General features: G+C 64.6%; 228 protein-coding genes, 3 tRNA genes, 4 pseudogenes and 3 riboswitches (2 of these 238 cut by a window edge). Of the genes and pseudogenes, 120 read left to right on the forward strand and 115 right to left on the reverse strand.

What is annotated here, in order from left to right:
• Nucleotides 1-1,115: pseudogene (locus tag ACE10X_RS27095) on the forward strand (hypothetical protein); its annotated part reaches 238 nt to the left of the window's first position; the annotation flags it as partial.
• A 27-nt stretch (nt 1,116-1,142) separates the two neighbouring features.
• On the opposite strand, the gene ACE10X_RS27100 reads toward ACE10X_RS27095, so the two are convergent.
• Together ACE10X_RS27100 and ACE10X_RS27105 are read right to left on the reverse strand one after the other, a co-directional pair.
• Nucleotides 1,143-1,895: an alpha/beta fold hydrolase gene (locus tag ACE10X_RS27100; RefSeq protein ID WP_080583255.1), complete on the reverse strand. Its 753-nt coding sequence runs from the start codon at nt 1,893-1,895 to the stop codon at nt 1,143-1,145.
• 57 nt (nt 1,896-1,952) lie between these two features.
• Nucleotides 1,953-3,086 (reverse strand): hypothetical protein, encoded by a 1,134-nt coding sequence (locus tag ACE10X_RS27105; protein ID WP_375763070.1) that lies wholly within the window; start codon nt 3,084-3,086, stop codon nt 1,953-1,955.
• A 234-nt stretch (nt 3,087-3,320) separates the two neighbouring features.
• Between ACE10X_RS27105 and ACE10X_RS27110 the strand changes: the two genes are divergently transcribed.
• Complete coding sequence (locus ACE10X_RS27110) at nt 3,321-3,566, forward strand: zinc-finger domain-containing protein (RefSeq protein WP_018272338.1); 246 nt, start codon at nt 3,321-3,323, stop codon at nt 3,564-3,566.
• A gap of 7 nt (nt 3,567-3,573) precedes the next feature.
• Nucleotides 3,574-4,776, forward strand: coding sequence for an FAD-dependent monooxygenase (locus ACE10X_RS27115; protein WP_038383295.1), 1,203 nt, complete (start codon nt 3,574-3,576; stop codon nt 4,774-4,776).
• Nucleotides 4,777-4,815: 39 nt separating this feature from the next.
• Here ACE10X_RS27115 and ACE10X_RS27120 read toward each other — a convergent pair whose 3' ends face one another.
• A complete protein-coding gene (locus ACE10X_RS27120; RefSeq protein WP_038383296.1) occupies nt 4,816-5,250 on the reverse strand; it encodes a hypothetical protein in 435 nt (144 codons plus the stop codon).
• A 224-nt stretch (nt 5,251-5,474) separates the two neighbouring features.
• Here ACE10X_RS27120 and ACE10X_RS27125 point away from each other — a divergent pair.
• Nucleotides 5,475-5,561, forward strand: a tRNA-Leu gene (locus ACE10X_RS27125).
• A 239-nt stretch (nt 5,562-5,800) separates the two neighbouring features.
• Here ACE10X_RS27125 and ACE10X_RS27130 read toward each other — a convergent pair.
• A complete protein-coding gene (locus tag ACE10X_RS27130) occupies nt 5,801-6,640 on the reverse strand; it encodes an IS5 family transposase (RefSeq protein WP_168859419.1) in 840 nt (279 codons plus the stop codon).
• Nucleotides 6,641-6,793: 153 nt separating this feature from the next.
• On the opposite strand from ACE10X_RS27130, the gene ACE10X_RS27135 reads away from it, so the two are divergent.
• The 20 genes from ACE10X_RS27135 (at nt 6,794) to ACE10X_RS27230 (ending at nt 20,357) form a co-directional block, all read left to right on the forward strand.
• The gene (locus ACE10X_RS27135; RefSeq protein WP_375763071.1) at nt 6,794-8,056 is read left to right on the forward strand and encodes a phage portal protein; all 1,263 of its coding nucleotides are present in this window, start codon (nt 6,794-6,796) and stop codon (nt 8,054-8,056) included.
• Entirely contained in the window at nt 8,056-8,745 is a 690-nt protein-coding gene (locus ACE10X_RS27140; RefSeq protein ID WP_375763072.1) for a hypothetical protein, read from the forward strand. Before ACE10X_RS27135 ends, ACE10X_RS27140 begins: the two co-directional genes overlap by 1 nt.
• Nucleotides 8,745-9,059: a gene transfer agent family protein gene (locus ACE10X_RS27145; RefSeq protein WP_375763073.1), complete on the forward strand. Its 315-nt coding sequence runs from the start codon at nt 8,745-8,747 to the stop codon at nt 9,057-9,059. The genes ACE10X_RS27140 and ACE10X_RS27145 overlap by 1 nt, the downstream gene beginning before the upstream one ends.
• Complete coding sequence (locus ACE10X_RS27150) at nt 9,056-9,550, forward strand: HK97 family phage prohead protease (RefSeq protein ID WP_375763074.1); 495 nt, start codon at nt 9,056-9,058, stop codon at nt 9,548-9,550. The genes ACE10X_RS27145 and ACE10X_RS27150 overlap by 4 nt, the downstream gene beginning before the upstream one ends.
• A gap of 33 nt (nt 9,551-9,583) precedes the next feature.
• Nucleotides 9,584-10,525, forward strand: a complete 942-nt coding sequence (locus ACE10X_RS27155) for a phage major capsid protein (RefSeq protein ID WP_375763075.1) — start codon at nt 9,584-9,586, stop codon at nt 10,523-10,525.
• Nucleotides 10,480-10,737: a phage major capsid protein gene (locus ACE10X_RS27160; RefSeq protein WP_375764611.1), complete on the forward strand. Its 258-nt coding sequence runs from the start codon at nt 10,480-10,482 to the stop codon at nt 10,735-10,737. Before ACE10X_RS27155 ends, ACE10X_RS27160 begins: the two co-directional genes overlap by 46 nt.
• Before the next feature lie 5 nt (nt 10,738-10,742).
• A complete protein-coding gene (locus ACE10X_RS27165; RefSeq protein ID WP_375763076.1) occupies nt 10,743-11,342 on the forward strand; it encodes a phage tail assembly chaperone in 600 nt (199 codons plus the stop codon).
• 321 nt (nt 11,343-11,663) lie between these two features.
• Nucleotides 11,664-12,149 (forward strand): hypothetical protein, encoded by a 486-nt coding sequence (locus tag ACE10X_RS27170; protein WP_375763077.1) that lies wholly within the window; start codon nt 11,664-11,666, stop codon nt 12,147-12,149.
• A gap of 26 nt (nt 12,150-12,175) precedes the next feature.
• A complete protein-coding gene (locus ACE10X_RS27175; protein ID WP_375763078.1) occupies nt 12,176-12,457 on the forward strand; it encodes a head-tail connector protein in 282 nt (93 codons plus the stop codon).
• 1 nt (nt 12,458) lies between these two features.
• Nucleotides 12,459-12,878: a DUF3168 domain-containing protein gene (locus ACE10X_RS27180; protein WP_375763079.1), complete on the forward strand. Its 420-nt coding sequence runs from the start codon at nt 12,459-12,461 to the stop codon at nt 12,876-12,878.
• Complete coding sequence (locus tag ACE10X_RS27185; RefSeq protein ID WP_375763080.1) at nt 12,878-13,198, forward strand: phage head closure protein; 321 nt, start codon at nt 12,878-12,880, stop codon at nt 13,196-13,198. Before ACE10X_RS27180 ends, ACE10X_RS27185 begins: the two co-directional genes overlap by 1 nt.
• A 131-nt stretch (nt 13,199-13,329) precedes the next feature.
• The gene (locus tag ACE10X_RS27190; protein ID WP_375763081.1) at nt 13,330-13,677 is read left to right on the forward strand and encodes an HNH endonuclease; all 348 of its coding nucleotides are present in this window, start codon (nt 13,330-13,332) and stop codon (nt 13,675-13,677) included.
• The gene (locus ACE10X_RS27195) at nt 13,674-14,036 is read left to right on the forward strand and encodes a P27 family phage terminase small subunit (RefSeq protein WP_375763082.1); all 363 of its coding nucleotides are present in this window, start codon (nt 13,674-13,676) and stop codon (nt 14,034-14,036) included. The genes ACE10X_RS27190 and ACE10X_RS27195 overlap by 4 nt, the downstream gene beginning before the upstream one ends.
• Nucleotides 14,014-15,651 (forward strand): terminase large subunit, encoded by a 1,638-nt coding sequence (locus ACE10X_RS27200; protein ID WP_375763083.1) that lies wholly within the window; start codon nt 14,014-14,016, stop codon nt 15,649-15,651. Before ACE10X_RS27195 ends, ACE10X_RS27200 begins: the two co-directional genes overlap by 23 nt.
• Nucleotides 15,652-15,654: 3 nt before the next feature.
• The gene (locus ACE10X_RS27205) at nt 15,655-16,056 is read left to right on the forward strand and encodes a hypothetical protein (protein WP_375763084.1); all 402 of its coding nucleotides are present in this window, start codon (nt 15,655-15,657) and stop codon (nt 16,054-16,056) included.
• The gene (locus ACE10X_RS27210) at nt 16,053-16,397 is read left to right on the forward strand and encodes a gene transfer agent family protein (RefSeq protein ID WP_375763085.1); all 345 of its coding nucleotides are present in this window, start codon (nt 16,053-16,055) and stop codon (nt 16,395-16,397) included. The genes ACE10X_RS27205 and ACE10X_RS27210 overlap by 4 nt, the downstream gene beginning before the upstream one ends.
• Nucleotides 16,378-18,516: a hypothetical protein gene (locus ACE10X_RS27215; protein WP_375763086.1), complete on the forward strand. Its 2,139-nt coding sequence runs from the start codon at nt 16,378-16,380 to the stop codon at nt 18,514-18,516. Before ACE10X_RS27210 ends, ACE10X_RS27215 begins: the two co-directional genes overlap by 20 nt.
• Before the next feature lie 2 nt (nt 18,517-18,518).
• Entirely contained in the window at nt 18,519-18,863 is a 345-nt protein-coding gene (locus ACE10X_RS27220; protein ID WP_375763087.1) for a phage tail protein, read from the forward strand.
• A 104-nt stretch (nt 18,864-18,967) separates the two neighbouring features.
• Nucleotides 18,968-19,765, forward strand: a complete 798-nt coding sequence (locus ACE10X_RS27225) for a hypothetical protein (protein WP_375763088.1) — start codon at nt 18,968-18,970, stop codon at nt 19,763-19,765.
• 319 nt (nt 19,766-20,084) lie between these two features.
• Nucleotides 20,085-20,357 (forward strand): hypothetical protein, encoded by a 273-nt coding sequence (locus tag ACE10X_RS27230; RefSeq protein ID WP_375763089.1) that lies wholly within the window; start codon nt 20,085-20,087, stop codon nt 20,355-20,357.
• A 471-nt stretch (nt 20,358-20,828) separates the two neighbouring features.
• Here ACE10X_RS27230 and ACE10X_RS27235 read toward each other — a convergent pair whose 3' ends face one another.
• The 3 genes from ACE10X_RS27235 to ACE10X_RS27245 form a co-directional block, all read right to left on the reverse strand.
• Nucleotides 20,829-21,665, reverse strand: coding sequence for a hypothetical protein (locus tag ACE10X_RS27235; protein WP_375763090.1), 837 nt, complete (start codon nt 21,663-21,665; stop codon nt 20,829-20,831).
• Nucleotides 21,662-22,342, reverse strand: a complete 681-nt coding sequence (locus ACE10X_RS27240; RefSeq protein ID WP_375763091.1) for a hypothetical protein — start codon at nt 22,340-22,342, stop codon at nt 21,662-21,664. The genes ACE10X_RS27235 and ACE10X_RS27240 overlap by 4 nt, the downstream gene beginning before the upstream one ends.
• Nucleotides 22,343-22,453: 111 nt before the next feature.
• Nucleotides 22,454-24,181 (reverse strand): tyrosine-type recombinase/integrase, encoded by a 1,728-nt coding sequence (locus ACE10X_RS27245; protein WP_375763092.1) that lies wholly within the window; start codon nt 24,179-24,181, stop codon nt 22,454-22,456.
• Between the two features lie 304 nt (nt 24,182-24,485).
• Here ACE10X_RS27245 and ACE10X_RS27250 point away from each other — a divergent pair, with 304 nt between their 5' ends.
• On the forward strand, nt 24,486-24,806 hold the full coding sequence (locus ACE10X_RS27250; RefSeq protein ID WP_038383300.1) for a hypothetical protein: 321 nt from the start codon (nt 24,486-24,488) through the stop codon (nt 24,804-24,806).
• A gap of 277 nt (nt 24,807-25,083) precedes the next feature.
• Here the strand turns inward: ACE10X_RS27250 and ACE10X_RS27255 are convergent, their stop codons facing one another.
• The gene (locus tag ACE10X_RS27255) at nt 25,084-26,703 is read right to left on the reverse strand and encodes an ABC transporter substrate-binding protein (protein ID WP_038383301.1); all 1,620 of its coding nucleotides are present in this window, start codon (nt 26,701-26,703) and stop codon (nt 25,084-25,086) included.
• Between the two features lie 265 nt (nt 26,704-26,968).
• Between ACE10X_RS27255 and ACE10X_RS27260 the strand changes: the two genes are divergently transcribed.
• The 10 genes from ACE10X_RS27260 to ACE10X_RS27305 all read left to right on the forward strand — a co-directional run bounded on the left by ACE10X_RS27260 (nt 26,969) and on the right by ACE10X_RS27305 (nt 39,649).
• Nucleotides 26,969-28,099 carry a M20/M25/M40 family metallo-hydrolase gene (locus ACE10X_RS27260; protein ID WP_026192961.1) on the forward strand — a complete coding sequence of 377 codons (1,131 nt, stop codon included), beginning with the start codon at nt 26,969-26,971 and terminating at the stop codon, nt 28,097-28,099.
• A 91-nt stretch (nt 28,100-28,190) separates the two neighbouring features.
• Nucleotides 28,191-28,297, forward strand: a riboswitch (glycine riboswitch).
• 3 nt (nt 28,298-28,300) lie between these two features.
• Nucleotides 28,301-28,415, forward strand: a riboswitch (glycine riboswitch).
• A complete protein-coding gene (locus ACE10X_RS27265; RefSeq protein ID WP_338132053.1) occupies nt 28,383-29,840 on the forward strand; it encodes a D-amino acid dehydrogenase in 1,458 nt (485 codons plus the stop codon). Its footprint overlaps the riboswitch before it by 33 nt.
• Nucleotides 29,841-30,000: 160 nt before the next feature.
• Nucleotides 30,001-30,942, forward strand: coding sequence for an ABC transporter permease (locus ACE10X_RS27270; RefSeq protein ID WP_018272343.1), 942 nt, complete (start codon nt 30,001-30,003; stop codon nt 30,940-30,942).
• A gap of 3 nt (nt 30,943-30,945) precedes the next feature.
• The gene (locus ACE10X_RS27275; protein ID WP_038383303.1) at nt 30,946-31,833 is read left to right on the forward strand and encodes an ABC transporter permease; all 888 of its coding nucleotides are present in this window, start codon (nt 30,946-30,948) and stop codon (nt 31,831-31,833) included.
• Nucleotides 31,830-33,494 (forward strand): ABC transporter ATP-binding protein, encoded by a 1,665-nt coding sequence (locus ACE10X_RS27280; protein WP_038383304.1) that lies wholly within the window; start codon nt 31,830-31,832, stop codon nt 33,492-33,494. The genes ACE10X_RS27275 and ACE10X_RS27280 overlap by 4 nt, the downstream gene beginning before the upstream one ends.
• A gap of 328 nt (nt 33,495-33,822) precedes the next feature.
• Nucleotides 33,823-35,343, forward strand: a complete 1,521-nt coding sequence (locus ACE10X_RS27285) for a M81 family metallopeptidase (protein WP_375763093.1) — start codon at nt 33,823-33,825, stop codon at nt 35,341-35,343.
• Nucleotides 35,344-35,350: 7 nt separating this feature from the next.
• Complete coding sequence (locus ACE10X_RS27290) at nt 35,351-36,523, forward strand: M20 aminoacylase family protein (protein WP_038383306.1); 1,173 nt, start codon at nt 35,351-35,353, stop codon at nt 36,521-36,523.
• Nucleotides 36,516-37,934 carry an amidase gene (locus ACE10X_RS27295; RefSeq protein ID WP_375763094.1) on the forward strand — a complete coding sequence of 473 codons (1,419 nt, stop codon included), beginning with the start codon at nt 36,516-36,518 and terminating at the stop codon, nt 37,932-37,934. The genes ACE10X_RS27290 and ACE10X_RS27295 overlap by 8 nt, the downstream gene beginning before the upstream one ends.
• A gap of 141 nt (nt 37,935-38,075) precedes the next feature.
• Nucleotides 38,076-38,966, forward strand: a complete 891-nt coding sequence (locus ACE10X_RS27300; protein WP_375763095.1) for a crotonase/enoyl-CoA hydratase family protein — start codon at nt 38,076-38,078, stop codon at nt 38,964-38,966.
• Nucleotides 38,963-39,649 carry an esterase/lipase family protein gene (locus tag ACE10X_RS27305; protein ID WP_375763096.1) on the forward strand — a complete coding sequence of 229 codons (687 nt, stop codon included), beginning with the start codon at nt 38,963-38,965 and terminating at the stop codon, nt 39,647-39,649. The genes ACE10X_RS27300 and ACE10X_RS27305 overlap by 4 nt, the downstream gene beginning before the upstream one ends.
• 78 nt (nt 39,650-39,727) lie before the next feature.
• Here ACE10X_RS27305 and ACE10X_RS27310 read toward each other — a convergent pair whose 3' ends face one another.
• The 4 genes from ACE10X_RS27310 to ACE10X_RS27325 all read right to left on the reverse strand — a co-directional run bounded on the left by ACE10X_RS27310 (nt 39,728) and on the right by ACE10X_RS27325 (nt 43,221).
• Nucleotides 39,728-40,657 carry a ketopantoate reductase family protein gene (locus tag ACE10X_RS27310; protein ID WP_038383310.1) on the reverse strand — a complete coding sequence of 310 codons (930 nt, stop codon included), beginning with the start codon at nt 40,655-40,657 and terminating at the stop codon, nt 39,728-39,730.
• A 171-nt stretch (nt 40,658-40,828) separates the two neighbouring features.
• Nucleotides 40,829-41,806 carry an NADPH:quinone oxidoreductase family protein gene (locus ACE10X_RS27315; protein ID WP_375763097.1) on the reverse strand — a complete coding sequence of 326 codons (978 nt, stop codon included), beginning with the start codon at nt 41,804-41,806 and terminating at the stop codon, nt 40,829-40,831.
• Entirely contained in the window at nt 41,806-42,417 is a 612-nt protein-coding gene (locus ACE10X_RS27320; RefSeq protein ID WP_375763098.1) for a 2-hydroxychromene-2-carboxylate isomerase, read from the reverse strand. Before ACE10X_RS27320 ends, ACE10X_RS27315 begins: the two co-directional genes overlap by 1 nt.
• 99 nt (nt 42,418-42,516) lie before the next feature.
• A complete protein-coding gene (locus tag ACE10X_RS27325) occupies nt 42,517-43,221 on the reverse strand; it encodes a glutathione binding-like protein (RefSeq protein WP_375763099.1) in 705 nt (234 codons plus the stop codon).
• Nucleotides 43,222-43,320: 99 nt separating this feature from the next.
• Here ACE10X_RS27325 and ACE10X_RS27330 point away from each other — a divergent pair, with 99 nt between their 5' ends.
• Nucleotides 43,321-44,343, forward strand: a complete 1,023-nt coding sequence (locus tag ACE10X_RS27330) for a methionine synthase (RefSeq protein ID WP_038383315.1) — start codon at nt 43,321-43,323, stop codon at nt 44,341-44,343.
• Between the two features lie 12 nt (nt 44,344-44,355).
• Here the strand turns inward: ACE10X_RS27330 and ACE10X_RS27335 are convergent, their stop codons facing one another.
• The 3 genes from ACE10X_RS27335 to ACE10X_RS27345 form a co-directional block, all read right to left on the reverse strand.
• Nucleotides 44,356-44,979: a hypothetical protein gene (locus ACE10X_RS27335; protein ID WP_375763100.1), complete on the reverse strand. Its 624-nt coding sequence runs from the start codon at nt 44,977-44,979 to the stop codon at nt 44,356-44,358.
• Between the two features lie 154 nt (nt 44,980-45,133).
• Nucleotides 45,134-45,661 carry a xanthine phosphoribosyltransferase gene (gene gpt / locus ACE10X_RS27340; protein WP_028342908.1) on the reverse strand — a complete coding sequence of 176 codons (528 nt, stop codon included), beginning with the start codon at nt 45,659-45,661 and terminating at the stop codon, nt 45,134-45,136.
• A gap of 6 nt (nt 45,662-45,667) precedes the next feature.
• The gene (locus ACE10X_RS27345) at nt 45,668-46,420 is read right to left on the reverse strand and encodes a competence/damage-inducible protein A (protein ID WP_375763101.1); all 753 of its coding nucleotides are present in this window, start codon (nt 46,418-46,420) and stop codon (nt 45,668-45,670) included.
• 225 nt (nt 46,421-46,645) lie between these two features.
• Here ACE10X_RS27345 and ACE10X_RS27350 point away from each other — a divergent pair, with 225 nt between their 5' ends.
• The 4 genes from ACE10X_RS27350 to ACE10X_RS27365 all read left to right on the forward strand — a co-directional run bounded on the left by ACE10X_RS27350 (nt 46,646) and on the right by ACE10X_RS27365 (nt 50,794).
• Nucleotides 46,646-48,064, forward strand: a complete 1,419-nt coding sequence (locus tag ACE10X_RS27350) for a circularly permuted type 2 ATP-grasp protein (protein ID WP_028342906.1) — start codon at nt 46,646-46,648, stop codon at nt 48,062-48,064.
• Nucleotides 48,065-48,234: 170 nt separating this feature from the next.
• The gene (locus ACE10X_RS27355; protein WP_038383319.1) at nt 48,235-49,179 is read left to right on the forward strand and encodes an alpha-E domain-containing protein; all 945 of its coding nucleotides are present in this window, start codon (nt 48,235-48,237) and stop codon (nt 49,177-49,179) included.
• A gap of 159 nt (nt 49,180-49,338) precedes the next feature.
• A complete protein-coding gene (locus ACE10X_RS27360) occupies nt 49,339-50,181 on the forward strand; it encodes a transglutaminase family protein (RefSeq protein WP_038383320.1) in 843 nt (280 codons plus the stop codon).
• A 187-nt stretch (nt 50,182-50,368) separates the two neighbouring features.
• Nucleotides 50,369-50,794, forward strand: a complete 426-nt coding sequence (locus ACE10X_RS27365; protein WP_038383321.1) for a carboxymuconolactone decarboxylase family protein — start codon at nt 50,369-50,371, stop codon at nt 50,792-50,794.
• A 30-nt stretch (nt 50,795-50,824) separates the two neighbouring features.
• Here the strand turns inward: ACE10X_RS27365 and ACE10X_RS27370 are convergent, their stop codons facing one another.
• Genes ACE10X_RS27370 through pdhA form a run of 3 tightly spaced genes read right to left on the reverse strand, consistent with a single transcriptional unit; the run spans nt 50,825 to nt 54,013 of the window.
• Complete coding sequence (locus ACE10X_RS27370) at nt 50,825-51,922, reverse strand: dihydrolipoamide acetyltransferase family protein (protein WP_038383322.1); 1,098 nt, start codon at nt 51,920-51,922, stop codon at nt 50,825-50,827.
• 20 nt (nt 51,923-51,942) lie between these two features.
• Nucleotides 51,943-52,923, reverse strand: a complete 981-nt coding sequence (locus tag ACE10X_RS27375; RefSeq protein ID WP_375763102.1) for an alpha-ketoacid dehydrogenase subunit beta — start codon at nt 52,921-52,923, stop codon at nt 51,943-51,945.
• The gene (gene pdhA / locus ACE10X_RS27380; protein ID WP_375763103.1) at nt 52,916-54,013 is read right to left on the reverse strand and encodes a pyruvate dehydrogenase (acetyl-transferring) E1 component subunit alpha; all 1,098 of its coding nucleotides are present in this window, start codon (nt 54,011-54,013) and stop codon (nt 52,916-52,918) included. Before pdhA ends, ACE10X_RS27375 begins: the two co-directional genes overlap by 8 nt.
• Nucleotides 54,014-54,183: 170 nt before the next feature.
• Here pdhA and ACE10X_RS27385 point away from each other — a divergent pair, with 170 nt between their 5' ends.
• Together ACE10X_RS27385 and ACE10X_RS27390 are read left to right on the forward strand one after the other, a co-directional pair.
• Nucleotides 54,184-54,402, forward strand: coding sequence for a hypothetical protein (locus ACE10X_RS27385; protein ID WP_028342900.1), 219 nt, complete (start codon nt 54,184-54,186; stop codon nt 54,400-54,402).
• 354 nt (nt 54,403-54,756) lie between these two features.
• Entirely contained in the window at nt 54,757-55,050 is a 294-nt protein-coding gene (locus ACE10X_RS27390; RefSeq protein ID WP_026192964.1) for a GYD domain-containing protein, read from the forward strand.
• 179 nt (nt 55,051-55,229) lie between these two features.
• On the opposite strand, the gene ACE10X_RS27395 is transcribed toward ACE10X_RS27390, so the two are convergent.
• Nucleotides 55,230-56,825 (reverse strand): ABC transporter substrate-binding protein, encoded by a 1,596-nt coding sequence (locus tag ACE10X_RS27395; RefSeq protein ID WP_375763104.1) that lies wholly within the window; start codon nt 56,823-56,825, stop codon nt 55,230-55,232.
• Between the two features lie 293 nt (nt 56,826-57,118).
• On the opposite strand from ACE10X_RS27395, the gene ACE10X_RS27400 reads away from it, so the two are divergent.
• The gene (locus ACE10X_RS27400) at nt 57,119-57,880 is read left to right on the forward strand and encodes a peptidase (RefSeq protein ID WP_016846384.1); all 762 of its coding nucleotides are present in this window, start codon (nt 57,119-57,121) and stop codon (nt 57,878-57,880) included.
• A gap of 12 nt (nt 57,881-57,892) precedes the next feature.
• A complete protein-coding gene (locus ACE10X_RS27405; protein ID WP_137479991.1) occupies nt 57,893-58,654 on the forward strand; it encodes an SDR family oxidoreductase in 762 nt (253 codons plus the stop codon).
• A 370-nt stretch (nt 58,655-59,024) separates the two neighbouring features.
• Here ACE10X_RS27405 and ACE10X_RS27410 read toward each other — a convergent pair whose 3' ends face one another.
• Entirely contained in the window at nt 59,025-60,248 is a 1,224-nt protein-coding gene (locus tag ACE10X_RS27410; RefSeq protein ID WP_375763105.1) for an MFS transporter, read from the reverse strand.
• A gap of 115 nt (nt 60,249-60,363) precedes the next feature.
• On the opposite strand from ACE10X_RS27410, the gene ACE10X_RS27415 reads away from it, so the two are divergent.
• Nucleotides 60,364-61,620: a NupC/NupG family nucleoside CNT transporter gene (locus ACE10X_RS27415; RefSeq protein ID WP_375763106.1), complete on the forward strand. Its 1,257-nt coding sequence runs from the start codon at nt 60,364-60,366 to the stop codon at nt 61,618-61,620.
• A gap of 107 nt (nt 61,621-61,727) precedes the next feature.
• On the opposite strand, the gene ACE10X_RS27420 is transcribed toward ACE10X_RS27415, so the two are convergent.
• Nucleotides 61,728-61,958, reverse strand: coding sequence for an MGMT family protein (locus ACE10X_RS27420; protein WP_080583257.1), 231 nt, complete (start codon nt 61,956-61,958; stop codon nt 61,728-61,730).
• 407 nt (nt 61,959-62,365) lie between these two features.
• Between ACE10X_RS27420 and ACE10X_RS27425 the strand changes: the two genes are divergently transcribed.
• The 3 genes from ACE10X_RS27425 to ACE10X_RS27435 are packed head-to-tail and all read left to right on the forward strand — an operon-like array spanning nt 62,366 to nt 64,176.
• Nucleotides 62,366-62,581, forward strand: coding sequence for a hypothetical protein (locus ACE10X_RS27425; RefSeq protein WP_375763107.1), 216 nt, complete (start codon nt 62,366-62,368; stop codon nt 62,579-62,581).
• A 16-nt stretch (nt 62,582-62,597) separates the two neighbouring features.
• Entirely contained in the window at nt 62,598-63,653 is a 1,056-nt protein-coding gene (gene soxC, locus ACE10X_RS27430) for a sulfite dehydrogenase (RefSeq protein WP_375763108.1), read from the forward strand.
• Nucleotides 63,640-64,176, forward strand: a complete 537-nt coding sequence (locus tag ACE10X_RS27435) for a c-type cytochrome (protein ID WP_375763109.1) — start codon at nt 63,640-63,642, stop codon at nt 64,174-64,176. The genes soxC and ACE10X_RS27435 overlap by 14 nt, the downstream gene beginning before the upstream one ends.
• A gap of 364 nt (nt 64,177-64,540) precedes the next feature.
• Here the strand turns inward: ACE10X_RS27435 and ACE10X_RS27440 are convergent, their stop codons facing one another.
• Together ACE10X_RS27440 and ACE10X_RS27445 are read right to left on the reverse strand one after the other, a co-directional pair.
• Complete coding sequence (locus ACE10X_RS27440) at nt 64,541-65,107, reverse strand: cupin (protein ID WP_375763110.1); 567 nt, start codon at nt 65,105-65,107, stop codon at nt 64,541-64,543.
• Between the two features lie 99 nt (nt 65,108-65,206).
• Complete coding sequence (locus ACE10X_RS27445) at nt 65,207-65,497, reverse strand: usg protein (protein ID WP_026192965.1); 291 nt, start codon at nt 65,495-65,497, stop codon at nt 65,207-65,209.
• Nucleotides 65,498-65,891: 394 nt separating this feature from the next.
• On the opposite strand from ACE10X_RS27445, the gene ACE10X_RS27450 reads away from it, so the two are divergent.
• The 4 genes from ACE10X_RS27450 to ACE10X_RS27465 all read left to right on the forward strand — a co-directional run bounded on the left by ACE10X_RS27450 (nt 65,892) and on the right by ACE10X_RS27465 (nt 69,064).
• On the forward strand, nt 65,892-66,206 hold the full coding sequence (locus tag ACE10X_RS27450) for a co-chaperone GroES (RefSeq protein WP_038383333.1): 315 nt from the start codon (nt 65,892-65,894) through the stop codon (nt 66,204-66,206).
• Between the two features lie 57 nt (nt 66,207-66,263).
• Nucleotides 66,264-67,904, forward strand: coding sequence for a chaperonin GroEL (gene groL / locus ACE10X_RS27455; protein ID WP_223976311.1), 1,641 nt, complete (start codon nt 66,264-66,266; stop codon nt 67,902-67,904).
• Between the two features lie 706 nt (nt 67,905-68,610).
• A complete protein-coding gene (locus tag ACE10X_RS27460; protein WP_016840464.1) occupies nt 68,611-68,826 on the forward strand; it encodes a hypothetical protein in 216 nt (71 codons plus the stop codon).
• A gap of 40 nt (nt 68,827-68,866) precedes the next feature.
• Nucleotides 68,867-69,064: a hypothetical protein gene (locus ACE10X_RS27465; RefSeq protein WP_375763111.1), complete on the forward strand. Its 198-nt coding sequence runs from the start codon at nt 68,867-68,869 to the stop codon at nt 69,062-69,064.
• Nucleotides 69,065-69,082: 18 nt separating this feature from the next.
• On the opposite strand, the gene ACE10X_RS27470 is transcribed toward ACE10X_RS27465, so the two are convergent.
• The 6 genes from ACE10X_RS27470 to ACE10X_RS27495 all read right to left on the reverse strand — a co-directional run bounded on the left by ACE10X_RS27470 (nt 69,083) and on the right by ACE10X_RS27495 (nt 76,411).
• Nucleotides 69,083-69,877 (reverse strand): Crp/Fnr family transcriptional regulator, encoded by a 795-nt coding sequence (locus tag ACE10X_RS27470; RefSeq protein WP_375763112.1) that lies wholly within the window; start codon nt 69,875-69,877, stop codon nt 69,083-69,085.
• A 278-nt stretch (nt 69,878-70,155) separates the two neighbouring features.
• Nucleotides 70,156-73,512 carry an adenylate/guanylate cyclase domain-containing protein gene (locus ACE10X_RS27475; protein ID WP_375763113.1) on the reverse strand — a complete coding sequence of 1,119 codons (3,357 nt, stop codon included), beginning with the start codon at nt 73,510-73,512 and terminating at the stop codon, nt 70,156-70,158.
• 226 nt (nt 73,513-73,738) lie between these two features.
• On the reverse strand, nt 73,739-74,890 hold the full coding sequence (locus ACE10X_RS27480; RefSeq protein ID WP_375763114.1) for an SPFH domain-containing protein: 1,152 nt from the start codon (nt 74,888-74,890) through the stop codon (nt 73,739-73,741).
• Between the two features lie 336 nt (nt 74,891-75,226).
• Nucleotides 75,227-75,293 (reverse strand) — tRNA-Ile (locus tag ACE10X_RS27485).
• Between the two features lie 2 nt (nt 75,294-75,295).
• Nucleotides 75,296-75,367: transfer RNA gene (locus ACE10X_RS27490), tRNA-Phe, on the reverse strand.
• 204 nt (nt 75,368-75,571) lie between these two features.
• Nucleotides 75,572-76,411: a LysR family transcriptional regulator gene (locus tag ACE10X_RS27495; RefSeq protein ID WP_038388305.1), complete on the reverse strand. Its 840-nt coding sequence runs from the start codon at nt 76,409-76,411 to the stop codon at nt 75,572-75,574.
• 123 nt (nt 76,412-76,534) lie between these two features.
• On the opposite strand from ACE10X_RS27495, the gene ACE10X_RS27500 reads away from it, so the two are divergent.
• Nucleotides 76,535-77,128, forward strand: a complete 594-nt coding sequence (locus ACE10X_RS27500) for a cysteine hydrolase family protein (RefSeq protein WP_375763115.1) — start codon at nt 76,535-76,537, stop codon at nt 77,126-77,128.
• A gap of 20 nt (nt 77,129-77,148) precedes the next feature.
• On the opposite strand, the gene ACE10X_RS27505 is transcribed toward ACE10X_RS27500, so the two are convergent.
• The 7 genes from ACE10X_RS27505 to ACE10X_RS27535 form a co-directional block, all read right to left on the reverse strand.
• Complete coding sequence (locus ACE10X_RS27505; protein ID WP_375763116.1) at nt 77,149-78,645, reverse strand: AMP nucleosidase; 1,497 nt, start codon at nt 78,643-78,645, stop codon at nt 77,149-77,151.
• A gap of 129 nt (nt 78,646-78,774) precedes the next feature.
• Entirely contained in the window at nt 78,775-79,917 is a 1,143-nt protein-coding gene (locus ACE10X_RS27510; protein ID WP_375763117.1) for a tlde1 domain-containing protein, read from the reverse strand.
• Nucleotides 79,918-80,342: 425 nt separating this feature from the next.
• Entirely contained in the window at nt 80,343-81,038 is a 696-nt protein-coding gene (locus tag ACE10X_RS27515) for a DUF899 family protein (RefSeq protein ID WP_375763118.1), read from the reverse strand.
• Between the two features lie 78 nt (nt 81,039-81,116).
• Nucleotides 81,117-82,619, reverse strand: a complete 1,503-nt coding sequence (locus ACE10X_RS27520; RefSeq protein ID WP_375763119.1) for a glycosyltransferase family 39 protein — start codon at nt 82,617-82,619, stop codon at nt 81,117-81,119.
• A 7-nt stretch (nt 82,620-82,626) separates the two neighbouring features.
• A complete protein-coding gene (locus tag ACE10X_RS27525) occupies nt 82,627-83,760 on the reverse strand; it encodes a glycosyltransferase (RefSeq protein WP_375763120.1) in 1,134 nt (377 codons plus the stop codon).
• Nucleotides 83,761-84,036: 276 nt separating this feature from the next.
• Nucleotides 84,037-84,243, reverse strand: coding sequence for a hypothetical protein (locus tag ACE10X_RS27530; protein WP_038373066.1), 207 nt, complete (start codon nt 84,241-84,243; stop codon nt 84,037-84,039).
• 67 nt (nt 84,244-84,310) lie between these two features.
• Nucleotides 84,311-84,682, reverse strand: coding sequence for a hypothetical protein (locus ACE10X_RS27535; RefSeq protein WP_038388298.1), 372 nt, complete (start codon nt 84,680-84,682; stop codon nt 84,311-84,313).
• 139 nt (nt 84,683-84,821) lie between these two features.
• On the opposite strand from ACE10X_RS27535, the gene ACE10X_RS27540 reads away from it, so the two are divergent.
• The gene (locus ACE10X_RS27540) at nt 84,822-85,655 is read left to right on the forward strand and encodes a DUF72 domain-containing protein (RefSeq protein ID WP_375763121.1); all 834 of its coding nucleotides are present in this window, start codon (nt 84,822-84,824) and stop codon (nt 85,653-85,655) included.
• Between the two features lie 10 nt (nt 85,656-85,665).
• Nucleotides 85,666-86,127, forward strand: a complete 462-nt coding sequence (locus ACE10X_RS27545) for a DUF488 family protein (protein ID WP_375763122.1) — start codon at nt 85,666-85,668, stop codon at nt 86,125-86,127.
• Here ACE10X_RS27545 and ACE10X_RS27550 read toward each other — a convergent pair.
• The 6 genes from ACE10X_RS27550 to ACE10X_RS27575 all read right to left on the reverse strand — a co-directional run bounded on the left by ACE10X_RS27550 (nt 86,124) and on the right by ACE10X_RS27575 (nt 92,170).
• Complete coding sequence (locus tag ACE10X_RS27550; protein WP_375763123.1) at nt 86,124-87,041, reverse strand: PhzF family phenazine biosynthesis protein; 918 nt, start codon at nt 87,039-87,041, stop codon at nt 86,124-86,126. The two genes, ACE10X_RS27545 and ACE10X_RS27550, sit on opposite strands and share 4 nt — an antisense overlap.
• A 166-nt stretch (nt 87,042-87,207) precedes the next feature.
• Nucleotides 87,208-88,449 carry an adenylate/guanylate cyclase domain-containing protein gene (locus ACE10X_RS27555; RefSeq protein WP_375764612.1) on the reverse strand — a complete coding sequence of 414 codons (1,242 nt, stop codon included), beginning with the start codon at nt 88,447-88,449 and terminating at the stop codon, nt 87,208-87,210.
• 189 nt (nt 88,450-88,638) lie between these two features.
• Nucleotides 88,639-89,802 carry an ABC transporter permease gene (locus tag ACE10X_RS27560; protein WP_375763124.1) on the reverse strand — a complete coding sequence of 388 codons (1,164 nt, stop codon included), beginning with the start codon at nt 89,800-89,802 and terminating at the stop codon, nt 88,639-88,641.
• Between the two features lie 6 nt (nt 89,803-89,808).
• Nucleotides 89,809-90,768, reverse strand: a complete 960-nt coding sequence (locus ACE10X_RS27565) for an ABC transporter ATP-binding protein (RefSeq protein ID WP_375763125.1) — start codon at nt 90,766-90,768, stop codon at nt 89,809-89,811.
• Nucleotides 90,765-91,550: an HlyD family secretion protein gene (locus tag ACE10X_RS27570; RefSeq protein WP_038388292.1), complete on the reverse strand. Its 786-nt coding sequence runs from the start codon at nt 91,548-91,550 to the stop codon at nt 90,765-90,767. The genes ACE10X_RS27565 and ACE10X_RS27570 overlap by 4 nt, the downstream gene beginning before the upstream one ends.
• Entirely contained in the window at nt 91,547-92,170 is a 624-nt protein-coding gene (locus ACE10X_RS27575) for a TetR/AcrR family transcriptional regulator (protein WP_375764613.1), read from the reverse strand. Before ACE10X_RS27575 ends, ACE10X_RS27570 begins: the two co-directional genes overlap by 4 nt.
• On the opposite strand from ACE10X_RS27575, the gene ACE10X_RS27580 reads away from it, so the two are divergent.
• On the forward strand, nt 92,082-92,288 hold the full coding sequence (locus tag ACE10X_RS27580) for a hypothetical protein (RefSeq protein WP_375764677.1): 207 nt from the start codon (nt 92,082-92,084) through the stop codon (nt 92,286-92,288). The genes ACE10X_RS27575 and ACE10X_RS27580 overlap by 89 nt on opposite strands.
• A gap of 158 nt (nt 92,289-92,446) precedes the next feature.
• A complete protein-coding gene (locus ACE10X_RS27585) occupies nt 92,447-93,424 on the forward strand; it encodes a hypothetical protein (protein ID WP_375763126.1) in 978 nt (325 codons plus the stop codon).
• A gap of 29 nt (nt 93,425-93,453) precedes the next feature.
• On the opposite strand, the gene ACE10X_RS27590 is transcribed toward ACE10X_RS27585, so the two are convergent.
• Nucleotides 93,454-93,864: a DUF2000 family protein gene (locus tag ACE10X_RS27590; protein WP_304496026.1), complete on the reverse strand. Its 411-nt coding sequence runs from the start codon at nt 93,862-93,864 to the stop codon at nt 93,454-93,456.
• 311 nt (nt 93,865-94,175) lie between these two features.
• On the opposite strand from ACE10X_RS27590, the gene ACE10X_RS27595 reads away from it, so the two are divergent.
• A complete protein-coding gene (locus ACE10X_RS27595) occupies nt 94,176-95,393 on the forward strand; it encodes an FAD-binding oxidoreductase (protein WP_038388288.1) in 1,218 nt (405 codons plus the stop codon).
• Nucleotides 95,394-95,462: 69 nt separating this feature from the next.
• Here the strand turns inward: ACE10X_RS27595 and ACE10X_RS27600 are convergent, their stop codons facing one another.
• From ACE10X_RS27600 to ACE10X_RS27640, 9 genes are all read right to left on the reverse strand, one after another.
• Nucleotides 95,463-95,813, reverse strand: a complete 351-nt coding sequence (locus tag ACE10X_RS27600; protein WP_051003315.1) for a DUF4189 domain-containing protein — start codon at nt 95,811-95,813, stop codon at nt 95,463-95,465.
• 283 nt (nt 95,814-96,096) lie between these two features.
• The gene (locus tag ACE10X_RS27605; protein ID WP_304557778.1) at nt 96,097-97,701 is read right to left on the reverse strand and encodes a molybdopterin-binding/glycosyltransferase family 2 protein; all 1,605 of its coding nucleotides are present in this window, start codon (nt 97,699-97,701) and stop codon (nt 96,097-96,099) included.
• Nucleotides 97,698-98,411 carry an XdhC family protein gene (locus ACE10X_RS27610; protein ID WP_375763127.1) on the reverse strand — a complete coding sequence of 238 codons (714 nt, stop codon included), beginning with the start codon at nt 98,409-98,411 and terminating at the stop codon, nt 97,698-97,700. Before ACE10X_RS27610 ends, ACE10X_RS27605 begins: the two co-directional genes overlap by 4 nt.
• A 2-nt stretch (nt 98,412-98,413) precedes the next feature.
• On the reverse strand, nt 98,414-98,737 hold the full coding sequence (locus ACE10X_RS27615; RefSeq protein WP_018272401.1) for an XdhC family protein: 324 nt from the start codon (nt 98,735-98,737) through the stop codon (nt 98,414-98,416).
• Between the two features lie 28 nt (nt 98,738-98,765).
• Nucleotides 98,766-99,968 (reverse strand): VWA domain-containing protein, encoded by a 1,203-nt coding sequence (locus ACE10X_RS27620; RefSeq protein WP_028336802.1) that lies wholly within the window; start codon nt 99,966-99,968, stop codon nt 98,766-98,768.
• Nucleotides 99,969-100,088: 120 nt separating this feature from the next.
• Entirely contained in the window at nt 100,089-100,997 is a 909-nt protein-coding gene (locus ACE10X_RS27625) for a MoxR family ATPase (protein WP_016840416.1), read from the reverse strand.
• Between the two features lie 49 nt (nt 100,998-101,046).
• On the reverse strand, nt 101,047-101,853 hold the full coding sequence (locus tag ACE10X_RS27630) for a xanthine dehydrogenase family protein subunit M (RefSeq protein ID WP_038388280.1): 807 nt from the start codon (nt 101,851-101,853) through the stop codon (nt 101,047-101,049).
• An 83-nt stretch (nt 101,854-101,936) separates the two neighbouring features.
• Nucleotides 101,937-102,422, reverse strand: coding sequence for a (2Fe-2S)-binding protein (locus ACE10X_RS27635; RefSeq protein ID WP_038388279.1), 486 nt, complete (start codon nt 102,420-102,422; stop codon nt 101,937-101,939).
• Nucleotides 102,423-102,590: 168 nt separating this feature from the next.
• A complete protein-coding gene (locus ACE10X_RS27640; RefSeq protein WP_375763128.1) occupies nt 102,591-103,037 on the reverse strand; it encodes a carbon monoxide dehydrogenase subunit G in 447 nt (148 codons plus the stop codon).
• A 210-nt stretch (nt 103,038-103,247) separates the two neighbouring features.
• Between ACE10X_RS27640 and ACE10X_RS27645 the strand changes: the two genes are divergently transcribed.
• The 3 genes from ACE10X_RS27645 (at nt 103,248) to ACE10X_RS27655 (ending at nt 106,004) form a co-directional block, all read left to right on the forward strand.
• On the forward strand, nt 103,248-104,603 hold the full coding sequence (locus ACE10X_RS27645; RefSeq protein ID WP_375763129.1) for a 3-carboxy-cis,cis-muconate cycloisomerase: 1,356 nt from the start codon (nt 103,248-103,250) through the stop codon (nt 104,601-104,603).
• 83 nt (nt 104,604-104,686) lie between these two features.
• The gene (pcaD, locus tag ACE10X_RS27650; RefSeq protein ID WP_375764614.1) at nt 104,687-105,469 is read left to right on the forward strand and encodes a 3-oxoadipate enol-lactonase; all 783 of its coding nucleotides are present in this window, start codon (nt 104,687-104,689) and stop codon (nt 105,467-105,469) included.
• Between the two features lie 142 nt (nt 105,470-105,611).
• A complete protein-coding gene (locus tag ACE10X_RS27655; protein WP_038388277.1) occupies nt 105,612-106,004 on the forward strand; it encodes a carboxymuconolactone decarboxylase family protein in 393 nt (130 codons plus the stop codon).
• Here the strand turns inward: ACE10X_RS27655 and ACE10X_RS27660 are convergent.
• Nucleotides 105,984-106,511 carry a hypothetical protein gene (locus ACE10X_RS27660; protein ID WP_038388276.1) on the reverse strand — a complete coding sequence of 176 codons (528 nt, stop codon included), beginning with the start codon at nt 106,509-106,511 and terminating at the stop codon, nt 105,984-105,986. The two genes, ACE10X_RS27655 and ACE10X_RS27660, sit on opposite strands and share 21 nt — an antisense overlap.
• A gap of 190 nt (nt 106,512-106,701) precedes the next feature.
• Between ACE10X_RS27660 and ACE10X_RS27665 the strand changes: the two genes are divergently transcribed.
• Complete coding sequence (locus ACE10X_RS27665) at nt 106,702-107,460, forward strand: hypothetical protein (protein WP_038388275.1); 759 nt, start codon at nt 106,702-106,704, stop codon at nt 107,458-107,460.
• Nucleotides 107,461-107,541: 81 nt separating this feature from the next.
• On the opposite strand, the gene ACE10X_RS27670 is transcribed toward ACE10X_RS27665, so the two are convergent.
• Entirely contained in the window at nt 107,542-107,688 is a 147-nt protein-coding gene (locus ACE10X_RS27670; RefSeq protein WP_162832451.1) for a hypothetical protein, read from the reverse strand.
• A 369-nt stretch (nt 107,689-108,057) separates the two neighbouring features.
• On the opposite strand from ACE10X_RS27670, the gene ACE10X_RS27675 reads away from it, so the two are divergent.
• From ACE10X_RS27675 to ACE10X_RS27705, 7 genes are all read left to right on the forward strand, one after another.
• Complete coding sequence (locus ACE10X_RS27675; RefSeq protein ID WP_028336793.1) at nt 108,058-108,975, forward strand: branched-chain amino acid ABC transporter permease; 918 nt, start codon at nt 108,058-108,060, stop codon at nt 108,973-108,975.
• Between the two features lie 10 nt (nt 108,976-108,985).
• Entirely contained in the window at nt 108,986-110,311 is a 1,326-nt protein-coding gene (livM, locus tag ACE10X_RS27680) for a high-affinity branched-chain amino acid ABC transporter permease LivM (RefSeq protein WP_028339920.1), read from the forward strand.
• The gene (locus ACE10X_RS27685; RefSeq protein WP_038388272.1) at nt 110,308-111,141 is read left to right on the forward strand and encodes an ABC transporter ATP-binding protein; all 834 of its coding nucleotides are present in this window, start codon (nt 110,308-110,310) and stop codon (nt 111,139-111,141) included. The genes livM and ACE10X_RS27685 overlap by 4 nt, the downstream gene beginning before the upstream one ends.
• Nucleotides 111,141-111,662 (forward strand): endonuclease domain-containing protein, encoded by a 522-nt coding sequence (locus ACE10X_RS27690; protein ID WP_375763130.1) that lies wholly within the window; start codon nt 111,141-111,143, stop codon nt 111,660-111,662. The genes ACE10X_RS27685 and ACE10X_RS27690 overlap by 1 nt, the downstream gene beginning before the upstream one ends.
• Nucleotides 111,659-112,393 (forward strand): ABC transporter ATP-binding protein, encoded by a 735-nt coding sequence (locus tag ACE10X_RS27695; protein ID WP_038385896.1) that lies wholly within the window; start codon nt 111,659-111,661, stop codon nt 112,391-112,393. The genes ACE10X_RS27690 and ACE10X_RS27695 overlap by 4 nt, the downstream gene beginning before the upstream one ends.
• Nucleotides 112,394-112,560: 167 nt before the next feature.
• Nucleotides 112,561-113,679, forward strand: coding sequence for a branched-chain amino acid ABC transporter substrate-binding protein (locus ACE10X_RS27700; RefSeq protein ID WP_375763131.1), 1,119 nt, complete (start codon nt 112,561-112,563; stop codon nt 113,677-113,679).
• Between the two features lie 172 nt (nt 113,680-113,851).
• A complete protein-coding gene (locus ACE10X_RS27705; RefSeq protein WP_304557775.1) occupies nt 113,852-114,847 on the forward strand; it encodes a P1 family peptidase in 996 nt (331 codons plus the stop codon).
• A 136-nt stretch (nt 114,848-114,983) separates the two neighbouring features.
• On the opposite strand, the gene ACE10X_RS27710 is transcribed toward ACE10X_RS27705, so the two are convergent.
• Nucleotides 114,984-115,781, reverse strand: coding sequence for an EF-hand domain-containing protein (locus tag ACE10X_RS27710; protein WP_038385899.1), 798 nt, complete (start codon nt 115,779-115,781; stop codon nt 114,984-114,986).
• 252 nt (nt 115,782-116,033) lie between these two features.
• On the opposite strand from ACE10X_RS27710, the gene rpe reads away from it, so the two are divergent.
• The gene (gene rpe, locus ACE10X_RS27715; RefSeq protein WP_028339914.1) at nt 116,034-116,735 is read left to right on the forward strand and encodes a ribulose-phosphate 3-epimerase; all 702 of its coding nucleotides are present in this window, start codon (nt 116,034-116,036) and stop codon (nt 116,733-116,735) included.
• Nucleotides 116,736-116,748: 13 nt separating this feature from the next.
• Here the strand turns inward: rpe and ACE10X_RS27720 are convergent, their stop codons facing one another.
• From ACE10X_RS27720 to ACE10X_RS27750, 7 genes and pseudogenes are all read right to left on the reverse strand, one after another.
• Entirely contained in the window at nt 116,749-118,227 is a 1,479-nt protein-coding gene (locus ACE10X_RS27720; RefSeq protein WP_304557773.1) for a bifunctional serine/threonine-protein kinase/universal stress protein, read from the reverse strand.
• A 5-nt stretch (nt 118,228-118,232) separates the two neighbouring features.
• Entirely contained in the window at nt 118,233-118,973 is a 741-nt protein-coding gene (locus ACE10X_RS27725; protein ID WP_304557772.1) for a metallophosphoesterase, read from the reverse strand.
• Between the two features lie 108 nt (nt 118,974-119,081).
• On the reverse strand, nt 119,082-119,675 hold the full coding sequence (locus ACE10X_RS27730; RefSeq protein WP_028339911.1) for a TetR family transcriptional regulator: 594 nt from the start codon (nt 119,673-119,675) through the stop codon (nt 119,082-119,084).
• Entirely contained in the window at nt 119,672-119,806 is a 135-nt protein-coding gene (locus tag ACE10X_RS27735; RefSeq protein WP_016843141.1) for a hypothetical protein, read from the reverse strand. The genes ACE10X_RS27730 and ACE10X_RS27735 overlap by 4 nt, the downstream gene beginning before the upstream one ends.
• Nucleotides 119,807-120,432: 626 nt before the next feature.
• A complete protein-coding gene (locus tag ACE10X_RS27740) occupies nt 120,433-121,041 on the reverse strand; it encodes a hypothetical protein (RefSeq protein WP_375763132.1) in 609 nt (202 codons plus the stop codon).
• A complete protein-coding gene (locus tag ACE10X_RS27745) occupies nt 121,034-121,708 on the reverse strand; it encodes a hypothetical protein (RefSeq protein ID WP_375763133.1) in 675 nt (224 codons plus the stop codon). Before ACE10X_RS27745 ends, ACE10X_RS27740 begins: the two co-directional genes overlap by 8 nt.
• Nucleotides 121,705-122,486: pseudogene (locus ACE10X_RS27750) on the reverse strand (MotA/TolQ/ExbB proton channel family protein). Before ACE10X_RS27750 ends, ACE10X_RS27745 begins: the two are co-directional and overlap by 4 nt.
• A gap of 243 nt (nt 122,487-122,729) precedes the next feature.
• Here ACE10X_RS27750 and ACE10X_RS27755 point away from each other — a divergent pair.
• The 3 genes from ACE10X_RS27755 to ACE10X_RS27765 all read left to right on the forward strand — a co-directional run bounded on the left by ACE10X_RS27755 (nt 122,730) and on the right by ACE10X_RS27765 (nt 126,105).
• Nucleotides 122,730-124,100, forward strand: a complete 1,371-nt coding sequence (locus ACE10X_RS27755; protein WP_375763134.1) for a sensor histidine kinase — start codon at nt 122,730-122,732, stop codon at nt 124,098-124,100.
• Nucleotide 124,101: 1 nt separating this feature from the next.
• Entirely contained in the window at nt 124,102-124,755 is a 654-nt protein-coding gene (locus ACE10X_RS27760; protein ID WP_028339906.1) for a response regulator transcription factor, read from the forward strand.
• A gap of 177 nt (nt 124,756-124,932) precedes the next feature.
• The gene (locus tag ACE10X_RS27765) at nt 124,933-126,105 is read left to right on the forward strand and encodes a M20 aminoacylase family protein (RefSeq protein ID WP_137483388.1); all 1,173 of its coding nucleotides are present in this window, start codon (nt 124,933-124,935) and stop codon (nt 126,103-126,105) included.
• Nucleotides 126,106-126,160: 55 nt separating this feature from the next.
• Here the strand turns inward: ACE10X_RS27765 and ACE10X_RS27770 are convergent, their stop codons facing one another.
• Both ACE10X_RS27770 and ACE10X_RS27775 read right to left on the reverse strand, forming a co-directional pair.
• On the reverse strand, nt 126,161-127,141 hold the full coding sequence (locus ACE10X_RS27770) for an agmatine/peptidylarginine deiminase (RefSeq protein ID WP_375763135.1): 981 nt from the start codon (nt 127,139-127,141) through the stop codon (nt 126,161-126,163).
• Between the two features lie 173 nt (nt 127,142-127,314).
• Nucleotides 127,315-127,878 carry a cytochrome b gene (locus ACE10X_RS27775; RefSeq protein ID WP_375763136.1) on the reverse strand — a complete coding sequence of 188 codons (564 nt, stop codon included), beginning with the start codon at nt 127,876-127,878 and terminating at the stop codon, nt 127,315-127,317.
• A 184-nt stretch (nt 127,879-128,062) separates the two neighbouring features.
• Here ACE10X_RS27775 and murI point away from each other — a divergent pair, with 184 nt between their 5' ends.
• The 7 genes from murI to ACE10X_RS27810 all read left to right on the forward strand — a co-directional run bounded on the left by murI (nt 128,063) and on the right by ACE10X_RS27810 (nt 134,001).
• Nucleotides 128,063-128,860, forward strand: a complete 798-nt coding sequence (gene murI, locus ACE10X_RS27780; RefSeq protein WP_375763137.1) for a glutamate racemase — start codon at nt 128,063-128,065, stop codon at nt 128,858-128,860.
• A 60-nt stretch (nt 128,861-128,920) separates the two neighbouring features.
• Complete coding sequence (locus tag ACE10X_RS27785; protein WP_038385911.1) at nt 128,921-129,697, forward strand: HpcH/HpaI aldolase/citrate lyase family protein; 777 nt, start codon at nt 128,921-128,923, stop codon at nt 129,695-129,697.
• A 296-nt stretch (nt 129,698-129,993) separates the two neighbouring features.
• Nucleotides 129,994-130,383, forward strand: a complete 390-nt coding sequence (locus ACE10X_RS27790; protein ID WP_028339901.1) for a cupin domain-containing protein — start codon at nt 129,994-129,996, stop codon at nt 130,381-130,383.
• A gap of 117 nt (nt 130,384-130,500) precedes the next feature.
• Nucleotides 130,501-131,286: a hypothetical protein gene (locus ACE10X_RS27795; protein WP_038385913.1), complete on the forward strand. Its 786-nt coding sequence runs from the start codon at nt 130,501-130,503 to the stop codon at nt 131,284-131,286.
• A gap of 270 nt (nt 131,287-131,556) precedes the next feature.
• On the forward strand, nt 131,557-132,174 hold the full coding sequence (gene rpsD, locus ACE10X_RS27800; protein ID WP_016843156.1) for a 30S ribosomal protein S4: 618 nt from the start codon (nt 131,557-131,559) through the stop codon (nt 132,172-132,174).
• Between the two features lie 118 nt (nt 132,175-132,292).
• Nucleotides 132,293-132,520: a hypothetical protein gene (locus ACE10X_RS27805; protein ID WP_375763138.1), complete on the forward strand. Its 228-nt coding sequence runs from the start codon at nt 132,293-132,295 to the stop codon at nt 132,518-132,520.
• A gap of 413 nt (nt 132,521-132,933) precedes the next feature.
• Entirely contained in the window at nt 132,934-134,001 is a 1,068-nt protein-coding gene (locus ACE10X_RS27810; RefSeq protein WP_038385921.1) for a low specificity L-threonine aldolase, read from the forward strand.
• 44 nt (nt 134,002-134,045) lie between these two features.
• Here the strand turns inward: ACE10X_RS27810 and ACE10X_RS27815 are convergent, their stop codons facing one another.
• The 5 genes from ACE10X_RS27815 to grxD form a co-directional block, all read right to left on the reverse strand.
• Nucleotides 134,046-135,560, reverse strand: coding sequence for a serine hydrolase (locus tag ACE10X_RS27815; protein ID WP_157788027.1), 1,515 nt, complete (start codon nt 135,558-135,560; stop codon nt 134,046-134,048).
• Nucleotides 135,561-135,581: 21 nt separating this feature from the next.
• Nucleotides 135,582-136,844 carry a serine hydrolase domain-containing protein gene (locus ACE10X_RS27820; RefSeq protein ID WP_375764615.1) on the reverse strand — a complete coding sequence of 421 codons (1,263 nt, stop codon included), beginning with the start codon at nt 136,842-136,844 and terminating at the stop codon, nt 135,582-135,584.
• 103 nt (nt 136,845-136,947) lie between these two features.
• Nucleotides 136,948-138,231 (reverse strand): serine hydrolase domain-containing protein, encoded by a 1,284-nt coding sequence (locus ACE10X_RS27825; RefSeq protein WP_375763139.1) that lies wholly within the window; start codon nt 138,229-138,231, stop codon nt 136,948-136,950.
• A 49-nt stretch (nt 138,232-138,280) separates the two neighbouring features.
• Complete coding sequence (locus tag ACE10X_RS27830; protein WP_375764616.1) at nt 138,281-138,832, reverse strand: O-acetyl-ADP-ribose deacetylase; 552 nt, start codon at nt 138,830-138,832, stop codon at nt 138,281-138,283.
• Complete coding sequence (gene grxD, locus ACE10X_RS27835) at nt 138,829-139,161, reverse strand: Grx4 family monothiol glutaredoxin (protein ID WP_016843475.1); 333 nt, start codon at nt 139,159-139,161, stop codon at nt 138,829-138,831. Before grxD ends, ACE10X_RS27830 begins: the two co-directional genes overlap by 4 nt.
• A 293-nt stretch (nt 139,162-139,454) precedes the next feature.
• Here grxD and egtB point away from each other — a divergent pair, with 293 nt between their 5' ends.
• From egtB to ACE10X_RS27850, 3 genes are read left to right on the forward strand one after another with little or no spacing between them, the layout of a single operon-like run.
• Nucleotides 139,455-140,708, forward strand: coding sequence for an ergothioneine biosynthesis protein EgtB (egtB, locus tag ACE10X_RS27840; RefSeq protein WP_051003080.1), 1,254 nt, complete (start codon nt 139,455-139,457; stop codon nt 140,706-140,708).
• A gap of 55 nt (nt 140,709-140,763) precedes the next feature.
• The gene (gene egtD / locus ACE10X_RS27845) at nt 140,764-141,732 is read left to right on the forward strand and encodes an L-histidine N(alpha)-methyltransferase (RefSeq protein WP_038385917.1); all 969 of its coding nucleotides are present in this window, start codon (nt 140,764-140,766) and stop codon (nt 141,730-141,732) included.
• 27 nt (nt 141,733-141,759) lie between these two features.
• Nucleotides 141,760-142,155 (forward strand): DUF4345 domain-containing protein, encoded by a 396-nt coding sequence (locus tag ACE10X_RS27850; RefSeq protein ID WP_038385918.1) that lies wholly within the window; start codon nt 141,760-141,762, stop codon nt 142,153-142,155.
• A gap of 9 nt (nt 142,156-142,164) precedes the next feature.
• Here the strand turns inward: ACE10X_RS27850 and ACE10X_RS27855 are convergent, their stop codons facing one another.
• Together ACE10X_RS27855 and ACE10X_RS27860 are read right to left on the reverse strand one after the other, a co-directional pair.
• A complete protein-coding gene (locus ACE10X_RS27855; protein ID WP_375763140.1) occupies nt 142,165-143,346 on the reverse strand; it encodes a low temperature requirement protein A in 1,182 nt (393 codons plus the stop codon).
• 34 nt (nt 143,347-143,380) lie between these two features.
• Nucleotides 143,381-143,617, reverse strand: a complete 237-nt coding sequence (locus tag ACE10X_RS27860; RefSeq protein WP_016843470.1) for a BolA family protein — start codon at nt 143,615-143,617, stop codon at nt 143,381-143,383.
• A 186-nt stretch (nt 143,618-143,803) separates the two neighbouring features.
• Here ACE10X_RS27860 and ACE10X_RS27865 point away from each other — a divergent pair, with 186 nt between their 5' ends.
• The gene (locus ACE10X_RS27865) at nt 143,804-144,163 is read left to right on the forward strand and encodes a DUF427 domain-containing protein (RefSeq protein WP_016843469.1); all 360 of its coding nucleotides are present in this window, start codon (nt 143,804-143,806) and stop codon (nt 144,161-144,163) included.
• A gap of 130 nt (nt 144,164-144,293) precedes the next feature.
• Here the strand turns inward: ACE10X_RS27865 and ACE10X_RS27870 are convergent, their stop codons facing one another.
• The gene (locus ACE10X_RS27870; protein WP_375763141.1) at nt 144,294-144,467 is read right to left on the reverse strand and encodes a DUF1328 domain-containing protein; all 174 of its coding nucleotides are present in this window, start codon (nt 144,465-144,467) and stop codon (nt 144,294-144,296) included.
• A gap of 187 nt (nt 144,468-144,654) precedes the next feature.
• On the opposite strand from ACE10X_RS27870, the gene ACE10X_RS27875 reads away from it, so the two are divergent.
• On the forward strand, nt 144,655-145,839 hold the full coding sequence (locus ACE10X_RS27875; RefSeq protein ID WP_375763142.1) for an acyltransferase family protein: 1,185 nt from the start codon (nt 144,655-144,657) through the stop codon (nt 145,837-145,839).
• On the opposite strand, the gene ACE10X_RS27880 is transcribed toward ACE10X_RS27875, so the two are convergent.
• Nucleotides 145,840-148,914 (reverse strand): efflux RND transporter permease subunit, encoded by a 3,075-nt coding sequence (locus ACE10X_RS27880; RefSeq protein WP_375763143.1) that lies wholly within the window; start codon nt 148,912-148,914, stop codon nt 145,840-145,842.
• A gap of 28 nt (nt 148,915-148,942) precedes the next feature.
• Nucleotides 148,943-150,058: an efflux RND transporter periplasmic adaptor subunit gene (locus ACE10X_RS27885; protein ID WP_038385929.1), complete on the reverse strand. Its 1,116-nt coding sequence runs from the start codon at nt 150,056-150,058 to the stop codon at nt 148,943-148,945.
• Between the two features lie 164 nt (nt 150,059-150,222).
• Between ACE10X_RS27885 and soxR the strand changes: the two genes are divergently transcribed.
• On the forward strand, nt 150,223-150,699 hold the full coding sequence (soxR, locus tag ACE10X_RS27890; protein ID WP_375763144.1) for a redox-sensitive transcriptional activator SoxR: 477 nt from the start codon (nt 150,223-150,225) through the stop codon (nt 150,697-150,699).
• Between the two features lie 107 nt (nt 150,700-150,806).
• Nucleotides 150,807-151,067: a GlsB/YeaQ/YmgE family stress response membrane protein gene (locus ACE10X_RS27895; protein ID WP_038385930.1), complete on the forward strand. Its 261-nt coding sequence runs from the start codon at nt 150,807-150,809 to the stop codon at nt 151,065-151,067.
• Nucleotides 151,068-151,171: 104 nt separating this feature from the next.
• Here the strand turns inward: ACE10X_RS27895 and purL are convergent, their stop codons facing one another.
• Nucleotides 151,172-153,403: a phosphoribosylformylglycinamidine synthase subunit PurL gene (gene purL / locus ACE10X_RS27900; protein ID WP_375763145.1), complete on the reverse strand. Its 2,232-nt coding sequence runs from the start codon at nt 153,401-153,403 to the stop codon at nt 151,172-151,174.
• Between the two features lie 180 nt (nt 153,404-153,583).
• Here purL and ACE10X_RS27905 point away from each other — a divergent pair, with 180 nt between their 5' ends.
• Together ACE10X_RS27905 and ACE10X_RS27910 are read left to right on the forward strand one after the other, a co-directional pair.
• On the forward strand, nt 153,584-154,063 hold the full coding sequence (locus ACE10X_RS27905) for a PaaI family thioesterase (protein ID WP_028339884.1): 480 nt from the start codon (nt 153,584-153,586) through the stop codon (nt 154,061-154,063).
• 251 nt (nt 154,064-154,314) lie between these two features.
• Entirely contained in the window at nt 154,315-156,549 is a 2,235-nt protein-coding gene (locus ACE10X_RS27910; RefSeq protein ID WP_375763146.1) for an alkaline phosphatase family protein, read from the forward strand.
• Nucleotides 156,550-156,631: 82 nt separating this feature from the next.
• On the opposite strand, the gene pstS is transcribed toward ACE10X_RS27910, so the two are convergent.
• Nucleotides 156,632-157,576 (reverse strand): phosphate ABC transporter substrate-binding protein PstS, encoded by a 945-nt coding sequence (gene pstS / locus ACE10X_RS27915; RefSeq protein WP_375763147.1) that lies wholly within the window; start codon nt 157,574-157,576, stop codon nt 156,632-156,634.
• A gap of 339 nt (nt 157,577-157,915) precedes the next feature.
• Here pstS and ACE10X_RS27920 point away from each other — a divergent pair, with 339 nt between their 5' ends.
• Nucleotides 157,916-158,893, forward strand: a complete 978-nt coding sequence (locus ACE10X_RS27920; protein WP_304557765.1) for a DMT family transporter — start codon at nt 157,916-157,918, stop codon at nt 158,891-158,893.
• A gap of 64 nt (nt 158,894-158,957) precedes the next feature.
• Here ACE10X_RS27920 and ACE10X_RS27925 read toward each other — a convergent pair whose 3' ends face one another.
• The 5 genes from ACE10X_RS27925 to purC form a co-directional block, all read right to left on the reverse strand.
• Entirely contained in the window at nt 158,958-159,695 is a 738-nt protein-coding gene (locus ACE10X_RS27925; protein ID WP_375763148.1) for a tetratricopeptide repeat protein, read from the reverse strand.
• A 198-nt stretch (nt 159,696-159,893) separates the two neighbouring features.
• The gene (locus ACE10X_RS27930; RefSeq protein ID WP_375763149.1) at nt 159,894-160,856 is read right to left on the reverse strand and encodes a tripartite tricarboxylate transporter substrate-binding protein; all 963 of its coding nucleotides are present in this window, start codon (nt 160,854-160,856) and stop codon (nt 159,894-159,896) included.
• 5 nt (nt 160,857-160,861) lie between these two features.
• Nucleotides 160,862-161,563 (reverse strand): phosphoribosylformylglycinamidine synthase subunit PurQ, encoded by a 702-nt coding sequence (gene purQ / locus ACE10X_RS27935; RefSeq protein ID WP_375763150.1) that lies wholly within the window; start codon nt 161,561-161,563, stop codon nt 160,862-160,864.
• Nucleotides 161,564-161,575: 12 nt separating this feature from the next.
• Nucleotides 161,576-161,815, reverse strand: a complete 240-nt coding sequence (purS, locus tag ACE10X_RS27940) for a phosphoribosylformylglycinamidine synthase subunit PurS (RefSeq protein WP_026192985.1) — start codon at nt 161,813-161,815, stop codon at nt 161,576-161,578.
• Between the two features lie 15 nt (nt 161,816-161,830).
• Entirely contained in the window at nt 161,831-162,598 is a 768-nt protein-coding gene (gene purC / locus ACE10X_RS27945; RefSeq protein ID WP_016843454.1) for a phosphoribosylaminoimidazolesuccinocarboxamide synthase, read from the reverse strand.
• A gap of 349 nt (nt 162,599-162,947) precedes the next feature.
• Here purC and ACE10X_RS27950 point away from each other — a divergent pair, with 349 nt between their 5' ends.
• Nucleotides 162,948-163,271: a DUF1476 domain-containing protein gene (locus ACE10X_RS27950; RefSeq protein WP_375763151.1), complete on the forward strand. Its 324-nt coding sequence runs from the start codon at nt 162,948-162,950 to the stop codon at nt 163,269-163,271.
• 28 nt (nt 163,272-163,299) lie between these two features.
• On the opposite strand, the gene ACE10X_RS27955 is transcribed toward ACE10X_RS27950, so the two are convergent.
• Entirely contained in the window at nt 163,300-163,488 is a 189-nt protein-coding gene (locus tag ACE10X_RS27955; RefSeq protein WP_375763152.1) for a hypothetical protein, read from the reverse strand.
• A 106-nt stretch (nt 163,489-163,594) separates the two neighbouring features.
• Nucleotides 163,595-164,260, reverse strand: a pseudogene (locus tag ACE10X_RS27960) (LysR family transcriptional regulator); the annotation flags it as partial.
• Nucleotides 164,261-164,360: 100 nt separating this feature from the next.
• Between ACE10X_RS27960 and ACE10X_RS27965 the strand changes: the two are divergent.
• Nucleotides 164,361-165,173: an oxaloacetate decarboxylase gene (locus ACE10X_RS27965; protein WP_375763153.1), complete on the forward strand. Its 813-nt coding sequence runs from the start codon at nt 164,361-164,363 to the stop codon at nt 165,171-165,173.
• A gap of 196 nt (nt 165,174-165,369) precedes the next feature.
• The gene (gene purB / locus ACE10X_RS27970; RefSeq protein WP_375763154.1) at nt 165,370-166,800 is read left to right on the forward strand and encodes an adenylosuccinate lyase; all 1,431 of its coding nucleotides are present in this window, start codon (nt 165,370-165,372) and stop codon (nt 166,798-166,800) included.
• A 60-nt stretch (nt 166,801-166,860) separates the two neighbouring features.
• Here the strand turns inward: purB and cynS are convergent, their stop codons facing one another.
• The 7 genes from cynS to ACE10X_RS28005 all read right to left on the reverse strand — a co-directional run bounded on the left by cynS (nt 166,861) and on the right by ACE10X_RS28005 (nt 173,536).
• Nucleotides 166,861-167,349 carry a cyanase gene (gene cynS / locus ACE10X_RS27975; protein WP_375763155.1) on the reverse strand — a complete coding sequence of 163 codons (489 nt, stop codon included), beginning with the start codon at nt 167,347-167,349 and terminating at the stop codon, nt 166,861-166,863.
• A 19-nt stretch (nt 167,350-167,368) separates the two neighbouring features.
• Nucleotides 167,369-168,280, reverse strand: a complete 912-nt coding sequence (locus ACE10X_RS27980) for an ABC transporter ATP-binding protein (RefSeq protein ID WP_375763156.1) — start codon at nt 168,278-168,280, stop codon at nt 167,369-167,371.
• A 2-nt stretch (nt 168,281-168,282) separates the two neighbouring features.
• On the reverse strand, nt 168,283-169,122 hold the full coding sequence (ntrB, locus tag ACE10X_RS27985; RefSeq protein WP_253639469.1) for a nitrate ABC transporter permease: 840 nt from the start codon (nt 169,120-169,122) through the stop codon (nt 168,283-168,285).
• A 157-nt stretch (nt 169,123-169,279) separates the two neighbouring features.
• On the reverse strand, nt 169,280-170,671 hold the full coding sequence (locus tag ACE10X_RS27990) for a CmpA/NrtA family ABC transporter substrate-binding protein (protein WP_375763157.1): 1,392 nt from the start codon (nt 170,669-170,671) through the stop codon (nt 169,280-169,282).
• Nucleotides 170,672-170,777: 106 nt separating this feature from the next.
• Entirely contained in the window at nt 170,778-171,656 is an 879-nt protein-coding gene (locus ACE10X_RS27995; RefSeq protein WP_375763158.1) for a sulfurtransferase, read from the reverse strand.
• 125 nt (nt 171,657-171,781) lie between these two features.
• On the reverse strand, nt 171,782-172,957 hold the full coding sequence (locus ACE10X_RS28000; RefSeq protein ID WP_038385943.1) for an acyl-CoA dehydrogenase family protein: 1,176 nt from the start codon (nt 172,955-172,957) through the stop codon (nt 171,782-171,784).
• A gap of 36 nt (nt 172,958-172,993) precedes the next feature.
• Entirely contained in the window at nt 172,994-173,536 is a 543-nt protein-coding gene (locus ACE10X_RS28005) for an OsmC family protein (RefSeq protein WP_038385944.1), read from the reverse strand.
• 267 nt (nt 173,537-173,803) lie between these two features.
• Between ACE10X_RS28005 and ACE10X_RS28010 the strand changes: the two genes are divergently transcribed.
• Entirely contained in the window at nt 173,804-174,457 is a 654-nt protein-coding gene (locus tag ACE10X_RS28010) for a TetR/AcrR family transcriptional regulator (protein ID WP_375763159.1), read from the forward strand.
• Nucleotides 174,458-174,552: 95 nt separating this feature from the next.
• Here ACE10X_RS28010 and ACE10X_RS28015 read toward each other — a convergent pair whose 3' ends face one another.
• Together ACE10X_RS28015 and ACE10X_RS28020 are read right to left on the reverse strand one after the other, a co-directional pair.
• Entirely contained in the window at nt 174,553-175,281 is a 729-nt protein-coding gene (locus ACE10X_RS28015; protein ID WP_375763160.1) for an SDR family oxidoreductase, read from the reverse strand.
• Between the two features lie 101 nt (nt 175,282-175,382).
• Nucleotides 175,383-176,273, reverse strand: a complete 891-nt coding sequence (locus ACE10X_RS28020) for a LysR family transcriptional regulator (protein WP_375763161.1) — start codon at nt 176,271-176,273, stop codon at nt 175,383-175,385.
• Nucleotides 176,274-176,428: 155 nt separating this feature from the next.
• Here ACE10X_RS28020 and ACE10X_RS28025 point away from each other — a divergent pair, with 155 nt between their 5' ends.
• Together ACE10X_RS28025 and ACE10X_RS28030 are read left to right on the forward strand one after the other, a co-directional pair.
• A complete protein-coding gene (locus ACE10X_RS28025) occupies nt 176,429-176,878 on the forward strand; it encodes a PACE efflux transporter (protein ID WP_375764617.1) in 450 nt (149 codons plus the stop codon).
• A gap of 234 nt (nt 176,879-177,112) precedes the next feature.
• Nucleotides 177,113-178,339, forward strand: coding sequence for an ABC transporter substrate-binding protein (locus ACE10X_RS28030; protein ID WP_375763162.1), 1,227 nt, complete (start codon nt 177,113-177,115; stop codon nt 178,337-178,339).
• 160 nt (nt 178,340-178,499) lie between these two features.
• On the opposite strand, the gene ACE10X_RS28035 is transcribed toward ACE10X_RS28030, so the two are convergent.
• Entirely contained in the window at nt 178,500-179,210 is a 711-nt protein-coding gene (locus ACE10X_RS28035; RefSeq protein WP_375764618.1) for a Crp/Fnr family transcriptional regulator, read from the reverse strand.
• 626 nt (nt 179,211-179,836) lie between these two features.
• On the opposite strand from ACE10X_RS28035, the gene ACE10X_RS28040 reads away from it, so the two are divergent.
• The gene (locus ACE10X_RS28040) at nt 179,837-180,040 is read left to right on the forward strand and encodes a hypothetical protein (protein ID WP_375763163.1); all 204 of its coding nucleotides are present in this window, start codon (nt 179,837-179,839) and stop codon (nt 180,038-180,040) included.
• 60 nt (nt 180,041-180,100) lie between these two features.
• A complete protein-coding gene (locus ACE10X_RS28045) occupies nt 180,101-181,180 on the forward strand; it encodes an HWE histidine kinase domain-containing protein (protein WP_375763164.1) in 1,080 nt (359 codons plus the stop codon).
• A gap of 181 nt (nt 181,181-181,361) precedes the next feature.
• On the opposite strand, the gene ACE10X_RS28050 is transcribed toward ACE10X_RS28045, so the two are convergent.
• Nucleotides 181,362-181,553, reverse strand: coding sequence for a CsbD family protein (locus tag ACE10X_RS28050; protein WP_038385949.1), 192 nt, complete (start codon nt 181,551-181,553; stop codon nt 181,362-181,364).
• Nucleotides 181,554-181,920: 367 nt separating this feature from the next.
• The gene (locus tag ACE10X_RS28055) at nt 181,921-182,367 is read right to left on the reverse strand and encodes a DUF4440 domain-containing protein (RefSeq protein ID WP_028339863.1); all 447 of its coding nucleotides are present in this window, start codon (nt 182,365-182,367) and stop codon (nt 181,921-181,923) included.
• Between the two features lie 195 nt (nt 182,368-182,562).
• Here ACE10X_RS28055 and ACE10X_RS28060 point away from each other — a divergent pair, with 195 nt between their 5' ends.
• The 3 genes from ACE10X_RS28060 (at nt 182,563) to ACE10X_RS28070 (ending at nt 184,679) form a co-directional block, all read left to right on the forward strand.
• On the forward strand, nt 182,563-183,255 hold the full coding sequence (locus ACE10X_RS28060; RefSeq protein WP_375763165.1) for a glutathione S-transferase C-terminal domain-containing protein: 693 nt from the start codon (nt 182,563-182,565) through the stop codon (nt 183,253-183,255).
• A gap of 227 nt (nt 183,256-183,482) precedes the next feature.
• Nucleotides 183,483-183,668 carry a hypothetical protein gene (locus ACE10X_RS28065; protein ID WP_157788031.1) on the forward strand — a complete coding sequence of 62 codons (186 nt, stop codon included), beginning with the start codon at nt 183,483-183,485 and terminating at the stop codon, nt 183,666-183,668.
• 21 nt (nt 183,669-183,689) lie between these two features.
• Nucleotides 183,690-184,679, forward strand: coding sequence for a class I SAM-dependent methyltransferase (locus ACE10X_RS28070; protein ID WP_375763166.1), 990 nt, complete (start codon nt 183,690-183,692; stop codon nt 184,677-184,679).
• A gap of 388 nt (nt 184,680-185,067) precedes the next feature.
• Here the strand turns inward: ACE10X_RS28070 and ACE10X_RS28075 are convergent, their stop codons facing one another.
• A complete protein-coding gene (locus ACE10X_RS28075) occupies nt 185,068-186,267 on the reverse strand; it encodes a TrmJ/YjtD family RNA methyltransferase (protein WP_375763167.1) in 1,200 nt (399 codons plus the stop codon).
• A gap of 312 nt (nt 186,268-186,579) precedes the next feature.
• On the opposite strand from ACE10X_RS28075, the gene ACE10X_RS28080 reads away from it, so the two are divergent.
• From ACE10X_RS28080 to ACE10X_RS28095, 4 genes and pseudogenes are all read left to right on the forward strand, one after another.
• Nucleotides 186,580-188,307 (forward strand): alpha/beta hydrolase family protein, encoded by a 1,728-nt coding sequence (locus ACE10X_RS28080; RefSeq protein WP_375763168.1) that lies wholly within the window; start codon nt 186,580-186,582, stop codon nt 188,305-188,307.
• Between the two features lie 126 nt (nt 188,308-188,433).
• Nucleotides 188,434-189,648: an NADP-dependent isocitrate dehydrogenase gene (locus ACE10X_RS28085; protein ID WP_375763169.1), complete on the forward strand. Its 1,215-nt coding sequence runs from the start codon at nt 188,434-188,436 to the stop codon at nt 189,646-189,648.
• Nucleotides 189,649-189,684: 36 nt separating this feature from the next.
• A complete protein-coding gene (locus ACE10X_RS28090; RefSeq protein WP_375763170.1) occupies nt 189,685-190,185 on the forward strand; it encodes a DUF3455 domain-containing protein in 501 nt (166 codons plus the stop codon).
• A 189-nt stretch (nt 190,186-190,374) separates the two neighbouring features.
• Nucleotides 190,375-191,321: pseudogene (locus tag ACE10X_RS28095) on the forward strand (IS630 family transposase).
• Nucleotides 191,322-191,338: 17 nt separating this feature from the next.
• Here ACE10X_RS28095 and ACE10X_RS28100 read toward each other — a convergent pair.
• Complete coding sequence (locus ACE10X_RS28100; protein ID WP_375764619.1) at nt 191,339-192,589, reverse strand: cyclic nucleotide-gated ion channel; 1,251 nt, start codon at nt 192,587-192,589, stop codon at nt 191,339-191,341.
• An 11-nt stretch (nt 192,590-192,600) separates the two neighbouring features.
• Nucleotides 192,601-195,288 carry an alanine--tRNA ligase gene (gene alaS, locus ACE10X_RS28105; protein WP_375763171.1) on the reverse strand — a complete coding sequence of 896 codons (2,688 nt, stop codon included), beginning with the start codon at nt 195,286-195,288 and terminating at the stop codon, nt 192,601-192,603.
• A gap of 202 nt (nt 195,289-195,490) precedes the next feature.
• A riboswitch (glycine riboswitch) is annotated at nt 195,491-195,579 on the forward strand.
• A 141-nt stretch (nt 195,580-195,720) separates the two neighbouring features.
• Between alaS and gcvT the strand changes: the two genes are divergently transcribed.
• The 4 genes from gcvT (at nt 195,721) to ACE10X_RS28125 (ending at nt 200,901) form a co-directional block, all read left to right on the forward strand.
• Nucleotides 195,721-196,866 (forward strand): glycine cleavage system aminomethyltransferase GcvT, encoded by a 1,146-nt coding sequence (gcvT, locus tag ACE10X_RS28110; RefSeq protein ID WP_375763172.1) that lies wholly within the window; start codon nt 195,721-195,723, stop codon nt 196,864-196,866.
• 20 nt (nt 196,867-196,886) lie between these two features.
• Nucleotides 196,887-197,252, forward strand: coding sequence for a glycine cleavage system protein GcvH (gene gcvH, locus ACE10X_RS28115; RefSeq protein WP_038385968.1), 366 nt, complete (start codon nt 196,887-196,889; stop codon nt 197,250-197,252).
• Between the two features lie 156 nt (nt 197,253-197,408).
• On the forward strand, nt 197,409-200,282 hold the full coding sequence (gcvP, locus tag ACE10X_RS28120) for an aminomethyl-transferring glycine dehydrogenase (RefSeq protein WP_375763173.1): 2,874 nt from the start codon (nt 197,409-197,411) through the stop codon (nt 200,280-200,282).
• A gap of 181 nt (nt 200,283-200,463) precedes the next feature.
• Nucleotides 200,464-200,901: a thioesterase family protein gene (locus ACE10X_RS28125; protein WP_038385969.1), complete on the forward strand. Its 438-nt coding sequence runs from the start codon at nt 200,464-200,466 to the stop codon at nt 200,899-200,901.
• Between the two features lie 27 nt (nt 200,902-200,928).
• On the opposite strand, the gene ACE10X_RS28130 is transcribed toward ACE10X_RS28125, so the two are convergent.
• From ACE10X_RS28130 to recA, 3 genes are all read right to left on the reverse strand, one after another.
• The gene (locus ACE10X_RS28130; RefSeq protein ID WP_375763174.1) at nt 200,929-201,150 is read right to left on the reverse strand and encodes a hypothetical protein; all 222 of its coding nucleotides are present in this window, start codon (nt 201,148-201,150) and stop codon (nt 200,929-200,931) included.
• Nucleotides 201,147-202,151, reverse strand: a complete 1,005-nt coding sequence (locus ACE10X_RS28135; protein ID WP_375763175.1) for a hypothetical protein — start codon at nt 202,149-202,151, stop codon at nt 201,147-201,149. The genes ACE10X_RS28130 and ACE10X_RS28135 overlap by 4 nt, the downstream gene beginning before the upstream one ends.
• A gap of 181 nt (nt 202,152-202,332) precedes the next feature.
• On the reverse strand, nt 202,333-203,421 hold the full coding sequence (recA, locus tag ACE10X_RS28140; RefSeq protein WP_038385971.1) for a recombinase RecA: 1,089 nt from the start codon (nt 203,419-203,421) through the stop codon (nt 202,333-202,335).
• An 867-nt stretch (nt 203,422-204,288) separates the two neighbouring features.
• Between recA and ACE10X_RS28145 the strand changes: the two genes are divergently transcribed.
• Complete coding sequence (locus ACE10X_RS28145; RefSeq protein ID WP_016848526.1) at nt 204,289-204,492, forward strand: hypothetical protein; 204 nt, start codon at nt 204,289-204,291, stop codon at nt 204,490-204,492.
• 67 nt (nt 204,493-204,559) lie between these two features.
• On the opposite strand, the gene ACE10X_RS28150 is transcribed toward ACE10X_RS28145, so the two are convergent.
• From ACE10X_RS28150 to ACE10X_RS28160, 3 genes are all read right to left on the reverse strand, one after another.
• A complete protein-coding gene (locus ACE10X_RS28150) occupies nt 204,560-204,790 on the reverse strand; it encodes a hypothetical protein (protein WP_038385974.1) in 231 nt (76 codons plus the stop codon).
• 96 nt (nt 204,791-204,886) lie between these two features.
• A complete protein-coding gene (locus tag ACE10X_RS28155; RefSeq protein ID WP_028339850.1) occupies nt 204,887-205,189 on the reverse strand; it encodes a hypothetical protein in 303 nt (100 codons plus the stop codon).
• A 74-nt stretch (nt 205,190-205,263) separates the two neighbouring features.
• Nucleotides 205,264-205,395 (reverse strand): hypothetical protein, encoded by a 132-nt coding sequence (locus ACE10X_RS28160; RefSeq protein WP_038385975.1) that lies wholly within the window; start codon nt 205,393-205,395, stop codon nt 205,264-205,266.
• A 200-nt stretch (nt 205,396-205,595) separates the two neighbouring features.
• Between ACE10X_RS28160 and ACE10X_RS28165 the strand changes: the two genes are divergently transcribed.
• Nucleotides 205,596-207,071, forward strand: coding sequence for an amidase (locus ACE10X_RS28165; RefSeq protein ID WP_375763176.1), 1,476 nt, complete (start codon nt 205,596-205,598; stop codon nt 207,069-207,071).
• 41 nt (nt 207,072-207,112) lie between these two features.
• Nucleotides 207,113-207,574: a PaaI family thioesterase gene (locus tag ACE10X_RS28170; RefSeq protein ID WP_038385977.1), complete on the forward strand. Its 462-nt coding sequence runs from the start codon at nt 207,113-207,115 to the stop codon at nt 207,572-207,574.
• 399 nt (nt 207,575-207,973) lie between these two features.
• On the opposite strand, the gene ACE10X_RS28175 is transcribed toward ACE10X_RS28170, so the two are convergent.
• From ACE10X_RS28175 to ACE10X_RS28190, 4 genes are all read right to left on the reverse strand, one after another.
• Complete coding sequence (locus ACE10X_RS28175) at nt 207,974-208,225, reverse strand: HdeA/HdeB family chaperone (RefSeq protein WP_375763177.1); 252 nt, start codon at nt 208,223-208,225, stop codon at nt 207,974-207,976.
• 853 nt (nt 208,226-209,078) lie between these two features.
• Complete coding sequence (locus ACE10X_RS28180) at nt 209,079-211,103, reverse strand: pyrroloquinoline quinone-dependent dehydrogenase (RefSeq protein ID WP_375763178.1); 2,025 nt, start codon at nt 211,101-211,103, stop codon at nt 209,079-209,081.
• A gap of 72 nt (nt 211,104-211,175) precedes the next feature.
• Nucleotides 211,176-212,612, reverse strand: a complete 1,437-nt coding sequence (locus tag ACE10X_RS28185) for a caspase family protein (RefSeq protein WP_038386000.1) — start codon at nt 212,610-212,612, stop codon at nt 211,176-211,178.
• A gap of 125 nt (nt 212,613-212,737) precedes the next feature.
• Complete coding sequence (locus ACE10X_RS28190) at nt 212,738-212,965, reverse strand: hypothetical protein (RefSeq protein WP_016848541.1); 228 nt, start codon at nt 212,963-212,965, stop codon at nt 212,738-212,740.
• A gap of 160 nt (nt 212,966-213,125) precedes the next feature.
• Between ACE10X_RS28190 and ACE10X_RS28195 the strand changes: the two genes are divergently transcribed.
• Together ACE10X_RS28195 and ACE10X_RS28200 are read left to right on the forward strand one after the other, a co-directional pair.
• Nucleotides 213,126-213,578, forward strand: coding sequence for a hypothetical protein (locus ACE10X_RS28195; RefSeq protein WP_375763179.1), 453 nt, complete (start codon nt 213,126-213,128; stop codon nt 213,576-213,578).
• A 207-nt stretch (nt 213,579-213,785) separates the two neighbouring features.
• Complete coding sequence (locus tag ACE10X_RS28200; protein ID WP_375763180.1) at nt 213,786-214,970, forward strand: GNAT family N-acetyltransferase; 1,185 nt, start codon at nt 213,786-213,788, stop codon at nt 214,968-214,970.
• Nucleotides 214,971-215,247: 277 nt separating this feature from the next.
• Here ACE10X_RS28200 and ACE10X_RS28205 read toward each other — a convergent pair whose 3' ends face one another.
• The 3 genes from ACE10X_RS28205 to ACE10X_RS28215 form a co-directional block, all read right to left on the reverse strand.
• Entirely contained in the window at nt 215,248-215,886 is a 639-nt protein-coding gene (locus tag ACE10X_RS28205) for an NIPSNAP family protein (protein ID WP_035631194.1), read from the reverse strand.
• Nucleotides 215,887-215,971: 85 nt separating this feature from the next.
• A complete protein-coding gene (locus ACE10X_RS28210; RefSeq protein ID WP_375763181.1) occupies nt 215,972-216,637 on the reverse strand; it encodes a DsbA family oxidoreductase in 666 nt (221 codons plus the stop codon).
• Nucleotides 216,638-216,699: 62 nt separating this feature from the next.
• Entirely contained in the window at nt 216,700-217,524 is an 825-nt protein-coding gene (locus tag ACE10X_RS28215) for a helix-turn-helix domain-containing protein (protein WP_038385984.1), read from the reverse strand.
• Between the two features lie 94 nt (nt 217,525-217,618).
• Between ACE10X_RS28215 and ACE10X_RS28220 the strand changes: the two genes are divergently transcribed.
• Nucleotides 217,619-217,843 (forward strand): hypothetical protein, encoded by a 225-nt coding sequence (locus tag ACE10X_RS28220; RefSeq protein WP_051003089.1) that lies wholly within the window; start codon nt 217,619-217,621, stop codon nt 217,841-217,843.
• A gap of 31 nt (nt 217,844-217,874) precedes the next feature.
• Nucleotides 217,875-218,273 carry a hypothetical protein gene (locus ACE10X_RS28225; protein ID WP_375763182.1) on the forward strand — a complete coding sequence of 133 codons (399 nt, stop codon included), beginning with the start codon at nt 217,875-217,877 and terminating at the stop codon, nt 218,271-218,273.
• A gap of 55 nt (nt 218,274-218,328) precedes the next feature.
• Here the strand turns inward: ACE10X_RS28225 and ACE10X_RS28230 are convergent, their stop codons facing one another.
• Nucleotides 218,329-218,487 carry a hypothetical protein gene (locus tag ACE10X_RS28230; RefSeq protein ID WP_016844794.1) on the reverse strand — a complete coding sequence of 53 codons (159 nt, stop codon included), beginning with the start codon at nt 218,485-218,487 and terminating at the stop codon, nt 218,329-218,331.
• Nucleotides 218,484-218,945, reverse strand: a complete 462-nt coding sequence (locus ACE10X_RS28235; RefSeq protein WP_375763183.1) for a group III truncated hemoglobin — start codon at nt 218,943-218,945, stop codon at nt 218,484-218,486. Before ACE10X_RS28235 ends, ACE10X_RS28230 begins: the two co-directional genes overlap by 4 nt.
• Before the next feature lie 83 nt (nt 218,946-219,028).
• Between ACE10X_RS28235 and ACE10X_RS28240 the strand changes: the two genes are divergently transcribed.
• Nucleotides 219,029-219,463: an Rrf2 family transcriptional regulator gene (locus ACE10X_RS28240; RefSeq protein ID WP_038385989.1), complete on the forward strand. Its 435-nt coding sequence runs from the start codon at nt 219,029-219,031 to the stop codon at nt 219,461-219,463.
• On the forward strand, nt 219,460-219,750 hold the full coding sequence (locus ACE10X_RS28245; protein WP_038385990.1) for a DUF6522 family protein: 291 nt from the start codon (nt 219,460-219,462) through the stop codon (nt 219,748-219,750). Before ACE10X_RS28240 ends, ACE10X_RS28245 begins: the two co-directional genes overlap by 4 nt.
• 23 nt (nt 219,751-219,773) lie before the next feature.
• Here the strand turns inward: ACE10X_RS28245 and ACE10X_RS28250 are convergent, their stop codons facing one another.
• Complete coding sequence (locus tag ACE10X_RS28250) at nt 219,774-220,445, reverse strand: SET domain-containing protein (protein WP_038385991.1); 672 nt, start codon at nt 220,443-220,445, stop codon at nt 219,774-219,776.
• A 165-nt stretch (nt 220,446-220,610) separates the two neighbouring features.
• On the opposite strand from ACE10X_RS28250, the gene ACE10X_RS28255 reads away from it, so the two are divergent.
• Complete coding sequence (locus ACE10X_RS28255) at nt 220,611-221,213, forward strand: hypothetical protein (RefSeq protein WP_375763184.1); 603 nt, start codon at nt 220,611-220,613, stop codon at nt 221,211-221,213.
• A 17-nt stretch (nt 221,214-221,230) separates the two neighbouring features.
• Here ACE10X_RS28255 and ACE10X_RS28260 read toward each other — a convergent pair whose 3' ends face one another.
• On the reverse strand, nt 221,231-221,956 hold the full coding sequence (locus ACE10X_RS28260; RefSeq protein ID WP_304557761.1) for a TetR/AcrR family transcriptional regulator: 726 nt from the start codon (nt 221,954-221,956) through the stop codon (nt 221,231-221,233).
• A gap of 113 nt (nt 221,957-222,069) precedes the next feature.
• Here ACE10X_RS28260 and ACE10X_RS28265 point away from each other — a divergent pair, with 113 nt between their 5' ends.
• On the forward strand, nt 222,070-223,303 hold the 5' portion of the coding sequence (locus tag ACE10X_RS28265) for a carotenoid oxygenase family protein (protein WP_375763185.1). The gene runs 170 nt beyond the window's last position; the window shows 1,234 of its 1,404 coding nt (coding positions 1-1,234); its start codon is at nt 222,070-222,072; its stop codon lies beyond the right edge, outside the window.

Consider the following 223,303-nt stretch of genomic DNA (forward strand, 5'->3'; position numbering starts at 1 on the left):
GCGAGACATCGGATTTCTGGCTCAACCTCGGCATCCAGACCCTGGCGACGCTATGGATCCTGCAGCTGACGCTGCGCGTGCTCGGCCTCGCCCGGCCGGTCCGGCTGATCGCGATCAGCCTCGCACTGATCGCGACCACCGCCTTACCCTGGCTGGACAGCATGCTGCTGACCGACATCTTCGCCGGCCTTTCGGTGCTCGCGCTCTTCATCCTCATCCTGCACGGCGAACGGATCTCGACGCTGGAGAAGGCGGTGCTGTTCGGGTTCATCGCGTTTTCGGCCGCCACGCACAGCGCGACGCTGGCGGTGCTGCTCGGCCTGTGCTGCGTCGGCTGGGTGCTGCGTCCGTGGCTCGGGCGGCGCATCCCGGTCGCGGGCCTCGTACAAGGCAGCCTGACCACGGTCGCCGGCGCGGCGATGCTGCTGGCGGCGAACTTTGCGCTGTCCGGACAGCTGGCCTGGACGCCCGGCGGCTATGGCGTCGCCTTCGGCCGCATGCTGCAGGATGGCATCGTCGCGCAATATCTGCACGATCATTGCGCGACGGAGAAGCTGAAGCTCTGCCCCTATCGCGACGAGTTGCCGCCGACCGCCGACGACTTCCTGTGGGGCCACAGCATGTTCAACACGCTCGGCCGCTTCAAGGGACTGAATGACGAGATGGGCTACATCGTGCTGCGCTCGCTCGCCGAATATCCGGAATGGCAGGCCAAGGCGGCGCTGACGGCAACCGCGGACCAGCTCATGCATGTCGCGACCGGAGAAGGCACCAATGGCTGGATCCCGCATACCTACGGCATCATCGAGCGCTACATTCCCAAACAGGTCGCGCCGATGCGCGCGGCGCGGCAGCAACGCTGGCACCTCGACTTCACCGCGGTCAACCGCATCCACGTGCCGGTCGCGCTGGGCTCGATGCTCATGGTCGTGATCCTGTTCGGCCGCGGCCTGTGGCAGCGGCGGCTCGACGATCTGACGCTGCTGGCGGGCACGGTCACGCTCGCCTTACTCGGCAATGCCTTTGTCTGCGGCGTGATCTCGGGACCGCACGACCGCTACGGCGCGCGCATGGTGTGGATCGCGACCTTCGTGGTGCTGATCGCGGCCGCGCGCGCCGTCGCCAGGGATGAAGCCGACGATCTATTTTCGCCGCGACAGGAAGTCGATGACCCCGGTCTTGTAGACCTTGTCGCCGACCGCCCGCATGTGATCGCGGTTCGGAATGTCGAGCACCTCCGACCCCGGAATGATCCGGCCGAGCGCTGACGCCGAGCCCGCGATCTCGTCCTTGCTGCCGACTGCAATCAAGACCGGCACGCGGATGCCGGCCGCCTCCTCGCGCGTCATCAGGCGGCGCGAACCGCGCAGGCAGGCGGCGAGCGCGCGGCGGTCGGAGCGGGTCTGATCGGCAAAGGCGCGGAAGGTACGGCCGACCGGGTCGGTGACATCGTCGAGCGACGGCGCCTCCAGCGCCAGCGCGACCGCCTCGCCAGGGCCGCCGCCCTCGATCAGTCCGATGCCGATCCCGCCAAGGATCGCCGAGCGCACCCGATCGGGATTCTCTCGCGCCAGGATCGCCGTCATCCGCGAGCCCAGCGAATAGCCCATGATGTCGGCGCGCGTGATTCCGAGATGGTCCATCAGCGCGATCACGTCGCTGGCCATGGTCGCGATCTCGTACTGCGCGGCATCGTAGAGCTTGGCGGATTCGCCGTGGCCGCGATTGTCGAGCGCGATCACGCGACGGCCGGCCTTGACCAGATCCGACACCCAGGTCGGGTAGATCCAGTTGACGTTCTTGCTCGAGGCAAAGCCGTGCACCAGCACGATCGGTTCGCCCGCGCCTTCGTCGATATAGGCAATTTCAACATCGCCGTGATGGAAACTCGGCATCATCCATTCCGTTTCTTCTTGGGATTTGCGATTGGCGATCGACAGGCGACCGCAAGCCTAACCCTGGGCGGGCATACTCGCCAAGGTAGCCTGCGCGGCCATCTGCCGCTTCAGGCGCAGCGCCTTGCTTCGTCTGAGCCACCAGGCGGTGGCCCGTTCGGTGGTGGCCTTGATCGACGACAGGAAGCCGAACAGCGCCAGCAGCGCGCCGAACAGCCACATGGTGAGATTGAATGCGCCGGCGGCCAGCAGCAGCGCGCCGCGGCCGAGCAGCTTCAGGATCGCGCGGGTCTGGCCGCCCTTCGCCTCGGCGATCCGCGCCGCCCGCGCGATCTCCTTCGGGTTCTCGGCGACCTTCAGCGTATCCCGCGCAGCGCGAACCCCGGCCGCTTCGCCGATGCGTCCGACGTCCTTGGCGACGCGCACCAGCGCGCCGGCCTTCTCGGCGCGGAAGGCCGCGCGGATCGCGGTTGCGGTTTGCACCGGCCGCAGCACCGAGCCGGATGCGACCGCCTCGCGCAGCGCCGGCTGGTCGACGACCTCGCGGGTCGAGCGCCCGGCCCATTTGATCATCCCCTCGCTCAGCCGCCCGGCCTTGCGCGTATCCTTGACCAGCGTCAGCCCGGCGCGCAGCGGCCCGGCGCCGCCGACCGACACATAGGTGGCCGCGGTCACCGCAAGCCCGGCGGCCGCGAGGCCGAGCACCAGCTGGTCGGTGTCTTCGCCCATCACGAGGTGCTTGCCCTCGCGTACGACGTCCCTGACATCACCGAACACGAACAGGTCGCCGGCGACCGTGCCGGACAGGCTTGCGACATCGTCGGCATTGCCGGTGACCAGGCCCGTGGCGAAGCCCTTGGCGAAATGCATGGTGGATGATTGCTCGGCGCGCGCATCATCGACGCGCTTGGTGAGATCATCACCAAGTGCGATGTTCTTCTCGCCGGCGAGTTCGACAAAGCTCATCGCAAGGTCGGCGTCGCCGGAGGCCAGCGCCGCCTCGATATTGACCGAGATCAACGCCGGGTTGTTGCGCAGCACGGAATTGAGCCTGATGTCGGCGAGCGCAGCGGGATCGTCCCGCACCGCCAGCACGGTGCCGGCGTCACGGGCGTGCGGCCAAATAGCTGCGCCCACGGCAGCACTTGCTGCCACGCCGACCACCGCCAAGCTGACGCGCACCCGATTCATCCCGCTAAAACCTCTAGTTTTATTCGCCTTGGAGATAGTGTGCCGTTTTTGCGACACAACGGCTCCGACCAAAGGAGGGCTTCTCTGGGACGACAAGATTGTGTCGAATTTGCATGAGCAAATGAGCCATCGGGGCTCTAGGAATCAACTGTTCCCGCCAGTATGGTGCGCGGCATTTCGCGATGCCGCATGCTGTTGATTGCGTCTGCCCATCGTTGCCATCAAGGTGAGAATATGTCCGACCACGTCGTCCCGCACTTCCATAACGATGCCGGTGTCTCGGTGATCGAAATCGGATCGCAGGAGTTCATGTGCGTCGGCGCCAACCCGCCGTTCGACCACCCGCACGTGTTCCTCGACCTCGGCAACGACAACGAGATCATCTGTCCGTACTGCTCGACGCTCTATCGCTTCGCGTCCGACCTCGCGGCCGGCGAAGCGCGGCCGCCGGAATGCGTGCTGAAAGACAAGGTCGCCTGACCGCTCCGTGGCGCTGACGCGAACCGTCATCGTTGCAGGCGCCGGGATCGGAGGACTGACGGCGTCGCTGACACTGGCGGCACAGGGCTTTCGCGTCGTCGTGCTGGAGAAGGCCGAACGGCTCGAGGAAGCCGGCGCCGGCATCCAGCTCTCTCCCAATGCCAGCCGCATCCTGGTCGAGCTCGGGCTCAAGGAACCGCTTGCGCGGCGCGCGGTCACGCCTGAATCCGTCAACATCCTGAGCGCGCGGGCCGGTGGCGAGATCGCACGGATGCCGCTTGGCCAGGCCGCCGAGTTCCGCGCCGGCGCACCCTATTGGGTGATCCACCGCGCCGACCTGCAGGCCGCGCTGCAGGCGGCCGTCAACGACCATCCCGATATCGATCTGCGGCTCGGCTGCCAGTTCGAGGATGTGACCAAGCATGCGAGAGGCCTCACCGTCGTCCAACGCCGCGGCAATTCACGGCAGGAGGAATTGGCCGTTGCGCTGATCGGCGCCGACGGCATCTGGTCGTCGGTGCGCGGGCATTTGTTTCCGGATGTGCAGCCGCAATTCTCCGGCCTGATCGCCTGGCGCGGCACGCTGGACGCCACCGCCCTGCCGGGTGAATACACCGCACCGCGCGTGCAGCTTTGGATGGGACCGGACGCGCATCTCGTCGCCTATCCCATCTCGGCCGGACGCCAGATCAACGTGGTCGCGATCGTATCGGGCACCTGGAACCGGCCGGGCTGGAGCGAGCCCGGCGACATCAACGAGATCAAGGGTGCATTCGCCACCGCTCGCTGGCCCGCGACGGCGCGGATGCTGATCGGCGCGGTCGACGGCTGGCGCAAATGGGCGCTGTTCACCCTGCCCGACATCGGCCGCTGGAGCGAAGGCGCGGTGACGCTGCTCGGCGATGCCGCGCATGCGATGCTGCCGTTTGCCGCACAAGGCGCCGGCATGGCGATCGAGGATGCGGCCGTGCTCGCCAAGGCCTTGAGCGACAGCACCGGGGAAAATACCGCAGGCATTCCCGCCGCGCTGAAGCGCTACGCACGGATGCGGCGCGGGCGCGTGCTGCAAGTGCGGCGCCTGGCGCGACAGCAGGGCCGCATCTATCATTTGGGCGGGCCGGCGGCGATCGCGCGCGATCTGGCGATCCGCGCGATCGGTCCGGAGCGCATGCTGGCGCGGCAGGACTGGATCTACGATTGGCGCGCCTGAGCTCGGCCAATCACGACCGGCTCGTCTGGAAGCGCAGGCTCAGTGGACGAGGCCTCGTGGCGCGCGCGGGCCCTTCGCCGCCGGCGTCGGGGTAGCGGGTGCCGCGGCCGGAGGTGTGTCCGGCGGGCTTTCATGGCACCTGCCCTTGCGCCACGCCTCGTCCGCCAGCTTCTGCTGGGAGTGGATCGAGATCAGCTCGTTGCGATAGACCATCTCGGAGACGACAGTACCGCCGACGCCGGTCTCCGCCTTGGCCATCAACTTTTCCTGATCCGCCGCGCGGGTCTTGAGATTGCTGCGCTCGTTCTCGAGCTGCTTGCAATCATAAAGCTCGTACTTGGCGGGATCGGCGAATGCGGACGGCACGGTGTCGCCGATCTGCGCGCAGCCGGAAACGCCCGCGGCCGAGGCGAGCAGCGCGATGACGGCCGCCGCGCGCGACAGCTTCAAGCGGCGTGGGAAACGAACAGACATTCAGCTTTCTTAACCGGACAGTGTTGAGATTGCCTAAAGCAGCCACCGGTGTCCGGATTGAGGCCCAATCGCGGCGGCGCGCTGCTTATCCCAATGCTCGGCCGCCGAGGCAAATGGAATTGCGGGCGGCCGCTTAAGCCTTTGAAAGCTCACCTGTTAGCACCGGATAATGCCAATTCCACTCCGCGCCCAAACGCGCTAGAAATCGGCGCGCCTGGCGCAACGCGGACGTGGCGGAACTGGTAGACGCAAGGGACTTAAAATCCCTCGATGGCAACGTCGTGTGGGTTCGAGTCCCACCGCCCGCACCAGTTCGATTTTACCAATATTTTCAAATACTTATGATGGGGTTGAGGGGCTATTTTGTAGCACCTTTGTGGACGCTCTTCTGTAGCAATACTGTATTCGATCGCGCTGTTTCGAATCTAATCAGTAGAAGTGCGACGCTAATCTGTATAGTCGAGTAAATTGGTATCATAGTGGGATTGTATACGAGTTGAATTCGAGTAATAATATTTCGCGCTCGTGATCTAAGAGTCTGACTCAAAATTCATGACTTGACGTTGGCCGATCTGGCGATGCGGCGGACCAGTTGTCGAGTTGACGCAATAAGGAGCCATGCTTCAGCCGAGGTGACGGAGGCCTCCCAATCCTTGGCAAGACGTCGGCAGCGGTTAAGCCATGCCAACGTTCGTTCGACGACCCAGCGTCGGGCAACAACAACGAAGCCTTTTGCCTCATCCGGGCGTTTGACAATTTGAATAGTGGGCCCGTCGATTCTCCGGAGCGCGTTCTCAAGCTTTTCGCCGGCGTAGCCGCCGTCAGCAAACAAGTGCGCAATAGTCGGGTAGCTCGCACACGCCAAAGTGACGACGGTCGGCGCACCGTCCCGATCCTGAACATTGGCCGGGTGCACGATGGCGCTCAGCAAATTTCCTTGTGTGTCGGTGACGATATGACGCTTGCGACCTTTGATCTTCTTGCCCGCATCAAAGCCGCGCGGCCCACCGCTCTCGGTCGTCTTGACCGATTGACTGTCGATGATCGCCGCCGTTGGTTGCGGCTCCCGTCCAGCAAGCCTGCGCGCGATTTCAACCAAGGCGTCATTGATCAAGTCCAACACCCCGCTGTCGCGCAGGCCATAAAAATAGTACTGGACCGTCGTAAAGGGAGGAAAATCCTTCGGCAAAAGCGCCCATTGGCATCCCGTCGTCGCAATGTACTGGATCGCATCCCATACCGATCGCATGCAGGTCTTGCGCGGTCGACCCACCTTGCTCCGCCCTGGCATCAACAGCTCGATCAAGGCCCATTCCGCATCCGTACAATCGCTTGCATAGCGCAGCGCTCGTCTGTCATGCTGACAGCGGGTGATTTCGGTCCAGGTCATCTGCTTCTCCGATGGCTTCGAACACCTCGAAGAATCACAACCTGCTGAAATCACCCAACTTTAATTTCCGGTCAGCCTCTAAGATCAAGAGCCCAAGCACACAGAGAAACCGTTCACCTGCCCTCGCCCAACCAGCGAGTGCCAATCTCTGTTGTGCTGTTGTCGATCCTCTCTCGATTCCGTAAGGCCACCCCGGCAGTAGAAACCAAAAGCCTCGCCTCGCCCGAGCCGTGGCTGTTCGAACTGTTCGGTGCGCCCTCGACGCTCTCTGGCGTCACGGTGACGCCCCACACCGCGATGACGTGCGCGCCTGTCGCCGCTGCGGTGCGTGCGATCAGCGAGGCCATCGGCCAGCTTCCCCTTCACGTCTACAAGAAACTTCCGGACGGCGGCAAAGAGAAGGCGACGGATCACCCGCTCTACCGGCTGCTACATGACGCGCCGAATAGCTGGACGCCTTCCGCACTTTTCCGGTCGCTAATCACCGCCGACGCGCTGTTGCAGCCCTACGGCGGCTTCGCCCAAATCGTTCGCACCAATGGCGGGGTGCATGAGATCATTCGACTCGATCCGGCGCTGTCGTCGATCACGATCGATTACAGCAACTATGAGCCGCAGTATGCGCTCAAGACGGACGGCAAGAGCCCGGCACGCAACATCCCCGCCTCGGACATCGTTCATCTTCACACCCCGGCCTACAACCCATCGCGCGGACTCGTCGGTGAAGCACGTGAGGCGATCGCCCTCGCTCTCATCCTTGAGAGGAATGCGGCCCGACTGTTCGGCAAGCGCACGACGCCGGGCGGCGTAGTTACCCTTAAAGACGTCACGACGCCGGAAGGCATCGCCAAAATGAGGGCGGCGTGGAAAGCGACTGTCGGCGGTGCTGAGAATACAGGCGAGACCGTGTTCATCCCTGCCGATATGACTTGGCAGAACACCACCATGACCAGCGTTGACGCGCAGTTCCTCGAAATGAGGAGCTTCGCGATCGGCGATATCGCGCGCTTCTTTCGTGTCAGCCCACACATTCTCGCCCAGCTTGATCGGGCGACCATGAAGAACGTGGAATCTCTCGGTCAGGAATTCCTGTCACAGACCCTGTTGCCTTGGATCAAGCGCTGGGAACAGGAACTGGCACTCAAGCTGCTCACGCCGGAAGAGCGCGACCAGTTCGTGATCGAGTTCAACTTGGACGGCTTCGCCCGCGCCGACTTGCTCGCCCGGTCGCAAGCAATGTCCACCAACGTGCAAGCTCGAATCTTCAGCCCCAACGAAGCGCGCGCGATCGGCTTCAATCTCCCGCCCTACGAGGGCGGCGACACCTACGAAAACTTCAACACCTCCAGCGCGCATGCGGGCGGCAAGCTCAGCGGTCAGTCAAATGACAACCAGAACGACCCGGAGGCCGCCTAGTGCTCCGAACCATTCACCTGCACGGCAGGCTCGGCAAAGAGTTTGGAAAGACCCATCGCTTGGACGTGTCTACTGCGGGCGAAGCACTGCGCACGCTCAACTGCAACTTCCCCGGCAAGTTCGTGGCAGCGCTGCAAACCGGATCATTCCGGCTCATCTGCGGCGACAGGCACACGGGCATGCGCCTGACCGAGATGGAGTTCGTCAATAAGTTCAAGTTGGGTAACGCCGACTTTCATCTGATCCCCGTCGCACAGGGCGCCAGCAACGGCAAGGGCGCGGCCAAGACCATCATCGGTGTCGCACTGATCGGCGGCGCAATCTTCATGTCGGGCGGCACCCTTGCTGCGCCGTTGTCAGGCTTAAGCGCGGCCGTCCCCGGTGGCCTTGGTTTGACTTGGGGCAACATCGCAGCGGTTGGCCTCGGCCTGACGCTCGCAGGCGTCTCGACGTTGCTGTCAAAGCCGAGCGGTAGCACCGAACAAACCCAATCCTACAACCTCAACGGCCCGGGCAACGTTGGCAATCAGGGCGACCCGATCGCGCTGATCTACGGCCGGACCATGGTGCAGACCGTCAATGTGTCATTTGACGCCGACATCGAAGACATCGGCGCCTACAGCGCACAGAACCTTTCCGACTACATGGGCGCCATGGGTGGCGCTGTTGCTCCAGCGGGGTCCTACTGATGACGCCCTACAGCACGTTCTTTGGAGACGCTGAGCACACTTTCCAGCTTACGCCCGCGCTCATCACCGAGCTTGAGGCGAAGTGTGGTCCGATCGGCGCGCTCTTCCACCGCGTCAACTACAAACAGTTCAGCCAGTCCGATCTCAGCGAGACCATCCGGCTGGCATTGATCGGCGGCGGCACCGCGCCCAAACGCGCCGCCGAACTGATCGCGGCCTATGTCGCCGATCGACCGATCGCCGAAACCCTGCCACTCGCCGTGAAGATTCTTGAACGTGTGTGGTTCGGCGCACCTAATGAGGCAACGAAATGAAGCTCGAAAAACTCGAGGTTAAAGCCAACTTCGCGATCTCCGATACCGGCGAGATCACCGGGTTGGCTTGGTTCTACGGAGAACCCGACAGCGTCGGCGACACGATCGTGAAGGGTGCTTTCGGCGCAATCGCCGAGAATCTGCCGATCCTGTTCCAGCACAGTCCCGCCGATCTCATCGGCACGTGGACCGAGATTAAGGAAGGCCCGGACGGTCTCCAAGTTAAGGGCCAGCTCCACCTTGATCACCTGCGCGCCCGCACCGTGTTCGCCATGCTCAAGAATAAGCTGGTGGACGGATTGTCGATCGGCTTCCGCACCAAGCAAGCCACGAAGCAGGGCCGCAAGCGCGTGATTACAGCGCTCGATCTCGCCGAGATCAGCGTTGTGAGAGACCCGGCACACCCGCGCGCCCGCATCAGTTCAGCAAAAGAATATGACGCCGCACTCGCCGTTGCGGCGGCCATTCGCGAATTTACGGCAAACCTCTGATCCCATCGAACCAAGGAAGGTTGAACTACCCCAATGAAGCATCTCTCCACCCTCGAATTCAAAGACGCGCCGGAACTGTCGTCGGAAGAGCTCATGAAGAAAGAGCTCGCAGACCTGCAGGCCAGGCTCGAAAAGAAGTCGGCCGACGACCACGCCGCCCTCAAGCGCCGTATCGATGAACTGGAAGCCAAGGCATCGCGCTTGCCGATCGGCAATCGCAACACCGGCGATGACGCACTCGCGGTCGAGACCAAGGCCCTGAACAAGTTCCTGCGGGGCGGCGTTCAGGCTCTCGACGACATCGAGCGCAAGACGATGAATATCGGCTCGCAGGCGAGCGGCGGCTACGTTGTGGCGCCGGAGTATTCAACGCGCGTCATCGAGAAGCTGGTGCAGTTCTCGCCCCTGCGCGGCCTCGCCAGCGTCATGTCAATCGGCACTACCGAGGTCTATATCCCGGTTGTGACCGATCAGGCCGACGGCGGCTGGGTTACCGAGACCGGCCCGCGCCCGACCGGTGAATCGGCCTTCGATCAGGTGGACATCAAGACCTACGAATATGCAGGCGTCGTGCCCGTCTCGCGCCAGTTGCTGGAAGACTCGATTGTTGACCTGTCTGGCCTGCTTTCGCGGCATCTGATCAAGAAGTTCGGCAAGAGCGAGGCAGCGTCGTTCATGGTCGGCGACGGCAACGGCAAGCCGACCGGCCTCCTGCATACGCCCGGCAGCTACAGCCAGATCACGGCAAAGCAGGACGGCACCGATCTTCTCACGAAGCTCATCGATACGTTCTACGCGCTGCCCGACGCCTACGCTTCAGTCGGTTCCTGGCTGATGAAGCGCGAGACGATGGGCGTCATCCGCAAGCTGGATCCACCGGCAACCGCACCCTCTGGTCCGACAGCCTTGCGAACGGCACCCCGCCGACCCTGCTCAGCCGTCCGGTCTATGAGGCGATCGATATGGACCCGCTGAAGGGTGCAGGCAGCCCGGCGGCGGACACGTTCCCGATCGCGTTCGGCGATTACGCGAGCGCCTACCAGATCGTCGATCGCGTCGGCATGGCGATTCTGGAGGACCAGTTCACCGGTGCTGACAACGGCATCGTGAAGTTCCGCGCCCGTCGCCGCGTCGGCGGCAAGCCGGTCCTGTCTGAAGCCGTCGTTCTGGTCAAGGCAACGGCGTAACGGCTATGCGGCTCGCAAACGACGGAATCGCGATCAGCCTCGACAATGAGACGATCCATTTGCGCGCGACCTTGCGGGCCGCATTCCGCCTTGAACGTGCCTATGGCGGCTTTCAGAAGCTGTCGGAGGCGATCTATGCAGCCCAATTCAGCACCTTTGAAGAGGTGATCCGGCTGAGTGCAGTCGATCCGGATACCGCGCTCGACCGCTATTACAAATTCGTGCTCAGCAAGCCGCTGGTCGAAGTCGCCCGCGACCTTGTTGGACCGCTGCTCAAGTTCGTCGAGTTGCTTGCCGGTGTGGATGGCGAACAGTCGGACACCAAGTCAACCGGCACGCCCATGTCTTTCGAGGAAGGCTTCACCAAGCTATTCCGGATCGCCACCGGCTGGTTGGGCTGGACACCAGAGCAGGCGTGGAACGCCACACCCGCCGAGATCATGGAGGCCTACCAAGGCCGCATGGAAATGCTGTCGGCCATCTTCGGCAGCGGCAAAGACAAAGAGTCGGGCGACACCACCAGCACCAACATCAGTTCGGCGCGTGATCGTCTCGGCGCACTCGGCAACCTGACGGTCCACAACATGGCAGAGGTTCCGCTCTGATGCCGACGAAACCACCTCGCATTTGTTCCTGCGGCCGAAAGGTCGCTTCCGGCATCATGTGCGCTTGCCAGATCGCCCGCAAGGCCGCCCATGATCGTCGTCGCCCCACAGCGTCACAGCGTGGTTACGGCTCAGCGTGGCAGAAAGCCCGCACTGCCTACCTCGCCAAGCACCCGAACTGTGTCATGTGCGGCAAGCCTGCCAGCGTGGTCGATCACATCAAGCCGCATAAGGGAGACCAATCGCTCTTTTGGAATTCCCAGAACTGGCAGTCCTTATGCACTCATCACCACAGCAGCACCAAGCAGGCACAGGAACACGATGACCGCTGATTCAGAAGAAACCAGCGCATGCAAAGCCCTGTGGCTGGCCTTCATCAATCAAATGATCTCGGACGCCTGTGGCGTGGCTTGCACCGACCTAGAACGTCAGCAGGCTTACGATTACCTGTTCAAGCCCAATCGCCACCTCAACGAGGTGTGTGCGCTCGCCGAGCTTGAGCCGGACTTTGTCAGGGCAGCAGCACGCAAGCGTGTCGGCGCTTCGAAGCACGTGCGTAGAGAACGACCTGTGCAGCCCAAGCACACCAAGCTGGGCAGAACGCACACGATCAACGGCGTAACCAAGCGCATGATCGATTGGATCAATGAGTCACCAGTTAGCAGGGACACCATCTACAAGCGCATTCGGAATGGTTGGTCGGTTGAGGACGCACTGTTCACGCCAGCAAGGTTCAACGGCAAACCCGGGGGTGGGGTCGAAGGCACCACAAACGGCCGCCCAGACCAGTGCTCCCCCTCATCGTAAGCCGCATTCTATTTGGAGTTTTTTCAGTGATCACCCTCGACCAAGCCAAAGCCCATCTGAACATCACCACCGACCTCGACGACGCCCTGATCCAAGGGAAGTTGGACGCGGCGAAGGCTTGGGTTGGCTCATATACCGCGTCGGACGCGGATGCCGACACCGCACCGGCGCCGGTGCGTGAAGCCGTGCTGATGTTGACCGCCAACTTGTATGAAAACCGGGAAGCCAGCCTTGTGGGCGTCACGGCACAGGCGCTCCCGTTCGGTTTGCTCGATTTGTTGGCCCCGTATCGGGCGTTTGCGTTCTGATATGCCCGGTTTTGATCCCTCTTTTGAGCTTCAGGTTGTCATCCGTGGTCGCCTGTTGGCGCGCCCGGACCTCATGGCGATGATCTCGGCCGACAACGTGATGGACCTGACAGGCCGTCCGGAACGCCTGCCCAGCGTCATTATCGGCGAGGGTCAGACCCTCTATCAGCGATTCACAGCGACCGTTCACACCACCCTGCACGTTTGGTTCCAAGAGCCCGGCCTTGATCAGGCGAAGACAGCGGCGGGCCTGATCGTTGACGCCTTGCGCGTGGATGCCCAGCGCGACGGCAGCCTGACGCTGGATCACTTCACCGTCCTCGACATGCGCGTGTCGGACACCCGCTTTCTGCGCGACCCGCACGGCTCGTTCTCCCATGCCTTGATCAACGTCGCGGCCATCGTGAAGGAACGTTCCTAGTGCGTGCTGGCGACCTCGACCGCGTGATCACCATTGAGCGTCCGACGACCGGCATCAGCATGTCCGGCGCCCCTCTCCAGAGGTGGACCACCTTTGCCACCATGCGGGCGAAGGTGATGCAAATCAGCCTCAACGATGTTGAGAGCGCCAACCGGGGCAACACGTCGGACAAGACCATCGTGTTCCGCACCCGCTGGCTGGACGATCTCGATTTTGAGCACCGGGTTGTCTATCAGGGTGACGCTTACAAAATTCGGAACTTGAAAGAGCTGGGTCGCCGCGTCGGCTGGGACATCCTGTGCGAGAGGGTTGGACCGTGACCCTTACCGCTGAGCACCTTCGCGCTGTCCTTGAATATGACCCCATCACTGGCGCGTTCCGGTGGAGGATCGCACCCAACGGCAGCGTGAAGATAGGCGACGTTGCCGGTTCTCCACAGTGTGACGCCCGCTTGCAGATCACGATCGACGGTCGGCACTACCTCGCGCACCGCTTGGCGTGGCTCTATATGAAGGGCGACTGGCCCCCGCGTTGCGTCAGCTTCCGGAACGGTGACCGATCGGACGTGAGTTGGCAGAATCTCCGGCTGGCTTCGCCGAGACAGACAGCGCAGGGCCGCAAAACCCGCAACAAGCTCGGCGTCAAAGGCGTGACCTTGAAGCCCTGTGGCAACTATGCGGCGCAGATCGCAGTTAATCATCGCCGACTACACCTTGGCACCTTCACAACGCTCGAAGCCGCTGCAGAGGCCTACGCAAACGCCGCCCGCGAGCACTTCGGGGAGTTTGCCCGGCCATGAAGGGCACCAAACCAAACCTGCAGGCTGATCCCGACGCAATCGGCGATATGAAGCCGCCGACCTGGCTATCGAAGTTCGCGAAGGCGGAGTTCCGGCGCGTGATGCCCGACCTTTCGGTGCGCCGCATTCTAACGACGGCGGACCTTGGGTCGCTCGAATCCTACTGCATCGCGATCGGCCGCGTGCGCGAGCTTGAGGTGGAGTTGCGCAAGGGTTTCGATCCGAAGCTATGGCGCGCCCAGAACCAAGCAATGGTGACCGCACGCCAGCTTGCGGCCGAACTAGGCTTAACCCCGGTCTCAAGGGCAAGGCCGTCAGTCCGAGAAAACGAGAGCGATGCTGATTCCCTCGTGGATTGATAGCGGCGAAGAAATCCCGGACCCGTTCGGGTATGGCGCAAAGGCGGTGGATTGGCTTCGCAAATTGAAGCATCCGAGCAATCCAGCGCCCGGCCATCCGTTCCAGCTTGATCCGTGGCAAGAGCGGATCGTCCTTCGGATATACGGGCCGCGCCACCTCGACGATGTTTACGACGATGGAATTCTGGTCGCGCGCAAAGGCTCGCGGATCGTCCGGCGCGTGATCCTTGTCCTACCGCGCGGCAACCGCAAGACCAGCCTCGCCGCAGCGATGAACCTTCTGCATCTGGTTGGGCCGGAGAAACACCCGGGCAGCCTCATTGTGTCGGCGGCGTCGGCGCATGAGCAAGCGCTGGAACTGTTCCAAGAGGCCGCGCTGATCATTGAGCATGATCGGCGGTTGTCGCAGCACGTGAAAATCCTGCGCGGCAACAATCACACCATGACGTTCGGCAAACAGAACATCCGCTACAAGGCGGTTGCGTCGGACGGCAAGGTGCAGCACGGCAAAACGCCCAAGGTAGTGATCGCCGACGAATTGCACGCTTGGGAAGGCCGCGCCGGTCGATCTCAATGGGAAGCGCTAGAATCGGCACTGGTCAAGGTTCCAGAGACCTTGCTGATCATCGCGACGACCGCCGGTCGTGGTGAAGACAACCTAGCATTCGAGATCGTCCAACACGCAATCAAGGTTCAGAAAGGCGAGATCGACGACCCGGCGACCCTCCCCGTCATCTTCATGATGGAAGAAGGCGACGATTGGAAGAGTGAGGCCGTGTGGAAAGCCCTCAACCCGGGCATGCGTCACGGCTATCCCGATCTTGGCGGCTACCGCGACCGGGCGAAGAAGGCGATCGATTCCCCCTCGGAGCGTGACAGCTTCCTGCAGTTGAACCTGAACCGGTGGTTGGCAAAGACTAGCTCGCCGTTCGTTGAAATGTCGATCTACGACAAGGGCGACCGCCCCATCCCGGAAGGCATCGACAAGATGCCGTGTTGGATTGGCGTCGATATGAGCGCAACGACCGATCTAACCTCAGTCGTCGCGTGCGTCCCGCATGGTGACGACTACTTGATCCTGCCTTACTTCTTCTTACCGGCTAATAATCTGCGCAGTCGGGGTGACCGGGACGGCGCGCCGTATGTCGCTTGGGCAGAACAAGGTCTCTTGATTGCCACCCCCGGCAACGTGATCGACTATCGCGCTGTTGAGGCTTGCATCCGAGGCTTGTGCGAGCGTTTCGACGTTCGTGAGATTGGCTTCGATAGAGCGTTGGCCCAACCGGTCATGGGTCCGCTGATGGATGACGGGCTTCCGGTCGTCGAGATCAGTCAAGCTTGGCAGACTCAGACGCCAGCGCTCAACGCCCTCGAAAAGGTGATTCTGGAGGGTCATTTCGTTCACGCCGGTCATCCAGTGCTGCGCATGTGCTTCGCGAACATCGCGGTTCACCATTGGGGCAATTCCAACAGAGCTTTCCGGAAAGACAAATCAACGGGGCGAATAGATGGGGCAGTAGCTAGCTGGATGGCCGTGTCACGTGCTGTCGCTGGCGAAGGTGGCCTGTCTGTCTGGGATGATCCATCGGTGACCGTCGAAATGCTCATAGGGTGACACATGGCAAGTGAACAGGATGATCTCGAAGCATGGTTGCAGGCGCTCCCGGACAAGCTGCGCGAGCACCTGTCCGACGTGCTGCGCGAGCAAGCCTTTCGTCTTTCGGATGCACAGCGCCGCGCGTTGCAGTCGCTCGAACAGTTCCCGGAAACTGGCGCTTTAGAAGCGTCATGCACCGTGGCACCCGGCGCCGATAATCTCGAATACATCGTGCAAGCTGGCGGCGACATGACGACGAAGGAAGTCCGCGACGGTAGCGGTGTCTCATACGATTACAGCGAGGCCTTCGAATACGGGACTTCGCGGCAACTGGCGCGGCCGTTTTTCTGGCCGACTTACCGCGCGATGAAAGACGACATAGAGCAAGCAATCGAAGAAGCTGTTAGTGAGGTATTGAAGTGAGTGAAATTGATCTGTGTGCCCAAACCATCACGTGGGGCGATCAGGCCTATACCGTGAACCTGAATCATCCATGGGTTCGTCGCGTGTTGAGTTTCGCTGGCGTCAATGGGAAACCACCGGCCACGCTACTGCTTGGATTCGAGACGGGTTCCTACACCATCGAAGATGTTGAACGCATCTTAGAGCTAGGATTGATCGGTGCTGGTGTCTCCGAACGTGAGGCCGATCAGCTTTTGAACGATCACGTTCGCACCAAACCCATCGCCGAGAACGCCGGGACCGCCGCCGCTATTTTGTTCGCCCTCTATGCAGGAAAGCCCAATGCCGACGCCAGCGCTTAACATCCCCATCAAGGTTGTCGGTCTCGACGGCTTTAAGAAGAACATGACCGAGATGAACGTGACGGCATCTAACGCCGCGCGTGCCGTCACGGCTCAAACTATCAAAATGTCGGCCGGGTTTCTCGCCTCGCAGGGCGCGGCCGGTGCGGCTACGCTCGCTTTCGGCAAGATGCTGAGCGTCCTACGCCCAATCACGCTCGGCGTTACCGCAGTCGTGGACACGTTCGAGTTCCTTAAGAAGAGCATTGAGCTTGCAGGCCAAGAGATCGAAACGTTCAGCAACATCGCCGCTAAAGCGAGTTCGTCGGGCGTCTCGACCGACTTCTGGCAGCGATTCACGAAGTCAGCCCCAAATGCCGTTCTGTCGATTGATCAGGTTACGGAGGCGCTGCAGCGGTTCAGCCAAGCTTCCACCGATCGCTTGGGCGGCAGCGAGCTTCAGCAGCGGATCGACGAACTTGTGAAGGCAGGCAACTTCGCAGGCAACACCGGCGTGGGTGCCTTCGCTGGTGCATCCAACACCGAGCAACGCCTCCGTGCGATTGTCAGCTTGATCGATCAGGCCATGCAAAAGGGCCAACAGATGGCGGCGCTGGACATCGCGGGTAAGGCCTTTGGTGAGCCTGTCCGGGCGGCTTTGCAGGCCGATAGCAACTATCTCGACCAGATGCTTCGGAAGGCCGACGCTATGTCGAAGGCCGAGATCATCAGCCAGGACGACATCGGCCGCGTGATCCAGCTTCGCGACCGGATGAATGAAGCCCAACAGATTCTAGCTGACAAGTGGCAGCCCGTTCAGCGCGACATGGCCGAGTTGGGTCTCAATGCGCGGGACAACTGGGCCTCCGTGGTCACCACGTTCGCCCAGCTAGTCGGGCTCGCGGATCGGCTCTATGCGCTGGTGAAGGAAATTCCCGACGCCTTCGCGGCCATGGGTAATGCATCCATCTGGAAGAAGCTCACCGACCTAAGTGAACGGCTGGGATTGAATTCAGTCCCGGAAGGCCTTGAGACCGGCGTCAATATCCAGCGTCTCGACGCGACAAACCGTCTCCGCGCGGCAATGCTGAACCCCGCCAATACGCGGCGTGCGATGCAGGAAGCCACGACCGTGCAAGACGCGGTGCGGGGCGATACTTCTAAAGCTCCCGGTATTAAGACGGCCGCCGATCAAGACGACAAGGTTGATTCCGCGATCAACTCGCTGCGGAGGCATACCCAGATGCAGGAGGCCGACACGCGGGCCGTTGGTCTGGGTGAGGCTGCATTGGCCCGGTTCCGCGCGGAGGCCGCAGAAACGGCAGCCGTGCAAGCCAATGGCGGCAAAGAGACCGCCGAGCAGGCCGCGCAGTTTAAGGCACTGCAGCAGCGCGCCGGTGAAGCCGCTGAAGCGCTGGCCAAGGCGAGAGTGAACAACGACATCAGGCGCGGGCGGCAAACCGCGCTATTGGACCCGCAGGATGTGCAAATCGCCGAGCAGTTAAAGGGTCTCTATCCGGACGTGGCGACGGCCCTCAACTCGACCGAGGCCGCAGCTATGCGGACCAATGAAGCGTTGCGGGAGATCAGCAACACCGTGTCCAACTCGCTCACGACCGGGCTGACTGACCTGATCGACGGCACCAAGAGCGCCGGTGACGCCTTCGCCTCGATGGCGAAGTCCGTCATCCGGAGCATTGAGGAAATCATTGTAAAGCAAGCCATTGTCGCGCCGCTCATGCGCTCGTTTGGTCTCGGTGGCACCGGCTCGATCATTCCGGGCTTCGCCGACGGCACCGACTATGCGCCCGGTGGTTTGGCGCTGGTCGGCGAGCGCGGCCCCGAACTGGTCAACCTTCCGCGCGGATCGAGGGTGATCCCGAACCATGTCAGCGCAGCGATGGCTCGCGACATCTCCAGCGCCACCGGCGCCGGTTCGGGCGGAGCCATGGTCAACAGCAGCAGCTTCACGGTCGCACCGACGATCAATGTCAGTGTGCAAGGTAGCCCCGGCCAGTCCAACGCTGACCATCAGGCCATGGGCGAGAAGATCGCCCGGCAGATCGAGCCAGCCATTCGCCAGATCGTTGCGAAAGAAATTCGAGGGCAAATCAGGCCCGGCGGCATTCTGAAGAGGTAATCATGACACTCGACACCTTCACCCCCGCCCCGCCGCCGAGCCCGGGAACGAAGCTTTCCCGCGATATCAAAACGCGCAAGGCGGAGTTCGGCGACGGCTACACGCAGGAAGGGCCGGACGGCTCCAATCCAATCAGGCGCAAGATCAGCCTCACTTGGGACGTGCTCCTACCCGAACAGCAAGCCGCGATCGTCGCGTTCCTAGAGGGCCACATCACGACGCCGTTCTATTACACCCCGGCGAACGGCATCACGCGCAAGTGGAAGTGTGTCGGCGTGGAAGAGACGTTCGATACGCCGTTCTCGCTGACCGCGAACCTAGAGCAGTATTTCGGGCTTGATGCCTAATCGGCCGTGAACTGAGCGCAAACCTTCGACCGGGCGCTATATTCATCCATTGAAGAAAGGCCAACCGCCCGGAGAAAGCGGTTGGCCTCTAGCAGGAGCCGAACTTGACGTTGCTGACGAATAAGTCCGAACAGGATGATTATAGCCAACCGACTGCCGTTCTGCAGGACAACCGCGAGAAAAAGCGGTCCAATAATGTTTCGCCGTCTCGGTCCAAAAAAGTTTCACGTGTCCGACGTTCCAACGCAAAGGACACCCGCATATTGCAGAGGATCGAAGCCTTTCCGGTGCCTAGTGACGGTGTGTCATCTTCAGTGGCGCACTCCACCCCGCCACATACACCCCTCACCCCTTCAACCAACCACCACATCCCCGTATGGGCTCACACGGGCGATAGGGTCAAAGCGGTGTTCGCGACCGGCGCCCTCCTGATCGCGGACACCCCCGCCGTGGCATTCACGTTCAACCTGACCGACGACGCCATAGAGCGAGCCAAGGGCCACCCAGCGGGCTTCCTCGATGCCCTGAAGCGGCCCTTTGATGCCCACCTCAAGCGGGCGTTCGGCACGGTCTTCCCCTACTGGTTCGCGATCGACATGAACGAGGAAGGCCGATTGCACATCCATGGAGCGTTCTTGCCGCCTGCGACCACGATCAGGACCGTCCGGAAGATCAGAGGCACCATGAAGGCTGCTTGGGGCGAATGGAAAGGCCCCGGCAAGCGAAAGCAACTCCGGTTCAAGACGCTCTATAGCGACGACTGGGCGACTTACTGCATACGCAACCAACGGAAGGTCGGGAAGTTGATCGGCCCCCGGACTTTTACGGTGACGCAGCCGCTAGGGCAGGAAGCCAAGTCTGTCTACATTGAGATTCGGCGGATCATGAGAGGGCGAGCTTGACGAAGGAACGGCTAAGCAAAGATGCAGCGGATGCATTCCGGCTCCTCCGGGCGTTCCGCTCGATCCGGGACCGTGCTGCACGACGACGTGTCGTCGAGACGGTTGAGGCCATGGCAAACGGTGAACAAGCGCCTGGCCGACGACGCCGTGTCAGTGATCACTGATCAAAATAAAGTTGAACCGGCCAACTAGCTGTTCTGACTCGCACCCCGAGTCAGTGACGGCTGACAATTCGCCATTCCCGAAATTGTCGACCTTGTCTACGGTTTCCAAATCGCTGATGCATGGCGCGTTGCATCACCACCTTGGGAGTTCGAAATTGATTGAGACCTTTCTTTCGCGCGCTCTCCACCAAGCCTGCGTCGATCGCCTGATCCCGGTCGCGGGGCAAGGCGACGTTGATCTGATCCACCGCGCGGTCGGACCGCTGTTGCTTGACCGTCCCGGTTTGGCGGAACGGCTCGCTGAACTAGACGGCTGCCCCTTCAGCGGCGTCGTGACGGTGAATGAGATCAAGATCGCACTAGGCGAGTTCGGCGATATCTGGCCGACAAGCATCTGGCCGCACGTGATGACGGCTGGCTTCGACTAGCTTGGGAACCCGGCGCAGACGGCGCCATCGCAACCCGTGGAGATTGATTTTCGCGTCGGAATCGGCCAAAAAACCGCCGGATTACCCCTTGTTTTCTCTGATCCGCTTATTAACTATTTGGTAACATAGAGCTTTTTTGGAACCCGGGCCGATCGCGGGGGTTGATTTCGGACTGGGCAGATGCCACAGTGAATATGCGTCAAGTAACGCTGACCGCGTGCACACGATGGCTCTCAGAGCCAGTGTCTAGCGATGGTCTCTTGGATCCTGCTGCGGGTTCAAGGGGCCAGAGGCATCAGAGGCTAAACGATCTTGCGGGTTCTAGAGCCCCCTTGATTGTGGCGTCGATGCACTAAGGCATGTGAGAATGAGTTCTCGAAAGGTCAAGCAGCACACATTGAAGCCGAAGGCTTCATCTAAGTGAGTTATTTGAAGGAGCATAAAAAGCCCGCATTTTTGCGGGCTTTTTTATTACCTCAGTGCGTCACTCGGGGCGATATTGATGTGCGTGCGCGCCTGAAACGACTGGTCGCCATCGTGACAATTCGGGAACTCCCCTTTGATGTGTCCCGTTTCATACTGACAGTCGTAGTGGAACGTCGTGTCGTAACGCGCTCCAAGTCGAAAATACCCGTTCACCAAACAGCGCTCATCGTGAGGAGGCTTACCGGACGGTCCGCCGTGTCGCGCACCCGCCTTTGACGGCCCATAGAAGCGGATCGCATTCCCGTTCTCAAAGAAGGTCTTCTTATGGCTTTCGCGGCTCGCTTGGATATTCCCGCTTGCCAGCAGCTTCTTCAACGGTGCGTCATAGTCCCCGTCCGTCGTCAACCGTTGAACCTCCAGCAACAAGCGCTCCAGGTCCTTCGATTTGAAATTGCGCACCGGAAGCAGTAGCGGAGTTCGACTGTCTCGCTCTTGAAACTCCTTCTTCAAAGCCCGCGCCAGCTTACCGGCCCGGAACACCTCAATCCTAAGTTGGCGAGCTAGATCAAGGAAGTCTTTGTTGTGTGGGCGATCCACCGCGAACGCGATGGGCATGAAGAGCGGACCCGGCATCCTTAACCGAAGCTGATCGACCTGATCGTCGCTGGCATTCACGACGAGAACGAGGGCGAATGCCTCATAATCCTTTGTGACTTCCGCATTTGCGATGTAGGCTAAGTTGATCTTGGTCGCTATCGAGTGGGTATCGCTTGCCGCGATCGTCGTCAGATGGTCGGCCTTGTCCAAGAACATGCCGCGGTGACGCTCAAGTCCCTCTTTCAATCCGTGCGGCGCATTACAGACAATAACGACACGTTTCATATTTTCTTGTCGTTCAGAGCTTTGACGATGTGCATCGGCAATGAGATCGAGCTCAAGTCACCAACAGGGATGCTATCGAGGAAAGCGTCGAGCACTGATCGTTGAGTTGGCAACCTTACGCGCGTCGTTTTGTATGGCGCGAGATCGATGTTGTTCTTTCTAGCCCAGTCTTCAATTTTTCCTGAAACGACGGGATATGAACGATCGCTTGGATCGCTCGACTTCGCAGCATCGTCCCGAGAGATGACTCGATGCCCATTCGGCGGATTCACATTCTCGGCGATATCCTGCACGTGGATGACTTCACCGAGTTTGATGATACGAACGAAGCCGACCTCGATCGGAGAGGAAAACGCATTCCAAAGCTCTGAGGCATACCTCACCAAAGTGTGGGGCGCGGGGGCTACACTACTGGCACCCTCGCTGCTCGCCCGTCGCTCTCCGAACCGAACCGTGGAGGGGTCGACGGTGGCTGGCACTAATCCCCACTCTATCGGCTTGCTCGGGTTCTGAATTAGATGAACGTCACCAGCTAGCTCGGCTTGCACGTATGCCTTGAACTTGCGGCTACCGAGTTCGGTGTAATAGTCGTTAGGAAATTCCTTCCTAAGCGCGATGCCAAGCGGTGCAAGCAAATACGGTTGGCGCGCCGTCCAGCTTTGCTGAACAAGCTCCACAAGTCGCTGCTGAAATTTGTTTCCCGCCCTCACGCATCAACGATATTGTGATTGACGTGCGATAGTCAAGCAATGTCCTAGCGATCCGGCGAACATCGTGGCTCGATGGGCCTACAATCCAAGTCCGTCGAACATCAGCCGTTCGATGGCATCTTTCATCGCTTCCACAGGCTGACCGTGCTCATAGCCCGCACCGGCGGACTTATCAGAGTGCCCAGCAAGCTGGTCCCGCATGTCCTTCGGCACACCGGCCATCTTCAAGCCCGACTTGAAGGTGTGACGGAATGAATGCCACGTCTTGCGACCGTCAACGATGCCGACCTTCTTCAAATAGGTGACGTTGAACCGGCGCGGCAGATAGCGGGGGAAGTAGTGGTCGATCGTCGCCGTATCCTTCGGCGCCTTCGCCTTAGCGTCCATCCCCTCACGATACCAGACCGGGAATAGGTGCGTCTCTTTCCGCTTGCGGAGCCCGGCGACATACTTCTCGAAGCCGAGGGCCAGCAACGTGCTGTGCACCGGCACCAGCCGTTGCGAACCGATGTTTTTGGTCTGCTCTTCCACCGCGATCACCAGCACACCGCGCTCCGTGCGAACGCTGTTGAGCTTCACCTGTGCCAATTCCGAAGCGCGCAAGCCGCTGAACAGCGAGATCACCATCGCCCATTCGCGCTGGCCCCACTTACCGTCTGGGGCGAAGTGCTCGCCGAACAACCGCCCGAGATCGTCCGGCGTGAAGTTGACGCGGGGCGGCTCCGAAGCCTGCACGGCATCAGCCTTGATTCCAGCCGCCGGGTTGTCCGGAATGATATCGCCGCGCACTGCCCAGTTCAGGAAGGCATGCAGGCGCGCCAGATACTTGTCATTGACCGTCCTGGCATCGAGGAGTGGATACGGTTTCGCCCTCGCCTTGTTCGCCTTGATCGCGTCCGGGAATGTCATCCCGGGGAAACGCTTGGTGTAGTTCGCAGGCGCTTCCGCCAGCGCCCTCTTGAAGCCATGCACGTGCTGTCGGGTAAGCCGGTAGATCGGCAATAGCTCCCCTATTTGCTCTTCGAACATGCGGATGGTGACGCGGTTGTCGTGGCGGGTGCGATCACCGGTCGCCTTCTCTGTGGCGAACTGTTCGGCGAGATCACCCAGCGTCCGTTCGCTGTCCGGTCCGAGTATGCGCGCGGCCAGCGGATCGCTCGCGGTAGGCGCGCTCTTCGCTAGCGCCGGGTGGCCCGGCACATAGGTGAAATCCCCGTTGTCGCGGGCCGCCCGCGCCTTCAGGGTCTCAAGCTGGACACCGGCGAGCGTGCGGGCCAACTCGCGCCAAGCCGGGCTACCGTCAACCACATCGGTATTGCCGCGCTCCCGGAACCCATCGATGGCCCAGCCTACTGCCGCAGCAGCCTCCTCGTTCGAGAACCGCCCGCTGGCGACGTTGCGCAGGGTCACCTCATAGGCAGGCTGGAAGAGCCGCGCATGCTCATCGAGCCGGATGCCGATGACTGCCGGATCAACGGACCGCTCCGCGTCGTCAAGCGCAAGCTCGGAACTGAAGTGGGCCTTGGCGAGGTTCCCGGGGCTCAGGATGCGTCCCTCGCGCGGTGGGCGCGCCAGTGGCTGGCTCACGGCCGCGCGCTCCTCCCGGGCCGCATTAAGCTGGTCCTGCATGCGGCCGATCGCGCCGGGGAGCTTCCGCTTGGCAACGGTGAGATCGGGACCCAGCGCCTCCAGCAACTCACGCTTGCCGATGATCGGCCGCAGTGCCGCAGGGACGGCTAGGCGCGCCCAGTAGCGGCCATTGCGATCGAGCAGATTCTTGGTTTTGGCGGGTGACTTTGAAGCCATGGCGAGCGGCGGATTCCACAGAGTTTTGGGAAAAACTTTGTAGCACTCCTCTGGGCACCATGTCTCTAAAATCGCTATTGTTTTTGTGCTTCAACGGGATGACCTATGTAACGATTGCAGTCCCACCGCCCGCACCAGCCTTCGCGTGCCACGCGCACCCGAGCGGGTCAGCGTCGTGTTTTCCGGCTGTGGCGCAGTTCACACGCCGCGATCGCTGACTGTCGTAGTCTTCCCGCATTGGAAATTCCGGCCGCGCATTTCCGCGGCCGTCGCATGTCGAAATCAATTTTGGTCGGAGGCGGCGATGGAGATTGCGAAGAGCAATCAGATTGCAAACTGCAATCGGATTGCTGGCGGCAAGGCGCGCGATCATTGTGCCTCTACGCTCCAGCATGGCGACGATGCGGCTCATTGCAGCAACGGGCTCAATGCACGGAATTTCCGCGACGCGACGCCCGACGACCGCGCGATCTACCGGCGATGGATCCGCAGCGCGATCATGGTATGCGGACTGCTCGCGTTTGCCGCTGGAGCGGTGGTCTGGATGAACGGAACCGGTATTGGACCGACGCAGCTCACGAGCCTGTCGAGCCCGAGCAGTATGAGACCAGACCACGGCGATTAGCGGCCGCCGGTTCGGAACCCGTGCACTGCATCTTCGTTGTCATGCCGCAATTGGAGCATGACGATGCCGAACGACGATCCATCCGCACAGCGCGCAACCGACAAATGCGATCAGCGCAAGGAGCGCCCCTCCCCGCCGCACAGCGCGCCACCAGGCGGGCCACCGCTTAGCGACGGACTGGAGCAGCTTCGCGACAGCCACACCTGACAAGCGACAGCGAAAGAAAGAAAAATGGCCGGGACAAGTCCCGGCCATTCGTTTGCGTCAAGCCGCAAGCTTACTCGGACTTGTCGATATTCCAGAAGATCGGCGTCGCCGGACCGTCGAGCACACCGGTGAGCGACTTCCGCCAGGCGCTCGGAATGGTGTACTGGCCGAGCGGAATGTAGATCACCTGATCGTAGGCCTCGGTCTGGATTTCCGCGGCGATCTTCTTCTTTTCCTCAGCCGAGCCGGCGCGTGCGAACTTGTCACGCAGCTCCTCGATCTTCGGGTCTTCGGCCCAGCCGAACCAACCGCCATTCTTGCCGCGCCCGGTGATCGACGCGTTGACGATCGGATCGGAGACGTCGGCCGCAACCCAGTTGGTGAAGAACATGTTCCAGCCGCCTTCCTTCGGCGGCTTCTGGCTGGCGCGGCGGGTCACCACGGTCTGCCAGTCGGTGGCTTGCAGGTCGACCTTGAAGCCGGCCTCGCGCAACTGCTGCGCGGCCACGACAGGCTGGGCCTTCAACGTCGTGACGTCGCCCGGCGCCATGATCACCACGGGGGTGCCGTCATAGCCGGACGCGGCGAGCGCCTTCTTGGCTTCCGCCAGGCCGTTGCCCTTCACCAGCGTTTCGGCCCCGACGTCGGTCTCGAGCGGCGTGCCGCAGACGAAGAAGGCGCCGCAGATCTTCTGGTACTTGGCGTTGCCGACCAGCGCGTCGAGCACGTCCTTCTGGTTCATCGCCAGGAACGCAGCCCGGCGCACCTTCGGATTGTCGAACGGCGGATAGAGGAAGTTCATGCGTCCGAGGGTCTGGAAGCCGAACTTGTTCAGGACGTCGATCTTGAGATCCGGATTGGCTTCGAGCACCGGCAGCATGTCGAACGGAAGGTTCTCCATGAAATCGATGTCGCCGGATTGCAACGCGTTCACCGCGGTCTGCGCATCGGCCATCGTGACCCACTCGACGCGGTCGACCTTGACGACCTTGCCGCCCGCGGTCCAGCTCGCCGGCTCCTTGCGCGGCACGTAGTCCTTGTTCTTCTCATAGACCGCCTTCACGCCCGGCTGGAATTCCGCCTGCACGAATTTGAACGGTCCGGAGCCGATCTGTTCCGGGATCGGCTTGTCCGGCGGCGTCTCGGCAAGACGCTTCGGCATCATGAACGGCACGCGCGACGACGGCTTGCCGATCGATTCCAGCACGAGGCCGTAGGGTTCCTTCAGCTTCAGCGTGATGGTCTTGGCGTCGGTCGCCTCCAGGCTCGCGACGAAGTCCATCAGCTTCTGGCCCATGCCGTCGACCTTGCCCCAACGCTGCAGCGAGGCGACGCAGTCTTCCGCGGTGACCGGCGCGCCGTCGTGCCATTTCAGGCCGTCGCGCAGCGTGAACGTATAGGTCAGCTTGTCGTCGGAAACCTTCCAGTCCGCCATCTGCGGCTGGATCTTGAAATTGGAATCCGTCGCCAGCAGCGTGTCATAGATCATGTAACCATGATCGCGGGTGATGTAGGCCGTGGTCATGATCGGATCGATGACGCGCAGATCCGAATGCATCACCGCGGTGATGGTCTTGCCCGCGGCCATCGCCTGCGGTGCGAATGACAATTCCTGCGGCGCGAACGACAGCGCGAGCGCCGACAACGCAGCCGCTAGCGTGCGGCGCTTCCAACGCGAGATAGGGAACATGCAATCTCTCCTGACATGTAACTGGTCAAAGCCGGCTTATTCGTTATGCATGCGGTTCGTTATTTAGGCGAACTAACATGCTGTATGGCTTGTGAAATCGAGACTTGCACCAAGCGCCAAGCGCGTCAATCGGTTTCAGGTCGCATCGGACGTACACAAACGAATGAGGCCGCACGCCAGATTTTGGCTTTACAAAATCGTCGGCTGAGATTTTCGTAACGCGCGCGCGATGCCGGCGCCGTCAGAACAACAAGAGAGAAAAACGATGAACCCAGCCAATCTCCCCTTTGATTCCGAAACGATGCTGCAGGGCCTGCGCAGCTGGGTGGAATGCGAAAGCCCGACCTGGGACGCGGCCGCGGTCGAGCGCATGCTCGATCTCGCCGCCCGCGAGATGGCGATCATGGGTGCGACGATCGAGCGCATCGCCGGACGCCAGGGCTTCGCGGGCTGCGTCCGCGCCCGTTTCCCCCATCCGAAACAAGGCCAGCCCGGCATCCTGATCGCCGGCCATCTGGACACCGTGCACCCGGTCGGCACCATCGAAAAGCTGAAGTGGCGGCGCGAAGGCAACAAGTGCTTCGGGCCGGGCATCTTCGACATGAAGGGCGGCAACTATCTGTCGATCGAGGCGATCAGGCAGTTGGCGCGCGCCTCCTTCACGACACCGCTGCCGATCACCGTGCTGTTCACCCCCGATGAAGAGGTCGGCACGCCGTCGACGCGCGACATCATCGAGGCGGAAGCCGCGCGCAACAAATACGTGCTGGTGCCGGAGCCCGGTCGGCCGAACAACGGCGTCGTCACCGGCCGCTATGCGATCGCGCGCTTCAATCTGGAAGCCACAGGCAAGCCCAGCCATGCCGGCGCGACGCTGTCTTCCGGGCGTTCCGCGATCCGCGAGATGGCGCGGCAGATCATCGCCATCGACGGCATGACCACCGAGGACTGCACGTTCTCGGTCGGCATCGTGCATGGCGGCCAGTGGGTCAATTGCGTCGCGACGACCTGCACCGGCGAAGCGCTCAGCATGGCCAAGCGCCAGGCCGATCTCGACCGTGGCGTCGAGCGCATGCTGGCATTGTCGGGCACCGCCAACGACGTGACCTTCAAGGTGACGCGCGGCGTCACGCGCCCGGTGTGGGAGCCCGACGCGGGCACCATGGCGCTGTATGAAAAGGCAAAGGGCCTTGCGGCGGCGATGGGTCTCGATCTGCCGCACGGCAGCGCCGGCGGCGGCTCGGACGGCAACTTCACGGGCGCGATGGGCATCCCCACGCTCGACGGCCTCGGCGTTCGCGGCGCCGATGCGCATACGCTCAACGAACATATCGAGGTCGACAGCCTCGCCGAGCGCGGCCGCCTGATGGCGGCATTGTTGGCGACGCTGGACTGACATCGATTGCACTGCACAACACGTTGGCACTGCCGGACCGAAATTTAGCCTTGTCCATTTTTAAGGCTTCGCCTACGGTCCGGCCGTCCAACGCGATGATGCGGGAGAGATCGAAGCGACAACATTCGTGTTGTTGCCTTCGGCGCCGACGGAGCAACCGCCCCGGAAACTCTCAGGCAAAAGGACTGTATCGTCAGGACGATCTGGAGAGAGACGAACATGGCCGCACATCAAGGGCTATGACGTCCACCGAAGGGGATAGTTCGCTTCTGGCTCCGGCCCGATGCGGATCAAGCTCTCAGGTACCGTGACAGATGGGGCGCCGAATGCCGGTTTCACCGGTGGTTCGGCGACTCTAACCCACGGGAGCCTGACAACCATCATGCCACATATCGCGATCATCGGCGCCGGCATCACCGGCGTAACGACGGCCTATGCCCTGCTTGAACGCGGCTACAAGGTGACTGTCCTCGACAGGCATCGCTACGCCGCGATGGAAACCTCGTTCGCCAATGGCGGACAGCTTTCCGCCAGCAACGCCGAAGTCTGGAACAGTGCTGCGACCATCCTCAAGGGTCTGCGCTGGATGCTCAGAAGCGACGCGCCGCTGCTGATGAACCCGAAGCCGAGCTGGCACAAATATTCCTGGATCGGCGAGTTCGTCGGCCACATCGGCCGCTATCGCAGCAACACCATCGAGACCACGCGGCTCGCAATCGAAGCGCGCAAGCACCTGTTCTCGATCGCACAGCGCGAGAACATCGCCTTCGATCTCGAGCGCCGCGGCATCCTGCACGTCTATCACGACAGGGCCGGGTTCGAGGCGGGCCTCAAGGTCAACACGCTGCTGCAGCAAGGCGGGCTCGACCGCCGGCCGGTGACATCAGACGAAATCCGCGTCATCGAACCCGCGCTGCGGACAACCTGCTATGGCGGCTTCTTCACGCCGTCGGACGCGACCGGCGATATCCACAAATTCACGCGCGGGCTTGCCGACGCCTGCGTCCGCCGTGGCGCGAGCTTTGTCCACGAAGCCGACGTCGACACGATCGCACGCGGCGAAGACGGCTTCCGCATCGGCTGGAACGAAGCTGCTTCACATGATGCTGTGGTCGCGACGCGGCATCAATTGCAAGCGGACGGGATCGTGATTTGCGCCGGCGTGGCGAGCCGCCACTTCGCCAGCCTGCTCAACGACCGCGTCAATGTCTATCCGGTGAAGGGCTATTCGATCACGGTGCAACTCGATGCGCCGCAAAGCCGGAATGCGGCCCCAACCGTCAGCCTGCTCGATGAAGCTGCGAAGATTGTCACCAGCCGGCTCGGCGCCGACCGCTTCCGCGTCGCCGGCACCGCCGAGTTCAACGGCTTCAACCGCGACATTCGCGCCGACCGCATTCAACCGCTGGTGGACTGGGTGCGGCATCATTTCCCAAACATCGATACGTCGAAAGTCGTGCCATGGGCGGGTTTGCGCCCGATGATGCCGAACATGATGCCGGTGGTTCGCGCCGGACGAATTCCGGGCGTGTTCTACAATACGGGCCACGGTCATCTCGGCTGGACGCTCTCGGCGGCGACGGCGCAGATGGTGGCCCAGGCGATCGACGATTGGCGCGACCTCGACGCGCCGCCGATGGCGCCGTCATTCGGTGGCGGGCTCGACGTGCCTGCCAACGCGCGCAAAGCTGAAATCAATCCACCTTCCAGTGGACTGCTTCGAACTTCACCGGAGGAATAATCGCGGCCAACAGGACTGATTAGCTGCACCGCAAAAACCGCAGCACCGATGGCATGGGACTTGCTCAAGTTCTACCGTGAGTCTGCTACCATCTGTGCTACGGTCTGGTGTGCAACGGTCCCGCTGGGGACTCCATCGACCACAACCCAACGGATCAAATTTGCTCGGATATCTGCTTCGCCGCATCCTCGCCGCCATTCCCGTGATGGGCGTGGTGGCTCTGTTCGTGTTCCTGTTGCTGCGGCTGACGCCGGGCGACCCGGCCGCCATCCTCGCCGGCGACAACGCGACTCCCGAACAGCTCGAACGCATTCGGACCTCGCTTGGTCTGAACGAGCCGATCTACATCCAGTTCTATACCTGGGTCGCCAAGTTGCTGCACGGCGACCTTGGCGTCTCCCTGATCTCGAACAAGCCGATCCTCGAGATGATCGGCCCGCGTCTCGAGCCGTCGATCTCGGTCGCGCTGGCCACCATCATCCTCTCGATCCTGGTGGCGGTGCCGCTCGGCGTGATCGCGGCGTGGAAACACGGCACCTGGATCGACCGCTTCGTGATGGGACTGTCGGTGCTCGGCTTCTCGGTGCCGGTGTTCGTGATCGGCTATGTGCTGATCCAGATCTTTGCGATTGATCTGCGCTGGGTTCCAGTGCAGGGCTTCAAGAGCATCTCGGCCGGCTTCGGCCCGTTCTTCGAGCGCATCATCCTGCCGACTTGCACCCTCTCCTTCATCTATGTCGCTCTGATCGCGCGCATGACGCGGGCCTCGATGCTCGACGTGCTCGGCGAGGATTACGTGCGCACGGCGCGGGCCAAGGGCATCGGCGAGACCGGCGTGCTGCTGCGCCATGCGCTGCGCAATGCGGCCGTGCCGGTCATCACGGTGATCGGTTCCGGCTTCGCGCTGTTGATCTCCGGCGTCGTCGTCACCGAAAGCGTGTTCAACCTGCCCGGCATCGGCCGCCTCACCGTCGATGCGGTGCTGGCGCGCGACTATCCGGTGATCCAGGCGATGATCCTGTTGACGTCGGGTATCTACGTCGCGGTCAATCTGTTGATCGACCTCGCCTACACCCTGCTCGATCCTCGTATCCGGTACTGAGCAATGGCGATCGAAACCCTTCCCGAATCCTCTATTCCCGTCACCCGGCCGTTCCGCGTCAAGTTCGGCTTCCTGACGTCGACGCCGATCATCGCGATTGCGACGATCTGCCTCGCCCTCATCATCCTGATGGCGATCTTCGCGCCGCTGCTTGCGCCGCACGATCCCCTGCTGTTGACGCCGTCGCAGCGGCTGAAGCCGTCGAGCGCGCAATATCTGCTCGGCACCGACGCCTATGGCCGCGACCTGTTGTCGCGCATCATCTACGGCGCACGGATCTCGCTGGTGATCGGGCTCGGCGCCGCCGTCTGTTCGATCGCCATCGGCCTTCTGATCGGCCTCGTCGCCGGCTTCTTCCGCTGGGTCGATGCGGTGCTGATGCGCGTGATGGACGGCTTGATGGCGATCCCCGCCATCCTGCTCGCGATCGCCGTGGTGTCGCTGTCGGGTGCCAGCATCTGGACCGTGATGGTCGCGATCACCATCCCCGAGATCCCGCGCGTGGCGCGGCTGGTGCGCTCGGTGGTGCTGACCGCACGCGAGGAACCTTATGTCGAGGCCGCGATCTCGCTCGGCACCAGCCTGCCGAAGATCATGTGGCGGCATTTGATGCCGAACACCATCGCGCCGCTGATCGTGCAAGGCACCTATGTCTGCGCCTCCGCGATCCTGACCGAGGCGATCCTGTCGTTCCTCGGCGCCGGCATCTCGCCGGAAACGCCGACCTGGGGCAACATCATGGCTGAAGGCCGCGCCTATTTCCAGGTCAAGCCGTCGCTGATCTTCTGGCCGGGGCTGCTGCTCTCGATCGCCATTCTCAGCGTCAACCTGATCGGCGACGCCGCGCGCGACGCGCTCGATCCCCGCATGAAGCAGCGTGAGGGCAAGTGACCGCAACCAACTCTTCCAACGTCGTCCTCGACATCAACAATCTCGTCGTCGGCCTCGGCCGCAAGGCGGATGCGCATCGCATCATCGACGACCTGTCGCTACAGGTACGTGAAAGCGAGACGCTGTGCCTGGTCGGCGAAAGCGGCTCGGGCAAGTCGGTGACATCGCTCACCGTGATGGGCCTGCTGCAGAAGGGCACGCTGGTGCCGTCTGGCGGCAGCGTCAAACTGGTCGGCGAGGAACTGCTCACCGCCAGCGACCGGCGGCTGCGCCAGCTCCGCGCCACGCGGATGGCGATGATCTTCCAGGAGCCGATGACCGCGCTCAATCCCGTCGTGCCGGTCGGCCGCCAGATCGACGAGGTGCTGCGCGCCCACACTGATCTCGACTCCCGCGCGCGGCGCCAGAAGATCCTGGCGATGATGGAGCATGTGCGGCTGCCGGACGTCGAGCGCATCTTCTCCTCCTACCCGCACCGCCTGTCGGGCGGACAGCGCCAGCGCATCATGATCGCGATGGCATTGGTTCTGGAGCCGAAGCTCCTGATCGCCGATGAGCCGACCACTGCGCTCGACGTCACCACGCAGAAGCAGATCCTCACCTTGATCCGCGACCTGCAACGCGACCACGGCACCGCTGTTCTGTTCATCACCCACGACATGGGCGTGGTGGCCGAGATCGCCGACCGCGTCGCGGTGATGCGACACGGCCGCCTTGTCGAAACCGGCCCGCTGCAGGACGTGCTGCGCAATCCGAAGATGGAGTACACCCGCAATCTTTTGTCCTCGGTGCCGAGCCTGGTGCCGCGCGCGCCGCGCCCGGAGACGACCGAGCCGGTGGTGCTGGAAGCCAACGAGCTCAGCAAGGTCTACCGGGAGCGGTCGCTGTACGGCAAAGCCCGCGAGGTCGCCGCCGCCAGCGACGTTACCCTCACCTTGCGCAAGGGCCGCACGCTCGGCATCGTCGGCGAAAGCGGTTCCGGCAAGTCGACGGTGGCGCGCTGCATCGTCCGCCTGATCGATCCGACCTCGGGCGGGGTGCGCCTCGCCGGCCGCGAGATCTCCGACCTGTCGCGCCGGCTGTTGCAGCCGCATCGCCAGAAGATCCAGATCATCTTCCAGGACCCTTACCGCTCGCTCAATCCGCGCGTCACCGTCGGCGAGAGCATCGCGGAAGGCCCGGTCAATTACGGCATGCCGCGCAAGGACGCATTGGCGCGGGCGCGCGAGCTGCTCGAGCTCGTCCATTTGCCGCCCGACGCGATCTCGCGCTATCCGCACCAGTTCTCCGGCGGCCAGCGCCAGCGCATCGCGATCGCGCGCGCGCTGGCGCTCGATCCCGACGTGCTCGTCGCGGATGAGGCGGTGTCCGCACTCGACGTCTCGGTGCAGGCGCAGGTGCTGGATCTGCTCGACGAAATCCAGCGCCGGCTTGGCATCGCGCTGCTGTTCATCACGCATGATTTGCGCGTCGCCGCACAAATCTGCGACGACGTCGCCGTGATGCAACATGGCCGCGTCGTGGAACAGGGACCGGCCGCCGAGGTGCTGACCAATCCGCAGCAGGCCTATACTCGCGCCCTGCTCGATGCGGCGCCCGGACGCGGCTGGGATTTTGCGAATTTCCGCCCGGTTTCGGAAGGCCTCGTGGCAACGGCCTAAGTCTTTAGTATTCCGTAGCCCCGATGGAACGAAGCGAAATCCGGGAAAATCTCAGCCGCCCGAAACACCCCGGATTGCGCTTCGCTCCATCCGGGCTACATGGGCGCTCCCCGTCGCAATGACGGACTGCGCTGAGGGCATGCAAATCCGCCGGTGCTCCACGGCTTGCGCTTGGCGCGACGACACGCTTAACGTCGCGCGCTAGAGCGTGGCCCTGACGGTGGACACCGGTCTTCCCCGGAGATCACGCTCCAACCAACGAGATGAGATCATGACGCGCGTCGTTGTGATCGCATCATAATCGAAGAAACGTATCGAGACCAACTTGATGACCCGCATTGCCGTTGGCGGCTTCCTGCACGAGACCAATACCTTCGCACCGACGAAGGCAACCTATGACGATTTCGTGCACGGCGGCGGCTGGCCGTCGATGACGCATGGCGCCGACGTGCTCAAGGTCATGCGCAAGATCAATGTCGGCCTTGCCGGGTTTGTCGAGGCGGCAGAAGCCAATGGCTGGGAGCTGGTGCCGACGATCTTCGCCGCGGCGAGCCCGTCGGCGCATGTCAGCAAGGATGCGTTCGAGCGGATCGTGACCGAAATGGTCGACGGCATCGCCGCGGCCGGACCGATCGACGCCGTCTATCTCGATCTGCACGGCGCCATGGTCACCGAGCATTACGACGACGGCGAAGGCGAAACGCTTGCCCGCGTGCGCAAGGCGATCGGCAACGACCTGCCGCTGGTGGCGAGCCTCGATCTGCATGCGAACGTCTCACCGAAGATGATCGAACATGCCGATGCGCTGATTGCCTACCGCACCTATCCGCATGTCGACATGGCCGAAACCGGCCGCGCCTGCGCCCGGCATCTGGCGCTGATGCTCAAGTCCAGGCAGCGCTTCGCTAAGGCATTCCGGCAATTGCCGTTCCTGATCCCGATCAGCTGGCAGTGCACCAACGACCAGCCCACAAAAGGCATCTATCAAAAGCTCGCCGCGCTCGAGAGCGACGCCGTGCCGACGCTGTCGTTTGCGCCCGGCTTCCCCGCAGCCGATTTCAGGGATTGCGGGCCGAGCGTGTTCGCCTATGGCCGGACCCAGGCCGAAGCGGATGCCGCCGCCGACAAGGTCGTCGCGCTGGTCGAAGGCCATGAGGACGATTTCGACGGCCGGATCTATTCGCCCGACGAAGGCGTGCGGCTGGCGATGGAACTGGCGAAATCGGCCAGCAAGCCGATCATCATCGCCGACACCCAGGACAATCCCGGCGCCGGAGGCGATTCCGACACCACCGGCATGCTGCGCGCGCTGGTGCGCAACAGAGCCAGTGCCGCAACCGGCGTGATCTACGACCCGCAATCCGCGAAGGCCGCGCACACGGCCGGCGTCGGCGCGTCAGTCACGCTCGAGCTCGGCGGCAAGTCCGGCATTCCCGGCGACGCGCCATACCGGGAGACTTTTGTCGTCGAACAGCTGTCGGATGGAAAATTCGTGGCTCCAGGCCCCTATTTCGGCGGCCGCGACATGGATATGGGTCCCTCGGCCTGCCTGCGGGTCGGCGACGTCCGCGTCGTGGTCGGCTCCTACAAGGCCCAGCTTGCCGATCAGGCGATGTACCGCTATGTCGGCATCGAGCCGACGGCACAGAAGATTTTGGTCAACAAGAGCTCGGTGCACTTCCGCGCCGATTTCGAGCCGATCGCCGAGAAACTGCTGATCTGCGCCGCTCCCGGCGCGATGCCCGCCGATACCGCCACGCTGCCGTGGAGACATCTGCGTCCCGGCGTCCGTATCAAGCCGAACGGCCCTGCTTTCACCCCCACCTCCCCATCACGCACAAACGGATAGAGAGATCATGCCGACCATTGAGCGCATCGACAGTTTTGCCGACGAACTCACCGCCATCAGACGGGATCTGCATGCGCATCCCGAGATCGGCTTCGAGGAGGTCCGCACCTCAGGCATCGTCGCCGACAAGCTGACGAGCTGGGGCATCGAGGTGCATCGCGGCCTCGGCGGCACCGGCGTGGTCGGCGTGCTCAAGGGCAAGGGCAACGGCACCAAGAAGATCGGCCTGCGCGCCGACATGGACGCGCTGCCGATGGAGGAGAACACCAATCTGAAGTGGCGTTCGACGATTCCCGGCCGCTTCCACGGCTGCGGCCATGACGGCCACACCACGATGCTGCTCGGCTCGGCACGCTATCTCGCCGAGACCCGCAATTTCGACGGCACCGTGCATTTCATCTTCCAGCCGGCCGAGGAAGGCCTCGGCGGCGCCCGCGCCATGATCAAGGACGGCCTGTTCAAGCAGTTCCCCTGCGACGAGGTCTATGGCCTACACAACGCGCCCGACCTGAACCATGGCGAGATCGCGATCCTGCCGGGCCCGGCAATGGCCGCAGCCGACTTCTTCGACATCAGGATCCAGGGCTACGGCGCGCATGGCGCGATGCCGGAGCGCTCCAAGGACGCCGTTGTGATCGCAATGACGCTCGGACAGGCGTTGCAGTCGATCGTCAGCCGCAACGTCGATCCGCTGCAGGCGGCGGTGCTGTCGATCACGCAGATCCATTCCGGGTCGGCGTACAACGTCATTCCCGGCGAAGCCTGGATGTGCGGCACGGTGCGCTGCTTCTCCGACGAGATCCGTGAGCTGATCCGCAAGCGCATGCGCGAAATCTCCGCCGGCTTTGCGGCGGCATATGGCGCCGAAATCTCGGTCGATATCCGCGATGGCTTCAGCGTGCTGGTGAACCAGGAAGAACAGTCCCGCGTCGTCGAGGAAGTCGCGCGCACCGTCGTCGACCCCGCCAAGGTGATCACGCGCTCGACGCCCAAGATGGGCAGCGAGGATTTCGCCGACATGATGCAGGCCATTCCCGGCGCCTATTTCTGGGTCGGCCATGACGGCTCCGTGCCCGTTCACAATCCCGGTTACGTTCTCGACGACAAGATCCTGCCGATCGGCGCCAGCATGTTCGCCCGCATCATCGAGAAACGCATGCCGGCAGGTGCGCATGCATAAGCCCAAAGGGGACGCCATCACGTCGCTGCACGATCTCTCCGCCGTCGACCTGCTCGCCGGCTATCGTGCCAAGCAGTTCTCGCCGTCCGAGGTGCTGGAGGAAATCATCTCCCAGGTCGCGACCTGGGAGCCGCACATCAAGGCGCTGTATCTGTACGACCCGGAAGGGGCGCGGAAGGTCGCCAAGACCTCAACCGAGCGCTGGCAGCAAGCCGAGCCGGCCGGCACGCTCGATGGCGTTCCCGCCACCATCAAGGACAATGTCGCGACTAAGGGGCAGCCGGTGCCGCTAGGCGCGGCGAGCGTCAAGCTGGCGCCCGCGGAGAAGGATGCACCGCCGGCGGCGCGGCTGCGCGAGGCCGGCTGCGTGATCTTCTCCAAGACCACGATGCCGGACTACGGCATGCTGTCGTCGGGCCTGTCGTCGTTCCATCCCCTGACCCGCAATCCCTGGGATGTCAGCAAGAACCCCGGCGGCTCGAGCGCCGGCGCGGGCGCGGCAGGCGCAGCCGGCTACGGTCCCTTGCATCTCGGCACCGATATCGGCGGCTCGGTGCGGCTGCCGGCCAACTGGTGCGGCCTTGTCGCATTGAAGCCGAGCCTCGGCCGCGTGCCGATCGACCCGCCCTATGTCGGCCGCGTCGCCGGTCCGATGACCCGCACCGTCGACGACGCCGCGCTGATGATGAGCGTATTGTCGCGTCCCGACCGCCGCGACGGCATGAGCCTGCCGGCGCTCGAGGTGAACTGGAAGGCACTGGAGAAGTCGCCGCGCAAGCTGCGCATCGGGCTGATGCTCGACGCCGGCTCCGGCCAGAAGGTCGAGAAGGAGGTTCGCGAGGTCGTCGTGAAGGCGGCGAAGGCGTTCGAATCCGCCGGCGCCGTCATCACCGAGATCGACGGCATCCTGACCCCCGAGATGCTCGAAGGGCTCGACAATTTCTGGCGCGCCCGGACCTGGGATGAGCTGTCGAAACTGTCGCAGGCCGAGCGCGGCAAGACCCTGCCCTACATCCTCAACTGGGCAGAGGCCGGCGCAAAGCTCTCCGGCGTCGAGGTGGTGCGCGGCTTCAACCAGACGATGGCGATCCGCGCGGCCGCCGCGAAATTGTTCTGCGAGGTCGACTACGTGATCTCACCGGTGTCGCCGGTGGTGAACTTCCCGGCGGAGTTCGCCGCACCGCTCAACGACCCCGCAAAGCCGTTCGAGCACATCTGCTTTACCGTGCCGTGGAATATGTCGGAGAACCCCGCGCTGTCGATCAACGGCGGCTACGACAAGAAGGGCTTTCCGATCGGCGTCCAGATCATCGGCCGCCGCTTCGACGACATCGGCGTGCTCGGCATGGGCAAGGCGTTCGAAGGCCTGCGCGGCCCGCAGAAGCCGTGGCCCACGCCGCCGAAGAAGTAAAGCAGCGCCTCAACGCAAGTCGGGATGCGCGGAGCCAAGCCCGCGCATCCCTCTTCTTCACAAGGGATGATTGCCGGGTTAACTGGATGGAGACGCGCGCCAGCGCCGTTCATTCAAGAAAACCGAGAGGAAATCATCCCCATGGCGTATGAGACGATCAAGTACGAGGTCGCCGAGCAGATCCTGACCATCACGCTGAACCGGCCCGACAAGCTCAACGCCTTCAACGCCACGATGCAGCAGGAGCTGATCGACGCGTTCGACAAAGCCGACAAGGACGACGACGTCAGGGCCATCATCGTGACCGGTGCGGGCCGCGGTTTCTGCGCCGGCGCCGATCTTTCATCCGGCGCTAACACCTTCGACCGCGATGCGCGGCGCGGTCCGGTCAAGCGCAATGCCGACGGCAGCGTCGACTACAGTGATCCGCAGGTGCGCGACGGCGGCGGGCAAGTGACGCTGCGCATCTTCAAGTGCCTGAAGCCGGTGATCGCCGCTGTGAACGGCCCGGCAGTCGGCATCGGCGTCACCATGCAGCTTGCGATGGATATCCGCATCGCCTCCGACGCCGCGCGGTTCGGCTTCGTGTTCTCCCAGCGCGGCATCGTGCCGGAAGCCGCATCGAGCTGGTTCCTGCCGCGCATCGTCGGCATCTCGCAGGCGCTGGAATGGTGCTACTCCGGCCGCGTCTTCCCGGCGCAGGAAGCGCTCGCCGGCCGGCTCGTCAGCAAGGTGGTGGCGCCGGACGATCTGTTGCCCACCGCGCGTGCGCTCGCCAAGGAGTTCGCGGCCAAGACGGCGCCGGTGTCGGTGGCGCTGATCCGCCAGATGATGTGGCGCATGATGGGCGCCGACGATCCGATGGAAGCGCACAAGGTCGACAGCCGCGGCATCTATGCCCGCGGCCGCTCCGACGACGTCAAGGAAGGCGTGGTGTCGTTCCTGGAAAAGCGCCCCGCGCAGTTCAAGAACAAGGTGTCGTCCGACATGCCCGACTATTTCCCGTGGTGGCAAGAGCGCGACTATAAGTGAGCGAGCGGCGTCAAGCGGCGTCCACGCTTGACGGCGTCGTCCTGCTGCACGGCATCAGCAGGACGGCGCGTTCGTTTCGCAGGATGGAGCTGGCGCTGAGGGCTGCCGGCTTTGCCACCCTCAATCTCGACTATGACAGCCGGCGCAAGGGTCTCGATGCGCTGGCCGAGGACATCCACCCCTCGCTCGATCAATTCGCGCGCAGCCTCGATGGCTCCGTGCATTTCGCCTGCCATTCCATGGGCGGGCTTCTGGCACGTGTCTATCTGGCAAGGCATCGCCCGGCGCGGCTCGGCCGCGTCGTGATGCTGGGCACACCAAACGGCGGCAGCGAGATCGCCGACCGCCTGAAGAACCTCGCAGCTTATCGCGCCTATTTCGGTCCGGCCGGCCAGCAGCTCGTCACCCGCCGCGATGCCGCGAGCAGCGCGTTGCTGCCGCCGATCGATTATCCCGCCGGCATCATCGCCGGCAACCGCTCGGTCTATCCGATCACCTCCATCGGCCTGCCGCGGCCGCATGACGGCAGGGTGTCGGTCGCCAACACCAGGCTCGACGGCATGGCCGATCACATCGTGATCCGCACCTCGCATCCCTGGCTGGTGCGCAACGCCGAAGCGATCGCGCAGACCATCGCGTTCTTGCAAGAGGGGAAATTCAGCACAAATCGTCGGGTGGACTAAGGGCGCGGACTCATTGGCACGCAGCCAGACCCGGTCGCGAATGACCCGAGGCGGGGATGTCGGAGTGCCCTGCTTCGCTCAGTCGGCGTGGGCGTTACCCATCCTGTGCAGCTTGAGCATGGCATAGACCGCATTGTTGGCTGGCGTAGGAATGCCAAGCGGGCGGGCGAACTCCACCACCTTTCCGGCGAGCCAGTCGAGTTCGAGCCGGTTGCCGCGTTCGAGATCGTGCAGCATGGAAGCCTTGAAGGTGGGCGGCGAGGCTTCTGCGAATTTCATTCTGTCCTCGGCGAAATTCTCCGGAATCGGAACGCCCTTGGCACGGCCGACCGCTACCACCTCGCTCATCAGACTGTAGAAGAACGCCCGCGTATCCGGGTCGGCCAGGATCGGCCCCAGCGGCTGGCGAGTCGTTGCGGTCGCGCCTGATAGTCCGACGAGAAATACGAATTTCTGCCAGCGCTCCCGGTCGATCCCGTCGGACACCGAGATGTCGATCCCGGCCGCATGAGCGGCGTCGGCAAAGGCTTTGAGGCCCTCATCGGGCTTGCCGTCGGTTCGGCCGCAGACCATGCGCGCGAACTGGCTCGTGTGGGTGACGACGCCAGGCGCGGACAGCACCGTAGCAATATAGGCACTTCCGGCGACCACATTGTCGGCGCCGAGAATCGGGGCGATCCTCTCCGCACTATCGATCCCGTTTTGCAACGGGATCACCCGGGTACGGGGTCCGACCAGGGGGAGAGACGACCTGGCTGCCGTCTCGCTGTCCCAGAGCTTGACCGCGAACAGAACGATATCGACCGGGCCGACCGTGGCAGGATCATCGGTCACGTTGGGTTCACGCAAATGAAGATTGCCGAGCACGCTCTCGACCTTGAGACCGTTTTTTCTGATCGCCTCGAGGTTGGAGCCGCGTGCGATAAAGAACACGTCGTGCCCTGCCGCAGCCATACGTGCCCCGAAATAACCGCCGAGGGCACCGGCCGCCATCACAGCGATACGCATGTCATCCTCCCCCTGCAACGACACTCAGCTGGCAGAGGGTATCACGCGACGGACCCGGGTTCGATTCCTTGAACGTCAGGCCCATCGCGTCATTTGGCTGCACTGCAGAATTTGGTCTGCTATCGGTGCATGGCGGACTCTGGCAGCCGCCTGCCCGACAGATCTGTGGTGTCACGGCCTCGTCAGCAGCGCCACACGCCCGATCGCCTTGCGCTCGATCAACAGCCGCATCGCTTTCGCATAGTCTTCCAGCGGCAGCCGGTGCGAGATATTCGGCCGTACCCGGCCGGCCTCGGCCCATTCGCTCAGCGCCTTGAACCTGACCTCGCCGAGCGCGGGATCCTTGCGCACCGCCTCGCCGGCGCGAACGCCGAGCACGCTCGCGCCCTTGATCATCAACAGATTGGTGCGGGCAAGACCGATGCCGCCGGTGAATCCGACGACGAGGATCCGCGCGCCCCAGTTGATGCAGCGCATCGAGTTCTCGAACACCTCGCCGCCGACAGGATCGAACACCACATCGGCACCGCGGCCGTCGGTGAGGCGCTTGACCGCATCGCGGAACGGCTCGCGCGCGTAGAGCAAGAGATGGTCCGCGCCGCGCGCCTTGGCGATCGCAAGCTTCTCCTCGCTCGAGGCCGCGGCGATCACGGTGGCGCCGAGCAGCTTGCCGATCTCGACCGCGGCAAGCCCGACACCGCCGCCGGCGCCGTGCACCAGCAACACCTCACCCGGCTTGATCTGCCCGCGGTCGATCAGCGCATGATAGGCGGTGCCGTGCGCGGCCAGGAAGGTCGCGCCTTCCGCGTAGTCGAAGGTCGACGGCACCGGTACGAGCTGCGACGGCGTCGCAACCGTCTCGTCGCAATAGGCGCCGAAGCGCATCTTGACGATCACTTTGTCGCCGACGGCAACACCGGCTGCTCCATTGACCTCGACGACATCGCCGGCGGCTTCCGAGCCCGGCGTGAACGGCAGCGGCGGCTTGAGCTGGTACTCGCCGGCGGCCATCAGGATGTCGGGGAAATTGATCCCGGCGGCGCGGATCGCAACCCGCACCTGGCCCGGCTGCAAAGGCACCGAGGCAAAGTTCTCGAGCTGCAGGCGCTCGGGCGGGCCGAGCTCGCGGCAAACGACGGCTTTCGGCATCAGGCAGCCCGCGCCTTGAGACGCGCCAGCGCCTCGCGGATCAGCGGCAAGCGGTCGTTGCCGAAATACATGTCGGTCTTGTCGAGATAGATCGTGGGCGAGCCGAAGCCGCCGCGCGCCATCACCTCCTCGGTGTTGGCCTTGAGCTGGTCCTTGATCGCCTGGTCGCCGATGCCGGCAAGGAACCGCGCCGGATCGATCCCGAGCTTGGCGCAGATCTCGGTCAGCACCGCATCCTGCGAGATGTCCTTGTCGTCACCCCAATAGGCCTCGAACACCGCGCGTGCGAACGGCACCATCTTCTCGTTGCCGAGAAGGATGCAGCCGCGCATCGCCTTGACGCTGTTCACCGGGAATACGGTCGGCGGCATCTTGATCGCAAGGCCGGCCGAGCGCGCCCAGTCGGTGAGATCCTTCTTCATGTAGCGCGCCTTCAGCGGCACCGGCTTCTCGCGCTGCGCGTAGACTGACGGATTGACGGTGTTGAAGATGCCGCCGACCAGGATCGGCCGCCAGGTGATCGGAGCGTCGAACTCCTTCGCGATCGGCTGGATGTTGTGCCAGGCGAGATAGGTCCACGGGCTGGAGCAGTCGAAGAAGAATTCGATCATGGCGTTTCCCTTTGTCTTTTCCACATTCATTCTCGTCATTCCGGGAGGCGCCACAAGGCGCAGAGCTCGCGACTGTGTCGCGCCACGGAATAACGGGCATCATTTCTTCTCGACCAGCTCCTTCGCACGCTGGCCGAACATGTTCTTGCGCGATTCCTCGTCAAACGGCTCCTTGACGAATTTTCCGATCGCAAGGCCCGCCTGCACCTGCGGCCGGGCGCGCACCGTCGCGTACCAGCGCTTGATGTTCGGGAAATCGTCGAGGGTGAAGCCCTGTGCCTTGTGGGTCATGGTCCAGGGGAAGCAGGCGATGTCGGCGATCGAATAGTCGTCGCCGGCGATATAGGCGCCGGTCCCGCCGAGCTGGCGGTCGAGCACACCATAGAGCCGCGCCGTCTCGTCGCGGTAGCGCTCGATCGCGTAGGGAATTTTCTCGGCCGCATAGAGCGCGAAATGGCCGTGCTGGCCGAGCATCGGCCCGAGGCCGCCCATTTGCCACATCACCCATTGGATGACGTTCGACCGCGCACGCAGCTCCCTGGACAGGAAACGGCCGGCCTTGTCGGCAAGATAGATCAGGATCGCGCCGGTCTCGAACACCGAGAACGGCCCGCCGCCGTCGGCGGGCGCGTGGTCGACGATGGCGGGGATCCGGTTGTTCGGGCTGATCGCCAGGAATTCGGGTCGAAACTGCTCGCCGGCGCGGATGTTCACCGGGATCACCTTGTAGGGTAGCCCCAGTTCCTCCAGCATGATCGAGACCTTCCAGCCGTTCGGCGTCGGCGCGTAGTGCAGATCGATCATCGGCGTTCTATTCCCCGTCACAAAGACTTTTGTTGTTCTGTACCTCCACCTTAGGACATGGCACACAAGCGCTCAATCAGAACCCAACAGGAGGCACCCATGCTGTTTCCAACCACGATCGCAGGCTCGCTGCCGAAGCCGGAATGGCTGGCGGAGCCGAACATGCTGTGGGCACCCTGGAAGTCGGAGGGCGCCGAGCTCGCCCGCGCCAAGCGCGATGCCACGGTGCTTGCGGTCAAGCTGCAGGAAGATGCCGGCGTCGACATCGTCACCGAGGGCGAGCAGGCGCGCCAACATTTCGTGCACGGCTTCCTCGAGCGGATCGAGGGCATCGATTTCGCCCACAAGGTCGAGATGGGCATCCGCAAGGACCGCTATAAGGCGATGGTGCCGCAGGTGGTCGCACCGCTGCAGCTCAAGGGACGCGTCCACGAGAGCGAGGCCCGTGCGGCGCGCGCGCACACCAGGAACCGGCTGAAATTCACCATGCCCGGCCCGATGACGATCATCGATACCATCGCCGACAAGTATTACGGCGACCGCGTGAAGATGGCCTTCGCTTTCGCGGAGCTTTTGAACCAGGAGGCGAAGGCGTTGCAAGCCGACGGCGTCGACATGATCCAGTTCGACGAGCCCGCCTTCAACGTCTACATGGACCAAGTGCGCGACTGGGGCATCAAGGCCCTGGAGCGCGCCGCCGAAGGCCTGACCTGCGCCACCGCCGTGCACATCTGCTACGGCTACGGCATCAAGGCCAACACCGACTGGAAGCAGACGCTTGGCGGCGAGTGGCGGCAATACGAGGAGACCTTCCCCGTCATCGACAAGAGTACGATCCAGCAGGTCGCGATCGAATGCCGGAACTCGAAGGTGCCGATCGAACTGCTGGCGGCGCTCCCCGGCAAGATCGTGCAGGCCGGTGTGATCGACGTCGCCAGCGACGAGATCGAGACCGCCGAGGACGTCGTCAAGGTGATCGAGGCGGTCGCCAAGCACGTGCCGAAGGGCAACATCATCGCGACCACCAATTGCGGCATGGCGCCGATGCGGCGGGACATCGCCGAAGCCAAGCTGATCGCGCTGGGCGCCGGTGCCAAGCTGGCGCGGCAGCGGCTGGCGTAAGACGCCGGCAGATCAACCCAGAAGGGCCATCGCGCTCGGATGCAACACCGGCCGGTAGCCGGCCTGGAAGGCGCGCACCGTCGATGGCGGCGTCAGCAGCATGGCCGGCTCGGGTACGTCGGCCCGGCTGTAACCGGCGAACGACCAACGCAACGTTGCGCCGTCGGCGACGAGGTAGCTCTCCCCGCTCGCCTGCACCATGGTCCCGTCGGGCAAGTCGCGCAATCGCATCGGCAGCGGATGCAGCTGCTTCCTGCCGCGGTCGAGCCGCTCGGCGTGCAGCACCGCATCCATCGCCTTGGCGCTGAGATCGCTCACGTCGTTGCCCTGCTCCCAGCAGCCACGAAACCGCTTGGCATCGTCACGGCGGCAGTAGAAGCAGGGCCGGTGTCCGGCCGCGAACGCGGTGGCCTCATCGAGGAAGAACAGCTCGGTCCAGCTCTGCCGGCTCATCACCTCGCGCCGTCGTCCCCTGAACTCGCAGACGCAGGTGAGCCACGCCGGGCTCGACCAGCGCTTGTTCAGAAGCGTGCGCGTCGCGGGATCGTGGATGATGCCGCGATTCCCGGTGAAAGTGCCGCGATGGTCTGAGGCGACGATGTCGCCGGTGGGCGTGACGCGGTTTTGCAGGGGCATGCTTTTGCTTCCCCCTCGCCCCGCTCTTGCGGGGAGAGGGCTGGGGGTGAGGGGCTTTGTCCGCAAAGATAGTGAGAGACGAGCTCGCGGTGAGTCCCCCTCACCCGATCGCTCCGCGATCGACCTCTTCCCGCAAGCGGGGCGAGGTGACGATCTACGCCGCTCCGTCGCGGAGCGGCGGCTGGAACGACAGCGCGGTATCCCAGGGGAAGAAGATCCAGGTGTCCTGCGACACCTCGGTGATGTAGGTGTCGACCAGCGGCCGGCCCTTCGGCTTGGCATAGACGGTCGCGAAATGCGCGTCCGGCAGAAGCTCGCGCACCAGCCTGCCGGTCTTGCCGGTATCGACGAGGTCGTCGACGATCAACAGTCCCTTGCCGGTGCCGCCGCCGAGCTTGGCGGTCTGCTCCGAAATGCCCTTGAGCACCTTCAGGTCGCCCTGCTTGTCATGGTCGTAGCTGGCGACGCAGACGGTATCGATCACCCGCAGGCCGAGCTCGCGCGCCACGATCGCCGCCGGCACCAGCCCGCCGCGGGTGATCGCGATCACCGCGTGGAACGGGCCGACCTCGTTGAGCCGCCAGGTCAGCGCCCGGCAGTCCCGGTGGAATTGATCCCACGAGACCGGAAACGGCCTGCCGGCCCGATCCTGTGCACTCGGTTCAGAATTTCGCTCAACCATATCGTCTCAACCCGCCGGCTTCTTCTGCGCGGCCTGCACTTGCTTCAGCATCTCCTTCACCGCGATCATCGCCGCGGCGAGCTTTTCCGGATCGCGCGAGCGGACCACGAGATTGGTGTTCGGCTTCTGGTCCTCGTCCTGGAACGGATAGCTGCCGATGATGGTGTCGGGATTGGCTTCCGCGATCGCCCGCAGCGGGCCGCCGATATCGCCTTCCCTTGCGTCAGCGCGAACCGAGTCCGACAGCATCCGCACGCCGGACTTCAGGGTCGGCGCCACGATATCCATCATCGCCTGCATGATGGTGGGGATGCCGGCCATCACGATGACATTGCCGAGCTTGAAGCCCGGCGCCAGGATGGTCGCGCTCTGGATCAGCTCGGCGCCGTCGGGCACCCGGGCCATCCTGAGCCGCGCCTCGTTGAGGTCCTGCTCGCTCCAACGCTCCCTGAACCGCGCCACCACCTCGGGGTGATGGTGGATATCGACCCCGAACGCCCTCGCCACGCTGTCGGCGGTGATGTCGTCATGGGTCGGCCCGATGCCGCCGGTGGTGAACACGTAAGTGTACCTATGCCGCAGCGCATCAAGGGCGGAGACGATGTCGGCCTCGTCGTCGGCGACGACGCGGACCTCCTTCAGGTCGATGCCGATGTTGGTCAGGTATTCGGCGATGAAGCCGATGTTCTTGTCCTTGGTCCGGCCGGACAGGATCTCGTCGCCGATCACCAATATCCCCGCCGTGACGATCTCGCTCATGGTCTCATTCCCTAACTTGATCCCCTGACATTGCCGATCCAATGCCTTGATGTCACGGGGTTTTGCCGCCGAATTAAGCAGACCTCAGCCGGTTTTTCGGGCAGGCCTTCCGCTTCACCCATAGCAAATGCCGCAAGCCAATGCATATCGCGCTGGCCCGCCCCTTGCTACCATCCCATCAAGTCATGCACTGTGTCACATGGCTTGGGAGGGCAGTCGGGCTATATGGCAGTCGCGTTCGATGAGATGAATGGCCTCGGCGAGGATCTCCGCCCGGCCTACCAGGAGCTCTCCCGCTGGCTCAAAGAGACGCCGCCGGATGCGCTCGAATATCGACGCCAGGAAGCGGAGCTGCTGTTCCGCCGGATCGGCATCACCTTCGCGGTCTATGGCGATGCCGAGGCCCAGGAGCGGCTGATCCCGTTCGACGTCATCCCCCGCATCATGTCGGCGACCGAGTGGACGCTGCTGGAGAAGGGCCTCAAGCAGCGCGTGCTCGCGCTCAACATGTTCTTGAAGGACATCTATCACGGCCGCGACATCCTGCGCGCCAACGTCATCCCCGAGGACCTGATCTTCCAGAACCCGGTGTTCCGTCCGGAGATGAACGGCCAGGACGTGCCGCACGACATCTACGTCCACATTGCCGGCATCGACATCATCCGTACCGATCCCGACAATTTCATCGTGCTGGAGGACAATGCGCGCACGCCATCCGGCGTGTCCTACATGCTGGAAAACCGCGAGATCATGATGCGGCTGTTTCCGGACCTGTTCGCGCGGCACCGCGTAGCGCCCGTGGAGCGTTATCCGGACGAGCTGCTGTCGGCGCTGCGGTCGGTCGCGCCGCACAGCGCCTCGGCCGAGCCGACGGTCGCGCTGATGACGCCGGGCGTCTACAACTCGGCCTATTACGAGCACTCCTTCCTCGCCGACAAGCTCGGCATCGAGCTGGTCGAGGGGCGCGACCTCATCGTCAAGAACGACGAGGTGTTCATGCGCACCACCGAGGGGCTGAAGCGGGTCGATGTGATCTACCGCCGCGTCGACGACGATTTTCTCGATCCCCTCACCTTCCGGCCGGATTCCGCGCTCGGCGTCCCCGGACTGATGTCGGCCTATGCCGCCGGCAACATCACGCTCGCCAATGCGGTCGGCACCGGCATCGCCGACGACAAGGCGATCTATTCCTACATGCCTGACATCGTGAAGTTCTACCTCAGCGAGGAGCCGATCCTGAAGAACGTGCAGACCTGGCGCTGCCGAGAACCGCAGGATCTGTCCTACGTGCTCGACAACCTCGCCGACCTCGTCGTCAAGGAGGTGCACGGCTCGGGTGGCTACGGCATGCTGATCGGCCCCGCCGCCACCAAGGCGACGATCGAGGCGTTCCGCGACAAGCTCAAGCGCGAGCCGGAAGGCTTCATCGCCCAGCCGACGCTGGCGCTGTCGACCTGCCCGACCTGCACCGACAAGGGGCTGGCGCCGCGCCATGTCGACCTCCGCCCGTTCGTGCTGACCGGCTCTAGCCACACCACCATCGTGCCCGGCGGGCTGACCCGCGTCGCGCTGAAGGAAGGCTCGCTCGTGGTCAATTCGAGCCAGGGCGGCGGCACCAAGGACACCTGGATACTGAGTGAGTGATTTGAAGCCAAACGCGCTGCGCGAGCCCTCCCTCCCCCTGCAAGGGGGAGGGTCGGGGTGGGGGTCGGCCGCATACGCCGAATGGAGAGAAGACCCCCACCCGCCGCTGCGCGTCGACCTCCCCCTTTCAGGGGGAGGTGAAACACGTTTCGTCTTGTAGGGACTATCGCATGCTGTCGCGCACCGCCGAAAACCTGTTCTGGCTGGCCCGTTATGTCGAACGCGCCGAATATCTGGCGCGCACCATCGATGCGACGTTGCGCGTCACCGCGCTGCCCGCGGCCTATGTCGGCAAGACCAATGAGTGGGATTCCGCACTGCTCACCGCCGGCGTCGGCGCGAGCTTCTACGATCACTATGAGGAAGCCAACGAGCGGAACGTCATCGAATATCTCTCCTTCTCGTCGGAAAATGCGTCCTCGATCAAGAACTGCATCGAGGCGGCGCGGCTCAATTCACGCTCGGTGCGCACCGCGCTGACATCCGAAATGTGGGACACCATCAATTCGGCCTGGATCGAACTGCAGGCGGTTTGGAACAAGGGTCCCGCCAACCGCGAGGAGCTGGCCAAATTCCTGCGCTTCGTGCAGGAGACCTCGCTGCGCTTCGACGGCTCGGCCTACCGCACCATGCTGCGCAACGACGCCTACTGGTTCTCGCGGCTCGGGGTCCATCTCGAGCGCGCCGACAACACCGCGCGGATTCTCGACGTGAAGTATCACATGCTCCTGCCCGAGGAGGAGCATGTCGGCGGCCCGCTGGACTACTACCAGTGGACCTCGATCCTGCGCTCGGTGTCGGCAACGACCGCCTATCACTGGGTCTACCGGGAAACCCTGAAGCCTTGGCTGATCGCCGATCTGTTGATCCTCAACGATACGCTGCCGCGCTCGCTTGCCAGCTGCTACAGCAACCTCGTGCGCAACCTCGACCAGATCGGCGTCGCCTATGGCCGCCAGGGCGCCTCGCAACGTCATGCCCGCGGCATCAGGAACCGGCTCGAGCACAGCAACATGGACGATATCTTCCAGCACGGCGTGCACGAATTCATCCAGGAGTTCATCGCGGACAACTCACGGCTGGGTGAGATCATCACCAAACAGTACCTGATCTGACCGATACGGCCGAAAAACGCTCAAATTGTCGTCATGGCGGCGCCAAAAGCGCGAAGCGCGTCTTCGCGTGGGTGTCCCGGCCATCGACATCTTGCTTTCGCGGCCGATTAGGACGAAAGACGTCATGCCCCGAAAAACCGATTGAACACCGGTTGAGCCATGCGCCTGCGGATAGCCCATACCACCACGTATCGCTACGAGCCGGCGGCCTCGGGCGTGATCCAGATTCTGCGGATGACGCCCGGCAGCCATGACGGCCAATATGTCGCGGACTGGCAGATCGACGTCTCGACCGATTCCCGGCTCGACACCCATGAGGACGCCTTCGGCAACGTCACCCATGTACTGACGCATGGTTCGATCAGTGACCTCACGATCCATTGCGAAGGCCTGGTCGAGACCCACGACACCGGCGGCGTCCTGAAGGGCACCGACGAGCGGTTTCCGCCGAGCCTGTTCCTTCGCGCCACATCGCTGACCGACCTCAACCCGGCGATGACGGCCATCGTGCGCGAGCTGCGCACCGAGGCCGGCGGCGACGTGCTCGGCTTCCTGCACGCGCTGATGGCGCAGATCTACGAGCACATGACCTTCGACGAGGACCCGACCAACAGCGCCACCTCGGCCGCCGAGGCGTTCGCGCTGAAGCGCGGCGTCTGCCAGGACTACGCGCACATCCTGATCGCCTGCGCGCGCGCCGGCGGCGTTCCGGCGCGGTTCGTCTCCGGCCACTTCCTGCGCTCCGACGGCATGGTCAACCAACAGGCCGGCCACGCCTGGGCCGAGGCCTTCGTGCCCGATCTCGGCTGGGTCGGCTTCGACGCCGCCAACGGCATCTGCACCACCGACGCCCATGCCCGCGTCGCGATCGGCCTCGACTATCTCGGCGCCGCCCCGGTCCGCGGCACCCGCTATGGCGGCGGCAACGAGACGCTGACGGTCGCGGTCAAGGTCGACCAGGCCGGCCGCCCCGGACAGTGGCAGAGCCAGACGCAGTCGTAGGGCTGATCCCTCTCGGCGTCCGTCATTGCGAGCCAACGGGTCGCGCGAACGCGCGCCCGATGACAGGCTCCGCGAAGCAATCCATCTGACCGCTTGCGGAAGCATGGATTGCTTCGTCGCTTCGCTCCTCGCAATGACGGCAGGGGTGCTATGATCGCGGCTTCAAACCACACCAGCGGGACAAACCATGGCCACCGTAAAACTGCTTTCCGACGCCGAACTCCCGGCGGAGGCACGCGCCGTCTTCGACGACATCCGCAAGACGCGGAACTCGGACTTCATCAACAATTTCTGGCGCGCGCTGGCGCATGATCCGAAGACCCTGCGGCGGACCTGGGAGAGCATCAAGGAGGTGATGGCACCGGGCGCGCTCGATCCGAAGGTCAAGGAGATGCTCTACGTCGCCGTCTCGGTGGCACACGGCTGCAGCTATTGCATTCACTCGCACACCGCGAGCGCCCGCGCCAAGGGCATGACCGACGCCGAATATCAGGAAATGCTCGCGATCGTCGGCATGGCCGCCGAAACCAACCGGCTGGTCACGGCGCTCGGCGTGCCCGTCGACGAGGCCTTCCTCGTCGACGCACCGGCGGGACAGAGGCAGGAGCCGTGACGCTCCTGCCTGTCTCGCGAATGAGTGATGTCACGAAATGCGCTCAACGTCGGATTTGAGGACAACCAGGAAACGGGCAGCTTCGCCGCCCGTCACCACCCGATGATCGAAGGTCAGCGAGAGCGGCAGCGTGCGCCGGACCGCAACCTGCCCCCGAAGCGCGACCACGCGCTCCGAAATCCGCCCGGCGCCGACGATCGCCGTCTGCGGCGGCACGATGATGAGATTAGCAAACCGGCCTCCGATCATGCCGAAGTTCGACAACGTGATCGTCGCACCGCGCAGTTCCTCCGGGGGTATCGCGCGCGCGATCGCGTCGGCTCGCAGGCGGTCGAGTCCGGCCCGCAGGTCCGATACGCTCCGCTCCGCGACATTGCGCAGCACGGGTACGATCAGGCCGCCGCCGGTGTCGACGGCGATGCCGAGGTCGATGCGCTCGATCAGGCGCCGTTCTCCCGTACCGGAATGATACCAGGCATTGAGCGCGGGCTCTGCCTTGCAGGCAGCGGCGATCGCCCGCGCCAGGCGGATTGTCACGTCCTCGCCCTGCCGCCAATCGTCGATGTCGGCTTCATCGGTGACCGTCGCGGGGACGATTTCCGCATGCGCTGCCGTCATGCGTTGGGCCATCGCGCGGCGCAAGCCGCGCAGCGGCTCGGCGGGTCCGCTGTGAGACATCCGCTTCGCCGCCCTCTCGACATCGGCCCGCGTGATGGTGCCGCCGGGCCCGGTCGCCTCGACGAGATCGAGCGCGACGTCAAGCTTGCGCGCAAGGGCGCGCACTGCCGGAAACACTTGGGCTCCCTGCCCGCTGGGCGGCGAAGCAGTTGCTGGCGCCGGCCGTTGCTCGCCGGTGTCGAGTTCGCCCACAATCGTGCCGGTGTCCTGCCCGGCGTCCTCGGCAAACTCGACGAGCGGCGCGCCGACCTTCACGATATCGCCCTTGGCACCGAACAGGCGCGCGATGCGTCCGCTCGACGGCGCCGGTATCTCGACCACCGCCTTGTCGGTCTCGACCGAAACGAGCGGCTGATCGGTCACGACGTGATCGCCCTCGTTGACGTACCAGGTGACGATCTCAGCTTCTTCAAGACCTTCACCAAGGTCCGGCAACGTGAACTGGCGCATGGCACAAGGTCCGTTGGTGTTCAGTTGTACTGGCGCGCCCCTCGGGCTGCGGTCACGATGCGTCCGACCGACGGCATGTAGCGTTGCTCAAGGCGGGCCATCGGGATGATCGTGTCGTAGCCGGTGACGCGGGTCACGGGTGCGAGCAGCGAGGATAGTCCGCGCTCGGCGATCATGGCTGCGATCTCCGCGCCAAATCCGCCGGTGTGCGCGGCCTCGTGCACGATGACGCAGCGCCCGGTCTTTGCGACCGACCTCAGCACGGTGTTTTCATCGTAGGGCTTGAGCGTGGCGAGGTCGATAACCTCGGCAGCGATGCTCTCGTCGGCGAGCGCGTCCGCTGCGGCCATCGTTTCCTTCAGCATCGCTCCCCAGCTGATCAGCGTGACGTCGCGACCTTCCCTCTCGACAAAGGCGCGATCCATCGGCAAGGCTTCGCCGTTGTCCTCGACCTCGCCTTTCACGGCGCGGTACAACCGCGTCGGCTCCAGGAACACCACCGGATCTGGATCGCGGATCGCGGCGAGGAGAAGTCCATAGGCGCGTTCCGGCGACGAAGGCATCACGACACGCAAGCCCGGAATGTGGGCCAGCATCGCCTCAGTGCTCTCGGAATGATGCTCGGGTGCGCGAATGCCGGCACCATGCGGCGTCCGCAGGACCATCGGACAAGTGAGCCGTCCCTGGGTACGGTTGCGCAGCCGTGATGCGTGGTTCACCAGCTGATCGAGACAGGGATAAATAAATCCCATGAACTGGATTTCGCCGACGGGCTTCAATCCCTGCGCGGCCATGCCGACACAGAGCCCGCTGATCAGGAGTTCGGCAAGCGGCGTATCAAGAACGCGCTCCGGACCGAAGCGCTCCTGTAAGCCGACGGTTGCGCGGAAGACGCCGCCATTGACGCCGACATCCTCGCCGAGCACGACCACATCAGGATCATCCGCCATGGCGCGGCCGAGAGCCAGATTGATGGCTTCGACCAACGTGACTTCAGGCATCGTCCTCTCCCGCGAGTTCGCGGCGCTGCTCGGCATACGCCTCGGGCAGCTCGGCATAGAGGTTGTCGAACATGGTTTCGGCTTGGCGCGGCGGCGTCTTCAGATAGCGCTCCACCGCCGCTTCGATGCGCTCATGGCACTCGGCGGCAAGCTGTTCCTCGTCCGCCTTGGTCCACATGTTGCGGCCGACGAGATAAGACCTGAGCCGCGCGATCGGCTCTTCCTTCCAATGCGCCTGGACTTCTTCGGCCGAACGATAGCGCAATGCATCATCTGACGTTGTGTGATCGCCGAGCCGATAGGTGACCGCTTCGATGAAGTGAGGGCCGTTGCCGTCGCGGGCAGCGGCAATGGCCTCCTCGGCCGCGGCGCGCATCGCCACCACGTCACTCCCGTCCACCTGCTCGCCGCTGAACCCGGCGCCGATGGCCTTCTGCGCCAGCGTCTCGGACCCCGTCTGCAGCCGCAGCGGCACCGATATGGCCCATTGATTGTTGGTGGCGACGAACACGAGCGGCAATTTGTGAACGCCGGCGAAATTCATGGCCTCGTAGACGTCGCCTTTCGAGGTGGCGCCGTCGCCGAACAAGCAGACGGCCACGCGCGGCTCCTTGCGCAGCTTCAGGGCATAGGCAACACCGGCGGCGTGCGGCGCCTGTGATCCGACGGGAACGCAGAACGGGAAATCGTGGCGCGGACCGGAGAAGTCATTGCCTCGCTCGTCGCCGCCCCAGAACAGCAGGATCTCCTCCAGCTTGACGCCACGCCAAAGCAACGCACCATTGTCGCGATAGGAGGGCAGCAGAACGTCATCTTCCCGCATCGCACTCGCGATGCCGACCGACACCGCCTCCTGGCCGAGCGAAACGGCATAGGTTCCCAGTCGACCAGTGCGCTGCAATGCAACCGCCTTTCGGTCAAACAGGCGCAAGAGCACCATCGACCGGTAAAGTTCGACGAGCAGCCTGGCATCTGTGGCGAAAGCGGGAAGCGGCCGCCCTATCGAGCCGTCGGGCGCGAGATAATTGCGGCGGCGCACCTCAAAGCGCGCAATAACGGGGAGCTCTTCGTTTGCTCTTTTGCTGGCCACGCGCTCATTCCTGGAGCGGTTCTGCCTCCCACATTTAGCTATTTGGTGTTCGAGCCGCGACGATGCAATACCGCGGCAGCTTCGCTCTGGGCCCACGCGTCAGCGGCCGGGTCGTGAGGATCGACCGACAGGATCCGTGGCACAGCGCCGCAACTGCGGTATAAGAGAGCATGGCAAATGGTCAGGTTGTCCTCGTAACAACTGCGCCGTTGGACGGCGGCCCGCCTGTTCGCTCGGTCTTCTTCGTGGCTGAAGGAGACGCGGCAAAGGCCACGGCAATTATTGCGGACATGATGGCCCCGAATGAAACGATCGAAGCGTGGGGGCCGCTTCCCGAAGCAGCTGTCAAGGCGCTCGGGTTGAAACCCGGTGACTACACCCACACCTGACTTGCACCGGATAGCTGTCCGGCGCGCGAAGGTCTGCGGCCGCATCCTTGCGCAGAGGGTGTGATCTTGATGCGGCGCCCTCGCTTACGCGAGGCCACCGCGGTCCCGATCACAACGCGGGGAGCCCTCTTTCTCGAGCAAGGGACATGGCGTAATCTGCAGCGAGCTGCCCTTTGAGACGGGACGGGCCGACGTCGCCGTTTGAAGGAACGGGCAGCGGTCAGGCCGTCGGCAGGCATCGCAGTCTGAAAGCAGCGCCTGCCTTATGGGGCGCTCCCTCAACTTCAACATGAAGCAGGTTGGCCCGCCGCGCGCGCGGCAGACAAGGGCAGTGCTTAACCCTTGGAGGACGACATGGCGACATTCATCTTGAGGATCGACTGGACCGACCAGGGAATTCGTAATGTCAAGGAAGCTCCCAAACGCAGCCGAGCGGCGAAAGAACTCGCCAAGACGCTGGGTGTCGAAATCAAGGAGGTCTATCTCACCTCCGGCGAGCACGACATCCTTCTTCTCGCCGAGGCGCCTCTCGGCGACAACATCACAAAACTCGCGCTGGCCCTCAGTTCTCTGGGAAACATACGGACCTGCACATCACGGGCCTGGCCCGAGGCCGAGTGGACCAAGCTGATATCCGAACTTCCGTAGCGGGATGTCCTTATGGATCTCTGCCCGGTCTGACTGACGGGCGCCGTCGACCTTGATACCCGGCGACCGGCGCGAGCGTGTGTGCGCAGGAACCGAGACTGCTCCTCGTCGTGTGAACGAGTAAAGTACGAGCCGCACGAGGGCGACGGCGGACGTCGTTGCCGGCGGGGCAGCATGCCCTATTTATCCAGCCAGACATCCTCGAAACGCAGATTGTTGTACTGGCTGTTGTCGTGCGGATGGAAATTCTTCACGTAGGGCTGCCAGCAATTGCCGGCCGATGAGTGCAGGATGACCGGCCGTGCAGCATCGTCGACCAGCAGGCGCTCGATGTCGAACACGATCCTGCGGCGCTTGTCCTTGTCGACCTCGCGCGACTGCGCCGCCAGCAGCTTGTCGACCTCGGCATTGCAGTACTGGGTATAGTTGCGCTCGGAGTTGCAGGAATAGTTCTCCACCAGATTGCCGTCGGGATCGTCGACGCTGACGCCGGTGACATTGAGGCCGATGGTGTAGTCCTTGCGCTGCAATCGCGAGTACCAGCGCGGCGTATCCAGAATGTCGAGCTCGGCTGTGATGTAGATCTTCTTGAGCTGGTCGGCGAGGATCACCGCCGGATCGCGATAGGTCGGCAGATTGCGGGTCTGGATCTTGATCGACAGCGGCTTGGCGTCGCTGTAGCCGAGCTTCTGCATGATCGCCTGCGCCTCGGCGAGGTTCTTCTCGGTATCGAGGCCGTAACCCATCAGCGTCGACAAGATCTCCGGCGGCATGCCCCACTCGCCTTCGGGCTTCGCCTGCATCGCCCCGCCGAGCCGGCCGGTGCCTTCGAACAGGATGCTGTTGAAGGCCTTGCGATCCAGCACCAGCGACATCGCCTTGCGGATATCCGGATTGTCGAACGGCGGATTGACGCGGTTGACCAGAAGATTGATCTGCAGGTTGGTCGACGTCATCTCGCAGATCGCGTTCGGCGCCCGCGCCTTGACGTCCTTCATCAGGGGAATGCTGACGTCGGACGGAAAGGTGATGTCATAGTCGCCGGTCGCGAACGCCAGCATGCGGGTGGCGCGGCTGTCGATCGAGCGCACCGTGATCTCGTCGAGATATGGCCGGTCCTTCTTGAAATAATCGGGGTTGCGGATCAGACGAATGGAGTCACCGCGCCGGAACTCGACGAACTTGAACGGCCCGGTGCCGACCGGTTTGGTGCGCATCACCTGCTGCGGCACGTGGCAGGGATAGACCACCGAGAAGGCGCTGGCGAGCAGCGCCAAGAGGCCGGGCTGCGGCTCGGTCAGCTCGAAGGTCGCCTCATCGTCGCCATTGATGCTGACATCCTTGAGCTTCGAGTACCAGACCTTGCGCGGGTTGCGCTTGAAGTCCTGGGTCTCGCTCTTGCCGATCAGCATCCGCCAGGTGCATTGCACGTCCTTGGCGGTGAACGGCTGGCCGTCATGCCACTTCACGCCGTGCCGCAGCCTGAAGGTAAGCTTTGTGTTGGTCGGGTCCCACGACCAGCTCTCGGCGAGATCGGGGATCACGGTGTCGATGCTTTCGTGCACCTTGGCGGGATCGAACACCACGAGGTTGTTGAAGACCGCCGCGAACGGCATCACCGAGGCGATGGTGGATTCCTCGAGCAGCGAGGTCGAGGGCGGATTGTCGTTGTGATAGAGCCGGAGCGTGCCGCCCTTCTTCTGCGCCGATGCAGGGCTCGCGGCGATCGCCGCGATACCCAATGCCACGATGCACGCGGCCAATTTGAACGACATTCCCGCCTCCCGAAATTTCTTGTTGTCGCCGGTTGCAGGCAGTCGAGCACAACACCCCGCCCCTCGCAACGACGCGGGGCCAAGATCATTGCCGGTTGCGCGCAACGCAGAGCGAGACCGGGATGCGCCCCGCAACCTGGACGGCTGGAACAGGCGCCCGGCCATCGCTCGGTCGTCCCGCCCCTCTTTGACGGGCCACTGCATCTCCCGTCACGGGGAATTGGGGTTGGATGCATCCTCGAAATTGGCTACTAGTTTCCGGCCGAGAAACTCGGACCGTCTGAGGACTTGAAATGACCTATTGCTGCGGAATTCTGGTGCGCGACGGGCTCGTCATGATCGCCGATACCCGCACCAATGCCGGCCTCGACAATGTCTCGACCTTCCGCAAGCTGCACATCTTCGAAAAGCCCGGCGAGCGCATCATGGCGATCGCCAGCGCCGGGAATCTGGCGATCAGCCAGTCGGTGCTGTCGACCCTGACCGAAGGCATGGAAAATCCGGACACCGGCGAGCTCGAGACGCTGATGAATGCCCCGACCATGTTCCAGGCGGCGCAGCGGATCGGCCGCGCCATCCGCTCGGTGCACGCGACCGAGGGCGATGCGCTGCGCGCCGAGGACATCTCCTTCGACGTCTCGTTCCTGTTCGGCGGCCAGATCAAGGGCTCGCGGATGCGCCTGTTCATGGTCTACACCGCCGGCAACTTCATCGAATGCACCACCGACACGCCATACCTGCAGATCGGCGAGCACAAATACGGCAAGCCGGTGCTCGACCGCGCCATGCATTACGACGTCGAGCTCTACGAGGCGCTGAAGACCGGGCTGATCTCGATGGATTCGACGATGCGCTCCAATCTCGGCGTCGGCCTGCCGATCGACGTGCTGGTGGTGCGCACGGACGCCTGCGAGGCCGATCTCAACCACCGCATCGAGGCCGGCGAGCCCTATTTCCACGACCTGCGCTCGCGCTGGTCGGCGGCGCTGCGCGCGGCGCACCAGAACATTCCACGCCCACCCTACAAGAACGAAACCGAAGCAAAAACCAAGTAAGAGGAAACTCGGATGACTGAGGCAACCAGCAAGATCGCACTCGTGACCGGCGCCGGCACCGGCGTCGGACGCGCCGCATCGCTCGCTTTGATGGACAAGGGCTACACCGTGGTGCTCGCCGGGCGCCGCATGGAGATGCTGGAAGAGACCGCCAAGCTCGGCCCCGCCGGCAAGAGCCTGTGCGTGTCGGCCGACATGGCCAACCCCGCCGCGATCGCCGCGCTGTTCGACAAGGTGAAGGCGACCTATGGCCGGCTCGACGTGCTGTTCAATAACGCCGGCATGGGCGCGCCGCCGGTGAATTTCGAGGACCTGCCGCTCGAGCAGTGGCAGGCCGTCGTCAACACCAACCTCACCGCGCCGTTCCTGTGCACCCAGCACGCCTTCCGCATCATGAAGGACCAGAAGCCGCGCGGCGGCCGCATCATCAACAACGGCTCGATCTCGGCGCACGCGCCGCGGCCATTCTCGGCCGCCTACACCTCGACCAAGCACGCCATCACCGGCCTGACAAAAGCCTCCAACCTCGACGGCCGCATGTATGACATCGCGGTGGGCCAGGTCGATATCGGCAATGCCGCGACCCCGATGACCGACCGCATGGTCAACGGCCCCGGCGTGCTGCAGCCGGACGGCACCACCAAGCACGAGCCACGCATGGATGCGAAAGCGGTCGGCGACGCCGTCGCCTACATGGCCGGCCTGCCGCTCGACGCCAACGTGCTGTTTATGACTGTGATGGCGACCAAGATGCCGTTCGTCGGGCGGGGCTGATCTTCTCCTTCTCCCTGCTTGCGGCAGGACCATCACGACGGCCGGCCGGGCTTGTCCCGGCCGGCCCGTCGCCGGCGCGCATTGTCAAAATATCGAAAACAACCCCATGCAAAGCAGCCGGCAGCTGCCGGCGTTCGACACGGCGACTTGACACGTCGGGCAAATCAGCGATACTTTTCGATTATTCCGAAATCGTGAGAGCTTGCCCCCGGGCTGATCTTCCCCTTCTCCCCGCGCGCGGGGAGAAGGTCGGGATGAGGGGGAATCTCCACAAGGACGGTGAGAGACAAACTCGCGGAGAGTCCCCCTCACCCGGATTGCTGCGCAATCCGACCTCTCCCCGCAAGCGGGGCGAGGTAAGGGAAGTGCCCTACTCCAGCTTCTCGACGTCCCGCAGCGTCGGGAACAGCTTCATCCAGAGCAGCGCGACCGCGACGGTGGCGATGCCGCCGAGCACGGCCGAGGGCACGGTGCCGAGCAGCGCCGCGGTGACGCCGCTCTCGAACTGGCCGAGCTGGTTAGACGCGTTGATGAACAGGAAATTCACCGCGCCGACGCGGCCGCGCATCTCGTCGGGGGTAGCGAGCTGCACCAGCGAGAAGCGGATCACGACGCTGATCGTGTCGGCGGCGCCGAGCACCGCGAGCGCCAGCGCCGACAGCCACATCCAGTGCGACAGCGCGAACACCACCGTCGCAACGCCGAACACGATCACCGCCTGGAACATGCGCATGCCGACGCGGCGGTTGATGGTGTGCCGCGCCAGCACGATCGTCATCAACAGCGCGCCGACCGCGGGCGCAGCGCGCAGGATTCCGAGGCCGAGCGGACCGGCTTGCAGGATGTCGCGCGCATAGATCGGCAGCAGCGCGGTGACGCCGCCGAACAGCACCGCGAACAGATCGAGCGAGATGGTGCCGAGGATCGCCGGATTGCTGCGAACGAAGGTGACGCCGGCAAACAGATCGTCCGACGACCCGCCGTTCTTCACCGGTGCCTGCTGCAGCCGGCCGATGCCGCCGGTCAGGAGCGCGCCGAACAGCCAGAACACCATCATGATGCCGTAGGGCGCGCTCGGCATCAGCGCATAGGCGAAGCCGCCGAGCGCGGGTCCGGTGATGGTCGCGACCTGCGCCGCGCCGCTCGAGATCGCGGTCGCCCGCTGCAGCGAGCCATGCGGCGCGATCAGCGGCAACAGCGCGGCGGTCGCCGGGCTCTCGAACGCGCCGGCGATCCCGAGCACGAAGGTCGCGACGAAGATCTGGATCTCGGAGATGGTGCCGGCAAAGGTGCTTCCGGCGAGAAACAATGCGGTCAAGGCTTCCGCCACCTGGCAGACCTGCACGACGCGCTTGCGCTCGAAGCGGTCGGCGGCATGACCGGCGACGAACACCAGGAGCGCCGTCGGCAGAAACTGCACCAGTCCGACCATGCCGAGGTCGAACGCGCTGCCGGTCAGATCATAGATCTGCCAGCCGATCGCCACCGCGCCGATCTGGCTGGAGAAGCGCGACAGGCTGCGCGACGACAAGAAGAACAGGAACGGTCTGTGGCCGAGCAGATCGCGGGCGCCGGCCGGCGTGACGGAGGACATGGAAGATTGCGTGACCGAGCGCCTGCAACTTGTCAATGGCAGGAGAGAGAACGCGCAACAGCATTGCACTGCGCGAGGCCCCTGCCCATAATCCCGCGAAGGTTTTGGGGGCGTGATGCTGCAGTTGCAATCGGCGTTCGGCGTGGTGGCGTTGCTCTTGATCGCCTGGGCGCTGAGCGAGAATCGCCTGAAGGTGTCGCTGCGGCAGGCGGCGATCGGGCTTGCCGTCACGATCGTCACGGCGCTGGTGCTGATCAAGGTGCCGCTGGTGACGCGGGCTTTCGGCGCGATCAATGACGCCGTCGGCACGATCGCGGCCGCGACGCGCGCCGGCACCGCCTTCGTGTTCGGCTATGTCGGCGGCGGCCCGGCGCCATTCGATCTCAAGGCGCCCGGCTCGGATTTCATCCTCGCCTTCCAGGCGCTGCCGATCGTGCTGGTCATGAGCGTGCTGACGACGCTGTTGTTCTATTGGCGCGTGCTGCCGCCTATCGTGCGCGGCATGGCCTGGCTGCTCGAGCGCACACTCGGCGTCGGCGGCGCGGTCGGGCTCTCGACCGCGGCCAATATCTTTCTCGGCATGGTTGAAGCGCCGCTCTTCATCCGCCCCTATCTGGCGCAGCTGACCCGCAGCGAATTGTTTCTGGTGATGACCGGCGGCATGGCCGGGATCGCCGGCACGGTGCTGGTGCTGTACGCCACGCTGCTGGCGCCGCTGATCCCGGATGCGGCCGCGCATTTCGTCATCGCCTCGGTGCTCGGCGCGCCGGCCGCGATCCTGGTCAGCCTGATCATGGTGCCGGAAACGTCGGACAAGCGCACCGGCGGATCGCTCGACAATCCCGACATCCAGGTATCGTCGACGATGGACGCCATCGTGAAGGGCACGGCAGCCGGGCTCGAGCTCTTGATGAACATCATCGCGATGCTCTTGGTGCTGGTCGCGCTGGTGTATCTGGCGAACGCGATCATCGGCCTGCTGCCGGAGATCGGCGGCGCGAAGATATCGCTGCAGCGCCTGCTCGGCTACGTCATGGCGCCGGTGTGCTGGCTGATGGGCCTGCCCTGGCCGCAGGCGATCACGGCGGGAAGCCTGATGGGCACCAAGACCGTGCTGAACGAGTTGATCGCCTATGTCGACCTGTCGAAGCTCGGCCCCGACGCGCTCGATCCGCGCTCGCGGCTGATCATGCTCTACGCGATGTGCGGCTTCGCCAACTTCGCCAGCCTCGGCATCATGATCGGCGGCCTCGGCATCATGGCGCCCGAGCGGCGCGACGAGATCAACGCCCTCGGACTGAAGTCGATCGTCTCAGGCACGCTGACGACCTTCCTGATGGGCGCGATCGTGGGGATGCTGACGCAGCCGTAGTCGCAGTAGCCCGGATGGAGCCAACGGGTCGCGCGAACGCGCGCCCGATGACAGGCTCCGCGCAATTCGGGGCGGTGCTGACGCGGTGAAGCTCCCTGTCAAGCGGATCATTGTTGGGCCGGCCGACGGCGCGGACGAACGTAGCCGCGCATTGAGCCGTCGCTTGCAATAACGCGATGACAGGGGATCGATGGGTCGTAATTCGTGCGCATTATGGCACCAACCGCGCGTGCAGCTCTCGGATTGCCGGCTTTAGCAGCGACAGCTTTGTACGTCATGGCCTTCCCCTTTGGGATCTTGCGCACGATGTCGCGGACCTTATCTGAAAACGTTTTCATAGGCCGAGTGTAGCACGTTTCTCAGAAGGTTTTCGCCTTTTTACTTGCGGTTGGAACGAGCGCGTCGCGTTGGCACGGAAGATTCGACCGGACGTGCCGGTGTTAGTTTCGAAGTGCGCGCCGCCGTCTTAACATTGTGGGCAGCTATTGGCCCCTAGCGTCGTTTGCCGCGCAGTGCCGGCGTGGACGCAAACGGAGCATTGCGGACATCGACCGGCGGCTCCGCCCGATGCGATTCGACGTGAATGACCCATTGCAGAAATGGCCTGACTTGGCCATCGGCCGCTGCGGTGGATTTTTCCCCCTCCCTGACGGCTCGCCAATTTGATATAAAATACCGGCCCGCAGTGAGTGGGTAACATCGCGCTTCGTCCGTGGACGTTTGGCTCCACTCGGAGGAGAGCATCATGGGACATCGCAAATCCAAGGGCGTGACGATTGACGCCGACGTGGTCGCCGGAAACGGATTGCTTGACCGACGCGTTTTCCTGGGCGGCGCCGCCATGGCGGCAGCAACCGGAGGCATTACGTTCCCGGACACGGCAGCGGGCGGTCCGTTGCCGGTTGAATCTTGGATGAAGACGCCGGGCGCGCCATTCGTCCCCTATGGGGCAACCGTCTGAATACGAAAATAAGGTCGTGCGAACCTTCACGACGGCCCCGGGCACCACCGGCACCGGCACGTCGCGAACACCTCATCATCTGCTCAATGGGATGATCACGCCGAACGGCCTGCATTTCGAACGCCACCACAGCGGAATTCCCGACATCAACCCCGATGCCCACAGATTGGTCATCCACGGCCTGGTCAAGCGCTCACTCGTCTTCACGCTCGATGAGCTCACGCGTTATCCAATGGAGTCACGGATCGCCTTCATCGAATGCGGCGGCAACGGCCAACTGCTTTATCAGAAGGAGCCCGCGCAAGTCGGAGTTCAGCAGATGCAGGGTCAAGTCTCCTGCGCCGAGTGGACGGGTGTCAAGCTGGCGGCCCTGCTGCAGGAAGCTGGCGTCGACCCGAAAGCGAAGTGGATTCTGGCGGAAGGTGCCGACGCCGCCGGCATGAGCCGCAGTCTGCCGCTCGCAGAGATCATGCAGGATGCATTGATTGCGTTGTACCAGAACGGCGAGCGCGTGCGGCCGGCGAATGGCTATCCCATGCGGCTGCTGCTCCCGGGATTCGAAGGCAACATGAACGTGAAATGGCTTCGGCGCATCAAGCTCACCGAAGGCCCAACAATGACCAAGGACGAGACGTCGAAATACACGATCACGATGCCTGACGGCAAATCGCTCCAATTCGTTTTTCCGCAGGAAGGCAAGTCGGTGATCACGCGTCCGTCGCCGGGACTCACGATGAAGGAACCGGGCGTCTACGAGATTACAGGGCTCGCCTGGTCGGGCTACGGCAAGATCGCCAAGGTCGAAATCTCGGCCGATGGCGGCAAGAGTTGGGCTCCCGCAGCTCTGCAGGAGCCGGTGCTGTCGAAGGCGTTGACGCGTTTCAGCATGGCGTGGCGCTGGAACGGCGGCCCCGCTGTCCTGCAAAGCCGCGCGACCGACGACATAGGCTACGTCCAGCCGACGCGCGAGAAAATGATCGCTGATCGTGGAAGCAGGACGATCTACCACTCCAATGCGGTCACGACGTGGGGCGTGTCCGAGAAGGGAGAGGTGAAGCATGTCTACGCATAACTCTGCTCTGGCTGCCGCCTGCGCACTTGGCTTATTTTCATCTGCGGCGCTGGCCGACAGCCCGAACCTCGGGAAGGTCATAACTCCCGAGGAAGTCGCCCCGTGGGACATCAGCATAAGTCCTGACGGCGCCGGTCTGCCGCCCGGCAGCGGGACACCAAAGCAGGGTGAGGCCGTGTACGCGTCGAAGTGCCTCGCCTGTCACGGCGAAAAGGGAGCGGGCAAACCGAACGATGCAGTGGTGGGCGGGATCGGGTCGCTTGTCGGAGACAAACCTGCCATGAAGACGGTCGGAAGCTTCTGGCCCTATGCCACAACAATTTTCGATTACGTTCGGCGGGCAATGCCTTACAACGAATCGAAAACGCTGACCAATGACGAACTCTACGCAGTGGCCGCCTATATCCTGCAGCTCAACGGCATCATCGGAGAGAACGAGACGATGAATGCCCAGACGCTGCCGAAGGTACGTATGCCGAATCGGGATGGCTTTGTGACATTCGTCCCGGCAAAGCCGAAGTAGGTGATCGCAGTAGTTCCTTCAATGCACCTGCGGCGGTCCGCCATGAGAACGTATGCCGCCTTCGATGTCGTGGGATTCTGCGCTGCCGCAGCCGAGGTGATCGAGTGAGGCATTGCAGCCCGCGTGCGTCTTTTGCTGCGGCGCATGAGTCCGTTTGTGGCCCATCGCGACATCTTGCGTTGCCGCACGAACTTGGTCGCTATCGGGGCAAAGCGGACGTAGAGTCACACCGACGGTTTTATGGGTACACGGCCTGGAAAATCGTCATGCCCGGGCTTGACCCGGGCATCCATCGACCAAGGAGAATCTTTGGAAGCAGGATGGATGGCCGGGTCAAGCCCGGCCATGACGACTGCGCTAGAGCCTACGCCTTCAGCTCCACCGTCTTGAACTCGGCCGGCAGGATCACCTCCAGCAGTTCGACGTCGTCGGAGTAGTCCAGGATCATGTGCCGGATGCGCGGCGGCTGGGTCCAGGCGCTGCCTTGCTGCATCAGCGTCTCGCCCTCGCCTTCCATGTAGGTCTTCACCCAGCCCTTGAGCACATAGACCATCTGGAAGTCGATATCGTGGAAGTGCAGCTTCGACACTTCATCGGGATTGCACGGTCCCTGCAGCCGGATGACGTGTGCCTGTGCCAGGCCATGCGAGGCGGCGGCGATGCCGAGGTCGCGGTATTTGGCGTAGGCGCGCAGCCCGTCGGCCTTGAAGTCCTCTTCGCGGTGATGGCTGATCGCGACGCGCTGTTTCGGCCGCGCCTTGGTTGCAGCTTTCGGCGCACTCTTCTTGGCCGCCGAGACGCGGCCTTTCGACTTGATGGTCTTGCGCGCGGACGATTTCGCGGACGTCTTCTTGGCGCCGGCGCCGAGCCCCGACCACTTCTTCCTCACCGCGGTCTTGGCGGCCGATCTTGATGCCGTCTTCTTGGCCATTGTTCGCCTCCCGTCTTTTTGTGACGGAGGAAGGCTAACACAAGTCGCGCGCCGCGAGGCGAGCAAAGGCGCACACCGCGCTTTTGCCCCCTTGCCCGCTCAATGCAGCCGGAACACGCCGTCGACGGCGCGCAGCTCGGCCGGCTTGACCAGCTTGGAATGCGCCACCGTCACCGAAAACAGCGGGCCTTCGAGCTTCGCCTGCCAGAACGCGAGGAAATCCTGCAGCGCCGGGAATTTCGGAAACAGGTCGTAGTTCTGCCAGACATAGGTCTGCAGCAACGAGGGGTGATCCGGCATCCGATAGAGGATTTGCGCCGTCGTCAGCCCGTACCCCAGCAACTGCTTCCGGAAATCGTCGGAAACAACCCCACCAACTCGCGAGACCATGCCAACCTCCTGTGACGGAGCGCATTCACGTGGTGGCCGACCTCCCCCGCCGGACCACCGGCAATGGATGCGCTCACATGAGAGAAATGTGACGCACGCGACTAACCCATCTCAAGCCTAAATGTTTAATAGGTTGTTGAAATTTCTTGCGTTGGCAGCAGCTTACCGCATCTGCTAATAGCCCCGGCGACCCCTCCCGGGCGGCATTAAGGATGCCGAAATGATCTCGGCATCTTTTGGCAGGCGGCACTCACGAGTGCCAATTTTTCTGCTAGAGGCACTTGCCCGCCGCCAAGGCTTGGCCTATCTCCTGCCCAGTCAGTCTGGCACTCGCTGGACTGGACTGCTAACTCTCCAAAAATCTACAGCATATGCAAACGTTTAGGAGGACTGCATGAAATTCCGTCCGCTTCACGACCGCGTCGTGGTCAAGCGTATCGACGCCGAAGAGAAGACCGCTGGCGGCATCATCATTCCGGACAGTGCCAAGGAAAAGCCCTCGCAGGGCGAAGTCACCGCCGTCGGCCCGGGCGGCCGCGACGAAGCTGGCAAGCTGATCCCGATCGACCTCAAGGTCGGCGACCGCGTCCTGTTCGGCAAGTGGTCGGGCACCGAGGTCAAGATCGACGGTGAAGACCTGCTGATCATGAAGGAAAGCGACATCATGGGCGTGCTCGACGTCCCCGCTTCCAAGAAGAAGGCGGCCTAAGCGCCTCCCCCCTCCCCAAGATTCCTCCAGGATCAAACATTCCAAGGAAAAATTCAGATGGCAGCTAAAGAAGTCAAATTCTCCGTCGATGCGCGCGACAAGATGCTGCGCGGCGTCGACATCCTCGCCAATGCGGTGAAGGTCACTCTCGGCCCGAAGGGCCGCAACGTCGTGCTCGAGAAGTCGTTCGGCGCTCCCCGCATCACCAAGGACGGCGTCACCGTCGCCAAGGAGATCGAGCTCGAGGACAAGTTCGAGAACATGGGCGCCCAGATGGTGCGCGAAGTCGCCTCCAAGTCCGCTGACGCGGCCGGCGACGGCACCACCACGGCGACCGTGCTCGCCCAGGCGATCGTGCGTGAGGGCGCCAAGTCGGTTGCCGCCGGCATGAACCCGATGGACCTGAAGCGCGGCATCGACCTCGCGGTCGAAGCCGTCGTTGCGGACCTCCAGAAGAACTCGAAGAAGGTCACCTCGAACGAGGAGATCGCCCAGGTCGGCACCATTTCGGCCAACGGCGATGCCGAGATCGGCAAGTTCCTCGCCGACGCCATGAAGAAGGTCGGCAACGAGGGCGTGATCACGGTCGAGGAAGCCAAGTCGCTCGAGACCGAACTCGACGTCGTCGAGGGCATGCAGTTCGACCGCGGCTACATCTCGCCCTACTTCGTCACCAACGCCGACAAGATGCGCGTTGAAATGGACGACGCCTACATCCTCATCAACGAGAAGAAGCTCTCCTCGCTGAACGAGCTGCTGCCGCTGCTCGAGGCCGTGGTGCAGACCGGCAAGCCGCTGGTCATCGTCGCCGAAGACGTCGAAGGCGAAGCCCTCGCCACCCTCGTCGTCAACCGCCTGCGTGGCGGCCTGAAGGTCGCGGCCGTCAAGGCTCCGGGCTTCGGCGATCGCCGCAAGGCCATGCTGCAGGACATCGCGATCCTGACCGGCGGCCAGGCCATCTCGGAAGACCTCGGCATCAAGCTCGAGAACGTCACGCTGCAGATGCTCGGTCGCGCCAAGAAGGTGATGATCGACAAGGAGAACACCACGATCGTCAACGGCGCCGGCAAGAAGGCCGACATCGACGCCCGCGTTGCCCAGATCAAGGCGCAGATCGAGGAGACCACCTCGGACTACGACCGTGAGAAGCTGCAGGAGCGTCTCGCCAAGCTCGCAGGCGGCGTCGCGGTGATCCGCGTCGGCGGCGCGACCGAGGTCGAGGTGAAGGAGCGCAAGGATCGCGTTGATGACGCGATGCACGCGACCCGCGCGGCTGTCGAGGAAGGCATCGTCCCGGGCGGCGGCGTCGCCCTGCTCCGTGCCTCCGAGCAGCTCAAGGGCCTGCGCACCAAGAACGACGACCAGAAGACCGGCGTCGAGATCGTGCGCAAGGCGCTGTCGTCTCCCGCTCGCCAGATCGCGATCAACGCCGGTGAAGACGGTTCGGTGATCGTCGGCAAGATCCTGGAGAACAAGGCCTACAATTACGGCTTCGACTCCCAGACCGGCGACTATGCCGACCTCGTCAAGAAGGGCATCATCGACCCGACCAAGGTCGTCCGCACCGCGATCCAGAACGCTGCCTCGGTTGCCGCGCTCCTGATCACCACGGAAGCGATGGTTGCCGAGCTGCCGAAGAAGAACGCCGGCGGCCCCGCGATGCCTCCGGGCGGCGGCATGGGCGGCATGGACTTCTAAGCGACGAAGTCGTCCCGGACGCGGTGCAGCGCAAAGCGGTGCACCGCAGAGCCGGGATCTCGCTCAGCGAAAACGAAATGCAAAACCCCGGCAGCGATGCCGGGGTTTTTGTTTGGGGCAAGCTCGCTTACCGCAGCGCGGCCAGTGCGGATATTTGCACAACCTCACGCTGATGCAGGAGCCTCACGCGGCTCTCAGCATGCACGTTATGCACAACACTCTCCGTAAATATACGTTGGTCTGAGTTGACAATTTCAAAAAAAATTCGCGCGAGAGTCGCAAACCGAACCGACACTGTCGACTTCGTCCCGCACAGTAAGCTCGGGACGAGATCGAACTTCACTCTCAAAAATCTGAATCGAGCACGGAGCGTCAGCTCCCGTGACGCGGGCAAGCGTCGCGGAGAATGCTCTCACTTGCGAGGGAGGCAATGCGGTGAGCGAAAGCGAAGAGGTTCTCTGCCAAGCCGCCTGAAGAAGCGGCGTTGAAGTCACATCGAGGATTCGTTCAAGGAGGGACCTGGCCGGTTGGAAGAAGCCCAGTGACGAGAGCGTGCAGCCCCCACTGCCGATGCTCCGTCAAACGCCGCAGGTGCGCGATGCCCCCCAACTACCCCGCGCACCGATCTGGGGCCAATCCAACCGGCCGGACTATTTCTGCAAGGCAAAAGGCAAAAAGCAAAAGGCAATATGGGAAGGAGGCGCTCATGGGCATGGTGATGGTCAGATGTCCGCAAACCGGACACGCGATTTCCACCGGAATCAAGACCGATCGCGAGAGCTTTCGACGCAGTACCGTGTTCTTCGCGCGCACGCCCTGTCCGTTTTGCCGCGCGGATCACGCCTGGTTTGCGCGGGACGCCTGGGTCGATGAGCCGAGCATCCGCGTGCGGCGACGCCGCGGCGGCGGTTCGCCGGCCTGACAATGGCCACCACTATTGACGACCGCGATGGAGGGACACCATGGCGCATGTGCAGATCTCGACGGAAACGTCTGCCTGGCTGCTGCAGGCCAAGGACTTTCTCGATGAGGCACGACGGCTGAAGCCCGGCCCGAAGCGCAATGAGTTGCGCGAGACCGCAAAGGTGCTGCGCGAGATCGCGAAGCTCGAAGGGGTATCCTCGCCTGCACGGGAGCTTGATCGGCGGCCAGGAAGCTGATCGCACCAGAGAACGCGCTCACACGGCGTCGTCCGCCTCGATTTCCGGGATGCGCGGATCGTTGGCGGGCGCCATTCCGCGCGTTCGAACCTTGTCGCCCGAGAAGATCTCCTCGGCCTCGAGACGCATGACGCGATGGCATTCGCACGTCGCCGCCAAGAGCCGCGCCTGGTCGATCTCGATCCGGCCTCGTTGATCCGACCTGATCGCGCCGCGCTTGCGCAGGTTGCCCATCAGCAAGGTCACCGTCGTTCGTCGTACGCCGAGGATTTGCGACAGCGCGTGCTGGGTCAGCGGGAGGACGTCACTGTCGACGCGGTCGCGAAGCTGAAGCAGCCAGCGCGCCATCCGCGCCTCGACCGGGTGGAGCGCATTGCAGGCGGAGCCGAGCTGAAACTGGATCAGCATCGACCTGACGTGCTTCTGGATCGCCTGCCGAATCCCGGGACTGCGGCCGAAAGCGGCATGAAAGCGCGCCGCCGGGACCCGCGAGGCGGTACCAGCCGCACGAACGACGGCGGTAATGCCCGAAGGCGAGGCTCCGAGAACCGACAGACTGCCCACGGCCCCTTCGCATCCGACCACACCGGTCGCGACCGTCTGCCCGTCCGCCATGTCGATCATCAACAGGATCGCGCCGCTGTGGGGAAAGAAGACGTAGTCGATCTCGTCACCGGCGCGCGCCAGGACCGCATCCTGTTCGAGCGCGACAGTCTCAAGTTCCGGTTTCAGGAGGTCCAGATCCGCCGGCGACAATGTCGCGAGAAGGCGATTACGAGTTCCGCCGGAAATGCTCACCTGCGGCAACGTCATCAATGGTCGCACGGCTTACTCACTCGAACACAGGATCAAAAACAAATTCCAAACGTTTGACCGCAAGGCGGAATTCTCTGCAGCGGCGTCCTTAAAGTTAGATGCAAATGCGCCGCCGGGCGCAATAGCAAAATGCGCATCGTCGCACCGTAGAACTTCGGGAACCCAACAGTTCCAGTTTCGCATCGCTAGCGCCGCGCGCGACGTCCGAACCTGCTCTTTCACCATCTGCGCGGGCGTGGGGCGGACGCGGTGTGACCGCGCCGCTGCGGCAACCGTCAGGACGCGCGCGAGTGGCGGTCCGGCCACGCCTGCATGAGCAGTTCCTGCGCATCCTTGATTTCGGCAAGATCGAGCGCCGCATCGAAGCCGGCGAGCACCGGCGCCAGCAATTGAGATATCTCCTCTGCCCGGCCGCTGCGGCTGTAAAGACGTGCAAGTCCCAGCGCGCCGCGCAGCTCGAACGTCCTGGTCTGCTGCCTTCGCGCGATCTCGAGGGCGCGATGGAAGGCATCCTCCGCGCCGGAAATGTCAGGGCTGTGGCGGCGCGACCGCAGTTCGCCCTGCACGCGGTATAGCTCGGCATCCAGCCAGTGCTGCCCGGACTGCTCCGTCGCGTCGATCAACTCATCGATGATGTCGAGCCCGGCATCGACATGCCCGGCCTCCGCATGCGCCACAGCGATCTGCAATCCCCAGAACGGTTCACAGAGGTAGCAGTCGTTCTCGTGAAGCAACGTCCAGCCACGCTGCATCTCCGCGAGACCTGCGGCCCGGTCGCCGGCACGCCACTTCTCCAGACCATTGAGATAGGTGCCGGCGGCGACATAGAGCGGCATCGTGTGATCCTGCGCCAGGCCCAAGGCAAGGATCGTCTCGGTCTGGCGCAACCTGCTGCCGCACAGCCCGTCGAAGACCGCCTTGTGAACCAGCGCATTGGCGCGCGCGAGCGCGCGCTGTTTTCCGGCGACGTTCACCGCTGCGCCCGCGAGCTGCCGGGCCCGATCGATCTCGCCACGCGGCCAAAGCACCAGGGCGAGAAATCTCATGATGACGAACGGCAAGTCGAGCGTCGACGCCTTGAAGGTTGCCGGATCCGGCTCGGTCGCATAGGCCGCGAAGGCCTGCTCGAGATGGATGCCCGCGTTCACGTACTCGCCCGCGAACCAGGAGGTCACCCCGCTGGCCCAGCGCGCGACGATTGTCGCCACCGGCGAATCCGGATGCCGCTCCGCTGCGCCCATGATCGCCTCCGCCAATTCTCGCATCGGCGCGAGCTCGCCGTGGGTCAAGCAGGCGTTGAAAAGGCCCGACTGGATCGGCGCCAGCTCGATTGGATCATCGATGTCAGAGGCGAACTGCCGGGCGCGCGTCCAGGCGGAGACCGTCTCGGGGGCGCTGTGCCCAAGACTGCCCCGCAGCGCGCGGCCGTAGGCGATTTGCAGATGGAGCCGGCCGATCATCCGATCCGGCTCGTCGGGCAGCTCATCGGCGATCGCGACCGCCTTGCCGAGATGCGCGATCGCCTCGCAATAGGCGGAGCGCTTCAGTGCCTGCTGACCGGCCTTGCGCCACCACGCCAGCGCGGTCTCGCCGAGCCCTGCCTCGGTGAAATGGTAGGCAACGACTTCCGGCTCGATCTCGGCCATCTCGGCAAACTTGTCGCGCAACACATCGCCGATATGCTTGTGAAGCAATTGCCGTCGGCTCTTGAGCAAGCTCTCGTAAGCCGCTTCCTGAACCAACGCATGCTTGAAGCTGTAGCTTGCATCCGGCGGCACGCCCCGGCGCAGCAGCAACTCGGCCTCTTCGAGCTGGGCAAGCGCCGCGGCAAGCGTCAGATCATCGCGCCCGGCCACGCTGCGCAGCAGCGCATATGAGAACTCACGGCCGATCGCTGCACCGATCTGCGCCACCTCCTTGACCGGCGCCAGGCGGTCGAGCCGGGCCATCAGCGAGTCCTGCAGCGTCGCCGGGATCGCCAGCGGCGGCAGCGGATTGTCGAGGCGATAGCGCCCGGCGTTCTCGACCAGCAGCCCCGACTCCATGACCATCTTGGTCAGCTCCTCGACGAACAGCGGGACACCGTCCGTCCGCTCGACGATCTGCGTCATCATCTCGCCGGGCAGCAACCGGCCGACGGTCACCTGCTCGATCAGCGCGCGCGTGTCCTGCCGGTCGAGCCGATCGAGCCGCAGCAGGCTGACATTGGCGAGCCCCGCCCATGGCGGCTCGAACTCCGGCCTGAACGTCATGAGCATGAGGATCGGCAGTCCCCTGATCCGGTCGACCGCGAGGTCGAGCAGTTCGAGCGACGTGGCATCGGCCCAATGCACGTCTTCGCAGACGACAAGCACCGGCTGCTGCCGGGCAAGGCCCTCGAGCTGGTCGAGCAGCGCTGCGAATGTCTGCCGCCGCTGCTGTGCCGGGCTGAGGCCGAGCGGCGGATAGCGCTCGCCGGTCGGGATCGAGAGCAGCGCTGCGATCAGCGGTGTCACGGTGGGCACGTGCTGCGTGCCGAGCGCCAGCATGGCCTCAAGCTTGTCCAGCTTCTGCTCCGGCGCATCCTCCGACCTGATGCCGGCGGCACGCTCGAGCTGGGCGACAAAGGGGTGCAGCGCGCTGTTGGTGTGATAGGGCGAGCACTGATACCGCACACGGCGGTGTGTCCCGGGCGCCAGGCTGTCGGAGAGCATCGCCACGATGCGCGATTTGCCGATACCCGCTTCGCCCGATATCAGCACCGCCTGGCCCTGGCCCTGCCACGCCAGCTGCTGGCGCGACAACGCAAATTCGATCTCCGCCTCGCGGCCGACGAAGCCGATCGAGCGCGCGGTGCGCACCGCCTCGAAACGGCTTTCCGATGCCGGCTCGCCTTCGACGGCCCACACCGCGATCGGCTCCGAGATGCCCTTGACCTCGCGGCGGCCGAGGTTGCGAAGCGTGAACAGGTTGCCAAGCAGCCGCCGGGTCGAGGCCGCCACGACCACCACGCCCGGCTCCGCCAGGCTCTGCAGCCGCGCCGCGATGTTCGGCGCATCGCCGACCAGCGCCTGCTCCTCCGACGCGCCGCCGGAGACGAGGTCGCCGACCACGACGAGCCCGCTCGCGATCGCGATCCGAACCGCAACGCCCTCTTTCGCGCGGGTCTCGAGCTTGCCGATTGCGGCGATGACATCGAGGCCGGCGCGCACCGCGCGCTCCGCATCGTCCTCGTGGGCACGGGGATAGCCGAAATAAGCAAGGATCCCGTCGCCGATAAATCTGGCAACGGCGCCGTCGTATGTCGTGATCACCTGCGCACAGGCTGCGCGATAGGCGCGGATCACCTCCCACATGTCCTCGGGATCGAGACGCGCCGACAAGGCCGTCGAGCCGACCAGGTCGCAGAACATCACGGTGAGATGGCGGCGCTCGGCATCGTGCGGTGAAACCGGCGCGGCGATCAGTTCGGCTCGATTGAGATCGGCGATCGCACGCAGCATCTTGCGGCGATGGCCGAGCAGGACGCCGAGCCTGTCGAAGTCTTCATCCGTCAATTCGGGAAGAACGCCAAGGTCGATGCCGTTCTCGGCAAAACGCAGCGCGTATTGCCCAAGTCCCAGCTTCTCGAGCCATTCCGCAATCTGCTGCATTGGCTTCACCGACGGGTTGACGGCTGGCCGAATGGACCACGGTGCGCAAACGTTATCGCAATCTGCCCGGGGTGGCACCTCTGTTTTGCGGCGTGGCGCAGGACATGCGAATTGTGGCCGTGGCGGTGCCCCGTTACAGCCGTCTGCACGTTAACATTCGTACGGGTGCCGGCGGTCCGTCCGGGCGAAAAAATCGAAGGGCCGCCCGTGGGCGGCCCTTCTTGTCTTACGCGCTCTCGGGCGCCTTGAGGCGGACCAGCTTGGTCAGGAGCGCATCGAGGCCCTGACCCTCGCCCGCATGCAGGTCGATGCGGCCGACCTTCTCGACCAGACGCTCGAGCGACTCCAGCTCCTTGAGCCGCAGCAGCAGAGGGTTCTCCTCCATCAGCCTGGCGGTGTTCAGGAGCGAACGCGTCGCCGCGGTCTCCTCCTGGCGGCGGATCAGGTTGGCCTTCGCCACCCGCTCCGCCTCCACCACCTTGTTGACCAGCTCGCGGATCTCGCCGGGCAGGATCACGTCCTTCACGCCGAGTTCGGTGACCTCGACGCCGCTGTCCGCGACACGATCGCGGACATAGTCGCGAAGCTCCGTATCGAGCGCCGCCTTCGCAGACAGCACCTCGTCCAGCGTGCGGCCGGCCACCGCCTCGCGGATCGCGAACTGCACCAGGCGGTACAGCCACGCATCCACGTCGGGCACCATGGCCACGACCCGCTCGGGATCGACGATCCGGCGGAACGCGGTCAGCGTCACGCGCAGCGCGATGCGATCCTTGGTCAGCATCTCCTGCGCCGTGATCTCGACCGCCTGGGGACGCAGGTCGAGGCGCTTGACCTCGATTTTGCGACCCGCGATCCAGAACGCGTGCCGGCCGGGCGCGAGCCGCTCGACCAGCTTGCCCTCGACCGTGAGCAGACCGGCCTCGTGGTTCTCGACCACCGCCTCGGTGATGACGCCGGCCCGGTTGGGCTGGATCATCGCGAGGTGGCGTGCCGTGACCCTGGGATCGCTGCTGACGTCGATGCGCTCGACCTCGACCGACGTCGCGACCTTCCAGTACACGCGCGTCTGCCAGGGCGTCATCAGTTGCACGGGACGGCCGTCGAGGCTGACGATCGCGATCTCGTTCGCGCGGGTTTCGATCGCCTCGAACAGCTCGTCGGCAAGATCAGGGCGCGCGGCCTTGATCACCGCGAAGCGATCCGCGGGGAATTCGGTCCGCACGACGCTGAACAGCTCGGCCTTGAGCTGATGCAGGGGATCGAACAGGCGGTGACGTCCGGGCGCGAGCACCTGCTCGAGCCGGCCGTCGCGCATCAGCAACGCGCGCTCGCCATCCTTCACCGTCAACTTGGTCGTCAGGAAGTGCCAGGTCATGACACGCCTCCATCGTTGCTCTCAGGCCCATGGGCCGAAGAGCGGGTTTCATTTTGCAAAGGACGTGAGGACGCGAACGCGGCTTCCTGTCAGCCAAGCGGGCCGTGGCTTAAGGCTTGCGCGATGACGGACGCACGCGCGCGTTCGCGCGACGAGTGTCGCGCGGCCGTGCGGAGCCACCCGGCATCAGCGCAAGCGGTATCCACCGCGGCGCAAAGCCGGTCTCACAGTGTCGATGTTCGGACGAAATGCCTTGCGGCAGGACGGCCGGACTGCGACTGAAGCGCGCGTCCGGTCCCCTTCAGAGGTGTCAGCTTTTCAGGCTGAACGGAGCGCTTGGAGCGGGAATTGAACCCGCGACACGATGAGTATCATTCACCTGCTCTAACCAACTGAGCTATCCTTTGTGAGAGACCGGATTCGAACCGATACCTTCGGGATTTCATCCCCGACGCTCGCCCATGAGCTTCATCTCGCGATCTTCATTTCGGCGGAACACGACACCGCAAAGCGGCTCGCGCCGGTCGGGATCTCAACGAGCCCGAACCCGTGGCCGAAGCGAAGGAGCGGGCTAATAGACGAAGCACGTCCGGGTTGCAAGGGGGCTGCGTGTGATTTTTTCATGACGGGGCGGCGCTGTGACCCAGGCGTCGCAGCACGTCCCGTCATTGCGAGGGCGCGTCACCCCCTCTGCGCGGCATCCTGGAAGCAGGCGCGCAGCCAGTCGATGGTGACGCGCGTCGCCGCATCGCGCTTGAGATGGTTTTGCACCAGGAGCCAGACGTCGCGCCGCTTCGGCAGCAGCGTGGCGCGCAGACGGCGATCGGTCAGCAGGTCGGCACAGCTGTGCTCCGGCAACACGCCGACCGCGTGATGCGACTGGATGAGCGTGTGGATGATACGGACATTGTCGGTCACGCAGCGTGCGCGAAGTCGCTTCGTGCGCAGGAACTGCATTTCCGGAATCCCTCCGAGCTCGTCGGGATAGGCGCACAGCATCGCTTCTCCCGCCGTTGTCGCGGCCGGCTCGAAGAAATACGACCTGACCTCGGCGAGCTTCGAGATCGCAAAGTCGCCCTTGTCGGGCTTGCGCAGGCGGATCGCGAGATCGGCCTCCCAGCGCGAGAATTTTACATTGTCGCTCGACGTCAGAAACTGCAGCGTCAGGCCCGGATGGGCGCGCAGGAATTCACTTGCGCGCGGCGCCAGCACCTCCTCGGCGATCGCACTGGTGGAGGCGATGCGCAGCCGCCCGACCGGACCAGGCAGGCTTTCGCCGATCCGGCCGATTTCCTCGGCATGCGCCGCCATCGCCTGGATATGCGCGAGCACCATGTCGCACTGCCGGGTCGGCTTGCGGACGCCATCGACGGCCTCGAACAGGCGCAAGCCGAGCGCGCGCTCGATCCGCGCCAGCCTGCGCCCGACCGTCGTCTCGTCGATGCGCAGCCGCGCGCTGGCGCCGGCGTAAGTGCCCTCGTCCCTGACCGCCGCGATGATGCGAAGATCGTCCCAGTTCATGGCGGCAGGCTACATCGCGCGGCGGCTGCCTGCAATAACGCAGCCACAGGCTGCAATATCCCTGCATAACAGCAGGCCGATCCCGGGCTATGTTTTCGGCGACACATCCGCTGGAGAACGACCATGACGTCAGCCAAGACATTGATGCAGCTTGCCGGTATCGACCTCACCCCGCCCCGCCTCGGCGACAGCTGCCTGGTGCTGATCGATATCCAGAACGAATATCTTGCAGGTCCGCTGGCGCTGCCCGACGCCAACCCGGCGGTTGCGCGCGCCACCGCCTTGCTGTCCCGCGCGCGGGAAAGCGGCGCCGCGATCGTCCACATCGCGCACAAGGGCCAGCCGGGCAGCCTGTTCGATCGCAGCGCGGAGCGTGGCGCGATCGTCGCACCGCTGGCACCGCGGCCGGGCGAGATCGTGATCGAGAAGCAATTGCCGAACGCATTCGCCGGCACCGATCTGAATACCCAGCTTGCCGCGACCGGCCGCAAGGACCTGGTGCTCGCCGGCTTCATGACGCATATGTGCGTGAGCTCGACCGCCCGCGCCGCGCTCGATCTCGGCTTCCGCACCACGATCGACGCCGACAGCTGCGCCACCCGCGACCTGCCCGACGGCGTCGGCGGCACGATTGCCGCGAGGCTCATTCACGACGTCGCGCTCGCCGAACTGTCCGACCGCTTCGCGATCATCGCCCGCGGCAACGCGCTCGCCTGAGGGCCGCTCCCCTCTGTGCGCTACTGAAACGCGACCTCGGCGAAGCTGCGCAGCTTGCGCGAATGCAGGCGTTCGGATTCCTGCTGCTTGAGCCGCTCCAGCGCCCTGAGACCAATCTCAAGGTGCTGGCCGACGCGCTGGCGGTAGAATTCGCTGGCCATGCCTGCGAGCTTGATCTCGCCATGCAGCGGCTTGTCGGAGACGCACAGCAGCGTGCCGTAGGGTACGCGGAAGCGATAGCCGTTGGCGGCGATCGCCGCCGATTCCATGTCGAGGGCGACCGCGCGCGACTGCGACATGCGCCGGATCACCTGCGGCCCGCTGATCTCCCAGTTGCGGTTGTCGACGCTGGCGACCGTGCCGGTGCGCATCAGCCGCTTGAGCTCGAACCCGGTGAGCCCGGTCACCTCGCCGACGGCTTCCTCGAGCGCGACCTGCATTTCCGCAAGCGCCGGGATCGGCACCCAGAGCGGCAGCTCGTGATCGAGCACGTGGTCCTCGCGCACATAGCCGTGGGCGAGCACATAATCGCCGAGCCGCTGCGTGTTGCGTAAGCCAGCGCAGTGCCCGATCATCAGCCAGGCATGCGGCCGCAGCACCGCGACGTGATCGGTGATGTTGCGCGCATTGGACGGACCGATGCCGATATTGATCAGGGTGATGCCGCGATAGCCGGGCCGGACCAGATGAAAGGCCGGCATCTGCGGAACGCGTTCGGACGGGGTCCCGGTGGTGCCGCCGCCGAGCCGCGCATTGTGCGTGATCACATTGCCGGGCGCGACGAAGGCCTCGAGACCGGCTTCGCCCGACGCAAGCCGCTGCTGGGAGAGCTGCACGAAGGCATCGACATAGAACTGGTAGTTCGTGAAGATCACGAAATTCTGGAAGTGCTCCGGGTCGGTGCCGGTGTAGTGGTAGAGCCGGCGCAAGGAGTAATCGACCCGCGCCGCGCGGAACAGCGCCAGCGGCTCCGGCGCGCCCGGTGTCAGCTCAAAGGTCCCGTCGGCGATCGCATCGTCCATCGCGGCGAGATCGGGCGTATCGAAGATGTCGCGCAGCGACCGGGTGAACGCCGAACTGTCGGCGATGGTCAGCGCCGCCTCGATATTGATGTCGCGGCGGTAGGCGAAATGGATCGGGATCGGCTCGTGCGACTCGCCGATCTCGACCGCCACGCCATGGTTCTTGATCAGAAGCCCGATCTGCTCGGTGAGATAGGTTCGGAAGATATCGGGCCGCGTGATGCTGGTCTCGTGGATGCCGGGCCCCGCGACGAAACCATAGGCAAGCCGCGAGTCGAGCCGCGCATGTGACGAGGTCGTGATGCGGACGAACGGATAGTGCGCCCGCACCCGCGTCGTGAACGGCACGCCGTTGACATAGGCCTCGAAGCGATTGCGCAGGAATTCAGTGTTGCGCGCGTAGATCTCTTCGAGGCGGGCAACCGCGGCGCCGGCATCGACGAATGCTTCGGTCGTGATCGGCGACGGGGTTTGGACGGAAGATGCAGGAGACATGTCGCTTCGCGCCAGATCGGTTGTCGAGCTTGGACTCGCTCTGGATCAGCGCAGTATAGCGACTATGGCATCGAGTTCCAGACGTCGATCACGCCGCAGCGGTGGGCCGCTGCCCGCCGGCCATTCTGTCTACTGAATCCGCGCCAGCACCGCGAGACGGCGGATGCCCTTGTTACGGTAGGCGTCGAGGAACGCGTAATAATCCTTGAACGAGACGCAGCCGTTGGAGTCGCCGTTCGGGCCGAGCATGAAGGTGTGCGCGAGCAGGCCGTCGCGGTTGAAGATCTTGCCCTCGCCGCCGATCGGATTGAGCCGCAGTGCCGGCACGCCGTGGAACAGCGCTTCGCGCGGCTTGAGCTCGTAAATGTGCGGCGGCGTCACGCCGACCATCTTCAGATGCGAGGACCTGGGGTCGTCGAGCCTGGAGCCGAGGCCCGAATGCGCCTCGAGGCGCGTGCCGTCGGGCAGGTACACGGTCTTGGCTGAGATGTCGTACACCGCGGTCTGGCGGTCATAGGGCGGCGAGCCGCCGAGCATCGGGTTCTGGTCCAACGTCGAGGGGATGCTGCCGGTGACATTGGCGTCGGCCGAGGCGAACGACAGCAGCCCGCCGCCCGACTCGCGCTTGCCCCACAGCTTCTCGACCATGGTCTGCCGCTCGTTCGATGCGATCGACATCACCGCGGCCTTGGCGCGCGCGGCCATGTCGCGGACGCCGCCGGATTTCGTCGCCTGCTTGGCTTCGGCAGGTTTCGCTTCGGACGCCTTATCGGCACCCTTGGGCTGAACGTCCGCAGCGGGATCGTTGAGCGCCACCTTCAGATTGGCGGCGGCCTGCTTCTTGGCGGCTTCGACCGACTTCGGCGCCGGCAACGGCTTCGATGTCTCGGCGAGCTCTGCAGAGGCGACCGCCCTCGCCGCTTCGGCGAGCTTGGGCGCAGCGGCCTGCTTGATCGGGTCGATCTGCGGTGCGGCGTCAGCCACGACGCTGGACGCCACGCCCTCGGGCGAGGCGGCCGCAAACCGATCGTTAAACATAAGCGACGATGCCGGCGTTTCCGACTTCGCGACCTCGGTCTTTGCCGGGGCCACCGGCGCCGGCGTCAGGGACGCGAACACCTCGTTGAAGGCAGGCGTCGGCCGTGCGGCGACCGCCGCGGGCCGCTTCACCACCGGCGCGTCGAACGACGCATTGCCCACGGACGGATAGACGCTCGCCGCAAAAATGTTGGCGTAGACGGTCCAGGCGCAGCCAAGCACCAGCCCCGCCACCGCGGCGCTGCCGAGGAAATGCTGTGGGAGAATTTTTCGGGAGGATTTCTTGCGGCTTGGCGCCCCAAGAACATACGCACTCGCACTCGTACCCATACGCCCGGCGCTCAAAACAGGTCCACCTTTGTCCCTCACTCGACGCGGGGTCGAACGGAGTTCGGCTCAACGTCGCGCGGGGCTCAGACGGCCATTAAGGCGACTTTTAGTTAAATGCGACTTAACCGGATGCGATCCCCTGCAACGCGGGAAGTGCCTGTGGCGTAGGGCTTTTTTAAGATGGCATTGGACCGCCAAAGCGGCTTTTCTGTCCCATGATGGGACATTCCGGCACGCCGCTCCAACGCGGCATGCCGGGGTGAAACCTAGGGAGAATTTCCTTGCCGATCGCCCCGTAATCACGCGGGGATCGAGCAAAAAACATCTCCTCAATAGGCGAGCTTCGGATACCAGTCCTTGCCGCGTCCCTCTGGCGTGGTGTCGAGCACCGTCCAGAGCGGATCCATGTCCGGCGCGCCGCGCGGGTCCTGGCCGGGGTCCATCGTGCCCGCCCCCATTTCGCCGGCCCAGAAATGACGGATGGTGCCGTTGTGGCACGTGAAGACATTGTAGCCCGGCAGGTCGCTGTCATCCTTGTTGACATAGTCGCGCGTGTAATCGCCCGACGCGTCCGAGTAGATCCTGTGACGCGTCCAGCCGCGCGCCTTTTTCGCCTCGATCAGCTGTGCGATCGGCGAGCGCGCCACGAACACGAACGACACGCGCCGCTCGATATCGGGCAACTTCTCCTCCCACGTGCCCATGAACGATGTGCACATGGGACACGGCTTCTCGCGCTGCGGGCCGTACATGTAGCTGTAGATGATGAGCGTCGGCTTGTCGCCGAACAGATCGGCGAGCGAGGCCGCACCGGCCTCGCCGGTGAACTCATACGGCTTGGTCACCTCGCCGCCGGGCGGCAAGGCGCGGCGCAGCGCGGCGACGCGCTCGATATGCCGGCGCAGCTCGATCTCCTCGACAAGCAGCGCCTGGCGGGCGCGACGATACTCGGCGCTCTCATTGGGAAAGCGCCTGACATTGGTCTTGGCGAGTTCGGCAGCAGGCTTGAGAACGGAACTGGTCATGTTGGAACCTCGCATGGTTGACGGGCTGTCTGGAAGACGACCCGGACCCGGACGATCCGACACTTAACGGCGAGGATTTTACTGCAGTTCCGGCGGCGGGGAACGGTCGAGGATCTCGCCCTTTGCACCTTCCAGCAGGTCGAGCGCGTAGGTCTCGATGGTCAGCGGTCCCCGCATGCGCTTGGCCTCGGCCACCGTTTCGACATGGGCGAAATTGTCGCGCAGCGAGGCCGGCATCGCCTGCTCGACCTCGTGCACATAGAGCAGCTTGCCGGACAGCTGCTCGGGGCTCGGCTCCGGCAAGTTGACCCAGCGAATGCGCTGGCCCTGCTGGGCAACGCAGGTGCCCTTTGGGAGATAGAAGGCGAGCCAGCCCGTGGTGCCGTAATCCGCCGCCAGCACGCAGCTCGCGCCGGTCCGCACGCGCGCCGCCTCGATCTCGCCCGCGAGCTCCTGCCAGCCGACACCGACGCTGCGCACGGTGGCGTCGCGGCGGTAGCCCGAGAGCAAACCGGTGTTGGCCTGCACGATCAGCAGCGCGAACAGCACGACGCCTGTGGGCGCGGCCCAGCGGCGGCAGAAATCGATCGTGCGCCGCTCGCGCGGCGCCCACTGCGCCTGGACTGCCGCGACCGCGGCCGCCACGGCAAAGGCGGGATAGACCGGCGCGAACCAGTTGGCCTCGACCCGCGCATGCAACGCGTGCCAGGTGAAGTAGACGACGATGGTCCAGAACATCGTGTTGACCAGCACGCGCGCCTCCAGCGCGCCGGCGCGGCGCCGGTAGAGCGCGTAGAGGCCCATCACGCCGAGGATGAAGACCAATGGCGTTGCGAACGCAAACTGGGTCGGGATCAGCTCGGCGATGTAGGTCGGCCGGAAATCCTCGATCCGCGCGCGGCCCATCTGCTTGATGAACGACACCCAGTGATGGTCGGCATTCCAGCGGATCACCGGACTGAACAGGCCGAGCGCGACCAGACCGCCGAGATAGAGCCAGGGCGAGAGCAACCAGCGCCGCAGCTTCGGCACCACCGCAAGCCAGATCAGGATCGCCGGACCAAAGAACAGCGCCGAGTATTTCGACAGCAGCGCCGCGCCGGCGGCGGCGCCGACCGCAAGCCACCAGGCGCCGCGGCCGCTCTCCAGTACCTTTGCGAGCGCGTACAGCAGGAGGCTGGCAGCGACCAGCAGCGGCGCATCCGGCGTCACGATCAGCGTGCCAACGGCGGCCATCAGCGTCACATTGAGCAGGATCGTTGCGCTCGCGGCGATGCGCCGGCCGCCGAACAGGATCTCGGCCGCCCGGTAGATCGCCCAGCTCATCGGCAGTGCGAGCAGGATCGACACCAGCCGCACGCCGAACGGCGTATCGCCCGCGATCATGGTGCCGAGCCGGATCACGATCGCCACCATCGGCGGATGGTCGTAATAGCCGCCGGCGAGCGACTTCGACCACATCCAGTAATAGGCTTCGTCGAAGGTCAGCGGCGTCCATGCGGCGGCGGCCAGCCGCAACACGACCAGCGCGCACACCGCAAGCGCGGTGTTTCGGGTCAGCCGCGCCTCGTTCGCGTTCATGCCGCCGTCATCGCTTGCGCCAGACGAACAGCCCGGACATCGCGTAGTTCCACACCACGCCCATCAGCGCGCCGGCGGCGCCCGCAAGCCACCAGATCGGCTCCTGGTCGTAGACCGAGAACGCGACGCCGACATTGGCGAGCAGGCCGACACTGCAGACCAGATAGAACAGCAGCAGGCCGCGCAGGATGCCAAAACCCTTCAGCCGCTGGTCGCGGTAGGTCAGGAAATTGTTGAGGATGAAATTGCTGGTCATGGCGACGATTGCACCAGTGGCCTGAGCCTCCGGGAATGGCGCCTTGAACAGTTCGAGCGCGATGAACAGCACGGTGAGGTGCACCACCAGGCCGAGCCCGCCGACGGCTGCGAACAGAATGAAGCGCAGCGAGATCAGATCATTGGTCAGCTTCGCCAGCACCAGGCCGAGGAAGTCGAGCGCGACCATGGAGTCGAGCTTGCTCTCGCCATGCTGGCGCGCACCGAAGGTGTAGGGAATTTCGACCGCGCGCAGCTTGCCCTCCGCCGTCGCCACCACGTCGAGCAGAATCTTGAAGCCTTGCGTCGACAGCTGCGGCGCGAGCTGCTCGAAACGGTCGCGGCGGATCATGAAGAAGCCGCTCATGGGGTCGGCGATCTCGACCTTCAGTGCGCGGCGCGCGATCTCGGTGGCAAACGCGCTGGCGCCGGCGCGCTGCTTGTTGAAGCCGTCGGCCTTGTAGCCCTCGATGTAGCGGCTGCCGACCACGAGCTCGGCCTCGCCGCTCTGCAGCAGCGCCACCATCTTCGGCAGCTGGCTCTCGTCGTGCTGCAGGTCGGCGTCCATCACCGCGGCATAGGGCGCGCTTGATGCCAGGATGCCCTCGATGCAGGCGCCGGACAGGCCGCGCCGGCCGATCCGGCGGATGCAGCGCACGCGGGAATCCTTCCGCGCCAGCGCGCGCACCACGTCCCAGGTTCCGTCGGGCGAATTGTCGTCGACGAAGATGACTTCCCAGGACACGTCCTTCAGGGTCGCGTCGAGCCGGCGATACAGCACCGTGACATTGTCACGTTCGTTGAAGGTCGGGACGACCACCGAAAGCTGCGGCAAACTTGCCGCCTGCGATGAGGTTTCGGGGCCCGGCTTGATGGCGTCATTCATGAGCGCCAGCGTATAGCCGCAGCCTCACCCGCTGCCAAGGCAGGCCGACCCAAACGCGCGCTCGGAAAGCGGGAAAACGGGGCAAAAACCGTTCGAAAATGCCAACGACCACGAACAAGGGGCGCGCGTACATCCGGCGCAGCCAATCAATGTCGTGGTCGTCCCAGCGCCGGAGCCCTGAAGCTCAACGTCGCCGTCAGAGGCTAGATAGGAACGCGCCAGCCGGTCCGCAAGGAGGCCGTCTGCAAGGGGGCGTCTGCAAGGGGTCTTGGCGTGCTAGTTGTTGGGGACTTCCCGGATCACCGGGCCGCGCGGCGCCGGGGCCGCCGGCGCGGCTTCCGCGGCGGGAGCCGCCTGCGGCTGCGCAGCGGACCGGGTCGGGTTACGGAGCTGGCTCGGCGACGGCCCGTAGATGAACGCCGCCGCCAGCGCGACGGCTGCGACCAGCGCGCCCAAAAAGCCTGCCGTCGATTGTGAGCTCATGCCGATGATCCCCTCGCCTGCGCGGATTGATATCAAAAATCGGCCGGCCGCAACAGGATTTGGGAACCTATTTCGCCGCGGCCTTGCGCCGGGTGAAGGCGGTCACGATGTCCTTCTGCGCGAGCTCGATCGCGCGGTTGGCGGTCGTCAGATTCGCGTCGGCATCCTGTTTCGGAAATTGCAGCGACAGGAAGTCGATCAGCGAGACCCGGAAGTTCTGCCGTTCCGAGGGACAGACATTGGCGATCAGCGAGGTGAATTCCTGGTCGGACATCGCCTTGTTGCTGTCGCGGGGATATTCGCGGGCGAGACAATTCCAGTAGGCGTCGCGGCCGGTGATCGCGAGCTTGTGCGCATCGTCGACCTCGTCGGCCATCGCGGCGGACGATATGGCGGCTGAGGACATGATCAAGAGGGCGGCCGCAACCAGCATGCGCATTGTTGTTCTCCATTTTGGCGCATCGTAGCGAAGAGCGACAGAGACGGTAAGCACTGCCGCGCCGATCTGGCAAACTGGCCAATCACGATTATTTTGACTACTCTCGCTCCCTGTTCCCTCCCTCACGATGAGTGCAGTCGTGGCCAAAGCTCCCACCAAGGCGACCAAGACCAAGACAGACGCAGGCAACATCTATATCGGCATCGGCGGCTGGACCTTCGAGCCGTGGCGCGGGGTGTTCTATCCGGAGAAGCTCGCGCAAGCGAAGGAGCTGTCCTACGCCGCCTCCAAGCTGACCTCGATCGAGATCAACGGCACCTATTACGGCTCGCAGAAGCCGGAGAGCTTTCGCAAATGGGCCGGCGAAGTGCCCGACGGCTTCATCTTCTCGCTGAAGGGGCCACGCTTCGCCACCAACCGCCGCGTGCTCGCCGAGGCCGGCGATTCGGTGAAGCGGTTCTATGATTCGGGCGTGCTGGAGCTGAAGGACCGGCTCGGGCCGGTGCTCTGGCAGTTTGCGCCGACCAAGAAGTTCGACGGCGCCGATTTCGGCAAGTTCCTCGAGCTGCTGCCGCGCAAGCTCGACGGCCGCGCGCTGCGCCACGTCGTCGAGGTCCGCCACGACAGTTTTTGCGTGCCCGAATTCGTCGCCCTCATTCGCGAACACGAGGTGCCGGTGGTGTTCGCCGAGCACGGCAAATATCCGGCGATCGCCGACGTCGCGAGCGACTTCGTCTATGCCCGGCTGCAGAAGGGCAATGACGAATTGAAGACCTGCTATCCGCCGAAGCAGCTCGACGCCTGGGCCAAGCGGTTTCAGGACTGGGCCGGCGGCAGCGAGCCCGACGACCTGCCGAAGGTCGAGAAGACCGCGCCCAAGAAGGCGCCGCGCGACGTGTTCGCCTATGTGATCCACGAGGGCAAGATCCGCGCGCCGGCCGGCGCGATGGAATTGATCGAACGGGTGAAGTGAGGGAGAGCCGATGGCGAAGGCGAAAAGGCTGTTCACCATCGGCTACGAGCAGACGCCGTCGAAAGCGGTGCTCGACGAGCTCCAGCACGCCGGCGTCAAGCTGCTGGTCGACGTCCGCGCGATCGCCTCCTCGCGCCGGCCCGGATTCTCCAAGAGCCAGCTCGCCGCGGGCCTCGACGAGCGCGGCATCGGCTACGTCCATCTGCGCGGCCTCGGCACCCCGAAGAGCGGACGGGAGGCGGCGCGCAGCGGGCAATATGCGCTGCTGCACAAGATCTATTCGGCGCACCTGAAGACGGCGCAGGCCAAGGAAGAGCTCGACGAGCTGTCGGCGCTGGTCAAGCAGTCCGGCCCGGTCTGCATCCTCTGCTACGAGCGCGACCACGAACACTGCCACCGTCGCTGGATCGCCGAGATCATCGAGGAGCGCGACGGCGTCAGGATCGAGAACCTGGTCGCGCCGCAGGTCTAGCCTGCCTCGCCCGGCACGTTCAGCGTCCCCTCCATCATCTTCACGCAGCCGCCGCCGACATGCACCGACGTGACCGCGCCGCCTTGCTTGCGCACCCGCGTCAGCAACAGGCTCGGCCGGCCCATGTCGACACCCTGCCCGATCCGCAGCCGCAATTCGCCGTCGCGCGCGGGATCGATATCGGCGAGCAGCGCCGCGCAAGCCGCGGTCGCGCTGCCGGTCGCGGGATCCTCGGACAGGCCGCTGGCGCCCGGATGGAACATGCGCGCCTGCAGGTCGAGCGGCTGCTCGCTCGCCGGCACGTCGCTTGTGTAGAAATAGACGACGTCGCGGCCGATCTCGGCCAGCGTCCTGGCGAACGCCGCCGCATCCGGCCGGGCGCGCCTCAGCGCCTCGCGCGAGGCGATCTCAACCACCAGGAACGGCAGCCCGACCGAGACGACCTGCGGGGCGTGCCGATCAGTCTTCACATCAGCCGCCGTCAGCGACAGGCACGCGGCAGCCGCGGCCGCGCTAACCTCGTTGGTCCGCTGCAACGCCTGCGGCGCCGTCAGCTCGGCCCCGACCACATTGCCGCCATCGGACAGGATCTCGACCGGCACGAGGCCCGCCTGCTCCTCGAACCTCAAGCGCGCCGGCGCCTTCGCGGCCCGGCTCGCCAGCACGAAGGCGGTGCCGACATTGGGATGGCCGGCGAACGGAATTTCCGAGCGCACCGTGAAGATGCGAACCTGGGCGTCGTTGGCCTTGTCCTGCGGCGGCAGCACGAAGGTCGTCTCGGAATAGTTGAACTCGGTCGCGATCGTCTGCATCGCTTCGGTCGACAGCCCTTCGGCGTCGAGCACCACGGCGAGCGGGTTGCCGCCGAAGGCGCGGTCGGTGAAAACGTCGACGGTGATATAGCGCCGCTGCATCTTGCTTGCCCTTAGTGCTCCGGTCATTCCAACCACGTTATCGTAGCACAGCCGTAGCGATGCCCTTCAGAGCACTCGGTGCAATCGCGGGCAAGTCACATGCAGGCAGCTTCGCACGGCTTGAGGAGACATCGATCACCGCCTCGGATCATGCGCGTGCCGCCGCCTACCCCAGCTGCCAGACATGCACCGGGTGCTCGTAGCCGCGCACCGGAATCTCGCCGCGCGAGACGGCGTCCTTGCAGTCGTCGCCGAGCGCCTCGCGCACCGCGGAGGAAATCAAAAACTGCGAGCCGAGCTCCTTGTTCAGCGCCTCCAGCCGCGCGGCAAAATTCACGGTGTCGCCGATCACGGTGTATTCCTTGCGCCGGGGCGAGCCGATATTGCCGGCGACGACCTCGCCGATGTGGATGCCGATGCCGATGCGCAGCGGCCAGCTTGACGCCGCATTGGTGCGCTCGTTCGCCGCGAGCATTTCACGCGCGGCGGCGACCGCCTGATGCGCGGCGTCGCCGGTCTCAAACGGCGCACCGAACAGCGCGAGAAAGCCGTCGCCCAAGAACTTGTTCACGATGCCGCCATGGCGATCGAGGATATCGACCAGCACGGCAAAGGCGCCGTCGAGCCTGTCCACCACCTCCTGCGGTGAGCGGGTGCGCGCGCCGGCCGTGAAGCTGCGGAAATCCACGAACATCACGGCGACGCGCCGGATGTCGCTCCCGGTGCCGGCACCCTCCGTCATCAGACGTTCGACCACCTGCGGCGAGACGTGCTGGCCGAACAGATTGGTGATGCGATCGCGCGCGGTGGCGGCCGCGATGCTGGCCGCGAACTGCCGGCGCAGCTGCATGCCGACCGCGCCGGCCAGCACGCCGCAGATCAGGATGATCGCGCTGCGCGCGGCATGATAGTAGATGCTGGTCTCGGCCGCGCCGCCGCCCGAGGGATGGAAGAATACCGCCATGTAGAACAGCTCGGCTGCCGCGACGAAGCCGGTGAAGGTCGAGAGCCAGAAGTCGAGCCTCAGCGTCGACAGGATGATGAAGACAAAATAGATCAGCGGCGCCACGAAGCCGAGCGCCTCCTGCGGACCCATGCTGTTGATGTGCAGCGCCAGCACGACGGTCGGCAGCGACGTCTCGACCAGCACGCCGATGTAACGCCGGACCACCGGCAGGTCGCGCCCCTTGCGCATGTGCCAGCTGATCGCCCCGTGCACCCAGAACTCGAACAGGATCAGCGGAATGGTGACGTAGAAGACGTAGACGGGGCTGAGGTTGCCGTGCCAGACGCGGCTGACCACGTCGGGCGCAAAGAAATACACCAGCAGGCTGATCGCCGCGAGGGTAGCGGCGGTGCCGATCAGCACCTTGATGCGGAGCAGCTCGGTGGTCATCACCTCGCGCATCAGGGCGTGGTGGAAGTCCGTCGCGACCGCCGTGGTGTCCCTGTCTGGAAATTCCGTCAATCCCTCCCCCCGTCATTCCGGCGCGCGAAGCGAACCCGGAAGCTCGAGATTCTCTGGTACGCAATTGCGTACCATAGTTCGCCTCCTCGAGACGCCCCGGAATGACGCTCAGTGACAGCCATACTAGCCTCAATCGAGCGTGCGGCGGAAGCGCGTCACCGCGATCGTCATGGCGAACAGCATCAGGGCGACCAATGCGGCGGTGTCGTATTGCAGATTCTGCATCGCCGCCCCCTTCAGCATGATGGCCCGGACGATGCGCACGAAGTGGGTCAGCGGCAACCCCTCGCCGATATATTGCGCCCAGACCGGCATGCCCGCGAACGGAAACATGAAGCCGGACAGCAGGATGCTCGGCAGGAAGAACATCATCGAGAGCTGCATCGCCTGCAGCTGGTTCTGCACGATGGTCGAGAAGGTGTAGCCGATCGACAGATTGGTGGTGATGAACAGCGTGGTGAGCAGCGCCAACAGCGTGAGGCTGCCGAGGACCGGCACGCCGAACAGCACGATGCCGATGGCGATGATCAAGGTGGCCTGAATGAAGCCGACCAGCACATAGGGGATGATCTTGCCGAACATCACCTCGACCGGCTTGATCGGCATCGACAGCAGGCTCTCCATGGTGCCGCGCTCGATTTCGCGCGTCACCGACAGCGCGGTGAAGATCAGCATCGTCATGGTCAGGATGGTCCCGACCAGGCCGGGCACGATATTGAGGCGCGAGTCCGCCGCCGGGTTGTAGCGGGCGTGGGCGCGGATTTCGAACGGCATGTCCGGGGGATCGCCGACGTGCAGATCATGCGCCAGCGCCGATTGCACCAGCGGCCCGAGTGCGCCGAGCGCCGAGCCCGACGCGACCGGGTCGGTGGCGTCGGCCGCGACCAGCAGCGCCGGTCTGTCGCCGCGCCGCACCGCGCGCTCGAAGCCGCGCGGGATTTCGACGCCGAACAGCACCTTGCCGGATTGCAGCAGCTCGTCGAACTCCTCGACGGTGTGGACCTCGCGGACAAAATGGAAATAGGCGGTGTTCTCCATCGCCTTCAGGATCGAACGGCCGAGATCGCTGTCCTCCTGGGTCAGCACCGCGGTCGGCAGCTTGCGCGGCGTGGTGTTGATGGCGTAGCCGAACAATGTCAGCTGCATCACCGGCAGCATGATGATCATTGCGAACGAGACGCGGTCGCGGCGAAGCTGGATGAACTCCTTGACCAGCATCGCGTAGCTGCGCCGCCAGAAGCCGAATGCCGGCTCCCTCGCCTCGCTGTTCTGGATCGTATCCGTTGCGCTCATCGGACCCTATCCCTGAAAGTTGTCTTTGGAGCGCCCCATCAGGTCGATGAAGACGTCTTCGAGCGACGGCTCGCTGGCCTGCCATTGCCACTTCGAATTGTCCCGATAGGGCGCGATCGCGGCCTCGAGCGCCGCCTTGTCGCGGCCGGAGACGTGCAGGCTGGTGCCGAACGGCGCCACCATGTCGACGCCGGGCTTGTCCGTGAGCTCGGCCATCAGGCCGTTGAAATCCTCGCCCGTCACCGTCCAGGTCGACAGCGCGGACGCGGCGATCACCTCGTCCACCGTGCCATGCGCCAGCAGATGGCCGTAGGCGATGTAGGCGATCTCGTGACAGCGCTCGGCCTCGTCCATGTAATGGGTCGAGACCAGCACGGTGAGGCCTTCGGCGGCGAGCGCGTGGATCTCGTTCCAGAAATCGCGCCGCGCCTTGGGATCGACGCCGGCGGTCGGCTCGTCCAGCAACAGCAGTTGCGGATTGGGCAACGTGCAGGCGCCGAGCGCCAGCCGTTGCTTCCAGCCGCCGGAAAGGTTGGCGGCGAGCTGCTCCTCGCGGCCCTTCAGCCCGATCCGCTCGATCATGTCGGCCGCGGCGCCGCGCGCGTCCGGCATGCCGTAGAGCCGCGCGACGAATTCGAGATTCTCGCGCACCGACAGATCCTGGTAGAGGCTGAAGCGCTGCGTCATGTAGCCGACCTTGCGCTTGATCTTGTCGGCATCGCGCCGGATGTCGTAGCCGAGGCAGGTGCCCTCGCCGCTGTCTGGCGTCAGCAGGCCGCACAGGATGCGGATGGTGGTGGTCTTGCCGCTGCCGTTGGGGCCGAGGAAGCCGTAGATCGAGCCGCGCTTGACCTGCATCGACAGGTCATGGACCACCTCGCGGCCGCCAAACGACTTGGTCAGGCCCTTCACATCGATGGCGATGGAGGATGCGTTGGACCGCGCGCTGGTGGAGCCGCCGTTCATCTGCGCTCCGCCACCGGCGTCTTGGGGTTGAGATAGATGCTGATCGGCTGACCGACGCGCAGCACATCGGGCCGGCTCGGCCGCGCCTGGATCAGATAGACCAGCTTGTTGCGCTCATCGAGACTGTAGATGACCGGCGGCGTGTACTCCGCCGTGGTGGCGATGAAGTAGATCTTTGCCGTGAGGTCGGCGGCGCAATTGTCGCAGGTCACCCTCACCTCGTCACCGAGCGCGAGCTTCGGCAGCTCGGCCTCCGGCACGAAGAAGCGCAGCTTCATGTTGCCGGGCGGCATGATCGACAGCACCGGGCGCTGCGCCTGCACCATCTCGCCCTCGCGGAAATAGATCTGCTGGATCGAACCCGCGATCGGCGCAAATCCCTTGCGACGGTCGAGCCGGGTCTGCGAAGTGTTGACCCGCGCCTCCGCGACGCGCAGCGCCGAGACCGCGGAATCCAGATTGGCCTGGGTGCCGGCGCCGGTGCCGCGCAGCGAGGCCGCGCGATCATAGCTCTGCCGCGCGTTGGCGAGGGTCGCGTTGTTCTGGTTGAGATCGGCGCGCTGCAAATCGTCGTCGACCGAATAAAGCAGATCGCCGGGCTTGACCTCGTCGCCCTCGCGCACATTGAGCTTGATGACGCGGCCGGATTCATCGGGGCTGACGAAGATCATGTCGGCCTCGACCCAGCCCTGGAAGCCGGGATCGCGCTTCTCCTGGCAACCGGCCAGCGCCGCCGCCAGCACGACTGCCGTCACAAGCTTCATCATGCGCGAGCCGGTCATGGCTTGCTCCGTTCGCCGAAGATCAGATCGAGATGAACCTTGAACATCGCGAGGGCATCGAGCGGCGCGTGCCGGGCAAACAGGCTCTGCCAGATCACCGCGACGATCGCGGGCGCCACGACGAGCTGGGGGAACTGCGCGAGCTGCCGCTGCCTGATCTCGCCGCGCGTGATCGCGAGCTGGATCAGCGCCTGCATCGCGGCCATCCCCTTCGACACCACCTCGCGGAAATAGAAGTCGGCGATCGCCGGGAAGCGCGGCCCTTCGGAGACGATCAGGCGGATGATGTCGCCGCGCCGGGTCGATACGATCTCGCGGATGAAGGTCTCGGCAAACCTCTCCACCGCATCGCGCACCGGGCCGGTGATGGTGGGCGGCGCGGCCATGCGATTGACCAGAGGCACCACTGCGGTGCGGATCAACTCCTCGAACATCGACTCCTTGTCCTTGAAGTACAGATAGAGCGTGCCCTTGGCGACGCCCGCCCGCTTGGCGACATCGTCGAGCCGCGTCGCGGCAAAGCCGCGCGCGATGAACTCGTCCATCGCCGCCTCGACGATCGCAGCGCGTCGCTCTGCCGATTTCTCGGCGCGGTTCGCGGCGGGCTTCGGCTCAGGCAACTTTGCCGAGGCCACCTTCGGGATCCTCGCCGCAGCAGCCCGGATCGCGGTGGTCCGGCGCTTGGCAGGCTGGGAGCGGTTCGGTTTTTCGATGCGCTTTGTCATGGCCATAATATGACTGACCAGTCAGTCACTGTCAATGCGTTCAAGGAGAACGTCTGCCGGCCGGAAGCGTTCCTGTCGGCCTTCGCGGCTCCTTAAGGGTACGCCTGGGTTCGCGATCTCGCGGCGCAAATGCCCGAGTTTGCTGCTTATTTCCGTCCCTCGGGAGAACGGATGGCGCAGGGAAAGTCGGTTGCCGATCGCACCCGCGGGCCCTGTGCAACAAGAAGACGCAGGGGTGGCACCACAGGTGTAACCGAAGCAATCCGGCTTTCCCTGCGCGATGCGCTACGGCTCACTTCGTGCTTTCCCCGGCAAGATCGGGAGGATTTTGATACAAGCGATCGGCTGGGGGAAACGCCTATGAGCGATTGGTTACACAACCTTTCTGTGCCGTGGATGGCCTTCATCGTCTTCGGCTTCACCTATCTTGTTGCCATTCTCATTTTCGCAGGCGTTGCGATCCTGTCGACCAAGGCGCGCGCAACGGCCTTCAAATCGATCTCTCCCGGCATGTTGCCGGTGCTCGGCATCCTTTTCGGCCTGTTTGTCGCGTTCACCGCGGCACAGGTCTGGAGTGACAGCGACCGCGCCACCGCGGCGGTGAGCCGCGAAGCCAGTTCGTTGCGCGCGGTCATCCTGCTCGCCGGCGGCCTGCCGCCGGAGCAGGAGGCGCGCCTGCGCGGCCTCGTTCGCGACTACGTCGAGGAAACGGTCGCCGTGGAATGGCCGATGATGGCGCGCCAGGCTGCATCGCTCAAGGCAGCGCCTCCCGCGCTGACCGCGGCATTGCGGCTTGTCGTGTCAACGCCCGCGCAAAACCCGGGCCAGCAGACGACGCAGCACGAGATCATCACCAATTTGAATTCGGCCCTCGATGCGCGACGACAACGGATCATCGTCAGCCAGACGGAGGTCGACTCGATCAAATGGTGGTGCCTCTACCTTCAGGCCATCTGCGAGCTATTGGTCATTGCCCTTGTTCACTGTGACAACCGGTTGGGATCCGCCATCGCGATGGGCCTGTTCGCGACCGGCGTGGCAACATCGGTTCTGCTGATTGCCGCGCATGATCGACCATTCACCGGTCAGATATCGATTGCGCCGACGCCGTTGCTGCAAATCATGCCGGACAAGGAGGCGAGCCGATAAGCGCCGGACCGCACTACGCTGGCTCTCCGCTACGTGTGAAACTTCAGGCCGTCGAGAATCTTGTCGACCACCTTGCGCTCGGCGCGAATGGCGAGGCCGACCAGATTGAGCTCGCTGCGCGCGACCGCCTTCACCACCTCGCGGTTGGCGGCGTCATGCGTGGTCTTGAACATGTCCTCGGTGTAAAGCGCCGGCTGCACGTTGCGCGCCAGCGCGCGCTCCAGAGCCCGCGACAGCGCGGGCCCGTCGGCGCCATAGATCAGGATCGGCTGGCCGATCAGGGAGAGATATCTGGTCCCCGAGCCGTCCTCGTAATTCTCTCCGATACATTCGGGAAAGGAAGCGGCGATGCCGCCGGCAAGAAACGACGCCACGTTGAGCTTCTGCCAGACTTCCAGGTCGGTGCGGATCACGACCGCGATCTTGGTGTCGAACTGCATGGCGATAAATCTATCCGCAGGTTGACGATAAACACCAGTTCTGACGGAGCATCCCTCATCTGCCCGCCAGGCGCTGACGTTAGTTTCTAACGACGCGCCGCGGGCGGCCCCCGCCCGCCTGAAGGGCGACATCGCGGCTGGCGAAGCTGATATCGCTGCGGCGAAGAAGCTCAACCCACACGTCGACCGCTAGCCGTGCGACGTCGCAAACGCCCGGCCCGTGCCGGGACGGAAAGCGATAGTCAGGTCCTGCGCCGCGTAGTAGGCTTCGGGCGTTCGATTACCATCAGCATATTTCAGGGCATTGCATCATGATCAGCAACGCCGATGTTGTTGTTATTGGTTCGGGCGGATTGGGCGCGGCCACAGCCTACTACTTGAGCAAGCGCGGAGGTCTCGGCGTCGCCCTCGTCGACAAGCATGAGATCGGATCGCAAACCTCGCCCCGCGCGGCAGGCATGGTGAGCTGCGCGCGCAAGAGCGACTTGATGGTTGGCCTCATCAAGGACGCATGCCGCAAGATCGAGACGTTCACGGAAGAAACCGGCCAGCCGCTCGACTGGGTGCATTCGGGCAGCCTGAAGGTTGCGCGCCGGCCGCAAGACGCAGAGGTGATCGAGGACGACTTCGAGCGCGGACGCCGCACCGGCCTCGATGTCGAGCTGATCTCTCCGGAAGAGGCGAGCGGTCTCAATCCGTTCTTGCAGCCGGCGGGTGTCGTCGCGGCGATGCGGATCGGCGACGACCGGTATTTCGACCCTGCGCAGGTCGCCGTCGGATTTGCCAAAGCCGCGGCGGCCAACGGTGCAACCTTGCTGCCGAAGACCGACGTGCGCGCCGTCAACATCGTCGGCGGCACCGTGATCGGCGTGACCACGGCGAACGGCGTCATTGAAAGTCCGGTTGTGGTTGATGCAGCCGGTGCGTGGACCCGGCAGGTCGCGGAGGCGAGCGGGATTCGCGTGCCGCTGGTGCCGACCCGGCAGCAATTGATCGTCACCGAGCCTTTGGATGGCGCGCGTGCCGACTTGCCGATGATCCGCATCATGGATGCCGCGGTGTATGCCCGCCCGTGTCAGGGCGGTTTCCTGTGGGGTGTCTACGAGGAAACGCCGCGCTTCTTCGATATGCAATCGCTTGGGGCCGGCTTCGACGTCAAGGACATGCCGCTCGACATCGGCGTGCTTCATGCAGCCGCCGATGAGGTCAAGGACCAGCTCCCGTTCCTGCAAACCGCCAAGGTGCGGGAGTTTCGCGGCGGCATTCCGACGATGACCGCCGACGGCCATCATATTCTTGGCCCGGCCGCCGGCGTGACCGGCTTCTATTTTGCGAGCGGGTGCAACGTCGCCGGTCTGTCGATCTCGCCGACCGTCGGCGAGGCGCTTGCGGCCTGGATCGTGGACGGCGAGCCGCCCGTCGATCTATCGCCGATGTCGGTCACGCGGTTCAAAGACCAATCGTGGTCTGAAGACCAATTGGAGCGCGACGCCGCCTGGCAATACCGACACTTCTACGGCGCCGTCTGAGCGCGGCTCGGACTGAGGGCTATCAGCGCGCCTTGCCAGCCAGGCGGACCTTGCGGATCGGCGGCCGCCCTACCCCTTGGCGTCGCAGGCCCAGGCGCGGATCACGCATTCCTTGCCGCCATAGTCGTAGCACTTCTTGGTCGCGGCATTGAGCGAGTTCGAGATCTTCGGCGCCACCGCATAGCCATGGGCGCCGCAGGGATTCTTCATGTCGATCGAGAGGGCGGCGCAGGCGCGCTTCATGGTGACGGCGGTGCAATCGCCCTTGCACTGCTTCAGCGCCGCGGCACGCGCTGCGCCTTCCGCCGGATAATCATAGGCCTGGCCGTAGGCTCCGCACTTGCCGACCGCGAACGCGCCGGCCGCGCGCGCCTTGGGCACGAAGGTTTCCACGGAGAAACGCGTGGCGCCGAGCAGCAACGTTAGAACAAGAATCGTCAGCGCGCGACGCTGCGCGGCGGCGGTCGAAATGATCAAGCGGAAATCCCCCAAAGTCCGGCGCGGACTCTACGCAGGGGTCGTTTCCAGATGGTGAATGACGGGTTGAGGGCGACGCTGCTCCATCCACTCGTCGTCCCGGCGAAAGCCGGGACCCATAACCACAGGCTTGAGTTATTGAAGGACGCTGTGGCCCCAACGTCGCGCAATCATCACCGTCGGTGGTAATGGGTCCCGGCCTTCGCCGGGACGACGGCGGATGAAGCTAGCCCCGCCGCGCCGCTTCCAGCGCCTGCGGCGTGTCGATGTCGAGGAAGGCGCTGTTGCCTTCGACCGGGACCTCGGCGACCACCTCGGCATGCTTGGTGATCAAGTGACGCGCGCCGATGTCGCCGTCGAGCGTCATCAGCTCCTTGAAGAAGCGCCGCGACCACAGCACCGGATTGCCGCGGCGGCCCTCGCTGACCGGGACCGCGATCAGATGGCCGCGGTCGGGTGCGAAGGTCTCGATCAGGCGATCGATCAGCTTCGCATCGATCAGCGGCATGTCGCCGAGGCAAACGACCGCGCCATCGACGCTGTCCGAGACCGCCGAGATGCCTGCCTTGACCGAGCTGGCGAGGCCGCCGGCGAAATCCGGATTGCGGACGAACTTGACCTTGAGGCCATCGAGCGCCTGCTCGACCAGCTCGGCTTGATGCCCGGTGACGACGATCACCTCGGAAGCCTTCGACGCCAGCGCCTGCTCGGCGACGATGCGCGCGAGCTTCTTGCCGTCGAGCTCGGCGAGCAACTTGTTCGGGCCGCCCATCCGGGTCGAGCGGCCGGCGGCAAGCACGATCGCGGCGACGTTGCGGTTGCCTTCGGTGTCCGGCACGGTGCGCGGCTGCGGCCGCGTCACGATCTCCATCAGCAGGCCGCCGACGCCCATGCCGGTGAGATCCGACCGCTTCACCTTGATGCCGGCGAGCAGCCGCATCAAGACCCAGTCAAAGCCGTTCTCGACCGGCGAGCGCGCGCAGCCCGGCGCGCCCAGCACCGGCACGCCGCCGGCGCTGCCGATCAGCAGCAGATTGCCCGGATCGACCGGCATGCCGAAATGCTCGACGGCGCCGCCGATCTCGGTGATCGCAGCGGGAATGACATCGCGGCGGTCGGCGATCGCGGACGCGCCGAACACGATGACGAGCTCGGCGCCCAGCTCGAGCAATTCCTTGATCGAGGCCGCGAGCACCGTCTCGTCATGCGGCACGCGGCGCTCGGCAATGATGGTGGCGCCGGCCGGCGCGAGCCGTTCGGCGGTGACGCGCAGCGTCTTGTCGATCACCTTCGGCGCAAGGCCCGGCAGCAGCGTCGAGACCACGCCGACCTTCCGGATCACATAGGGCGCGATCCGCAGCGTATCCTTGCCGGCCACCGCGACGGCGGCATCGCACAAGCGCCCCTCGACGCCGAACGGGATCAGCTTGACGGTCGCGATCATCTCGCCTTCGACCACCGGCTTGAACGCGGCGAGGGTTGCGAAGGTGATGGCCTCGTCGACGTCGTTGATGCGGTCGACCGCGGCGCGATCGATCACCAGCACGCCGGGGCGAGCCGCGAACAGATTGGCACGGCCGGTGAAGGCGCGCTCGACATTGACGCCCTCGCCCGCCACCGCCTGCGCGATGCTGGCGGCCGCGGCGTCCTCGGAAACGTCGCCCTCGTCGAGCCGCACCACGACGATCTCGTCGACGCCGGCCTTGGTCAGCGCCTCGACCTCGGCGGGGCCGATCGTGGTGCCCTTCTTGAGCACCAGCGCGCCCCGGCGGAGGGTATGAACGGTGACGCCGCCAATCGCGTCGGCCGGACTGGCGGGACCGAATTTCATGCCGCTTCTTCTTTTTGCTTAGAGTTTTCTTTGGGAGGCAGGCGCAGCTGCGCGGTGATCTCGGCCATGATCGCGACCGCGATCTCCGACGGCGACACCGCGCCGATGTCGAGGCCGATCGGCGCGTGGATGCGCGCGATGTCGCTGTCCCTGGCGCCCTGCGCGCGCAGCCGCTCGGCGCGCTTGGCGTGGGTCTTCCGCGAGCCGAGTGCGCCGATATAGAAGCAGTCGCGGTCGAAGGCGTGCAGCAGCGCCGGATCGTCGATCTTCGGATCATGCGTCACCGCGACGAAGGCGGTGTAGTGATCGACATTGAGCGGCGGCAACGCGACGTCGGGCCATTCGGCGACCAGCGGAACGTCGGGGAAGCGCTCCGGGCTCGCAAACGCCGTGCGCGGATCGACCACCGTGACGTCATAGTCGAGCGAGCGCGCCAGCGGCGCAAGGGCCTGGCTGATATGGACCGCGCCGATGATCACGAGCTTTGCGGTCGGCGCGTAGACGTTGAGGAACAGCTTCTTGGTGCCGACCTCGACATTGCCGCTCTTGCCCATCCGCAGCTGCTTTGAGAGCTCGGCGCGCAGCGGATCGGCGGCGATGTCCGCGGCCTTGACCAGGCGCTGATCGCCATTGGCAGTGTCGGTGACGATGATCACCGGGCGGCGCGCGGCGCGCTCGGCGTTCAGTTCTTTCAGGATCTCGAGTTTCACGGCTAACCGACCTTCTCGACGAAGACGCGGATGGTGCCGCCGCAGGACAGGCCGACATTCCAGGCCGTCTCGTCGGCGACGCCGAATTCGAGCATCTTTGGCTGGCCGCTCGCGATCACGTCGAGCGCTTCCGTCACGACGGCGCCCTCGACGCAGCCGCCGGAGACCGAGCCGAGGAAGGTGCCGTCGTCGTTGATGACGAGGCTCGAGCCGGCCGGGCGCGGCGCCGAACCCCAGGTCTCGACCACGGTGGCGAGCGCCACGCCGTGGCCCTCTTTCTGCCAGGTCTCGGCGGCCTGCAGGATGTCTTCGTCGCGGTTCAGCATGGCGGCCTCCTGTGAAATCGGATGCTTCTTAGGCTACAGAGCGGATCAGGCTGCGGTGGTGCGCCGGCGGCGGGGATGACAGCGCCCCGATCAAGCCCTTGATGGACGTCAAGTTATGCACCGGGCGAAATTCGTCAACGTGGGGCAACATCATTTTGATGCCCTGCGCCTTGGCCTCGAAGCCGGAATAGCGCAGCAGCGGATTGAGCCAGATCAGGCGGCGGCAGGAACGGTGCAATCGGTCCATCTCGAAGGCCAGTTTGGCATCAGCCTCCCGTTCTAGTCCATCGGATATAAGGAGGACGATGGCGCCCTGCCCGAGCACCCGGCGGGCCCAGAGCTGGTTGAAGCTGTGCAGCGAGGTCGCGATCCGGGTCCCGCCGGCCCAGTCCTCGACCGAGGATGAGCAGCTCGCCAGCGCCTCGTCGGGGTCACGCGCCCGTAACGCGCGCGTCACATTGGTCAGGCGGGTGCCGAACAGGAACACCGAGACCCGCTTGCGATAGTCGGTGATGGCATGCAGGAAATGCAGGAACAGGCGGGTGTACTCGCTCATCGAGCCCGAGATATCGAGCAGCGCCACGATCGGCGCCGGCTTCTCGATCCGGCCGAGCTTTCGGATATCGATGATCTCGCCGCCGGTGCGCAGCGAGTTGCGCACGGTGCGGCGCATGTCGAGCCGCAAGCCCCGCGCGTCCGGCTGGTAGCGGCGGGTCACGAGCTCGGCCTGCGGCAGCCGCATCTTGGCGATCTCGCGCGTCACCTCGGCGATCTCCGCCGCGGTCATCTGCGCGAAATCCTTCTTCTGCAGGATCTCCTTGTCGGAGACCGAGAGCTTGAGCTCCTGCTCCTGGGCCTGCGGACGCTCCTCGCTCCGCGCCGGCTGCGCCATCGCCTCCTGGACGCGGCGCGAGGCCGGCGGCGGCTTCTTCCTGGCGTGGTCGGGCAGCGGCACCGAATCCAGCATGCTCTTCCACTCCTCGGCGGCGCGGAAGAACAGCATAAAGGCCTGACGGAAGATCAGCGCGTGCTCATGGCGCTTGACGAAGATCGCTTCCAGCGTGGCGTAGAAATCGGAGCGATGTCCGACCTCGATCAGCTGCAGCGCATCGAGCGCGTCGATCACCGAGCCCGGCCCGACTGGGAGCCCGGCCGCCCGCAGCGCGCGGGCAAAGCCGATCACGTTGTCGGCCATGTGGCCGGTCGGAGGCGCGAGGTGGTTGATCGCCATCGTGATCCATTTCCCGTCGTTCCAGGGCGCGCGCGAAGCGAGCGAACCTGGAACCTCGAGATTCCGGGTTCGATGCTGACGCATCGCCCCGGAATGACGGACGTTGTTATGACGCGCGACTTACGTCTCGCTCGTCGCTTCCTTCAAGGTCTTCTGCAACGCATCGCCCTGCATGCGCGCGATGTCGTCCTGATACTTCAAGAGCGCGCCCAGGGTGTCGCCGACGACCTGCGGGGTCAGCGAGCGGGCGTCGAGCTCGGACAGCGCGGTGGCCCAGTCGATGGTCTCGGCAACGCCCGGCGACTTGTAGAAATCCTGGTTGCGCAGCGCCTGCACGAAGCGGACGACCTGCTGCGACAGCTTTGCGGAAATGTTCGGCACCCGCGACTTGACGATCGCGAGCTCGCGCTCGGCGGAGGGATAATCCACCCAGTGATAGAGACAGCGCCGCTTCAGCGCGTCGTGAATCTCGCGGGTGCGGTTCGAGGTGATGATCACGATCGGCGGCGCCGGTGCCTTCACGGTGCCGAGCTCGGGGATCGTGACCTGGAAGTCGCTGAGGATTTCCAACAGATACGCCTCGAACGCCTCGTCGGCGCGGTCGAGTTCGTCGATCAAGAGCACCGGCGGCCCCGCGACATCGGGCTCGAGCGCCTGCAGCAGCGGCCGCTTGATCAGGAAGCGTTCGGCGAAAATGTCGCTCGCGAGCTGGTCGCGATCGGTATCGCCGGAAGCCTCCGCCAAGCGGATCGCGATCATCTGCGCCGCGCTGCTCCACTCGTAGACGGCGGAGGCGACGTCGAGGCCTTCATAGCATTGCAGGCGGATCAGCTTGCGCCCGAGCGCCGCCGACAACACCTTTGCGATCTCGGTCTTGCCGACCCCGGCTTCGCCTTCGAGGAACAGCGGCCGGCCCATCCGCAGCGCAAGATAGGTCACGGTCGCGAGCGACCGTTCGGCGAGATAGCCGCGCGAGGTCAAGAGATCCTCGAGCGCATCGACGGAAGTGGGTAACGCCGATGCACTCATGGAACAGCCAGTCTTCGAACGAGAGTGAGCAAAGTCACGCCTTTGGTACTTAGTCCTTGGCGTTCGCGGTTTCCACCGCCCTGCGCGTCAAAACGCCGATCAGATGCGCGCGGTATTCCGCACTGCCGTGCAGGTCGCTGTTCAGCCCGTCGGCCGAAACCGCGATGCCGTCAAGCACCTTGTGCGAGAAGCGCTTCTTTAATGCGTCCTCGAAAGCGGTGACGCGGAACACGCCGTCTGAACCCGCCCCGGTGACCGCGACACGCACGTCGGACGGGCGCTTGGCCACGAACACACCAACCAACGCATAGCGCGAGGCCTGGTTGCGGAACTTCACATAGGCCGCCTTCTTCGGCAGCGGGAACATCACCTTGGTGATGATCTCATCGGCCTCCAGCGCGGTCGTGAACAGGCCCTGGAAATACTCTTCAGCCTTCAGGCGGCGCTTGTTGGTGACGATGGTCGCGCCCAGCGCCAGCACCGCGGCCGGATAGTCGGCGGTCGGGTCGTTGTTGGCGAGCGAGCCGCCGATGGTGCCGCGGTGGCGCACGGCGGGATCGCCGATCATGCCGGCAAGCTCGGCCAGCGCCGGGATCGCCTCGCGGACCGTCGCGGAGTTCGCGACCTCGGCGTGCTTGGCGGTGGCGCCGATCACCAGCGAGCGGCCCTTCATCTCGATCGTGTCGAGACCTTCGATGTGTGAGAGGTCGACCAGATGCGGCGGGCTCGCAAGCCGCTGCTTCATGACCGGCACCAGCGTGTGGCCGCCGGCGATCAGCTTGGCGTCCTCATTCTTTACCAGGAGGTTGGCGGCCTGCCGCACGGTGCCGGGACGATGATATTTGAATTCGTACATTGGAATGTCCTGATCGCAGATCGCGATATTTACTGGGGCATGATCTTTTCGGAAAACCGCTTCACACTTTTCCGGATCATGCCCTAAGCGAGGTCCGATTTGGCCATCGCCTTGGCGCCGGCGGCGATCGAAGCGACGATGTTCTGGTAGCCGGTGCAGCGGCACAGATTGCCTTCCAGCTCCTCGCGGATCACCTCGTCGGAGAGCTCGTGGCCCCTGCGATGGACCAGGTCGACCGCGGTCATGATCATGCCCGGCGTGCAGAAGCCACACTGCAGGCCGTGATGCTCGCGGAAGGCCTCCTGCATCGGATGCAGCGGCGCGCCATCGGCCGCCAGCCCCTCAATGGTCTTGACCTCATGACCGTCGGCCATCACCGCAAGCGTCGTGCAGGACTTCACCGCCTTGCCGTCCAGATGCACGACGCAGGCGCCGCACTGCGAGGTGTCGCAGCCGACATGGGTGCCGGTCAGCCGCAGGTTTTCGCGCAGAAACTGGACCAGAAGGGTACGGGGGTCGACATTCGCGTTCACGGGGTTGCCGTTCACGATCATTGAAATCTTGGCCATCAGCACTCTCTTATCTGCGCCACCGCATATCGGCGAAGCAGGCGGTTTTAAATCATTCCAGACGGCATAATATGGGCGCGCCCCGCGATGGGCAACCTTTCGAGCCACCCATCCAGGACATAACGGCAAGACATGGCCGGACCTGAATAATCCAGCCGAAAGGCGGAGCTAACCCTGCACCGCCTTGGCGAAATTTGCAAAGAATTCATCGGCCAGCTTCTTCGCGGCGCCGTTGATCAGGCGCTGGCCGAGCTGGGCGAGCTTGCCGCCGATCTGCGCCTCCACATTGTAGCTCAGAAGCGTGCCGCCATCCTTGTCGGCTAGGCCAACGGTGGCGCCGCCCTTGGCAAAGCCTGCCACCCCGCCCTCGCCTTCGCCGGAGATCTTGTAGCCGTTCGGCGGGTCGAGATCGCTCAATGTGACCTTGCCCTTGAAGCGGGCGGAGACCGGGCCGACCTTCATCTTGGCGGTGGCGCGGAAGCCGTGGTCGTCGGTCTTCTCCAGCTCTTCGCAGCCGGGAATGCAGGCCTTCAACACTTCGGGATCGTTGAGCTTGTCCCACACAGCCTGGCGCGGCGCTGCAAGCTGGACTTCGCCGGTCATTGTCATGGCCATGGGGGATCTCCTCGATCGCTAGAACCTTTTCCCCCAAGTAAAGCAGCCGGGGCGCAAAGGAAAGGGCACCTTCGGAGGATGAGCGATGCATATTCGCAACCGCAGCAAGCCAAGCCCATTGTTCACGAAATCGCGCAATCCGCGTTGTTGAAAATGCAGGCAGCCCCGGGGCATTGGCAGGGACGCGCGGGAATGGTTAGGTCGCCGGCCATGAGCACAGCCCTCTCTCCCCTGCTCGCGCCGATGCTGTCGAGCGCCGCGATGCGCGCGGTGTGCGACGACGCCGCCACGCTGCAGAACATGCTGGATTTCGAGGCCGCGCTGGCCCGCGCCGAGGTGGCCTGCGGGGTGATTCCCGCAGCTGGTGCGGGACCGATCGGCGCGGCCTGCAAGGCCGAATCGTTCGACCTGGCCGCGCTGGCCGACGCCGCGACGCGGTCCGGCAATCTGGCGATCCCGCTGGTGAAGGCCCTGACCGCCAACGTCGCCAAGGCGGATGCCGAGGCGGCGCGCTACGTGCATTGGGGCGCGACCAGCCAGGACGTCATCGACACCGCGACCATGCTGTCGCTGCGCGCGGGGATCGACGCGCTGCTGGCCGACCTCGACCGCGCCGTTGCCGGCTTCGCCAAGCTTGCGCGCGCCCATCGCGACACCGCCGTGGTGGCGCGGACCTGGCTGCAGCACGCCCTGCCGATGCCGTTCGGCCTCAAGCTCGCCGAATATGCCGCGGCGCTGCATCGCTCCCGCAAGCGGCTGCTGCGCCTGCGCCGCGAGACGCTGGCGCTGCAATTCGGCGGTGCTGCCGGGACGCTCGCCGCGCTTGGCGACAAGGGCCTCACGGTCGCCGCCGCCCTTGCGCGAGAGCTCGATCTGCCGCTGCCGGATGCGCCCTGGCATACCCATCGCGACCGCATCGCCGAGGCCGCGTCGGTGTTCGCGATCCTCGCCGGCAGCTGCGGCAAGATCGCGCGCGACGTGTCGCTGATGATGCAGACCGATGTCGGCGAGGCGTTCGAGCCGGCGGGCGCCGGTCGTGGCGGCTCCTCCACCATGCCGCACAAGCGCAATCCGGTCGCTGCCGCGAGCGCGCTGGGGGCTGCGACCATGGCGCCGAACCTCGCCGCCACGATCTTCGCCGCGCAGGTGCAGGACCATGAGCGCAGCGCCGGTCCGTGGCATGCGGAATGGCCGACCTTCCCCGGCCTGATGCTGGTGACCTCGGGCGCCCTTGCCGCCATCGTCGATCTCGCCGAGGGGCTCGAGGTCGATGCGGCGCGGATGCGCAGCAATCTCGATGCGACCCATGGGTTGATCATGGCGGAAGCCGTCACCTTTGCGCTGGCCGACAAGATCGGCAAGAGCGACGCCCATCATCTGATCGAAGCCGCCAGCAAGCGCGCGGTCGCGGAGAAGAAACATCTGCGCGAGGTGCTGTCGGCGGATGCCAAGGTCACCGCACATCTCGACGCGAAACGAATCGCGGAATTGTTCGAGCCGATGGCCTATCAGGGCGCCTCGCAAGCGCTGATCGACCGCCTGCTGGCTTCACTGGATGACAAATAGCGACGATGTCATTGCCGGACAAAAGCGCGAAGCGCGTCTTCGCGCAGATGACCCGGCAGGCGCATGACGAGAGGGACAAGACGATGCCGATGATCAACGCCGACGGGTGCCTGCTCTACGTCCAGGTGGACGGCCGCGACGGCGGACCGACCTTGATGCTGTCGAACTCGCTCGGCTGCACCTTGCAGATGTGGGAGCCGCAGATGCAGGCACTGACGCAGCTGTTCCGCGTCATCCGCTACGACCGCCGCGGTCACGGCAAATCCGGCGTGTCGGCGCGCCCCTACTCGATGGAGCGGTTCGGCCGCGACGTGCTGGCGATCCTCGACGATCTCAACATCGAGAAGGTGCATTGGTGCGGGCTGTCGATGGGCGGCATGGTCGGACAGTGGCTCGGCGCCAACGCGCCTGAAAGATTCGGCAAGATCATCCTCGCCAACACCGCCTGCTACTATCCTGATCCGACCAACTGGCTGAATCGCATCAAGGCGGTGAAGGAAGGCGGCATCGCCGCCGTTGCCGACACCGTGATCGCGGGCTGGCTGACCGCCGATTTCCGCGAGCGCGAGCCGGAGACCGCGGCGCGCATGAAGGCGATGCTGGTTGCCTCGCCGGTCGAAGGCTATCTCGCCTGCTGCGAGGCACTGTCGACACTCGACCAGCGCGCGCTGCTGCCCAGGATCAAGAGCCCGACCCTGGTGATCGCGGGCAAGCAGGACATGGCAACACCGGTGTCGGCGGGTGAGATGATCCGCAGCGGCATTCCCGGCGCCAGCATGACGCTGCTCGATGCCGCGCATATTTCCAATGTCGAGCAGTCGCACGCCTTCACCGAAGCCGTGGTCGGCTTCCTGACGCAGCGCTAACAACGAAGAGCGTTGTTGCAACGCAGGGACTGCGTAGCCCGGATGCAGCGAAGCGAAATCCGGGACAAGTCTTCGGCAGACGATGAAACCCCCGGATTGCGCTGCGCTCCATCCGGGCTACGATTTTCATGAGGAGACATCCATGGACGACAATCAGCGCCGCGACGACGGCATGACGCAGCGCCGCAAGGTGCTCGGCAATGAATGGGTCGACAAGTCGATCAAGAACCGCAACGCGTTCAACACCGACTTCCAGGACCTGATCACGCGCTATGCGTGGGGCGACATCTGGACCCGGCCGCATTTCGATCACCGCACCCGCCGCGTACTGGTGATCGGCACCATGGTCGCGCTCGGCCAGTGGGACGAATTCCGCCTGCATGTGCGCGCGGCGCTCGCCGAAGGCGGCTTCACGCCCGAGGACATCAAGGAGATCCTGCTGCAGCAGGCGATCTATTGCGGCGTGCCTGCGGCCAATCACGCCGTCAGGGAAGCCGGCGCGATCATTGCCGAGCTAGGGTTGCTGAAGGGATAGCTCGCTCGCAGGCGCGCCCGCCTCGACGACGGGCGCCTCGACGGCCCGCTTCGGCGAGGTCTCGAACAACATCACGATCGCGGTGCCGAGCAGCATCAGGAGCTCGGCCGCATGCATGCGCAGCGCTTCGACCTCGCCGACCTTGGAAGCGATCATCATGCTGGCGAAGCTCAGCACGCTGCCGAGGCAGAGCGCCACCGCGAGCGCCTCGTCGGCGCCGCTGCTGTTCTTGCGCAGCGGCGAGAACGCGGCCATCGCGAGGAAGACCGCGAAGAACGCCACCACGGTGATCCGCGCCAGCGCGAGCAGCCATGCGAGCCGCACCGTCGCCATCTTGCCGAGGTGCAGATAGTCGCTGGCATAGAACGCGATCGACACGCTCGGCCGCTCATAGAGGCCGTGGATCGGCGACACCATGATGCTGAAGGCGATGATGGTCCAGACCGGAATGAAATAGGCCGCAAGCAGCGCGCCGTTGAAGGAGCTGATCCGCCAGTTGTTCGACATTGCCGCTTCCCGTGCTTCCCGCGCCTTATCCGATCGGCGACGATTCAGGGCGCGAGCTAACGCCGATCAATTGCCGGCAGCAATTTAAACCCTTTGTTAAGGTTAAGCGCGATGCGATGGTTCCGGATCGATGCGATCGGCCCGGCCGGGATCTGCGCGAGATCGGCGCCAGCCGGGATAAGGGGGTAAAATGACCGAAAGAACGCGCGTTTTCGTCGCAACGCCCTGCTACGGCGGCGATCTGAAGATGGCCTATGTGTTGTCCGCCCTGAAGCTTCAGGCTGCGGCCACTGCGCGGGGCATCGACATCCAGTTCCATCTGATCGGAAACGAATCGCTGATCGTGCGCGCCCGGAACGAACTGGCCCACCAATTCCTTGCATCCGGCGCCAGCCATCTCCTGTTCATCGATTCCGATATCGGGTTCGAACCCGAGTCCGTGTTCCGGCTGCTGGATTGCGGCCCTGACGTTTCGGCCGCGGCCTATCCGCTCAAGCACATCGATTGGGCCAAGGTGCAGCGGGCTGCGGAGGCCAAGCGCAAGAACCTCGCGTCATCCTCGCTGGACTATGTCGTCACATGGGAGGGCGACCAGATCACGGCGCGCGGCGACGGCTTCGCCAAGGTCCGATATGCCGGAACCGGCTTTCTCATGATGAAGCGATCCGCCCTCGTCAGGCTGTGCGACGCCCATCCCGAACTCAAATATCGTGCGAAACACAAGAGCAACGACTTGAACACCGGCGACCTGGTTCGCGCCGACCTCGACCGCGTGTCGCTGTTCGAATGCATGATCGACAAGACGACCGGCGAGTATTTGTCCGAAGATTACGCGTTCTGCCGGCGCTGGATCGATCTCGGCGGCGAAATCTGGCTCGACCTTCGAAGCGAGCTTACGCATTTCGGTTCGTACGCCTTCCGCGGCCGCTTCGCCGACCAGTTGGCCTGAACAAGACAGGATTTAAGCCCGAACAAGGAAGGCCTCGCCTTTCGGCGAGGCCTCCCTGCTAGTTCGGGTCAATTGTCCGAATTAGCGCTCCGGATTGGGCTTCTGGCCCTGCCGGCCCGGATCCTGCTGTTGCTGGCCGGGCTTCTGGCCGCCGCCCTGCTGCTGCTGGCCGGGCTTCTGATTGGGGTTCTGGTTCGGCTGTCCCGGATTCTGATTTGGGTTGCTCATTCAGCTACTCCCTTTGCTTTCATGAAGCTGGGGACAACGCGCGCATCGGAAGCGCGGTTGCTCGGGGAACACGGGTTCCGGCGTGATCATTGCAAGGCAAGGCCATGTCGGCCCTGTGACATCGGAACCGCATCCGCCAAACTAGTTATGTACAAGCCCTTTCTGCTGCTGCCACGCTGTTGCCGCGGCCGGGGTTCCACTGTTAGAAAACGACACGACGCGACGGATCAGGCTGCCGGGGCCCTCGCCGCGTCACCCTCGACGTAGCGTTTTCGAGCGAAGTGGGAACCGGTTCGCGTGAAGAAAGCGCGTCCAGATCAACACGAGAGCCTGGTCGGTTCTCAACCGAACAGGCTCTAACGGCAGCGTATGGATTATTTCGCCCAGCAATTGATCAACGGCCTCGTGCTCGGTTCGATCTACGGCCTGATCGCCATCGGCTACACGATGGTCTACGGCATCGTCGGCATGATCAACTTCGCGCATGGCGACATCTTCATGATCGGCGGCTTCATCGCGCTGATCTCGTTCCTGGTGCTGGTGTCGCTCGGCCTCACCGCGATCCCCCTGATCCTGCTGATCGTGCTGCTGGTCTCGATGGCGATCACCGCGCTCTATGGCTGGACCATCGAGCGCATCGCCTACCGGCCCTTAAGGCATTCGTTCCGCCTGGCGCCGATGCTGTCGGCGATCGGCATGTCATTCGTGCTGACCAATTTCTCGCAGGTGTCGCAGGGCGCGCGCGTGAAGCCGGTGCCGCCGATCATCACCGGCGGCTACACGCTGCACGAAGGCCCGGCGGGCTTCGCCGTGCAGCTCTCCAACATCCAGATCATGGTCGTGCTGGCCACCATCGTCGTGCTGGCACTGTTCACCTGGCTGGTCTCGCGCACCCGGCTCGGACGCGACATGCGCGCCTGCGAGCAGGACCAGACCATGGCCGCGCTGCTCGGCGTCGACGTCGACCGCACCATCTCGATGACCTTCGTGATCGGCGCCGCGCTCGCCGCGGTCGCAGGCATGATGTATCTCTTGTATTACGGCCTGGTCGATTTCTTCATGGGCTTCGTCGCCGGCATCAAGGCGTTCACCGCCGCCGTGCTCGGCGGCATCGGCTCGCTGCCGGGCGCGATGCTCGGCGGGCTCGCGATCGGCCTGATCGAGACGTTCTGGTCGGCCTATTTCTCGGTGGAGTACAAGGACGTCGCTGCGTTCTCGATCCTGATCGTGGTGCTGATCTTCATGCCGACCGGCCTGCTTGGCCGTCCCGAAGTCGAAAAAGTCTGACAGGCACTTCGTGAGCGCGACCTCAGCCCGCCCCTCGCACGCCGCGCAGCCCTCGGGCAGCGCCTTCATTCTCAAGAAAGCCCTGATCAGCGCCCTTGTCGCGCTGGTTCTGTTCTCGCTGATGATCGGCATTCGCACCGAGGCCGGGCCGCAGGGCGGCCTGATCTACTGGACGCGGTTCGGCGACCTCGCAGCCCTCGTCGGCGCGGTGTTCGGCGGCAGCATCGTCGTCGAGTTGCTGCGGCAATGGTGGGGACCGGTCGACAAGGACCGCGTCGTGCCGAAGCCGGTGCAATCGGCGATGTCGTTCGCCGGCCGCTGGCTGGCGCCGGCGCTCCTGGTGTTCACCTTTCTCGTCCCTGTCATCTTCTACAACCAGCGCTACATTCTCGACCTGTCGATCCTGGTCCTGACCTATGTGATGCTGGGATGGGGATTGAACGTCGTGGTCGGCCTCGCCGGCCTGCTCGACCTCGGCTATGTCGCCTTCTACGCGGTCGGTGCCTATTCCTACGCGCTGCTTGCGACCAATTTCGGATTGTCGTTCTGGGTCTGCCTGCCGCTTGCCGGCATCCTGGCGGCGTTCTGGGGCGTGCTGCTCGGCTTCCCGGTGCTGCGGCTGCGCGGCGACTATCTTGCGATCGTGACGCTCGCCTTCGGCGAGATCATCCGCCTCGTCATCATCAACTGGCAGAGCCTGACCGGCGGGCCCAACGGCGTCTCGGGAATTCCCCGGCCGACCATGTTCGGCATTCCGCTGACGGCGGGTGATGACGGGCTCGCCGCCAAGCTCGGCATCGAATTCTCGCCGACCCACCGCCTCGTCTTCCTGTTCTATCTGATCCTGGCGATGGCGCTGATCACCAACTGGGTGACGATCCGGTTGCGGCGGCTGCCGATCGGCCGCGCCTGGGAGGCGCTGCGCGAGGACGAGGTCGCCTGCCGCGCGCTCGGCATCAACACCACGACGACCAAGCTGACGGCGTTCGCGACCGGTGCGATGTTCGGGGGCCTCGCCGGCGCGTTCTTCGCCACGCGGCAGGGCTTCATCAGCCCGGAATCCTTCACCTTCCAGGAATCGGCGCTGGTGCTGGCGATCGTCGTGCTCGGCGGCATGGGCTCGCAGCTTGGCGTGGCGCTCGCCGCGCTGACCATGATCGGCGGCTTCGAGCTGTTCCGCGGCCTCGATCAATACCGCATGCTGGTGTTCGGCATGGCGATGGTGCTGCTGATGATCTGGCGGCCGCGCGGGCTGATCGGCCATCGCTCGCCGACCGTGTTCCTGGAACGCAACCAGGCGATCTCGTCCGACCTCGTCAAGGAGGGCCACGGATGAGCGGCGACCACATCCTCACCGTCGACCGCCTGATGATGCGCTTCGGCGGCATCGTCGCGGTCAACGAGCTGTCCTTTGCGGCCGAGCGGCGCAAGATCACCGCGCTGATCGGACCGAACGGCGCCGGCAAGACCACCGTGTTCAACTGCATCACCGGGTTCTACCGGCCGAGCGGGGGCGCGATCCGCCTCGCCCATGACGACGGCCGCACCATCCAGCTCGAGCGGCTGAACGATTTCCGCATCTCCAAGCAGGCCAAGGTGGCGCGCACCTTCCAGAACATCCGGCTGTTTCCCGGCATGACGGCGCTGGAAAATCTGATGGTCGCCCAGCACAACGCGCTGATGCGCGCCTCGGGCCTGACCCTGCTCGGACTGCTCGGCCTGCCGTCCTGGCGCGAGGCCGAGCAGCGCGCCATCGATCTGGCGCGGACCTGGCTCGCGCGCGTCGGCCTGCTCGACCGCGCCGACGATGCCGCGGGCAACCTGCCCTATGGCGACCAGCGCAGGCTCGAGATCGCGCGCGCGATGTGCACTGAACCTGCGCTGCTCTGTCTCGACGAGCCGGCGGCCGGACTGAACGCGCGCGAGAGCGGCGGGCTCAACGAACTGCTGCTGTCGATCCGCAACGAACAGGGCACCTCGATCCTCCTGATCGAGCACGACATGTCGGTCGTGATGGAGATCTCCGATCACGTCGTGGTCATGGATTACGGCGTCAAGATCGCCGAAGGCCCGCCGCAGACGGTGCGCGACGATCCCAAGGTGATCGCCGCCTATCTCGGCGCCGACGAGGAAGAGGCGATCGCCGTGATGGAGAGCGGCACGTGATGAGCGCAGCCGGCAAGCCCCCCACCTCCCCCTGCAAGGGGGAGGTCGACCGCGAAGCGGGCGGGTGGGGGTCACGCTTTTCCCGCACGAAAGATATGACGGCACGGGCGCGGTCTCTCCGCGCAAACATGACCGATGCGGAAGCCTGCCTCTGGCGTGCGTTGCGTCGCGATCAACTCAACGGCTTCTCTTTCCGCAAGCAGCACCCGATCGGCCCGTACACCCTCGACTTCTACTGCTCGCGCCTGCATCTCGCCGTCGAGGTAGATGGCGGACAGCACGCCGAGCAGCGCAAGCAGGCCGACGACCGCAGAACGCAATGGCTCGCTGAGAAAGGCGTGACCGTTGTCCGCTACTGGAACAACGACGTGCTGTCGAATTTGGAGGGCGTGCTGAGCGACTTGGTCACGCACATGGAGAGATTGGCGCAAGCGGCGACAACCCCCACCCCAACCCTCCCCCTTTCAGGGGGAGGGAGAACCGACACCGCCGTGTTGGCCGAGAAGGGGAACGAGCCATGACTCAGCCCCTGCTCGCGGTGCGCGGCGTGCGCGCGGCGTATGGCAAGATCGAGGCGTTGAAGGGCGTCGATATCGAGATCAATCGCGGGGAGATCGTCGCTCTGATCGGCGCCAACGGCGCCGGCAAGTCGACGCTGATGATGACGATCTTCGGCAGACCGCGCGCCCGCGCCGGCGCCATCGAATTCGACGGCCGTGACATCACCGGCGTGCCGACCCACGACATCGCGCGGCTGCGCATCGCGCAATCGCCGGAGGGCCGGCGGATCTTTCCGCGCATGAGCGTCGCGGAAAACCTGCAGATGGGCGCCGATGCCACCGAATGCAGCGAGGCCGAGCGCGCAGCCGGGCTGGAGCGGGTGTTCGCGCTGTTCCCGCGCCTGAAGGAACGCGTCGCACAACGCGGCGGCACGCTGTCGGGCGGCGAGCAGCAGATGCTGGCGATCGGCCGCGCCCTGATGAGCCGGCCGCGGCTGTTGATGCTGGACGAGCCCTCGCTCGGGCTCGCGCCGCTGATCGCGCGCCAGATCTTCGACGCCATCCGCACGCTGAACCGGCAGGACGGCCTCACCGTGCTGATCGTGGAGCAGAACGCCAACCATGCGCTGAAGCTCGCCCATCGCGGCTATGTCATGGTCAACGGCCTGATCACGCTGGCCGGAACCGGCGCCGAATTGCTGCAGCGCCCGGAAATCCGCGCCGCCTATCTGGAAGGCGGCCGCCGCGGCTAGCTTGACGTTCCGTGCCGCCGCCGCAAGCAAGACGCGGCGGATGCAGCGTCGATTTGCCTGAAAATTGCCGGTGACTTCGCCGCGAAATCAGCTGAGAATGCCCGCGGTTTTGGGGCCCGGCGTGCCGGGCCCCTCCCGCAAGAGGCAACGACCACGAGGGACGTCTCATGAAATCACTGAATCTCATCGGCCTGGCATTGGGCGCTTCGTTCGCATTCTCGGCGAGCGCGTTCGCGCAAGACATCACCATCGCAGTCGCGGGCCCGATGACGGGCTCCGAATCCGCTTTCGGCCGGCAGATGAAGAACGGCGCCGAGCAGGCGGTCGCCGACATCAACGCCGCCGGCGGCGTGCTCGGCAAGAAGCTCGCGCTGGAAGCCGACGACGACGCCTGCGATCCGAAGCAGGCGCGCTCGATCGCGGAAAAGATCGGCTCTTCGAAGATCCCGTTCGTGGCCGGCCATTTCTGCTCGTCGTCCTCGATCCCGGCCTCCGAGGCCTATGCCGACGCCAACGTGCTGCAGATCACCCCGGCCTCGACCAACCCGCTGTTCACCGAGCGCAAGCTCTGGAACGTGGCGCGCGTCTGCGGCCGTGACGACCAGCAGGGCCTGGTCGCCGCCGACTACATCATGAAGAACTACAAGGGCAAGAACGTCGCGATCCTGAACGACAAGACCACCTACGGCAAAGGCCTCGCCGACGAGACCAAGAAGGCGCTGAACAAAGCCGGCTTCCAGGAGAAGATGTTCGAGTCCTACAACAAGGGCGACAAGGACTTCAACTCGATCGTCTCCCGCCTGAAGCGCGACAACATCGATCTGGTCTATGTCGGCGGCTACCATCAGGAAGCCGGCCTGATCCTGCGCCAGATGCGCGACCAGGGCCTGCAGACCGTGCTGATGGCGGGCGATGCCATGAACGACAAGGAGTTCGCCTCGATCACCGGCCCCGCCGCCGAAGGCACGCTGTTCACCTTCGGCCCGGACCCGCGCAACAAGCCGACCGCGAAGGCGATCGTCGAGAAGTTCAAGGCCAAGAACATCGATCCCGAGGGCTACACGCTCTACACCTACGCCGCGATGCAGGTCTGGACGCAGGCCGTCGCCAAGGCCGGCTCGACCGACGCCAAGAAGGTGATGGACACCATCAAGGCCGGCGAGTGGGACACCGTGCTCGGCAAGATGGCCTTCGACGCCAAGGGCGACATCAAGGCGATCGATTACGTCGTCTACAAGTGGGACGCCAAGGGCAACTACACCGAGATCAATCCGAAGGGCTCCTGAGCCTCTCGCATCCGATCTGATCACAGAGAACGCCCCGGTCCGCCGGGGCGTTTTTTTGACCTGATGCCTGCAAGTCTTACCGCACGTCTCCGCCCGCCCCGTGCCGGACGGTTGATGCATCCGTCGCGGCTGCTATACCGGATCGATCGGACAGCAGGCGGATGGACCCATCGTGAAAAACCTTCTCACCGATATTGCCGGCGTTGCCGTCGGCCATGCCGACGATCCCACGGTCGCCTCCGGTGTCACCGCCATCCTGTTCGAGCGGCCGGCGGTCGCCTCGATCGATGTCCGCGGCGGCGGTCCCGGCACCCGCGAGGAAGCGCTGCTTTCGCCGCACAACGTCGTCGAGGCAATCGACGCCATCGCGCTGTCCGGCGGCTCGGCGCACGGGCTCGATGCCGCCGGCGGCGTGCAGGCCTGGCTCGCCGAGCGCGGCCGTGGCTTCCGCATCCGCGACGCGGTGATCCCGATCGTGCCGGGCGCGATCTGCTTCGACCTGCTCAACGGCGGCAACAAGGCGTGGGGACGCTTTCCGCCCTATCGCGATCTCGGCTACGCGGCGGCCAATGCGGCCTCTGATGCCTTCGAGCTCGGCAGCGTCGGCGCCGGCATGGGCGCAACCACGGCCAATCTGAAGGGCGGCCTCGGTTCGGCGTCGGCAGCAACCGACGACGGCGTGAAAGTGGCGGCGCTCGCGGTGGTCAACGCGGTCGGCAGCGTCACGGTCGGCAGCGGCCCCTGGTTCTGGGCGGCGCCGTTCGAGGTCGACGGCGAGTTCGGCGGGCGCGGCCTGCCGCCCGCGTTCACGCCGGACATGCTGAAGGCGCGGCTGAAGGGCGGCGCCGACGCCAGCGCCGCCGAGAACACCACCCTCGTCGTCGTGGTGACCGATGCGCAGCTGACGAAGCCACAGGCGCGGCGGCTTGCGATGATCGCGCAGACCGGCATGGCGCGCGCGATCTATCCGGTGCACGCCCCGCTCGACGGCGACGTGGTGTTTGCCGCCGCGACCGGCGCCAAGCCGATCGATCCGTTGTTCGGCCTCACCAAGCTCGGTGCGCTCGCCGCCAACACGGTGGCGCGCGCCATCGCCCGCGGCGTCCATTCGGCGACCGCGCTGCCATTCGCCGGCGCGCTGCCGAGCTGGCTGGACCGGTTCGGTTAGTTCGAGTTGAAGCGACGCGCTCGCGGAGAATCCCCCTCACCCGGAACGCATCTAGCGATGCGTTCCGGCCTCTCCCCGCACGCGGGGCGAGGCGAAGCAGAGGCAGCCTGCTCTATTCGATGCCAAGTGTGTCGAGCTACGCGCTGACCGAAATCGCAGCGAAGTTCTGCGCGGAGATCGCCTTCGCTTGGCGCTGGATCAGCTGCTCGACGATATTGTAGGACGAGGCCGCGTTGAGGGTCGCGGAGGACGCGGCCGGCGTCGTCATCGCCACCTTCGAGCCGTCGGCATAGGTCGTCGTTGTGGTGGTCGAGCCGTCGCTGTTGGTCACCGATGTCGAGGTCGCGCCGTCCAGCGCCTGCATCAATGGATCGGAGCCCGATCCGCCCGCGCCGCTGCCGGAGCCGGATCCATCGGTCGAGCCACTGGCCATGTGATGGCGATGATGGCCGCCGCCCTTGTGGCCCTGCGATGCCTGGGACATCTCGTCGAGGCTGACACTACCGTCGCCATTGCTGTCGAGCTTGGAGAACACGTCGTCGGCCTGCGCCGTGTTGGTGCCGCCGGCGCCGAGCGCGTTCTCGAATTCGGACTGGGTGATCTTGCCGTTGCCGTCGGCATCGATCTGCGAGAACAGGTCCTTGAGCGCATCCGACCGGCTGGCCGCCGTCGGGCTGTTTGAAACCGCGGTCTGGGACTGGCTTTGCGCGGAAATCAGCGCGCCCATCGTCAGCGGTGAAATCTGCGCGGAGCCGCTGCCCGAGCCGGCGCCGGTGCTGCTGCCGGTCGACGTCGAGGTACCGGTCGAAGGGGCGAACAGGCCGGAGGTCTGACTCCCCTGACCGGAGCTGCCGGTCTGGGTCGTCGACTTCGACGACATCAGCGAGCTCAAGAGGTCAATGGCCGACGACGCAGCGCCAAGGGCGAACAGCATGGCAATACTCCAACAGGGCCGCGCCTGGCGGCTCAAACGCTGGTCAGTGGCTGAGCAAGGGGCGTGCCATGGCAAAAACCCAGTAAAACCAGGCGTCCCCGCGTCGAAACGGGTTCCGCGCACCCGGCAAGAGCTGCCGCCGGCGGAAGAATTTTCCGGTCCCGGAGCGCCGTCCGCTCGCATTGCCCGCCACGCGTCCGCATGTTAGGCGGACTCACCCGTCGCCCCCTGAAGTCTTCCGGAACAGCTGACATGACTCAGTCATTCACCCCGCGTCCCCTCGTTATCGCTCCGTCGATCCTGGCGTCGGATTTCTCAAAGCTCGGCGAGGAGGTCCGCGCCGTCGACCAGGCCGGTGCCGACTGGATCCATCTCGACGTGATGGACGGACACTTTGTGCCGAACATTTCCTATGGCCCCGACGTCATCAAGGCGATGCGGCCGCACACCAAGAAGATCTTCGACGCCCACCTGATGATTTCGCCCTGCGACCCCTACCTGGAGGCGTTCGCCAAGGCGGGCTGCGACCACATCACGGTGCATGCCGAGGCCGGCCCGCATTTGCACCGCTCGTTGCAGGCAATCCGCGCGCTCGGCAAGAAGGCCGGCGTCTCGCTCAATCCGGCAACGCCGGCGAGCGCGATCGAATATGTGCTCGACCTGATCGACCTCGTGCTGGTCATGTCGGTCAATCCCGGCTTCGGCGGCCAGGCCTTCATCCGCTCGGCGATCGGCAAGATCAGCGACGTCAGGGCGATGGTCGCGGGCCGCCCGATCGACATCGAGGTCGACGGCGGCGTTGCGCCCGACGTCGCGGGCCAGCTCGCCGCCGCCGGCGCGAACGCCTTCGTCGCTGGGTCCGCCGTGTTCAAGGGCGGCACCGTCGAGGCCTACAAGACCAACATCGCCGCGATCCGCCATGCGGCGGCCGAAGCTCGCGGCGAAGCGATCTGATTGTCCGGAGAAACTAGAACACTGCGGGCGGCGTGGCCGCGGCATTGGCCGCCTGGTCCGCCGCGCCGTCGCCCCCGCCATCCTCCGCTGGCGATGCCAGCCGCGACGGCCGCACTACGGTCACCGTGCACGGCGCTTCCCCCGCGACCTTGGCGGACACGCTGCCGAGCAGCGCACGCCGCGGCGAGTTCTGCCGCGCGCCGATGATGATGTGGTCGACCAGATTGACCGCGGCGAATTCCAGGATCGCGGCGGCGGGATCGATCGCCTCCAGCACATGCACGGTCAGCCGCCCTTCCTCGAGCCCGAACGGCCGCGCCCAGTGCTGCAGCGCCACCAGGCGGTCGACATGCTTGTTCTGGCCTTGCTCGTCATGGGTGCGGTCGATCGCCAGGCGATTGAGCTTGAGCACGTTCACGCAGGCGAGCCGCGCCGACGGTGACGTCGACAGCACCCGCTCGGCGGTGACGCGGATGGTGTCGTTCAGTGCCTCGGCCCCCTCGCCGATATCGAGCGCGACGGCAACGATCGGGCTCGAGGCGAGCTGGGCCGCGACATCGGACTTCGGCCGCGGCGGCACCGCGCCGAGATTGAAGCGGCGGCGCCAGACCGTGCTGAGCGGATCGCGGCTCAGCCGCTGCGCCCGCGCCGTCAGCTTCACCTGATCGGGATGGCCGAGATCGAAGGCAAGCTGCGCCGCGGTCGGATAGCGCGCCGCGGGGTCGATCTCCAGGCAGCGCAGCACGATCTCCTGCAGCCATGGCGGATAGTCGGGCTTCAGCTCGCGCGGCGGATAGGGGTCACGCCACAGCCGCCGGCGCATGCCGCGCAGGCTTTCGGTCTCGCCGAACGGGCGCACGCTGGTGGTGAAGAAATAGAGCAGCACGCCGAGCGAAAACAGATCGCTGCGCGGATCGTCGCGCACGCCGAGCAGGCGCTCCGGCGCCATGTAGGGCGCGGTGCCGTAAGGCAGGCGAAACTCCTCCTGCAACAGGTCGGGCAGATGGCGGTGATGCGAGAGACCGAAATCGATCAGCACCGCCTCGCCGCGCTCGCGGAACATGATGCTGCTCGGCTTGATGTCGTGATGGATGACGTTCTGCCGGTGCAGGCTGGCGAGCGCGGTGGCGACCTTACCGCCGATCACCCTCGCCTCCTCATACGGCAGCGGCAGCTCGCCGAGCCGCTTGTAGAGCGTCTGCCCGGGGATGCGCTCCATCACCACATAGGCCTGGCGTTCGAAGTCGCCGGTGCCGAAACAGGCCGGCACGTGCGGTCCCGACAGCCGCGGCAGGATCATCTGCTCCATCTCGAAGCTGACGATCGCGGCCGGATCCTCGCCCTCCGAGGTGAGCGGCACCTTCATCAGCAGCGGCACGGTGATGCCGGGATGGGTGACGCTCCACAGCGTTGCCATGCCGCCGCGGTGCACGCGTTCGCCGATGGTGAAGCCATCGATCTCGGCGCCCGCCTGCATCGCCAGCGCCGCCATCGGCGTCACCGGCCGAGCGGCAGACGGTCGGCGAGCCAGTGCGGCAGGCCGCTCGCCTTGATCCGCGCCGCCGCGGTCGCGACGTCGTAGGGCACGCGATGATAGGTGATCTCGCGGCTCGCGGTGTCGAACATCGCAAACGACGCCGCGGGATCGCCGTCGCGCGGCTGGCCGACCGAGCCGAGCACCGCAAGCCAGCGCCGCCCCGGCAGCAATTGAACGGCGATGCCCGAAGTCGGAACGAAGCTCGTCATCTTGGCGGTCGAGGACATCGAATAGAGGCCGGGACGATGGATGTGGCCGCAGAACGTGATCTGCAATTCGGTGGCCATCATGCTGCGCGCGGCGTCGGCGGTGTCGCGAACATAGCGCCATTTCGTGGGCTCCGAAGCTTCGGAGTGCACGTAGAGCCTGTTGTCCTCCTGCCGCGACATCGGAAGTCCGGCAAGGAACTCCATCTGCTCGCCGCTGAGCCGGCCGCGGGTCCAGTCGATCGCGGCCTGCGCCTCGGCATTCATGCTGTCGCTCGGCACGCCGATCGCATTGTCATGATTGCCGCGCACGGCCATCGCGCCCTTGGCGACGAGGTCCATCACCGTATCGACGGCCCATTCCGGATCGGCACCGTAGCCGACGATATCGCCGAGGCAGATCAGCCGCTCGGCGCCGCGCGCACGCGCAGCGTCGAGGCAGGCGGCGAAGGCCTGCCGGTTGGCGTGAATATCGGCGAACAGTGCAAGCCGCATCGTGGTCCGCGTTGCTGATCCCTATCCGATATCAAGCACACGCGGCCCCGGGCTCGCAATCGGGCCAAAGGCGTCAGGTGGTCAGAGGGATGTCGGCAGAAAGGTCGGTCAGGGCTTGCAGACCCGCAGGCCCTTCAGCAGCAGGGCCAGCAGCGCGTCGATCCGCGATGGACATTCGGGCTTGGCCCATTCCTCGGCATGCGCCGGGTGATGGTAGCGGACGGTGGCGTCGAACACCGCACGCGCGGTCGCCTTCACATTGTCGATCTCGAACACGCCCTGCGCGACGCCGTCGGACAGGATTTTCGCGATCAGATCGACCTGCTTGTCCTTGTAGGCTTCCACCACCTCGCGCGCGTCCTGCGCCAGCGCCAGATAGGTCGCGAACATCTCGGGATCGTCACAGACCTTCTTCTGCTTGATCGTGAAGGCGGTGCGCAGCCATTGCTCCAGCCGCTCCGGCGCCGGGCCTGAACCGGCTGCGATCTTGCACAACGGCTCGTTGGCGCGGTCGAGCCAGCGCTTGGCGACGGCATCGCGCAGCGAGGCTTTGCTGGGGAAGTGACGGTAGACGCTGCCGTGGCTGACATCCAGCGCACGGGCAACGTCGACAACGGTGGCCTTGGTCAGCCCGAAGCGCCTCAAGACATCCTCAGTTGCCTCGAGGATCCGCTCGGGTGTCAAAACCACCGCCTCGTTCATGCGTTTACCGTCTGGTTATCGCTGTCCTGCCCGCGGGTGAACTTGGCGGCCTGGGCGGCCAAGTGGCGGGCGACGCGAAGATTGAGCCACTGTTGAATCTGGGCGGTCAATTGAAAGATTTCTATGGTCATGGAGGTAGTCCTTCGAGGTAGTCAAATTAAGTCCGGCTCCCCGGCCAAACGCCGAAACAGCCACTGGGCGCCCTCCTCCCTTGGGCTGCTGAGTATATACACCATCCCGCTGACAGATTTCAATATCTGTCAGACAATATTTTGCGAAAGGACAGCTGTGCCCCCTGGGAACGGCCCACCCCTGGCTTACGGGCGCTACAACGTTCCGTGAGCAGCCAGGGCGATCCTGCCAGTCCACGCCTATGTCTCGCTCAGGGCTACCCAGGAGAGATTTGGATGGACCGGCCAATGACCTTGAAGGAGATCGCCAAGATCACCGCCGGCGCGGTGGTCTCCCTCGTCATTGTCGGGTGGCTGATGGTTCTCGCGATCGCATTCCTGACGGTGCTGTGATCCCGCCTGACCGCGCCGGCCCCTCACCGAGCCTGCCGCCGGAATCGAAAGGGGCCGCTTCACGCAGCGGCCCCTTTGCCGGGAAAAATGGCTTGGGGATAAAATCTAGCCCCGGTTAGCCCCAAGACTACACACTTCAGGGAATTGAGGAATTCCGGATGATTACTGTCCATCCCGCTGACTGATTATTACCGATCCCTATTTTTGTGCCACCCTCCCGGGTAGGCATCCCGCTATTGCTGCTCGTCCTTGGGCGGCATCCGGGGCGGCGGCAGCGGCGTGAACACCGACCCTTGCGCGCCGGCCGGCGGGGCCACGAACGTCCCCGTGGTGGAATCACCACCCGTCGTCTCCACGATCGTCTTCGGCGTGATGTACTCCCTGACGAAGTCCATGATGGTGCCGTCGCCGCCGCCGAAATCCGCCGCCCGCCCGCCTTGCGGATGCCCGGCCTTGATCTCGTTCTCGGCGGTGTGGGTCTGCTCCGCCAACGCATCGCTATAGGGAATGCGGAAAGCGCGCGGGATCGCGCTCGGCCGGTTGTCCTCGTCGAGCTCCTCGACCCAGAGATAGATCGAGCCGGAGTCGCCCTCCAGCGAATGCGGCTCCACGATCCGCGTCGACAGCAGCTTGAAGTTCGCCGGCAATTTTTCCGCGGACGCCCAGCCGAGCAGACCGCGCATGCCGCCGAAGCTGACGAAGTAGAACGCGCTGGTCACAACGATGACGACAGCCTTCAGCGACCAGTGCAGCCGCGCATAGACCAGCACGATCAGGAGAAGCGCACCGACCACCGCGTATGCGACCGCAAGCGTGAGAATGACCGACTGCAGACTAATCACGGCGGAGCACCCTGACGCCGGTTTTCGGATCCATGTCGGCGCCGTTGCGCCAGCTGCTGCGGAAGGTCTCGAGCAGCGATTTCGGCCGCCGGTCCACGTTGATCACCTTGCCCTCGGCGTCGAGACGAAACCTGACCGCGGTCTTCTCGTCGCCGGTGTGATCGACGGTCAGCTTGTCGTCGAAGATCACCTGCGCCGTCGGATTGAGCTTCTGCACTTTCACATTGGCCTGCACCGGCTCGCCGGTCGCCGCCTGGAAATGCGAGACGTTGACGGTGTATTCGCCGGCGACGATGCCACGCAGCGTGACGATCTCCTCGCGGATCGGAGAGGCGATCTTCTTGCCGTTGACGATGATGAAGTCGTTGGCGCCGCCGCGGTCGTCGCGATCGAGCGTCAGGAAGCCGGCTTCGCGATGCCGGTACCAGGCGATGTTGCCGGCCGGATCCTGCACGAACAGGTCGAGATCGTCAGGATGGTTGTCCGGCCAGTCCATCGTGATGATGAACTCCGCCTTGGATTCGATCTTGCCTTCCTTGGAATCCGGCGACACCGCAAGCAGCGCCAGGAAGAACAGGAAGGCGATGACCTGCAGCGCCTTGAATAGCATCACGCCGAGCGGATCGAACGGCTCCTCGCGCGGATAGAGCCCGAACTCATCCATCATGACGGCGTACCAAGGCGACGTTCCAGGGCCGGCGTAACGTGCGTCTCGGTCAGCACGACGGCGTCGGAAACACCCGCTGGGTCGCGGAATCGAGCATGTAATACTGGATCCGGACCAGGATCGATCCGATCAGCCCGGCCAGCGTCGTGTACATCGCGACCGCCATGCCGTCGCTCATCAGGCCCATCGACGATTTCATCGCGACCTTGTCGGCGGCATCCAGCGAAGCGATCGGCGCCAGCATGATGATGAAGCCGATGATGGTGCCGAGCAGGCCGAGCTTCATCAGCGTATCGGAGACGAAGGCGCCAAAGCCGTTGGACCCGCGCAGCCGGTCCGCCAGCGTGCGCAGCAGCAGGGTCTGGTCGATGCGCCCCTTGGCCTGCGCCTCGGCCTTCTGCACCAGGCTTTTGATGTGATCGGTGACGAGCCCGCCGGGCAGGCCGCGCGCATCTGATGCAAGCGCCCCTGATGCAAGGATCCTGGCGCCATCGGGCGCGGCGAGGATAGTGCGGCAGGAGCGCGCGACCTCGCCTTCCCGCGCGATCGCCCGCGTCCGCCAGAAGCAATGGATGCAGGTGACGATGTAGAGGACGGCGATGACGCTGGAAATGTAGGTGCGGTCCGAACTGATCATGAGGCGGATCAGCCCGTAGCGCCACAGCAGGAAGGCGGCGAACACCGAAAGGCCGGTGAAGATCATCCAGAGCAGCAGGGCGCTGCGCTCCGCCGCGTCCGTGCCGGCCGATGCGGCCGCGACGTCGACCTTGGCATCCATGCTGCGTGAGCTCCCTGTGTTCCGTGAGGCTCCGCGCGGGCCTCACGTTCCGTTAGAGCAGAGCCGGCCTGCGCCGTCCAAAGACATCTGCCCAGATTCCGTCGGGCAAATTTCCCGACCTGCATAGCTTCGCATGCTTGCGATTGGCGGGGAACAGCGGTGCTGTTAGCATCGCATCTCTCGTTTGGGCATGACCAGCCGCTTCTCTCGTTCCGGATCATGCTCTGGCCGTGGAGTGATCGCATGCGCCTCGTGCTTCAACTGGTCGCCCGCCTGCTCGTGATCGTCGCGCTGTGCCTCGGCGCAGCCACCGTCTGGGCCACGATCGACGCCTATCGCAGCGTCGATCGCGCCACCCAGGCGTCCGCCGAGCGGGTTTCGCAATCGCTCGAAGCGCTGTACTGGCGCGAATTGCTGTTGCGCAGCAACCGGATGCGCGAGCAATTGCTGCCGGCACCGGACTGGCGCACCATCGAAACCATGGGCCTGATCGCGCCGGGGATCTGCGTGCAATTCGAACCGGCCGGCGCCTTCGAGAAGCCGCTCTGCGGCCAGAGCAAGGGGATCGGCAAGGCGCCGCCGCGCTGGTTCGCGGCCACCGTGCAGATGGTGCTCGGCGATCACGCCACCGTGGAGCGGCCGATCAGCGCCCGCGCCGCGACCGCGGGAACCGTCCGCGCCATCGCCGATCCGGACGCCGCGATCGCGCTCGCCTGGCAGCACATTCTCGACAACATCCATGTCGCGCTGTTGATGGCGCTCGCCATCGCGCTGCTCGCTTCGCTTGCCATCGCGCACACGCTGGCGCCCGCCCACTCGATCGTGTCGGCGCTGCGGCGCATGGCCGACGGCGAGTACCGCACGCCGCTGCCGCGCGTCCGCTCGATGGAGCTCGCGATGATCGGGCGCGCCGTCAGCGATCTCGGCGACCGCCTCGCGCTTGCCGAGGAGGAACGCACGGTGCTGACCCGGCGGCTGCTCGAAATCCGCAACGACGAACGCCGCACGCTGGCGCGCGAGCTGCACGATGAGTTCGGCCAGAATCTCACCGCGATCCTCGCCTTCGCCAACACGATCGAGGCAGGCGCCGGCGACAAGTACGCCGCCGGCACCGAAATTGCGCAGGATGCACGGATGATCTCGCAGGCGACGCGCCGCATCATGGCGTGCCTGCGCGATACACTGAACCGGCTGCGCCATCCGCCGGCCGAAGAGCTCGGGCTGGAGGCAAGCCTGGTCGATCTCGTCGACAGCTGGCGGTCGCGCACGGCGCAGCCGATGATCCAGCTCGATTTGCAGGGCGACCTTGCCGACATCAGCGGCACGGTCGCCGCCACCGCCTATCGCGTCGCGCAGGAATGCCTGACCAATGCGCTGCGCCACAGCTCGGCGCGCGAGATCGTGCTGCGGATCGAACGGCGGACCGGAAGCGAGAACGCCCTGCTGGTGCGCGTCGAGGATGATGGCGGCGGCGATGCGGCCAAGGTGGCGCAATCCGCGGGCTTCGGCCTCACCGGCATCAGCGAGCGCGTCACAGCCCTCGGCGGCTCGCTGTCGATCGCGCGCGCCAGCCGCGGCCTGTCGGTCGCCGCCACGATCCCGCTCGCCGCCTGAGATGACAACCGTGACTACCCGCGGCATCTCGATCCTGCTGGTGGACGATCATCCGGTCGTCCGCCAGGGCTACCGGCGCGTGCTCGAGCATCAGGACGATTTCCGCGTGGTCGCCGAGGCCGACAACGCCGCCAATGCCTATCGCGCGTTCAAGTCGCACCAGCCCGATGTGGTGGTGATGGACATTTCGATGCCGGGTGCCAGCGGACTGGAGGCGATCCGCAACATCCGCGCGCGCGACGCCGACGCGCGCATCCTCGTCTTCAGCATGCACAGTGAGGCGGCCCAGGTGAAGGCGGCATTCGGCGCCGGTGCCAGTGGCTTCGTCACCAAGGGCAGCGAACCGGCCGAGCTGATCGCGGCGATCCGCTCGGTGGCGCGCGGCGAGCATGCGATGAGCGACGACGTCGCGCGCGTGCTGGCGCTGGAGAGCCTGGTGCCGACCCGATCGGCGCTCGACCAGCTCGGCGAGCGGGAGATCGAAATCCTCCGGCAGCTGGCGGCCGGCAGCACCAAGGAGCAGATCGCCGCCAACCTCAACCTCAGCACCAAGACCGTGCAGAACTATCACTACCTGATCAAGGCCAAGACCGGCATGCGGACCGACGCCCAGCTGGTCCGCCTCGCCGTCGAATGCGGGCTGGCGAATTTGTAGGCCGGTCCCGTAGCCCGGATGCAGCGCAGCGAAATCCGGGATCGTCCCGCCCACTCGGTCCCCGGATTGCGCTTTGCTCCATCCGGGCTACGAGCTGGTGCCATTGCCCCGCGACAACGCGGCGGGTTACGCTACGCTGCGCCACCCACCAAAGCTCACAAGAAACGGACGCTCCCCATGCCCATCGTCAATCGCGTTGCCGCCCTCTCGGATGAAATGGCCGCCTGGCGCCATGACTTCCATGAGAATCCTGAACTGCTCTACGAAGTCCACCGCACAGCCGGCATCGTCGCCGAGAAGCTGCGCGAGTTCGGCTGCGACGAGGTGGTGACGGGGATCGGGCGCACCGGCGTGGTCGGCGTGATCCGCGGGCGCAAGTCCACTTCGGGAAAGACCATCGGCCTGCGCGCCGACATGGACGCGCTGCCGATCGCGGAGGCCTCGGGCGTCGCCTATGCCTCGAAGATTCCCGGCAAGATGCACGCCTGCGGCCATGACGGCCACACCGCGATGCTGCTCGGCGCCGCCAAATATCTCACCGAGACGCGCAATTTCGACGGCACCGCGGTCGTGATCTTCCAGCCCGCCGAGGAAGGCGGCGCCGGCGGCAAGGCGATGGTCGACGACGGGCTGATGACCCGCTGGGGCATCCAAGAGGTCTACGGCCTGCACAACATGCCGGGGCTGCCCGAGGGTTACTTCGCAACGACGCCGGGGCCGATGCTGGCCTCGTCGGACACGTTGAAGATCGTCGTGCACGGCAAGGGCGGCCACGCCGGCGCCGCCCCGCACGAGGCGGTCGACAGCGTGCTGATCGGTGCCCAGATCATCAATGCGCTGCAGTCGATCGTATCGCGCAATGTCGACCCGCTGAAATCGGCGGTCATCTCGATCACCATGTTCGAGGCCGGCACCGCGTTCAACGTGATCCCGGAGACCGTGACGCTGGGCGGCACCGTGCGCACGCTGGATCCCGGAGTCCGCGACCTGGTCGAGCGCCGGATCGGCGAGGTCGCCTCCAGCATCGCCAAGGCCTATGGCGGCTCGGCCGAGACGGATTATGGACGCATGTATCCGGTGACGTTGAACCACGCGCGCGAGGCCGGCGTCGCCGCCGAGGTCGCCCGCGACGTGGTCGGCGCCGACCGCGTCAACGACAATCTGGTGCCGGTGATGGGCGCCGAGGATTTCGCGTTCATGCTGGAAGCGCGCCCCGGCGCGTTCGTCTTCCTCGGCATGGGTGACGGTCCGATGTGCCACCACCCCGCCTACAAGTTCAACGACAACATCCTCGGGCACGGCGCCTCCTACTGGGTGCGCCTGGTCGAGAAGCAGATGCCGGCGGGCTAGCGCCGCTCATGCAGCCACGGCCCGGTCGCTCACTTCGCGACCGGGCCGCCGCCTATCACAAGCGCGGCTGCTGTTGCGTCACGCAGTGGATGCCGCCGCCACCGGCGGCGATGCCATCGATGTTGAGCTGGATGATTTCCCGGTCCGGGTACAGTTCGCGCAGCTTGTCGCGCGCGTTGCGGTCCGCCGCCGGGTCACCGAATTCCGGCGCGATCACGGCACCGTTGCAGACATAGAAATTGATGTAGCCGGCGGCGAAGTCCTTGCTGCTGTGCGTCGGACGCACCGTCGACGGGCCCTGCAACACCACGACATCCAGGCGCCGGCCCCTCGCATCAACAGCGCCGCGCAACAAATCGAGGTGTCGTTTGGTCACCGCATGATCGAAGGACGACGGGTCTGGTTCCAGGCCGGCTACGACAACGCCGGGACTGACAAATCGCGCGTAGAAGTCGGTATGTCCGTCGGTGATGTCCTTGCCGGCGATGCCGGGCAGCCAGATGATCTTGTCCAGTCCGAGCAGGCGAGACAATTCGTCTTCGCATTTTGCCTTGGAGACGTCGGGATTGCGATTTGGGTTGAGGACGCAGCTCTCGGTGATGATGGCCGTCCCCTCACCGTCGACCTCGATTCCGCCGCCTTCCAGCACCAGATCGGCCTTCACGAAGATTGCCTGCGCGGCTCCGGCCAGATGCTCTGCAACCCTGGCATCGCGTGCATATAGATGCTGCTTGCGTGCATACGGTTGCGGCTTGTTGCCCCAGCCGTTGAAATTGAAACCGATGGCGCCGAGCTGCCCGGCAGGATTGGTCACAAAGACCGGTCCCGTGTCGCGCAGCCACACATCATCGAGCGGTTGAACGACGAGGCTGACCGAGGGACCGCACAGCCGCGCGGCGATGTCGTAGTCCTCCTCGCGCACGAGCATCTTCACCGGCTCATAGACCGCGATTGCCTTGGCAACGCTGGCGAGATTATTTCTGATGACGGGAAGGAGCTTCATGCCCCAGAGCTCCACGTCGGCGCCAAAGGCCATCCAGGTGGCGGCATGCGAGGCGCCCTCGTCCGGCATGCGCCAGTTCGTTTGATGTCGTGCAGAATCGTTCATGAGCATTCGAACCGCGATGGCCGCCCCCGTTCGTCACAGGGTAACGCAGGTGTCCCCGCGCGGGCGACCATTTTGGAACGCACAGAGCCGGCCGCCCACGCCTAGCGGGCGGGGTCGACCTCGCTTGTCCCCACCATCCGCGCGGCGACACGGTCGCGCTTGACGAAGTGGTGGAAGGCGACCGCGGCGAGGTGCAGCACGATCAGCGCCAGCAAGACATAGGCGAAGAAGATGTGGCGATCCTCAAAGGCATCCGCCGCCGCCTTGTCGGGCGAGGTGATCTGGGGAACGTGAAACAGGCCGAAGAAATCAGAATAATCCTGAGCGCGGGCGCCGGAATGCGCCCACCCAAGCATCGCCACCAGGATGGTGACGGCATAGAGCGCGCCGTGGCTGACGCGGGCGGCGATCCGCTGCCAGGCGGGCGTGTTGGCCGGCAGCGCAGGCGTCGGGTTAAGGCCGCGCCAGACCAGCCGCAGTACGGTGAGCAGCAGCACCAGGTAGCCGATATCGGCGTGGATCGAGCGGTAGAAGAACTTGTCCGCCCGCGCCGGGACGTGGTTCATCCACCAGCCATAGGCCAGCATGCCGATGATGGCGATGCCGAGCCCCCAGTGGAACGCGCGGGCGAGCGAGCCCCAGCTCGCGGCGGTATTGCGGATCATGTCGCGTGGCCCCCTTGCGGCCGCATTTTTGGATTTCACACGTCGCAGCAATAGTTTGCCGTGATACTTGCAGCTATCGGTCAAGGCCATGTGAAATTCCCGGCTTCACCGCCTTTTGTCGGCCGAAGCGGCCGGATAGCCAAAAACAACTGAATGGTAACCCTGCTTCGGATAGAGTTTTCGCGTGTCCACTCCCCCGACCATCCTTGTGTTCGATTCCGGCCTCGGCGGCCTCACCGTGCTGCGCGAGATCGTCCGCGCCCGGCCCGACGCGCATTACATCTATGTCGCCGACGACGCCTTTTTCCCCTATGGCCACCACGGCGAGGACGAGATCATCGCCCGTGTGGTGCCGCTGGTCGGTGAGCTGATCGCGGCCCACGCGCCCGACCTTGTCGTGATCGCCTGCAACACGGCATCCACCCTGGTCATGTCGCATCTGCGCGACGCCTATCCTTTGCCCTTCGTCGGCACCGTGCCGGCGATCAAGCCGGCCTGCGCCTCGTCGAAGACGAAGCGCGTGTCGGTGCTCGGCACAAAGGGCACCGTGAAGCGCGAATATACCCGCAAGCTGATCTCCGACTTTGCGCAGGGCTGCGAGGTGACGCTGGTCGGCTCCGGCGAGCTCGCCTCGCTGGCGGAGGCCGCCCTCAGCGGCGAGAGCGTGCGCGACGAGGACATCGCGGCCGAGCTCGCGCCCTGCTTCGTCGGCGATGGCGCCCACGACCCTGCCCGCACCGACACCGTCGTGCTCGCCTGCACGCATTATCCGCTGCTGCTGGAACGCCTCAGGAGGCTCGCACCCTGGCCGGTCGACTGGATCGATCCGGCGCCGGCGATCGCACGCCGCGTCGCCGACCTGCTCGGCCCGGCCGGCCACGAGAGCGACCAGGCCGGCGCCGAGATGATCTTCACCTCGAAGCGCCCGCACGCGCTGACGGAAGCCTTGACGCCATTCTTCGGCGGCCGCGTCCCGGCCTGATCCTTTTCGCCGTCACAACGCGCTGCTAGCCTCTGCTCTCCTTCGAGGGAGGATCCGAATTTGACCGCAGCCCCGCTGACGCCGCTCAATCGCCTGCGCAAGCAGTGGCGCGACAAGCGCCCGACCTTCGGCGCGATCGCGACCATTCCGAGCATCCAGACCGTGCAGATCATGGCGCAGTCGCTGGACTGGATCATCGTCGATCTCGAGCACGGCCCGATCGATCTCGGCACCGCCCATGCGATGATCGTGGCGACCTCTGGTACGCCCTGCGTGCCGATGGTGCGGATCGCCGCCAACGAACCGCATCTCGCCAAGGCACCGATGGACATCGGCGCGCTCGGCATCAATTTTCCGATGATCTGCGACGCAAGCGATGCGGTGAAGGCGGTGCGCAGCGTGCGCTATCCGCCGAAGGGCGACCGGCTCTGGGGACCGTTCCATGCGCCGTTCCGCTGGGGCGTCTCGATGAACGACTACATGGCGACCGCCGACGACGACATGATTTGCATGATCACGATCGAGCATGTCGATGCGGTGAACCGCATCGACGAGATCATGGCGACACCGGGCATTGACCTCGCGGTGATTGGCCCCGGCGATCTCGCCACCTCGATCAACAAGCGCGGTCTGCCCGACGATCCCGAAGTGGTCGCGCTGATGCAGCGCGCCGAACAAGGCATCATGAAGAGCGGCGTGCCGATCGGCGGCGTCGCACGCACCGCCGAGCAGGCCAATGCGATGATCGAGCGCGGTTACCTCGCGCTCGCGCTTGGCTTCGACTGGTCGCTGTTCCAGCGCGGCATTGCGGCTGCGTTCGCGGGGATCAAGCGGTAGACGTCAAACGCGGCCGCGCGGCGCTCCGCTCGTTCACAGCTGCCGGCGAGCAGGTTCCCATCACGTCGAGAAGGAACCGCGGCGCAACTTCCGGCATCGCGCCTGCGACGGAGTGAACGGTGCGTGTCACCATTGCCGGGACAACTCGTTCGCCTGAGTAGCTCATGAATATGCGGCGCAAACCCGCGCTGTTGGATGAACGGACTAATCCCAACGTCGCAAGTGCACATCACACATCGCCCGCTTTCCGCCGCGATTCCGCGCTGCTAGAGTTTTGCGGGTTGGGAGGAAAATGCATGTTCAGGAAATTACTGCTTGGTCTCACCGTGATTGCCCTTGCCGGTGCCGGCGCTGCCTTTGCGCAGCAGAGCGGCATCAAGCGGACGCCGCTGCAGAAGGTCGATTTTCCGCCGGGCTACAACACGGTCACCGCGATCGCCGAGGTTCCGGCTGGGGGTGCGTCGGGGCGTCACACCCATCCCGGCGCTGAAACCGGCTATGTGCTCGAAGGCGAACTCGAACTTCTGATCGACGGCAAGCCGCCGTTGAAGCTGAAGGCGGGCGATTCCTACCAGATCCCGGAAGGCGCGGTGCACGACGCCAAGACGTCCGGCGACAAGCCGCTCAAGGTGCTCGGCGTCTACGTGGTCAAGGCCGGCGAGCCGTTGGCAAAACCAGCGCCGTGAGCAAAACCTCTTGGTCTTCGGCCAGTTGGTTCATCCGAGCTTCAGGTGCGGCGAGCAACCATTTGAGCTCGCCGGCCTTTGATTTTTGCCTGTTTGCTAGGGAACTGAACCGAACGGATGCGCGGTAAATTTCGTCAGATTTCATTGCCGCGCCGTCTCGTCGCCGATCTGATGCATGCATCGGCCGGCGTGCCGCTGGTTTCCCTGAAGCGCACCCTGAACGTCCGTGCAATCGTCGAGGCCCGTGCACGTGCGGCGCAGGCACCCGGCTGGGCCGCCATCTTCGTCAAGGCATTCGCGCTGGTCGCCAGGACCGAGCCAACCCTGCGCACGCTGCACGTCAAGTGGCCGTGGCCTTGCCTCTACGAGCTGCCGCGCAGCGTCGGCATGGTGGCAATTGCGCGCGTTGAGAAGGGCGAGGACTGCGTGCTGTTCGAGCGCGTCTGTGCCGCCGACGAGATGCCGCTCACCGAGGTCGACGCGCTGATCCGCCGCGCCAAGACCGCGCCGTTGCACGAAATCCCCTCGTTCCGCAAAATACTCTGCGTGACGCGCCTGCCGCTTCCGCTGCGCCGCCTGGCGTGGGCGATCGGGATGAATTTTGGCCGGCAGCGCGCCAATTTCTGCGGCAGTTTTGGCGTGACCTCGGTCGCGGCCCATGGCCCCGGCGAGTTGCACGCGCTGAGCCCGGGGCCATTCCTGTTGAGCTATGGCGTGATCAGGCCGGACCACACTGTCGACGTGGTGCTGCGCTGGGACCATCTGGTCTGCGACGCCGCCCTGATCGCGCAGACCTTGACCCGCCTCGAGCAGGTGCTGGGCGGCGAAATCGCCGCAGAACTGGGCGCGGGCCGCCCGCAAGCCGATGCCCGGCTGGTCCGGGCGGCCGGAAGCCGCCTCTGACGGGCGAAATTGGCCAATTTCGACGCCGATTCGGCCCAAAATGCCCTGCGTTTTGTTTGACAGAACCGGACTTTCTCCTTAAGACCACCCTTGCTCGCGGGCCGGTTTCGGCCCGCGATGCGTTTCGCGACCCGTGGTCCTCCCCGAGCTTTCGAGGCGGACCTGTCGGTACAGGCCTTTTGGCCGGTACACAGGAGGGCGCGTCTCCTCAAACCTGAAACTGACAAACGCCGGCCGCTGGGTAGCGACGGCTATGCAAAAGAGGACGCGATGACAAAGCGCAGTGAGGCGAAGTACAAGATCGATCGCCGCATGGGCCAGAATATCTGGGGCCGCCCGAAGAGCCCCGTGAACCGCCGCGAATACGGCCCCGGCCAGCACGGCCAGCGCCGCAAGGGCAAGCTCTCCGACTTCGGCGTACAGCTCCGCGCCAAGCAGAAGCTCAAGGGCTACTACGCCAACATTTCCGAGCGCCAGTTCCACGGCATCTATGTCGAAGCCAGCCGCCTGAAGGGCGACACCGGCGAGAACCTGATCGGCCTCCTGGAGCGCCGTCTCGACACCGTGGTCTATCGCTCCAAGTTCGTCTCCACGATGTTCGCCGCGCGCCAGTTCATCAACCACGGCCACATCAAGGTGAACGGCCGCAAGGTCAACATCGGCAGCTACAAGCTGAAGGTCGGCGACCTCATCGAGGTCAAGGAATCCTCCAAGCAGCTGACCCCGGTGCTGGAAGCGGCCCAGCTCCCCGAGCGCGACGTGCCCGACTTCATCGAGGTCGATCACTCCAAGATGACCGCGAAGTTCGCGCGCACCCCCGGCCTCTCGGACGTGCCGTTCCCGGTGCAGATGGAGCCGCATCTGATCGTCGAATTCTATTCGCGCTGATCACTTCAGCATTGCGAGATCCGAAAGGCCCCGGTTTTGCCGGGGCCTTTTTGTTTGCCCACAAGACGACTATTATATCCGGGACTTGGAGATGGCTGCCTGTTGAGGTTTCTTGCCGATGACCCGGTTACTCGAACAGGCCTTCGAGACAGTTTCAAGCTTGCCTGACACAGAGCAGGACGAGCTCGCGCGCATCATGCTGCAGCTTGCCGGGGTCGACCAACCACCGCTCCAGCTCACGCCGGAAGAAGATGCCGATCTGACTGAAGCCGACGCCGAGATTGCACGCGGCGAGCTGGCAACGGCCGAGGAAGTCCGTGCGATGTGGGCAATGCACGGGCTGTGAACGTCCGTTACACGCGACGCGCTGTTGTTCAGATTGATCGGGCACTTTCCTATATCGAAACGCGATCGCCCCAGGGCGCGGTCCATGTGCGCGACCGCATCTTGGCACTTGTCACGCTGCTGCAAGAGCAGCCGCGTGCGGGGCGCCCGACAAGCCGCCCAGGCGTCCGCCGGCTTTCGGCGACCGTATCCCTATCTGATCGACTATCGCGTGACGCCAACCGAGATCATCATTATGCGGTTTCGTCACGCCGCCCGGAGGCCTATACGCTAAAGCATGATCCGGAAAAGCGCGAAGCGGTTTTCCGGATACGATCATGCTCAAACAAGAAGCCAGGGCGCGATGACGATCCATCTTATCTCATCGCGTTTCAGCAGCGAATCCGCCCTCAGTGCGGAGCGATGAGGAAAGCCATGCACTACACCCCTGCCCGGCCCGATCCCAAGGCCCCGCCCGTTCGCATCAACCTTCTGTCCGATACGCAGACCAGGCCGACGCCGGCGATGCGCGAGGCGATGGCGAAGGCGGAGGTCGGCGACGAGCAGGTCGGGGATGATCCGACCACTAACGAGCTCTGCGCCCGCGTCGCCGATCTGCTCGGCAAGGAAGCCGCCGTGTTCATGCCGTCGGGCACCATGTGCAACGTTGCGGCGACGCTGGCCTATTGCCGCCCCGGCGACGAGATTTTGGCGCATGCGACCGCGCATATCATTGCGCGCGAGGGCGGCGCCCATGCCGCGCTCGGCGGTTTCCAGATCACGCAGCTGCCGGGCGATGACGGCCAGTTCACGCCGGAGACCTTCCAGGCCGCGCTGCATCCGCGCACCCGCTACCAGCCGCCGCAGGTGCTCGTCAGCGTCGAGCAGACCGCCAATATCGGCGGCGGCACGATCTGGAAGAAGGCGGCGCTCGACGAGGTCGTGCGCATCGCCAAGGCCCACGGCCTTGTCACCCACATGGACGGCGCGCGGCTGCTCAATGCGACCGTCGCCTCCGGCATCTCGCCGCGCGACATGACGGCGGGCTGGGATTCCGCCTGGATCGATTTCTCCAAGGGCCTCGGCGCACCGATCGGCGGCGTAATCGCCGGCACCCGGGCGTTCATCGACGATGTCTGGCGCTGGAAGCAGCGGCTCGGCGGCTCGATGCGGCAGTCCGGCGTCTGCGCCGCGGCCTGCATCCATGCGCTCGATCACCATGTCGACCGCCTCGCCGACGACCACGCCAATGCGCGGGCGCTGGCCCGCGGCCTGTCGCAGATCAACGGCATCGCGGTGCAGGCGCCGGAGACCAACCTCGTGTTCTTCAAGCCCGACGGCGCCGGGGTATCAGGCGACAAGATGGTCGCCGAGCTGCGCAAGCGCGGCGTGACACTGGCGATGATGGACGGCCGGATCAGGGCCTGCACGCATCTCGACGTCACCGCAGCGATGATCGAGGAAGCGGTCGGGCACGTCAGGGACATCGTGCGCGCGGCGTAACTCCCGTAGCCCGGATGGAGCTCCAGGAAATCCGGGCTGCCAAACTACGGCAGCCGCTTTCCGACGTGGTCAGTTCCGTCCTGGTGAAGGGTCACTTGCATTGCCGCGTTCTGGCCGTCCGTGTCGAATGACAGCACGGCATCGACGACTTTGAAAAAGAACTCGTGATCGCTGGTGGCGAAGATTTCGCGCCGCTCCTGCCCTGTCGCCTCGCTGAACAGGCGATTGCCGTCCCTCGTGACGCGGATCGAAAATTCCGGCGAGAACCGATAGGTCCCGACCAGACGGTCCAGCGTCTGCGGGCTCACTGCGATGAACTTCCCGACCTTGGCCTGGCGATCCGGCCAGCGGTACTCGGCCGCGATGCTGCGCAGGATCTCGTCGACGAGGATCCGACCACCCCAGCCGTTGGTCATCACGACGGCGCCATCGCCATTCTCGAAAATGACCATGGTATCGATGAAGCCCTCGTTCACCCCGTTGTGCCAGAATTGCCGGTTCGGCGCCGAGCCGCGAACCAGCCAGCCCAGCCCGCGTCGTCCGATCCCAGGAGGTAGCCCGTCGGCACTGCCGAGAACCGGCGAGAGCATCTCGGCCGTCATCGATTGCGACAGAACGGGATTGCTCCGACCGGCCAACGAATCCAGCACGCCGAGCAAGAGATGGGCGAGATCGGCCGGCGTTGTCCATAATCCCGCGGCGGCCAGTTCGGGATAGACATGCGGGCCACCAGGCACCGGCGCTCCGTCTGACCGGTACGGTGTGGCGGCCATCGTCAAACGATCCGCAGGCAATGGCTGCGCGAAGCTGGAATGCGTCATCCCGAAAGGCTTGAGGACGACATCGTCGAGCAGCGCAGGAAACGGCCGCCCCGTCACGTCGACGAGCAGTTGCTGAACGATCGTGTAGCCGCTGCCGGAATATTGATCCTGCTTGCCGGGTTCGCGCTCGACCCGGACAGGCGCGCTGTTCGCAGGCGGCGTGCCATCGAGAATCTGGCGAAGCGAGGGGACCGGCTGGCCGGCCTGATAGCCCGGATAGTAGGGCACGTTCGTCCCGGCCGTGTGGCTCAGCAACCGCCGAACTGTCGCCCGGGACTGGGAATACGGATAGTCCGGAATCTTCCAGCTCTTCAGCGCAGCGTTGACGTCCGCATCGAGATCGAGCTTGCCGGCCTGGGCCAGCGCCAGAGCGGCGATGGCGGTCACCGGCTTGCTGATCGAGGCCGCCTGAAACAGCGTTTCTGGCACCACGGGCGGTCCGCCGACGGCGGCTGAGCCAAAGCCGCGCGCCCATTCGATGGCGCCGCCGTGAATCACCGCGACGCTGACACCGGGAACGTGCAGCTCGTTCATGCGGTCGGCAAGCGTCATTGGCGCATCGCCGTCGACGACGATCGCCGTCCTCAAGCCGTTCAGGACGTGGTCGATCCGCTGCATGACGTCGGCATCACCGAGGCGGCGAGGTTCTTCGGCCAGAACAGGCCCGCACGCAGTCATGGCGGCAGATGTGACGGCCACCAGGATGAGCTTGCGGAGAGTGAATGTCATCGCCTGCATGACCACCTCCACGCGCCACGTCTAGCGTCCCATCGCCTGGTAGATCAGCGTCTTCAGCTCCTGCTGGATCCGGCCGCGCTGCGACGGCGTCTGCACCATGAAGATGCCGAACAGATCGTCCGCGGGATCGATGAAGAAGAAGGTGCCTCCGACACCGTCCCAGCGATACTCGCCCAACGGCCAGTCGGTGCTCGGCGGCACCGAGGTGCGGACCGCGAAACCGAGGCCGAAGCCGGAGTTCGGACCAGGATAGTAGTTCTGGTCGCGCACGACGCCGGTCTCCGGACCGATATGGTCAGACGCCATCAGCGCGATGGTCTCCGGCTTCAGATAGCGCCTGCCTTCATAGCTGCCGCCATTCAGCAGCATCTGCGAGAAGCGCGCATAGTCGCCGATGGTGCCGACCATGCCGCCGCCGCCGGATTCCCATCGCAGCGGCTTGCGCGGATTACGGACGTCGGCGACCGGACTGATGGTGCGATCCTTCGGCATCGGCTCGGCGATCAGCGGCCATTTCGCCCGGTCAGCGACATAGAACGCGGTCTCGTTCATCCCGAGCGGGCCGAGCAGCCGCTCCTTCTCGACCTGAAACAGCGACTTGCCTGTTATCACCTCGATGATGCGGCCGAGCACGTCGGTGGAATGGCCGTAGTCCCATTGCGCACCGGGTTGTTCGGCGAGCGGCAATGCCGCAAGCCGCGCCACGAATTCGGCATTGTCGGGATCGTTGTCGAACAGGCCGGCATCGGCGTAGGTCTTGTTCACGAGACCACCGCCGTAATAGCCATAAGGCAGGCCGGCGGTGTGGCGCATCAGGTCTTCGATGGTGATGGCGCGCCTCAGCGGCTCCAGCGTCATCGCCATCTTGCCCTCATCGCCGCGCTTTTCCACCCCGACCTTCATGTCGGCAAAGGCCGGGATATATTTCGACACCGGATCGCCGAGGGCGAGCTTGCCTTCCTCGATCAGCATCATCGCGATGACCGTGGTGATCGGCTTCGACATCGAATAGAGGCGGAAGATGGTATCCGCGCTCATCGAGTACTCGGTGGCGACGTCGCGAACCCCGAACTTCTCGTAATAGACCGGCTTGCCATGCTGCTGCAGCAGCAGGATCGCGCCCGGGATCTTTCCGGTCGCGACCTCGTTCCGGACATAGTCGGAGACCTTGGCGAGGCCTTCCGCCGAGAAGCTGTGCGCGGCCGGCCCCGCGGAGCCGGCCTTCGCAACCGTTGCGACCAACGCGAACGCGAGTGACGCGACGAACGCGCGGCCCCCACGCATGCAAGCGCATGAGCCGATCCGCCTGAATCGGATCATGCCGTCATTCCCTTCTTTTCAACGCGTTGCTTCACGCGAACCGGTATCCACTTCGCTCGAAAACGCTCTAGTTTTCCATGGCTTCATAAACGAGCTGCTTCAGCGTCCGCTGGATGCGCTGACGCTCGGTCGGCGTCTGCTCCAGCAGGACGAAGAAGAAGTCCTGCTTGCGGTCGATGACATAATAGCAGCCGCTGGCGCCGTCCCATTTCAGCTCGCCGAGATCGCCGGGCGGCGGCGGCTTCGCAGTGCCGGGATCGGTGCGCACCGCGATGCCAAGCCCGAAGCCGAAGCCGTCGCCAGGGAAGTAGAAAAAGTCGCGCTCGACGCCGGAGCCCGGGCCGACACGGTCGGTCGTCAACTCCTTGAACGTTTCGGGCTTCAGAATGGTCTTGCCGTCGAGGGTGCCGCCGTTAAGCAGCATCTGCGCGAAGCGCGAATAATCCGCCATGGTCGAGACCATGCCGCCGCTGGCGGACTCCCACTTCTTGACCTTAGTCGGATCGTTGACCCGGCCGACCCGGAAGTCGCTATCGTTCGGCATCGGCTCGGCCATCATCTTCTGCTTCTCGGGATCGGTGACGAAGAAGCCGGTGTCCTTCATGCCGAGCGGGTCGAGCAGCCTTTCGCGCTCGATCGTCGAGAGCTTCTCGCCGGTGGTCAGCTCCATCACGCGCGCCAGAATGTCGGTGGAATGGCCGTATTGCCAGAGCGCGCCGGGCTGGTTGTGCAGCGGCAGCTTGGCGATCCGCTCGGCGAATTCGGCGAGATCGAAATCTCCGCCGTAGATATTGGCTTCCTTGTAGGCCTTGCGGACCAGGCTGTCGCCATAGAAGCCGTAAGTGATACCCGACGTATGCGTCATCAGATCGAGGATCGTGATCGGCCGCTTTGGCGGCACCAGCTCCAGCGTCTTGGTGCCGTCCTCGGCCTTCTTCTCGACGCCGACCTTCACGTTGGCAAAGGACGGGATGTATTTCGAGACGGGATCGTCGAGCTTGTATTTCCCTTCCTGCAGCAACTGCATCGACACCACGGCGGTGATCGACTTGGACATCGAGGCCAGGCGGAAAATGGTCTTGTCCGTGATCGGCACCTTGCTGACCACGTCCTGCACGCCGAAGGCCTCGTGATACACCGGCTTGCCGTGCTGCTGGATCAGCACGATGGCGCCGGGAATCTTCCCGGTCGCGACCTCGTTCTTGAGGAACTCGCTGATCCTGGCGAGCTTGGCGGGATTGAAATGCGCTCCCGCCGGAATCTCGTAGGTGCCCTCGGTGTGCGAAAACGCCGGCGCCGCCAGCACCACCGCTGCGGCTGCGGCGGCGCACGTCAAACGAAATGAATGCATTTGAACTATCCCTCCCCGGAAATCACGGGGAAGTGTAGCGGCGGTATCATCAGGCACAAGGGCTGCCAAAGGCCTCCAGGACCTCCTGATGAAGCTGACCGCTTTGGGGCGAGAAGCAGCAGAAGATCACCTGCATGAGGCCGGGTGCGGCGGCCAGGGCATCGACGACGGCCTTGACCGCGATGCCGGCGGCGCGGTCCGGCGGGAAGTGATAGACGCCGGTCGAGATGGCGGGAAATGCAATGGAGCCAAGCTGATTGACGTGGCCCAGCTCAATGCCGCGGCGATAGCAGGATGCGAGCAGCGCATCCTCGTTTTGGGTGCCGCCGTGCCAGATCGGGCCGACGGCGTGGATCACGTGCTTGGCCGGGAGCCGATAGCCTTTGGTGATCTTGGCGTCGCCGGTCTTGCAGCCGTGCAGGGTGCGGCACTCGGCGAGCAACTCGGGGCCCGCGGCACGATGGATCGCGCCGTCGACGCCGCCGCCACCGAGCAGCGATGAATTGGCCGCGTTGACGATGGCGTCAACGCGCAGGGTCGTGATGTCGGTAACGATGACTTCGAGCCGCGCCTTGCCGATCTGGCGCGCCGTCAAGGTCAGGCAGCCACGTCGACCGGGATGCCCTTGTCGGCAAACAGCTGCTGCAATTCGCCGGCCTGGAACATCTCGCGGATGATGTCGCAACCGCCGACGAACTCGCCCTTCACATAGAGCTGCGGAATCGTCGGCCAGTTCGAATAGACCTTGATGCCGTTGCGCAGTTCGGCGGACTCGAGAACGTTGAGGCCTTTGTAGCCGACGCCGATGTGGTCGAGGATCTGCACGACCTGACCGGAAAACCCGCACTGCGGGAATTGCGGCGTGCCCTTCATGAACAGCACGACGTCGTTCGACTTCACTTCGTTGTCGATGAATTGCTCGATGCTCATTTTCGCTTCCTTCGGGGGCGGCGCTCTCAGGCCTTGACGGGCCGGCCCGCCCTTCTAACCCGTGACTGACTATATATGTAGCTCAAACCATTGTGCATCCAAAGCAAAATGGCGGAAATCTGGCATGCGCCGGGGCACTGCGGGCGCCCAAAATAGGCCGGGATTATCTGACGGCCCCAATATCATCGCGGGGGGAGGCTTTTTTCCCGTAACGGAGCCCCTATCTAGGACGAACTGTCCGTCGGGAACCAGTTTGCCGAAGCAACGTTCTCTCCCTTGAATCGGAGACCCCTGTGACGAAACCAGCCTCTGCCGCGGCCGCCCTTCCCGCCGCCACCCCGTCACTGTCCTCCGAATCCGGGCCGCTCGCCCAGCGGCTCGTGGAGGCCTATCGCGCCGTCCGCGACGAGACCGAGCGCCGGGCCGCACCGCTGTCGCCCGAAGACCAGCTGATCCAGTCGATGCCGGATGCGAGCCCCGCCAAATGGCACCGCGCCCATACCACCTGGTTCTTCGAGCAGTTTCTGCTCGGCGAGCACGTCAAGGGCTACACGCCATTCCATCCGGACTACGCTTATCTGTTCAATTCCTATTACGTCAGCGCCGGTCCGCGGCACGCCCGTCACCAGCGCGGCCATTTGACCCGCCCGACCGCCGACGAAGTCACCGCCTACCGCCGCCATGTCGACGCCGAGGTGGTGAAATTCTTCCAGACTGCCGGAGCCGACGAGCTCGAGGCGCTGGTGCCGCTGGTCGAGGTCGGCCTCAATCACGAGCAGCAGCATCAGGAGCTCATGTACACCGACATCCTGCATGCCTTCGCGCAGAACCCGATCCCGCCGGCCTACGATCCGGCGTGGCGCTTCCCGGCATCGCATCACGGGCCTGAGGAATGGGTGGCGCTCAACGAAGGCATCCACACCGTCGGCCACGCCGACGACAGCTTCCATTTCGACAATGAGAAGCCCGCGCATCGCGCGCTGGTCGGCCCGGTCAAGCTCGCGAAGAATCTCGTCACCAATGCCGACTGGCTCGCCTTCATCAAGGACGGCGGCTATTCCACCGCCACGCTGTGGCTGATGGATGGCTTTGGCACCGTGAGCAACGAGGCCTGGCAGGCGCCCGGCCATTGGCGCGAGATCGACGGCGAATGGAGGATCATGACGCTCGGCGGCCTGCAGCCGATCGATCCGTCAGCGCCGGTTTGCCATGTCAGCTATTACGAGGCCGACGCCTTCGCCCGATGGGCCGGCAAGCACCTGCCGACCGAGATGGAATGGGAGGTCGCTGCGCGCGCCGGCCTGCTCAACGACGCCTACGGCATCGTCTGGCAATGGACCCGCAGCGCCTATTCGCCCTATCCGGGCTACCGCGCGATCGAAGGCGCGCTCGGTGAGTACAACGGCAAGTTCATGGTCAACCAGCTCGTGCTGCGCGGCTCGTCGCTGGCGACGCCCGCAGGTCACAGCCGTGTCACCTACCGCAACTTCTTCTATCCGCACCATCGCTGGCAATTCACGGGGTTACGCCTCGCCGACTATGCCTGATCAAGCACTGTCGACATCAATGGCGCGCCGGTGAGAGCGCGTTCGGGAGAGTATCATGAATGTGCATGCCGCCGCTTTGGCCAAAGCGTATCCGTTCGACGAAGCGACTTCGGCGTTCGCCGGCGACGTGATCGGCAATCTCGCCCGTCACCCGAAGCGGCTGTCGCCGAAATATTTCTACGACGCCACCGGCTCCGAGCTGTTCGAGCAGATCACGGTGCTGCCGGAATATTATCCGACGCGCACCGAGCTTGGCATCCTGCGCGACCGCGGCGACGAGATCGCCGCGATCATCCCTGACGGCGCGGCGCTGGTCGAGTTCGGCGCCGGCGCGACCACCAAGGTACGCCTGCTGCTCGAGCATTGCGAATTCGCAGCCTATGTGCCGGTCGATATCTCGGGCGATTTCCTCAAAGCCCAGGCCGACGGGTTGCGGAAGGATTTCCCCGGTCTTGGCATCTATCCGGTCGCGGCCGATTTCACCACGCCGTTCACGCTGCCCGAGGCCGTCGCCGCGATGCCGAAGGTCGGCTTCTTCCCCGGCTCGACGCTCGGCAATTTCGAACCGAGCGAGGCCTTGGCCTTCCTGCGCAGCGCACGCCAGATCCTCGGCCACGGCGCGCAGATGATCATCGGCGTCGACCTCGAGAAGGACGAGCGCGTGCTGTACGACGCCTATAACGACGCGGCCGGCGTCACCGCGCGGTTCAACCTCAATGTGCTGGTTCGCATCAACCGCGAGCTCGGCGGCAATTTCGACCTGTCGGGCTTCACGCACCGCTCGATCTACAACCGCGACCGCCATCGCATCGAGATGCACCTGATCAGCCGCAAGGCGCAGACCGTGCGCATCCTCGGCAATACCTTTGCGTTCCGTCCGGGCGAGAGCATTCACACCGAGAACAGCTACAAATACTCGCTCGAGCGTTTCACCGCGCTCGCCCGCAGCGGGGGCTGGACGGTGCGCGAGAGCTGGACCGACGCCAACACGATGTTCTCGGTGCACGCGCTGGTCGCTGACTAGCACCCAAACCGGGGGACGGGGCAAATCATGGGCAGGCGTCCGCTGCAGATCGCGACGGCGTTGCTCGCCCTGGTCCCGATCCTGACCGGCATCATCACCATGCTCGGCGTCAGCGATCCGCTCTACGCCTCCTCGGGCGTTCCGGCGCTGCCGGTGCTCGACAGCAATTTGCGCTTCTTCGGCGGGGTCTGGTTCGGTCTCGGGCTCGCACTGCTCTGGCTGGTGCCGCGCATCGAGAGCGAGGGCGTGCTGTTTCGGGTGGTCTGGGGCGGCATCTTCCTCGGCGGCATCGGCAGGCTGCTGTCGACGGTGATGGTCGGCTTGCCGCCGCTGCCCTTCGTGGGCTTCACCGCGCTCGAAGTGATCGGCGCACCGCTGTTCGTCTATTGGCAGCACCGCGTGGCTACGGCCGGCCGCAAGTAGCGGCGGCCGCTATTCCTCTTCCCCCGTCGACCGCAGCGAGATCGACTCCCACGCCGCGACCACGATCATGATCGCGGTGGTGACGATCGAGAGCACCAGCGGCGACATCTCGCGCGCGAAATAGGCCGTGATCGCCAGCGCGACGATGCCGACGCCGTGCGACAGCTGCAGGAAGTTGCGGATCACATATTTGAACAGGATGGTCCCGACCAGGAATAGCATGGGCCCGCCGACCGAGCTGACGATCGTGTTCAGGTCGGAATGGCCGGACGGGTGCTTCAGCACCAGTTCGTCGGCGACCGCGGTGAGGATGATGCCGCCGACGATCGGCATGTGCAGATAGGTATAGGCGATCCGCGCCACGCGGCCGGATTCCTCCGACTTGGAGATCATGTCCGAGCCGGCCTCGGCGCCCTTGTGGAAATAGATCCACCACATCGCGATGCTGCCGACCAGCGCCGAGATGAACGCGGCCATGTTCTCCGGCGTCCAGGTCAGCTCGGCAAAGGTCGCGCCGTCGACCACGATGGCCTCGCCGAGCGCAATGATGATGAAGCCGGCGCAGCGTTCGGCCATGTGGCCGCCCTCGACCGACCAGGCCTCGATCGAGGAAAAGCCGAGCCCAGGAGTCCAGAACCGCGCGGCCGGCGCGATATATTCGATGGTCAGCGCCGCGATCCAGAGCCACATCCGCGTCTCGTGCTCGGCGAAGCCGCCGAGAATCCACAGCACGGCCGAGCAGGAGAGCCAGGTCAGGATGCGGATGGCGTTGTGGCGCACCGCCGTCCGGCGCCGCGGCGTCGCCAGCAGCCAGAACGCGGTGCGGCCGACCTGCATTGCCGCATAGGTCCCGGCGAACCACAGCCCGCGGCCCTCGAAGGCGGTCGGTATGGAGGTCGACAGCAACAGCCCGCCCAGCATCAGCACGAACAGCAGCAGGCGGACCGGCGTCAGCTCGGGATTGAGCCAGTTGGTGACCCAGGTGGTGTAGACCCACACCCACCATACCGCGAGGAACAGCAGCGTGACCTGCACCGCGCCAAGCGGGGTGAAGTGGTGCAGCAGCGTATGCGACAGCTGCGTGACGGCGAAGACGAAGACGAGGTCGAAGAACAGCTCGGCATTGGTGACGCGGCTGTGCTGGTTCGGCACGATGACACGAAACATCGCGCCGCGCGGATTGTCTGCCATCGCTCGAGGCCCCCGCCCGCTGGCCGCCGGGGCCCTAGCCTTCCGGCACGCCGGTTTGCAGGGCCAGCGCGTGCAGCACGCCGCCCATCTGGCCCTTCAGCGACTGGTAGACGATCTGGTGCTGCTGGACGCGGGACTTGCCGCGGAAGGACTCGGAAATAACAGTGGCCGCGTAGTGGTCGCCGTCGCCGGCCAGATCGCGGATCGTCACCTCGGCATCGGGGATCGCTGCCTTGATCATCGATTCGATATCACGGGCGTCCATCGGCATCCCAGTCCACCTCCGTCAGGTCGTTCGAATCAGGCCGGCTCGGCCAGATAAACCTTAGGATAAAACCTAGTGCTTGGGGTCTTCTAGGTCATCCCGGGCACACTATATTCCCATTCCCAGCGATTTAAACCTGCATCAATCGGTCACAAGCCATCACGCCGAAATGACCAGAAGAGGCGCAGAATCATGAAGCTCCCCGGCCCCGATCATCCCATTACGATCACGCCCAATGCCAAGCGCGTCCGCGTCACCGCCGACGGCGTCGTGATCGCCGAGACCACCCATGCGCTGACCTTGAAGGAAGCGAGCTATCCGGCCGTGCAATACGTCCCTCGGCAGGACGCCAACATGGAGCTGTTGACCCGCACCGAGCGGACCACGCATTGCCCGTACAAGGGGGACGCGAGCTACTTCAGCATCAAGGCCAACGGCAAGACGCTGGACAACGCGATCTGGACCTATGAGGAGCCCTTCCCGGCTATGACCGAGATCGCCGGCCACCTCGCCTTCTATCCGGACAAGGTGAAGATCGAGGAGGTCGCCTAGGGGAATCGTCGCCTGCCGCAAGCGCCGGGCCCCGCCCGGCCTTTCGTCGCGCGCTGACCCAGCCTGCAAAACGGCAATGCCCGGGCGAGGCCCGGGCATGACGTCGGCAGCGCTCGGCCCCCGATCCCAGCTAGACCCTGAATATCGTGAGCCCGAGGATCAGGAGCACCAGGAAGATCACGACGAACATATAGAACAGAAAGCGGGCGATGTCGGCGGAGGCGGCGGAAATGCCGGTGAAACCGAGCAAGCCCGCGATGATCGACACGACAAGGAAGATCAGCGCCCATTTCAGAATTGTCATTGTTCACTCCGGATAACCGCGCGCGTCCGCCAGTTCGGACGAGAACGCCCGCATCCGACCGCAGTTCCAAAAACGAAACAGATTCGCCGAGATGACCGACCTCGATACTCCCCGATCCGGCCGATTGGGCCTTGCTGAATCGGGTTCCCGATTGCAACATCAGGCTGCAGACCCGGCTGGTGGCACCATGAAATCGATTGCTCACGCGGCTCCGGCCGTCGACATCCAGGCAGCACCGAAGCTCCACAAGCGCAATGTCGCGCTGGACCGCGCGCGCACCTTCCTGACCCTGGTCGTGCTGCTGCACCACGCGGTGATCCCCTACACCTATTTCGGGCACACCGACCCGACATCGTGGATCGGCTTCGACTGCGTGGTGCTCGCCACCGACAGCTTCTTCATGGCGATGTTCTTTTTCCTGTCGGGGCTGTTCGTCTGGCCGGGGCTCGGCAACAAGCCGTGGCTGATCTTCCTGCGCGACCGGCTGCTGCGGCTCGGCCTGCCGTTCGTGGTCTGCGCGGTCAGCGTGATTCCGCTCGCCTATTACGCGATCGCGCTGCGTCAGACGCCGGGGCTGAGCTTCTCCGAATTCTGGTGGAGAACCATGACGGTCGGACCATGGCCGAGCGGTCCGATCTGGTTCGTCTATGTCTTGATGGCCTTCGACCTCACGGCGAGCATTCTGTACCGGGTGTCGCCGCGTCTGCTCGATCCGATCAACCGTCTGTCGATCAAGGGATTTCAACGTCCCTCGAAGTTCTGGCTGTTCCTCGTCATCGTCAGTGCCGCCGCCTACCTGCCGATGCTGATCCATTACGGCCAGAACTACTGGTTCGAGTTCGGACCGTTTTCGGTGCAGGCGAGCCGCGTGCTGCTGTATGCCTCCTATTTCTTCATCGGCGCGGGAATCGGGGCGGCGAACCTCGAGGGCGGCGTGCTCAGCGCCCACGGACGGCTGACCGAGCGGCGCTGGTTCTGGACCGGCATCACGCTGATCCCCTACTGTTTGATGTGGGTGATGATCTACATCAAGCGTATGATCATCGGTAACCCCGATCCGCTGCCCGGCTGGTATCTCGGGATCTACGGCAGCTTCTACGTGCTGTTCAGCGCCTCGATCCTGTTCGCGATCCTGGCCTACTTCCTGCAATCGAAATCGTCGGGCCCGACGCTGCTCGACCGCATGCAGGGCGACGCCTACGGCATGTTCCTGGTGCACTATCCGATCGTGCTGTGGCTGCAATACTGGCTGTTCGATATGGAGCTGCCGGCGTTCGCCAAGGCCGCGATCGGGTTCTTCGCCACCGTGGCGCTGAGCTGGGCGGTCACGGCCGTGCTGCGCAAGATTCCCGGCTCGAGATACGTGCTCTAATCACGCCGCGATCTCGTCCCTCGCCGCCACGCTTTCCAGCCGCGGTGTGGCCGCCGCGCGATGGTCGCGGGCGATCAGGATGTAGAAGGTCGGCAGCACGAACAGCGTGAACAGCGTGCCGATCAGCATGCCCATCACCACGACGATGCCGATGGCGAAGCGGCTCGCCGCGCCGGCGCCGTCGGCATAGAGCAGCGGCGCGAGACCCGCGACCATCGCGGCTGTCGTCATCAGCACCGGCCGCATCCGCACCGCGGCCGCCTTCTGGATCGCGGCCACCCGGTCGAGCCCTTCATGATGCTGGATCTCGTTGGCGAAGCTCACCATCAGGATGCCGTGCTTGGAAATCAGCCCGATCAGGGTGACGAGGCCGATCTGGGTGTAGATGTTGAGCGTGGTGAAGCCGAAATACAGCAGCAGCAGCGCACCGCAGACCGCGAGCGGCACCGTGACCATGATCACCAGCGGATCGCGAAAACTCTCGAACTGCGCCGCCAGCACCAGGAAGATCACGATCAGCGCCATGCCGAAGGTCACGATCAGGCGGTTGCCCTCCTGGACATATTGCCGGCTGTCCGACAGCCAGTCGACGGTCATGCCCGGCGACAGTTTTTGCGCCTGCATGAACGACACCGCCTGCCCCATGGTGACGCCGGGCTTGAGCACCGCCGAGATCGTCGCGGCGTTCATCTGATTGAACTGCGGCAGCCGGTTCGGCTCCGGCTTGACGTTGACCTTGATCACCGTCGACAGCGGGAACATCTGCCCCGAGCTCGAGCGGACGTTGAAGTTTCCGAGTCCTTCGGGCGTGACCCGGTCGGCCTGGCGCACCTGCGGGATCACCTCGTAGGAGCGTTCAAAGAAATTGAAGCGGTTGACATAATTCTCGCCGACCAGCACCGCGAGCGTGTCGGCGATCGTCTGCATGCTGACTCCGGCCTCGGCCGCCTTGGCGTGATCGATGGTGATCCGCGCGGTCGGGCTGTCGAAGGCGAGATCGCTGTCGACGAAGGCGAACAGCCCGCTCTTCCATGCGGCCTGCTTCAGCGTCTCGACCTCCTGATAGATGGTGGCGAAATCGCCGGCCGAGCGCACCACCATCTGGAACGGCAGGCCGCCGGTCGCCGCCGGCAGCGCCGCCGGCTGGAACGGCGTCACGCTGGCGCCGAGCACGCCGTAGGACATGCCGTAGAGCTGGTTCTGGATGTCGTTGGCCGAGCGCTTGCGCTTGTCCCAATCGGTCAGAGTGATGCCGCCGAAGGCATGGTTCTGCCCGTCGGTACCGTTGATGAACCAACTCGCGTGGTATTCGGGAAACGAGCGAAACAGCTGCTCGATCTGGTCGGAGGAGCGCGTGGTGTAGTCGACGCTGGCATATTGCGGCGCGCGGAGCACGGTGAACACATAGCCCTGGTCCTCGGAGGGCGCGAGCTCGCGCTGGCTGCCGAGGAACAGCACCACGATCGCCGCCAGCACGCTGAATGCCACCAGCAGCACTGCGGCGCGCATCTTGAGCGTCGCGGCCAGCAGCCGGCCGTAGCCGCGCGACAGCCTTGAGAACTGTTGCTCGACGAAACGGGCAAACCGGCCGTGCGAGGTGGCTTCGCCGAGCAGCTGCGCGCTCATCATCGGCGACAAGGTCAGGGCGATGACGCCCGAGACCACCACCGAGCCCGCCAGCGTGAAGGCGAATTCGCGGAACAGGCTGCCGGTCAAGCCACCCATCAGGCCGATCGGGGCATAGACCGCGGCGAGCGTGATCGTCATCGCGATCACGGGACCGATGATCTCGCGCGCGCCGATCAGGGCGGCGTCGCCGGTGCTCCGCCCTTCCTCGATGTGGCGATGGATGTTCTCCACCACCACAATGGCGTCGTCGACCACGAGCCCGATCGCCAGCACCATCGCGAGCAGGGTCAGCAGATTGATCGAGAAGCCGAGCGCCAGCATCATCGCGGCGGTGCCGACCAGCGACAGCGGCACGGTGACCACAGGGATCAGCACCGAGCGAAACGAGCCCAGGAACAGCAGGATCACCACCACCACGATCGCGATCGCCTCGGCCAGCGAATGCTGCACCTCCGATATCGAGGCCTTGACGAAGTGCACGATGTTGAAGACGTCGGCGACCTTCAAACCGGGCGGTGCCACGCGGTTGAGGTCCTCGATCACCTTGGCGGTGGCGGCGACGATCTCCAAGGGGTTGCCGTCGGGCGTCGGCTGCACCGCGATGTAGACGGTGGGCCTGCCGCTGTCGCGCGCATTGGAATCGTAGTTCTCGCCGCCGATCTCGAGCGTCGCGACGTCGCCGAGCCGCACCAGGCCTCCGCCGCCGGCGCCGGTCTTGATCACCATCTTGCGGAAATCGTCGAGATTGCGCAGATCGGTCGCCGCGGTGATGTTGGTGACGGTCATCTCGCCGCGCAGCCGCCCAGGCGCCGCCTGCACGTTGTTGGACCGCAGCGCGGCGGACATATCGGCCGCGGTCAGCCCGCGCGCCGCAAGCTTGAACGGATCGATCCACACCCGCATCGCCAGCGACGATCCGCCCGAGGTGTCGGCCGACGCCACGCCGGGCACCGAGGTGAGCAGCGGCTGCGCCACGCGGGTCGCGGTGATCTGCGCCGGCGTCAGCGTGTCGCTGGTGAAGGCGATGTACTGCACCGCCGACGCGCCGTCGGTGATCTTGGTGATGACAGGGTCGAACACGCCGGCCGGCATCCGGTACTTGACCTGCTGCACCTTGGCGAGCACCTCGGTCATGGCGCGGTCGGCATTGGCGTTGAGCACCAGCTTGGCCTTGATCTGGCTGAGGCCGAGCGTCGAGTTCGAGGTCATGTACTCGATGCCGTTGGCAGTCGCGATCGATTGCGCGATGACAGACGTCACGAAGCCCTGCATGACGTCCTGGGTCGCGCCGGGAAACGACACGTCGACCTGGATCGTCGCGCTCTCCATGCTGGGATATTGCCGCACCGGCAGCGAGACCATCGCCGCGGTGCCGATCAACAGGATCAGCAGGCTGACGACCGTCGCCAGAATCGGCCGGCGGATGAAGATGTCGGTGAAATGCATGATGATTCCTCGGGCGCTGCTCGCGAAGCTAGCGTCCCTTCCCCGGCGTCTCCGCCATGGTCGTCTGGACGGCCGCGCCGGGCATGACGCGGAGCTGGCCCGCGGTGACGATGTGATCGCCGGGCGCAAGCCCCTGCTCCACCACGACACGCTCGCCGATCCGTTGCCCGGTCTTCACGGCGACGCCGATCGCCTTGTTGTCGCGCACGACAAGCACGCTCTCGCCGGATGCGCTGGTCTGGATCGCGGTGACCGGCACCACGATGGCGTCCGGCTGCGGGGGCAGCACGACGTTCACCATCACGAAGAGGCCCGGCCGCAGCAGCCGGTCGGGATTGGAAAACAGGGCTTGCACGAGGACATTGCGGGTGTCCTCGGCGACCTGCGGCTCGATGGCGTTGATCTTTGCCTCGAACACCCGATCGGGGAAAGCGTCGGTACGGATCGTCACCGCGCCTCCCACCTTCAGATTTGACAGGCGCTGCTGCGGAACGGTGAAATTGGCATAGAGCTGGTCGAGCGCGGTCAGCGTCGCGAGCGCATCGCCGGCATTGACGTATTGGCCGAGATTGACCTTGCGCAGACCGATCTGGCCCGCGAACGGCGCGCGGATCGTCATCTGCGCGATCTGCGCATCGAGCTGGTCGAGCGAGGCGTCGGCCTGCTTCAGATCTTCCTGCCGCTGCTGCAGCGTCTCCTGGGTCACGAAGCCGGACGGCGCGAGGCCCTGCGAACGTTTTTCCTGCAGCTGCGCAAAGCGTCCCTTGGAGACCGCGACCGAACGCGCGGCGCGCAGCGGCGCGTCATAAAGCTGCACCAGCGGCGCGCCCTCGGCGACATCGGTGCCGGCATCGAAATTGATCGCGGTGACGCGGCCGGCAACCTCCGGCGCCAGAATCACCTGCCGCACCGCCTGCAGCGAGCCGATCGCCTCGATCGACCGCGGCAAGGTTTCGGTCCGCACCACCATCGCCGCCACCGGCGTCGGCGGCGCTTCGGCGGTGGCCTTGGCCGAGGCGCTGGATCCGCCTGCGCGCCAGGCAAACAAGCCGGCCGCGGCACAGACGAGCAACAAAACGGTGATGCCGAACGGCTTGGCACGAAGCCCGAGCCAGCGGCGCGACGACAATGATGCGGACGGCATATCGCTTCCAAGAACGAACCCCGGCGTGTCGGCCGGAAGCTTGCCCCTGCAAGCCCGCAACTGATATAGAACCTCAAGTATGGTTGAGGTCAAGGCTGGCAGCTTGCAAGACTTCTAGTGCAAGGCTTCCAATGCAGGACCTCTGATCCGGGATTGCTTGGCCAATGACGCTTGCGCAGGAGCTTTCGGTCGGCGAAGTGGCGCGGCGCAGCGGACTTGCCGTCTCCACCCTTGACTTCTACGAGAGCAAGGGACTGATCGCGAGCCGGCGCACCGGCGGCAACCAGCGCCGCTACATGCGCGGCGTGCTGCGGCGGATCGCGGTGATCAGGATCGCGCAGCGCGCCGGGATCCCGCTGGAAGAGATCAGGCAGACCTTCGCCGCGATACCGCTCGATCGCGCTCCGACCGTGCGCGAATGGGAGCGGGCGATGCGCGCCTGGACCGAGACGCTGGAGCAGCGCATCAACGATCTCACCGACCTCCGCGACAAGCTGTTCAACTGCATCGGCTGCGGCTGCCTGTCGGTGACCGATTGCCCGCTGCGCAATTGCGACGACAAGCTCGGCGCCCAGGGGCCGGGCCCGCGCATCCTGATCACCGCGGCCGAACGCCGGGCGCGGCCCAAGCGCCGGGGCTGACGGCATTTTCGCGGCCGACAAGTTGCGCACAACCTGCCTTTGGTCACATGCCGCCAGGTGATTCTCAGGTATGCTGGCCGGAATGCTTGACACTAGGGAGTCCCGAGATGAACGACCCTCAAGTTGGATGGATCGCCGCCATCATCGTCGGCGGACTGGCGGGCTGGCTCGCCGAGATGTTCATGAAGTCCGGAACCGGCATCTTCATGAATATCATCCTCGGCATTATCGGCGCCGCGCTGGCGAACTGGCTGTTGGCTCTGCTCGGCGTATCGCTCGGCGGAGGCTGGCTCAGCTATCTCGTCGCCGGCTTCATTGGCGCCTGCATCATCATCTTTGCCTGGCGCGCGGTCCGCGGCGCGACATAGGGCCTGATCCGAAGGGATCATGTTCGGAAAAGAAATAGCGCGATGAACGGTTCATCGCGCTATTGAGATGTTTGCCCGGCGTCGCAGGGCCTGATCCGCCCGGATCAGGCCGCAGTGCCGCGCATGTAGTTCGGCAGCCAGTGCTCGAAGGCGCGCGACAGGCTCTCGATCGCAACGGGCGCCTCGCCGGCGACGGCGATGGCATCTCCGCCGGTGGTGCCGATGCGTGCGCAGGGCACGCCGGCCCCCTTCATCTTGGCCAGCACGAGGCCTGCGTCAGCGGCCGGCACGGTGACGATGTAGCGGGCCTGATCCTCGCCGTACCAATAGGCATGCGGCACGATCGACGACGGCGCGGCCAGGAGCTGCGCGCCGATGCCGCTTGCGATCGCCATTTCGGCGAGCGCGATCAGGAGCCCGCCGTCGGAGACGTCGTGCACCGCGGTCGCGGTGCCGGCATGGATCATGCCGCGCACCACGTCGCCATTGCGCTTCTCGGCAGCGAGATCGACCGGCGGCGGAGCGCCCTCCTCGCGGCCACAGACGTCGCGCAGATAGACCGACTGGCCGAGCCAGCCCTGGGTGTCGCCGACCAAGAGGATCGCCTCACCGGCCGTCCTGAATGCCAGGGTCGCGGACTTGGTGAAGTCGTCGAGCAGGCCGACGCCGCCGATCGAAGGCGTCGGCAGGATGCCGCGGCCGTTGGTCTCGTTGTAGAGCGAGACGTTGCCGGACACGACCGGGAAATCCAGCGTGCGGCAGGCCTCCGAAATGCCCTTCAGGCAGCCGACGAACTGGCCCATGATCTCGGGCCGTTCAGGATTGCCAAAGTTGAGATTGTCGGTGATCGCGAGCGGCCGGCCGCCGACCGCCGTGATGTTGCGCCAGGCTTCGGCGACCGCCTGCTTGCCGCCCTCGAACGGATCGGCCTCGCAATAGCGCGGCGTGACGTCGACGGTGAGCGCAAGGCCCTTCGGTCCGTCCTCGACGCGAACCACCGCGGCATCGCCGCCGGGGCGCTGCATGGTATTGCCCAGGATGACGTGGTCGTACTGCTCCCACACCCAGCGCTTCGAGCACAATTCGGGCGTGCCGATCAGCTTTTCCAGCGCGTCCGCGATGCCGAGCGGCGGCTTGACGTCCTGGCCGCGGATCACCGGCAGCGCGTTCGACGCGACGTGCGGACGGTCATAGACCGGCGCCTCGTCACCGAGCTCCTTGATCGGCAGGTCGGCCATCACGTCGCCGGCATGCTTGACGACGAAGCGCTTGGTCGGCGTGGTGTAGCCGACGATGGCGAAATCGAGCCCCCATTTGCGGAAGATCGCCTCGGCCTCTTTTTCCTTCTCGGGCTTTAGCACCATGAGCATGCGCTCCTGGCTCTCCGAGAGCATCATCTCGTAGGCGCTCATGCCGGTCTCGCGGGTCGGCACCGCGCTGAGGTCGAGCTCGACGCCGAGATCGCCCTTGGCGCCCATCTCGACCGCCGAGCAGGTCAGGCCCGCCGCGCCCATGTCCTGGATCGCGATCACGCAACCCTTTTCCATGATCTCGAGGCAGGCTTCCAGCAGCAGCTTCTCGGCGAAGGGATCGCCGACCTGCACGGTCGGGCGCTTCTCCTCGGAGGCGTCGTCGAATTCGGCCGAGGCCATCGAGGCGCCGTGAATGCCGTCGCGGCCGGTCTTGGAGCCGAGATAGACGATCGGCATGTTCACGCCGGAGGCCGCCGCGTAGAAGATCTTGTCGGCGTCGGCGAGGCCCACCGCCATCGCATTGACCAGGATGTTGCCGTCGTAACGGGTGTGGAAGCGAACCTGGCCGCCGACCGTCGGCACGCCGAAGGAATTGCCGTAGCCGCCGACGCCCGCGACCACGCCGGACACCAGGTGCCGGGTCTTGGGGTGCTCGGGCGCACCGAAGCTCAGCGCGTTCAGGCAGGCGATCGGGCGCGCGCCCATGGTGAAGACGTCGCGCAGGATGCCGCCGACGCCGGTGGTCGCGCCCTGGTAGGGCTCGATGTAGCTCGGGTGGTTGTGGCTCTCCATCTTGAAGACGACGGCCTGGCCGTCGCCGATGTCGATCACGCCGGCATTCTCGCCGGGGCCCTGGATCACCCAGGGGGCCTTGGTCGGCAGCCCGCGCAGATGGATGCGCGACGACTTGTACGAGCAATGCTCGTTCCACATCGCCGAGAAGATGCCGAGCTCGGTGAAGGTCGGAACCCGCCCGATCAGCTTCAGGATGCGCTCGTACTCGTCCGGCTTCAGCCCGTGGGCGGCGACGAGTTCGGGGGTGATTTGGGGCTCGTTCCTGGGGTCGTTCTTGGGCGCGTTCATGGGACCCTTAATAGGTAGATCGAACGGGGGCGAAAAGGCCTTTTAGGGCCCATTTCCGGCCTGTCCAGAGCTTTGCGGCAGCTGGCCGCGGCCCGGGATTTGCACTTTTGCATCCGGATTTGCACAACGGGGATGGATCGGATTTAAGGACCCGAACCCGATAATTGAAGGCCATATTTCGTGAACGAGCTCGCCAAAACTGCATTCAACCGCCGCCCCGACCTGCACGTCGAAACCGAGGGCGAATTCGCCGGCTGGCGAACCTGGACCCGGGACAATTTCGAGACCCATACCGGCCCGTTTTACCACCGTATGGACGAGAACGGCCGCATCACCTGCGCGTTCCGGGTCGGCAAGAAGCACCTCAACGGCTCCGGCAACGTCCATGGCGGCTGCTTCATGACCTTCGCCGATTACTGCCTGTTCGCGCTCGCCGGCTCGGTGCTGCAGGGCCCCGGCGTTACGGTCTCGTTCGCCTCGGAATTCCTCGACGCCGCCCGCGAGGGCGATCTGATCGAGTGCACCGGCGAGGTCACCCGCGCCGGCATGTCGCTGATCTTCGTGCGGGGCATGCTGACATCGGCGGAGCGGCCGCTGTTCACCTTCTCCGGCACCATCAAGCGGGTGAAGCGCAGGGCGCCGGCGGAGGCAACGGCGTAAAGTTCGTGGCGGCTGTGGACACACGCCGTCACCCAGCCGTTACATCGGCACGAATTTGAATCGAAAGCGCAGCCCTAGCGCGTTGTGTTCACGCGCGTTCTTCGCGTGAGGCAATACGAACTGCGGTTGTGACGCATCGACGCACTGTCGTTGCGTCGTCGCGCGCGCGTCACATGCGCGTCAGGCAAGCCCTCGAAGATTGCTGAACGGTTTCCGTTTGTGCGTTCGCGCAGCGATGTTGGGGCATTCTCATGAAATTGAAGACTTTCGTTTCCGTTACGACGGCGATGTCGCTTGTCGCGTCGCTGGCGTGGACTGCAACTCCGGCGCGCGCCGGTCAGGACGGCGACAATGGTGATCGCGGCGTTGGCGATGCTCGCGGTCACGATCAGGATCAAGACCAGGATCATGACGGCGGTCATCACGGCCGCAAGCCGCGCGTGGTGATGATCTCGCTCGACGGTGCCAAGCCCGATTTCATCCAGAAGTTCATCGAGGAAGGCGTGCTGCCGCGCGACGGCGGCCTCGCCCGGCTCAGCCGGCGCGGCGCAGTGGCGTTGCAGAACGTGACGGCGTCACCGTCGCTCACCGCGGTGTCGCATATCGCGATCGCGACCGGTTCGACGGCGGTCCACAACGACATCCCCTCGAACACGTTCGAGCCGATCGTCGGGCCGATCTCCGGCAGCATCAGCGGCTTTGCGGCGCCGATCGGCGGCTACAGCGATAGCCCGCTCGGGCCATCGCCGCACCCGACCGCGGTGCCGTTGTGGGTGCAGCTGCGCCAGCAGGGCAAGAAGGTCGTCACGGCGACCTGGCCTGGCGGCGACGGCGCCGACATCTCCATCAACAAGACCGTGGTGCAGCCGGCCCAGCCGACCCGCATCACCGACTTCACGGTCCCGTTCGGGGCGTTCGGCGGCATCGGGGCCCAGGGCTTTTCGCTGTCGCGGGGCGACTTCACGGCCGCCCCGAGCATCGTGGCGGCGCTGCAGGCTGCCGGCCATTTCTCGTTCAGCCCGGTGCTGGTGACCTCGGCACCGATCGAGACGTTCTCCTGCTCCGCCGCGGCAACCGCGACCTGCACCAACGCCTCGACGCTCGACGTGAAATATTCGATCCGTGTCGCCGCAATCGACACCACCAACGATCGCAAGGTGAACTACGACACGCTGGTGTTCTTCGATGCCAACCGCGGCATCACCGCAGGCCCGTTCCACGCGCCGTCGACCGGACCGGCCTATGTCAGGTTCGGCGGCGAGAACGCACCGTTCTTCTTTGAAGGCAGCGGGGCGAAGGTTGGTGCCGCGTACTTCGTCTCTGCGCTGTCTCCCGATCTCTCCGTGGTGCGCTTCGCCCGCTACGGCGCCAACTACATCCCGCGCAACACGCCTGTTCTCGCCGACGTCGACGACATCAACAACAACATCGGGTTCTGGCGTCCGCAGGCCGACTTCCGCATTCCGGAGCGGCTGAGCCCGGGCTTCACCAATTTCCCCGACGTCGAGATCGAGACGATGTTCGAGGACATGGTGAAGACCTTCGTGCGCTACCAGGCCAGTATCGGCGAGCGCGCGATCAAGACCCATCCGGACGCCGACCTCGTCATGGTCTATATCGAGCAGCCCGACGGCTCCGAACACCAGTTCCTGCTGATCGATCCCCGCCAGGGCACCGACCCGACCGACCCGAATTCGATCGGCGCCAACCAGGATGCCGCCAAGGTCAAGCGATACGCGTCCTACATCCGTTTCGCCTACCAGACGGCCGACAGAGCGGTGAAGCAGATCGCCGACGCGGCGGGCCGCGACAGCAACGTGATCGTGGTGTCGGACCACGGCTTCGCGCCGTTCCACACCTCGGTCAATCTCACCAACATCCTGCGCAACGCCGGTATCGACACCAGCAAGGTCGGGATCCGCACGTCCGGCCCCGCCGCCGACATCTACATCAACTTGCAGAACCGCGAGCTCGGCGGCACCGTCGATCTGGCGACCTACCGCACACTGGTGGCGCAGATCACCGACGCGGTGAAGAACGCGGTCGACCCCAATGCCCGCTTCAACTACTCGCTCAAGGACCAGCGCATCTTCACCGTCGTCGAGACCCGGCCGCTGCAATGCGACGCCGGAACCGGACAATGCATCAGCAAGACCATCGGCCAAGACTATGGCGACGTGTTCGCGCTGATGGCGCCCGGTTATAATTTCGACGGCGTCCAGAACCCCGGCGTCGCGCGCCAGGGCGACGCGCCGTTCAACGCGGCAACCACCATGCTGTCGATGCCGAATTTCTATGGCGCCCACGGTCACGACCCCGAGCTTTCGGTGATGAGCGCGACGTTCATCGCCGCGGGGCCGCAGATCCGCAAGGACACCGTGGTGCGGCACATGCGCAATATCGACGTGGCGCCGACCATCATGCGGATCCTCGGCTCGGCACCGCAGCAGGTCGACGGCGAGGTGCTGGGCCAGGTCCTGCGCTAGCGCATGGGCCGGCATTTCAGGCAAAGCTCACGCGATGGACGCCGGAGCGGCGTCCATCGTTCTGCGATCAACAGATGCGGCGTCAGCGCTTTCCGGACGCCGCTGCCGACGCCGTGAGCGCCTCGAAATTGTGCTGCCAATATTGCTCGATCTGCTCGACCAGGGTTGCTGGCAAAGGAACGTAGTTGAGCAATTGAGCCTGCGGCTTGCCGCTCTGCAATGACCAGCGCAGGAAGTCGATCGCGGTTGCCGACCCGTCGGGCGATTTCGGCTGCTTGTGCATCAGGACGAAGGTCGTGGCCGTGATCGGGTATGCGTCCTCGCCGGGAGCGTTGGTGAGGACCAGGTTGAAATCCTGGGTCGCCATCCAGTCCGCGCTCGAGGCCGCAGCCTGGAACGATGCGGCGTCGGGGGTGACGAAATTGCCGGCACTGTTTTGCACCAGGCCGAAGGAAATCCGGTCGAGCCGTTGCAGCGCGTAGGCGTATTCGAGATAGCCGATCGACCCGGGAATCAGGCCGACGAGCGAGGCGACGCCATCGTTTCCCTTGCCGCCGAGCCCGACCGGCCACTCGACCGACGTGCCCTCTCCGACGCTTGCCTTCCACTGCGGGCTGACCTTCGCAAGATAGTTCGACCAATTGAACGTCGTCCCCGACCCATCGAGGCGATGCACGACAGTGATCGCCGTGCGCGGCAGCTTCAGATCGGGATTGACCGCCTGGATGGCCGGATCGCTCCACGATCTGACCTTGCCGAGATAGATGTCGGCGAGCAGTTGTCCGGTGAACTGGATCTGGCCGGGCTTGACGCCCGCGATGTTGACCACCGGCACGACGCCTCCGATCACGATCGGGAATTGCACCATGCCGAGCCTGTCCAGCTCTTTCGGATCGAGCGGCATATCGCTCGTCCCGAAATCGACGGCGGCCTTCTTGATCAGACCGACGCCGATGCTCGAGCCGACCGATTGATAGCTGACGGTGTTGCCGGTTTTTGCCTTGTAGGCATCGATCCATTTCGCCATCACCGGCGAAACGAAGGTTGAGCCGGCGCCCCTGGTGTCCGCAGCGAAACATTGCGTTGCGACGACGAGGTGAAAATGATCGGTAATCTGAAATGCTTCGTCATGGTGCTGAGCCTAGCAGGACGAGCCAGACGCCCGTGTGGGCCAAGTCACAAAACGGTAACATGCGCCGGAGGCGCTGGATTGGCACCCGGACGACGCCAGCCTCAGTCCCGCAGACGCAGCCGGCCAATTCCTCCAAACGGGATATCGGCGTAAATTCAATACCCTAGCCTTGCACCGCACCGCCACGCTAGATTGCTGCTTCGCGCGCCAATGCGCGAAGGGAGCCAAATCAAGGTGCCGAAGAGCACAGCGAAAACGGGCGGCGTGACGGCTCCCGCGATTACACCCACCCCGTCCACGTCAACGCCGGGCGCGCGCGGCTGGCGCGACTATGCGCTGCTGCTGGCGCTGGCCTGCTGCTGGAGCTCGACCTACCCGCTGACCAAGATCGGGCTCGGCTCGATCCCGCCGGTCACCTTCATTTCCGCGCGCTCGCTGGTGGCCGCCGCCTTCCTGCTCATCGTGCTGCGCGTTCGCGGCATCCGAATCCCGACCGACATCAAGGCCTGGAAACTGTTCGCCTTCCAGCAGACCATCAATTCCACGATCCCTTTTTTGGTGATCACCTGGGCGCAGCTTTACGTGCCGGCATCCAACACCGTGGTGCTGGCCTCGACGACGCCGATCTTCGCCTTCCTCATCACCTGGGCGATCACGCGGCACGAGCCGGCCTCGCTGCTCAAGCTGGTCGGCGCGATCCTCGGCCTCGCCGGCACGGTCGCGATCATCGGCCTCGACGCGCTCTCAGGCTTCGGCAAGGAGATCTTCGCCGAGATCGCGATCCTGCTCGCCACCGTCTCGTTCGCCTGCGCCACGATCTTCGGGCTGCGGCTGTCGGACTATGATCCGATGGTCGTGGCGGCCGGCTCGCTGTTGTTCGGCGGCACCGTGCTGCTGCCGGTCGCCCTGATCGTCGACCATCCCTGGACCCTGCACCCGACGCCGCAAGCGCTGGTCGCCACCGTCGTGATGGGCATCTTCTCCAGCGCGTTCGGCCTGATGCTGTTCTACATGTGCCTGACCCGGCTCGGCACGCTCACGACCAATGCGCAGGGCTATTTGCGCATTCCGATCGGCGTTGCGCTGTCGGTGATCCTGCTCGGGGAATCCGTGCCGTCGAATCTCGCGCTCGGCCTGTTGCTCGTCATGGCCGGCGTCGCCGCGATGACTGTGCCCGCCGAAGCCATCAAGCGCTGGTTGCGACGGCTGTAGAGCGTTCGAGCGAAGTGGACAGCGGTTCGCGGAAAGAAAACGCGTCAAAACAACAAGTCACTATTCAGGCCGACAGCTGCTTCTCGGCGATCGAGAGCCACTCGGCCTGCGCATCGCGCAGATATTTCGGCGCGCGCCGCATCTGGATCAACAGCTCGTTGAACACCATGCGTGCCTCGGCGGTGCGGCCGACCAGTTGCAGCAACAGGCCATAGCGGACCCGCGCCTCGGCGCCGGGAAAATATTGCGAGACCGCTTGATACTCTTCGAGCGCCTCGTCGAGCCGGCCGATCTCGGCAAGCGAACGGGCATAGAGCAGATGCCCCTCGGCGGACTCGAAATCCGGCCAGCGCTCGCGCAAGGCATCGAGCGTCGCAAGCGCCTCGGCCGGTTGCTTGCGGGCGAATTGGACCTGCGCCTTGGCCAGCGCGTAGGCAGGATCGTCACCCTGCGGCAACCGTAGCACGTGGTCGTAGTGGCTCTCCGCTTCCTCGAAGCGCCCGATGCTCTGGCACTCCGCGGCCAGCGCCGCGCGGTTTGCGATCGTGTCCGAGGTTGCGAGCCGGTCGGACAGTTCACGATACCGCTTCTCCGGATCGAGCCGGTTGGCAACGCGCTTGCGCGCCTGCGCGGCACCCGGCCCGCCCCACCATTCCGGGATCAGCTCGACGACGATGTAGGCGAGCGCGCCGATCAGCGGCACCATCAGAATGATGAAGGCCCAGGGCTGCAGGCGTCCGGTGCGCGCGGCGTGGTAGATCAGCGTGATGTCGAGCAGCAATACGACCAATGCTACAGGCATTAGAGATCCCAGCGAGCCGGACAGATCATCCACATCGCCGCCGTCATAACGTGCCCGGCACGCCGCGACAATCCCCGGTTGCCATGCCGGCCGCACTAGCGTGAAGAGATTGTGAAACGGAAGCGACTATCCCAGCATTGGTCTCGGGCGGAGCGGATCAGGTTCATGCTCCGCGCGTCCGGCGGCGCCGCGAAGCCGCTACTTCTTGTCGTCCGCCAGCAGGGCGCGGTATTTCGCGACGTCGCGCGTCACCAGCTGCTGCAGCACCTCGGGCGCGAGCTCATTGGCGTCGGGGGCGACGGTCGACAGGTCGGCGAAGCGCTTCTTCACCGCCTCGCTCGCGACTGCGGCGCGCGCCGCGGCATTCAGCTTGGCGATGATCTCGGGCGAAGTGCCCTTGGGGGCGAACAGGCCGTTCCAGCCTTGCGCCTCGAACTCGGGCAGTCCGGCCTCGGCCGAGGTCGGCAGTTCGGGCAGCGACGCAAGCCGTACCGTCGAGCCGACCACGACCGCTTTCACCAATCTGTCGTCGATCGCCTGCGACGCCGAGGCCGCGGCATCGCAGACCCCGTCGATCTGGCTGCCGATCGCATCCGTCAGCGCGAGCGCCGCGCCGCGATAGCCGACCAGCTGCACGTCGATGCCGGCGGCATGCACGAAGCTCTTGCAGATCAGGTAATTCGAGGAGCCGACGCCGGCATGGCCGAGATTGACCTTGCCCGGATTCTTCCTGGCGTAGTCGATGAATTCCTTGAGGTCCTTGGCCGGAAAATCCTTGCGCAGCGCGACGATGCCGAAGGTCTTCGCGACCATGGCGATCGGCGCGAAGGAGTCAGCCGTGAACGGCAGCTTCGGATAGATCGTGTAGGTCGCGGCGTTGGTGCCGGCATTGCCGATCGCGATCGTGTAGCCGTCCGGCTCGGCGCGCGCAGCGCGGGCGAGCGCGGTCGAGCCGCCGGCGCCGCCGACATTCTCGATGATGATGCTCTGGCCGAGCGCAGCGCTCATCTGGTCGGCGACCGCGCGGGCGATGACGTCGGAGGTGCCGCCGGCCGTGAACGGCACGATCATCGTGATCGGACGCTTCGGGAAGTCCTGGGCGTAGGCCGACGTCGCAAGCACAAGCGCCGCAGCCGCGGCAACGCACCACCGCCGCAGCATGATCGTTACGCCGCCTTTTCGGACTGCTGGACCAGCCCTGCGAAGAGGCCGCGGCCATCGGTGCAGCCCATGATCTCTTCGACGTGGTTTTCCGGATGCGGCATCATGCCGAGCACGTTGCCGCGCTCATTGACGATGCCCGCGATCGAATGCGCGGCGCCGTTCAGATTGGAGGCCTCGTCGACCACGCCCTCCGGCGAGCAGTAGCGGTACAGCACCCGCCCGTCGCCTTCGAGCTGCTTCAGCGTCTCTTCGTCCGCCTCGTAATTGCCTTCGCCGTGCGCTACCGGCACGCGGATCACCTGGCCGGCATTGTAGCCGCGGGTGAACGGGGTGTCGGAGCGTTCGACGCGCATATGCACGTCGCGGCAGATGAACTTCAGGCCGGCATTGCGCATCAGCACGCCCGGCAACAGCCCGGACTCGCAGAGGATCTGGAAACCGTTGCAGACGCCGAGCACGAGCCCGCCCTTGGCGGCGAAGTCGCGCACCGCGTCCATCACGGGCGCGCGCGCCGCGATCGCGCCGCAGCGCAGATAATCGCCATAGGAGAAGCCGCCCGGCACGACCACGAGGTCGGTGCCCTTGGGCAGCGCGGTCTCGGCGTGCCAGACCATCGCGGTCTCATTGCCGGATGCGAGCTTGAGCGCGCGCGCCATGTCGCGCTCGCGGTTGATGCCGGGGAAGACGAGGACGGCTGATTTCATGTGCGATGCGGCCTAGAGCAGTTCGACCCGATAGTTCTCGATCACGGTATTCGCCAAGAGCTTGTCGGCGGCGGCCTTCAGCGCCGCCTCCGCCTTGGCCTTGTCGGTCGCGGCGAGCTCGATGTCGAACACCTTGCCCTGGCGAACACTGGCAACGCCATCCACACCGAGCGATTTCAGCGCGCCCTCGATCGCCTTGCCCTGCGGATCGAGGATGCCCGACTTCAACGTCACAGTCACACGTGCCTTCACGGTCGCCCCTTCAGCTTAGCTCTTCACCAGCACCGGGCCGCTGCCGGCCGGCCGCTCGTTTTCAATCAGGATGCCGAGCCGCTTGGCGACCTCGGTATAGGCCTCGAGCAGGCCGCCGAGATCCCGGCGGAAACGGTCCTTGTCGAGCTTCTCGTTCGACTTGATGTCCCACAGCCGGCAGGAGTCCGGCGAGATCTCGTCGGCGACGATGATCCGCATCATCTCGTTCTCGAACAGCCGCCCGCACTCCATCTTGAAGTCGACGAGGCGGATGCCGATGCCGAGGAAGAGGCCGGTCAGGAAGTCGTTGACGCGGATGGCCAGCGCCATGATGTCGTCGATCTCCTGGGGCGTCGCCCAGCCGAAGGCGGTGATGTGCTCTTCCGACACCATCGGGTCGTTGAGCTGGTCATTCTTGTAATAGAACTCGATGATCGAGCGCGGCAGCTGGGTGCCCTCCTCGATCCCGAGCCGCTGCGACAGCGAGCCGGCGGCGACGTTCCGCACCACCACCTCGAGCGGCACGATCTCGACCTCGCGAATCAACTGCTCGCGCATGTTGAGGCGGCGGATGAAGTGGGTCGGCACCCCGATGTCGTTGAGGTGCTGAAACAGGTACTCCGAAATCCGGTTGTTGAGGACGCCCTTGCCCTCGATCACCTGGTGTTTCTTGGCGTTGAACGCGGTCGCGTCGTCCTTGAAGTGCTGGATCAGGGTTCCCGGCTCGGGGCCTTCGTAAAGCACCTTGGCCTTGCCTTCATAAATACGGCGTCGACGGCTCATTGGGATGTACCGTGTTTTGTTGAAATCCATGGATTTGGGTGCTCCGGATGACTTGGGGTTACGACCCACGACGGAGCTGCCGCGGAGGCCTGGAACCTGGGTAATCCAACTGGAAACAGAACAAGAACCATGCCTGTTGGCAACCTATCCGATCGGCCCATCCAGCACAATCGATAGTGCCCCCTTGAGGGCACTTATACCGCCCTATCATAAAGGGCCGATTCCACCAGTTTCGCCTGCGGCTTAACGGCTCGTTGTCTTGCCGATTCCTCCCACTTATCTAGGCAGGCATCGGGGCTGCCGCAACGCGCGGCGGCCCTCATTCAGCAAGGGAATTGGAACTTCAGCCATGAGCGAATTCAACAAGCGCGAGGAAGGTTTCGAGAAGAAGTTCGCCCTCGACGAGGAGCAGAAGTTCAAGGCTGAAGCCCGCCGGAACAAGCTGCTCGGCCTGTGGGCCGCCGAGAAGCTCGGCATCACGGGCGATGCCGCCAGCGCCTATGCCACGGAAGTGGTCGCCGCCGACTTCGAGGAAGCCGGCGATAACGACGTGCTGCACAAGGTTCTGAAGGACCTCACCGCCAAGGGCCATGCCGTCACCGAGCGCGATATCCGCGCCAAGATGGACGAGCTGCTGGCGGTGGCCGCGGCGCAGGTCAAGGCGGGAAGCTGAGCTCCCGGGACACTGGCCAACGCGACTTTTACGCGCGCCGGACACCGTTCCGGCGCGACGTGTTTGTGCCCCTCGTCTTGGTGAAATCGGCACGGAGGATGTCGAGCAGACGGCGTGAGGCGGCGCTGAGGAAGCCGCCGTGCCGCGTTACGGCGACGACCTCGTGACTTGCGGCGAGATCGCCGACGCGGATCGTCGCGATCCTGGAGCTCCCCAATTCCTCTGCCGCATTGCTTTGTGACAGCAGCGCGATCCCGAGCCCGGCCGGCCTCGACCAGGCGCTTCTGCGCCGTGAGGCTGTCGACCGGCGTCCAGGCGACCTCGCCGAGCCCGTGCGTCAGGAACAGGGCGAAGACGTGCGAGGCGGTGATTTCGCGGCGTCCCGGCACTTCCGGGAAGGCGATCCACCGCTCATCCCTGAGATCGGCAAGCTTGCCGACCCGGCGTCCCGCCAGCGGATGGTCCGGCGCGCAGACCACCCAGAGCGGCTCGGCAAACAGCACCTCGCAATCGAGGTCACGCGAGCGGTCGCGGTCGTAACGCAACCCGATCGTCGCCTCGCCGCGCCGGATCAGGTCGCTGACCTCGGCGCTGGTCGCGGTGCGCAGCGTCAGCGCAACGTCCGGATGCCGGCGGGCAAAGCGCTTCAACACGTTCGAGAGCCGCTCGCCGGCGAGCGTGCCGGTCACCGCCAGCGCCACCGGGCCGGAATTGTCGCGCAGCAGCGCGCGCACGGCGTTCTCCGCATCCTGCGCCGCCGCCACCGCCCGTTCGGCATAGGGCACCATCACCCGCCCGGCATCGCTCAGCCGCGTCTTGCCCGCGATCCGCTCGAACAGGGGCACGCCGAGCTCCTGCTCGAGCAGCGCAATGCGCCGCGAAATCGCCGGCTGCGAGCGATGCAGCGCCTTGGCGGCATGCGAGATCCCGCCGCGCCGATGCACCACCAGGAACGTGTTGAGCGCGTCGCTGTCCATGCCGAACCTCATGCAAAAAACTGATGATATTGAGAGAAATAACAAATTTGTCTGATGGACGAAACCGCCCTATCGCTGCTGCCAGTCGCTTTTGACAACAGCAGGAGTTCACATGCGCACCCAGGCGGACAAGGCAGCACGGTTTCGCGAGCTGCATCAGCGGCCCGGCGCCTTCATCATTCCAAATCCGTGGGACGCCGGGACGGCGAAGCTGCTCGCATCCATGGGTTTCGAGGCGCTCGCGACCACCAGCCTCGGGCTCGCCAACACGCTTGGCCGTTCGACCGTCAGCCTCGACGAGATCATCGAGAATTGCCGGGTGATCGCCGAGGCCACCGACCTGCCCGTCAACGCCGATCTGGAGAATTGCGGCGCCGACATGCCGAAGCTTGCGGCCGAGGCGATCCGGTTCGCCGCCGAAGCCGGCGCGGTGGGCGGCTCGATCGAGGATTCGACCGGCGACCCGCAGCGCCCGATCTACGATTTCACGCTCGCCGTCGAGCGAGTGCAGGCCGCGGTCGAGGTCGCGCGGGCGCTGCCCTTCCCGTTCACGCTGACGGCGCGGGCGGAGAACTTCCTGCACGGCCGCAAGGATCTCGACGACACCATCAAGCGGCTGCAGGCGTTCGAGGCCGCCGGCGCCGACGTGCTGTATTCGCCGGGCCTCTACGATCTCGCCACCATCAAGGCCGTGGTGTCGTCGGTCAAGAAGCCGTTCAACCTCGTGATGGGCTATGCCGATCCGACCTTGACGGTCGAGCAGCTGTCGGCCGCCGGCGTCAAGCGCATCAGCGTCGGCGGCGCGATGCAGCGCCACGCGCTGGCTGCGTTCCTGCGCTGTGCCCGCGAGATGAAGGACAACGGCGCGTTCAGCTTCGTCCGCGACATGGCGCCGATGAAGGATGTCCGCGCGGCATTCAACTGATCGCCCCCTCATCGCGAGGTGCGCCGCCGGCCAGCGCGGCGCATGCCAGCGCCGCACCGGATTGCCCGAGGCGGCGCCTTCCAGAATCTGGTATGCTGGCGCCGGCACCGCAAGCCCGGCCGAGGCGTTACCAGACCTGACGATTCATCGCAGGTCGCGGCTTGCAGCCAGCCTCAGGCAATGCCAAGAGAGCGGGATGTCCCAAGATCACATTTCCAACGTCCTCGCCGAACGTTACGCCTCGCCCGCCATGCGCGCCATCTGGAGTGGCGAAGGCAAGGTCCGCCTCGAACGCGACTACTGGATCGCCGTGCTGAAGGCCCAGCGCGATCTCGGCATCGCGGTGCCGGATGGCGTGATCGAGAGCTACGAACGCGTCAAGGACCAGATCAACCTGGCCTCCATCATGAGGCGGGAGCGCGTCACCCGCCACGACGTCAAGGCGCGGATCGAGGAGTTCTGCGAGCTTGCCGGTCACGAGCACCTGCACAAGGGCATGACCAGCCGCGACCTCACCGAGAACGTCGAGCAATTGCAGGTCTACCGCGCGCTGCAGCTCATCGAAACCAAGAGCATCGCCGCGCTCATCCGCTTTGCCACGCGCGCGAAGCAATTGCGCGACATCCCGTTCACCGCGCGCACCCACAACGTCGCCGCGCAGGTGACGACACTCGGCAAGCGCATCGCGATGTCCGGCGAGGAGATGCTGCTGGCGCATCAGAGCCTGGTCAACGTGCTGCAAACCTATCCCGCCCGCGGCCTGAAGGGCGCGGTGGGCACCCGTCTCGACCAGATCACCCTGTTCAACGGCGATGCCGGCAAGGCGCGCGCGCTCGAGCAGCGCGTCCTCGTTCACCTCGGCCTGCCGAAGGCCCTCGATGCCGTCGGCCAGGTCTATCCGCGCAGCCTCGACTTCCGTGCGGTCAGCGTGCTCACCGAGCTCGCCAGCGGGCCCGGCAATTTCGCCAAGACCATCCGCCTGATGGCGGGCCACGAACTCGCCAGCGAAGGTTTTGCCAAGGGTCAGGTCGGCTCCTCGGCGATGCCGCACAAGATGAACAGCCGTTCCTGCGAGCGCATCAACGGCCTGCATGTGATCCTGAAGGGCTATCTCGCAATGGCCGCAGGGCTTGCCGGCGATCAGTGGAACGAAGGCGACGTCTCCTGCTCGGTCGTCCGCCGCGTCATGCTGCCCGACGCCTTCCTCGCCATGGATGGCCTGCTCGAAACCCTGCTCACGGTGCTTGACCAGATGGAGGTGTTCGAAGCCGTCGTCGAGACCGAGCTCAACCGCTATCTGCCCTTCCTGCTGACCACCACGGTGATGATGGAAGCGGTCAAGAAGGGCGCGGGCCGTGAAGGCGCCCACGAGGCGATCAAGGAGCATGCCGTCGCGGCCATCGGCGACCTGCGCACCGGCAAGATCATGCAGAACGATCTGCTGCAGCGTCTCGCCGCCGACAAGCGTCTTGGCTTGAGCGCAGCCGAGTTGCAGCTTGTGCTCGACCAGGGCCGCGCCAACTCCGGTGACGCCGGCGCCCAGGTCGATTTCTTCGCCGAGCAAGTCGAGGCCCTGGCCAAGGCCAAGCCTGAGGCGGCGCGCTACACGCCGGGAACGATCCTGTGATGTTTTTCGCGATCGGGTGAGTAGCGATTCCATTCGCTACTCGCCATTCGCCCCCTCGCCTCACTCCTCCTTGAAGCCGTATTCCGGCACGTTGCCGCTGGCGCCGTAATATTTGTACGGCAGGAACTTGCCGCTCATGGTGATCTTGACGCGGTCGCCCTTCGGATTGGCGACCCGCTCAATCGCCATGTCGAAGTCGATCGCCGACATGATGCCGTCGCCGAATTCCTCCTCGATCAGCGCTTTCCACGCCGGGCCGTTGACCATCACCATCTCGTAGAAGCGGTAGATCAAGGGATCGGTCGGCGGCATCGGCGTGCCGGTGCCGCGCATCGGCACCTCGTTGAGCATCGCGATCTCGGCCTTCGACAGCCCGAACAATTCGCCGGCATTGGCGGCCTGCGGTTTCGTCAATTTCATCTGGCCGAGGATCGCGCCCGTGATCAGCACGTCGGAATAGCCGCCGATCTTCTCGCAGATGTATTTCCAGCTCCAGCCCTTCTCGCGCTTGATGTCGAGCAGCTTCTCGGTGAGGTCTTCGCGTTTCATCAGGTTTCCTCCTCAGGCTTCAGCGCGCAGCGCTCTGCGCGGGATTGGGTTCGACGACGCGTGGCGGCGAGACGATCACGGGCTCGCCGACGCCGGGCCGCACCGTCGGCACGCGGCGCGGATCGTGACCGGTCACCTCGGCGGCAAAGCTCTTGCTGCGGCTGACCAGGAAATCGACGATATGGTTGCGCAGCGCATAGTAATAGGGATGGCGGTGAAGGTCGATGCGGCCGCGCTCCTTCGGCAGCGGGTTCTCGACGATTTCGGCCAGCACAGCGCCGGGACCGTTGGTCATCAGGAAGATCTTGTCGGCGAGAAAGATCGCCTCATCGACGTCATGGGTGATCATGAAGGTGGTCTGCCCGGTCTCCAGGCAGATCCGCCGCACCTCGTCCTGCAGCGTGCCGCGGGTCAGCGCGTCCAGCGCCGAGAACGGCTCGTCCATCAGCATGATCTTCGGGGTGATCGACAGCGCCCGCGCGATGCCGACGCGCTGTTTCATGCCGCCGGAGAGCTCGGACGGATGCTTGTGCTCGGAGCCGGTGAGCCCGACGAGATCGATGAACTTCTGCGCCTGCACCTTCACCCGCGCACGGTCCCATTTGCGCCATTTCGAGCTGACGGCATAGGCGACGTTGCCGAGCACCGTGCGCCACGGCAGCAGCGCATGGCTTTGGAAGATCACGGCGCGGTCGAGGCTGGTGCCCTCGATCCCCTGCCCGTCGACGATGACAGTCCCTTCGCTCGGCTCGTCGAGCCCGGCGAGGATATTCAGCACCGTGGTCTTGCCGCAGCCGGAATGGCCGATCACGCAGCTGAACTCGCCGCGCGCCATCGACAGCCAGAAATTCTCGAACACCGCGGTGGTGCCGCCGCCGGCGCCGGGATAGCGCCGCGCGATGCCCTCAATCGAGATGAACTTGTCGGTCATCGCTACTCCGGAAACGTCACCATGCGCGTGAACCGCGCCAGCACCTGGTCGAGCAGCATGCCGACGAGGCCGATCAGGAGGATCGCGATGATCACATTGGTGATCGACAGGTTATTCCACTCATTCCAGACGAAGTAGCCGATGCCGGTGCCGCCGACGAGCATCTCGGCGGCGACGATCACGAGCCAGGCGATCCCGATCGATATCCGCATGCCGGTCAGGATCGTCGGCGCCGCCGCCGGCAGGATCACGGTGAAGGCGCGTCTGATCGTGCCGACCTCGAGCGTCCGCGCGACGTTGATCCACTCCTTGCGCACGCCGGCGACGCCGAACGCGGTGTTGAGCAGCATCGGCCACACCGAGCAGATGAAAATGACGAAGATCGCGGAGATCGAGGAATCCTTGATCGTGTAAAGCGCGAGCGGCATCCAGGCTAGCGGCGAGATCGGCTTCAGCACCTGGATGAAGGGATCGAGCGCCCTGCTGATCAGGGGCGACATGCCGATCATGAAGCCAAGCGGAATCGCGACGACGACCGCGATCAGATAGCCGAGCCCGACGCGCCCGATCGAATAGGCGAGCTGGATGCCGAGCCCCTTGTCGTTCGGGCCATTGTCGTAGAACGGCCGCTTCAGATGCTCCCACAGCTTGGCGCCGACATCGAGCGGCCCGGGCATCGCCGACTTGCCCTGCGTCGCGGTCAGCCCCATCAGCCTGGCGTATTCGGGGCTCATCGCCGCCGTCGTGCCGCTGCTGCGGGTGGCGAGGTGCCAGGCGCCAAGGAAAGCGGCAAGCAGCGCGATCGAGACGATGGCGGCGCGGAGACGGAGGGAGAAGGTCACGCGCACTCCCTCCCCGCGTCGTCCCTGCGAAAGCAGGGACCCATAACCACCGGCCCCAGCTGTTGCGCTGAGTGTCTCCCCGCGCGCCTAACCGAGAGAGCACGGCGTATGGGTCCCTGCTTTCGCAGGGACGACGGCGGGGTTAGAATTTTTCGCCTCACGACGATTTCCTGATCTTGAAGCTCGCCAGATAATCGTCGGGTTTGGCCGGATCGAAGCTCTTGCCCATCACCGAGAACGACTTGTACGAGGTAGCGGGTGGCGCGAGCCCCATCTCGGCCATCACCTTCTTGGTATCGGTGGCGAGATAGACCTGCTCAGCGACCGCCTTGTAGTCGACGTCGCCCTTGATCTGGCCCCAGCGCTTCATCTGCGTCAGCATCCACACCGCAAAGGACTGCCAGGGGAACGGATCGAAATCGACGCGCTTCGGATCGGTCTTCACGCTACCGAGCCCGTCGGCATAGGTGCCGGTCAGCACCTGCTCCAGCACCGTCACCGGCGCGTTGATGTAGTTGGCCGGCGCAATCGCTTCCGCGATCTGCTTGCGGTTCTCGGCCTTCGCCGCGTAGCCGGTGGCATCCACGATCGCGCGGGTCAGCGCCGCGAAGGAATTCGGCGCCGTCGTGATGAACTCGCGGCTGGCGGCAAAGCTGCAACAGGGATGGCCGTCCCAGATCTCCTTGGAGAGGATGTGCAGGAAGCCGACCCCGTCATAGATCGCGCGCTGGCAGATATTGTCGGGCGCGAGGAAGCCGTCGATATTGTCGGCGCGCAGATTGGCGACCATCTCCGGCGGCGGCACCGAGCGGAGCTGCACGTCGGTATCCGGATCGAGCCCGTGCTCGGCGAGGTAATAGCGCAGCAGATAATTGTGCATGGAGTAGTCGAACGGAATGGCGAACTTCATGCCCTTCCAGTCCTTCGGATCGCGCCTGTCCTTGTGCTTCATCGCCAGCGTGATGCCCTGCCCGTTGATGTTCTCGATCGCGGGGACCGTGAACGGTATGGCGTTGGCGCCAAGGCCGAGCGAGATCGCGATCGGCATCGGCGCCAGCATGTGGGCGGCGTCGTATTCCTTGTTGATGGTCTTGTCGCGAATGACCGCCCAGCCGGCGGTCTTCACCACCTCGACGTTGAGGCCCTGCTTGGCATAGAAGCCGAGCGGCGCCGCCATGATGATCGGGGTCGCGCAGGTGATCGGAATGAAGCCGACCTTGAGGTCCTTCTTCTCCGGCGGCCCGGCGTCGGCGAACGCCTCTGTCGCCGTCTTCAGCGGGAAGAACTGTGACAGCGCGGCGAGCGCCGTCGCGGCGCCAACCGATTTCAGGAAAGCGCGGCGCGCGACATCCTGCGGAAACACCGCCCGCATCACCGCCGACGCGACGATGCCTTCGTAACGCTTCTGTTCGCTGAGATCGCCGACCGGCTCGCAGCGCAGCATGCGCGCGGCCTGCTCATGCTCGGCGGCTGAGCGATGCCAGCCGCAGGCGCAACCCGATCGCTCGAGCACGCGGTCGGCGTCGAAGGGATCATCTGACGTAGACATGCTGCGCCCCATTGTCGCACCGAAACGCAGAGAGCTCCGCGATCCGGTTCATTGATCGGCGTCCGGCCGCGTTTTGCGCCGCCGGACACCAACAAACATGCAGGTTCTATGCCGCCTTGCCGGTGACGACGGGCGCGGTCGGCAAGCCCTCATCGATCGGCAGCGACGGGTCGCGCGACCACTCGTTCCAGGAGCCGAAGTACATCCGCACGTCCTTCACGCCGGCGTTCTTCAGCGCCAGGAAGGTGTTCGAGGCGCGCGCACCCTTGAAGCAGTAGAGATAGACCGGCGTGGTCTGCGAGATGCCGACGGTGGCGCACTCCGCCAGGATCTCGTCCTTCGACTTGAAGCGCGGGCCCTCGGCGGTCGGCTTCATCATGCGGTACCATTCCAGCCACACCGCACCGGGGATGCGGCCCTTGCGCGGGCAGAAATCCTTGCCGTAGGGCGAGGAGCTTTCGCCGATCCACTCGTCGACGTCGCGCACGTCGAGGATCGCAACGCCGGGCTTGCCGACCGCCGCCAGCATCGCCTTGGCGTCGATCATGATGTCGCCGGCCTCCGGCACGATCGCAAAGGAGGTCTTCGCCGGCGCCGCAACGTCGGTGGTCACCGGCAGGTCGGCCGCCTTCCAGGCATCGAAGCCGCCATGCAGCACCTTCACCTTGGGATAACCCAGCATCGTCAGAAGATAGTAGCCGCGGCAGGATTGGCCGAAGCCGGAATTCATCGACTGCTCGTAGATCACGGCGGTCTCCTTGCCGGAGAGACCGGCGGCACCGAACGCATCCGCGAACTTGGTCTTCAGCTCGTGGATGCCTTCCGGCGTCGAGGTCGCAAGGAACGTGAAGATGTCATGCACATTGACGGCACCGGGCAAATGGCCGGCCGCATAGGCATCCGGATTCCGCGTGTCGATGATGACACACGGGTCTTTCTTGACGAGCTCGGCAAGTTCGCCGGCGGTGATCAGAACGTCCGTCATGGCAGCCTCTCCTGTCTGTGGTTGCAGTTGTGGTGGTCCCGAACTCGTTTGAGCATGATCTCCGCGCAAACGCGTTCCGCGTTTGTCGCGAGGGAAAACCGGTTTCCACTTTTCCGGATCATGCTTCAGCCGTCCGCCAGCATCTTGCGCAGCTGCTTGGTGGCGGGCGTGACGATGGCGACGAAATAGGCCTCGCGCAGCCTGCGCTGGGCGCGGTGGCTCATCAGATAGCCGCGCGCGCCGCAATGGAGCATCGCGGCATGTGCGAATGCGACGCTGGCATCGCCGATCCGCAGCCGCAGTGCGACGACGCGGCGCCAGTAGCTGTCATCGGCATTGTAGGGATCGCTTGCCAGCGCCATCGCCTCCTTCTCGAACTCGGCATAGAGCTCGCGGAATTGCAGCGGCTGTTGCGGCAGATAGCGGTTGACGTGTCCGAGCGGCGCATGGACCTCGTCCATGATGTTGATGCAATCCTTCATCAGCCCAAGACCCATGCCGGCCTGCAACAGGATGAAGCCGGCGCGGATTTTCTTGACGAACGGCGCAGCCGGCTCGGCCAGGATCAGTTCGTCCGGCACGAACACGTCGCGAAACTGGACGCCATAGGTACCGGTGCCGTCCATCGCCAGGAACGGCTTGCAGGGCGTCAGCGTGATCGCGGGATCGGAGCAGTCGGCGAGGAACATCACGGTGCTGCCCGGCTCGCCGCCTGCGATGCCGCCCGGCTCGCCGCTGGCGATGCCGCCCGCCTCGCCCTTGGTGCCCTCGTCCTCGCGCTCGAAGATCGTGCCGAAGTAATGGCCGGGCCCGAGGTTCGACACCCAGGGCAGCGCACCGCGGACGATGTAGCCGCCCTCGACCTTGCGGCCCTTCAGCTTCAGCCGCTCGATACCGAAGAAACTCTTCATCGGGTTGGAGAGCCCGGTGCCGCCGAGCACGCGCCCGCGCGAGAAGCAGTCACCGAAGCGCGCGGCGAGCTTCATGTTGGTGGAGTTGGCGACGTACCAGACCAGCGTGTTCTGGCACCACGCCATGAAGGCGGTGGCGCCGCAGACCTCGCCGAGCGCGGCCATCGACTGGATGGCCCAGCGCAGGTCGGCAGGACCTTCCTGCGGCACATGGCTGCTCCAGGCGCCGACCTTGCCGAGCCGGTGCAAGAATTCGCCGGGATAGACCGAGCCGGCATCGACCGCGGCTGCGATCGGCGCCAGCTCCTGACGGGCAAGGCGGGCAACCTCGTCCGCAATGGTCGGTGCGGGATCTTGAGCTGCGACCCGCGACAAAGCCAGTGAACCCATGGATGATCTCCGCACCTTGAATTGCCGGCTGGGCGTTTACGCGCTGACCTCGAGATTGACGGGACGGGTGAAGGTGTTGGCGACCGGCGACCACTTCTTCACATGCGCCACCAGCGCGTCGATCTCGGCCTGCGAGACCCCCTCGCACTCCATGTCGACCTTGACGCGGACGTCGGTGAAGCCGACCGGCTTCTCGCTGACGTCGCCGGTGCCCCACACCGCGGTGATGTTGAGATCGCCCTCGAGCTCGAGCTCGAGCTTGTTGACGATCCAGCCGCGATGCACGGCGTTGGCGTGCAGGCCGACAGCGAGGCAGGAGCCGAGCGCGGCGAGCGAGGCCTCGGAGGGATTGGGCGCGGTGTCGTCGCCGAGCAGGCCCGGCGGCTCGTCGACGATGTAGGGCGCGAGGTTGCGGATGTAGTTGGCGTGGCGGAACTTGCCCTCGGCCACCGTCTTGCACTTCAAGGTCTTGATCACCTTCGGGTTGGCCTTGCCGTTGGCAATCAGCTGCTCGAGCCCGCCTCTGTCGATCGGCGCGAGGCAGCCGGTCAGTGCGGTTTTCTGGGCGACGGCGGTCATCAGTTTTCTCCCTGGGAGCGATGGAATTGGTCAGGATACCGAACGGTCTGTTTCCTGCACGAAGCGTGCCAGTCCCACCCCAAATCAAAAGGCGAAATCCCGCAGGTGCTTAAGCGGGCCTGCCTGCGGATTGATCAGCGCACCGCTGCTCAAACGCGGTGCATCTGCCGCGCCGCCGCGATTATTTTGAGCGCAGGACGGCGCACATGCCCGCCCCCGTGAAGATGCGGCTTGATGATTTCGGCGCGCTCCGATTTACTGCCGCGCATGGCCAAACCGCTTGCGAAGAAAAAAACTGCCGCGGCGTTCGCCGCCGGCGACGACGAATCGGCGCGCGGGCGCCTGCTGAATGCCGCGACGCATCTGTTCTGCAAGAACGGCATCAACGCCACCGGCATCGATGCGATCATCGACGAGGCCGGAACCGCGAAGACGACGCTCTACAAGCTGTTCGGCTCGAAGACCAACCTCGTGCATGCGGTGCTGGAGAGCGAAGGCCGGCAGTGGCGCGAATGGTTCATCGGCGCGATCGAGGCCGGCGGCGGCGATGCGCAGACCAAGCTGTCGCGGATCTTCCCTGCCCTGAAGAGCTGGTTCGCCGAGGAGCGCTTCTACGGCTGCCCCTTCATCAACGCGGTCGCCGAGCACGACAAGGACGCCAAGCAGTTCCGCAACATCGCGCTGAAGCACAAGAAGGTGGTGCTGGCGCATATCGAGAAGCTCGCCGGCGAAATGGGTGCGGCCGAGCCGGCCGTGCTTGCGCACCAGCTCGCGCTGCTGATCGACGGCGCCATCGTCGCCGCGATGGTGTCGTGCGATCCCACGGTCGCCGACACCGCGGGCCTCGCCGCCAGCAATCTGTTCGCGCCGGCCAAGGCGAAGAAGCCGAAGCGCGCCGCGGCGCAGCTGGTCGCGGTCTGACGATCCGCTATCGCGTAGCCCGGATGAGCGGAGCGACATCCGGGGCGCCTGGTTCCCGCATGTCGCTGCGCTCATGCGGGCTACCGCTGAGACGCCTACAGATCGAAATTCGTCGGCAGCATCACGACGTCGCGGATGGTCATGCCGCGCGGCCGGGTCAGCATGAACATCACGACCTCGGCGACTTCGCTGGCCTCCAGCAGGCTTCCGGCCGCCTTGGCCTCCGCAAGCTTCTCCGCCGGCCAGTCGGCGAGCAGCGCGCTGATCACGGGCCCGGGCGAGATCGAGCCGACACGGATGCCGTGCTTGAACACCTGGCGCCGCACCGTCTGCACGAAGCAGTTGACCGCCCATTTCGACGACGCATAGACCGGCTCCCATGGCGTCGGGAAATGCGCGGCGAGCGAACTCGTCACGATGATGTCGCCGGTGCCGCGCGCGATCATGTGCGGCAGCACGTCGTGCACGTTCTTCATCACGACGTTGACGTTGAGGTTCAGCATCCGGTCGATCGCACTCGTATCCGCATCGACGAGATCGCCGCCGACATAGATCCCCGCATTGGCGTGCAGGATGTCGAGCCAGCCGGTCTTCTCGAGCGCCCGCGGCAGCAGCGTGGCGCAGGCCTTCGGGTCGAGCAGGTCGATGACCAGCGGGATCACGGCATCGCCATGTCTGGCGGCGAGCGCCTCGAGCGCGGCGGCGTCGCGGTCGATCATCACCACGCGCGCGCCGGCCGCCAGCATCGCCTCGCTGCTGGCCAGTCCGATGCCCGACGCCGCTCCGGTCACGGCCGCGACCTTGCCTTCCAATTGCTTCGCCATCGTCTCCACCCTGTCAGGTCCGTGTAGCACCTATCGCAACACATCATGATCGCGATGTCAGCTCATCATGCGATGAGCAACTCCACGTTTGTCTGATCCCATCACATGCGCAGCATCGGCGGCCGCGTGGCGAAACGGCGGCGCAGCCATTTTGCCGCCGGCCCGGCCGGCCGCTGCTTGTGCCAGACCACTTCGAGCGCGACGGGATGTGCGCCCTCGTCGAATTCCAGTTCGGGAATGGCGAGCTCATCGGCAACCTGCGAGCTCGCCATGATGTGCGCCGGAATCAGCGCCCAGCCGACGCCCTGCTTGAGGATCTGCAGGATCACCCAATGGCTCTCGACCCACCACACCTCGGCTGCGACACGCAGCCGGTGCCGCTCGGTGCCTTCGTTGCGCACCGTGACTATGATCTGGCGATGCCGCTTCAGCTCCTCCCAATCCACCCGGCCATGCGCCAGCGGATGGTTCTTGCCGCAAACCAGCTGCAGCGGCACCCAGCCGATGGTCTTGAAGCCAAGCTCTGGCGGCAGGTGCTCCTGCCGCCACATCACGCCGACATCGGCCTTGCCGTCGAGCACGAGACGGCTGACGTCCTCCATGATCGGAAACAGCAGTTCCAGTTCGACATGGGGAAAACGCCCGGCGAATTCCGCGAACAGCTCGCCTACCGCGCTCTCCGGATAGAGCTCGTCGATCGCCACCACCAGGCGCTTCTCGACATGCGCCTCGAAACTGCTGGCGACACCGATCAGGTGCTCGCGGCGATCGAGGACCAGTCTTGCTTCGGGCAACAGCCGCGCCCCCGCTTCGGTCAGCACCGGATTGCGACCGGCCCGGTCGAACAACGCGATGCCGAGATCGGTCTCCAGATTGGCGACGTGGGTGCTGACGGCCGATTGCGCTTTCTTCAGCAGCCGCGCCGCGCCGGAGAACGAGCCCTGCTCGGCCGCCGCCACGAAGGATTCGAGCTGGTCCATGGAAACGAACATCTATCTCTTTTACAGATAGTACCTAACTTGGTTATGGCACAATATCAGATAGAAATCCGGTCGCAACGACGACAGCGTTTTCAAGCGAAGTGGATACCGGTTCGCGTGAAGAAAATGCGTCAAAACAAGAATCTAGAAAGGGTTTCAAAATGTCTATGCGTTCCTTCTCCGACCGGGTCAGGCACGCAGTCCTGTTCGAACCGATCGGTATCGCCATCTTCATGCCGGCGGCCGCCTGGCTGTTCAATCAGCCGGTCGCCCATATGGGCATCATCGGAATCGTCTCGGCGACGGTAGCGACGATCTGGAACTTGCTGTTCAATTTCGGCTTCGACCACGCGCTGGTCCGCGTCACCGGCCGTATCGCCAAGACGATCCGCGTCGCGCACGCGACGCTGTTCGAGGCCGGCCTGATCGTGCTGCTGATCCCGTTCGTCGCCTGGTATCTCGGCGTCTCGCTGTGGGCGGCGCTGATGATGGATATCTCCATCGTCGCGTTCTATCTGGTCTACGCGTTCGCCTTTAACCTCGCCTACGATGGCGTGTTTCCGGTGCGCGAGCTCGATGCGCACGATCGCGCGGCGAACCGGGCTCTGGCGGCCTGATCGATCTCGGCGTCGGCGCGGCGGATGATGTGATCTGCCGCGCCGCTCCGGACCCTGACACCGCGCGAATATTTCCGGCGATAGCGACTGCACACAAGTTCTGCCGCGCCTCACTCATAGACTGGTTTGATCCGGCTGAAGCACTATGGAATGCTTCAAGCCGACATGCCCGTCAGAGGCTGCCAACCGGCCAACAATGCCAAAACGGCCAACAACAAGAAACGGAGGACGACAATGCCAAGGAACCGTTCATCTCGGCTCACACGCCGTGATCTCATCAAGGGCACTGCTGCCACGTCGGCCACGCTGCTGCTCGGCACGCCCGCCATTGCCAAGGGCAAGACCGAGATCGTCATCGGCAACATCGACGCCTATTCGGGACCGGCTGCCGTCTATTCGTCGATCGGCCGCACGCCCGGCGGCTATTTCAAGATGATCAACGAGCAAGGCGGCATCAACGGCCGCATGATCAAGTACATCACCTATGACGACGCCTACAGCCCGGCCAAAACCGTCGAGCAGGCGCGCAAGCTGGTCGAAGGCGACGAGATCGACGTGCTGTTTGCGCCGCTCGGCGCGCCGACCAATGCGGCGATCATGAAATACATGAACCAGAAGAGGATCCCGCACCTCTTCATTGCGTCCGGCGCGACCAAGTTCGGCGACTACAAGAATTTCCCCTACACCATGGGTTTCCAGCCCTGCTACCAGATCGAGGGCCGCGCCTTCGCGCAGCATGTGCTGTCGACACAGAACGATCCCAAGATCGGCATCGTCTACCAGAACGATGATTTCGGCCGCGACGTGTTGAAGGGTTTCAAGGACGGACTTGGCGCCAGGACGTCCGCGATCGTGGCGGAGCTGTCCTATGAGACCGCCGACCCGACCATCGACAGCCAGGTGGTTCGCTGCAAATCCGCCGGCGCCAACGTGTTCATGAGCATGACCACGCCGAAATTCGCCGCCCAAGGCATCAAGAAGATCGCCGAGCTCGGCTGGCAGCCGGCGCACTACATCGGCAACAACGCCTCCTCCGCCGGCTCGACGCTGAAGGCCGCGGGCTTCGACGTCTCCAGGGGGATCATTTCGAGCGCTTATCTGAAGGATCCCGTCGACGCCGCCTGGGACAACGATCCCGCCATCCAGAAATGGCGCGCCTTCCTCGACAAATACGATCCGGCGGCGGCCAAGAACGACATCTACGCGGTCACCGGCTATCTCACCAGCCAGATCCTGGTTCAGGTGCTCAAGCAATGCGGCGACGACGTCTCGTCCGAAAGCATCATCAAGCAGGCGGCCAACCTGAAGGATTTCGAATCCGACATGCTGCTGCCCGGCATCCGGATCAACACCTCGCCATCGGACTATTATCCGCTCGAGCAGTTGCAACTGGTGCGCTTCAGCGGCGAGCGCTACGAGCCGATGGGACCGGTGATCGACGGCGGCATCTCGAAGGCCTGACCGTCTGGGCGTGGACCATCAATGTCGGCTTCCGACGACCAAGCGGATACCCCGCTTGGTCGTCATCGGCGGCTTATGACCCAAACCGGACAGTTATTCGATCAGGCCGCTGTCAACAGGCTTTGGTGCGAGGCTACGTGGGATCGCGCAATCGTCCGATTTATTCGGTGGGTTCTTCATCTCTTTCCAGCTGAGGCTTTTCATACAAGACTGCGTTCAACAAGGAACGATGCACTTCGATCTTTCCGTTGTAGCTGATCAATCCCAGCTTGCGAAATTTGTTCAGGAAAAAGCTCACCCGGGGTCGGGTCGTTCCGATCATCTCAGCCAAGGTTGCTTGATTGATCGAAGCGGCGATGGGCGTTGGTTTTTCATTTTTTCCGAAATTGGACAGCAGAAGAAGCAGGCGCGCGAGCCGCTTCTCGCTCGAGTTGAATAGCTGATCGATCAAATCCTCTTCGATGCGATTGCTCCTGGTCACCAGGTAAGTCACGAAAAGTTCTGAAAATCGTGGCTCCTTGCGGAGCGTCGTCAGCATCGCCTTCCGCGTGATTGAGGTGAGAACGCACTCCTCCATCGCCCTTGCGGTTCCAATGCGGACCGCCTGGCCGTTCAGGCAGCCCTCGCCAAAAAACTGCGCAGTGTCCAATATGCCGACGACGGCTTCCTTGCCTTGCTCGGAAACAACGGTCACCTTGACCTTGCCCGATTGGATGTAAAAAACCTTATCGGCCTCTTCGCCCTGGGCGTAGATGATCCGGCCTTTACGGTACTTCGATATCGTCTTGCCGGTCCCGACTTTGGCGAGAAAAGCCTGGGGGTCGAACTGTCGCTTTGCAGACTTTACAAGCCCCTCCTTCGGACCAGCGATGTCTAAATATGAAAACTGGTGGGTTGTGGTCAATATTGACCAGCGGACCAGTTTCCAAGGGGAGAAAATCACCCGGTCGGTGGCCGGTGCCCGGCAATGTGGCGGGCGCCCGCCCGATCCAGAAAGGGTGCCCGCATGTTCGGCTTTTGCACGTATCCTACCGGTCCGCCGCTGAGCGTCATAGAGCGCCCGCGCTGTCCGCACTGCCAGACCCGCACGCAGCTGGCCTGCACTGCGCCAGTCCCAGGGGGTTACCAACTCCGCACGTTCGAGTGCCCCAAGTGTGATCGTGCCCAGCAAACCTTGGGGGTCAGCGACCCCTTGAGCGGCGACGGCCGAGGGTGGCTTAGCGGCCAGCTTAAATCCCCGGACTAGATTTCGGCAATCTCATGGGAGATTAAAATGGCCGATCAAATAGCCGCTCCACCCCGGGTCCTATCGAGCCCACCATGCCAGCGATGTGCGGGCGCGACCGTCGTCCAGCGGATCACGCCTTCGCGAGCTGGGCATGAGCATTGGACGCTGCGCTGCAAAAGCTGCGGCCACGTCCACCAGATGCAGGTCGTGTCGGGCCCGTCGCAATCCGGACCACTCGACTGGTTTGAGAGAAATTTGGGGTTACTGAAATGAACGTCAAAAAGCGTAACAGGACGAAGGTCACATTTTTGACGGCGGATCATCTGGATGAGCAGGCGGATGCGCGCGCCAGTGAGGCGAAGCAATTGCCTGAAGGAGAGGCGCGACAAAATGCGCTTCGCAATGCCGCAGAGTTGAGGGTGTATGCGTCCATGAAGCGCGCACTTACACCACAAACTGCCAGATCGAAATAACAGGGCGGATAGGAACCCCGAGGGGATCCAAATCCAGAATTCAACTCGGGTTGCAGCACAATGAGCAATGTACCATCCGACCAGCGACGCTTCTTCCAGCGCAAACCCGTGAGAACCGCCAACAAGGTGGATACGGTTGGGAATGCTGTCGGCGTCGTCCTTGATTTGCGTGATGGGGAACGGGGCTTGGCATTGCCGGGGCGGTTGTTCGAACAACTGCCATTTGCCGTCTATGTTTGTGACCGCGACGGTCTCGTTCTTCGATACAACCGCCGCGCTGCCGAACTATGGGGCCGGTCGCCTAAACTCGGCGATCCCAATGAACGGTATTGCGGATCGTATCGAATGTTTCGCCCCGACGGCAGTCTGCTCTCGCACCATCAATGTCCCATGGCAGAGGTGCTGCACACTGGCGTTTCCGTGCGCCAACAGGAAGTACACATCGAGCGGCCTGACGGCTCGCGCGGCATCGCACTGGTCGATATCGAGGCAATCAAGGATGGCGGTGGCAACGTTGTCGGCGCCGTCAACTGCTTCCAGGACATAACGGAGCGCAAACGAAGCGAGGTGCAAATCGTCAATCTGGCGCGAGAGGCCGAGCATCGAACAAAGAACATCCTGTCCACTGTGCTGGCGACGGTGCGTCTTTCTGAAGCCGATACGTCTGATGATCTTAAACAGCTGATTGAAGGGCGGATCGAAGCCCTCGCAAAGGTCCATACGCTGTTCGTGGAATCCCGATGGGTGGGAGCGGAGCTTCACCGTTTGGCCGCGCAGGAACTCTTGGCTTACAGCGGGGAGAAGGAGGCGCGGGTGCGAATTGATGGCCCAGCCGTTATGCTGGAGCCGAGTATCGCCCAGACTGTTGCAATTTCCTTGCACGAGCTCGCGACCAACGCCGCAAAGTACGGCTCGCTATCGGCAGCGAGTGGCCGCGTCGAAATCTTATGGTCGCTACCGGCGGATGGAAGGCTCAGCTTGCGTTGGATCGAGTCGGGTGGCCCGGCCGTCGGGCCGCCCACGCACCGCGGGTTCGGCACACGCATTTTGGAGAATATGATTAGTCAACTCAAGGGTGAGGTGCGTTTTGATTGGCGCGACCAAGGGCTGGCGTGCGAAATCGCTTTGCCGCTTGCATAGCTGCCAGCCAGGCGGACTTCGCCTATGCTATTCGGCCAGTGGGGGGAATTCGCGATGCGACTGTTCGCAAGCCGCACGCGCCCCGCCAGGTCGCGGAGGGAAGCGACGCGCATCAGCCGTAGCGCCCAGCGGCAAAGAAAAGGCCGCCCGAAGGCGGCCAATTCTTTGCCATCCCTGCTGCCTATTTTTTAAGGGCGTCAGCAGCGTCCCGCGCTGCATCTTTCACATCTCCCGCGGCGTTGTGGACGGAGCCCTTGGCCTTATCGATCTTGCCTTCGGTTTCCATGTCCTTGTCGCCCGTGAGCTTGCCTGCACCTTCTTTGATGGCGCCTTTTGCCTTGTCGGCTGCGCCCTTCACATGTTCGCGATCCATGATCGTGTTCCTTCTGTCTGGGATATGGGCCAACAAGAGAGTTGCGCAGTAGTTCCTACGAGAACATGCGTCGGTCTTCACGACGACTTCTTAGTTTGGCCCAAGACCGACGTGCAGCGATGTGGCTTCAACGTCGGCTTCTGACGACAAAGCGGACGTTACCCGGCTTGGTCCACGTCGGTGGCTTATGGCCCAAAACGGACTTCGCGCCCTCATAGTCGAGCGCGGTACTCTCCGCCTGTCTGCTTGGAGCAGCACGGGACTTGAGAGCGTACTGTTTGGCGCGAAATGCGCTCGTAGATCTCGTCGAAACCGGACGCCGAAGCGCCGCAGCGCCGCAGCGGCGGTATCGAACATGGAACCCCTCCTACTTCGGAGGCGGCGGTTTGGGCATTGCCGACAGCAAGCGAATTTTAAGCTTGCCTCCCTCGGTCACGTAAGTTGCCGTCCAGATGCCCCCTGTCTCGATAGGCGCGCCGCTTTGGTTCTTGCCCGAGATGCGATACCCGCCGATGGCGAGCGCCATGTCCGAGCCGACCGGCCATGCCTGGTCCACCGTGATTTCCTCATGGTCGAACCCGGCCTTGAAGGCGCCTTGATAAAATTCTGCAATGTCGGAGCGCGGCCCCGCGGGATTCACGTGGATGCCGCCGGTCGCGAACAGCGCGGCAATTCCCGCGCCGTCCTGCTTGTTGAAGCTCGCCGCATATTCGGAAGCAATCCCTTCGACCTTTTGCTTTGGATCACCGTCCGCGGCCATTGCCGATAACGAAAAGACGAGCAGGAATAGGCATGAGAAGCACGTCCGCAGCATCGCAATTCCTCCCTGAAAATATTCATTATCAAAAAAATGGCCCGACCCGGGACCAGGACGACAATAAGACATCAACTACGGATTGTAGGCAATCGTTTCAGGCGCTGCGACGCAACACGCGGGCTTACTTGCCCGACGTTTCCAACTGACGGATTCTGAGATAGCCTGCAGCGCCCTTGAACGTGACGAGCCGCCATGCTCACGCTCTATTCCTATCCGCCGCTGTTCGGCGTCGCCGACAATAATGGCTATGGCCTGAAGGTATTCGCTTTTCTGAAGCTCGCCGGCGTGCCGTTCCGGCACGAGCACATCTTCGATGCGTCGAAGGCGCCGCGCCAACAACTTCCTTATATCGTCGACGGCCGTGACACTGTCGGCGACAGCGAGACCATCCTCGCCTATGTCACCGGAAAATATGGCGTGACGCTGGATGCCGCGCTGACGCCGGCGCAGCGCACGACCAACCTGCTCGTCACGCGGACGCTCGACGATCTCTACTGGGTGATGTCCTATTCGCGCTGGCAGGATGAGCGCTACTGGCCCCAGTTCCGCGATGCGCTCAAGCGCGAACATCCGGGCCTCACCGACGACGGCTTGATGAAGGCCAAGGAGTTCAACGCCCGGCGCTATTACTACCAGGGCATCGGCCGCTTCGAGCCCGACGCCGCGACGGCCCGCGGGCTCGCCGATCTCGCCGCGCTGGCGAGCCTGATCCCGAGTCAAGGCTATGTGCATGGTGACAAGCCGACGACCGTCGACGCCGGCATCTATGGCTTCGTGGCCAACATCTACTTCTACGACATCAAGACGCCATTGAAGGACTTCGTGGTCTCGCACGAGGCTCTGGTACAACATTGCCGCGCCATCCACACGGCAGTGAGCAAGTGAGCCGGGGCCAACTCAACCTCTAACTCGCAATATGACCTTCGCGGCCGGGAGCAAACTGGCGGTTGCTCGGGCGTAGCTGGATATATCTGCGCTGGCGTGTCGCAGTCGGCCTCTCACAAACAGATCGATTTCAGGGGTAGTATCCCGTCCTTGGGCTAGCTGCGGAGCCGGTCATGGCTTCAAAATTGTCTTCGGGCCTTTTCGCGTCAGTACTCGTTGGAGCAGCAGTGCTTTTGATTGCAGGTCCGCCACCTGCATGGGGCCTGCTGTTGCTCGGCTCCTTCGCACTGGCGGCACTCTACATCGTCGCGAGAATGAGGTCGCGCTACGATCCGCTCGATCCACGCTTCGGCAGCTGCATCCCTCCGATGTCCAGGCCGAAAGGCAGCGGCGGCAATGACTCCACCACCTGAGCGCCGTCCAGCATCGATCAGATGCGGATCGTGCGAAGACGTCCCGATAGCCTGAAGCCGACATGCAAAGCGCGTCGGCTGCAGTTCGCATTCCATTTGGAGTTTTTTTTGCAGTTTGTTTCAGACGACACTCCGTCGGATTTTGAGCACCAGGAGATTGATCAAATGCAGACGCCTACCGCAAACCCCCGAGGAGCAGAGTTTTGGAACAGCACCATGGGGCACTCATGGGTTTCGCAGCAAGCCGTGATCAGCGATGTCTTCACGTCGGTCACCAGCGTCAGCCTGGGTGCTGCAGCGGCAAAGCCCGGTGGTCATGTGATCGATATCGGATGCGGCACCGGTGACACACTGTTGGCGTTTGCCAGGATTGTTGGTCCGTCAGGTGCTGTGTTGGGTGTCGATATTTCGGTCCCGATGCTGGATCTGGCCGGGCATCGTGTCGCCGAGGCAGGACTTGGCAACGTCACTTGTGCGCTGGCCGACGCGACGATCTATGGCTTCGAACCGCGCTGGGCGGATCTGGTGTATTCGCGTTTTGGCCTGATGTTCTTCGATGACCCGGTCAAGGCCTTCGCCAACATCCGCCGTGGCATGAAAGCGGGCGGGCGGCTGGTGTTCGTCTGTTTTCGCACCATGCCGGAGTCGCCGTGGTTTCGCGTGCCGATCGAGGCGGCACGACCTCACGTGCCGCCACAACCGCCGCTCGATCCATCGGCGCCTGGGATGTTTTCGTTCGCGCGCAAGGAGCGCGTTCGCGGCATCCTGACCGAGGCAGGGTTTCACGAGATTGCGCTCAAGGCCACCGACGTGCCGATCCATGGCGGCGACATCGCGCAAAGCATGGCCTTCATCACGCAGGCCGGCCCGCTGCCCGCGCTGCTCGAGAATGCCACGGACGATCAACGTCATCGCGCCATAGAAGCGGTACGCAACGCGCTCGCCGCAAGCATCGGAGCCGATGGGCGCGATCTGCATGTGGGTCTGTGGCTCGTGTCGGCACTAGCCTAGCGAGATGCCGCCTTCCGGATTGTAAAGGCAGATACCACGCCATCCGCGCCGCACCGCGCCTGCGGTCGGCACCCGGCTTTCCCTTCGCCCTCTGTAATCAGAGCGGCGAAACGACGAGCAAAGCTCCGGCGAAGCGCATCGCGAGAACGCGGATGCATGACTCAATGATCGCGCAACAAACACAGTGTCGTCCCTGCGAAAGCAGGGACCCATAACCACAGATGCTGATTGTCTTGCGACGATGGAACGACGAGTCACTTCAACAACACAAGCCACGGCGTATGGGTCCCTGCTCCCGTGCGCAATTGCGCACTAGGCAGGGACGACGCGTGGAGGGAGCTACGCGCTCAAATCCACGTGTACGACGGGGAGAGAGCGGCGGCGATCTTCACCGCCCCTGCTGCAGCCCCGCCTCCAGCCGCGCGAGTTCGCCGTCGAGATCGCGCTCGACTTCGGCCACGTGCATGTCGACCACCCGATAGTCGCGCGCCTCGAGCCAGGCTCTGCGCTTGGCGCGGTCGGCTCCGATGGCCTCGCTCTCGTTCGGGTTGACCAGCTCGATCGCGAGCCGGTGCACGAAGGAGACGAAGTCGGGGATGTGGCGGCCGACCGGGGTCTGGCGCTTGAACTGGCCGGCGAAACGGCGGTCCCGTGTCAGCGCCTGCCACAGGATCCGTTCGGCGTCGGTCGGGTTGCGGCGGAGCAGGCGGGCGAGCCCGCGCACGGTGCTGCTGCTGTCGGCGGTCGCGCCACCGTGCCCCTGCTCGGCGAGCAGCGCCCGCAAGCGCGTCGCCTGGGCCCCGTCGAGCACCCCGCCCTTGGCGGGGCCCTTGCGTCCCTCGGCGATCGCCATCACCACCCCATGCAGCGTGTGCATGTCCTGCTTGGTCGGATCCATCCGGGTGAAGATGTTGCGCAGGTTCACCAGCATGGTGTCGCGCTTCTCCGCCGGCCGCAGGAACTCGACCTTGTCGAGCTCGGCGACGAGGTTGTCGAAGAACGCCTGCATCTGGTGCTGGGAGGCCGGCTCGGACCGCTCGGGCATCGCAAACGGTAGCGCCCCCGCGGTCGAGAGCTTGAACCACTCGTAGCCCATCAACAGCACCGCCTGCGCCAGATTGAGCGAAGCGAAGCCTGGATTCACCGGGAAGGTGATGATCCGATTGGCGAGCGCGACCTCCTCATTGGTCAGGCCGGCGCGCTCGCGCCCGAACAGGATGCCGGCGCCGCCGCCGGATGCGACATGATCGACGATCTCACCCGCCGCGCCTTCCGGCCCGACCACCGGCTTGGCCTGGTCGTGGGCCCGGGCGGTGGTCGCAAACACCAGCGTGAGATCGGCGATCGCCTGCTCGACCGTGTCGAACAGCTCGACGGAACCGATGATGTGGTCGGCACCGGCGGCCGCGCGCTGGGCGGCAATATTCGGCCAGCCGTCGCGCGGGTTGACGATGCGCATCCTCGACAGCGCGAAGTTACCCATCGCGCGCGCGGCCATGCCGATGTTCTCGCCAAGCTGCGGCTCGACCAGGATGACGACGGGACCGGCAAGGTCGTGCCCTGCCTTGGTCTTGTCGGTGCCGGACATCTCACTTCACTTTCTGATTCAACGTCTGAAGATTTTGAATCAGCTTCCGAAGAGGCTGATTCAAAACTCATGCAGGGGCCCAAGACCGCATCGACCAGCTTTGCACCGGTTTTGCGCGGGACCATTTTCTCCAAGGAGATAACAGGGTTAGCGGCGTTTGCGAATCCTCAATCGGAGTCCCAATCGCACGAAGCGAAGCTGCCGCTTGCGCGCACTTGGCCTTCGGATAGGCTATCAACCACAACCAAAGCGAAGCTGTAAAGGCACGCTTGAGACGCCGGTTGAACGGCGAGGCACCTTGGGGGGACGACGATGCGGGGCAGATGGACGCTGGCGATTGTGGGCCTGATCTTGATTGTGGCGGGGGGCCTGCTCGCCCACTTCACGCAGACCGCCGGCGGCATCCGGATCGAGGATGTGCGCTTCAAGGGCGCCAAGGGCAATACCATGAGCGCCCTGCTCTACATCCCGCCAAATGCCACGCCGCAGATTCCGGCGCCCGGCATCCTCGCCGTCCACGGCTATATCAATTCGCGAGAGACCCAGGACGGCTTCGCCATCGAGTTCGCCCGCCGCGGCTACGTGGTGCTGGCGCTCGACCAGACCGGCCACGGCTATAGCGACCCGCCCTCCTTCGCCAACGGTTTTGGCGGACCTGACGGCCTTGCCTATCTCCGCAGCCTCCAATTCGTCGACAAGGAGAATATCGGTCTCGAGGGCCATTCGATGGGCGGCTGGACGGTTCTGGCCGCCGCGGCAGCGATGCCCAACGACTACAAGTCGATGGTGCTGGAGGGCTCGTCCACCGGCAAGCCGTTCGCCGCCGAGGGTACGGCGAACTGGCCGCGCAACACCGCGCTGGTGTTCGCGCAGTACGAGGAATTCCCCGACCTGATGTGGGGCGTCCAGCTCGCGCGCGACGTCACCAAGAGCCCAAAGCTCTGGGCGCTGTTCGGCACGCAAGGCGCGGTCGAGCCGGGCAAGGTCTATGGCGATCCGGCTAGCGGCACCGCGCGGGTGCTGTACACCCCGGCGATGACCCATCCGGCCGAGCACATCTCGCATGAGGCGATCGGCTACAGCCTCGACTGGTTCGCCAAGACATTGAAGGGCGGCACGCCGCGTCCGGTCGACGACCAGATCTGGTTCCGCAAGGAGATCGGCACGCTCCTCGCCCTCATCGGTTTCATTGCCCTGGTCATCGGGACGTTCGACGGCTTGCTGGAGGCCAGGATGTTCTCCCGCCTGCGGCTGCCGGCGGTTGCCGACGGCACGATGCCGCCGCATCAGGCCGCGAGCGGCCGGCGCTGGACCACGGCGTTCATCCTGTCCGCCTTCATCCCGGCGCTGACCTATTACCCCGCCTTTGCGCTGGGCGGCACTTTCGTCACCCCGAGTGCGTACCTGCCGCAGGGCATCACCAACCAGATTCTGGTCTGGGCCGTCATCAACGGCCTGATCACGCTCGCCCTGATGCGGTTCGCCCCGAAGCGCGCCAGCCGGACCGGCCTCGTCGGTCAATCCGTCGTGATCGCGCTGGCTTCGGTCGCGGTGGGTTACGCCGCGCTGTGGCTCGCCGACCTCGCCTTCAAGATCGACTTCCGCTTCTGGATCGTCGCACTCAAGTTGATGAGCGCGAAGCAATTCCTCATCTTCCTGATCTATCTGATTCCGTTCACGGCGTTTTTCGTCGTGGCGCTGCACGTGCTGCACCGGAATTTCTCGACCATGGATGCGCCGCGCGGGGCGCTGTACCTGACCAACATCCTGGCGCTGACGTTCGGTTTCATCGTGTTGCTGGTGCTGCAATACGGCACGCTGTGGCTGACGGGGAAGCTGTTCAACCCGGTCCCGGACCCCGGCTTCGTGCCGCTCTCGACTATCGTCGCGAACCAGTTCGTGCCGCTGCTCGCGATCGTCGCCGTGATCGCGACCTTCACCTGGCGGCGGACCGGATCGAGCCTACCGGGCGCCCTGATCGCGGGCCTGTTCGTGACCTGGTACATCGTCGCGGGGACGGCCACTCAGGTCCCATTTTAGGTGAAAAGATGGGCTGAAAGTGCATAACCCCTCCGCTTCCGCCCGCCCCCGGGCGGTGCTATAGCGCAGGCATCTTTTCCATCCCCGCCGTCAAAAGCGCGCCGTTCCCAAGAGGGCCTCCCCATCATGGCAAAAATCAAGGTATCCAACCCCGTCGTCGAGCTCGATGGCGACGAGATGACCCGGATCATCTGGCAGTACATCAAGGACAAGCTCATCAACCCGTTCCTGGATGTCGAGCTGCTCTATTTCGATCTGGGCATGGAATACCGCGATGAGACCAACGACCAGGTGACCATCGACGCCGCCGAAGCCATCAAGAAGGTCGGCGTCGGCGTCAAATGCGCCACCATCACCCCCGACGAGGCCCGGGTGAAGGAGTTCGGCCTGAAGCAGATGTGGAAGTCGCCGAACGGCACCATCCGCAACATCCTCGGCGGCTGCATCTTCCGCGAGCCGATCATCTGCAAGAACGTGCCGCGCCTGGTTCCCGGCTGGACCAAGCCGATCATCATCGGCCGCCATGCCTACGGCGACCAGTACCGCGCCACCGACATCAAGTTCCCCGGCAAGGGCACGCTGTCGCTGAAGTTCGTCGGCGAGGACGGCACCGTGATCGAGAAGGAAGTGTTCAAGGCGCCCGGCGCCGGCGTCGCGATGGAGATGTACAATCTCGACGACTCCATCACCGATTTCGCCCGCGCCTCGTTCAACTACGGCCTGATGCGCAACTACCCGGTCTATCTGTCGACCAAGAACACGATTCTGAAGGTCTATGACGGCCGCTTCAAGGACATCTTCCAGGACGTCTTCGACCGCGAGTTCAAGAAGGAATTCGACGCCAAGGGCCTGACCTACGAGCACCGCCTGATCGACGACATGGTGGCCTCGGCGCTGAAATGGTCCGGCGGCTATGTCTGGGCCTGCAAGAACTATGACGGCGACGTGCAGTCCGACACCGTGGCCCAGGGCTACGGCTCGCTCGGCCTGATGACCTCGGTGCTGCTCACCCCGGACGGCAAGACCGTGGAAGCCGAGGCCGCCCACGGCACCGTGACCCGCCACTACCGCGAGCACCAGAAGGGCAAGGAGACCTCGACCAACTCGATCGCGTCGATCTTCGCCTGGACCCGTGGCCTCGTCCATCGCGCCAAGCTCGACAACAACGAGGCGCTGGCGAAGTTCGCCACCACCCTGGAGAAGGTCTGCGTCGCGACCGTTGAGGAGGGCTACATGACCAAGGACCTCGCGCTCCTGGTCGGCGCCGACCAGCGCTGGCTCTCGACCACCGGATTCCTCGACAAGGTGTCCGACAACCTCGTGAAGGCGATCGCGGCCTGAGGCCGTCATCCTGGGAAGACAGGTGCGAGCATGACCATGGCCCTTGTCAGAGCCGTCGTGCTCGCATCGTTCGCGCTCACCGGGTCGGCGGCATTCGCTGCCGATCCCCTGCCCGACGCCGTCGCGGCGCCAGGCGAGTCCCCGGTTCTGTCGGTCCATGCCGAGGGCGTCCAGGTCTATGAGTGCAAGCCGGTCACCGACGGCAAGCTCGCCTGGTCGTTCCGCGAACCGGTCGCGACCCTGATCGCCGATGGCCGCACGGTCGGCCGGCATTATGCGGGTCCGAACTGGGAGCATGTCGACGGCAGCGCCGTGACCGCCCGCACCGCCGGCAGCGCACCCGGCGCAAAGCCTTCCGACATTGCCTGGCTGAAGCTCGAGGTGATTGCCCACCGCGGCAACGGCGTGCTCTCCAGCATCGCAACCGTGCAGCGGATCAACACCTCGGGCGGCGAGCTCAGCGGGGCCTGCGACAAATCGGGCGCGCTGAAGGGCGCGGCGTATTCGGCGGATTACGTGTTCCTGCGACGGGACTGAGCGTTTTCGGGCGAAGTGGGTAGCCGGTCCGCGTGAAGAAAACGCGTCAAACGAAGAATCGAGAGCCTCGTTCCGATTCAATCGGAATGAGGTTCTAGAGCGTGATCGCTTAGGTCTGAATCGATTGGGGATTCCCAAATCAGCGGAGTTCTGATTCACGATGCTGGCTGGGGTGGAGGCCAGCATCCGATGGGACGGGCCTATTCTCTTGACTTGCGCGAGCGCGTTGTTGCCGCGGTAGCGGCGGGAGAAAGCTGCCGGTCGGTGGCGGCCACCTTCAAGGTCAGCGTTGCCAGCGTGGTGAAGTGGTCGCAGCGGTTCCGTGCGACCGGAAGCGCGGCGGCGCGGCAGATGGGCGGCAATCGTCCCTACGCGCTGTCTTCCGAACGCGACTGGCTGCTGAAGCGGCTTGCCGAACAGCCGGACGTGACGTTGCGTGCGCTGCTGGCAGAACTGGCAGAGCGCGGGGTCAAGGTCAGCTATTACGCGGTGTGGCACTTCTTCGAACACGAAGGCATCAGCTTCAAAAAAAAGCCTGCACGCCAGCGAACAGGATCGTCCCGACGTCGCCCGGCGGCGGGCGCAATGGCGAAAGTATCAAGGACGGCTTGATCCTTCCCGGCTGGTCTTCATCGACGAAACCTGGGCCAAAACCAACATGACGCGCACCCACGGCCGTGCGCGACGTGGCGAGCGGCTGGTCGCCAAGGCCCCGCACGGCCGCTGGCGGACGCTGACCTTCTTGGCCGCCCTGCGCCATGATCGCATCGATGCGCCCTGCGTGATCGATGGTCCGATCAACGGCGAGAGCTTCCTGGCTTATGTCGATCGAGCAGCTGCTGGTTCCGACACTCAAGCCTGGCGACATCGTCATCATCGACAACCTCGGCAGTCACAAAGGCAAAACCGTCCGTCGCGCCATCCGCGCCGCCGGGGCAAAGCTGTTCTTCCTGCCGCCCTACAGTCCGGATCTCAACCCGATCGAGCAGGTCTTCGCCAAGCTCAAGACCTTGCTCCGAAAGGCTGCCGAGCGAACCGTCGAAGCGACCTGGAAGCGCATCGGCGCCTTACTCGACTGCTTCACGTCGCAGGAATGCGCTAACTACATTGCCAACGCTGGATACGCTTCAACGTGAAGAAATCATGCTCTAGTCTAGTCGCGGATGCCGCCGTCGGTCTCGCGCGGCGCCTGGGCGATCTCTGCGGCGGCCAGGTCGCCGCCGGCCGCGAGCGGATCGGCGAGCCGCGCCTCGGCGGTCTCCCGGACATGCGCGGCGAGCGCCGGCATGCGCTCGATCAGGGCATGGAAGTCCTGCGCATCGAGCACCAGGAGCTTGGTCTTGCGCGTCGCCGTCACCGTGCCGGAGCGGCTGGTCCGCCGCAGCAGCGCGATCTCGCCGAAGAACGCACCGTCGGCAAGCCGCACAAGCTGGCTCGGCAGATCGATCTCGACCTCGCCGGCGGTGATGAAATACATCGATGAGGCCGCATCGCCGCGCCGCACCAGCACTTCGCCGGCCTCGATGGTCTGCGACCGCAATAGTCGCATGATGTCGGAAATATCGGCGGCGCCAAGATGCGAGAACAGCGGCACCCGCGCCAGCATGCCCCAGGTCACGACGAAGTCGCGGCGCCGGACCTCGTCGGCGAACGCGGTCGAGATGATCGCGACCGGCAGCGCGATCATCGCGAAGCCGACCACGATCGCGACTACCGTGACGGTCCGGCCGAGCGGCGTAATCGGGACGACGTCGCCGTAACCGACGGTGCCGAGCGTCACGATCGCCCACCACATCGCCTGCGGCATGGTGCCGAACTTGTCCGGCTGCACTTTGTGCTCGATGGCATAGAGCAGCGAGGCGAACAGCAGCACCGCGCCGGTCAGGATCACCACGCAGCCGAACAGCGTGCGCCGCTCGGCATGCAGCGCCGCCAGCAGCGAGCGCATCGCGGTCGAATAGCGCACCAGCTTGAGGAACGGCAGCATGCCGAACAGCACCAGCGCGGTCTTGTCGCCGATCGCGAGCGCGATGGCCGACGGCAGGAAGGCGAGCAGGTCGATCACGCCGAGCGCCGAGAAGGCGTATTCCAGCCGTGCCCGCGCCGGCGTCATATCGCGCAGCGAGTGGCCGACCACGCTCCAGAGCCGCGCGGCATATTCCAGCGCGAAGGCGATGACCGCCGCGATCTCGATGGTCGTCAGCAGCCAGCCGAATTGCGCATCGATCTCGGGCACGGAGGCCAGAATCGCCGCCAGCACATCGACGGCGATGATGGCGACGATGACCCGGGCAAACCGCAAGCCGCCCGAATGCGGCAGATCATCGCGTTCGAGCAGCTCGTAGAGACGGTCGCGCAGCCCGGGATCGCTGATCGTGGGCTTGAGCGGAGCCGTCGCCACGATCAGCCTCTCCGTCAGGCGCCGGCCGATGCCTGTTGAGTCATGGCCTGTTCGATCGCCGACAGCGCGGCGTCCGCCTTGGCGCCGTCGGGCCCGCCGGCCTGCGCCATGTCGGGCCGGCCGCCCCCGCCCTTGCCGCCGAGCACCTCGGAGCCCTTGCGCACGAGCTCGACCGCGTTGAACCGCGCGGTCAGATCGGCGGTGACGCCGACCACAATGCCGGCCTTGCCGTCCTCGGTGACGCCGACGATCGCGACCACGCCCGAGCCGATCTGCTTCTTGCCGTCGTCGACGAGACTCTTGAGATCCTTGGTCTCGACGCCCTCGACCGCGCGCGCGAGCAGCTTGACGTTGCCGACCTCGCGAACGGCTGAGGCGGCGCCGTTCGACGCACCGCCGCCGCCCATCGCGAGCTTCTTGCGGGCGTCGGACAGATCGCGCTCGAGCTTCTTGCGCTCCTCCATCAGCGCGGCGATGCGCGCCGGCACGTCGTCGATCGTGGTGCGCAGCTCCAGCGCCGCGGTCTTGGCCAGCGCGATGGTGTCGTTGGCGTGCTTGCGCGCGTGATGCCCGGTCAGCGCCTCGATGCGGCGCACGCCGGACGCCACCGCGCCTTCGCTGGTCACCGAGATCATGCCGATGTCGCCGGTGCGGCGGACATGGGTGCCGCCGCAGAGCTCGACCGACCAGCCGAGCGCGTTCTGGCCGTGATCGCGGGCGCTATTGCCCATCGACACGACGCGGACCTCGTCGCCGTACTTCTCGCCGAACAGCGCGCGGGCGCCGGCCTCACGGGCATCGTCGACGCCCATGATCCGGGTGGTGACCTCGTCATTCTCCAGCACGACATCATTGGCGATGTCCTCGATCCGCGCGAGCTCTTCCGGCGTGATCTGCTTCGGATGCACGAAGTCGAAGCGCAGCCGGTCCGGCGTGACCAGCGAGCCGCGCTGGGCGATGTGATCGCCGAGCACCTGGCGCAGCGCCTCGTGCAACAGATGCGTCGCCGAATGGTTGGCGCGGATCGACGAACGCCTGGCATGATCGACCTCGAGCTGCAGCGCGGTGCCGACGCCGAGCGTCCCCTGCTCCACCGTGCCGAGATGCACGAACAGATCGCCGGCCTTCTTCTGCGTGTCGGTGACGCGGAACTTGACGCCCTCGCCGGTGAGCACGCCGATGTCGCCGACCTGGCCGCCGGACTCGCCGTAGAACGGGGTCTGGTTCAGCACGATCGCGCCGCTCTCGCCGGCCTTCAGGCTCTCGACCTCGGCGCCGTCCTTGATCAGCGCCGTCACCGCGCCTTCCGCGCTCTCGGTCTCGTAGCCCAAAAACTCCGTCGCGCCGAGCTTCTCGCGCAGCGGGAACCAAATCGCCTCGCTCGCCGCCTCGCCCGAACCGGCCCAGGAGGCACGCGCCTTCACGCGCTGCCGCTCCATCGCGTCGGTGAAAGACGCCTGGTCGACGCTGATGCCGCGCGACTTCAGCGCGTCCTGCGTCAGATCGAGCGGGAAACCATAGGTGTCGTACAGCGTGAACGCGGTGTCGCCGTCGAACATGTCGCCCTTCTTGAGGCCGGCGCTCTTCTCGTCGAGCAGCGACAATCCGCGCACCAGGGTCTTGCGGAAGCGGGTCTCCTCCAGCCGCAGCGTCTCCTCGATCAGCTTCTCGGCGCGCACCAGATCCGGATAGGCCTGGCCCATCTCGCGGACCAGCGCCCAGACCAGCCGATGCATCAGCGGCTCGCTCGCGCCGAGCAGCTGCGCATGGCGCATCGCGCGGCGCATGATCCGACGCAGCACGTAGCCGCGGCCCTCGTTCGACGGCAGCACGCCATCGGCGATCAGGAAAGCCGACGAACGCAGATGGTCCGCGATCACCCGGTACGACGCCACGTTCTGCGCGTTCGGCCCATGGCCGAGCGCCGACGCCGCCGCATCGATCAGGTTGCGGAACAGGTCGCTCTCGAACACGCTCTCGACGCCCTGCAGGATCGACGCCATGCGCTCGAGGCCCATGCCGGTGTCGATCGAGGGACGCGGCAGCGCCACGCGCTCCTCCTTGGTCACCTGCTCGTACTGCATGAACACCAGGTTCCAGAACTCCAGGAAGCGGTCGCCGTCCTCCTCGGGCGTGCCCGGCGGACCGCCCCAGATGTGCTCGCCGCGGTCGATGAAGATCTCGGAGCACGGACCGCACGGGCCGGTATCGCCCATCGCCCAGAAATTGTCCGAGGTCGCGATCCGGATGATGCGGTCATCCGAGAAGCCGGCGATCTTCTTCCAGTGGCCCGCCGCCTCGTCGTCGTCGTGGTAGACGGTGACGAGCAGCTTGTCCTTGCTCAGCCCGAACTCCTTCGTGATCAGGTTCCAGGCGAGCTCGATCGCGCGCTCCTTGAAGTAATCGCCGAACGAGAAGTTGCCGAGCATCTCGAAGAAGGTGAGATGGCGCGCGGTGTAGCCGACATTGTCGAGATCGTTATGCTTGCCGCCGGCGCGCACGCATTTCTGCGCCGTGGTGGCGCGCTGATAGGCACGCTTCTCGATCCCGGTGAAGACGTTCTTGAACTGCACCATGCCGGCATTGTTGAACATCAGGGTCGGGTCGTTGCGCGGCACCAGCGGCGACGACGCCACGACCTCGTGGCCGTTCGCCTTGAAGTAGTTCAGAAAGGTCGACCTGATCTCGTTGACGCTGCTCATGTTCATCCAATCGGAAATAGGGGCCGGCCAAGCGCAGAAAGGCGTCGTTTTCCGGCCGAACGCTTTTAGACATTGCCAGCTGCGGTGTCCAGAAACTGTGCAGGCGGATCATGGGCTTGCCGCGGCAGCACAAAGCCCATTGGATAGTTGCTGCAGCTGCGTTGACAGTCTTGGTGGCGCCGTGTTTTCTACCTACCTATACCTAGTCACGTCGGGAGAGACCGGCCTTACCGCCGGCGCCGAAGGAGCAACCGCCCCGGAAACTCTCAGGCAAAAGGACCGCGTGACGTCTGACATCTGGAAAGAGACGCTGGGGTTCGCCCCGATGCGTCCGCCGACGGGATAATACTCTCAGGCACAGCGACAGATGGGGCTTTCTGCAGGTTTCTCAAGGGGAAATAGGTCCCCGATGGGAACCGCGAGGGCCCTGTGATGCTTGTACGCGAAACTTCCCCGCTGAAACAGACCCCTCTGCACGCGCTGCACCTGGCGCGCGGCGCCAAGATGGTGCCGTTCGCCGGCTACGACATGCCGGTGCAATATGCGGCCGGCGTGCTGAAGGAGCATCTGCACACCCGCAAGGAAGCCGGCCTGTTCGACGTGTCGCACATGGGCCAGCTCGCGCTGAAGGCCAAATCCGGCAAGGTCGCCGACGCGGCGCTCGCGCTTGAAAAACTAGTGCCGCAAGACATCGTCGGTATCGCACCGGGACGGCAGCGCTACGCGCAATTCACCAACAATGACGGCGGTCTGCTCGACGACCTGATGGTCGCGAATTTCGGCGATCACCTGTTCCTGGTGGTCAACGCCGCCTGCAAGGCCGAGGACGAGGCGCATCTGCGCACTAGCCTCGCCGACGCTTGCGAGATCGTATCGCTGGCCGACCGCGCGCTGATCGCGCTGCAGGGGCCGAAGGCCGAATCAGCGCTGGCGAAACTTTGTGCAGATGTCAGTTCGATGAAATTCATGGACGCCGGTCCGCGCCGCGTCGGCGACGTCGACTGCTTCGTCTCGCGCTCCGGCTATACCGGCGAGGACGGCTTTGAGATTTCCGTGCCCGCAGACAAGGTGGAAGCCCTGGTCACCGCGCTGCTCGACAATCCCGACGTGTTGCCGATCGGGCTCGGCGCGCGCGACAGCCTGCGGCTCGAGGCCGGGCTGTGCCTCTATGGTCACGACATCGACACCACGACGACGCCGGTCGAAGGCGCGCTGGAATGGTCGGTGCAGAAGGTTCGCCGCAGCGGCGGCGCCCGCGCCGGCGGCTTCCCGGGCGCCGACAAGATTCTCGCGCAGTTCGCAAATGGCGCCGCGCGCCGGCGGGTCGGCCTGAAGCCCGACGGCCGCGCCCCGGTGCGCGAAGGCGCCGCATTGTTCGCCGATGCCGCCTCGACCGAGCAGATCGGCAAGGTGACCTCGGGCGGCTTCGGCCCGAGCCTCAATGCGCCGGTCGCGATGGGCTATCTGCCGACCGCCCTTTCCGCCGTCGGCACCACCGTTTTCGCCGAAGTGCGCGGCCAGCGGCTCCCGCTGAAAGTCGCCGCCACGCCCTTCGTCCCCAATACCTACAAACGCTAAACGCCAAAGGATCGATCCCCATGACGACGCTGTACACGTCCGACCACGAATGGCTCCGCATCGAGGGCGACGTCGCCACGATCGGCATCACCGACTATGCGCAGTCGCAGCTCGGCGACGTCGTGTTCGTCGAACTGCCCAAGGTCGGCCGCAGCCTGAAGAAGGCCGAGGCCGCCGCTGTCGTCGAATCCGTCAAGGCCGCCTCCGACGTCTACGCGCCGATCACCGGCGAGGTGGTCGAGGTCAACGAGGCGCTCGCCGCCGAGCCCGCGCTGGTCAATTCGGACGCCGGCGGCAAGGCCTGGTTCTTCAAGATGAAGATTGCCGACAAGGGCGAGCTCGGCGGCCTGATGGACGAGGCCGCCTACGCTGCGCACACCGCCTGAGAGAATGAAGCAGATTGCGACCACACCCCCACTGTCATCGCCCGGCTTGACCGGGCGACCCAGTACGCCGCGGCCCTTCGGCTTAATCACTGATGTCCCGGCGTACTGGATACCCCGCTTTCGCGGGGTATGACGGCTGACAACGAGGACCACGTCATGAACGCGCCCTTCAAGCCGATCAACGAAGCCGCCACCGATTTCGTCCGCCGCCACATCGGACCATCGCCGCGAGACATCAACGCGATGCTGGAGACAGTCGGCGCCGCGAGTCTGCAGGCGCTGATGAATGAGACGCTGCCGGCGTCGATCCTTCAGAAGGCGCCGCTCGATCTTGGCCGGGCGCTGAGCGAGACCGAGGCGCTCGCGCATATGAGCGAGCTCGCCGCGCAGAACCAGGTGTTCACCTCGCTGATCGGCCAGGGCTATTCCGGCACCATCCTGCCCGCGGTGATCCAGCGCAACATCCTGGAGAACCCGGCCTGGTACACCGCCTATACGCCGTATCAGCCGGAGATCAGCCAGGGCCGGCTCGAAGCCCTGTTCAACTTCCAGACCATGATCTGCGACCTCACCGGGCTCGACGTCGCCAACGCCTCGCTGCTCGACGAAGCGACGGCCGCGGCGGAAGCGATGGCGCTCGCCGAGCGCCACTCGCAGGTCAAGGCAAAGGTGTTCTTCGTCGACAAGGAGGTGCATCCGCAGACGCTGGCGGTGATGCGCACGCGCGCCGCGCCGCTGGGCTGGGCGCTGGTGGTCGGCGATCCCCTGACCGAGCTCGACAACGCCGATGTGCTCGGCGCGCTGCTGCAGTATCCGGGAACATCGGGCGCGGTGCGCGACCTCAAGCCTGCCATCGCATCGCTGCGCGCCAGGGGCGCGCTTGCGATCGTCGCGGCGGACCTGCTGTCGCTGACGCTGCTCACCTCGCCCGGCGAGCTCGGCGCCGACATCGCGATCGGCTCGGCGCAGCGGTTCGGCGTGCCGATGGGTTATGGCGGACCGCACGCCGCCTACATGGCGGTGCGCGACACGTTGAAGCGCTCGCTGCCCGGCCGCCTCGTCGGCCTCTCGGTGGATTCGCGTGGGCAGCCCGCCTATCGCCTCGCACTGCAGACCCGCGAGCAGCATATCCGCCGCGAGAAGGCGACCTCGAACATCTGCACCGCGCAGGTGCTGCTCGCCGTGATCGCCTCGATGTATGCGGTCTATCACGGCCCCGAGGGCTTGACCCATATCGCACGCAGCGTGCATCGCCGCGCGACCGTGCTTGCCGCCGGCCTGCGCAAGCTCGGCTTTGCGCCGACCAGCGAAGCGTTCTTCGACACCGTGACGGTCGAGGCCGGAGCGAAGCTGAACGAGATTGTCTCCCGCGCGCAGGCGGAGCGGATCAATCTGCGCATCGGTGCGACCACGCTCGGCATCGCGCTCGACGAGACCACGACGCCGGAGACGGTCGAGGCGGTGTGGCGCGTGTTCGGCGGCAAGCTCAGCTTTGCCGAGATCGAAGCGGCCGCGCGCGAGGCGCTGCCGAAGGAGCTGCGGCGCACCAGCGCGTTCCTCACCCATCCGGTGTTCAACACCCACCGCTCAGAGACCGAGCTGCTGCGCTACATGCGCAAGCTCAGTGATCGTGACCTCGCGCTCGACCGCGCGATGATCCCGCTCGGCTCCTGCACGATGAAGCTCAACGCCACCACGGAAATGATCCCGCTGACCTGGCCGGCGTTCGGCAATCTGCATCCGTTCGCGCCCGCGGATCAGGCCAAGGGCTATCACGCGCTGTTCAAGCGGCTCGAGCAGTGGCTGTGCGACATCACCGGCTATGACGCGGTGTCATTGCAGCCGAATTCCGGCGCGCAGGGCGAATATGCCGGACTGCTGGCGATCCGCGGCTATCACCTCGCGCGCGGCGAGCCGCACCGCAAGGTGTGCCTGATCCCCTCCTCCGCGCACGGCACCAATCCGGCCTCGGCCGCGATGGTCGGCATGGAGGTCGTGGTTGTGGCGTGCGATGCGCGCGGCGACGTCGACGTCAACGATCTCCGCGCCAAGGCGGAGAAGCATTCGGCCAATCTCGCCGCTGTGATGATCACCTATCCGTCGACCCACGGCGTGTTCGAGGAGCATATCCGCGAGATCTGCGACATCGTGCATGCGCATGGCGGCCAGGTCTATCTCGACGGCGCGAACATGAACGCGCAGGTCGGGCTGTCGCGGCCCGGCGATTACGGCGCCGATGTCAGCCATCTCAATCTGCACAAGACCTTCTGCATCCCGCATGGCGGCGGCGGCCCGGGGATGGGCCCGATCGGCGTGAAGGCGCATCTTGCGCCTTATCTGCCCGGCCATCCCGCAACCGACGGCACGACGGCGCACGCCATCGGCCCGGTGTCGGCCGCGCCGTTCGGCTCGGCGTCGATCCTGACCATCTCCTACATCTACATCCTGATGATGGGCGGCGAAGGCCTCACGCGCGCCACCGAGATCGCGATCCTCAATGCCAACTACATCGCCGCACGGCTGCAGCCGCACTTCCCGGTGCTGTACCGCAACGAGCGCGGCCGCGTCGCGCATGAGTGCATCGTCGATCCGCGGCCGCTGAAGACGACCAGCGGCGTCACCGTCGACGACATCGCGAAACGCTTGATCGATTACGGCTTCCACGCGCCGACCATGAGCTTCCCGGTGGCGGGCACGCTGATGATCGAACCGACGGAATCGGAATCGAAGTTCGAGATCGACCGCTTCTGCGACGCCATGATCGCGATCCGCGATGAAATCGCGGAGATCGAAAAGGGCCGCTGGAAGGTCGAGGCCTCGCCGCTGCGCCACGCGCCGCACACCGTCCACGACATCGCCGACGATGCCTGGAACAGGGCCTATACCCGCGCCGAGGGCTGCTTCCCGGCCGGCGTGTCGCGTTCCGACAAATACTGGAGCCCGGTCGGCCGCGTCGACAACGTCTATGGCGACCGCAACCTGGTATGCTCATGCCCGCCGGTCGAGGACTACGCGCAGGCGGCAGAGTAAGCGCCCTTCTCGTAGCCATTGTTGTAGGATGGGTAGAGCGCAGCGAAACCCATCACTGCTGATCACGCTCCGTGAACGATGGGTTTCGCTGCGCTCTACCCATCCTACGGTCCAGCGATCGTAACGTCCCTGCTAACTGCGGGACGAACGATAGCGAGGGCCGCCCGCGGCAGGAGGAAACATGCGCGAGGAATTCTGGTTTCATTTCCCGTTCCGCGTCCGCTATTCCGAGGTCGACGCACAGGCCGTGGTGTTCAACGCCCACTACCTGACCTATTTCGACACCGCGATCACCGAATATTTTCGCGCGCTCGGCTATGACTATCTCGGCGAAGTGGCGCGGACCGGGATCGACTTTCACACCGTGAAGTCGGTCGTCGAATACAAGGCGCCGATCCGGTTCGACGAGGACATCGAGGTCTGCGTGCGCGTCGCGCGGATCGGCCGCTCCTCGATCAACCTTGCGCTCGCGATCTACGCCAAGGACTCCGATGACCTGCGCGCCACCGGCGAGATCATCTGGGTCGCGACCGACCAGAAGACGCATCAGTCGGTCGCCGTGACCGAGGACTTGCGGGCGCTGATTGCGAGCCGCGAAAAGGCGCTGGCGCGGGGGTAAGCACGACGGGCGTCGCACAGATCAGGCTCAGGGGGCGACCAGGGTGCGGCTCTCGGCGTCCCGGCGCCACAGCCGCTGATTGGTCAGCTCGGTGCCACCCCACCAGCGGTGGATCGGATTGTATTGGCTGAAGTCGAGCTCGCGATCCGACACGAAGCGCGGCCTCAACCCGACGACGATATCCGCCCTTCCCGCTTGCCTCAGGCGATAGCTCGCGAGATCGCTTGTCGCCAGGATCAGACTTGTCACGATGCGCGCTGCTCCCGCTGCGTGCCATGGCCAATCAACGCCGGATTCCAGCACCAAAGATTGTCGTTGGTGAGGTGCGTGCCGCCCCACCAGCGATTGATCGGATTGTAGTCGGTGAAGTCCGCCTTGTGGGCGAGCACCGCCTTGCCAAACTCCGTCACCGACAGGCGGCTTCGCCGGAAGGCCTCCAGCCGACCTCGCGCGTTCTCACGGTCGATCGAGCGCAAGGCATCGTCGAGCCCGGCGATCGCCGGCTGCGGTCCATGCGCAAGGCCTTCGAGCAGCCTGCCGATTTCCATGTCGTTGAAGACGCCACGCTGGCGAAAACCGCGGAGGTAGAACAGCGCGTTCGTGCCCACGAGCCCGGCCGCGATCAATTCGAGTAACCGCATCTCGGTCGCGCCAAGTCCCGATCCGCTCCATGGCAACTCACGGAGCAGATCAAACAGAGCCGGCCTCAGCAAGGGAAACCCGCTCAGGTCGCGATGCACCACATCGAAACACGCCTCCGGCGTTGCCGCTCGATACGCCTGCCAACACGCGCTCGCGATCTCGAGATCCGCAGATCGGACATTGACAAGCGGCACCTGGTCCCAGCTAAGCCACGTCTCGTGCATCGTCAGCAGATCGAACGCGACCAGCCGCAATTTCAACTTGTCGACCATCGCCGGGTAAGCCCGGAAATGATCGAGCATCCAGATCAGCCGCAGTTGATCATCCGGGCCCGGATCGAACCAAAGCTCGATCACTTCGTAAGGGTCGCAAAATTCGATCAGTGCAATATCCCTGCGCGCCCTGGCATCCTGAGATCCCTGGCCCCACGCGCTCCAGTGCGACCAGTGTCCGACTGGATTCTTGTCCGACCGCGACCCGAAATACGCCTCGAGTTCTCCTGGCGACGGCAGCGGTCCACCGACAAAGCGAGATGTAATAGCGACCTCGGCAAACCCCGAACGTGTCAGGCTGAGGCCGGACGGACTGGTCAGGATCAGGCGTTTCATCGGCCCAACTCTCTCGACGACACACAAAACCAAACGGGCGCCGAAGACGTCGGCAACTCAACGTCCTCAGCGCCCGCTTGCAGCGAAGTCATGTGACCGTTTGAGCATGATCTCCGCGCAAACGCTTCGCGTTTGTCGCGAGGGAAAACCGCTTCGCACTTTTCCGGATCATGCTGGAGGCTTACTCTTCCGTCGGCTCCTCGCCTTCGGCGTCGCGCTCGGGCGTGCCGGCGAGGATCTGCTCGGAGATCAGGCCGGAGTTCTGCCGGATCGCGGCTTCGATCTTGGCGGTGATGTCGGGATTCGACCTCAGGAATGCCTTGGAATTCTCGCGGCCCTGACCGAGCCGCTGGCTGTCATAGGAGAACCAGGCGCCCGACTTCTCGACGATGCCGGCCTTGACGCCGAGGTCGAGGATCTCGCCCATCTTGGAGACGCCCTCGCCGTACATGATGTCGAACTCGACCTGCTTGAAGGGCGGCGCCAGCTTGTTCTTCACCACCTTGACGCGGGTGGTGTTGCCGACCACCTCGTCGCGCTCCTTGATCGCGCCGATGCGGCGGATGTCGAGGCGAACGGAGGCATAGAACTTCAGCGCGTTGCCGCCGGTGGTGGTCTCCGGCGAGCCGTACATCACGCCGATCTTCATGCGGATCTGGTTGATGAAGATCACCATGGTGTGGGACTTGTTGATCGAGGCGGTGAGCTTGCGCAGCGCCTGGCTCATCAGGCGCGCCTGCAGGCCCGGCAGCGCATCGCCCATCTCGCCCTCGAGCTCGGCCTTCGGCACCAGCGCCGCAACCGAATCGACCACCAGCACGTCGACCGCGCCGGAGCGCACCAGCGTGTCGCAGATCTCCAGCGCCTGCTCGCCGGTGTCCGGCTGCGAGATCAAGAGCTCGTCGATGTTGACGCCGAGCTTGCGCGCATAGACCGGGTCGAGCGCGTGTTCAGCGTCGATGAAGGCGCAAATGCCGCCCTTCTTCTGGCCTTCCGCCACGGTGTGCAGCGCCAGCGTGGTCTTGCCCGAGGATTCCGGCCCGTAGATTTCGACGACACGTCCCTTCGGCAGACCGCCGACGCCGAGCGCGATATCGAGCCCGAGCGACCCCGACGACACCGTCTCGACATCCATCGACCGGTCGTTCTTGCCGAGTTTCATCACCGAGCCCTTGCCGAACTGGCGCTCGATCTGGGAGAGCGCGGCTGAGAGGGCCTTGGACTTGTCCATGGAGGATCCTTCGACGATACGCAGTGCAGTAGCGGACATTTGGGATGTGCTCCTTATGGCGGGGATTCGCTAGCGGGAAAAACGGGCGACGAGATCGGGTGGAATGCGTTGTTGATAGGAACCTCGTACCACGTTTGTTCTATGTTCGCAATATGTTCTTTCAGGCAAATACGTGCCGGCCCGTTTCCATCCACAATGGCCTGCTTTGATTTTTAGAGTGGTCTGGTTTGGGTTTAACCCCGTCGCAACCAAGGGTTAGCCGATGTTCTCGGTAGGACTACTGAGGAGGCTCTCAGATGTTCTGGCCCCATAACTTCCTGCGGGTCGCGATCTGTTCTCGCGGAATGTTTACTGGAACAATCGGCCCGGCAGTGCCCTTATTTGGGGGCCCCCAGCCAGACAGGTAGCCCCCCGACTGCTGGAGGAAAACCCGCCTCCGGGACGGGTTGGCGGCCCCCTGTTGGGGCCGTTTAAAATTCCGTAGTTCTCCGGCCAAGAACAAAGTTCCGGGCCGCACGACGCACCTTGCGCCTGAAGTTCCCCTGATAATCAACGAGTTAACCTGACAGGCTCGACCGGTCAGACAACGGCTGGCACAATCTGCATACTACCTTCGTACCCCTCCTGAGCCCTGGAAAAACTCCGTAGCGTTCGGAAGACTCGGGTTCCGCCAGTGTTCGTAACATTGGCCTGCTCAACCAACGCGAATTGCGCGGCGCTGGACAGGCAACACGGCTGGCGACAGTTCCCTGGCGACGCTGCCGGCGGACGAATCCCCTTCCGGAATCCACAACGACGGCTCGAACGGGCGCGGCTTTTCACACGACCCTTTTACGGGTGCCAACTATTGCTACAACTAATGGTTTAAATATCGACGACCGCCCTTCATTCGCGGAACCGTTACAGATGATCCACAGGGGCATCGAGTTCAGCGTCACCCAGCTGATGGCCGGCGTCTGGAAATGGCGCTTCCAGATCGGCGATCGCGTCTTCACGGGCAAGACCGAAGCAAAGCTCGATCTTCTGGCGATCCGCCGCGTGCAACTGCGGATCGATCGCGAGCTGAACAATCTGGAGCGGGAACGGACCCGCGGCAGCAATGGGGACTGAGGCACGGTCTATCGTGCACGCCCCGGTGCCCTGACCGGCTGGCCCTCGCGCTTCGCTCGAAAACGCTTCAATCCGCGCTTGCCAGCCGCCGCATCGTGAACTCGATGTCGCCGCCGGGGAGCTCGCGCCAGCTCTCGACGGCGCTCATATAAGCCGCCTTCGGGTAGCGCTTGAGAAAGTCACGCGCCCTCACGCGGGCCTGATCGCGTGGCAGGCTGAAGGTCTCGCGCAGATAGCCGTCGTCCGGCTTTCGCCGATCGGCCATCCGGCTGGCGAGATCGCGCGGACGAGACACCATGCCGCAACTCCGGACCAACTGACGACACCCCAATATAGGGGCGGCGGCAGGAGAATCCGAGTCTGCAGGAGACGGATGAAGTCGCCCGAACAGGCGTTATTGGCTGCGCGGCGCGGCGCTTCCGGGCTGCGCCGAGCTTCCGGTCTTGGTCTTCGGCTTGGCGGGGTGGGCGGCCGCCTTCGGCGGATCGCTGCGCACGACGCCCCAGGGGTCGGACGATCCCTTGGCATCGGGAATCTTGCTGAGCGAGTCCTTGTAGGCCTTGTCCCTGACCGCGTCCTGCTCCTTCTCCTCCTGGGTCCTGGTCTTGACCTCAGGCATCAGGTTGACGTTCGGCATCTGCGCATAGGCCGGCGCCGACAGCAGCACCGCAACCGCGACTGCGCACAAAACTCTCATGAGTACGCTCCTTGCATTTTCGTCGCCGGTATATCACCGCAAGAAAGCCGCCGCCAAGCGCGCCTGCCCCGGCCCTAGAGATGGTCTGACTTGCAGGATTTCGGCGACTGCATCCAGTCGTCCCAGACCGGACCGCAGCGCGTGCAACCGCTGAGCGCAAGCCCGATCGCAACCACGCCGCCGAGCAACACCAATCTGCGGAACATGTACGCCCCCACCACTCGCGAGGAGGCGACTGGGCGCCGAAACTGGGGCATTTTCAAGCCGGGCACGGCGCTTGCAACGCAGCGCAGCGCCCATCGGAACGCAGCGCAAGCGCGCATCGGAACGCAGCGCTCGCGCGTCGGTTTGACCGGGCGGCCGCGCAAATTACACTGCGCAACAAAGCAGAAAAGGAATCGATCAAATGACTTTGGCGATGAGCTGGGACGAGTGGACGCAGCACGACGGGACGGCGCTCGCAGGGCGTGTCCGGAGCGGCGAGCTGACGCCCCGTGAGCTGGCGTCGCAGGCAGCCAGCGCCGTCGCCAAGGTCGATCCCGCGCTCTTCGGCGTCGTCGAGCTGTTCGACGATGTGATCGCCGACCCGGCGCGCGACGGCGCCGACCTCGACGGCCCGTTCGCCGGCCTGCCCTTCCTGATGAAGGACCTCGGCCCGACCTTGAAAGGGCGGCTGCAGGAGATGGGCTCGCTGATGATGCGCGGCAATCGCGCCGCGGCGGATACCTTCCTGACCGCGAAGATGCGCAAGGCCGGCCTCAATTTGATCGGCCGCACCACGACGCCGGAGTTCGGGGTCTGCAGCTCGGCGGAGAATCCCGCGGTCTATGTCACGCGCAATCCCTGGAACACCGGCTACACCACCTGCGGCTCGTCGGCTGGCAGCGCGGCGATGGTCGCCGCCGGCGCCGTGCCGATCGCGCATGCGACCGACGGCGGCGGCTCGATCCGGATTCCCGCCGGGGTCAACGGCAATATCGGCTTGAAAGTCTCGCGCGGCGTGTTCTCGCTCGCGCCGCATCTGTCCGATCTCACCGGGCTGGTCTCGATCCAGGGCTGCCAGTCGCGCACGGTGCGCGACACCGCTGGCTTCGTCGATGCCTGCCGGGGACCTGCGCCAGGCGAGTTCATGCCGTTCTGGACCTCGCCCGAGCCATATGCCGCGATGATCGCGCGCGATCCCGGCCGGCTCAGAATCGCGCTGTCGCACACGTGGGGGGACTATCGCGCGACGCCGCACATCACAGCCGAGCTCGCGCGGATCGGCCGTTTCCTCGAAGGCCTCGGCCACCAGGTCGATTACGCACTGCCGGCGATCGACTATCGGGAAGCCTTCGCGGCGCAGACCACCTGCTACATCAGCAATTTCGCCGTCGTGATCGGCAACATGCTCGCCGCGCGCGGCCTCGAGCGGCCCCCAGTGGAGCTGATCGAGCCGATCAACATCCGCATCTGGGAGCACGGCCGCGACTTCAGCTTCGCCGACCGCGCCCGCATGCAGGCCGTCTTCAACGCCACCTCGCGCGGCTTCGGCGCCTTCTTCGAGGACTGGGACATCATCCTGACGCCGATCACGGCGCTGCCGACGCCGAAGGTCGGCACCACGGAATATCTCACCATCTCGGACAATCCGTCGGTGCTGGACTGGTTCGGCAATCTCTGGCGCAACTTCGCCTTCACGCCGCTCGCCAATCTCTGCGGCATCCCCGCGATCTCGCTGCCGCTCGCGACCAACGAGCACGGCCTGCCGCTCGGCATCCAGGCGATCGGAAAGCAAGCGAGTGACGGGCTGTTGCTGCAGCTCGCCGCCCAGATCGAACGGGCGATCGACGGCAAGTGGAATGCGGGCAACACGCCGGCCGTGCACGTCACGCGCAACTAGGCGATAAAGAGCAAAGCCATCAGCGGAGGAAACGGAACGTCATGCAGCAGGCCGGTGAATTCGGGATCGACGACGCGAAACGCGTGCTCGGCGACGTCTTTGCGCCGTGGGTGCAGGACCTCAATCTGGCGGTCGAGCAGTTCGACATCGCGCCGCCTATCGGCGGCGATGCCGACTGGCAGCCCGGCGCCATCCTGCGCATGCCGTTTTCCGAGCGATTGTGCCGCAATGGCGGCATCGTCTGCGGCCAGGCGCTGATGGCGTTTGCCGACACCGCGATGGTGCTCGCCAACCTCGCGGCCAACAAGGGCTATCGCCCGATGACGACGGTCGACCAGACCACGCATTTCATGCGCGCGGTGACGGCGTCCGACGTGCTGGCCGACGCCCGCGTGGTCCGGCTCGGCCGCACCATGAGCTTCGGCCGCGTCACGCTATCCTCCGCCACCGACAACAAGCCGGTGGCGATGGTGTCGAGCGCCTTCGCGATGCTGCCTGGATAGGCCTCTCGCATCATAGACGGTGTATCTCCTCATCCCCGCGCAAAGGCTTCGCCTATGTCGCTGGAGGAGCTTGCGCAGCAAGCGTCTCGAAGGACGAGGCCACCAGCCCGGCCTCATGGTTCGAGACGCGCGTTCCGCGCTCCTCACCATGAGGGTTCAGGCCAATCACGCCGCAAGATTTACTTGCCGAGCTTCTTGCCGCGCATTGAGATGATGGGTTTCTCTTCGCTCTACCCATCCTACGCAACTGTCATCGCCCGGCTTGACCGGGCGATCCAGTACGCCGCGGCCTCTCATTCCATCACCACGGTCTCTGGAATACTGGATCACCCGCATGCGCGGGTGATGACACTGAGCAAGCCGACTAGACCGATCCCGCCATAGCTTGCGTAGCAAGATTTACTTGCCGAGCACGGCCTCCGCGGCGTTGACGATGCTGATGGTCGGATTCTTTCCGCAATAGGTGCCGAACTTCTTGGCGTTCTCGACGAACACCTCGGTGTCGATGATCGCCTCGTCGGAATCGCCCTTGTACCAGCCGTCCATCCAGATCAGCACCATCTTGATGGTGTCGTCGCCGCCGTCGACGAACTGCTTGCAGGTCATGGTTGAGAGATCGAGGACGGTGGCATTGGCCGGACGACAAGGCAAGCGAAGCGATAGCGCTTTTCGCTAGTTGCCTAGTCCTTCCTCGGAATTAAGCCTAGAAGAAGCCAGCCTAGGAAACAGAGCCCCGCAAACGAAGTCACGAAAACGACGACGAACAGCGTAGGTTCTTCTCGATAAGTAACCCAGTGAAGGGCTGTGAACCGTCCGGCGTAAAAGACTTCCTCAGCGAAAATGGCAGACAATACCTCGGTGAGCAGGAGTAGCCACAAAACGGCAATCGGAGCCAAACCTGCGATTGACTTGAACGCACGCATCCTCGTGCCTGTTCTGCGTGTGATCCTGACCTGTCGATCTTCCATGCGCCGATCCCCTGATCAAACCGGATCGAGCTGACCACCAATGCCCTAAAGCTCGATGAACTACATGCCCATAATTTTTACGGGAGCTGGTATTCAAGATCAGCCTTCTGAAATTCCGCTCCGGGTCCAATGCGGCGGTCGCGGATCGTTGATGAGACGTCCGGACTGTACCCAACGCCGGCGGCGAAGCTGGTCCGCAAGGTGACATCGCTGCGCTCTGCGCCGCCTGCCCGGATTTCCTCTCGGAATCGATATCCGGATTTGTGGGTTCACGCCCCAGATTCAATTGCATCCGCGAAGAACCTGCGCTCCCTCCCCGATCGCGGGGGAGACGCGGCGAATGTCGCCGGTCGATTCAACCTGAATTCATCGCGCCTTAGCACAGCGAGGCAGCGCTGCATCATTTCTGAATATTAGAAAAATACCCCTGAGTTGCCCGACGTGTCAAGTTGCTTTTCGAACGCCGGCAGCCGCCGGCTACTTTGCATGGGGTTGTTTTCGATATTTTGGAGGCGCGCACCTGCAGCAGGGAGCACCTAAGCGGATCGCGAGCGACGGCTGTGCGGCCAGCGCCACAACAGCGCAATGAGGGCCACGAGCACGAGTCCGGCGGCCACAGCCTTGGCGGTGAACCGCCCGCCGGGCCAGTCGATCAGGCGAGTCCACAACGATGCCCCCTCGCCCTGACGCGGCAGGCGGAAGGCCACCACGCTATCGCCGATCGATGTGCCGGCCTCGGAATGGCCGCCCGCGCCGATCACGACGTACTGCTCGCCCTTCCAGAGGTAGGTCATCGGATTGGCGACGCCCGGCACCGGAAGCCGCCCGAGCCAAAGCTGTTTGCCCGACCTGGCATCGAACGCGCGCAGATAGGCGTCCATCGCGCCGGTGAACACCAGTCCGCCCGCGGTGATCGCGACGCCGTTGACCAGCGGCGTGCCGGTGTTGAGCGCGATGCCGAGCGGCGCGAGATCCTCACTGGTGCCGACCGACGCATGCCAGAGGATCTTGCCGGCCTTGAGATCGACCGCCACCGTCTCGCCCCATGGCGGCTTGTTGCAGGGCGACCCGACCGCCGACTTCGCCAGCGCCCGCGACATCGCGAACGGCGCCCCTTCCTGCTGGCCGAATTCGTGACCCGGCGGCGGATTGAAGCCCTTGGCCTGGTCGCGCGGAATCAGTGTGACGATGTGCGCCGCATGGCTGACATTGGCGTAGAGGATCTGATTGACCGGATCGAACGCCGCGCCGCCCCAGTTCACACCGCCGCCGGTCATCGGATAGATCACAGTGCCTTGCGTCGACGGCGGCGTGTAAAGGCCCTCATTGCGGGATTGCGCGAGCAGCGTCTCGCAGGCCGAGCTCCCGGTGCCCGGCAGCAGGCCGGCGACATCGTCGGCTGTCATCCGCTGCGTCAGCAACGGCGGCACATGGGTCGGGAACGGCTGCGTCGGCGACAGCCTCTCGCCCTCGGCTCCGTTCTGCGGCACCGCGCGCTCTTCCACCGGCCACACCGGCTTGCCGGTGTCGCGATCGAGCACGAACACAAAGCCCTGCTTGGTCGGCTGGATCACGACGTCGCGCTGACCATCGCCGGTGTCGATCCGCGCCAGCGTTGGCTGCGCCGGCAGGTCGTAGTCCCAGACGTCGTGATGCACGGTCTGGAATGCCCATGAGAGTTCGCCGGTCTCGATCCGCAGCGCAACGACGGAATCGGCGTGCTCGTCGTTGCCGGGGCGCTTGCCGCCCCAGAAGTCCGGACTGGGCGAAGTCGTCGGCAGGAACACCAGGCCGCGCTCCTCGTCCACCGACATCGGCGCCCAGACATTGCTGTGGCCGGCCTCGACGCCATTGTGCACGAGCGGATCGAAGCTCCAGCGCGGCTGGCCGGTCCGCGCATCGAAGGCGCACACTGCGCCGAGCGGCGCGTCGACCCGCCGGTTGTCGCCGATCGCCGACCCGACCACGACCACGCCGCGTCCCGTCACCGGCGCCGACGTGATCTGAAACTCGCCCGGCCATTCCAGCTTCATCCCAACGTCGATCTTGATCTCGCCACCGCTGCCGAAATCGGCGCAGGGCTTGCCGGATCTGGCATCGAGCGCGATCAGGCGCCGGTCATTGGTGCCGGTGAAGATGCGTGACTTGCAGGCCGTGCCTTCCGCCGCACGATCATCCGTCCAGTGCGCCACGCCGCGACAGACAAAGCGATTGGCGGGCCGCTGCGCCATGCTGATCTTCGGATCGAAACGCCATTTCTGCGCACCGGTGCCGGGATCGAGCGCGATCACTTCGTTGAACGGCGTGCAGAGGATCAGGCTGTCCTCGACGAACAGCGGTGTCACCTCGAACTTGGTACGCTTCATCACCTCGGGCGGGCGGGTATCGAGATCGCCGGTGCGGAATTCCCAGCCGCGCACCAGCGTGCCGACATTGTCTGATGTGATCTGCGTCAGCGGCGAGAAGCGCTGTCCGCCGCGGTCGCCGCCCCAATATTCCCAGGCGCGCGCCGGCTGACTACACAGCAGCAGCGCGGCAAGCAGGCAAAACAGCGACCGCATCGCGTCCTCCCCCAGGATGCGATCACCAGGCGCCGCATCTCATGCGGGGAAAGCCTTTACGCGATCGGCGCGTCAGTATCCACCCCGGCGATAGCCGCCGCCGTAGTTGCCGCGATAACCACCGCCGCCACCGATGCCGATCCCGATTCCGATCGGCGGTCCGGCAGGCTCATAGACCACGGTTGGAGGCGGACGGCGCACCACCACGACGTCGTCCTCGACGACGACGCGCGGCGGGCGCTTGCCCGCGCGCCGCGGCGGATCGGGATCGGCACGCTTTTTCACCGGCACGTTGGCCCTCTGCTGCAGCGGCTGTTGCGGCGGCGCGGCGTTGCAGGGACAGGTCGGCGCCGCCAGCGCGACGTTGGTCGCGGGTACGCTGAGCGCGACGGCGGGTGCCGGATCGGGACGGTAGCGCAGCCGTTCGATCATCTTGCGCGCGGTCGCTGTCAGGTCGGTGTCAGGATATTGCGCGAGGAAGCCGCGATAGGCCGCCGCCGTGTTGGCGAGAACAGCGCTATTCCACGCCACCATGCGGCGATGCCGGTCGAGCCAGTCGCGTGCCTGCAGGCCGCGTGGCGTACCGGCGAAGATCGCGGCGAAGGCTTCATAGGATTCGTCGGTACCGTCGACCACCATCAGCTCATTCGCGGCCTCGATCGGCTTGCCCTGCAATTCGCGCTTCCATTCGTCGACGCTGCGTTTGGCCGCGGGCGGCGGCGGCGCTGCGGGCGACGCCGCTGCCCCCGCCATGAAACGGAAGTCGTCGGTGAGCGAGGACGAGTCCCACGGCGTCTGGCGGCCGTCGGTTGCCTTGTTCACCGCCAGGCGAACGCGCTTGAAGGTGTCCTCAATCGGGATGCCCGGCTCCTTGGCCGAGGCCAGCAACGCGGTCGTGTAGGGGCTGTTGGCGCCGCTGCCGTCCTCGGCTTCCGCGCCCGGCGAGGTCGAGAACGAGACAAACGTGCCGGGCGAGCCGACCTTGGCATCGACGATGGCGAGCCCATGCCCCGCGGTCTTGCTGAGCTCCGGGAAAGGATTGTTGCGGCAGGCATCGAGCAGCACGATGCGCATCCGGCTCGGCACCGAGGTCAGCGTATTCAGGACGTCGTTGAGCCGAACTGCCTGGATCGGGATATCAGCCTCGCGCTTCGGATCGACATCGACCGGCACCAGATAGTTCTCGCCGTCGATCTGCAGGCCATGCCCGGCATAGAACACCAGCGCCACGGTGTCGGCGCCCTTTGCCGCCACCTGGCCGGCGAAATCGCTCAGCCGTGCGCGCATCTCGTCCTGCGACAGGTCCGATGCGGCCGTGACCGCAAATCCGGCATCGGTCAGCATCTGCGAGACAGCCTTGGCGTCGTTGGCCGGATTCGGCAGCGCGGGCACCGACTTGTAGGCCGACTGCCCGATCACCAGCGCCAGCCGGTTTTCCGCCGCCGCCGGCACGGCGCCGAGCAGGATCGCTGCCGGAACGATCAGGCTGAGGAGCGAACGGCGAAGCATGGCGGCCTCCGACAATGACATCGGAGATGGGTCGGAGGCCGTCAGGCCAAGGTTCATGCCGTGCGGCAATGTGCTGCCGACCGACGCCGGTTCGGATGTCGAATGGCTGCAGAGACCTAGCCCGGCTATTTCGGCTTCTTGGCCGGATCGGCTGCCGGCTTGGTGACACCCCAGGGATCGTATTTCTCCTTGGGCTCAGGGATCCGATCGAGCGCAGCCTTGTAGGCCTTCTCGTCGACCTTGGGCTTCTGCTCCGTCTTCGTATCGCCCCCACCGCCCCCTCGCCGGCCCTGGGCCAGCGTGGGTGTCGCGAGCAGCGCCAGAATGACGGCAGCAACCGTGAAGCGTTTCATGTCAGTCTGTCTCCCCCGCCGCCGCAGCAACATCCGGTAATACCTCTACCCCAACGATAACCTGTCGCTCGACATTTGTTGATCGACAAACCGCCGCGTGATGCGAATTCAGCACCACCAGGGGGGCGCAATCTTGGCGGCGGCACATTAAATTCGCTCAATGGGACAGGGACAAGTACATCTGGCGGCGCTGCTGGCCGGCGCCGCCTTCATATTGAGTGGCTGCGGGCTGGCGGACAGCCACGCGGTGTGGCCGGAGGCCTTGAAGGTCAAGGCTACAGAGCCGGCGCCGCTCGAGACGCCTCCGGACGTCAAACGGCTGGTCGCGGGCAAGCTGGATTCGGTGTTCACGGCCGGTTCACAGCCGACCCATGTGCGGGTCTCCGCCCCGCTGCACGACCCGCGCGGCACCGGCTGGACGGCCTGCGTCCGCGCCGAGCTGACATCGGTGATCGGCAAGCCGCTGGGGACGCAGACCTATCGCGTCTTCATCAATGAAGGCGCGATCTTCGATCGCCGGCAGGTGGAAGCCGACGACAATTGCGTGACGCAGAATTACGAGCCGATCGAGAGCTCCGTTCAGCTGGAAGCGCAGCGAAGCCCCAAACCTTGAAGCCCAAGCCTTGAAGCGCCAGCCTTAGCGTTTGGGCGCTTGAGCCGGCGAGCCGGCCGGGCCGCCGCCCACCGGTATGCTGAACGGCCCGTTAACACGACCGCTCAAATTGCCTGATGGCCTCAACGGCATTTTCCATTTCTTTCCGCTAGCGTTGCCCTGACGAACGCAAGGCCAATCGGCCTCGCGGAGTGGGGAAACAGGGACGTGGCCGATATTGCTGACCAGGCAATGATCCACCGTGCATCGCACAGGGATGCCACGGACGATCGCACGTTGCCGCCGCTGTCGGCCGCGCCGCTCAATGCATGGCGTGCGCTTGCCGCGCGCGCGATCGAGGCCAATGGCTACTATCAGCCCGACTGGGAGTTGGCGGTCGATGCCTCCGCGCGCGGCCGCACCGGCGCGGCGCTGCTCAGCGCCGCAGGCGATGCCGGGCAATTGATCGGGCTGTTGCCGGTCGTTCCGATGCGGCGGATCTACCGCATTCCCCTGCCCGCGCTGGTCGGCGCCGAACCTTATGGCACGCTGTGCACGCCGCTGCTCGACCGCGACGCCGCCGAGGAAGCGGTGGGCAAGATGCTGCGGCAGGCGCGCAATGCGGGCGCGCATGCACTGATCCTGCGCACCATGTCGCTCGAGGGGCCGGCCATGGCGGCGATCCGCGCGGTGCTGGCGCGAGACGGGTTGCAGCCGCGGATGCTCAGCGCCTATCAGCGCGCCGAGCTGGATGCGACGCGCGATGCCGACGAATTGTTGCGCGACGCGCTCGGGCCTAAGAAGCTGAAGGAGCTGCGCCGCCAGCACCATCGCCTGTCCGACCATGGCGCGGTGCGCTTCGATGTCGCCCGCACGCCGCACGAGGTTGCCACAGCGCTCGAGACTTTCCTTGTCCTCGAAGCCGGTGGCTGGAAGGGCCAGCGCGGCACGGCGCTCAGCCAGCATGCCGGCGATGCGGCCTTCATCCGCCGCGCGACGTCGACGATGGCCGAAGCCGGCCGCTGCGAGATCATCACGCTGCATGCGGGCGACACGCCGGTCGCGGGCGGCATCGTGGTGCGCCACCAGGACCGCGCCTTCTTCTTCAAGATCGGCGTCGACGAGCGTTTTTCGAAACATTCGCCCGGCACGCAGTTGACGCTCGAGCTGACGCGCCATCTCTGCGCCGATCCCGCGATCAACTCGGCCGATTCCACCGCGGCGCCCGGCCACCCCATGATCGACCCGATCTGGCGCGGCCGCTTCGCGATCGGCGACGTCTTGCTGCCGCTGCGGCGCCGCGATCCGCTGGTGCCGGCCATTCACGCCGCGCTGACCCTGAACAAATTCGCCTACGAAGGCGCGCGCGACGCCGTGCGCTTCATCCGTAGCCGGCGCGGCAAGCCCGGATAATGCGGTTTACCCTTTCGTAGGCATGCAGACACATCGGGAAACAACGGGCAGCCGCCGTCAGGTTGGTGTCAGCTGGCCCGACTAGCGTTGCTGCGCGCTGGTTCTCAGACGGCGCGCGCCCTTGCTTCGAAAGCCTCATCTGATGGAAACATCGGATGAGGCTTTTTGCCCGCGCTCTCGACGTCCCGACGCCAAACAAAAGGCCGCCTCAACCGGCGGCCTCCATGTCTTGCGCTTGGGACAACACGGCTCGTCGCGACGCGAATGATCGCCTCTCTCACTGCAACGGCGAGTGCGGTGCCGGCAGCATGATGGTCGAGTGCATCTCCTCGAGCACCTGCGTGCCCTTGCTCAAAAATTCCAGCCAGGCCGGATCCTTCATCGCGTTGCCGCGTGCGGCGGCGCGGGCGTTGAGATCGGGATAGGCCCAGATGTGGCAGACCTCGTTGGGCTGCCCGGCTTCGGTGGTCCAGAGACCGACGATCTTGGAGTATTTCTCGCGCTCCGGCATCACGCCGGTGATCAGATCGAGCCATTGCTTGGCGCCGCCGACCGGCTTGGCGCGATAGTTGCGGAATTCGTAGATGTTGCCCTTGGTCGCCGGCGCCACCGGCGGGATGACGGCATTGAGCAGCCGCACCTCCTGCCGCACCAGCAGCGGACGGATCACCGGAATATACTCGCCGGTCCAGCGCGGATTCTTGGCGAGCTCGGCGCGCAGCCGGGTCCGCTCGTTGAGATCGGCGTAGCTCCACATATGCATGACCTGATTGAGCGGACCGATCTCGGTGATCCAGTAGCCTTCCAGCTTGCCGAAATTGTCGGCGCGGATATCGCGCGAGATCGTGCTCGCCGCCTTCACCATCTCGCCGACGGCGCCTGGACGTACCGTGTAGGTGCGCAGCTCATAGATCATGATGGTCTCCCTGATTGTTTCCGATGGATGATATGGGCAAACGAAAAAGCCCGGCATGAGCCGGGCTTTCGATGTGGATTGCGGATTACTGCGCCGCCTGCGCGTTGATCTCGGCCGAGACCTGGCGGATGGCGCGGGCGAGCTGCTCGGCCGGCTGGGCACCGGACACCGCGTATTTCTGCGCAAACACGAAGGTCGGCACGCCCGAAATCCCCTTCTCGGCGGCTTCCTGGGCCTGCGCCGAGACCAGCGCGACATCTTCGTCGGTGGCAAGACGCTTGCGCACGTCGTCGGCATCGAGCCCGACGTCGCTTGCCGCCTGTACCAGCACGTTGCTGTCGGTGAGATCGCCGCCGTCGCGGAAATACAGCTCCATCAGCCGCTGCTTCATCTCGGCCGCCTTGCCTTTGGCCTCGGCCCAGTGGATCAGACGATGGCAGTCGATCGTGTTGGGCTGCCGCTTGACGAGTTCGGGATGGTAGGTGAGCCCCTCCTCATTGGCGGCGGCGACCACGCGGCCGGCGATGCCCTTGTAGGCGTCGACCGAACCGAATTTGGCGGTCAGATATTCGTCGCGGCTGATGCCCTCGCGCGGCACCAAGTTGTTGAGGAAGAACGGCCGCCAATGCACCTCGACCGGTACATCGGGCACCAGCTTGAGCGCATCCTCGATGCGATGCTTGCCGATATAGCACCAGGGGCAAACGACATCGGAGACGATGTCGAGGCGAAGCGGCTTCAGATCGCTCATGGCGGGGTTCCCGGCGGAAATGGAACGCCAAAGGTAGGCCGAAAGCGTCCCGAGACAAGCCGCTATTTCATACTGGCTGCCATCTGCCGCATCCGCTCGGCGGTCAGCTCATCGGCCGGGAAGAAGGTCTCCAGCGCCAGTTCCTGCAGCGTGATGTCGACCGGCGTGCCGAACACCATGGTGGTCGAGATGAAGCTCAGGATCTCGCCATTGAGGCGGAGCTTGAAGGGAAGCGCGACGTTGTTGTCGGTGGTGATCGGGGCCGACCGCGCCGGGATCGGATAGGACTTCAGGTCCTGATAGAGCTTGAGCAGCTCTGGATCCGCCGTTGCCTCGCATTGCCGATGCAGCCGCTCCAGAAGATGCGCGGCCCATTCCGCGAGGTTGACGGTGCGCGGCGCGAGGCCCTCGGGGTGGAAGGCAAGCCGCAGGATATTGAAAGGCTGGCCGAGCAGCCGCTGCGGCACACCCTCGAGCAGCGGCGCCACCATGCGGTTGGCAGAGACCAGATTCCAGTGCCGGTCATAGGCCAGCGCCGGATTGGGCTCGTGCGCCTTCAGCACCAGGTTGATGGCCTCGCGCGCCGATTTCAGCGCAGGATCATCCAGCGAGCGTTGCGGGAATGCGGGCGCGAAACCCGCGGCGACCAGCAGCACGTTGCGTTCGCGTAAGGGCACGTCGAGGCGCTCCGCCAGTTTGAGGACCATGTCGCGCGACGGCGCCGAGCGGCCGGTCTCGACGAAGCTCAAATGCCGTGCCGAGATCTCGGCATCGACGGCAAGGTCGAGCTGGCTGAGATGACGGCGCTGCCGCCACTCGCGCAGGTGCTCGCCGATCGGGACGGGTTTTGCGGGCTCGGCCCGCGCCATGGATGCATGTGCGTTCATGGTGCAAAACCTACCATGCGGAATTCGCCCGTTCCATTACGCCTGAGGTAATCGAATTGGCGCGCCGGCCGGCTCATCTTCCACGGCACAGGAGATGACCATGCTGATGCTGTCCCTTGTCCGCGCCCTCGCCGTCCTGCTGCCGTGGCTGGTCCATCTGGCCACCTGGCTGCTGGCGCGCTCGCTCAACATGCCGCAGCCGCTCGTGCACGCGACCGGCGTGTTCGTGTTCGCGCAGGTTTATGCGGTCGAGATGAGGGTCGGCAAGGCGCTGTGTCCGTTCCGGCTGTGGCGCCAGCTGAGGTCCCTGTTCGGCTGACCAACCCATCCCAACCCGAGGAGACACTGCCATGATCCATTCATCCCAGCTGCTGCGCCGCGCTTTGCTTGCCGACGCCGTGTTCAGCGGCGTATCCGCCATCGCGATGGTGCTCGACACCGGCGCGCTGGCATCGCTGCTCGGCCTGCCGGAAGCGCTGCTGCGCGAGACCGGGTTGTTCCTGATCGCCTACACCGCGCTGGTCGGCTGGCTCGGCGCGCGAACCTCGCTGCCGAAAGGACCCGTGATCCTAGTGGTCGCCGGCAACGCGGCCTGGACGCTCGCCAGCATCGCGCTGCTGCTGTCGGGCGCGGTGTCGCCAAACCTCTTCGGGACCATCGTGATCCTCGCCCAGGCGATCGCCACCGGCGTGTTCGCCGAGCTGCAATATGTCGGGCTGCGCCGCAGCGGTGAAGCGGTCGCGGCGTAAACCGAATGCCAGACGTGACGAGCGGCCGTCGCGGCAAACGCGGCGGCTGTTTCTGTCAGCTCAGCACCACCGCGACGATCATGCCGGCAAAGGTCAGCGCCAGGCCGATGATCAGCATCGGCACCAGACTGCTGCCGGAGAACGGATCGGCCTGATCCTGATGAAACCACGCGCCGTCGATGGCGCGCGCAATTGCCTTCGCCCTGTTCCTCATTGCACTGCTCCTGCTTCGCTTCGCCTGTAACGCTCGCCGACCGCCAGCATCACGCCCTGCCCGCTGGCGACGCCCATCTCGAGGCTCGAGGCGATGCGCCGCGCGCGATCGATGAAATGCGCCGCGGCCGCGGGCGGGCACAGCTCGGCTGCGGTCGCTTCGAACAGTTCGAGCCAGCGGTCGAAATGCGCGGCGTCGATCGGCAGCGGCATATGCTTGACCATCGGCGTGCCGTGATAGCGTCCGGTCATCAGCGCAACCGAGGACCAGAACGCGCACATCTGGGCCAGATGCGGCGCCCAATTGCTGATCCTGCTCTCGAACACCGGCCCGATCATCGGGTCCTTGCGGACCTCGGCGTAGAAGGCGTGCACCAGCTGCTCGATCATGGCCTCGGTGATCCCGGTCCGCGCGACGATCCCGGCGGTGATCTGCTCGCGGCGCTCTGCTCCTGTCATGGCTCACATCCTAAATAGGTATTTCAAATGCCTATTTAGCCTGCTATAGCTGATCCGCCAAGTGCTGATTTCGAAGGGCTTCCATGCGCCTGACATCGTTCACGGATTTTGCGCTCCGCGCCCTGATGCGGCTGGCCGGCGAGCCGGACCGATCGTTTGCCACCAGCGAGATCGCGGCCGAGTTCGACATTTCCCGCAACCACCTCGCCAAGGTGGTGCGCGATCTTGCCGAGGCCGGCTTCATTGCCACCCAGCGCGGCGCTGGCGGCGGCTTCTCGCTGGCGCGGCCGGCGGAAACCATCACCCTCGGCCAGGTGGTGCGCGCGCTGGAAGGCGGCAGCGCGCTGGTCGAATGTTTCAGGGATGACGGCGGAGACTGCCTGCTGCTGCCGCGCTGCCGGCTGAAGACGAAGCTTGCGGCGGCACGCGAGGCATTCATGCGCGAGCTCGACGGAACGACGCTCGCCGAATGCGCCTACCTGCCGCGTCCCGTCCGCCATCCCGCGAGGGCATCATGACGACGATCGCATTCGCGGACGGCGCGTTCGAGGTCGACGCCAATATCGTCGCCGAAGGCCTCGGCATCGCGGTGCCGCTGCTGCAGGCCGGGATGCGCTCGGGCGCGATCACGACGCGTTCGGAGCGCGGGCTCGACGCCGATCAGGGGCGCCATCGCCTCACATTCTTCTCGGGGAGCAAGCGTTTCCGTCTCGTCATCGACGAGCACGGCACGATCATCCAGCGCTCGACGCTGGATTTCGGCAATTCCCCGTTGCCACGCGCGGCGCACCGGCCGAGCGGCTAGAGCGTTTTCGGGCGACGTGGGTATCAGGCGTTCAGCGCCCGAGCGGTGCCCCGCTTCGACGAGGCAGCCTTCTTGCCCGCCGTGTTGATCAGGCTGTGACCATTGAGGTGACTGCCGTTCAGCGCCGTGCCGTTGACGAGCTTGCCGTTTGCTTTGGCAGCCTTCTTCGCCTTCCGCTGCCTGGCCCGCTCCTCGGCGAGCTTCTCGGCCTTGCGCTGTGCCTTCCGCTCGGCCCTTTCCTTCAGCCGCACCCGCTCCGCCCTCGCCTCCGCGCGCTTCTTCTTGCGCTTCTTCTCGCAGGCATCGCACTTGCAGCCGATCGGCTTCAGATAGGCTTTGAAATAGTCGGTTCCGTAGTCGTAATTGATTTCGTCGCCCGGCTCGATGTCCTTGATGGCGCGGATGAACACCTTGCGCTTGCGTGGACGAACGTCGGATTCCGCGTTCGGCCTGCAGGCGTGGTTGATATAGCGCGCGACGTTCTCGCGGATCGAGCCGTCGATGGTCCAGCGGTTGGTGAGCTCGAACAGATATTTGTTCTCGATCGCGTCCTCATCCTTCTTCTTCGAGTCGAGCAACGGCCCGAAATAGCGGATGATCTTGGTGCCTTTCTTGATCGGCTTGGTGGCGAAAAGGCCAAGACCGGTCCGGGAACGGCCGACGCGATAGGGCTTGTTGGATGATATCGTGGTCATGACGATCAAGGTTACGGCACGCAAGTGCACGCGACAGAAGTTGCGAAGCCGCCCTTCTAGGACGATTCCGCGCGCCTGTCAGGTGTTTCCCGCGTGTCTTATTGAACCTTCCCCAGATTGCATATGTCAGACACAAAGTAACGTCCGGATCCCAGGTTTCCCCCGATGAAATACCTTGCTTTTGCAACAGTCGTTATGGCGCTTGCCGGTGCAAATCCTGGTCAGGCCGGCGCTGAGACAATCAGCAGCAGCTACACATCGACCGCGCCGAAGGCCTGCCGCATGATCGGCAAGCCCAGCGAGGAGGACGGCAGCACCACGAGGGTCTGTCCGGGAAAATCCGCGCTCGTGGTGCTGATCAATGAGGGCGATCTGCGCGAAGTGGTCTCGGTGGGCCGAAACCGCGAGGCGGCAGCCAGGGAACCGGCCGCGCAGGCCTGGTTCGGCCCGTTCAGCTCGACCGGCGATACGGTCGAATGGCGTGCAGCCGGCGGCAAGCCGTTTGCGATCATCCAGCGCTGGCAGATCGCCGACAACAGCGAGCAGGACAAGCGCGGCGGCCCCGTCTCGCGGGCAATGCTCGCCGTGACCCGGCTGCCGCCGGGCGATGTCTGTCATGTCGCCTATGTCGACGTCGCGGCCAATCCCGACGCCAACGCGCTGGCGCGGCACGCCGCCGACGATTTCGCCCGCGATTTCAAATGCGGCACGGATACGGTGAAGACGGTCGGACAGAGCGGCCGGACCACGTCGCTTGTGAGGCGCTAGCCCACGGGCAGCACTGGTTATTGCCGCGCCGAGCGGCCCGCGGACAATCGCAGCATCGCAGTCAACAGCGTTTCCGCGGATGTGCCCTCGGGCGACCGATCCAGAATCGTCTTGAGGCGTCCGTCGAGCAGCAGCATGGTGAAACCATGCACCAGCGACCAGGCGGACGCGATCGCGGCCGCCTGATCCAGCGTAAGCTGCTCCTTGGAAATCTGCTCGTGCCGGCTGGCGCCGACGCCGCGGGTCAGCCCTGCGAACGAAGCCTCGGATGCCTCGTGCAGCGACGGCCGCGAATGATCGAGCCGCTCGCTGCGGAACATCAGCCCGTACATGCCGGGATGTGCCTGGGCATAGGCAACATAAGCCTTGGCGCTCGCCACGCCCTTCTCGGGCGTCGTGGCTGCCGAAGCGTCCGCAGCCGCCATCGCGAGGCCAAATTGCCGGAAACCGATCGCCGCGAGTTCGCTGAGCAAACCGGTGAGATCGCCGAAATGATGCGTCGGGGCGGCGTGCGACACGCCGGCCTCGCGCGCCACCGCACGCAATGTCAGTCCCGCCAGTCCATCACGCTCGAGCACGCGCTCGGCGGCCTTCAACAGTGCCTCATGCAGATCGCCGTGATGATACGGCGTGTCGTTGGCGCGGCGCCGTGGGGCAGGACGAGCCGCCGCGGTCCGTGCAACCCGGCGGGTCGGAGCCCGTGCCGGGCGAGTCGCCTTGTTTTGTTTGGATATTCTTGCCATCGGGCCCTTATATGTCGCAATTTTTACACTGTAAAGATTTTGCTTGACGATCGGCGGCGTCATCCTTACTGATATCTTTACGATGTAAAGATCATAATGCAGGGAGATGCGGAATGCTCGACCAGGTCACATCCAATGCGGCGCGCACCAATCTGGCGCCGATCCCATTCGAAGCCGACGCGCCGTTCCTGAAGATCTCGGGCGAATTGCCCCGCGAGCTGAACGGCACGCTCTATCGCAACGGTCCCAACCCGCAATTCGAGGCGCCCGGTGCGCACTGGTTCGTCGGCGACGGCATGCTGCACGCCTTCCATCTCGAGAACGGCCGCGCCAGCTACCGCAACCGCTGGGTCCGCACACCGAAATGGCAGGCCGAGCACGACGCCGGCCGCGCGCTGTTCGGCGGCTTCGGGCGCAAGATGCCGGATGCGCCGGCCACCACGACGACCGACGGCGGCGTCGCCAACACCAACATCATCTTCCATGGCGGCCGCCTGCTCGCGCTCGAGGAAGGCCACCTGCCGACCGAGATCGAGCCCGGCACGCTCAATCGCCTCGGCTATTGCGACTACAAGGGCGCGATCTCCGGCCCCTTCACCGCGCATCCCAAGATCGATCCGGTCACCGGCGAGATGGTGTTCTTCGGCTACAACGCCGCGGGCCCGCTGACGCCGGCGCTGTCGTTCGGCGCGGTGAGCTCGTCCGGTGTGGTGACGCGGTTCGAACGCTTCGAGGCGCCCTATGCCAGCATGGTGCACGACTTCATCGTCATCGAGAACCATGTGCTGTTTCCGATCCTGCCGATCGCCGGCAGCATGCAGCGCGCGATGCGCGGGCAGGCGCCCTATGCCTGGGAGCCGGAGAAAGGCGCCTATGTCGGCGTCATGAAGCGCAGCGGCGCGTCAAAGGACATCGTCTGGTTTCGCGCCGAGACCTGCTACGTTTTCCACGTGATGAACGCGTGGGAGGACGGCAACCGCATCATCGCCGACGTGATGCAATTCGAGGAAGCGCCGCTGTTCAACCATCCCGACGGCTCGCCGACCGACCCGCGGAAGAACCGCGCGCGCTATTGCCGCTGGACCTTCGACCTCTCCGGCAACACCGACCGCTTCACGCAAACCTATCTCGACGACCTCACCGGCGAATTCCCCCGCGTCGACGATCGCCGCGCCGGATTTGCCAGCAATCACGGCTGGTATGCCTGCGCCAACCCCGATCTGCCGATGTTCGGTGCGCTGTCGGGCATCGTGCATGTCGACGGCCGTGGCAAGCGGCTCGGCCACTATCTGCTGCCCGCCGGCGATACGATCTCCGAGCCCGTCTTCGTCGAGCGCAGCGCTGACG

Origin of the sequence: Bradyrhizobium sp. Pha-3 (assembly GCF_042258325.1) — a bacterium.
Classification (GTDB): domain Bacteria; phylum Pseudomonadota; class Alphaproteobacteria; order Rhizobiales; family Xanthobacteraceae; genus Bradyrhizobium; species Bradyrhizobium elkanii.

Coding starts and splice junctions, on each gene's coding strand:
- ACE10X_RS27100 (WP_080583255.1), bottom strand. CDS start 1,895: ATGCCGAGTTTCCATCACGGCGATGTTGAAATTGCCTATATCGACGAA.
- ACE10X_RS27105 (WP_375763070.1), bottom strand. CDS start 3,086: ATGAATCGGGTGCGCGTCAGCTTGGCGGTGGTCGGCGTGGCAGCAAGT.
- ACE10X_RS27110 (WP_018272338.1), top strand. CDS start 3,321: ATGTCCGACCACGTCGTCCCGCACTTCCATAACGATGCCGGTGTCTCG.
- ACE10X_RS27120 (WP_038383296.1), bottom strand. CDS start 5,250: ATGTCTGTTCGTTTCCCACGCCGCTTGAAGCTGTCGCGCGCGGCGGCC.
- ACE10X_RS27130 (WP_168859419.1), bottom strand. CDS start 6,640: ATGACCTGGACCGAAATCACCCGCTGTCAGCATGACAGACGAGCGCTG.
- ACE10X_RS27145 (WP_375763073.1), top strand. CDS start 8,745: ATGACGCCCTACAGCACGTTCTTTGGAGACGCTGAGCACACTTTCCAG.
- ACE10X_RS27150 (WP_375763074.1), top strand. CDS start 9,056: ATGAAGCTCGAAAAACTCGAGGTTAAAGCCAACTTCGCGATCTCCGAT.
- ACE10X_RS27155 (WP_375763075.1), top strand. CDS start 9,584: ATGAAGCATCTCTCCACCCTCGAATTCAAAGACGCGCCGGAACTGTCG.
- ACE10X_RS27165 (WP_375763076.1), top strand. CDS start 10,743: ATGCGGCTCGCAAACGACGGAATCGCGATCAGCCTCGACAATGAGACG.
- ACE10X_RS27170 (WP_375763077.1), top strand. CDS start 11,664: ATGACCGCTGATTCAGAAGAAACCAGCGCATGCAAAGCCCTGTGGCTG.
- ACE10X_RS27180 (WP_375763079.1), top strand. CDS start 12,459: ATGCCCGGTTTTGATCCCTCTTTTGAGCTTCAGGTTGTCATCCGTGGT.
- ACE10X_RS27195 (WP_375763082.1), top strand. CDS start 13,674: ATGAAGGGCACCAAACCAAACCTGCAGGCTGATCCCGACGCAATCGGC.
- ACE10X_RS27200 (WP_375763083.1), top strand. CDS start 14,014: ATGCTGATTCCCTCGTGGATTGATAGCGGCGAAGAAATCCCGGACCCG.
- ACE10X_RS27205 (WP_375763084.1), top strand. CDS start 15,655: ATGGCAAGTGAACAGGATGATCTCGAAGCATGGTTGCAGGCGCTCCCG.
- ACE10X_RS27215 (WP_375763086.1), top strand. CDS start 16,378: ATGCCGACGCCAGCGCTTAACATCCCCATCAAGGTTGTCGGTCTCGAC.
- ACE10X_RS27220 (WP_375763087.1), top strand. CDS start 18,519: ATGACACTCGACACCTTCACCCCCGCCCCGCCGCCGAGCCCGGGAACG.
- ACE10X_RS27235 (WP_375763090.1), bottom strand. CDS start 21,665: ATGAAACGTGTCGTTATTGTCTGTAATGCGCCGCACGGATTGAAAGAG.
- ACE10X_RS27245 (WP_375763092.1), bottom strand. CDS start 24,181: ATGGCTTCAAAGTCACCCGCCAAAACCAAGAATCTGCTCGATCGCAAT.
- ACE10X_RS27250 (WP_038383300.1), top strand. CDS start 24,486: ATGGAGATTGCGAAGAGCAATCAGATTGCAAACTGCAATCGGATTGCT.
- ACE10X_RS27255 (WP_038383301.1), bottom strand. CDS start 26,703: ATGTTCCCTATCTCGCGTTGGAAGCGCCGCACGCTAGCGGCTGCGTTG.
- ACE10X_RS27260 (WP_026192961.1), top strand. CDS start 26,969: ATGAACCCAGCCAATCTCCCCTTTGATTCCGAAACGATGCTGCAGGGC.
- ACE10X_RS27265 (WP_338132053.1), top strand. CDS start 28,383: ATGCGGATCAAGCTCTCAGGTACCGTGACAGATGGGGCGCCGAATGCC.
- ACE10X_RS27275 (WP_038383303.1), top strand. CDS start 30,946: ATGGCGATCGAAACCCTTCCCGAATCCTCTATTCCCGTCACCCGGCCG.
- ACE10X_RS27285 (WP_375763093.1), top strand. CDS start 33,823: ATGACCCGCATTGCCGTTGGCGGCTTCCTGCACGAGACCAATACCTTC.
- ACE10X_RS27290 (WP_038383306.1), top strand. CDS start 35,351: ATGCCGACCATTGAGCGCATCGACAGTTTTGCCGACGAACTCACCGCC.
- ACE10X_RS27295 (WP_375763094.1), top strand. CDS start 36,516: ATGCATAAGCCCAAAGGGGACGCCATCACGTCGCTGCACGATCTCTCC.
- ACE10X_RS27300 (WP_375763095.1), top strand. CDS start 38,076: ATGGCGTATGAGACGATCAAGTACGAGGTCGCCGAGCAGATCCTGACC.
- ACE10X_RS27310 (WP_038383310.1), bottom strand. CDS start 40,657: ATGCGTATCGCTGTGATGGCGGCCGGTGCCCTCGGCGGTTATTTCGGG.
- ACE10X_RS27315 (WP_375763097.1), bottom strand. CDS start 41,806: ATGCCGAAAGCCGTCGTTTGCCGCGAGCTCGGCCCGCCCGAGCGCCTG.
- ACE10X_RS27320 (WP_375763098.1), bottom strand. CDS start 42,417: ATGATCGAATTCTTCTTCGACTGCTCCAGCCCGTGGACCTATCTCGCC.
- ACE10X_RS27325 (WP_375763099.1), bottom strand. CDS start 43,221: ATGATCGATCTGCACTACGCGCCGACGCCGAACGGCTGGAAGGTCTCG.
- ACE10X_RS27330 (WP_038383315.1), top strand. CDS start 43,321: ATGCTGTTTCCAACCACGATCGCAGGCTCGCTGCCGAAGCCGGAATGG.
- ACE10X_RS27335 (WP_375763100.1), bottom strand. CDS start 44,979: ATGCCCCTGCAAAACCGCGTCACGCCCACCGGCGACATCGTCGCCTCA.
- gpt (WP_028342908.1), bottom strand. CDS start 45,661: ATGGTTGAGCGAAATTCTGAACCGAGTGCACAGGATCGGGCCGGCAGG.
- ACE10X_RS27345 (WP_375763101.1), bottom strand. CDS start 46,420: ATGAGCGAGATCGTCACGGCGGGGATATTGGTGATCGGCGACGAGATC.
- ACE10X_RS27350 (WP_028342906.1), top strand. CDS start 46,646: ATGGCAGTCGCGTTCGATGAGATGAATGGCCTCGGCGAGGATCTCCGC.
- ACE10X_RS27355 (WP_038383319.1), top strand. CDS start 48,235: ATGCTGTCGCGCACCGCCGAAAACCTGTTCTGGCTGGCCCGTTATGTC.
- ACE10X_RS27360 (WP_038383320.1), top strand. CDS start 49,339: ATGCGCCTGCGGATAGCCCATACCACCACGTATCGCTACGAGCCGGCG.
- ACE10X_RS27365 (WP_038383321.1), top strand. CDS start 50,369: ATGGCCACCGTAAAACTGCTTTCCGACGCCGAACTCCCGGCGGAGGCA.
- ACE10X_RS27370 (WP_038383322.1), bottom strand. CDS start 51,922: ATGCGCCAGTTCACGTTGCCGGACCTTGGTGAAGGTCTTGAAGAAGCT.
- ACE10X_RS27375 (WP_375763102.1), bottom strand. CDS start 52,923: ATGCCTGAAGTCACGTTGGTCGAAGCCATCAATCTGGCTCTCGGCCGC.
- ACE10X_RS27385 (WP_028342900.1), top strand. CDS start 54,184: ATGGCAAATGGTCAGGTTGTCCTCGTAACAACTGCGCCGTTGGACGGC.
- ACE10X_RS27390 (WP_026192964.1), top strand. CDS start 54,757: ATGGCGACATTCATCTTGAGGATCGACTGGACCGACCAGGGAATTCGT.
- ACE10X_RS27395 (WP_375763104.1), bottom strand. CDS start 56,825: ATGTCGTTCAAATTGGCCGCGTGCATCGTGGCATTGGGTATCGCGGCG.
- ACE10X_RS27400 (WP_016846384.1), top strand. CDS start 57,119: ATGACCTATTGCTGCGGAATTCTGGTGCGCGACGGGCTCGTCATGATC.
- ACE10X_RS27405 (WP_137479991.1), top strand. CDS start 57,893: ATGACTGAGGCAACCAGCAAGATCGCACTCGTGACCGGCGCCGGCACC.
- ACE10X_RS27410 (WP_375763105.1), bottom strand. CDS start 60,248: ATGTCCTCCGTCACGCCGGCCGGCGCCCGCGATCTGCTCGGCCACAGA.
- ACE10X_RS27415 (WP_375763106.1), top strand. CDS start 60,364: ATGCTGCAGTTGCAATCGGCGTTCGGCGTGGTGGCGTTGCTCTTGATC.
- ACE10X_RS27420 (WP_080583257.1), bottom strand. CDS start 61,958: ATGAAAACGTTTTCAGATAAGGTCCGCGACATCGTGCGCAAGATCCCA.
- ACE10X_RS27425 (WP_375763107.1), top strand. CDS start 62,366: ATGGGACATCGCAAATCCAAGGGCGTGACGATTGACGCCGACGTGGTC.
- ACE10X_RS27435 (WP_375763109.1), top strand. CDS start 63,640: ATGTCTACGCATAACTCTGCTCTGGCTGCCGCCTGCGCACTTGGCTTA.
- ACE10X_RS27440 (WP_375763110.1), bottom strand. CDS start 65,107: ATGGCCAAGAAGACGGCATCAAGATCGGCCGCCAAGACCGCGGTGAGG.
- ACE10X_RS27445 (WP_026192965.1), bottom strand. CDS start 65,497: ATGGTCTCGCGAGTTGGTGGGGTTGTTTCCGACGATTTCCGGAAGCAG.
- ACE10X_RS27450 (WP_038383333.1), top strand. CDS start 65,892: ATGAAATTCCGTCCGCTTCACGACCGCGTCGTGGTCAAGCGTATCGAC.
- groL (WP_223976311.1), top strand. CDS start 66,264: ATGGCAGCTAAAGAAGTCAAATTCTCCGTCGATGCGCGCGACAAGATG.
- ACE10X_RS27460 (WP_016840464.1), top strand. CDS start 68,611: ATGGGCATGGTGATGGTCAGATGTCCGCAAACCGGACACGCGATTTCC.
- ACE10X_RS27465 (WP_375763111.1), top strand. CDS start 68,867: ATGGCGCATGTGCAGATCTCGACGGAAACGTCTGCCTGGCTGCTGCAG.
- ACE10X_RS27470 (WP_375763112.1), bottom strand. CDS start 69,877: ATGACGTTGCCGCAGGTGAGCATTTCCGGCGGAACTCGTAATCGCCTT.
- ACE10X_RS27475 (WP_375763113.1), bottom strand. CDS start 73,512: ATGCAGCAGATTGCGGAATGGCTCGAGAAGCTGGGACTTGGGCAATAC.
- ACE10X_RS27480 (WP_375763114.1), bottom strand. CDS start 74,890: ATGACCTGGCACTTCCTGACGACCAAGTTGACGGTGAAGGATGGCGAG.
- ACE10X_RS27495 (WP_038388305.1), bottom strand. CDS start 76,411: ATGAACTGGGACGATCTTCGCATCATCGCGGCGGTCAGGGACGAGGGC.
- ACE10X_RS27500 (WP_375763115.1), top strand. CDS start 76,535: ATGACGTCAGCCAAGACATTGATGCAGCTTGCCGGTATCGACCTCACC.
- ACE10X_RS27505 (WP_375763116.1), bottom strand. CDS start 78,645: ATGTCTCCTGCATCTTCCGTCCAAACCCCGTCGCCGATCACGACCGAA.
- ACE10X_RS27515 (WP_375763118.1), bottom strand. CDS start 81,038: ATGACCAGTTCCGTTCTCAAGCCTGCTGCCGAACTCGCCAAGACCAAT.
- ACE10X_RS27520 (WP_375763119.1), bottom strand. CDS start 82,619: ATGAACGCGAACGAGGCGCGGCTGACCCGAAACACCGCGCTTGCGGTG.
- ACE10X_RS27525 (WP_375763120.1), bottom strand. CDS start 83,760: ATGAATGACGCCATCAAGCCGGGCCCCGAAACCTCATCGCAGGCGGCA.
- ACE10X_RS27530 (WP_038373066.1), bottom strand. CDS start 84,243: ATGAGCTCACAATCGACGGCAGGCTTTTTGGGCGCGCTGGTCGCAGCC.
- ACE10X_RS27535 (WP_038388298.1), bottom strand. CDS start 84,682: ATGCGCATGCTGGTTGCGGCCGCCCTCTTGATCATGTCCTCAGCCGCC.
- ACE10X_RS27545 (WP_375763122.1), top strand. CDS start 85,666: ATGGCGAAGGCGAAAAGGCTGTTCACCATCGGCTACGAGCAGACGCCG.
- ACE10X_RS27550 (WP_375763123.1), bottom strand. CDS start 87,041: ATGCAGCGGCGCTATATCACCGTCGACGTTTTCACCGACCGCGCCTTC.
- ACE10X_RS27555 (WP_375764612.1), bottom strand. CDS start 88,449: ATGCGCGAGGTGATGACCACCGAGCTGCTCCGCATCAAGGTGCTGATC.
- ACE10X_RS27560 (WP_375763124.1), bottom strand. CDS start 89,802: ATGAGCGCAACGGATACGATCCAGAACAGCGAGGCGAGGGAGCCGGCA.
- ACE10X_RS27565 (WP_375763125.1), bottom strand. CDS start 90,768: ATGAACGGCGGCTCCACCAGCGCGCGGTCCAACGCATCCTCCATCGCC.
- ACE10X_RS27570 (WP_038388292.1), bottom strand. CDS start 91,550: ATGACCGGCTCGCGCATGATGAAGCTTGTGACGGCAGTCGTGCTGGCG.
- ACE10X_RS27580 (WP_375764677.1), top strand. CDS start 92,082: ATGAACTCGTCCATCGCCGCCTCGACGATCGCAGCGCGTCGCTCTGCC.
- ACE10X_RS27585 (WP_375763126.1), top strand. CDS start 92,447: ATGGCGCAGGGAAAGTCGGTTGCCGATCGCACCCGCGGGCCCTGTGCA.
- ACE10X_RS27590 (WP_304496026.1), bottom strand. CDS start 93,864: ATGCAGTTCGACACCAAGATCGCGGTCGTGATCCGCACCGACCTGGAA.
- ACE10X_RS27595 (WP_038388288.1), top strand. CDS start 94,176: ATGATCAGCAACGCCGATGTTGTTGTTATTGGTTCGGGCGGATTGGGC.
- ACE10X_RS27605 (WP_304557778.1), bottom strand. CDS start 97,701: ATGAAATTCGGTCCCGCCAGTCCGGCCGACGCGATTGGCGGCGTCACC.
- ACE10X_RS27615 (WP_018272401.1), bottom strand. CDS start 98,737: ATGCTGAACCGCGACGAAGACATCCTGCAGGCCGCCGAGACCTGGCAG.
- ACE10X_RS27620 (WP_028336802.1), bottom strand. CDS start 99,968: ATGGCGATCAACCACCTCGCGCCTCCGACCGGCCACATGGCCGACAAC.
- ACE10X_RS27625 (WP_016840416.1), bottom strand. CDS start 100,997: ATGAGTGCATCGGCGTTACCCACTTCCGTCGATGCGCTCGAGGATCTC.
- ACE10X_RS27630 (WP_038388280.1), bottom strand. CDS start 101,853: ATGTACGAATTCAAATATCATCGTCCCGGCACCGTGCGGCAGGCCGCC.
- ACE10X_RS27635 (WP_038388279.1), bottom strand. CDS start 102,422: ATGGCCAAGATTTCAATGATCGTGAACGGCAACCCCGTGAACGCGAAT.
- ACE10X_RS27640 (WP_375763128.1), bottom strand. CDS start 103,037: ATGGCCATGACAATGACCGGCGAAGTCCAGCTTGCAGCGCCGCGCCAG.
- ACE10X_RS27645 (WP_375763129.1), top strand. CDS start 103,248: ATGAGCACAGCCCTCTCTCCCCTGCTCGCGCCGATGCTGTCGAGCGCC.
- pcaD (WP_375764614.1), top strand. CDS start 104,687: ATGCCGATGATCAACGCCGACGGGTGCCTGCTCTACGTCCAGGTGGAC.
- ACE10X_RS27655 (WP_038388277.1), top strand. CDS start 105,612: ATGGACGACAATCAGCGCCGCGACGACGGCATGACGCAGCGCCGCAAG.
- ACE10X_RS27660 (WP_038388276.1), bottom strand. CDS start 106,511: ATGTCGAACAACTGGCGGATCAGCTCCTTCAACGGCGCGCTGCTTGCG.
- ACE10X_RS27665 (WP_038388275.1), top strand. CDS start 106,702: ATGACCGAAAGAACGCGCGTTTTCGTCGCAACGCCCTGCTACGGCGGC.
- ACE10X_RS27670 (WP_162832451.1), bottom strand. CDS start 107,688: ATGAGCAACCCAAATCAGAATCCGGGACAGCCGAACCAGAACCCCAAT.
- ACE10X_RS27675 (WP_028336793.1), top strand. CDS start 108,058: ATGGATTATTTCGCCCAGCAATTGATCAACGGCCTCGTGCTCGGTTCG.
- ACE10X_RS27685 (WP_038388272.1), top strand. CDS start 110,308: ATGAGCGGCGACCACATCCTCACCGTCGACCGCCTGATGATGCGCTTC.
- ACE10X_RS27690 (WP_375763130.1), top strand. CDS start 111,141: ATGAGCGCAGCCGGCAAGCCCCCCACCTCCCCCTGCAAGGGGGAGGTC.
- ACE10X_RS27695 (WP_038385896.1), top strand. CDS start 111,659: ATGACTCAGCCCCTGCTCGCGGTGCGCGGCGTGCGCGCGGCGTATGGC.
- ACE10X_RS27700 (WP_375763131.1), top strand. CDS start 112,561: ATGAAATCACTGAATCTCATCGGCCTGGCATTGGGCGCTTCGTTCGCA.
- ACE10X_RS27710 (WP_038385899.1), bottom strand. CDS start 115,781: ATGCTGTTCGCCCTTGGCGCTGCGTCGTCGGCCATTGACCTCTTGAGC.
- rpe (WP_028339914.1), top strand. CDS start 116,034: ATGACTCAGTCATTCACCCCGCGTCCCCTCGTTATCGCTCCGTCGATC.
- ACE10X_RS27720 (WP_304557773.1), bottom strand. CDS start 118,227: ATGGCGGCGCTGGCGATGCAGGCGGGCGCCGAGATCGATGGCTTCACC.
- ACE10X_RS27725 (WP_304557772.1), bottom strand. CDS start 118,973: ATGCGGCTTGCACTGTTCGCCGATATTCACGCCAACCGGCAGGCCTTC.
- ACE10X_RS27730 (WP_028339911.1), bottom strand. CDS start 119,675: ATGAACGAGGCGGTGGTTTTGACACCCGAGCGGATCCTCGAGGCAACT.
- ACE10X_RS27735 (WP_016843141.1), bottom strand. CDS start 119,806: ATGACCATAGAAATCTTTCAATTGACCGCCCAGATTCAACAGTGGCTC.
- ACE10X_RS27745 (WP_375763133.1), bottom strand. CDS start 121,708: ATGATGGATGAGTTCGGGCTCTATCCGCGCGAGGAGCCGTTCGATCCG.
- ACE10X_RS27755 (WP_375763134.1), top strand. CDS start 122,730: ATGCGCCTCGTGCTTCAACTGGTCGCCCGCCTGCTCGTGATCGTCGCG.
- ACE10X_RS27760 (WP_028339906.1), top strand. CDS start 124,102: ATGACAACCGTGACTACCCGCGGCATCTCGATCCTGCTGGTGGACGAT.
- ACE10X_RS27765 (WP_137483388.1), top strand. CDS start 124,933: ATGCCCATCGTCAATCGCGTTGCCGCCCTCTCGGATGAAATGGCCGCC.
- ACE10X_RS27770 (WP_375763135.1), bottom strand. CDS start 127,141: ATGGCCTTTGGCGCCGACGTGGAGCTCTGGGGCATGAAGCTCCTTCCC.
- ACE10X_RS27775 (WP_375763136.1), bottom strand. CDS start 127,878: ATGATCCGCAATACCGCCGCGAGCTGGGGCTCGCTCGCCCGCGCGTTC.
- ACE10X_RS27790 (WP_028339901.1), top strand. CDS start 129,994: ATGTTCAGGAAATTACTGCTTGGTCTCACCGTGATTGCCCTTGCCGGT.
- ACE10X_RS27795 (WP_038385913.1), top strand. CDS start 130,501: ATGCGCGGTAAATTTCGTCAGATTTCATTGCCGCGCCGTCTCGTCGCC.
- rpsD (WP_016843156.1), top strand. CDS start 131,557: ATGACAAAGCGCAGTGAGGCGAAGTACAAGATCGATCGCCGCATGGGC.
- ACE10X_RS27805 (WP_375763138.1), top strand. CDS start 132,293: ATGACCCGGTTACTCGAACAGGCCTTCGAGACAGTTTCAAGCTTGCCT.
- ACE10X_RS27810 (WP_038385921.1), top strand. CDS start 132,934: ATGCACTACACCCCTGCCCGGCCCGATCCCAAGGCCCCGCCCGTTCGC.
- ACE10X_RS27815 (WP_157788027.1), bottom strand. CDS start 135,560: ATGCAGGCGATGACATTCACTCTCCGCAAGCTCATCCTGGTGGCCGTC.
- ACE10X_RS27820 (WP_375764615.1), bottom strand. CDS start 136,844: ATGCGTGGGGGCCGCGCGTTCGTCGCGTCACTCGCGTTCGCGTTGGTC.
- ACE10X_RS27825 (WP_375763139.1), bottom strand. CDS start 138,231: ATGCATTCATTTCGTTTGACGTGCGCCGCCGCAGCCGCAGCGGTGGTG.
- grxD (WP_016843475.1), bottom strand. CDS start 139,161: ATGAGCATCGAGCAATTCATCGACAACGAAGTGAAGTCGAACGACGTC.
- egtD (WP_038385917.1), top strand. CDS start 140,764: ATGAATGTGCATGCCGCCGCTTTGGCCAAAGCGTATCCGTTCGACGAA.
- ACE10X_RS27850 (WP_038385918.1), top strand. CDS start 141,760: ATGGGCAGGCGTCCGCTGCAGATCGCGACGGCGTTGCTCGCCCTGGTC.
- ACE10X_RS27855 (WP_375763140.1), bottom strand. CDS start 143,346: ATGGCAGACAATCCGCGCGGCGCGATGTTTCGTGTCATCGTGCCGAAC.
- ACE10X_RS27860 (WP_016843470.1), bottom strand. CDS start 143,617: ATGCCGATGGACGCCCGTGATATCGAATCGATGATCAAGGCAGCGATC.
- ACE10X_RS27865 (WP_016843469.1), top strand. CDS start 143,804: ATGAAGCTCCCCGGCCCCGATCATCCCATTACGATCACGCCCAATGCC.
- ACE10X_RS27870 (WP_375763141.1), bottom strand. CDS start 144,467: ATGACAATTCTGAAATGGGCGCTGATCTTCCTTGTCGTGTCGATCATC.
- ACE10X_RS27875 (WP_375763142.1), top strand. CDS start 144,655: ATGAAATCGATTGCTCACGCGGCTCCGGCCGTCGACATCCAGGCAGCA.
- ACE10X_RS27880 (WP_375763143.1), bottom strand. CDS start 148,914: ATGCATTTCACCGACATCTTCATCCGCCGGCCGATTCTGGCGACGGTC.
- ACE10X_RS27885 (WP_038385929.1), bottom strand. CDS start 150,058: ATGCCGTCCGCATCATTGTCGTCGCGCCGCTGGCTCGGGCTTCGTGCC.
- soxR (WP_375763144.1), top strand. CDS start 150,223: ATGACGCTTGCGCAGGAGCTTTCGGTCGGCGAAGTGGCGCGGCGCAGC.
- ACE10X_RS27895 (WP_038385930.1), top strand. CDS start 150,807: ATGAACGACCCTCAAGTTGGATGGATCGCCGCCATCATCGTCGGCGGA.
- purL (WP_375763145.1), bottom strand. CDS start 153,403: ATGAACGCGCCCAAGAACGACCCCAGGAACGAGCCCCAAATCACCCCC.
- ACE10X_RS27910 (WP_375763146.1), top strand. CDS start 154,315: ATGAAATTGAAGACTTTCGTTTCCGTTACGACGGCGATGTCGCTTGTC.
- pstS (WP_375763147.1), bottom strand. CDS start 157,576: ATGGCGAAATGGATCGATGCCTACAAGGCAAAAACCGGCAACACCGTC.
- ACE10X_RS27925 (WP_375763148.1), bottom strand. CDS start 159,695: ATGCCTGTAGCATTGGTCGTATTGCTGCTCGACATCACGCTGATCTAC.
- ACE10X_RS27930 (WP_375763149.1), bottom strand. CDS start 160,856: ATGCTGCGGCGGTGGTGCGTTGCCGCGGCTGCGGCGCTTGTGCTTGCG.
- purQ (WP_375763150.1), bottom strand. CDS start 161,563: ATGAAATCAGCCGTCCTCGTCTTCCCCGGCATCAACCGCGAGCGCGAC.
- purC (WP_016843454.1), bottom strand. CDS start 162,598: ATGAGCCGTCGACGCCGTATTTATGAAGGCAAGGCCAAGGTGCTTTAC.
- ACE10X_RS27950 (WP_375763151.1), top strand. CDS start 162,948: ATGAGCGAATTCAACAAGCGCGAGGAAGGTTTCGAGAAGAAGTTCGCC.
- ACE10X_RS27965 (WP_375763153.1), top strand. CDS start 164,361: ATGCGCACCCAGGCGGACAAGGCAGCACGGTTTCGCGAGCTGCATCAG.
- purB (WP_375763154.1), top strand. CDS start 165,370: ATGTCCCAAGATCACATTTCCAACGTCCTCGCCGAACGTTACGCCTCG.
- cynS (WP_375763155.1), bottom strand. CDS start 167,349: ATGAAACGCGAAGACCTCACCGAGAAGCTGCTCGACATCAAGCGCGAG.
- ACE10X_RS27980 (WP_375763156.1), bottom strand. CDS start 168,280: ATGACCGACAAGTTCATCTCGATTGAGGGCATCGCGCGGCGCTATCCC.
- ACE10X_RS27990 (WP_375763157.1), bottom strand. CDS start 170,671: ATGTCTACGTCAGATGATCCCTTCGACGCCGACCGCGTGCTCGAGCGA.
- ACE10X_RS27995 (WP_375763158.1), bottom strand. CDS start 171,656: ATGACGGACGTTCTGATCACCGCCGGCGAACTTGCCGAGCTCGTCAAG.
- ACE10X_RS28000 (WP_038385943.1), bottom strand. CDS start 172,957: ATGGGTTCACTGGCTTTGTCGCGGGTCGCAGCTCAAGATCCCGCACCG.
- ACE10X_RS28005 (WP_038385944.1), bottom strand. CDS start 173,536: ATGACCGCCGTCGCCCAGAAAACCGCACTGACCGGCTGCCTCGCGCCG.
- ACE10X_RS28010 (WP_375763159.1), top strand. CDS start 173,804: ATGGCCAAACCGCTTGCGAAGAAAAAAACTGCCGCGGCGTTCGCCGCC.
- ACE10X_RS28015 (WP_375763160.1), bottom strand. CDS start 175,281: ATGGCGAAGCAATTGGAAGGCAAGGTCGCGGCCGTGACCGGAGCGGCG.
- ACE10X_RS28020 (WP_375763161.1), bottom strand. CDS start 176,273: ATGTTCGTTTCCATGGACCAGCTCGAATCCTTCGTGGCGGCGGCCGAG.
- ACE10X_RS28025 (WP_375764617.1), top strand. CDS start 176,429: ATGCGTTCCTTCTCCGACCGGGTCAGGCACGCAGTCCTGTTCGAACCG.
- ACE10X_RS28030 (WP_375763162.1), top strand. CDS start 177,113: ATGCCAAGGAACCGTTCATCTCGGCTCACACGCCGTGATCTCATCAAG.
- ACE10X_RS28040 (WP_375763163.1), top strand. CDS start 179,837: ATGAACGTCAAAAAGCGTAACAGGACGAAGGTCACATTTTTGACGGCG.
- ACE10X_RS28045 (WP_375763164.1), top strand. CDS start 180,101: ATGAGCAATGTACCATCCGACCAGCGACGCTTCTTCCAGCGCAAACCC.
- ACE10X_RS28050 (WP_038385949.1), bottom strand. CDS start 181,553: ATGGATCGCGAACATGTGAAGGGCGCAGCCGACAAGGCAAAAGGCGCC.
- ACE10X_RS28055 (WP_028339863.1), bottom strand. CDS start 182,367: ATGCTGCGGACGTGCTTCTCATGCCTATTCCTGCTCGTCTTTTCGTTA.
- ACE10X_RS28060 (WP_375763165.1), top strand. CDS start 182,563: ATGCTCACGCTCTATTCCTATCCGCCGCTGTTCGGCGTCGCCGACAAT.
- ACE10X_RS28070 (WP_375763166.1), top strand. CDS start 183,690: ATGCGGATCGTGCGAAGACGTCCCGATAGCCTGAAGCCGACATGCAAA.
- ACE10X_RS28075 (WP_375763167.1), bottom strand. CDS start 186,267: ATGTCCGGCACCGACAAGACCAAGGCAGGGCACGACCTTGCCGGTCCC.
- ACE10X_RS28080 (WP_375763168.1), top strand. CDS start 186,580: ATGCGGGGCAGATGGACGCTGGCGATTGTGGGCCTGATCTTGATTGTG.
- ACE10X_RS28085 (WP_375763169.1), top strand. CDS start 188,434: ATGGCAAAAATCAAGGTATCCAACCCCGTCGTCGAGCTCGATGGCGAC.
- ACE10X_RS28090 (WP_375763170.1), top strand. CDS start 189,685: ATGGCCCTTGTCAGAGCCGTCGTGCTCGCATCGTTCGCGCTCACCGGG.
- alaS (WP_375763171.1), bottom strand. CDS start 195,288: ATGAGCAGCGTCAACGAGATCAGGTCGACCTTTCTGAACTACTTCAAG.
- gcvT (WP_375763172.1), top strand. CDS start 195,721: ATGCTTGTACGCGAAACTTCCCCGCTGAAACAGACCCCTCTGCACGCG.
- gcvH (WP_038385968.1), top strand. CDS start 196,887: ATGACGACGCTGTACACGTCCGACCACGAATGGCTCCGCATCGAGGGC.
- gcvP (WP_375763173.1), top strand. CDS start 197,409: ATGAACGCGCCCTTCAAGCCGATCAACGAAGCCGCCACCGATTTCGTC.
- ACE10X_RS28125 (WP_038385969.1), top strand. CDS start 200,464: ATGCGCGAGGAATTCTGGTTTCATTTCCCGTTCCGCGTCCGCTATTCC.
- ACE10X_RS28135 (WP_375763175.1), bottom strand. CDS start 202,151: ATGAAACGCCTGATCCTGACCAGTCCGTCCGGCCTCAGCCTGACACGT.
- recA (WP_038385971.1), bottom strand. CDS start 203,421: ATGTCCGCTACTGCACTGCGTATCGTCGAAGGATCCTCCATGGACAAG.
- ACE10X_RS28145 (WP_016848526.1), top strand. CDS start 204,289: ATGATCCACAGGGGCATCGAGTTCAGCGTCACCCAGCTGATGGCCGGC.
- ACE10X_RS28150 (WP_038385974.1), bottom strand. CDS start 204,790: ATGGTGTCTCGTCCGCGCGATCTCGCCAGCCGGATGGCCGATCGGCGA.
- ACE10X_RS28155 (WP_028339850.1), bottom strand. CDS start 205,189: ATGAGAGTTTTGTGCGCAGTCGCGGTTGCGGTGCTGCTGTCGGCGCCG.
- ACE10X_RS28160 (WP_038385975.1), bottom strand. CDS start 205,395: ATGTTCCGCAGATTGGTGTTGCTCGGCGGCGTGGTTGCGATCGGGCTT.
- ACE10X_RS28165 (WP_375763176.1), top strand. CDS start 205,596: ATGACTTTGGCGATGAGCTGGGACGAGTGGACGCAGCACGACGGGACG.
- ACE10X_RS28170 (WP_038385977.1), top strand. CDS start 207,113: ATGCAGCAGGCCGGTGAATTCGGGATCGACGACGCGAAACGCGTGCTC.
- ACE10X_RS28180 (WP_375763178.1), bottom strand. CDS start 211,103: ATGCGGTCGCTGTTTTGCCTGCTTGCCGCGCTGCTGCTGTGTAGTCAG.
- ACE10X_RS28185 (WP_038386000.1), bottom strand. CDS start 212,612: ATGCTTCGCCGTTCGCTCCTCAGCCTGATCGTTCCGGCAGCGATCCTG.
- ACE10X_RS28190 (WP_016848541.1), bottom strand. CDS start 212,965: ATGAAACGCTTCACGGTTGCTGCCGTCATTCTGGCGCTGCTCGCGACA.
- ACE10X_RS28195 (WP_375763179.1), top strand. CDS start 213,126: ATGGGACAGGGACAAGTACATCTGGCGGCGCTGCTGGCCGGCGCCGCC.
- ACE10X_RS28205 (WP_035631194.1), bottom strand. CDS start 215,886: ATGATCTATGAGCTGCGCACCTACACGGTACGTCCAGGCGCCGTCGGC.
- ACE10X_RS28210 (WP_375763181.1), bottom strand. CDS start 216,637: ATGAGCGATCTGAAGCCGCTTCGCCTCGACATCGTCTCCGATGTCGTT.
- ACE10X_RS28215 (WP_038385984.1), bottom strand. CDS start 217,524: ATGAACGCACATGCATCCATGGCGCGGGCCGAGCCCGCAAAACCCGTC.
- ACE10X_RS28220 (WP_051003089.1), top strand. CDS start 217,619: ATGACCATGCTGATGCTGTCCCTTGTCCGCGCCCTCGCCGTCCTGCTG.
- ACE10X_RS28225 (WP_375763182.1), top strand. CDS start 217,875: ATGATCCATTCATCCCAGCTGCTGCGCCGCGCTTTGCTTGCCGACGCC.
- ACE10X_RS28230 (WP_016844794.1), bottom strand. CDS start 218,487: ATGAGGAACAGGGCGAAGGCAATTGCGCGCGCCATCGACGGCGCGTGG.
- ACE10X_RS28235 (WP_375763183.1), bottom strand. CDS start 218,945: ATGACAGGAGCAGAGCGCCGCGAGCAGATCACCGCCGGGATCGTCGCG.
- ACE10X_RS28240 (WP_038385989.1), top strand. CDS start 219,029: ATGCGCCTGACATCGTTCACGGATTTTGCGCTCCGCGCCCTGATGCGG.
- ACE10X_RS28245 (WP_038385990.1), top strand. CDS start 219,460: ATGACGACGATCGCATTCGCGGACGGCGCGTTCGAGGTCGACGCCAAT.
- ACE10X_RS28250 (WP_038385991.1), bottom strand. CDS start 220,445: ATGACCACGATATCATCCAACAAGCCCTATCGCGTCGGCCGTTCCCGG.
- ACE10X_RS28255 (WP_375763184.1), top strand. CDS start 220,611: ATGAAATACCTTGCTTTTGCAACAGTCGTTATGGCGCTTGCCGGTGCA.
- ACE10X_RS28260 (WP_304557761.1), bottom strand. CDS start 221,956: ATGGCAAGAATATCCAAACAAAACAAGGCGACTCGCCCGGCACGGGCT.